Below are 228,058 nucleotides of genomic sequence, written 5' to 3' on the forward strand. Positions count from 1 at the left end.
CGACGGCTTCCCCTTGGACCGGGTGGTCGTCCTCCGGCCGGTCGACGAGTTCCGCAGGCATCCCGCCCTCAACGCGATCACCACCCTGGCCGCCCCCGCACATCGCAGCGAAGTCCGCCCCGGCGAGTCCCGAGAGACGTTCGAACAGGTCACCGGCGGTGTATTATGCCTGCCGCTCGGCGAGTGGTCCCGCCCGGCGCAGCCCCGCGCCGACACCCGCCTGCTGGACGAATGGCCCGGCGGCCAGATGTACCCCACCGAGGCGACCCTTCCGTGGCCCGCCGCGACCCAACTGACCCGAGTGGCCAACGACCTTCCGCCCGGCGTACGCCTGGAACTCACCGACGTCCGAGGCCACCGCCTGGTGATCACCCGATCCTGGGACCGCCTGACCGGAACCCTGTTCCCCCCGTCTTCTCCTGATTCCCCGGCTTTCCCGGTCCCCTCGGCTTCCCCGGCTCCCCCGTTCTCACCGGAATCCCTTCCCTCGCCGGGCGCCGATGACTCCCTGCCCGTCGACGTTCCCCGCTTGGCGGCCTGGGCTGCACTGGCCCCGATCTTCTCCGGAGACCCGATCCCGTCGGCATCGGAGTTGATCGTCCCGGGCAGTCCCGAGGAGGACGTCCTGGAGATGACCTACGAGACCACCGACCGCGGCCACGCGGAACGCCCGTTCCTGACAACCTTGGAAAGCTGCACAAAACGCATTCAAAACCACATCTTGCGTACGCCCGGCAATTGGGCAGTCTTCACTTCCCGCTCCGGCGCCATCGTCCAGGTCCGCAACGAGGATCACGACCCACCGCTCTGGCTGGAGACCCCCTACCCCGACGAGCACCTCTCCCGAGGCCACCACGTGACAATCCCCGAGGCCACCCGAATCCTCACCACCCTGGCCCGCGAAGACCGAACCCCAGTCCCCGACCTAACCAACCTGCAAACGATCCCCTGGAACTCTCCCTGACCCGACCCCACGCCCACCTCCCCTGTCGCACCCCAGACTCCCCGGCACACCCCGCACCCCTGACCAACCGTCGCGACGATGCTCCGACCAGGAGAAACGCCATGACCTTCCGAACCCATCGCCATCAACCGGCCTGAATCAATGCGATAACCGCCAATTTGCCTGAGGCATCGCCAGGACCATCGGCCGGGTTGAAGGAACACCGCAGCCATCGACTGCCTTAAAGGCACACCGTGGCCATCGGCTGGCTTGGAGAAGCACCGTGACTCACCGAATTACCGTCCTGAGCTACGGCTCGCCGAGATTCACCGAAACCGCAGCGCTTTTCGACGAATATCGGGTCCACTACGGTCAGCCCTCGAACCAGGAGGCAACCGCCCGCTGGCTGTCCGCCCGACTCGGCGAAGGCACGCTGAACCTGATCGCAGCACTCCACGACGATCACCCAGTTGGCCTGGTCACCACTGTGCGGCTACCCGCCTCGCTGCGGCTGGGCACGATCTGCTCGATCCGCGACCTCTACGTCGCACCGTCCCACCGCCGCAACGGAACCGCCCGCGCCCTGCTGGACCATGTGATCACCAAAGCCCGCTCATCAGGTGACCTCCGAGTGTCCCTGCAGACCGAGCCGGACAACACCTCAGCCCAGGCTCTCTACGCCGCGCTGGGCTTCCACCAGGTCCACGGCTTGGACCTGCTGAACCTCACCCTTGTTCCCTGATCGCCAGGTTCTCGGTCGGCCCGCCCGAGTCGTCGCCGTCGCGGGCGGCGCACCCGATCCCAAGCAGCGCCCAAAGTCGGGCTGGCGGTAGTGGCCCAGCCAGCCGCCGGGTCTGTCGGACGCCCTGACCCACTAGACGCCCGGGAAACCCCTCTGGCTTGGCATCTGCGATACAGCCTGGACCAGACGGCACGAGCGCGGAGCAACGGGCCTTCGATCAGAGGGTTGCGCGGACCTCGTCGGTCACCGCGGTCGCGCGGTCCAGCAGTTCGGCGGAGGGACCGGCCGCAAGGATGTCGTCGGCAAGAACCCGGATCTGGTCGCGCAGCACCAGGTCATGCAGGTGCGGAACCGGGCGCGCGGGCGAATTCTCAGCCTCGGCACCCAGATCGGCTAGGTGCTGCACCAGCCGTTGGACGGACTCGGAACGAGTACCGGCCCCGCCGCCGGCCGGGGCCGTCCGCCAGCGCCGCTCGTCCCAATGGTGGATCTGAGTGAGCAGGCGTTCGATGGCGGTGGCGAAGTCAGACACCCGGCGACGATACCCGGCACCGCAACGGGAACGGGAAAGCCCGCCCGGGGCCAAGGCACGGGGCGGGCTTTCTCGTAAGTCGGGGGCAACGCCCGGTCCGCGGGGAGGCGGGCCGGGCGTTGCCTGGTGACGACGGACGAACCGTCAGTCGTCGCCGCCTTGGAAGAAGCTCAGCAGGCGAAGGATCTCGATGTAGAGCCAGACGAGGCCGACCAGGATGCCGAACGCCGCGGTCCAGGAGTAACGCTGCGGCAGACCCATCCGCACGCCCTCCTCGATCTCGTTGAAGTTCAGGATGAAGCTCAGCGAGGCGACCACGATGCAGATCAGGCTGAAGCCGATGCCCAGGGCGCCGTTGTCACGCAGGCCGGTGTTGAAACCGAACAGCGACAGCACCAGGTTGATCAGCATGACGCCGAAGAGACCCGCCATGATCGCGATCATGGCGCGGGCGAACTTCGGGGTGGCCCGGATGATCCGGGCCTTGTAGAGCCCGGCCATGATGAAGAAGACACCGAACGTGGCGACCACGGCCTGCAGGACGATGCCGTCGTAACCCATGATGCTCTGGAAGAACTTGGACACCATGCCGACGAAGACGCCTTCGATGACCGCGTACGTGATCACGAGCGCCGGGTTGGCCATCCGCGAGAACGAGATGACCATGCCGAGGACGAGGCCGATCAGCGCGGCACCGATCCAGGCGGGGCCGATCAGCGTGTTCGGGATAAGGTTCCACGCGGCGACGGCGGAGATGCCGGTGATGCCGAGCAGCGTGACCGTCTTGACGACAACGTCGTCGATGGTCATCGGCTGGACGGCCGGAGGAGCGGACGGGTAACCCGCTGCCGTGGGGTAGGGATCGCCGTAACCCGGCTGACCGTAACCCGGCTGCGAGGCCGGCCCAGATGGCCCGTACCCGGCCGCTCGCTCCCGCTCGGCCGCCTGGCCGAGTCGCGAGAGCACCGGGTTTGAAGTCTTCACTGTTTCCAGCCTCCCTTGAGGGTCAGGCACGATGCCTGTCACTCAAGGGTAAGCGGTTCTCGCGATAAGCGCCGCACCGTGTAGCTGTGAGCCGCCTGAGAGTGAGACTTATTCCTGCAGGTCACCGCATGTGAGGAACAGCGCAAAGCGCGGTCGCGGCGCATCGCCGCGACCGCGGAACTCGGTGCCCGGGGCGGGTCTCGAACCCGCACGCCTTTTGGGGCAGCCGCTTTTAAGGCGGCCGTGTCTGCCATTCCACCACCCGGGCGGCCTGCGAACACCGTAGCTGGTGCCGCCCGGGCAGTGGAAACGGCCATGGCCGCAAATCAGCGGGTTCCGGCGGTGACCTTCTTCTCCGGCGCCTTCTCGGCGGGCAGCGCCACCGGCGGGGTCACCTCGATGAAGTCCTCACGCGGGCGGTGCAGCTGGCCGAGCGCCACGGTCTCCCGCTTGAACAGGAACGCCAGCACCCAGTCGGCGAGCACTCGGATCTTGCGGTTGGTCGACGGGATCCGGCTCACGTGGTAGAAGCGGTGCATCAGCCACGCGGGGTAGCCCTTGACCTTGATGCCGTAGACGTGCGCGACACCCTTGTTGATGCCGAGGCCGGCAACACCACCGACGTGCTTGTGCCGGTACTCCTTCGGGGCACCGCCGCGCACCACCTGGGCGATGTTGTCGGCGAGCACCTTGGCCTGACGGACCGCGTGCTGGGCGCTCGGCGAGCACCAGCCACCCGGGTTGGTCAGGTCGGGGACCTGCGCGCAGTCACCGGCGGACCAGGCGCCATCGAGCGGCTCGCTGGTCTCGTTGTCGGCGACCTGCAAGGTGGGCAGGCAGTTGACGTGCCCGCGCGGGCCGAGCGGCAGGTCGGTGTTGGCCAGCATCGGCGACGGCTTCACACCCGCCGTCCAGACCAGGGTCTCGGCGCGGAACGAGTCTCCGTCGGAGAGCACGATCCTGCCGTCGACGCAGGACTGCAGGAAGGTGCCCAGCCGCAGGTCGATGCCGCGGGAGGCGAGCTGACGGGCCGCGTACGCACCCATCTCCGGGCCCACCTCGGGCAGGATCCGGTTGGTCGCCTCGACCAGGATGAAGTGGACCTCCTTCGGGTCCAGCTCCGGGTAGTACTTCAGCGCGTCGGAGACCACGTCCTGCATCTCGGCGAGCGCTTCGATGCCGGCGAACCCGCCACCGACGAAGACGAAGTTCAGCGAGGCCTTGCGCACGCCCTCGTCCGGCGTCACCGCGGCGACGTCGAGCCGGTCGAGGATGTGGTTGCGCAGGTAGATGGCCTCACCGATGGTCTTCAGACCGATACCGATGTCGCTGAGGCCGGGAATCGGCAGGGTCCGCGAGACCGAGCCGGGCGCCACGATGATGTGGTCGTACTCCATCTCGTAAGCGGGGCCGTCGATCGGCTGGATCGTGACGGTCTTACGAGCGTGTTCGAGCTTGGTTACCTCACCGGAGACGATGCGGCACTTCTTCAGCTCCCGGCGCAGCGGCACCACGGCGTGTCGCGGCGAAATGTTACCGGCCGCTGCCTCAGGCAGGAACGGCTGGTAAGTCATGTGTGGAACAGGATCGATGACGACGATCTCGGCCTGGTTCCGGTTCAGCTTCTTGGACAGGCGGAGGGCGGCGTAAAGCCCGACGTGACCTGCTCCAACGACGACTATGCGCGGCGGATTCACCGCTCTATTGTCGCGCGCGGATGGGGTCTGATGCGTCGTTCTGTGACGATCACAACGGCTGAAGTCAAGTGACGAAATACTCAGATTTCACTCACGACGGGTCAGACGTGATAGGACCATCGTCACAGCGGCTGCCGCGGCCAGGCCGACCACCGTCGCCAGCTCAAAGGGGTCCCCGCCCAGGTCAGCAGTCAATCCCAGAGCCAAGATGATCACCACTGCGGAGATCACCACGACGGCCAGGGAACGCACCAGCCACAGACCCGGCACGTCGAAGTTGACTATCGCATCGTAGGGCAGCACCGCGGCGAGCGCCGTCAGGGTGTGCGCCAGGTAGAGCAGCGTGGACAGGGCCAGCACTCGCCAGAGCGTGACCGGCGAGCCGAACGCCGAGGTGTCGACCAACCAGCCGGCGATCACCACGAGCGCGGCAACCGTACCCCCGCGGCCCCGGGGTGCCACCACCGGCCAGAAGGCGACGCAGGCGACGGTGAGAAAGAATCGCGGGCTGCTCAGCAGCTCGATCGGCCAGGCGACGCCGAAGGCGAGCAGGCCGGTGACCAGGATGCCGCATCGGACGATGAACGGTACGGCCGTAGCCCGCCTCACCGCGGTCTTCCACCGGCCCATCCGTCCGGACAACGCGCTCAGCATTTGATCAGTGCCCCCTCGGGACCGAGGCCAGCCGGGACACGTCCCGCAGCACCAGGTCGAGGCTGCCGGCTCCGGCCCACGCCACCACCGGTACACCGTGCTCCCGAAGACGTCCCAGCACGTTCTCCCGTTCGATGCGCCACAGCCGGGTGGCCGCGGGGGTCCACTGGTTCTTCACCGGCGGGGCGGTCTCCGGCGGCAGGGTGTCGACCGCCACCACGTAACGGCCGGACTGGGTGAGCTGGGCGAGCATGTCGGCGGCCCGCGGGTCGACCAGCGGGGTGAGCACCACGACCAGCGCGGACGACGAGACGTGGTGCGCGCCGAAGACGTTCTCGTACTGCTCGGTCTCGGTCGGCTGGGGCCGGACGTCGAGCAGCCACTCCAGCGCGGTCAGGTACTGCCGGCGGCCGGAGGCGGGACGCAGCCGGCGGGAGTCGGCACCGTACTCCAGCAGCGAGACCCGGTCGCCCCGGTGCAGGTAGTGCTCGGCGATCGCGGCGGTGGCCCGGACCGTGGTGTCCAGCACCGACGAGCCGCCCCGCACCCCGCCGGAGATCCCGATCTCACCGAGCACGTCGAGCAGCAGCAGCACCTCGGCGTCCCGGTCCGACAGGGTCGAGGCCACATGCAGATCCCGGGTACGCAGGGAGACACGCCAGTCGATGCGGCGCAGACGATCTCCAGGAGCGAACTGGCGTACGCCGGCAAGCTCTCCGCCCTCGCCCGGACGCCGTGAGCGATGCGCCCCGACCAGCCCCGCAGCCGCCGGCATCGCTTCGACGGCCTTGAACGGTTCGGTGACCGGGTAGACCCGCACGCCCCGCGCCGGCGTGACCACCGGGCGGCAGGCCAGCAGCCCACCGCAGGCAGCGGCCCGCGCGGCGGCCGGTCCGACGTCCTGCCGGCCCCAGCGCAGAGCCTCGCCGGGCAGGTCGATCGCGGCCCAGCCGTCGGCACCCACGGTGATCGCGAACGGCCGGTCCGAATGCTCCAGGCGCAGCCAGGGCGAGGTCCGGGTCCGGACGACGACCAGGTCGTAACCGATCGCGTCCGGGTTGGCGACGACCAGCCCGGCGTCCACCTCGCCACCCTCGACGAGGTGGGTCTCGTCGGCCCGGATGGTGATCTCCGGGGCCGACGTGGGGATCCGGCGCAGGTGGAGCGCGGCGCCGATCGCGAACGGTGCCGCGAGCAGCGCCAGGTCGACCCGGCCCAGAGCCACCCCGAGCAGCAGGAGTACGCCGGTGAGCAGCACCGAGCGCCCGAGGGCCCGGGTCGGTGCCCAGATCGGGCCGAACGGCTGATCGGCCGTGTCCTCGGCGGGCACGGCCGGCCTCAGGCGCATCCGGTCAGTCATGCCGGGCGTACGTCGGAAGCGCCCCGCTGGCCGGGGCCGGCACCGCGGTCAGCACCTCCTGGACCACGAACGACGGGTTCACCTGCCGCAGCCACATCTCCGGGCGCAGCGTGATCCGGTGCGCGAGCGCCGGGATCGCGACGTCCTTCACGTCCTCCGGCACCACGTAGTCGCGGCCGGCCATCACGGCCCGGGCCCGGGCCAGCAGGAGCAGGGCGAGTGAGCCACGCGGGGAGGATCCGACGAGAACCGCGCTGTGTTCCCGGGTCGCCGAGGCGAGCGCCACGATGTACCGGCCGATCGAGTCCTCGACCGCCACCGACTCCAGGGCGGTCTGCATCTGCTGGAGGGTCCGGGCGTCCACCACCGGGGAGAGGGTCGCCTCCTCCTGGCGCCGCGACATCCGGCGCTGGAGGACCGTCCACTCCTCCTCGGCCGTCGGGTAACCGAACGACACCCGCAGCAGGAACCGGTCGAGCTGGGCCTCGGGCAGCGGGTACGTGCCCTCGTACTCGATCGGGTTGGCGGTCGCGATCACGTGGAACGGCGGGTCCAGCCGGTAGGTGACACCCTCGACCGACACCTGCTTCTCCTGCATCGCCTCGAGCAGGGCGGACTGGGTCTTCGGCGGCGTCCGGTTGATCTCGTCGGCCAGCAGCATGTTGGTGAAGACCGGGCCGGCCCGGAAGGCGAAGTCACCTTTGCGCTGGTCGTAGAGGAACGAGCCGGTGACGTCGGCGGGCAGCAGGTCCGGGGTGAACTGCAACCGGCGGAAGTCGAGCCCGAGCGCCTGCGCGAACGAGCGGGCGGTCAGGGTCTTGCCGAGACCGGGCATGTCCTCCAGCAGCACGTGACCGCCGGCCAGAATCCCGGCCAGCACCAGCTCCAGCGAGTCCCGTTTGCCCACCAGGACCGAGCCGACCGAGTCGAGGACCGCCCCGGCCAGCCGCCCGACCTCGTACGGGGGAAGAGCCTGCGTCACCGGCGCACCTTTCTCACAGTCGTTCCATGGCGTCTAGGTAAGTCTCGACATCGCGTGCCTTCAAACCGCGGCGGCCCGGCTCGGCCAGCGCCGACCAGAGCTCGTCGCCGAGAAGTTCCCGGGCTCGGCGGGGGTCACTGGCCCGGGTGATGCCGTGCCGCAGCCGCAGCCGTTCATCGGTCAGCTCGGCGAGCACCGGCAGAACGTTACGCGCATACAGTTCCGGGTCAGAGTTTGCCCGGTCCAGGTTTCGTTCCCATCTCCGGACCGCGGACCGGAGCGCGTCGGCGGCCGGACCGGAGTCGGTGCCGATCTTCGAGCGCAGCCGGGGTGCGGGCGGCGGGGCGACCACGCGGACCGCGCGGATCACCAGGCGCAGGCCCAGCAGCAGCGAAACCAGCAGCAGCGGCGAGATGCTCAGGCCGCCCGCCCGCAGCGCGGCGGTGATCACCACCGCGGCCAGGCCGATGACCACCGCGTTGCCGATCAGGGTGACGGCGATCGAGCGTCGTTTGACGACGCCCTCGGGCTCTTCGGGGCGGCGACGGTTGCCGCCTGGGCCGGAGCCGAAGAGATCGTCCAGTCCTCCGTCGCTCATACCTGCACCCCACCGAGATCGGCGCGCAGTCGTTCCAGGGCGGACCGGGCCTGCTGACGCATCTGGTCGTCGACGGTGTGTGTCGCGTACCGCGCTTCCCGGTAGACCGCCAGCAGCGCCGCCAGCACTCCGGCGTCGACCAGTTGCTCGGCCAGCAGCCGCCCGACGTAGTCGGTGGGGCTGTCGCCGGGATGCCGTGGGGTGCCCGCCGCGGCGGCGGCGTCCTCCAGCCGCACCCAGCAGGCGATCACCGCCCGGCGCGGGTCACGGTCGGTGTCGGACAGCTCCTCCAGGCCCGCGTCGAGCGCGGCGACCAGGTCGTCGGCGGTCCGCTGTGGGCGGCGCGGCGCGTGTTTACCGGCCCGCGCCGGGCGGCGGCGCAGGTAGTCGCGGATCAGGGCCCAGCTCAGGCCGACGACCAGCAGCAGGGCGCCGGCACCGAGCACGATCAGGGTGGCGGTGCCGACCCAGCCGGGCAGCCCCTGGGCCGGTTCGGGAATGGATTCCTCGAAGCTGGGCCTGACCGACGGTTGCGGCGGCAGCAGCGGCGGACGGGTGGTCGTGGTGGCCTGTGGCTGGATCTGGTCGAGCTGCGGCGCGGACCGGGTGGCGGCCAGCGCGATGACGAAGAGCAGCCCGAGGACGGCGGCGAAGGGCCACCAGCGGCGCAGTGCGGCGAAATCCATGCGGGCTCAGATCCGTGACTCGAAGATTGTCGGCGCTCGCATCATGCCAAACCCGCCAGAACCTTCGCACGGCCGAACACCTCGTCAAGCATCAAGGGGGTCAGCCGGCCGGTGAAGGTGTTCTGCTGGCTGACGTGGAAACTGCCCAGCAGAACCGGGGCGCCAGGCACCTCCACCAGGGCACCGTGTCCGAATTTCGGCCGCGGGACCGGTGGCCGCGCACCGTAGGCGGCGGTCATCGCCGGCCACCAGGCCGCCCACGCGAACGCGCCGAGCGCCACCACGACCTTCAGCGTCGGCCGGATCAGTTGCAGTTCGCGCCGGAACCACGGGGCACAGGTGTCACGTTCGGCCGGCAGCGGCTTGTTGTCCGGTGGAGCGCAACGGACCGCCGCGAAGATCCGGGTGTGCCGCAGTTCCAGGCCGTCGTCGGCGGCCACACTCGTCGGCTGGTTGGCCAGTCCGGCCCGGTGCAGAGCGGCGAAGAGGACGTCACCGGAACGGTCGCCGGTGAAGAGCCGCCCGGTGCGGTTGCCACCGTGCGCGGCCGGGGCCAGCCCGAGGATCGCGATCTCGGCGCCGCCCGGCCCGAACCCCGGGACCGGGCGGCCCCAATACTCCTGATCACGGAAGGCGGCCCGCTTGGTGACGGCGATGTCGTTACGCCAGGTGACCAGGCGTGGGCAGGCGAAACAATCCGCGATGCGGGCGTCGAGCAGGCTCAGCGAGGCGGTCGCGGCCGCCTGCTCCTCAACTGCCGGTGGGGTACGCGCGGACGAGAGCACCCGCCCAGCACAGCATCCCGGTGTTACCCGCCCACACCCGGGGCCGACGGAGCAGCGGACGGCTCCGGGGTCATCGAGACGAACGGGGCGTCGTCCGGACAGGTCGGGTAGCCCACCGCCCGGCTGGGCTCGTCCGAGCCGGTGGCGGCGATCCAGCAGAACCCGTCGCCGAAGTGGACCGGCCGGCCCTCCTGGTCGTAGAGCTGCACCCCGGTGAGGAGTTGTCCCTTGTCGTCGTAGACGAAGACGTCCTCGATCCCGGCGTACTTCACATCGGTGTAACCGACCTGCTCGTAGAAGTCGCGCCGGGCCGCCTCGTCGGCCTCGAAGAAGCCGATCACCGCGAAGAACACCAGCCCCGCGCTGGCGAACCGCAGCGCACGCCGTTTCCCGCGCCCGGCCGGACCGCCCCGGCCGCCCAGCCAGACCGAACCGATGACGGCCACCGCGAGCAGCAGGAGCCCCAGTGGAAGCTCGCCGTTGATCCGGGGCAGCAGGCCCACCGGGCTCTGGCTCTCCTCCACGAAGAAGGACACCGCCATGGCCGCCAGATAGCCCCGGAGCACCCACCACGCGGGCCGCAGGAGCACCAGGAAGTCGCGGGCCCGCGGATAGCCCAGGAGCCGGCCGGCGAACACGTCGGCCCGGCGCACCCGGCCGGCGAAGCGGGCCCGGTGTTCGGCGGCCTTGGCGGCGGCACGCGACCGGGCGTCGGCCTTCGGCGGGGCGTCGGCCGGTGGGGCCCAGGTGGCGCCCAGGCCCGCACTGGCGCTGAGCTCGGCGGCGTACACATCGGGCGGCCCGAGCCGGTCCTCCAGGGAACCGCCGCCCTCGGCCAGCACCTCGGCCAGATGTTCGGGCAGGTCTTCGAGAAGCTCGTCCCTGGTCCCGGCCGGCAGACCGGCCAAGGCCAGCCGGACGCCCTCCACGTAGACGGCGATCTCGTCCTGTGCCGTTAGGTTCACGCCTTCCCCCGCTCCTGAAGCAGATCTTCCATGATCGACGCGAAGCCGGCCCAGACCTTGGTGGAGCGTTGCAGCTCCGCCCGGCCGGCCTCGTTGAGTGCGTAGTACTTCCGGTGCGGGCCCTCGTCGCTGGGCACCACATAGCTGTTCAGCAGTCCGTTGTTGAATAGCCGTCGCAAGGTGCCGTAGACCGAGGCGTCACCGACGTCCTCCAGCCCGGCCGTCCGCAGCCGGCGCAGGATGTCGTAGCCGTAACCGTCCTCCTCGCGAAGCACCGCGAGGACGGCCAAGTCGAGCACACCCTTGAGCAGCTGGGTCGCATCCACGCTGTGGACAGTACTGCGCAATGCGAAGTACCGTCAACAGCGCACTACCCCGGCGGGCAATGCGGTGTTCCCTAGATCGCTAGCCCGAAGGCAATGCCGTCGAGGATGTCGTGTTCGGAGGCGATCACGAAGTCGTGCCCGGAACGCTCGCTGATCAGCTTCATGATCAGGGCACCGGCGCCGATCACATCGGCCCGGCCGGGGTGCATGACCGGCAGGGCCAGCCGCTCGGCGACCGTCATCGCCAGCAGCTCGTCGGTCACCCGGGCGACCACCGGCGTGTCGACCCGGCTGTGGTGGATGCGGTCCGAGTCGTACTCGTCGAGGTCGTGTGCCAGCGCGGCCACCGTGGTCACCGTCCCGGCCAGCCCGACCAGGGTCTTCGCTGAACGCCCGTCGACCGCCGCCAGCGCGGTGTCGATCGCGTCGACGATGTCGGCCCGCGCCAGAGCCAGCTCGGCCGCGGTCGGCGGGTCGCTGTGCAGGTGACGTTCAGTCATCCGGACACAGCCGATGTCCATCGAGATCGCCCGCTCGACACTCTTCGTGCCGGTGACGAACTCGGTGGAGCCACCACCCAGGTCGTAGACCAGATAGGGCCCCTCGGCGTCCAGCCCGCGAACCGCCCCGTCGAAGGAGAGCTGAGCCTCCTGCGCGCCGGTGATCACTTCCGGGTCGATCCCCAGCACACCGCGGACCATGTCCCGGAAGTCCTGCGCGTTGGAGGCGTCCCGGCTGGCCGAGGTCGCGCACATCCGCACCCGGGTGACACCCAGCTCGGCGATCTCGGCGGCATAACCGAGCAGGGCCGTGCGGGTGCGCTCGATCGCCGCCGGCGCGAGCATCCCGGTCCGGTCCACCCCCTCACCGAGCCGGACGATCTCCATCCGGCGGGCGACGTCGACGAGTTCGTCCCCGCTGACATCGGCGATCAGCAGCCGGATCGCGTTGGTGCCACAGTCGATGGCGGCGACGCGCGTGCTCATAGGTGGAGCAACATTCTCGTGTTCCCCAGAGTGTTCGGTTTGACCCGCTCAAGGTCCAGAAATTCCGCGACACCTTCGTCGTACGATCGGAGCAGCTGCTCGAAGATCTTGTGCGGCACCGGCGCGCCGTCGATCTCGGTGAACCCGAACGACCCGAAGAAGCGGGTCTCGAAGGTGAGACAGAAGACACGGCGCACGCCGACCTCGCGCGCCTGGTCCAGCAGCGCCGCGACGATCCGGTGGCCGATCCGCTGACCGCGCCGGCCGGGGTCGACCGCGACCGTCCGGATCTCCGCCAGGTCCTCCCACATCACGTGCAGGGCCCCGCAGCCGGTCACTGTGCCGTCTTCGGCCTCCGCCACCCAGAACTCCTGCACCTGCTCGTACAGGGTCACGGTGGCCTTGCTGAGCAGCCGGCGATCGGTCGTGTAGGTGTCCACCAGCGACCGGATCGACCGGATGTCCCCGGTCCTCGCCCGACGGATGATCACTCGTCGGTCGCTATCCGGACACAGGGGCCACCGGCCCAGTACGGCTCGACCGCGTCCCGCACCTCGTCACCGAACGGGTTGACACCCCGCCCGGCGGCCAGCGCGTGCCCGAGGTGGACGTGCAGGCACTTCACCCGGTCCGGCATGCCACCGGCCGAGACGTGACTGATCTCCGGGACGTCGTCGATCGACGTACGCCGGTCCAGGTAGTCCTGGTGGGCTTCGGCGTACTTCTTGGCCAGTTCGGGATCGGTGCTGAGACGCTCCTGCATGTCCCGCATCACCCCGGCCGACTCCAGGCGGCTGCAAGCGGCCGTGGCGTGCGGGCAGGTCAGGTAGTAGAGCGTCGGGAAGGGCGTGCCGTCGTCCAGGCGTGGCGAGGTCTCCACCACGTCGGGGTTTCCGCACGGGCAGCGGTGCGCGACCGCACGGGTGCCACGGGGGCGGCGGCCGAGCTGGGCCGCCACGATGTCCAAGTCGGCGGGTGTGGGTTGTTCCATCGGTCCGGATTCAGTCCTGAGGCTCTGCGTTGGCGGCTTCGACACTGCTCCACAGCGTGTCGTACCAGCGGTCCGGGGCGGCCGCCGGGGCTTGCTCCGCGGCCTGGCGAGCAGCACCCTCCTTGTCGTCCACGACAAGCAGGGGCGTCTCAGCCGGGCGCACGTAGAAGTATCGCTCGCGGGCCTGGATGCGCAGGTAATCGTCGTCGCGCCACTTGGCCAGCTGTTTCGCCGTCTCGTCGATCGCGGCGCGCTGCGCGGCCGTCGCACTCTCCATCTCGGCGATCTGGGACTCCTGCTCCAGATACACCCGGAGGGGGTACGTATAGGCCAGTGCCAAGGCGACGACCAGCGCGATCAGGACGGTGGCGCGGCTGGTCAGCGCACGGGGGCGGGGCGCGTCGGTGCGCTCGGCGGCCGCGCTGCCCTTGGCTCCGCCCTTCGCCGAACCGGCGGCGCGCCGGGCGGTCGGCACCCGGACCGGACCGGTGTTGCGGGTCGCGGTCCCGGTGGCAGTCCTCGTCCGGGACGTGGTCGGGCGGCCTCCGGCGGCGACACGGCGCCGGGTCGGGCCCTGGCCACTCGGTGTACGGCGCTCCGTCATCTCCGACCTCCCCGCCGATGTCTCGCGTTCGCGGCACCCGCCAGAGAACCTATTCCTCACTGGGCGGGTGCCACAAACTCGATGATCCGCGCTGAAGCGTCAGCTGACGCGGTAACGCGGGAACGCGCCCGCACCGGCGTACCGGGCGGCGCTCTCCAGCTGCTCCTCGATGCGCAGGAGCTGGTTGTACTTCGCGACCCGGTCGGACCGCGCCGGGGCACCGGTCTTGATCTGGCCGGAACCGACCGCGACGGCCAGGTCGGCGATGGTGACGTCCTCGGTCTCACCGGACCGGTGGCTCATCATCGTCTTGAAACCGGCCCGGTGAGCCAGGTCCACGGCGTCCAGCGTCTCGGTGAGCGAGCCGATCTGGTTCACCTTGACCAGCAGGGCGTTGGCGGCCTGCTCAGCGATACCGCGGGCCAGGCGCAGCGGGTTGGTGACGAACAGGTCGTCGCCGACGATCTGCACCTTGTCGCCGATCTGCGCGGTCAGCGCGGTCCAGCCGGCCCAGTCCTCCTCGTCCAGCGGGTCCTCGATGGAGACGATCGGGAAGTCGGCGGCGAGCTTCGCGTAGTACGCGATCATCTCGTCGGTGGACTTCGGGGCGCCCTCGAAGACGTACGCGCCGTCCTTGTAGAACTCGGTGGCGGCGACGTCCATGGCCAGCACGATGTCGCTGCCCAGGGTGTAACCGGCGGCCTGCACGGCCTCCGCGATCAGCTCCAGGGCCGCGACGTTCGCCGACAGGTTCGGCGCGAAGCCGCCCTCGTCGCCGAGGCCGGTGGAGAGGCCCTTCTTCTTCAGCACCGACTTGAGCGCGTGGTAGACCTCGGCGCCGCTGCGGACGGCCTCGCGGAAGGTCGGGGCGCCGATCGGCGCGATCATGAACTCCTGCACGTCGACGTTGGAGTCGGCGTGCGACCCACCGTTGAGGATGTTCATCATCGGCACCGGCAGCAGCGACGCGTTCGGGCCGCCCAGGTAGCGGAACAGCGGCAGCTCGGCGGAGGCCGCGGCGGCCTTGGCGACGGCGAGCGACACGCCGAGGATGGCGTTGGCGCCGAGCTCCGACTTGTCGGCGGTGCCGTCCAGGTCGAGCATCTTCTGGTCGATCAGGCGCTGGTCCGAGGCCTCGTAACCGACCAGCTCGTCGATCAGCTTCTCCTCGATGTTCTCGACCGCTTTGAGAACACCCTTGCCGAGGTAACGGTCCTTGTCACCGTCGCGGAGCTCGAGCGCCTCGAAGGCGCCGGTGGAGGCACCCGAGGGCACCGCCGCACGGCCGACCGAGCCGTCGTCCAGACCGACCTCGACCTCAACGGTCGGGTTGCCCCGGGAATCGAGAATCTCGCGCGCGACGATCGCTTCAATGGTGGCCATTAGTGTGTCGCTCCCTAACAGTTGTACGAATACAGTTTCGGTCCGCGACCCTGCGGGCCGACCACACCGCCAGAGCGTATCGAGTCCGGCAATGACGTGTTCGAGGGGCTGGTCAACTCCTCCGCCGGTTCGCCTCAAACCCGGCACACACCTGCCGAACGTCAGGGCACTATGACCAGTAGCCTGTTTCCCTCCGACGGGTCGCGTGTCGAGATGGTGCACGGAGCCCTGACCGTCCCGGATGTCCGGGTGGTCCGGGTCACCGACACCGCCGTGACCCTGTCCCTCGCCCTGGACGACGTCGACCTGAGCACCGGTGACGGTGTGCATCTGCGCTGGCCGGCCGGCCTCCGCGGCCGTTACGCGCTGCACGGGACCGTCGCCGGGGTCGACGAGAACCGGATCGATGTCCGGGTCGCCGGGCAGCCCGAGATCGAGCAACTGCGCGACTACGTGCGCGGCGGCGGAGGCGAGAGCGTCCTGCTGGTACTACCGGGCGAAACGGAACGATACGGGCGCGTCCACGACATCAGTGAGCGCTCGGTGCGTGCCCTCTTCCACGGCATCGGCTTCGAACCCGGCCAGGAGACCCGGCTGCGGGTGCAACTCGCCGGCGACGTGGTCGTCGAGTTCCCGGCCACGGTGCTGCGGGCCGCCACGATCCGTCAGCAGGTGCCGGTCCGCGGGCCGCTGCTGACCGAGATCGTGGCGATCTTCGAGCAGGACGAGCGCCAAGCCAAGATCATTCGCCGGTACGTGATGCGCCTCCAGCTCGAGGCCCGCCGCCAGTCCCGGGCCGTCGAGTCCCCGGACCCGGAGCCGATGGCCGAGATCATCGCCCTGCGGTGAGTGCGGCACGGTGGGGCCGTCGCACCCGTCACCGGCCGGATCGCCGGCTTCACCCCGGAGACGGGTCGCCGAATTCCACCGCGGATTCGAATTCTAATTCCGCACGGCGGGTAGCATGAATTGAGGACTTCCGGCCCGTTAATTGTCGGTCCATTGGCCCTCGAATCATCGACGCACGCCGACGGATACTCGTTTACGTGGGGCTGGCGGGCACGCCCGGGTGGTCACGTGCCCGCCACCTCGCGCCACCGCCGTCCGCTGGGCCGGTGGCCGGGCGGACGGCGGTCAGACGCCCAGCAGGGTTCGCAAGTGGCGGGGCGGCGGGGAACCGTGGGCCAGCATCGCGTCGTGCCAGGCTTTCGGGGTGGCGCCGAACGGCCGGGCCGCTGCGATGGCCGCGACCTCGGAGTAACCGACGAAGTAGGTGGAAAGCTGGGTCGACGTGAGCAGGGCCCGGCGCCACTTGCCGGCCGCCTCGCCCTCCTCCTGGAAACCGGGGCCGGTCATCAGGGCCATCGCCTCGGCCTCGGGCATCGCGTCACAGTGCACCTGCTGGTCGAGGATCGCGTTGAGGCTCATCCGCAGCTGCAACTTGAGCTGCTGCAACCGCACCGGCAGCCCGCCGAAGCCGAGCCCGGCCATCAGCTCCTCGGCATAGACCGCCCAGCCCTCGACGAACGGGTCGGACCAGCCGAGCGCCCGCACCCGGGTCGCGGACCGGAACCGGCGCGCGTGCGCGAGCTGCAGGAAGTGCCCGGGCATCGCCTCGTGGACGGTGAGGTTGCGGAGCATCTCGTTGTTGTACTCGCGGTAGAGACTCTCGGTCCGGGCTTGCGTCCAGTCGGCCGGGGCGGGGGCGATACAGTAGAAGGTGGGCACGTCGGCGGTCTCCAGCGGACCGGGCGGATCGCAGTAGGCCACCGCCACGCCCCGGGCGAACTCCGGCATCTCCTCGATCAGGCACGGGTCGTCCACCAGGGACAGGACGTCGCTCCGCCGGACGAAATCGGTCGCCTCGTCCATCGTCAGCTTGACCAGACCGACGATCGTGCTGCCGTCCGGATGGTTCTCGGCCAGAGAGTCCAGAGCCCGGCGCACGGTCTCGTCGGTGGCCGGGCCACCGATCAGCTCGGCGGCCGCCGCCCGCAGCTCCTCGCCGACCCGGACGACGTTCTCCCGAGCCCGGGAGAGGACCTCGGCGGCGGACAGCTCGGTGTCGAGGGTGTGCCAGAGCCGGGCCTCCCAGAGCGGCCGGCCGAGCCGTGGATCACGACCGGGCTCGCCGCTCTCCAGCCGGGCCCGCAGCCAGCCGTCGAACTCGCCGAACGCGGCCACCGCGGCGGACGCCACCGGCTCGACCGCGGCCCGCATGCCGGGCTCCCCGGCGAGCAGGGCGGGCAACTCGTCCCGGATCAGCTGGGCGCTCCCGGCGAACTGCCCGATCGCCGTCTCGGTGTGGACGCGGGGCACGTCACGCAGCACCGCACGAGCGGTGGCGAGCGCGTCGGGCACGGCCGCGAGCCGGCCGGCCAGGCTGGTCAGGCGCTCGTCCAACGGCGCGAACGGCCGGGCGATCAGGCCGTGCAGCAGCGGGCCCGGGTTGTGCAGCAGGGGGTTCCACTCGTGCTCGCGGACCTCGGTCGCCTCGAAGAGGTCCCGCTCGACCCGAGCCGACAGGATGGCGTGATCGACCTGGTCCTCGGCCTCGAGGCTGTCCGGGTCGACACCGCTGAGCGCGTCGCCGGCGTCGCGCAGCATGGCGATCCGGGCGGACACGGCGGCTGCGGAGTGGTCGGGCAGGCGGCTGTCGAAACGGTGGTCGCCCGCGTAGGAGGCGGTCACGGGATCGCTCTCCAGCAAGGCGTCGACGATGCGCTCAGCGAGCGGTACGAACTCCGGCATGCTGTGAAAACTACTCGGGCGCTCCGACATTTTCCGCCGCACGCACCGCGTCGGCGAAACTCAGAGCGGCCACCCGCAGCTCGGCCTCCGCGTCCAGACCGGCGGCGCGCGCCTCGGCCACCGCAGTGAGCAGCAGGCTTCCGAGCCCGTCACCGGCCGGCAGCGGCACGTCGACGGCGCCCCGCTCGGCCCGGTGCAGGATCTTGGCGGCCAGGGCGAGAGCGGGCTGGCTGAGTGCGATCCCGTCCAGCACCGAGTCCCGGGCCTTCTCCTCGCGCTTGATCCGCTCCCAGTTGGCGGTGATCTCCTCGATGTCCGCGACCTGTGCACCGGCGAAGACGTGCGGGTTGCGGCGGATCATCTTGTCGACGAGACCACCGGCCACGTCGTCGATGGACCACCTGTCGCTCTCGTCGCGTTCCTCAGCGAGCCGGGCGTGCAGCAGCACCTGGAGCAGCACGTCGCCCAGTTCCTCGCGCAGCGCCTCGTGGTCCTCGCCGACGATCGCGTCGTACGCCTCGTAGCTCTCCTCCAGCAGGTAGGGAGCCAGCGTCCGGTGGGTCTGCATCCGCTTCCACGGGTCGCCGCCGGGCGACGCCAACAGGTCCATCACGGCCACCGCGTCCAGGAGCCGGGCGCCGGGCGGGTCCCAGGAGCCGTACATCAGTTCCAGTTCGGCCAGTCCGGGTTCGCGGGCCAGCCGCAGCCCGAGTTGACGGGCGAACGGCTGGTCACCGGTCGCCCCGGCGAGCCACACCGCGGCGGGCTGGCCGGCGATCGCGTCGAGCAGGCCCTGCGCGTCGGTCTCCAGGACCGTCACCGTCACCCCGTTGGCTCGCAGCGCACCCGCTTGCGGGCTCTCCGCCGCGGCGTAGACCGGGTAGGCCCGGACGGCGTCCCAGGCTTCGGCGGTGAGCAGCCCGGCCGGCAACCGGGGCGACGTGACCAGCAGGATGATCCGGGTGGTGACCGTGCTCAAGAGACGTCCGCCACCGGAACCCGCAGATCCTCGCCGAGAGTCGCCGCCACCACCGAGTACGACTGGCCGGTGCTCTGGTTGGAGACACCGAGCAGGCCCAGTTCCAGCGGCTGGTAACGCGGGCTGACCTCGACGTCGAGCTTGTCGGCGAGCGCCAGCACGTCCCGGCGTACCGACAGGGCGGCGCTGAGCGCGGTCTTGTCCTCCGGGCTGAGCGCGGAACTGAACGCGGCGAAGTCGGTGCCCGGCTGGATCCCGCCGTGGGCGCCGATCCGGTCGAAGACGTCCCGGATCTCGTCATCGGTCGGCTGAGCGGGGCTGGTGACCGCCTTGGTGAGCGCGTTCTGCAGGACCGCGTTCTCGGTGTAGAGCCGGACGAACTCGTCGGTGCCCGGCAGGCCGAACTGCGCACCGGCCTCGTCGTACGGCACTCCGGCCGGCAGGGTCACGCCCTTCTCGGCGGCCAGCCGTCCGTAGAGCTCCCGGCTGACGATCGCCCGGACCAGATCGCCACGCGTGTACGGCACCCGGACCGGCTCGGCCGCGGATGACGCCGAGGACGAAGCCGAAGCCGCGGGTGCCTTGTCGACGATCGTCGCGTGGCTGACGTCCCAGATCTCCTGGACCCGGTCCTCACCGACCGTCTCGCCGCCACCGACCCGAGCGGCGACCTCGGGCTGGAACCCACAGGCCCCGAGCCCGCCGACGGCGAACGTGGCAACGACGACGATGGATGCGAGTCTCCGGGCACGCTGCATGGTCAACACTCTCTCACGTCCGATGTGATCTACGTCGCCCCACCCTCAGCGTGCCGCGCCGACCGGCGCGGGCACGTCACCGAGGACGTCTTTCAGGAGCTGGGCGCACCACTGCAGGAGGGCCTGGTCGCGGATCAGCTCGCCACCGATCCGGCGGGTGCTGGGCCGGGGGACGCTGACCTGGTCGGCGCCGGGCTTGTAGACGGAGTCGGGGTGGTAGCGCTTCAGCCGCATCTGCTTGGAGTCGAGCAGCGACAGCGGCGAGAAGCGGATGTATTTGCCCTGCAGGGTGACGTCGGTCAGGCCGTAGGCGCGGGCCAGCAGACGGAACCGGGCCACCGCGATCAGGTTCACCACCGGCGCGGGCGGCTTGCCGTACCGGTCGGTCATCTCGGCCACCACCTCGTCCAGGCGTGCCTCGTCGCGGGACTCGGCCAGTTTGCGGTAGACCTCCAGGCGCAGCCGCTCGACGGCGATGTAGTCGGTCGGCAGGTGCGCGTCGATCGGCAGGTCGATCTTGACCTCCGGCTCCTCCTCCTGGCGCTCGCCCTTGAACTGGGCGACCGCCTCGCCGACCATCCGCACGTAGAGGTCGAAGCCGACACCCTCGATGTGACCGGACTGTTCGCCGCCGAGCAGGTTACCGGCGCCGCGGATCTCCAGGTCCTTCATCGCCACGTACATACCGGCGCCGAGTTCGGTGTGCTGGGCGATGGTGGCGAGCCGCTCGTGGGCGTGTTCGGTCAGCGGCTTCTCGCGGGGGTAGAGGAAGTAGGCGTACGCCCGCTCCCGTCCTCGTCCCACCCGGCCGCGGATCTGGTGCAGCTGGGCCAGGCCGAGCAGGTCGGCGCGGTCCAGGATCAGGGTGTTGGCGTTCGGGATGTCGATGCCGGACTCGACGATCGTGGTGCAGACCAGGACGTCGAACTCCTTCTCCCAGAAGCCGACCATCACCTTCTCCAGCTGCTCCTCGCTCATCTGGCCGTGCGCGATCGCGACCCGGGCCTCCGGGACCAGCTCACGGATCCGGCGGGCCGTCTTGTCGATCGACTCGACCCGGTTGTGCAGGAAGAAGACCTGGCCGTCGCGGAGCAGTTCGCGGTGGATGGCGGCGGAGACCTGCTTCTCGTCGTACCCGCCGACGTAGGTCAGGACCGGGTGCCGCTCCTCCGGCGGGGTGGCGATCGTCGACATCTCGCGGATGCCGGTGATCGCCATCTCCAGGGTGCGCGGGATCGGGGTGGCCGACATGGTCAGCACGTCGACCGAGGCGCGCAGGGCTTTGAGCTGCTCCTTGTGCTCGACGCCGAAACGCTGCTCCTCGTCCACGATGATCAGGCCGAGGTTCTTGAAACGGGTGGACTTGGCGAGCAGCCGGTGCGTGCCGATGATGATGTCGACAGTGCCGTTGCCGGCGGCCTCCAGGGTGAGGGTGGTCTCCTTCGGCGTCTGGAACCGGGACAACTGCCTGATCTGGACCGGGAACTGGCCCATCCGCTCGGTGAACGTGTTGAAGTGCTGCTGGGCGAGCAGTGTGGTGGGCACCAGCACGGCCACCTGTTTGCCGTCCTGCACGGCTTTGAACGCCGCTCGTACCGCGATCTCGGTCTTGCCGTAACCGACGTCGCCACAGATCAGCCGGTCCATCGGGACCTGCAACTCCATGTCGTGCTTGACCTCGATGATCGCGGCCATCTGGTCGGGTGTCTCGGTGTAGGGGAACGCGTCCTCCAGCTCCCGCTGCCACGGGGTGTCCGGGCCGAACGCGTGCCCGGAGGAGGCCTGCCGGGCGGCGTACAGCTGGATCAGCTGGGCGGCGATCTCCTTGACCGCCTTCTTCGCGCGGGCCTTGCTCTTCTGCCAGTCGGCGCCGCCCATCTTGTGCAGGGTGGGCGCCTCCCCGCCGACGTAACGCGACAGCTGGTCGAGCTGGTCGGTGGGGACGAAGAGCCGGTCGCCGGGCTGGCCGCGTTTGGACGCCGCGTACTCGATGACCAGGTACTCCCGGTCGGCGCCGTTGACCTTGCGCTGCACCAGTTCGATGTAGCGCCCGATGCCGTGCTGTTCGTGCACGACGAAGTCGCCGGTCTTCAACTCGAGCGGGTCGATGGTGTTGCGCCGCCGGGCCGGCAGCTTGCGCATGTCCTTCGTGGACGCGCCCCGGCCGCCGGAGATGTCGTTGCCGGTGATCACCGCGAGCCGGGAGGCCTCGTCGACGAAACCGTGGTTGAGCCCGCCGCAGGTGATCAGCACCTGACCGTCCCCGATCGGTTTCTCGATCGTGTCGACGGTGGTGACACCCAGACCGGCGTCACGCAGCAGCTCGGCGGCCCGCTGGGCGGTGCCCTTGCCCTCGAAGACCAGCGCGACGGCCCAGCCCTGACCGGCCCAGCCGGCCAGATCGGCGGCGAGCCGCGCGGTCTCACCGTGATAGAGCGGGACCGGCTGCGCGGCGAGCGCGATGGCGTCCCCGAGGTCCGGCGCGACATCCACCGAGGCGCCGTCCTCCCACGGCAGCGCCTCCGGCGACGACGCGTCGGCGGTGGCCAGGCCGAAGGGCGAGACGGTCCACCAGGGTTGCTTGAGGACAGCCGCATGGGCCCGTACGTCAGCAAGGGTTTTGAAAGCGACCGCGCCCACGTCGATCGGCGCCTGGCCGCCGACCGCGGCCGCCGCCCAGGAAGCCTCCAGGAACTCGTCCGAGGTCCGGGTGAGGTCGTGCGCCCGGGTCCGGATCCGCTCGGGATCGCAGAGCAGCACATGGGTGCCCGCGGGCATGCAGTCGATCAGCAACTCCATGCTGCCGGTGCCGCTGAGCAGCGCCGGGGCCAGTGACTCCATGCCCTCGACCGGGATGCCCTCGGCGAGTTTGTCGAGGATCTCGGCCAGCTCGGGGTGTTCTTCGGCCAGCGAAGCGGCCTTGGCCCGGACCGAGGGGGTGAGCAGCAGCTCCCGGCAGGGCGGCGCCCACAGGCGCTCGACCTTGTCGATGGTCCGCTGGTCGGCGACGGCGAAGGTGCGGATCTCCTCCACCTCGTCGCCCCAGAACTCGACCCGGGACGGGTGCTCGTCGGTGGGCGGGAAGACGTCGAGGATGCCGCCGCGGACCGCGAACTCGCCGCGTTTGGTGACCAGGTCGACCCGCGCGTACGCCATGTCGGAGAGCCGCCTCGCGACCTCCTCCAGCTCCGCCTCACGACCGGTGACCAGCTCGACGGGATCCAGGTCGCCGAGGCCCCTGAGCTGCGGCTGGAGCAGCGAACGGACCGGCGCGACGATGACCCGCAGCGGGTGCTCGGCGGGGTGGGCGAGGCGGCGGAGCACGGCCAGCCGGCGGCCGACCGTATCGGAGCGGGGTGACAGGCGCTCGTGCGGCAGCGTCTCCCAGGACGGGTAGACGGCGACCAGATCGGGGTCGATCAGGCAGCCGAGCGCGGCAGCCAGGTCATCGGCCTCGCGGGAGGTGGCGGTCACCGCGAGGACCGGCCGTGCGGCGCCGCCGAGGTCGGTGCCGCCCGCGACGGTGGCCACCACGAACGGGCGCAGCGAGACCGGTGCGGTCAGGTCGAGCGCGTCGGAGTCGACGAAGCCCTTGGCGGCGAGGTCGCGCGCGCGAGCCAGGCCACGGTCGCGCAGGGCGGCGGGAATCAGACCGGACAGCTGCATGACGAGCGACCCCCCGAGGGCACGACGAACGACCCCGGACCGGGAAGGGGCGGGGGTTGTGTCCTCAGCTTAGTCCGACCCACCGACAGAACCGGTATCGCACAGCATGTCCGACATCTTGTCGTGTCGCTCATGGAAAAGTGCCCGGACGTTGCACAAATTTGGGGAGGCGACGTGCGAAAAATCCGGTATCAGGTGAACGCCTGATTCATGACTATTCTCCACCCCCCGGATCCCGGGGCCACTCAACCTGTTCCGATCACGTCCCTGATCCCGCCACAGCGGCCACCGACTGGACGTACCCCGATGCCGAGCGACGAGATGGGCAGTACCCATCTGTTGCCACGGCAGTCCGCCTACAGCGCGTACAGCGTGCTGGCCGGCCCCGCCGAGGAGGCGCCACCGGACGGCCTGCCGTACCGGGTCCGGATGCGACGGATGGCCCGCCGGCGTCCGATCCGGACGATCCTGATCACCCTGTTCGCCTTCGCTTTCGAGAGCACCTTCTTCGGGTGGCTGGTCACCTCGATCGAGATGCCGGACCACGAACTGCACACCACCCTGTACCTGGCCACCGGTTTCATGATCGGGGCGACCGCGGCGATCGAACTGTTCCGTCTGGTAAACGTCGTGACCCTCTGTCTGGCAACGCTCTGGGCGAGGGACCCTCAACCGGTGGTCCCGGACACCGGGACACGAGTCGCGTTCCTGACCACCATCGTGCCCGGCAAGGAGCCGGTCGAGATGGTGGAACGGACCCTGCGGGCCGCTCTCGAGGTCCGCTACGACGGCCACTACGACGTGTGGCTGCTCGACGAGGGCGACGACCCGGTGGTGAAGCTGATGTGCCGGCGCCTCGGGGTCCGGCACTTCACCCGCAACGGCCGGCCGGAGTTCAACACCCCGGCGGGCCGGTACCGGGCCCGGACCAAACACGGCAACTACAACTCGTGGCTGACCGCGCACGGCGGCGAGTACGACGTGTTCGTCTCGGTCGACCCGGACCACGTCCCGGGGCCGAACCTGTGTGAACGGCTGCTCGGCTACTTCCGGGACCCGGACGTCGCGTTCGTGGTCGGCCCGCAGATCTACGGCAACTACGACAACCGGATCACCCGCTGGGCCGAGTCGCAGCAGTACCTGTTCCACTCGCTGCTGCAGCGGGCCGGCAACCGGCGCGGCATCGCGATGCTGGTCGGCACCAACAACGCGGTACGCATCGCGGCGCTGAACCAGATCGGCGGCCTGCAGGACTCGATCACCGAGGACATGGCCACCAGCCTGCGGATCCACGCCACCGCCAACCCGGCCACCGGCCGGCGCTGGACCTCGGTCTACACACCGGACTTACTGGCCGTCGGTGAGGGCCCGTCGTCCTGGACCGACTACTTCACCCAGCAGCACCGGTGGGCCCGGGGCACCGACGAGGTGGTGGTCCGGCGGTTCGCGGCGATGCTGTGGCGGCTCGGCCCGGCCCGGTCGCTGCACTACGGGCTGCTCATGTCGTACTACCCGCTGACCGCGGCGGCCTGGCTGCTCGGCGCGGTGAACGCGGCCTGCTTCCTGCTGCTCGGCGCCAAGGGCGTGCAGGTACCGGGCGAGGTGTGGCTGATGCTCTACGTAGACGCCGCGCTGTTCCAGGTCGGGCTCTACCTGTTCAACCGGCGGCACAACGTCAGCCCGCACGAGAAGTCCGGGTCGTCGGGGCTGGCCGGGATGCTCGCCTCCACCCTCTGCACCCCGGTCTACGTGTCGTCGTTCGTCTCCGCGGTGCTGGGCCGCCGGTCCGGTTTCGTGGTGACCCCGAAGGGCGACTCGGCCAGCCCGGACCGGCTCGCCACGTTCGCACCGGGCCTGCGCTGGGCCGCCCTCTACACCGTGCTGCTGGCCGTCTCCCCGTTCGTCGACCACGTCGACCCGGCGATGTACGCCTGGCCCGCCCTCAACCTGGCCATCTGCCTCGCCCCGGTGACGCTGTGGCTGATCAGCAAACGCAAGGAGCCGTCGGCATGAAACCCCACACCCGCCCCTCCGCCGCCCGCCGGCTCACCAGCGGCCTGGCCGCACTGGTGGTACTGGGCGGCGCGGCGGTCGCGAACCGGCCGGTGATCGCGGTCGCCGGTGAGGCCGTGCACACGTTCCGGGTCAACCTGCAGGAATACAAACAAACCCACGGGCTCTGGTCGCGCCTGTCGGTCCCCCGCGATTTCAAGGTCAACGCGATCCACGCGGCGCTGCTGCACACCGGCAAGGTCCTGATCATCGCGGGCAGCGGGAACAACCGGGACGCGTTCGAGGCGGAGTCGTTCCGGACCGTGCTCTACGACCCGCGCGACGACGAGTTCACCGAGGTGGAGACACCCACCGACATGTTCTGCGCCGGGCACACCTTCCTGCCGGACGGCAAGCTGCTGGTGGCCGGCGGGACCGAGTCGTACGAGGTGCTCGAAGCAGACGTGGAGCACGCGGCCGGCGTCATGAAGATCAAGAACGAGTCGCCGGACGGCGGGCCACGGGTCTTCCCGAAGGGCACCACGCTGCGATCGGCGAGCGGTCAGGCGTACCGGATCAGGTCGGAGGTGACCGTGCCGGCCGCGCGCAAGATGTTCCACGGCGGCAAGATCATGGTGCACGCCGGTGAGGCCGAGGTCTGGGCCGACGCGGTGGCGAAGGGCGACCAGCCGGTGGTGCCGTCTCCGGCGCAGTACGCGATCGACGGGCTGACCGGTCTCGACGCCCGCAACCTCTACGGCATCGCCGAGAAGATCACCCGGGAGAAGCAGGAGTACGGCGGGGACAAGACGTCGTACGAGTTCGACCCGGTGACCGAGCGTTACGTGCGGACCGGTGACCTGACCGATCACCGCTGGTACCCGACCCTGATCGGCACGACCGGTGGAGACGTACTAGCGGTGTCCGGTCTTGATCAGTTCGGCCGGATCCTGCCCGGGCGCAACGAGCGGTACCTGACGGCCGAGCGCCGCTGGGTGGCCGCGCCCGACCTGAAGCGCTACTTCCCCACCTATCCGGGACTGCACCTGATGGCCGACGGGCGGATCTTCTACTCGGGCTCCAACTCCGGGTACGGGTCGGACACCGAGGGGCGTACCCCCGGGCTGTGGAACGTCGAGCGCAACACCTTCAAACCGGTGCCCGGTCTGCGGGACGCCCCGATGAACGAGACCAGCTCGTCGGTGCTGCTGCCCCCGGCCCAGGACCAGAAGGTGATGATCCTCGGCGGCGGCGGGGTGGGCGAGTCGGAACAGTCGACGGCCCGCACCGACATCGCCGACCTGGACGAGAAGAGCCCGCGTTACCGGCCCGGACCGGACCTGCCGAAACCCGCCCGCTACCTGTCCGCGGTGGTGCTGCCGGACGACACGGTCCTCACCACCGGCGGCTCCTCCGGCTATCGGGGCGGCGTCTACCAGGGCAGACCGCGCAGCGATCTGTTCAACGCGCAGATCTACCACCCGAAGCGCGAGGTCTTCGAGGCGGTGGCCGACTCCACGATCGGCCGCAACTATCACTCCGAGGCCATTCTGCTGCCCGACGGCCGGGTGATCACGCTCGGTGGCGATCCGCTCTACGACAAGACCGGGGAGAACGCCGGTACGTTCGAGCAGCGCGTCGAGATCTTCAGCCCGCCCTACCTCTTCCGCGGCGAGCGCCCGGAGATCGTCAGCGGCCCGGCTGCCGTGGACCGGGGACAAGAAGCCTATTTCGGTACGCCGGACGCGGACCGGATCGCCTCGGCTCGGTTGGTGCGGCCTAGCGCCGTCACGCACGTGACCGATGTCGATCAGCGCTCAGTGGCGTTGAGCCTGATCCGCACCCCCTACGGCGCGCGAGTGACCGTGCCGGAAAAGGCAGGTCTCGTCCCCTCGGGCTGGTACATGCTGTTCCTTGTGGATGACAAGGGCGTCCCGTCGGTGGCTCGATGGGTACAGGTGCGCTGACCGAATGTGGCCTCTGCTGCTCGCCGCCGTCCTGGGGCTTTCACCCGTCCCGGCTCTCGCCCGGATGCCGGCCGTCGACAGCGTCGTGGCCGACGGTCTCTACGTCGACCCGGACGGGCAGGCCGCCCGGTACGTTCGCAACCTGGAACGTTCCGGGCGGGACGACGAGGCCGCGATCATGCGGAAGATCGCCGATCAGCCGGCCGCGATCTGGTTCACCGACGCGCGGGCCGGGTTCGCCGACCGCGCCCGCACCGTCGTGGCCAGGGCGAACAAGGCCGGGAAACTGCCGGTGCTGGCGCTCTACTTCATCCCCGGACGGGACTGCCGGGGTTATTCCGCCGGTGGCGCGCGCACCGCCCGGGCGTACCGGAACTGGGTCTCCTCGATCGCCGGAGCCCTGCGCGGCCGGCGCGCCCTGGTGATCCTCGAACCGGACGCGGCCGCCGACTCGGTCGGCGGCTGCCTGAACGAGAAGGACACCGCGACCCGGCTCGCCCTGCTGGCGTACGCGGTCGACACGCTGCGGGCGCATCCGGGCGTCGCGGTCTACCTCGACGCTGGGCACCCCGGGTGGCACTCGGCCGCCCGGATCGCGCCGGCACTACGTAGAGCCGGAGCCACTCGCGCCCGCGGATTCTCACTCAACGTCGCCAACTTTCAGACCACCGACGCCAATCTGCGGTACGGGGTGGAATTGTCACGCCTACTCGCCGGAAAACATTTCGTCGTCGACACCAGTCGCAACGGCAACGGGCCCGCACCCGGACAGTCCTGGTGCAATCCGCCCGGCCGACTGCTCGGTCAGGCACCCACGCTGCGCACCGGACAGGCGCTCACTGACGGTTACCTATGGATAAAGCGTCCCGGTGAGTCCGACGGCGCTTGCGGCAAAGGCGCCCCCGTAGCAGGTCAGTGGTACCCGGCCTATGCACGTTCGCTTACCGGGTCGTGAGACTCTTGACTCAATTCACCCCCTGAACGGGGTACGCCGATAACATCGGCGAAGTCGGGACAGCGCCGTCCTGGAGCCATCCGAGCGAAGGAGCGCCCCGATGACAGACCAGCCTGCCCAAGTCGACGAACTCGACGGTCCCGACGCCGCGCTCCGTGCTGACATCCGCCGGATCAGCACGCTCCTGGGGCAGACCCTGGCCCGTCAGGAGGGCCGGCCACTGCTCGACCTGGTCGAGGAGATCCGTGCCCTGGTTCGGCAGGACGCGCCGGGTGCCGCCGAGCGCCTGGGCGCCATGGACATCGCCACCGGCACCAAGCTGGCGCGGGCCTTCTCCACCTACTTCCACCTGGCCAACATCACCGAGCAGGTGCACCGGTCCCGTGAGCTGCGGCGCCGCCGCGCCCGCGACGGTGGCTGGCTGGACCAGGCGGCCAAGCGGATCGCCGAGAAGGGTGTCCCGGCCGACGAGATCGCCGCCGCCGCCCGCCGCCTCTCGGTCCGCCCGGTCTTCACCGCGCACCCCACCGAGGCGTCCCGGCGTTCGATCCTGTCGAAACTGCGCCAGGTCGCCGACTCGCTGGACGCCGAGTCGGCCGCCGCCGCCCTGTTCGGCGACACCGACACCACCATCTCCACCAAGCGTTTCGCCGAGCTGATCGACCTGCTCTGGCAGACCGACGAGCTGCGCCTGGACCGGCCGGACCCGACCGACGAGGCCCGCAACGCCGTCTACTACCTCAAGGACCTGTACGCCGAGGCCGCCCCGCAGGTGCTCGACGACCTGGCCGAGACGCTGCGCCGCCTCGGTGTGGAGACCGCACCCACCTCCCGGCCACTGATCTTCGGCTCCTGGATCGGCGGCGACCGCGACGGCAACCCGTTCGTCACCCCGGCCGTCACCCGCGAAGTGCTGCTCATCCAGCATGAGCACGGCATCCAGGCCACCGAACTGGCGATGGACAAGCTGATCGACGAGCTGTCCGTCTCCCGGCGGCTGCGCGGTGTCTCCCTCGACCTGTCCGCCAGCCTCGCCCAGGATCTGGACAACCTGCCCGAGGTCCAGCAGCGGTTCCGCCGGGTCAACGCCGAGGAGCCGTACCGGCTGAAGGTCCGCGCGATCAAGGCCAAGTTGGCCAACACCCGGGGCCGGCTGGTCAACGGCACCCCGCACGTGCCCGGCCGGGACTATCTCGGTTCCGACGAGCTGATCTCCGACCTGGAGCTGATGCGCGCGTCACTGGCCCGCAACTCCGGTCAGCTGCCCGCCGTCGGTGTGGTCGCCACCGCGATCCGGACCGCGTCGGCGTTCGGTCTCCAGTTGGCCACCCTCGACGTGCGCGAGCACGCCGAGAAGCACCACGAGGTGCTCCAGCAGATGTACGCGCAGGTCGGCGAGGTCGGCGACTACGCCGCCCTGGACCGGGCCGAGCGCACCAAACTGCTCGCCACCGAACTGGGCGGGCGGCGGCCGCTGTCCAACAAGGACACCCCGCTGACCGACTCGGCCCGCAAGACGTTCGACGTATTCCACACGATCCGGGAATCGCACGCCCGGTTCGGTGCCGACGTCATCGAGGCGTACATCATCTCGATGACCCTCGGCGTCGACGACGTGCTCGCGGCCGCCGTGCTGGCCCGCGAGGCCGGTCTTGTCGACGTCCACACCGGCCGCGCCCAGATCAACATCGTGCCGCTGCTGGAGACCCCCGCCGAACTCGACGCCGGTGGTGACCTGCTCGACGAGATGCTCTCCCTGCCCGCCTACCGGGAGATCGTCCGCGCCCGCGGGGACATCCAGGAGGTCATGCTCGGCTACTCGGACTCCAACAAGGAAGCCGGCATCACCACCAGCCAGTGGCGCATCCACAAGGCGCAGCGCTCGCTGCGTGACGTGGCCGCCCGGCACGGGGTGCGGCTCCAACTGTTCCACGGTCGCGGTGGCACCGTCGGCCGTGGTGGCGGCCCCACCCACGAGGCGATCCTGGCGCAGCCGTACGGCACCCTCGACGGCGCGATCAAGGTGACCGAACAGGGCGAGGTCATCTCCGACAAGTACACGGTGCCCGCCCTGGCCCGGGAGAACCTGGAACTCACCGTCGCCGCCGTGCTGTCGGCCACCCTGCTGCACACCAGCATCTCGGTCGACCCGGTGCGCCTCAAAGTGTGGGACTCGGTCATGGACACCGCCTCGGACGCGGCGTTCACCCAGTACCGGACGCTCGTCGAGAACCCGGACCTGGCCGCCTACTTCTGGGCCGCCACCCCCACCGAGCTGCTCGGCGCCCTCAACATCGGCTCGCGCCCCGCGAAACGCCCGAACGCCGACGCCGGGCTCGGCGGCCTACGTGCCATCCCGTGGGTGTTCGGCTGGACCCAGACCCGACAGATCGTGCCCGGCTGGTTCGGAGTCGGCACCGGCCTCGCCGCCGTCCGCGCCGCCGGCCTCGGCAACGAACTCGACGCGATGCACGAGAACTGGCAGTTCTTCCGCACATTCCTGTCGAACGTCGAGATGATGCTCGCCAAGACGGATTTGTCGATCGCCCGCCGCTACGTGGAGACCCTGGTCCCCGAAGAGCTGCACCCCATCTTCACCAAGATCGAGCAGGAGTACGAGCTGACGGTCCAGGAGGTCCTGGCCATCACCGGCGGCACCGAGTTGCTCTCCTCACAGCCGGAACTCTCCCGCACCTTGAACGTCCGCGACACCTACCTGGAGCCGCTGCACCACCTCCAGGTGGCCCTGCTCCGCCAGTACCGCGACCTGGGCGAAGCCGGCCACCAGATGCCGACGGCCCCCGGTGCCCGCCGAGGCCCGTCCGACTCGACGGCCTTGGAGCGAGCCCTCCTGACCACGGTCAACGGCATCGCCGCCGGCATGCGCAACACCGGCTGACGGTCGCCACACCAGCTAACCGCAGAAGGCCTTCCGGGCAACCCCCGGAAGGCCTTCTCACTTGGCCCATCGGGCGTCACGCGAACGCTGCTGTCCGATCAGCGTGACAAAGCCTTTCCGGCGGAGACTCTGCAGTCCTCGCTTGACGATGTCCACGCTCAATCCGGTTGCGACCTCGATGTCGGCTCGTGGAAGCGGCCCATCGTCGAGGGCTCTCCAGATCCGGCGCTCGTTGGAAGTCAATCTGCCTGTCGTGCCGGGCTGGCCTTCCTCCAAGGTCGGTGTTCCGGGGGCGATGCGATAGGTGGTCGAACCGCGGCTCCCGGCCTGTTCGACGACACCGGAATCGACGAGTTCCCGGAGTTCCCGTGTCGCGACACGGCTGTCCTGAACCCCGGTCGACGTCCGATAGCTCTTGTTCGTCAGTACTGCGCCCGTACGCATGAGCGCAAGCGCGGTCATCTGTGACCTGACGAGTGGCGGCAGGCCCAGCGAAGTCATCCAGTGCAGTGTCTTCTCGTCCAGCAGCGCATGGTTCGGGAACTCGACGGTGAACGTCGAGACGTCGTCCGTGAACCGCGGCGGCTCCATTCCGGCTGAACCCAGCGCCATCAACATCTGCGCGATACCGGTGCCCCGATTTTCACAGACCATGTGCCCGTCGCTGAACGGAGTGTCCTCAAGGATCTTCAACAGGGTCCGATTGCGTGACGACGTCACCGACCGGGTTCCCAGCGAGCCGACCTCGACCGGTCCGAACAACCCGCCGGCATTCCGGATCGACAGCCGATCCGGATACATCTCCACCTGTACCTGCATGCCTCGTGCGAAGCTGGAGTGGTCACGGTGCACCAGAGCGTTGACGAGGGCTTCCCGAATCACTTCCTCCGGGTACTCCCACTCGTCCACGCGATAGATGCCGGAGACGATGCTGCGCCGTCTCATGTTCCGTTTGAGGATGTCGATGCATTCCGCGATCATCGCGGGGATGGATCCGTCAACCGACCGGTTGTCCAGGAACCGTTCACCGAATTTTCCTGAAGTACCCGGCTCACCCGTCGGATAGACGACGACGGTGACATTCAACTGCGGTTCGAAGGACTGTGGATATATTCCGAAAACCAGTAAACCCGCCAGCGTCGGTACCACCCGATCACCGTCCCTTGTCAGGACGTTGAGCATGAGCAGCGCCTGCTGATCGTCCACTCTGCCGAAGACCGGGCCCTTGGTCGCCCGGATGCGCCGGAGGAAGCCGGCGACGACCTCCGGGTCGAGGTCGTCGACGGTGGCAGCCGAAACCGGTTTCACGTCGTGGTGCTGAACTGTTCGGTTGGCCAGCAGTATCGAGACCTCGTAGTCGGTCAGTCTGCGGTCGCCGTCCGCGACTCTGATACGTGAACCCGCCCAGGGCCCCAGCACCCGCTTGTGACAAGGACGCTGATCACGGGGCAGAGGCGGAACGAACCCGACGACGACGTTCTTGTCGGCGAAACGCACCGTTCGGATATCCGCCCGGACCGGCGGCTCCATATCGGCACAGACCGCACCGACCTGCGCCTCCATCGCCGCCGCATCGTCGACTCCGACAACGGTGAATCCGCTTTTCTCGTCGACGCCCAGGATCAGATGACCTCCCGCGCTGTTGGCGAATGCACTGATCGATTCCCACAGGCTGACAGGCATCCCGCCCTTAGCCCGTTTGACCTCACAGGTGAAGTGATCAGCACCTTGCAAGCGCAAGGATGCGAGAAGGTCGGCAAATTCCTGGTTCTCCAACGCGTCCACCCACTCGATTGCACCACAGATCGCACCACAGAAGCACCAGACTGCACCACAGATTGCGACATACGCACCACAGAATGCACCCTCAGTGTCCGCATGAGACTAGTTGTCCCATGTCGCATCACTTCGGACTGCTGGTGCGACATGCCTCGTCGAGGGTGCGCTCCGCGGCGGTCAGCCAGGTGCGGTACCAGTCGGTGAAGGTCATGCGGGTGCCATCGGGATTCTGCAACGGGTGGAAGCCGTCGCCCTCCGCCATGTAGTCGGCCCACATCTGGCCCCGCGAAGGGCCCGTCGTCACCAAGGCCTCCCGCAGCGCGCAACCCAGGTGGGAGAGGTAGAGCAGGCCGTGCGAGTGTGCCGGATCGTAGACGGCGTCCTCGTATCGCTCCCACCACTCGTCGTCGGCGGCGCCGCCCTCCGGCCGGGCGGGCAGTTCGTCAAAGGGGTTGAAAGCCCGGATGTGCGCGAACGGTCTGGTCAGAGGCCCGGAGTCACCGTCGGAGGCGCCACCGCCCGTCCAGTGCCAGCGGCCGGACTCACGACCAAGCGGGAACAGGCCGTACGCGGGGCCGGCTCCGCCACGTCCGGCCTGGAGCAGGAAAGCGCGGTAGTCGGCGGGGAGAGACAGGCCCAACTGTGTTTCCACCTCGGCCAGCTCGAAGATGGCCAGAGGCGGTTCCAATTTCCACCGATGCCCGGTCGCGCCAAAAATGGCGGCCGCGCCGGGACGGGCGGCCAGGGCGGCGAGTCGGGGCCGGACATCCGGCCAGAGCAGCGGGGGTAGCGAGTCGCCAGGCGGCGCGGGTGCCGGAATCGTCACTTCGAAGAGCGCGTCACTCACGGCCGGCACATTAGCAACGACCTCCGCCGCCATCGCTTGATCGCCGTTGGCCTTTCACCTTCGCTCGGATGTGGCCTGCCAAGGTGCGGCACCAGCGGTGAACGTCAATGGTGACAGTTCCGGATGCCCCGAGGCCCGCCTTCCCGGGAGAGCAGGATGGCGGGCCGGGAACGGGTTGGTCAGCTGGTTTCGCCGGCCAGGCTGAAGGAGCCGAGGCGGTTGATGGCCACGATCGTGCCGACGATGACGAAGACGGCGGACATCACCAGGGCCGTGGTCAGGCCTACCGAGGACTCGATGATCGCGGTGGGGGACAGTTTGTCGGCGATGGTTGCGACGTACTGGCCTACCGACAGGATCTTGGTGCCGCTGACGAAGTTTCCGAGCAGGCCCTCCCAGACCAGGATGTAGACCAGGCCGAGCAGGACCGGGCGGCGGCTGAGCAGGCTGAACAGCAGGAACAAGGCGGAGTACGCCAGGGCGCCGACCACCGCGGCGACGGCCAGAGCGCCGCCCAGTTTCGCCGAGCCGGCCATGAGGCCGGTGAGGAACAGCGGGACGGCCGAGACGACCGCGGTCACCGTGGCGGCCACCGCGTACTTCGCCAGGATGATGTCGCGGCGGGGCAGCGGCTTGGTGAGGATGTGGACGATCGTGCCGTCGTCGATCTCGGAACCGAGGACGCCGGTGCCGACGATGAGGGCGACGACCGGCAGGACCACGGCCAGGCCGAGGCCGACGATCACGGCGCGGCCCCACATGTCGGGTGACACGCCGTACGCCCGGCAGATGGCCGCCAGGCCGACCAGCAGCAGTGGCAGGGGCAGGAGCAGCAGGGCCCGGCGGCGGCCGAAGAGTCCGCGCGCGGTGATGAAAGCGACGGTGGACATCAGCCCTCCAGCAGGTAGGAGAAGACGCTCTCCAGGGACTCGTCGGACGGCACCACCTGGCGCAGCCGGATGCCCTGGTCGAGCGCGATGCGGGGCAGCACGCGGGTGAAGCTGCCGTAGTCGGAGGCCCGCACGGCCAGCCCGCCGTCCTCGATCTCGATGCCGGCGACCGATTTCTCGGCGATCAGCGAGACGGCCAGCCGGCGGTCGTCGGAGCTGCGCACGGCGAAGACGTGCGGCCGGGTGGTCATCAGGCGGCGGATCTTGCGGTAATCGCCGGAGGCGGCGAGGCGGCCCGCCACGATCACCTGGACCAGGCCGGCGACCTGCTCGACCTCTTCCAGGATGTGCGAGCTGAACAGGATGGTGTGCCCGTTGTCGCCGAGGCCGTGCAGCAGTTCCATCATGTGCATGCGCTGGCGCGGGTCCATGCCGTTGAACGGCTCGTCGAGCAGCAGCACCCGCGGCTCGTGGACTAGGGCGGCGGCGACCCGGGTGCGCTGGCGCATGCCCTTGGAGAAGGTCTCGATCCGGCGGTCGGCGGCGCCGGTCATCTCGACCAGTTCGAGAGCGCGGCGGGCGGCGGCGGCCGGGTCGGGCAGTTTCTGCATCTTGGCGCAGGCGGTGACGAACTGGCCGGCGGTCAGGTAGCCGTGCACCGACTCCCGCTCGGTGACCAGCCCGAGGTCGCGGTAGACGGCCGGGTTGCGCCAGGTGGGTTTGCCGTCGATGGTGACGGTGCCCTTGGAGGGTGCGAGGAAGCCGGCCATCATGTGCAGAACGGTGGTCTTGCCGGCGCCGTTCGGGCCGAGCAGGCCGGTCACGCCGGGGTTCAGCGACATGCTGATGTCGTTGACGGCGACCACGTTGCCGTACCACCGGGAGACGGTGGACAGCTCGACCACGCCGGTGGTGGTCGCGGTCTCGGCCGGGAGGGTCTGGGTGGTCACAGCGAGGCCACCTTCCGGTAGCGGGCCAGCAGGAGCAGGAGGCTTACCGCGATCAGGCAGACCGCCTCGATGCCGTAGATCGGGCCGAACCGGCCCTGGTCGAGGTCGAATCCGCTGGTGCCGCCGCTGAGCCAGAACCCGACCCCACCGATCAGGGTCATCGGGCTGGCCAGGCCGGCCAGGCTGTTCACGGTGGTCGACGGCAGCGTGGAGAGCACGGCGACGATCGGGGCGGACATCAGGAAGATCGCGACGATGCCGCCGGCCGCGAACGCCTGCTTGCCGGTGAAGGAGGCGACGAGCAGGCCGATCCCGGCGAACATGACCGCCCAGAGCAGGCTGTAGCCCCAGCCGGGGATCAGGTCGCCGAGCTCGGAGAACACGCCCTTGGCACCGTCCTTGGTGGTGAACGCGGCGCCGAGGAACATGATGAACTGCGGGACGCCGAGCAGCAGCCAGATCGCGGTGGCCATGGCGGCGAACTTGGCGATCACGTAGTCGGCGGCGCGCAGCGGCCGGCTGAAGTACAGCGGCAGGGTCCCGGCCCGCAGGTCACGGGAGACCAGCTGGGGCGCGACGATCGCCACGAAGAAGATGATCAGGAAGCTCATCTGGTCGGCGAACCCGGCGTAGGTGAAGATCGCCTGGCCGATCTGCGACCGGACGGCGGCCGCGATCACCGCGGTCAGCAGCATGATGCCGAAGACCAGCCACGGGAAGATCTTGGCCTTGGCGGAGCGGCCCAGCCCGAACGCCGAACGCAGGCCGTGCACATAGAGCGAGAACTGGAGGGCGAAGCGGCCCAGGCGAGGCCCGGAGTACCGCTGGTACCCGATGTCATGAATGACGCCGGCCTCAGACATCGGCCGTCTCCTTCGCGGTGAAGAGCTCGGCGACGCGGTGCCGACGCTGGTCCAGGCGGTGCAGGTTGAGGTCGAGGTCGGTGACGGCGGTGAGGATCCGGTCGTACGCCGTCTCGGACTCCATGGCGACGAGCAGCAACCGGCCGTCCCGGGTGACCGGCAGGCCCATGGCGGTGAGGGCGGTGAACAGCTCGTCGGTGCCTTCGGCGACCTCGACCGCGAGCACGTCGGACGCCTCTGTCATCGAGGAGATCCGGTCGGCGCGCAGCAGACGGCCACCCTCGATGGCGATCAGCGAGTCACAGATCCGCTCGACCTCGCCGAGCAGGTGCGAACAGACCACCACGGAGATGCCGAACTCGGTGCCGATCCGCTGGATCAGGGCGAGCATGGCGTCGCGGCCAGCCGGGTCGAGGCCGTTGGTGGGTTCGTCGAGCAGCAGCAAGTCGGGGTCGTGCACCAGCGCCTGGGCCAGTTTGACCCGCTGTTTCATGCCGGTGGAGTAGCCGCCGATCTGCCGGTAACGCTCCTCGTAGAGGCCGACGTGCCGCAGCGCCTCGGAGGCGCGCTCGCGGGCCGCGGTCTTCGGCAGGCCGCTCATCCGGCCCAGGTGGGTGACGAACTCGGCAGCCGAGACGTCGGGCGGGAGGCAGTCGTTCTCCGGCATGTAGCCGACCCGGGCCCGCACTTTGTCCGTGTCGACCACCGGGTCGAGGTCGAAGACCCGGACGGTGCCGCCGCTGGGCGGCACCAGCCCGAGCATGATTTTGATGAAGGTGCTCTTACCTGCGCCGTTGGCACCGACGAGGCCGATGACACCGGCGTCGACGGCGACGGTCAGGTCCGCGAGGGCGGTCACCCCGCCGCCATACGTCTTGGTCAACCCGTCCGTAGCGATGATGGTCACGGGCACAGCCTATGGAGGCGATGCGACTCGATGGATCCGGAAATCCCCTGAGGTGTCCTCAGGGTCTCTCAGCAGCCTCTCAGGAAAGCGAGAGGCCGCGACGGAAGGAACAAGATCAGCCGAGCGAGACCTGGAAGACCGGCAGCCGTCCCAGCCGGCGGTACTCGCGCAGGGCGTCCGGCGTGCTGTCCACCCGGGAGTCCTGCCGCTTGTGATTGGCCGGCGTCTCGAAGTGCACCATCGCCTTGATCCCCGGGTAGTCGGCGATCTGCTCACCCACCTCACGATAGAACTCGGCCATGTGATCGGGGTTGCGCTTGGAGAACCAGACTCCCCATTCCGCGATCATCAGCGGTTTGGACGGATGCCGCCGGCTCACCCAGTTGTAGAACCCGGGCCAGCCGGGCTTGCTCGCCGACCGCCGGTTGAGCAGCTCGGCGAAGTCGCCGTGGCCGTACCCGGGGTCGCTGTACGAGTAGGTGTCGAATCCGATCCAGTCGACCACGTCGTCACCGGGGTACATGTGCTGGAACCAGCTCCGGGTGGTGTGCGGCACGTAAGCCATGTGAACCAGAACGGTCACCACGTTCGTCGCGCCCTTGGCCCGCAGCCGTTTCACCACGTGCCGGAACATGGCCGCGTAGTCGCGCGCCGTGTAACCGGAGCCGGGCCGCTCACGGACCTGGTCCTCGGCCTCGTGGTGCACGGCGAAGAAGAACCGTTCCCGGAAGTTCTCCTTCAGGTGTACGGCGAGCCGGTCCAGGAATTCGTCGGTACGCCGGTCGCCGCGCGCGATCTTCGCCCAGGTGGCGGTCTCGGGTTTCCAGTTGAGCAGCAGGATGCGTTTGCGGCCGGGTTCCCGCGCGATGGCGATCTCCTGCTCGGTGGGGAACATCTGCCGGATGCCACGGTGGTAGCCGTGGAAGATCGCCTGGGGCCGGCCGGTCTTACGCTCGAACTCGGCGAGCGCGCGCTGGCCGCGCCGTTCGGTGCGCGCGCCGGGTGCGACGCCCCACAGGATGCCGCAGGTCGGCACGAGTCTCGAACCGACCTGGCAGTCGTCCGGATCACGGGTGGCGGACTCCGTGGGCCCGCGCAGCAGCCGGTCGGTGCCCTCGCCGGTCGCCGCGGGCAGCGGCCGGTAGGTGGCCCGGGAGCGGGTGACCGTGGTGGTGGGCAGCACGAACGGGCTGGGCGAGACGGCGGAGGCGGTGGGCGACGGGGTGGGGACGGGTGTGGGCGAGAGGGAGACGGTCGGTGAAGCGACGACGGGGACGGGCGACTCGACCGGGATGTCGAGGACGTCCGCGCTTTCGGTCCGCGCCCAGGCCAGCGTGGCGGTGACGGACATGGCGAACGCCGTGGTCAGTGCAGCGACGTGCAGTAGTCGGGAACGGGTCTGATTCACAAAGGCCGAGTATCAAAGGATCATATCGACTTGTCCAGTATCCGGCTATTTTCTACCAGAATTGACGGTATGCAAGTTTCATCCTGAACGGGGAAAGATCGGAAATGGACCGTGAGCCCGACTCGACCGCCTCGATCCGGCCTGGGAAACTGTCCCCCAAATACGTGCAGGGGGATTCGAAGTGAATGGTTCGGTACTGCCCGAGGACGTGCTCCGGGACGCTCCCTCCTTCACCCCGCGTCCCTACGAGCTGGCAGACCTAGAGCTGCTGCTCTCCGGCGCCTACGCTCCGCTGACCGGATTCGTCGGTCGCGCCGACCTGGTCGCGCTCACCCGGACCGGCCGGCTCGCCGACGGCACACCCTGGCCGGTGCCGGTGACCTGCGAGGTTCCGGGGGAGATCGCGTCCGCACTGGACCCGGCTGACTCGGCGCGTCGCACCCTGGTGCTGACCGATCCGGAGGGCGCGCCGGTCGCCGCGGTCGAGGCCACCGACGTGTGGCAGACCGGGGAGAACCGGTTCGCCATCGGCGGCCCGGTGCGCCCGATGGGCGACGGCGGGCACGGCCCGTTCCAGCGCCTGCGCCGGACTCCGGAGGAGGTCAGGGCCCTGCTCCCACCGGGCCGGGTGCTCGGGGTGATCGCCGATCGGCCTCTGCACCGGCCACAGTTGGCGCAGATCGCCGGCGCCGCCCGTACCCTCGCGGCTCATCTCTTGATCTTGATCCCGGTCAGCGGACCGGGACCGGACGGGCTGCCTCCGGAGGCGCTGGTCCGGTCGATCTTCGCGGCCCGGGACCGGATGCCCCCGGCGACGGTGGTCGCGGTGCCGGTGCTCAACCGCGGTGACGAGATGCGGGACGCACTGCTGCGCGCGCGGGTGGCCCAGGCGTACGGGGTGACCCACGTGCTGTCCACCGGGGACTCGCTCTCCGGGGCCGGCCTGCGGGTGCTGCTGCCCCGCGAGCTGGCCTACGACAACCGGGACGGCCAGTGGCGCTGGCGCGACGACATCCCGCCGCGCAACCGCCGCCTGGCGATGACCCCGGGTGAGATCGACGACCTGCTGGACCGGGGTTTCCCGCTGCCCGAGTGGCACACCCCACCGGCGGTGGCCAAGGAGCTGTCCCGGGTCCGGCCGCCACGCCGGCACCGCGGGCTGGTGGTCTTCTTCACCGGCCTGTCCGGGTCCGGCAAGTCGACGATCGCCCGGAACCTGGCCGACGCGCTGCGGGAGAACGGCGACCGCACGGTCACCCTGCTCGACGGGGACGTGGTGCGCCGGGAGCTGACCGCGGGACTCGGCTTCAGCAAGGCCGACCGGGACCGCAACGTGCGCCGGATCGGCTGGGTGGCGGCCGAGGTGGCCCGGCACCGGGGGATGGCGGTGGCCTGCCCGATCGCGCCGTACGAGGCGGCCCGTGCGGCGGCCCGGCGGATGTCGGTGGAGGCCGGCGGCGGGTTCATCCTGGTGCACGTCGCCACGCCGCTGGAGGTGTGCGAGAGCCGGGACCGCAAGGGGCTGTACGCCCGGGCACGAGCCGGCCAGTTGCGCGGCATGACCGGCATCGACGACCCGTACGAGGTTCCGGCGAACCCGGAATTGACCATCGACACCACCACGATGACCGTTCCGGAGGCGGTCGACGTGGTCCTCAACTACCTGATGGAAAGCGGCTGGGTGGAGCCCAAGCTGACGTAGACCATCACTACGGCGGGAGTGGGGCGTTGGACCCTCTGGGGCGAAACGCCCATACCCTCACTCCATTCCCGGAAGGGTCGCCGAAGACTGATGGAATCGTCCCGCCCCTCGTCCGATCTCTCGCACTACCTCGGTGCGTTCCGCCGCCACTGGTGGATCGCCCTGGTGGCCACGGGTGCCGGCCTGGGCGGCGGCGTGGTCCTGACGCAGACCATGCCGAAGGTCTACGAATCGTCGGCCTCGGTGCTGGTGCAGCCGATGGACCAGGACTCCAACGCCGAGGGCGGCCGGACCAAGAGCGCGGTGAACCTGGACACCGAGGCTCAGCTGGTCGCCTCCGGCGCGGTCCTGGTGAAGGCCACCACCCTGCTGCGCAGCGATCTGTCGCCGATCGAGCTGGCCAAGTCGGTGTCGGTGCAGGTGCCGGCGAACACCACGGTTCTGGTGATCACCTTCAAGGCGGAGACGCCGGCGAAGGCGCAGGCCGGGTCGCACGCGTTCGCCGAGGCGTACCTGCGCAACCGGGAGGACACCGCGCGAGCGGTGCTGGACAAGCGGATCCGTTCGCTGAACCTCAAGGTCAAGCAGCTGACCACGGCGCTCACCGGGTTCAACGCGAAACTGGCCGGCGCGAAGAAGGGCAGTTCCACCGAGAGCAACCTGCAGAGCCTGCGCAACAACTCGCAGAACCAGCTCAACTCGTGGACCGGCAAACTCAACGAGCTGACCACCACCATGATCGGCGGCGGCAGCATCATCAGCGACTCCCGCCTGCCGGAGGAGCCGACCAGCCCGAACCCGTGGCTGAACATCGGCACCGGCGGCATGCTGGGGCTGCTGCTCGGTCTCGGGCTGGCGTACCTGCGGGAGCGTTTCGACCGGCGCCTGATCTCGGTCGGTGACGTCCGGGACCGGGGCCGGGTGCCGGTGCTGGCGGCTCTCGACGAGCGCAGCACCCCGCACTACGACGACGTTCTCCAGCCCTACGGGCCGGGCGGGCGCATCTTCAACCGGCTGCGCAACGAGGTGCTGGCCAGTCTGCAGGAGGACGACCGGATCATCGTGGTGACCGGCACCAGCCGCGGCTCGGCCAGCACGCTGGTGGCGGCGAACCTGGCGGCGGCTCTGGCCCGGACCGGCAGTGACGTGATCCTGATCGGGGCGCACCTGCCGGACAGTGTGGTGGACGCCGCGCCGCTGGCCCGGATGTTCGGGGTCGCCCCCACGCCGGGGCTCTCCGACCTGCTGGCCGGCCGGGTCAGCCTGGGCCGCACCCTGCAGCGCGCGCCGCGCATCCCGTCGCTGCGGGTGATCACCACCGGTGGGGCGGCCACCGCGGCCGGCCTGATGCAGTCGCAGCGTCTCAAGGACACCCTGCAACATCTGCACCGGCAGGGCGGCTACGTGATCATCGAGGCGCCGTCGACCACCTCCAGCGCGGACGCGCAGAGCCTGGCCAGCCTCGCCGACGCGGCCATCCTCGCGGTCGAACTGCGTCGCTCGCTGCGCCCGGCCCTGGTCGACGCCGCCGAACAGTTGCAGCGGGTCGGTACCCCGCTGCTCGGCGCGGTCGTGCTGCCCCGGCTGCCCACCCCGCAGCCGGGTGACATGACGACGACCCCGGCGGTGACCCTGCCGGCGGACTCCGATTCACCGACCCAGCAGCTCTCGTTCGCCGGGCGGCAGCGGGAACGGGACGACGAGGCCGCCGACCGGTCCGTCGCCGGTGCGGACGGCGACGAACAGTGACCCCGGTCGCGGCGCGACCGCTCGCCGGGACCACACCCCGTACCACCCGGAACCGCTCGTTGCCGGCTTGGCCGGTGGCCGGGATCCTGCTGCTCTATCCGCTGTGGTGGGCCGCCGGCCTGGGCGTGCTGATCTTCCCGCTGATGGCCGTGCCGATGCTGTTCCTGCTGGTCCGGCGACGGTCAGCGGGCCGGCAAATACTGCTGCCGCCGGGCTTCATCTGGTGGGTGATCTTCCTGGCCGCGGTGGTGCTGAGTATCGCCGCGCTGGGCACGGACCCGCCGGGGACGGTCGCCGAACGCGCCAGTGAGCGCCTGCTCGCGGTCGGTTACAAGCTGGCGATGTACGCCGCGCTGACCGTGCTGCTGATCTACGCGGGCAACCTGACCGAGGCGGAACTGTCCCGCCGTCGGCTGGTCCGCCTGCTGGCCGGCATGTTCGTGCTGACAGTGCTGGGCGGCCTGCTCGGCATGGTGGCCGGGAACTTCGAGTTCACCTCGCCGGTCGAATGGCTGCTGCCGGGACAGATCCGGAACAAGGGATTCGTCCGGTCGCTGGTTCACCCGTACGCCGCTCAGATCATGGACATCGTCGGCGGGGAGAAACCGCGACCGGCCGCGCCCTGGGGCTACACCAACACCTGGGGCAACAACTTCGGCCTGCTGCTGCCGTGGCTGATCGTGGCCGCCTGGTGGAGCCGCGGCGCCGGCCGGAAACTGCTGGCGATCGGATGCCTGGCGGTCTCGGTGGTGCCCGCGGTCGCGTCCCTGAACCGGGGCCTGTGGATCGGGGTCGGCCTGCTGCTGGGTTACGTGGCGATCCGTTACGTACTGGCCGGCCGGGTCTGGATCCTGATCCTGCTGCCGCTGCTCGGCGGCGCGCTGACGGTGGCGCTCACGCTCACCCCGCTCGGTACCACGGTGTCGGCCCGGATGGACAACGGCAAGTCCAACGGGGTCCGGTCGTTCCTGATCGAGAAGGCGCTGGACGGGTTCGCCGGGTCACCGGTGATCGGCTACGGCGGCACCCGCAACACCCTCGGCGGACGCAACTCGATCACCGTCGGGGAGAGTGCCGGCTGCGAGCGCTGCGGCAACTTCACCGTCGGCGGCAACGGCCAGCTCTGGCAGCTGCTCTACGCGCACGGCGCGGCCGGCACCGCGGGCTATCTCGGATTCTTCGCCTACGGGCTGTGGCGGTTCCGCCGCGACCGCAGCCCGATCGGGATCGCCGGCAGCGCCGCGCTCGTCTCGTCGTTCTCCGCGATGCTCTGGTACAACGCGCTGGTCACCCCCTTGGCCTTCATGGTTCTGGCATATGCGCTGCTCTGGCGCAATCAGATCGAGGGGGAACTCAAAACATGAGCCCGGTACGGACGGCACCCGCGGAACTGACCGCAGGGGACGCCGCGTTACGGACCCAGTACCTGACCGAGGTTCTCGGGCTCCTCTACCCCGAGCCGTGCCACACCGACGGCACCGACGGCCCGCTGCTCGCGGAGTACCTGGTCGTCCCGAACGCCCGCCGGCCCCGCCTGCTGGTCCCGTCGGTCTCCCCCGCGGTCGCCGCGGCCGCGGTCCGCCGGTACGCCGAACCGCAGGGCCGGATGGCGCGCCTCAAACGGGACGCCGTGGTGGCGGCGGTGCACACCCGGACCGCCGGTCTGCTCTTCCGGGACCGGATCCGGGTGACCGGGCCGGCCTCCGCGGGCATCGACGGCTACCTGAGCGACGCGCTGCGCCGTGACCTGGCGGTGAGCATCCACATCGGCCCGGCCCGCGCCAACCGCAAACCGGTGCTGCAGCTGCTCACGCCGGGTGGTGACACGTTCGCCTTCGGCAAGCTGGGCACCGGTCCGCTGACCCGGTGGCTGGTCAAGGCGGAGACGGCGGCGCTCACCGCGCTGGCCGCCAGTCAGCTCACCAAACTGACCGTGCCGCGGGTGCTGCACGCCGGAGAGTGGCGCGGCATGCGGGTGCTGGTCCAGTCGGCGCTGCCGGTCTGGCTGCCGCGGGCCACCCTCACCCCACGGCGGCTCACCGCGGCGATGCTCGACGTGGCCGGCTGCTGCGGTTACACCGTCGGGCCGCTGACCGGCAGCGGGTACTGGCAGGAACTCCGGTCCCGGCTGGCGGCGGTCGCCGACCGGCCAGAGGGTTCCGGGCTGGCCGCCGCGGTCGACGTGCTGGGCGCGCACAGCGGCGGGACGGCCCTGCGGTACGGGGCGTGGCACGGCGACTGGGCCCCGTGGAACATGGCGAACCTGAACGACGCGCTACTCGTCTGGGATTGGGAACGGTTCGCCACCGGAGTGCCGCTCGGTTTCGACGCCATCCACCACGAGCTGCAGAAACGTATCCAGTCCACCGGCGACGCCCGGGCCGCGGTCGAGGCGACCGTGCAGCGGGCCGACGAGTTGCTGGCCCCGTTCGGGGTGGCGCCGGTGGCCCGCGAGATCACCGCCCTGCTCTACCTGGTCGACCTCGCCGTCCGTTACCTGACCGACCGCCAGGCCGAGGCCGGAGCCCGTCTCGGTGTCCTCGGGACCTGGCTGCTGCCGGTGCTGATCCGGCGCGTGGAGGAGCTCTGATGGGCCTACGAGTACGCGATCTGCCGGCCCCGGTGAAACGGGTCGTGCACATGGGCTCCCGTGGTTACGGGCGGCTCACGTCGGAGAGCCGGATGCTGCCGTCCTTCCTGATCTGCGGTGGGCAGCGGTGCGGCACCACGTCGCTGTACCGTGCGCTGGCCGCGCATCCGGTGGTGCTCAAGGCGGTGCTGCACAAAGGTGTGCACTATTTCGACACGTCGTATCAGCGGGGGCCCGAGTGGTATCGCGGGCACTTCCCGAGGGTCCGTAGCGCGGAGCGGATCGCCGACAAGTACGGGATGCTGGCGCAGACCTTCGAGTCCAGCCCCTACTACATGTATCACCCGCAGGCGGCGGCCCGGATCGCCCAGGATCTGCCGTCCGCCAAGATCGTGGTCCTGGTTCGTGACCCGGTGGAACGCGCCTACTCGCAGCATCATCACGAGGTGGCCCGCGCCTACGAGCCGGAACGTGACTTCGGGGCCGCGCTCGCCCTGGAACCGGCTCGGGTGCACCGGCAGGAGGTCCGGCTCGCCCTGGACCCCCGGCACTACAGCTTCGCCCACCAGCATCACGCCTACCGGGCCCGCGGCGAGTACGCCCGCTACCTGAGCGTGATGGCCCAGCACGTCGGCCGGGAACGCATCCACGTGGTGGAGAGTGAGCGGTTCTTCAGCGATCCGGAGCCGGTGTACGACGAGGTCTGCGCGTTCCTCGGGCTGCCGGCCGGGCTGGACCGGCCGGTGTTCGAGAAGCACAACGCCCGCCCCCGGGAGTCCGACATGGATCCGGGGCTGCGGCGCGACCTGAGCGAGTACTACCGGTCGCACGACGAGGCCCTCGGCACCTGGCTGGGACACACCCCCGTGTGGCGCCGCGGGTGACGGCCGCCACCACGGTCGAGGCGACCACCGGGGTGGCCCGGGGCGGATTGGCGAACATGGCCGGTTCGGCGCTGGCCGGCGGCACCGGGGTCGTCGTCACCTGGATCGTGGCGCGGGTCCTCGGACCGCAGGAGGCGGGTGCCTTCTTCGCCGCGACGGCCGCGTTCGTGCTGGCCGGGGGCCTGGCCAAACTCGGCACCAACACCGGTCTGGTCTACTGGCCGGCCCGGCTGCGGGCCACCGGACAGGACCGGCTGCTGGGCGCCTGCCTGCGGGCCGGCATCCCACCGGTGGCCGTCTGCTCGCTGGCGCTGGCCGCGGTGATGTGGCTGGCCGCGCCCTGGCTGGCCCGGCTGACCGCGGGCGAGGCCCCGCACGTGGTGGCGCAGCACACCGCCGGGCTGCGGGTGCTCGCCGTGTTCGTCCCGTTGCAGGCGCTCACCGACGTGCTGCTCACGGTGACCCGCGGGTACCGGAGCATGCGCCCGACCGTGCTCCTGGACCGGGTGCTGCGCAGCGGGCTGCAACTGCTCGCGGTCAGCGCGGCCGGGGTGTCAGCACTGTGGGCGGCCACCTCGCTGCCGGTGTTCGCGCTGGCGTGGGCCGCGCCCTACCTGCCGGTGGCGATCCTGGCCGGATTCGCGGCTCGACGTGCGTACGCCGCCGGGTCTGCTCGTGGCGAACGGACCACCCGGGCCGAACGACGCCGCCTGCGCCGGGATTTCTGGGTCTTCACCGCCCCGCGGGCCGTCGCGGCGGTCGCCCAGCTCGCCCTGCAACGGGTGGACGTGCTGCTGGTGGCGGCACTCGGCGGGCTGATCCCGGCCGCCGTCTACGCGGTGGCCGGGCGGTTCGTGGTGCTGATCCAGTTCGCCAACCAGGGACTGTCCCAGTCGGTGCAGCCGCGACTCGCCGAGGCGCTGAGCACCGGCGACCACGACGCGGCCCGCCGGCTCTACCAGGTCGCGACCGGCTGGCTGGTACTCGTCACCTGGCCGATCTGTCTGCTGGTGATCGCGTTCGCGCCGTGGTACCTGCGGCTGTTCGGCGCCGAGTACGCGGCCGGGGTTCCGGTGGTGCTGGTGCTGGCCGGCGCGATGCTGGTGGCGACCGGCTGCGGCATGGTCGACATGGTGCTCGCGATGGCCGGGCGCACCTCGGCGAACCTCGGCAACGTGCTGATCGCGCTCGCCGTCACGGTCGGGCTGGACGTGCTGCTGATCCCCCGGTGGGGGGCGCTCGGCGCGGCGATCGGCCTGGCCGGGGCGATGGTGGTGAACAACCTGCTGCCGCTGGCCCAGGTCCACCACGGCACCGGCCTGCACCCGTTCGGGCCGGGCACCCTCTGCGCGGCTCTGCTGGCGGCCGGCTGTTTCGGAACCGTCGTCGTTTTCCCGGCGGCCCTGGTGGTCGCCGTCCCGGCCTACGCCACGGGGGCGTGGCTGTTACGTGGCCGGTTGATGCTCGGCGCTTTTAGGAGGAAGAGTTGACCAGCGATTACACCGAGGTGTTCCGTGACACCGAGGCGGTCGAGAAATACGAGACCGTGACGTACGCCCCGGACAGCTACGCGTCGCGGATCAACGACCGGCAACGGGACTATCTGCGGGCCCTGGTGCGCCGCGAATACACCGCGAACCCGCCGGTGCACCACGACTTCGCCTGCGGCACCGGCCGGGCGGTCCGGGCGCTGCACGGCCTGGTCCGGGAGGCACACGGGTACGACACGTCGGCCGAGATGATGGCGAAGGCCGCCGCCGTGGGGTCCCGGGCGTACTGGCACACCGTCGCCGGGAACGGTCCGGTGCCGCAACCGGTGGCGGCCGGGTTCCCGGCGATCGTCACCATCTTCCGGCTGCTGCTCAACGTCGACGAGAGCATCCGTGACCGGGCCATGGCGTTCGCCGCCAAAGTGCTTCCGCACCGCGGATCCGGGCTGCTCGTCGTCGAGAACCACGGCAACGCCGGATCGGTACGCCACCTGCGGGCCCGCCGGCACGACGGGGAACGCTGGTTCGCCGAACTCGCCCACGCCGACGTCGAGGAACTGATGGACCGGCACGGCTTCGAGATCGTCGAGCGGCGCGGGTTCTCCATGCTCACCCCGTCGATGCACGGCAACCGGGTGGCCCGGCTCGCCGACGCGGCCACCCGGCGGCTGCCCGGCAGTGACGCGTACGCGGTGAACGTCCTCTACACGGCTCGGCGGGTCCATGCGTAAGGGACTACTCGCCTCGGTACTCGTACTGCTGCTGCTCGGAGGTTGTTTCTCGGACCCGCCGGACCAGCCCGCGCCGCAACCCTCACCGGACCTGACCGCGCCGCCGCGGGCCGTCGCGATCAACCCCGGGCCGTTCCAGGCCGGGCCGTTCGCCCCGCCGAAACGCGGCGCCTACTTCGGGGCCTGGATCAAACCCGACCAGCTCACCCACGTCGGGCGGGTGGCTGCGGTCGGCACTCTGGAACAGCAGATGGGGCGGCGGCTCGACTTCATCAACACCTACCGGCGCTTCGAGCAGATGATGGGTACATCGTCCGACCAGGCGTTCCTCGACGACGACTCGTCGCTGATGATCAGTTGGGCGACCGGCGACAACCGGTCCATCCTGGCCGGTGAGCACGACGAACTGATCCGCAAGCAGGCCGTCGCGATCCGGGAGATCAAGAAGCCGGTGATGCTGCGGATGCGCTGGGAGATGGACCGGCCCAATCTGCGGGCCACGATGTGGTCCGGGGAGGACTACATCGCCGCGTGGCGGTACGTCCGCAAGATCTTCCGCGACGAGGGGACCACGAACGTCTCCTGGGTGTGGTGCCCCACCGCGGAGGGCTTCATCCGGGGCGACGCACCCGCCTTCTACCCCGGGGACGACCAGGTCGACTGGACCTGTGTGGACGTGTACGCCGGGTTCGAGTTCCAGCCGATCGGGCAGCTGATGGGGCCGTTCCTCCAGTGGGCCGCCCAACGTCCGAAACCGATCGTGATCGGCGAGTTCGGGGTGGCCAAGGCATGGGGGTCGGACGCGCGGGCCGACTGGATGAAGGACGCGATCCGCACCTTCAAGGCCAACAAGCAGATCAAGGCGGTGGCCTACTTCGAGTCCGATCCGGAGGGGAACGGGCCCAATCAGCAGTTCCAGCTCACCGGGGACAAACGGGCGTTCCGGGCGCTGTTACGGCTGGCCAAGGACCCGTACTTCAATCCCTGACGACTTCCAGGAATTCCAGGCGGTTGCCGTGGGCGTCCGCTGAGTAGAGCCGCCGGTGGCCCGGGAAGTGGGGATCCCACTCGGCCGGGTGGCCGGCGGCTTCCAGCGTCGCCGCGAGCGCGTCGAGGTCGCTGACCAGCACACCGGGATGCGACTTGCGGGCCGGAGTGAAGTCGGGCACCGGCGACAGGTGCACCTCCCAGCCGCCGGCCCGGAACCAGCAGCCACCCCGCGCGGCCAGCACCGGCGGCTTGATCACTTCGGTCATGCCGAGCACGCCACTGTAGAAGTCGCGGGCCGCGCGCTCACCGCCCGGCGGGATCAGTAGCTGGACGTGGTGCAGGTCTTCAATGCGAAATGACATGACTTCTTTTTACAGTACGTACGTACGGTTTTCTAGGCCGCCTGCCGAGCCCGCAAAAATGTCGTACGCCTGTTCCATAGTGATGGCTCGACCAGAGAGGCCCGACCAACCGGGGGTGCCACCGATGTCCCACCTCGACGACTTCTTCGACGAACAGAGCGAGATCATCGGCAAGTTCGGCTGGGCCGTGGTCCACGTGCTGCCGACCGACGACGACCCGGCCGACACTGTGCCGTTCGCCTACACCGTCGGCCTCACCGGCTACGGCTTTCCCGAGCTGACCATCGCCGGCCTGCCACCGGAGACCGGGCACGTGCTGCTCAACGAGGTTGCCGCCCGAGTCCGCGACGAGGGCCTGCTACTCGGCCACGGACAGCGGATCCGCGGCCTGATCGACGGGCGGGAGGTGCGGATCGTGGCCGGGGCGGCCGGCGAGACACTGTTCCCCGGCGCGGCCCTGATGCGGTACGGCGACGATCGCGTCAGCCTCCTGCAGATCGCCTGGCCCGACCCCGCCGACCGGTTCCCGTGGCAGTCCGGTTACGACACGACCGGCTATCCACAGCCCACGATCGGCTCGATCCAGCCCCGCGCGGGGCTGCGATGCACGGCGTTCCGCGGCATTCCGGGCGGCCCGGTCCGGCGCTCACAGCGCCACCGCTCGGCCCGCACCGGCCAGCCCGGCACTCGCCCTGCCTCTCCCCCGGGCGGCGATTGACCTCTTTTCCGGCACTCCCCCGTCCAGGGTTCGACCTCGTTCCAGCACTCCCTTGCCCGGGGTTCGACCTCGTTCCAGCACTCCCTGGGCGGCGAATGACATCGTGCCGGGTCGAGACCGAGAGTCCTCGCTCAGGAGCGGCTGCGTGGGGCCGAGACCAGGAGGCGGAGGGCGTATGGGGCGTCGTGTCGCAGGTAGCGGCCGGCCAGACGGCGGGGCTCGGCGCCGAGCCGGTGGGCCCATTCCAGGCCGGTGCGCTGCATCCAACGTGGCGCCCTCGCCACGTCGCCGGCGACGAAGTTGACCGCGGCGCCGCAGCCGACGAACCAGGTGTTCGGGAGTTCCGGGCGCAGGCGTTCGATCACGACTTCCTGTTTGGGGAAACCCAGGCCGACGAAGACCAGGTCCGGGCGGGCGGCGATGACCCGGTCACAGACCTCGGCGTAACCGGCTTCGTCCTCCTCGAAACCATAGGCGGGGCTCAGAGCTCCGGCGATGCGCAGCCCCGGGCTAGCCCGGGCGAGCCGGGCCGCCGCACGCGCCGCGCCGTCGTCCGGCACCCGAATGGCTCCGCCCTCCACCGCCGGGGCCGCCCTGCCATCCGCTGCCGGGGCCGCCTTGCCCTCCGCCGCCGGGGTGCCGCAGACGACACGGTGCTTATCGGCGACCGGGGATGTCTGGAGATCCTCCGGCATGGAGTCGTTCTTCGCGGCTGCGGCACGGGCCTTGGCGATCGTGGCATGGGCGCGGGCGGTGGCGGCGCGGCTTCTCACCGCCGTGGTGCGAATCCTGGCTGCCGGGTTGGCGGCGGCTTCCCGGGTTGTCCGGGTTGCTGAGGCCTCCCGGGTTGTCCGGGCGGCCGGGGATGAGACGGCGGCGGGAGCCGGGGTGGGGCACGGGGTGCCGCCGATGACGAAGATGCTTCGGGTGTCTCGGCCCAAGCCCGCGGCCAGGGACCAGATGAGGCTGCTTCCGGCTACGCGTTCCGGGAGGGGGGAACCGCCTAGGCGGCTGGCCCAGACCAGTGGCATGCCGTCGGCGACGATCAGGTCGGCGTCGTCGAGGTGACGGCGGACGTCCGGGTCGACCGAGACTCGGCGCAGGATGTCGACGTTGGGGGTGATGATCCGGCCGCCTCGGCCGCGGGCCAGCGACTCCCGGACGACGGCCACGACCTCGTCCTCGGTGATGCGGTCGATGCCCGTACCGTCGAGGTGCACACGGTCGAAAGCCTCGATAGCCACCTAGCGCCTCCTTTAGCCTGATTCACTCGTTACCTGAGCGAAACGAGTGAAGGCGGGCCAAAGTGGCAAAAGTGCTTTTTCTAGGTGGATTCGGACGAAGCGGAACCACTCTGGTCGAGCGCCTGCTCGGTGAACTGCCCGGGGTGTGCGCCCTCGGCGAGGTCGTCCACCTGTGGCAGCGCGACATCCGTGACGACGAGCGGTGTGGTTGCGGCGAGCGGTTCTCCGGCTGCGTGTTCTGGCAGCGCGTCGGTGACCTGGCCTTCAACGGCTGGGCGAACGTCGACGTGAACCGGGTGCACCAGCTGCGGGACGCGGTCGAACGGACCCGGCACATCCCGCGCCTGGCCTCGGCCGGTACCGCCCCGGACGAGGTGCGCGAATACGCCTCCTACTACTCCCGGGTCTACGCCGCGGCCGCCGAGGTGGCCGGCGCCCGGGTGGTGATCGACTCGTCGAAGCATTCGGCGCTGGCCCACGTACTCCGCTGGTCCGAAGATGTTGATCTTCGGGTGGTGCACGTGGTCCGGGACGCGCGCGGGGTGGCGTACTCCTGGACCAAGACCGTCTCCCGTCCGGAGACCGACGGCACGGACGAGATGACCCGGTACTCCCCGGGCCGCTCAGCACTGCTCTGGAACGCGCACAACGCCGCGTTCAGCCTGCTCGCTCGCCGGGGCGTGCCGGTGCAGCGGATCCGGTACGAGGAGTTCCTCGCCGATCCGCGGGCCGGGCTGCTGCGGCTGGCCGAGTTCGCCGGGCTTCCGCTGACCGATCCTGATCTGGACTTCCTACGGGCCGGGCACGCCGATCTGCGAGTGGGGCACAGCGCGGCCGGCAACCCGATGCGGTTCACCGTCGGGCGGCTGACGCTGCGGCACGACGACGCCTGGGTGCGAGCCTTCCCTCGGTCGCAGCGGCGGCTGGTCGGTGCGGTCTGCGGGCCACTGCTGCGGGCGTACGGCTATCCGATGTCCGTCGTCCCGAAAGCCTGAGGTGGCGTGATGAACTGGCCCTCCGTCGGCGTGGTGATCCCCACCCGGAACCGTCCCGAGCTGGTGCGCCGGGCGATCGACGCGGTCCGCGCGCAGCGCTATCCAGGCGAGTTGCGGGTGGTCGTGGTCTACGACCAGACCGAGCCGGACTATCTGCTGGCGTCGACCGAGGACGTGCCGGTGCTGGTGCTGACGAACTGGCGGGCCACCGGCCTGGCCGGCGCCCGGAACACCGGGCTGCTGACGCTGGACACCGAACTGGTGGCGTTCTGCGACGACGACGACCAGTGGCTGCCGGACAAGTTGCGCCGTCAGGTGGCGGCGCTGCTGGCCGAGCCGGAGGCCGAGTTCGCGACGTGTGCGATCGAGGTGGAGTACGAGGGCCGGACCACGGCCCGGCTGGCCGGCCGCAGCCGGGTGACGGTCGGCGATCTGGCCCGGTCCCGGATGTCGATGCTGCATTCGTCGTCGTTCCTGATCCGCCGGGAGGCTCTCGGCGCGGACGCGATCGGCCTGGTCGCCGAGGACGCGCCGGGCAGCCAGAACGAGGACTGGGATCTTCTCCTCAGGGCGGCCCGCCGCGCGCCGATCGTGCATGTGGACGAGCCACTGGTCCGGGTCTTGTGGGGGCGGACCTCCCATTACGCGTACGAGTACACCACCAAGATCCAGTCGCTGCGCTGGATGATGCGCCGGCACCCGGAGATCAGCGGCTGCCGGCCGGGTGCGGCCCGGGTCTACGGTCAGCTCGCGTGCTGGTCGGTGGCGTCCGGCAACCGAGGAGCGGCGTGGCACTACACCCGGCAGGCGGTTCGGGCGAACTGGCGGGAGCCGAGAGCCGCCATCGCCCTGGCCGCGATGTCCGGTGCGGTGAAGGTGGAGAACGTGCTGTCTGCCCTGCACAAGCGGGGCCGCGGTATCTGAACTCACCCTTTCGAACTCAGCCGATCAAGAGGTACTGTTCGAGTGTGTTCGAAATAGTTCGGGTCACCTGATGCTGGCGCAACAGCGGCAGACCGCCATTCTGGACCGGGTCCGCGCCACCGGTGGCGTCCGGGTCACCGAGCTGGCCTCCGAGTTCAGCGTCTCCGACATGACGATCCGCCGTGACCTGGAGGCCTTGGCCGAGCGCGGGCTGCTCGCGAAAGTACACGGCGGGGCGACCACCGTCAGTCCCGGTTCGGCACACGAGCCCGGTTTCACCGCCAAGTCGGTGCGCGAGCGCGGCGAGAAGACCGCGATCGCGATGCGTGCGGCGGCCCTGGTCTCCCCCGGTGACGCGATCGCGCTGTCGGCCGGCACCACCACCGCCGAGCTGGCCCAGCGCCTGGTGGACGTGCCCGCGCTGACCGTGGTGACCAACTCGATCCCGGTCGCCGATGTGTTCTACCGAGCCGGGCGGGCCGACCAGACCGTGGTCCTGACCGGCGGTACCCGTACGCCCTCTGATGCCCTTGTCGGTCCGGTCGCCGTCGCGGCGATCGGCGCTCTCCATCTGGACGTGCTCTTCCTCGGTGTGCACGGCATGAGTGAGCGCGCCGGTTACACCACGCCCAACCTGATGGAAGCCGACGTCAACCGGGCCCTGGTGGAGGCGGCCGAACGCCTGGTGGTGCTCGCCGACCACACCAAATGGGGCACCGTCGGCATCTCCTCGATCGTCCCGCTGTCCCGCGCCCATGTGCTGATCACCGATGACGGCCTGGACCCGGGCGCGCGCGAACTTCTGTCAGAAACCGTTCCTGAACTCGTGGTGGTGAACCCGCAGTGAGCCCGACCCGGTCGACCGTCCGCCTCTCCGACGGCCGTGAGCTGATCTATTTCGACGAGACCCCCGGCAGCGGCCGGTCCGAGTTCCCGGACACCCGGCAGCTCCCGACCCCGCCGCCGGCTTCCCAGTTGCGCTACGACCCGCTGACCGACGAGTGGATCGCGGTCGCGGCGCACCGCAACACCCGCACGTTCCTGCCGCCGTCGGACGCCTGCCCGCTGTGCCCGACGTCCGAGCGGTTCGCCAGCGAGATCCCGGCGCCCAGTTACGACGTGGTGGTATTCGAAAACCAGTTCCCGTCGTTCTCCGACCGGATCGTTGCGGACGAGATCTCCCAGGTCACCGACATGGTCCCGGTGCGCCCGGGGCACGGCCGGTGCGAGGTGGTCTGCTTCACCAGCAATCACGACAGCGCCTTCGGCTCGCTCCCGCCCTCCCGGGTGCGGACCGTGATCGACGCGCTCGCCGACCGCACCGCCGAACTCTCCCAGCACCCGGAGATCGCACAGGTCTTCCCGTTCGAGAACCGTGGCGTCGAGATCGGCGTGACGCTGCACCACCCGCACGGCCAGATCTACGCCTACCCGACGGTCACCCCGAAAACGGCGGCCTACCTGCGGGCCGCGGCGAAACACCAGGACAAGACCGGGCGCAATCTGTACGCCGACGTCCTCGCCGCCGAGCAGGAGGCCAAAGTCCGGGTGGTCGCGTCCAACGAGCACTGGACGGCGTACGTGCCGGCCGCCGCCCGCTGGCCGTTCGAGGTGCACCTGGCCCCGCACCGGCAGGTTCCCGACCTGCCCGCTCTCACCGACGCCGAACGGGACGCGTTCGGCCCGCTCTACCTCGACGTGCTGCGCCGCTTCGACGGCCTGTTCGGCAAGCCGATGCCGTACATCTCGGCCTGGCACCAGGCGGTCACCGGTGAGGGCCGCGACCTGGGCTACCTGCACATGCAGCTGTTCAGCATCCGGCGCGCCGCCGACAAGCTGAAGTTCCTGGCCGGTTCGGAGTCGGCGATGGGTTCGTTCGTCAACGACATCGTCCCGGAGGCCGCGGCCCAGCGCCTGCGCGACATCTGAGCGGAAACGAGCCGGGCCGGCGGGTACGAACCCCGCCGGCCCGGCTCGTCATCCGCTACAGCTGGATCTCGTTAACGGTGATCGTCTCGCCCTCGACCACCGTGTAGAGCTCGGCGTTATCCTTGTCCACCTGACCAGGCGACCATTGGCTCACGTCGTCGGACCAGAAGCCGAGGAGGTAGCCGCCGGCCGGCAGATCGGTCTCGAAGTGGCCGGTGGAGTCGGTCCAGAGGTGGGTCCAGACGTCGGTGCCGTCGCCGAGCCAGACACTGACGCCCACGTTCTCGACGGGCAGTCCGGCGGCGGTGGTGAACACGCCCTCCAGGACGCCGGTGCCGGTGGCCGCGGCGGCCGGGGTGACCAGCGATGAGGCGGCCAGCAGGCCGGTGGCGGCGGCCAGGCTGATCCGGGTGAGCAAGGATACGGTCATGATTTCCCCCGTGGAAATAGATTGATCACCTGCAGGGGATCATAACCTTCGATCGATGCAGAAGGGGAGCCCGGGACAAAGCTCCCCTTCGCCTGTCGAACGATCCGCGCCGACCCGGGGTCACGACCCGTAATAGGCGTTCTTCATGATCCGTTCCATGTCGGCCAGCATCGGCATCCGCGGGTTGGCCGGCGCGCACTGGTCCAGGTAGGCGTTCATCGCCTGCTGCGGCAGCGCGTCCAGGAACTCCTGCTCGCCGACGCCGGCGCCCTGGAACGACGGCGGGATCCCGACCGCGTCCCGAAGCCTCTCGACGGCCACCGCGTACGACTCGACGCCCTGCTCGGGGGTGTCCGCCGGGAGTCCGAGGTGCCGGGCGATGTCCTGGAAGCGTTCCGGGGCGATGTACCGCTCGTACTTCGGCCAGCTGTTCAGCTTCGCCGGGACGGTGCCGTTGTGCCGGATCACGTGCGGCAGCAGGATCGCGTTGGTCCGGCCGTGCGCCACGTGGAAACTCGCGCCCAGCGTGTGCGCCATCGCGTGCACGATGCCGAGGAACGCGTTGCCGAACGACATGCCCGCGATGGTCCCGGCGTTGTGCATCTTCTCCCGGGCCGACGGGTCGTCCGAACCCCGCGTGACCGCCCGCTCCAGATTCTGGAAGATCAGCTTGATCGCGTGCAGGGCCAGACCGTCGGTGAAGTCACTGGCGTAGACCGACACGTACGCCTCGGTGGCGTGGGTCAGCGCGTCAAAACCGCTGTCCGCGGTCACCACGGGCGGCAGGTCGGCGGTCAGGTGCGGGTCGATGATCGCCACGCTCGGGGTGAGGGCGTAGTCGGCGAGCGGGTACTTCTGGCCGGTCGCCGTGTCGGTGATGACCGCGAACGGCGTGACCTCGGCACCCGTACCGGATGTGGTCGGCACGCAGACCAGCTTGGCGATCTTGCCCAGAGTCGGGAACTTGAAGGCCCGTTTCCGGACGTCGAAGAACTTCTCCTTCATGTCCGCGAAGTCGACGTCCGGGTGTTCGTAGAGCAGCCACATGACCTTCGCCGCGTCCATCGGCGAGCCACCGCCGAGAGCGATGATCGTGTCCGGGCGGAAAGAGCGCATCAGAGCGGCGCCGGTACGAACGGTGTCGATGCTCGGCTCCGGCTCCACCCCGTCGATCACCTGGATCGTCACCGGCTCGGGACGTTCACGCAGCACATTGCTGATCCGGTCGACGTACCCCAGCTTGGTCATGGTGTGGTCGGTGACGACGGTGACCCGGCTGACCTCCGGCATGTCCCGGAGATAGCGGATGGCGTGCGGCTCGAAGTACATCTTCGCGGGCACCTTGAACCACTGCATGTTGTTCGTCCTACGGCCGATCCGTTTGATGTTGAGCAGGTTGAGGGCGGACACGTTGTCGGAGACCGAGGTGTGCCCGTAACTACCGCAACCGAGGGTCAGCGACGGGCGGAAACCGTTGTAGATGTCGCCGATGCCGCCCTGGGAGGCGGGCGCGTTCCAGATGATCCGGACCGCCTTCATCCGCTTGCCGAACCGCTCCGACAAGGCGGCGTCCTTGGCGTGCACGACCGCGCTGTGCCCGAGCCCGTGGAACTCGACCATCTGTTCGGCGTACGAAATCCCCTGCTCCTCGTCCTGTGCTTTGAGCACCGCCAGCACGGGGCAAAGCTTCTCCCGGCTCAGTGGCTCGGCCGGGCCGACCTCGCTGATCTCGGCGAGCAGGATCGAAGTGTCGTCGGGGACGCTGAATCCGGCCCGCTCGGCGATCCAGGCCGCGGACTGCCCGACCACCGCCGCGTTGAGCTTTCGGCCGTCCGGGAAGACGAAGTCGCGCAGCAGCTTGGTCTCGTCCGCGGTCGCCAGGTGGGCGTGCAGTCGGCGGAACTCTGCCAGCGCCTGCTCCGCGATCGAGACGTCCAGGATCACGGCCTGCTCGGAGGCGCAGATCATGCCGTTGTCGAAGGTCTTCGACACCACGATGTCATGGGCGGCCCGGACCACGTCGGCGGTCGGGTGCACATAGGCCGGCACGTTGCCGGCACCGACACCGAGAGCCGGCTTGCCGGTCGAATAGGCGGCCCGGACCATCGCGTTGCCACCGGTCGCCAGGATCGTCGCCACCCCGGGATGGTTCATCAGAGCGGACGTGGCCTCGATCGACGGCTGCACGACCCACTGGACGCAGTGCTCGGGAGCACCCGCCGCGATCGCCGCGTCCCGGACCACCAGAGCCGCCGCCGCACTGCACGACTGGGCGTTCGGGTGGAAGGCGAAGATGATCGGATTGCGGGTCTTCAGCGCGAGCAGCGCCTTGAAGATGGTGGTCGAGGTCGGGTTGGTGACCGGGGTGACCGCGGCGACCACACCGACCGGGTCGGCGATCTCGGTGATGCCGTCGACGTCGTCCCGGTTGATGATGCCGACCGTACGCATCCCGGCCATGCTGTTGGTGACGTGCTCACACGCGAAGATGTTCTTCACGGCCTTGTCCTCGAACACGCCGCGGCCGGTCTCGTCCACCGCCAACCGGGCGAGGTCACCGTGCCTGTCCAGCGCCGCCACCGAAGCCTTGCCGACGATGTGGTCGACCTGCTCCTGAGTGAAGTCGGCGTAGCTGGTCAACGCCTTCTCCGCATTACCGACCAGACCGTCGATCTCGTTCATCTCACGCTCCTTCGTCGACTCCCATCGTCGTCGTGAAGGTGCGTGACGCAGAACAGCAGAAGGTCCCGCCGATGGCGGGACCTTCTGCTGTTCTTGGAGAAATCAGGCGCCGAGCTTGCGGGCCAAGTTCTCGTCGAGCGCGTTCATGAACTCGTCGGTCGACAGCCACGGGGCGTCCCGGCCGATGAGCGCGGCGAGGTCCTTGGTCATCTGACCACCCTCAACGGTCTCGATGCAGACCCGCTCCAGCGTCTCGGCGAACTCGGTCACCGCGGGGGTGCCGTCCAGCTTGCCGCGGTGCTTGAGGCCACCGGTCCAGGCGAAGATCGAGGCGATCGGGTTGGTGCTGGTCTTCTCGCCCTTCTGCCACTGCCGGTAGTGCCGGGTGACCGTGCCGTGCGCGGCCTCGGCCTCGACGGTGTCGCCGTCCGGGGTCATCAGCACCGAAGTCATCAGGCCGAGCGAACCGAAGCCCTGGGCCACCGTGTCGGACTGCACGTCACCGTCGTAGTTCTTGCAGGCCCAGACGTAGCCGCCCTCCCACTTGAGCGCGGCGGCGACCATGTCGTCGATCAGCCGGTGCTCGTAGGTGATGCCGGCTTCGGAGAACTTCTCCGCGAACTCGGTCTCGAAGATCTCCGCGAACAGGTCCTTGAAACGCCCGTCGTAGGCCTTCAGGATCGTGTTCTTGGTGGAGAGGTAGACCGGGTAGTTGCGGGCCAGGCCGTACCGGAACGAGGCGCGCGCGAAGTCGCGGATCGACTCGTCGTAGTTGTACATCGCCATGCCGACACCGCCACCAGCCGGGAAGTCCGTGACGTGGAACTCCATCGGCTCGGAGCCGTCGTCCGGCGTGAAGGTGACGGTGAACTTGCCGGCCTTCGGCGCGACGAAGTCGGTCGCCTTGTACTGGTCGCCGTGGGCGTGCCGGCCGATGATGATCGGCTTCGTCCAGGTCGGCACCAGACGCGGCACGTTGCTCATGATGATCGGCTCACGGAACACGACACCGCCGAGAATGTTGCGGATCGTGCCGTTCGGCGACCGCCACATCTTCTTCAGGCCGAACTCCTCGACGCGCGCCTCGTCCGGCGTGATCGTCGCGCACTTGACGCCGACGCCGTGCCGCTTGATGGCGTTGGCCGCATCGATCGTGACCTGGTCGTCGGTCTCGTCCCGGTACTGGATCGACAGGTCGTAGTACTCCAACTCGACATCCAGGTACGGCAGGATCAGCTGCTCACGGATCTGCTTCCAGATGATCCGGGTCATCTCGTCGCCGTCGATCTCGACGACCGGGTTCTTGACCTTGATTTTCGCCATCGGCCAGCGCTCCTCTCCCGAAACACATGCTTAGCAGTACGAGCGTACTGCCCGGCCACCGAAGATCGCCGGGCGGCCCCGTTCACCATCCCAGGCTCAGGCGAATCGGAACGGCGAATTAGCATCTAGCGGTGATCTCCGATGCCTGGTGGGACCGGCACCGCTGGTGGGCCCTGACCTTGATCGTCGTGCTGCTGATCGGGCTGTTCCTGACCGGCGGATACACCGTGCAAGCCCTGGTCAGCATGTCCCGCTGGGCCACCGGCGGACACCTCGGGGCCATGGCCGTCATCGGCTGGGTGTTCTACTTCGCCCCGTTCGGTCTGCTCTGGGCGGTCCTGCTGTTGATGGGCCGGTCCACCGCGCCCGCACTCTGCCTGGGCCTGCTGCTCCTGCTGGCGCCGATCACGCTCGCCTGTTTCCCAGGCGGCTACAACGACACACTCGCCGCAGCGGTCACCGGGCCCGGCGGAGCCGCGTTCGTGGCCGGAGCACGCAACGGCGGGCTGGGCGGGCTGCTCCCGTCGGTGGTGGTGCCGTTCGTGGTCTTCAACGAAGGGCTCCGTGACCGGTTCGGCGACCGGACCCTGCGCCTCATGATGATCGTGCCGGTGGTGGCCGTCCTGATCGCGACGATGATCGCCGCGGTGATCCTGGCCCCCTAGTCACAGCCTCACGAGAAGAGGCCGGGGCGAAAGCCCCGGCCTCTTCTCGGAAAACGGATCAGAGTTTCGCGACGTCCGCCTGCTTGGCCCGGACCGCCTCGGCGGCCTCCTTCAGGCCCGCGATCTCCGCGTCGGTCAGCTTGTCCTCGACGACCTTCTTGATGCCCTGGGCACCCAGCTCAGCCTCGACACCCAGGTAGACGCCGGAGATGCCGTACTCCCCGTCGACCCAGGCACACACCGGCAGCACCACGCCGGAGTCCTCGGCGACGGCCTTCGCCATCCGGGCCGCGGCGGCCGACGGGGCGTAGTAAGCCGAACCGGTCTTCAGCAGCGCCACGACCTCGGCGCCGCCGTTCCGGGTCCGGACCACCAGCTCCTCGATCTTCTCCGCCGACAGCAGCTCGGAGAGCGGCTTGCCGTCGACCGTGCAGCGCGACGGGACCGGCACCATGGTGTCGCCGTGCGAACCCAGCGTCAGCGCCTTCACGCTGGCCACCGGAACGTTCAGCTCCTCGGCGATGAAGTTGGTGAACCGGGCCGTGTCGAGCACACCGGCCTGGCCGAAGACCTGGTTCTTCGGGAACTGGGTCGCGAGCTGGGCCAGCGCGGTCATCTCGTCGACCGGGTTCGAGACCACGATGACGACGGCGTTCGGCGCGTACTTCTTGATGTTCTCCGCGACCTGGCGAACGATCTTGGCGTTGACCTCGAGCAGGTCCATCCGGCTCATACCCGGCTTACGCGGCAGACCAGCGGTCACCACGACCACGTCGGAACCCTCGATGGCCTCGTAACCCGCACCGGTCACCGGGTCAGTCGAAGCGCCGACGACCTTGCTCTCGAAGCCCTCGATCGCACGGGACTGGTTGAGGTCGAGCGCGATGCCCGCAGGCTTGCCCTCGAGAATGTCGGTGAGGACCACTGTCTCGAAGATGTCGTACTCGGCGAGACGCTGCGCGGTCGTGGACCCGTAGAAACCGGCGCCTACGACGGTTACCTTCTTGCCCATAGCTCTGCTCTCCCAGTGTCCTGGCGATTTTTCGCGACCGTATCAGCCGGTTAACGGCCCGTTACGAGCCGGTCCACTGAACGGGACCTAAGCCACTATCCACCACCGGCTGTCCACAACGCCGGTTCATCCACAGGCACAACCCCCGCCGACGCCAGGCCGCAGCATCCTTGGCCGGTGTCCCGTCCGCCCCGAACACCACCACAACTCCGCGGCCGGCCCTTCCGTGGATCCCAAGCCATCGCCGCCGGACTGATCACCAAGGCGATGCTGAGCGGACCCAACTGGCGCCGGATCCTCCCCGACGTCTACACACACCAGCACACCGAACTCGACCATCCGGCCTGGTGCGCAGCCGCCATGCTGGCCCTGCCCGACGACACCGCGATCGGTGGCCCCAGCGCCGCCGTCCTGTGGGGGGTCACCACACTGCCACCCCGCACACCGGTCACAGTGGTCTCGCCCCGCACCTCACGGTTACGCCCCGAACCACTCCTCCTCACCCACTACACCACCCTCGCCGCGACGGACGTGACAGTCCGTGACGGGTTGCGCGTCACCACACCGGAACGAACCGTGTTCGACCTCGGGCGCCGCCACAGCCACGACGAGACACTCGCCGCCCTCGACGCGATGCTCCACCACGGCCTGCTTCAGGAGCCGGCACTTCAGCGCATGCTCGCCGACCGGCGAAAATGGCCGGGCGCGGCGCGACTCGCGGAACTCGTGAAAATCGCCGACCCACTCGCCGAATCACCGATGGAAAGCCGCCTGCGACTGGTGATCATCGACTCGGGCCTGCCACCTGCCGTCAGCCAACATCCGGTTCGTGACGTGGCCGGGCGCTTCATCGGGCGGGTCGACTTCGCATGGCCCGAGATCCGGCTCGCCGTCGAATACGAAGGCGACCACCATCGGGACCGCGAACAGTTCCGTAGCGACGTCGGGCGCTTCAACGCGCTCCGGATGGCGGGATGGACCGTGCTGCGATTCACTGCGGACGACGTCATCCGCCGGCCCGACGAGACCGCACGGACCATCGGTGCGGCACTCGCCGAAACGTCACACAGCGTCAGATTGCCCCGTCACCGATAGTGGCCGCCGCTTACCCTGGGTAGGCGGCGGCCAGACCATCCAACCGGCCCAGGCACCCAGTCACCTCACCACCCCCCGACCCCACACCCAGCCCCTTTTTTCGGCTAGCCGTAGCTCAGATCTGTTCTGGCGTATCCATAAGGTGCCTGAGCTACGGCTCGACTTTCCCGGCCGTACTTCAGACCGGTTATCGGCCCGTATAAGCCGTCTGAGCTACGGCTAGCCGGATTACCTGCCTGAGCTACGGCTAGCCGCAGTTCAGGCAGGTGATGACGGTGGGGTGTGAGCGGGGCTCGGGCTGGGGCAGGGCGGGTGTCGGCAGCGCTGGTGCGGCAGCCGTCAGTGGTAGAAGTGCCTGGTGCCGGTCAAGTAGACAGTCAAGCCCGCCTTCGCCGCCGCCTCGATCACCTGCTCGTCCCGGATCGAACCGCCCGGCTGGACGACCGCTTTCACACCCGCGTCGATCAACACTTGCAGCCCGTCCGGGAACGGGAAGAACGCGTCGGACGCCGCCACGCTGCCCGCGGCCCGTTCCGTTCCGGCCCGGTTGACCGCGAGGTGCGCCGAGTCGACCCGGTTGACCTGCCCCATCCCGACCCCGACGGTGGCACCGTCTTTGGCCAGCAGAATCGCGTTGCTCTTGACCCCACGAACGGCCCGCCAGGCGAAGACCAGATCAGCGAGGTCAGTACCGGTCAGAGCAGTACCGGCGGCCAGGGTCCAGTTCGCCGGGTCGTCGCCAGTCGCGTCGACACGGTCCGCGGACTGCACCAGCACACCACCGCTGACCTGCTTGATCTCGGTCGGCGGCGGGTTCCAGGCGGGCGCCGCGAGCACGCGCAGCTTCTTCTTCGCACGGAACACTTCAAGAGCTTCCGGCTGGTACGAGGGAGCCACGATCGCCTCGGTGAGGATGCCGTCGAGCTGTTTGGCCAGTTCGACGGTCACCTCCTGGTTGACCGCGATCACGCCGCCGTAGGCGGACAGCGGGTCACAGGCGTGCGCTTTGCGATGTGCGTCGGCCACGTCGGCCCCGACCGCGATGCCGCACGGGTTGGCGTGCTTGATGATCGCCACGCACGGTTCGGTGAAGTCGTTGGCGCTGCGCCAGGCGGCGTCCGCGTCGACGTAGTTGTTGAACGACATCTCGATGCCGTGCAGCAGTTCGGCCTGGGCCAGGCCCGCGGACGCGGCTGCGTCGATGTACAGCGCGGCCTGCTGGTGCGGGTTCTCGCCGTACCGCAGGGTGTTCTCGAGTTTGAGCGCGAGCCCTTCGAACGCCGGCCATTCCACCGAGTCGGTCAGCGCGGCGGCGGTCCAACGGGCGACGGCCACGTCGTACTCGGCGATGTCCGCGAAGGCGCGGGCGGCGAGCACCTTGCGCTCGGCCAGGGTGAACCCGCCTCCGTCAAGAGAAGCGATCACTAGCGGGTACGCGTCGACCGAGGTCACCACCGTGACCGAAGCGTGGTTCTTGGCCGCAGACCGGACCATCGCCGGGCCGCCGATGTCGATCTTCGCGATGCACTCTTCGACGTCCGCGCCGGAGGCGACCGTTTCGGTGAACGGGTAGAGGTTGCTGACCAGCAGGTCGAACGGCTCGATGCCCAGTTCGGCCAGTTCTTGGACGTGGCCGTCCAGGCGCAGGTCGGCGAGCAGCCCGGCGTGCACTTTCGGGTGCAGTGTCTTGACCCGGTCGCTGAGGATCTCGGGGAAGCCGGTCAGCTCTTCGACGCGGGTGACCGGTACGCCGGCTTTCTCGACGGTCGACGCGGTCGAGCCGGTGGAGACGATCTGTACCCCGGCGGCGTGCAGTGCCTGGGCCAGTTCGACGATGCCGTCCTTGTACCAGACGCTCAGCAGCGCCCGCTTGATCGGACGACGCCCCTCTGCGGAGGTGGTCACGGGATCCGTACCTTCCTGTCCTTGATGGTCCAGCCGTCGCGGACCAGTCGGCCGACGTGGTCGACCAGTTGGGCGCGTTCGGCCACCTTGATGCGCTCGGTGAGGGTCTCTTCCGTGTCGTCGTCGAGCACGGGGACCACGGTCTGGGCGATGATCGGCCCGGTGTCGACGCCGGCGTCGACGAAGAAGAGTGTCGCTCCGGCGACCTTCACACCGTAAGCGAGTGCGTCCCGCGGCCCGTGGATGCCGGGGAAGGCGGGTAGCAGCGCGTTGTGGGTGTTGATGTACCGGTCGCCGAACGAGTCCAGGAACTGTTTGCCGACGAGTTTCAGGAAGCCGGCCGAGATCACCAGATCGGGGCGGTGTTCGGCGACGTGGCCGGTGAGGGCGGTGTCCCAGTCGTCGCGGGTCGGGTAGGTCTTCACCGAGTCGACGAAGGTCGGGACACCGGCGGCACTGGCGATCTCCAGGCCGGCGATTCCGTCCCGATCGGCGCCGACGGCGACCACGGTGGCCCCGTACGCCGGATCGGCTGTCGCTTCGAGAAGAGCTTTGAGGTTGCTGCCCGATCCGGAGATGAGGACGACCAGGCGGGCGGGCGCGGGGTCAGTCACGTTTGCACACCCTATCGCCTGGTGATGTGCTCAGGATCGGCGGGAGAAGGCCCGGGTGGCGGCCGCGCCGACGCTGACCGACACGGCCACGACTATCGCGGCGACCACGCCGACCTGTATCGGGTCGGGGCCGATGTGGGAGAGCCGGCCGGAGCCGAGTGCTCCGCCGGAGGTCCAGGCGAGTAGTGCGAGGGTGGTTCCGGCGACGGGGCCGGACAGCAGGCCGGACAGGATGACGAGGGTCCAGGCGGGTTCGGTGGCGGCTGTTTTCCGGGTGGCACGCCAGGCACTGTCGCGACCGTAGCGGAGTCGTTGGGTGAGGGTCCAGCCTGCGACGGCGCCGGCGATCACCGGGAGGGCGAGCAGCAGTGCCCCGGTGGCGCCCATCGGGCCTTCGGGTAGTCCGGCGATGAGCGGGATCATGGGTGGTGGCCCGTAGGTGACGTCGGTGAGGCCGATCGCGGTGTCGATGCCGAGTGCGAATCCGGGGCCGAGGAGGTAGGCGGTGACCCAGATGGCGGCGTTGACCGCGTAGCCGATGCTGACCAGGGTGATGCCGGCTTGCCCGGCGACGCCGGTCTGGTAGCCGGAGATGATTTTGGCGGCTTGGGCGCCGCCGAGGGCGACGGCGAGGCCGCCGATGACCGCGCCGGTGCCGAGGATCAGGAAGGCCGCGATCAGGCCGGTTCGGATGCCGTGTCGTAGGGCGGGCGGGATCCGGCGGGCCAGTGCGGTGACGGCTCCGGTGCCGCGTAGTGCCCCGAGCATCGTGCCGAGGAGGCCGAGGATCAAAAAGTGCACCGCGGCGCGGCCGGTGGAGACGTCGGTGCCGCGGCCGTCGACGAGGTGGGCGGTGAGGGCGCCGATCATGGCGTACGCCGTACCGACCACGACGGTGACCAGCAGTGCCCGGCCGATGGAGCCGCTGTGCCGTGCTCCTATCGCCCTGGTGACGTGTAGTCCGGCCCGGTTGAGCCGCCAGATCATCAGCATGGTGAGCAGTAGTGGGGCGAGGGCGAGTGGCCCGATCGAGGTGCCGATCGGGACGCCGTGGCCGAGTAGCCAGCCGGCGGCTCCGGCGTGTGCCGCTCCGGCGAGGCCTCCGGAGCCTTCCAGGGTGCGGGCCAATCCGATGACCGCGGCGACCGGCAGGTAGCTGAGCAGGGCGGCCCAGAGGGTCGCGAAGAGTGCCGCGACGACAAGTGGTGCCCGGCGTCCGGCTGGTGGGCGGCGCTGGGTGGGTACGCGGACGGTGTCGTGGCGGCCGAGCATCGTCTCGTCGACGATCACGGTGTCGCGGGTGCCGACGTCGACGGCTTCGGTGGGCCGGCCTGTCTCGATCGCTGCGGTGTCGCGCACGACGGACTGGAGCGCCTCGGCGACCGCGAACGGGTCCTCCGAGCCGCTGGGCCGGTCGGTTGTGCTGGGCATCGGGCCTACTTTTCCATGCCGTGGCCACTACGGCGATGCAGAAAGCACGGCGCGCCGCCGATCGGGCCGTTCCCCGGTCGGCGGCGCGCTGTTCCGATGGTGGTGCTCAGCTCAAGATGTCCCGCATGAGCTGGGCGGTTTCGGACGGCGTCTTGCCGACTTTGACGCCGGCCGCTTCGAGGGCGACCTTCTTGGCGTCGGCGGTGCCGGCCGAGCCGGAGATGATGGCGCCGGCGTGGCCCATCGTCTTTCCGGGCGGGGCGGTGAAGCCGGCGATGTAGCCGACGACCGGCTTGGTGACGTTGTCCTTGATGAATTCGGCGGCACGTTCTTCGGCGTCGCCGCCGATTTCGCCGATCATCACGATCGCGTCGGTGTCCGGGTCGGCTTGGAAGGCCCGGAGCGCGTCGATGTGGGTGGTGCCGATGATCGGGTCGCCGCCGATGCCGACTGCGGTGGAGAACCCGAATTCGCGCAGTTCGTACATGAGCTGGTAGGTCAGCGTGCCACTCTTGCTGACCAGGCCGATCCGCCCTTGCGGGGTGATGTCGGCCGGGATGATGCCGGCGTTGGAGGCGCCGGGCGACGCGATGCCGGGGCAGTTCGGCCCGATGATCCGGGTCTTCTCGCCCTTGGCCACGTTGTACGACCAGAACGCCGCCGAGTCCTGCACCGGCACGCCTTCGGTGATCACGATGGCGAGCGGGATCTCGGCGTCGATGGCTTCGAGCACGGCGGCCTTGGTGAAGGCCGGCGGGACGAAGATGACCGACACGTCGGCGCCGGTCTCCTTGATCGCCTCGGCGACGGTGGCGAACACCGGGAGTTCGGTGCCGTCGAAGTCCACCTTGGTGCCGGCTTTGCGCGGGTTCACGCCGCCTACTACCTGGGTACCCGCGGCGAGCATCCGCTTGGTGTGCTTGGAGCCCTCACCACCGGTGATGCCCTGGACGATGACCTTGGAGTCCTTGGTGAGCCAGATAGCCATTAGTTCACTTCCCCGCAGCCGCGAGCTCGGCGGCCTTCTCTGCCGCTCCGTCCATCGTGTCGACCCGCGTGACGAGCGGGTTGTTGGCGCCGTCGAGGATGGCGCGGCCGGCCTCGGCGTTGTTGCCGTCGAGGCGGACCACGAGCGGCTTGGTGACGCTCTCGCCGCGCTCGGCGAGCAGGGCGAGGGCCTGGATGATGCCGTTGGCGACGGCGTCGCAGGCGGTGATGCCGCCGAAGACGTTCACGAAGACCGACTTGACGGCCGGGTCGCCGAGGACGATCTCCAGGCCGTTCGCCATCACCTGGGCGCTGGCGCCGCCGCCGATGTCGAGGAAGTTGGCCGGCTTGACGCCGCCGTGCTTCTCGCCGGCGTACGCCACCACGTCCAGGGTCGACATGACCAGGCCGGCGCCGTTGCCGATGATGCCGACCTCGCCGTCGAGTTTGACGTAGTTGAGGTTCTTGGCTTTGGCCGCCTGCTCGATCGGGTCGACCGCGGACTTGTCCTCGAGGGCCTCGTGGTCGGGGTGCCGGAAGCCGGCGTTCTCGTCCAGCGTGACCTTGGCGTCCAGGGCCAGCACCCGGCCGTCGCCGACCTTGGCGAGCGGGTTGACCTCGACCAGGGTGGCGTCTTCGGCGACGAACGCCTGCCACAGTTTCACCGCGATGTCGACGACGTGCTCGGCGACGTCGGCCGGGAACTTGGCGAGGGCGACGATCTCCCGTGCCTTGGCCTCGTCCACGCCTTTGCTGGCGTCGATGGCGACCTTGGCGACCCGGTCCGGGTCGGTCTCGGCGACCGTCTCGATCTCCATGCCGCCGGCGACGCTGGCGATGCAGAGGAACGTGCGGTTGGCCCGGTCCAGCAGGTAGGAGAAGTAGTACTCCTCCACGATGTCGGCCGTCTCGGCCAGCATCACCTTGTGGACCGTGTGGCCCTTGATGTCCATGCCCAGGATGTCGGCCGCGCGGGCCTCGGCCTCGTCGGCGCCGTCGGCGAGTTTGACGCCGCCGGCTTTACCGCGGCCGCCGACCTTCACCTGTGCCTTGACGACGACCTTGCCGCCGAGGCGCTCGGCGATGGCCCGGGCTTCCTGCGGGGTCTCGGCGACGCCGCCGCCCAGCACGGGCAGCCCGTGCCGTTCGAACAGGTCGCGCCCCTGATACTCGAACAGGTCCACGTGTCTCCTTTCGCTCGCGACGCCAGCGCCGGCAAGCCGCACCATTGCGTCCCGACCTGTTGTGTGCGCGGCGCGTCGCTCGTGCGCCGCCAGCGTGAGGATCGTCCGGCCACTCATGAGATGCCGAATGGCCTTCATCCGCAGACTAACGGCCTAATCGGGCTTCGTGCCCGCGCGGGTACACGGTGTGCAAGACCGCACACCGGAGGGACGAAATCGCTGCTCCGGGGCGGTTGGTGCGGCCGGGGCCGGAGTGTCTGCCGGGAGTTGCGCCCGGATCGGCGAAAAAGTCATGAGGACGCGCCGTAACCCGCCCGGTAGGGGGTCGTTGAGTGTGATGTCGGAGCGCTCAGGCGCCCCGCAAGGAAGCGGCCGATGCCCTGTCGGTCGAGGGGTGGCGGCGGGGCATCGCGCATAGAGAGGCCGGACGTGTGAGGGGTGCGTCCGGCCTCTCCCCTTGCGCTTGACCAGTTAATTCATCCGATCGGGACCGCTGATGTCGGCGCCGGCCCATTCGGCGATGAATTCCAGCGAAGCACCCGGTGTGAATAGTGCGGCTACGCCGAGTGATTGCAATTCGGTGATGTCATCCTCCGGAATGAGGCCGTCGCCGAATATCGCCGTGACGGCGGTGTCACGCTCCGCCGACAGTTCCGGCAACCTGCGAAAGCGGGCCCCGCAGCAGCCACCCGGGCGAACGGCGCCTGCGGGCCTCGAAGCGGAATAGTTGCCTGGGTCACATTACTTTCCGTTTCTTAAACCCCTACAGAGCGTTGAATCGACAGGGTTTGGAAAACGTAACCAATTCGGACAATAGCTGATCAATGTAGACCAGGAACTGTCACGAAATTGGCGCTGCGACTTGTGACGGGGCTGCCGTTTCGTTACCGTGGCCACGGCTGTCACACAGGTTCCCCCACAGCGACAGCCCGGCCGGTCACTTGTTCAACCCAATTCTCGGGGTCCGAACTTGTTCCGCGTCGCCGTAATGCCACTGACGGAGGATCCTTCGTGCGCCAGCGCTTGTCGTCTGAGCCCGATCGCTATCGCGGTCGGCGTCGCGTACCCACCCCTCCGCGCAGCCGCTACGCGGTCGTCGTCACTTCGGCATTCGTCGGCGCCGGTATCGTCGCTCTCGGAGCCTCCGCGAACCTTCAGGACAACAAGGCACTCGACCCGGAAGTCCTGCAGAGCCTGTCCCGTGGTTCCTCGGTCGCGACCGAGGCCCTGGAGAACCGCGCCGACGAAAGCGCTGCCTCCCGCGGTGAGGACCGTGGCGCCAACACCGAACTCAGCGCCGAAGAGGCCGCACAGGACGTCTACCTGCTGCCCCTCGACGAGTACGAGTTCACCTCCGGCTACGGGGTCCGGTTCGGCCAGTTGCACGCCGGGATCGACCTCGCGGCCTCGGACGGCACCCCCTACAAGGCGGTGCACGCCGGCACGGTGGTCCAGGCGAAGTACAGCGGCGGTTACGGCAACTCCATCACCATCCGGCAGGACGACGGCACCGAGATCGTGTACGCCCACTCCCGGCGGGTGCTGGTGAAGCAGGGCGACGTCGTCAAGGCCGGTCAGGTGATCGGCGAGGTCGGTAACACCGGTTACTCGTACGGCTACCACCTGCACCTCGAAGTGCACGCGAACGGCAATCCGGTCGACCCGATCACCTTCCTGCGCGACCGGGGTGTCGACATCAAGCTTCAGATGGAATCCGTCTACGCCGGGATCGCCGCGGCAGAGGCTTCCTGACCTCTCCCGTTACCCGCAAGGCTCGTCCGAAACCCGGAAACGCTCATCGGTTCCGCCCCGCCCGCCGACAGGTTAGGTGACAGCACCAGTCGCCCCCGGCCGGGAGGGAGCAGTCAGCGTGCGGCAGCAGTCCTCTTCCCGCCGCGTAGGCAGACACCGGCGCACGAACCCGCCGCTCCCGAGCAGTTCCCTGATCTCGCTGACCGTCCTGTGCGCGGCTATGGCCGCCGGTATCGGCAGTGTCGCCGCGTCGGCCTCCCCGATCGGCAGCGCCCGCGACAGCAGACCCAACCTGCCGACGGCCGCCCACGCACCCGCGACCCTGCCGATCGTCCCGCCAGCCGGCGACGAGGCACCCGGCAAGTGGTACCCCCGGCTCGACCCGATCCCCGAAAACGCGGGAGCGAACCGTCCGGTCGCCGCCCGGGTCCGGCTCAGGGCCCGGCCGCTACCGGCAGCACCCCGGTCTCGAGCGGCCCGGTCACCCGCAGCCCAGTGGGTGCATCCGAACCCCACCGCACAGATGACGTCCTGCTTCGGTCAGCGCTGGGGACGCTTGCACGCCGGTATCGACCTGGCCGCCCCGCCCGGCACCCCGATCCGGGCCGCCGGTGCCGGGGTGGTGGTCTCCGCCGGGCCGAACGGCGGTTACGGCAACGCGATCCTGATCGACCACCGCGACGGCTGGCTGACCCATTACGGTCACCTGGCGGTGATCACGGTCCAGATCGGACAGCGGGTGTCAGCCGGCCAGGTGATCGGTGCGGAAGGGTCGACCGGGCACTCGACCGGACCCCATCTGCACTTCGAGGTGCATCAGGGCCACTTCCAGAACCCGGTCGAGCCGACCGCGTGGATGCGCGCGCACGGAGTACCGATCCCCGGCTGCGCGATCGCTGCTCCTACAGCTTCTCGATCGGGGCATGACGGAGGATCAACCACATCGTCTGATCGCCGAAGTCGATCTGGACCCGCGTCCCCGGCCCCTGCCCCTCCACCGCCAGCACCCGGCCCAGACCGTAGCGCTGATGGTTCACCCGATCACCGGGATCCACCTTCGGCGCCTGTTTCATCTCGCTCGCGGTCGTGAGCTTGCTGGCGTCGATGCCGAGGCGATCGGCGATGCGCTGAGCCTTGGGTGTACCCCCGGCGAAGCCTCCGCCGCGTTGCCGGTCACCGCCACCGCCGCCGTGACCACCGCGGCCACCGACTCCGCCGCCGGTGCCGGACCAGGAGGTGTACGACCCGCCGGTGCGTTCCCACCGGACCAGTTCGGGCGGCAGTTCGTCGGTGAACCGGGAGGGCGGGTTGTACTGCGGCTGGCCCCACGCCGACCGGGTCACCGCCCGGGACAGGTAGAGCCGCTGCCGGGCCCGGGTGATCCCCACGTACGCCAGCCGCCGTTCCTCCTCCAGCTCGGAGTTGTCGCCGAGTGCCCGCATGTGCGGGAAGACGCCGTCCTCCAGGCCGCTCAGGAACACCACCGGGAACTCCAGGCCCTTGGCGGTGTGCAGGGTCATCAACGTGACCACACCCTGATTGTCCGGATCGTCGTCGGGAAGCTGATCGGCGTCGGCGACCAGCGCCACCTGCTCGAGGAACCCGGCCAGCGTGGCGACCTGCTCCTCCCCTTCCTCAGCCAATGACTCGACCCGCTCGGTGTACTCCCGGGCGACGCTGACCAGCTCCTGCAGGTTCTCCACCCGGCCCTGGTCCTGCGGGTCCAGGCTCTCCTCCAGCTCGCCGAGCAGACCGGACCGCTGCAGCACCGCCTCGAGGACCTCTTCCGGTGGGGCGGTCAGGGCCAGCACCCGCAGGTCGTCGAGAAGCTGTACGAAGTCGGTGATGCTGTTGACCGCCCGGGTGGAGATGCCCGGCGCGTCCTTGGCCCGGCGCAGCGCCTGCCCGAACGAGACCCGGTCCCGGTTGGACAGTGCCTCGACACACGCCTCGGCCCGGTCGCCGATGCCCCGTTTCGGGGTGTTCAGCACCCGGCGGATGCTGACGGTGTCGTCGTCGTTCACGATGGCACGCAGGTAGCCCAGCGCGTCGCGGACCTCCTTGCGCTCGTAGAAGCGCACCCCACCGACCACCTTGTACGGCAGGCCGACGCGGATGAACACCTCCTCGAACACTCGGGACTGCGCGTTCGTCCGGTAGAAGACGGCCACGTCGCCGGGCCGCACGTCGTGGTTGTCGGTGAGCCGGTCGATCTCGCGGGCCACCCAGTCGGCCTCGGCGTGCTCGGTGTCGGCCACGTAGCCGACGATCTGCTCGCCCGGCCCCTGATCGCTCCAGAGCCGCTTGGGTTTGCGGGAGGTGTTGCGGTCGATGACCGCGTTGGCGGCGCTGAGGATGGTCTGGGTGGAGCGGTAGTTCTGCTCCAGCAGGATGGTCCGGGCCTGCGGGTAGTCCCGCTCGAACTCCAGGATGTTGCGGATGGTGGCGCCGCGGAACGCGTAGATCGACTGGTCGGCGTCACCGACCACGCACAGTTCGCTCGGCTCGACCTCGCCGCCGGGCACCCCGACCAGCTCGCGGATCAGCGTGTACTGCGCGTGGTTGGTGTCCTGGTACTCGTCGACCATGACGTGCCGGAACCGGCGGCGGTACGTCTCGGCGATCAGCGGATTCGCCTGGAACAGGTGCACCACGGTCATGATGATGTCGTCGAAGTCCAGGGCGTGAGCCTCGCGGAGCCGGCGCTGGTACAGCTCGTACGCCTCGGCGACGGCCCGCTCGTTGGGACCCTTCGCATTGGCTTTGAACTCCTCCGGCTCGACCAGCTCGTTCTTCAGGTTCGACACCTGGGCGGCGAGGCTGCGAGCGGTGTACCGCTTCGGGTCCAGGTCCAGCTCGCGGGCCACCAGCGTCATCAGGCGACGCGAGTCGTCGGCGTCGTAGATGGAGAAGGTGCTCTTCAACCCGGTGTGCTCGTGCTCGGCGCGCAGGATGCGAACGCATGCCGAGTGGAACGTCGACACCCACATCAGCCGGGCGCGCGGCCCGACCAGCTGGGAGACCCGCTCCTTCATCTCACCGGCGGCCTTGTTGGTGAACGTGATGGCGATGATCTCGCCGGGATGCACGTCCCGCTCGGCCAGCAGGTAGGCGATCCGGTGGGTCAGCACCCGGGTCTTGCCCGAACCGGCGCCGGCCACGATCAGCAGCGGCCCCCCGGAGTGCGTGACCGCGTCTCGCTGCGGGCCGTTCAGGCCGGTCAGCAGCGACTCCGGGTCGAGCCGGCGGGGCGCCGGCCGTGGTGTCTCCGGCACCCGCACCGGCGGGAGGGAGAACAGGGCGTCGGAAGGTTCTGAGGTAGGTCGCATCGCCGAGCCAGTGTATGCCGACCCCCCGACAGCTTTATTCCGCCGACCAGCACCTTCATCCACGCCCGACGATTAATGTGTGGGCCATGCCTCTTTCCCAGCGAAAGCGCATCGTCATGTCGGTGGCCGTACTGGCCACGGTCGCCTTCATACCCTCGGCACCGGGTGCGGCGGCCGCGCCGCCGGCCGAGTTCGCCCCGGTAACCGCGTCAGTCGGCACCTTCGGGGGCGCCACGGTCCAGGGCCAGATCCTCAGTTACAACGACTTCCACGGCGCGATCGACCCACCGACCGGCAGCGGCGCGGTGGTCAACGCCGGCGGCACCAGCACGCCGGCCGGTGGGGTGGAGTACCTGGCCACCGCCTTGACGAAGCTGCGGGCCGGGAGCCCGCACACGATCACCGCCGGGGCCGGTGACCTGATCGGGGCGACGCCGCTGGTCAGCGCGGCCTTCCACGACGAGCCGACGATCGAGTTGATGAACCAGATCGGGCTTCAGGTCAGTGCGGTCGGCAACCACGAGTTCGACGAGGGGGTGGCCGAGCTGATCCGGATTCAGCGGGGCGGCTGCCACCCGGCCGACGGATGCCAGGACGGCGATCCGTACCGGGGTGCGAAGTTCACCTATCTGGCGGCGAACACCATCGACAAGAGGACGAAGCTGCCGATTCTGCCGCCGATCGACATCCGGTGGGTGAACGGCGTACCGGTCGGGTTCATCGGTATGACGCTCGAAGGCACGCCCGGCATCGTCAACCCGGCCGGGATCACGAACGTCACCTTCACCGACGAGGTGGTGACCGCCAACAAGTGGAGCAACCTGCTGCGGGCCTTCGGGGTGAAAGCGCAGGTGCTGCTACTGCACGAGGGTGGTTCGCAGGCCTCGGTCACCCCGACGCCGGGGGTCTCCGACTGCACCGGCTTCACCGGCCCGCTGGTGCCGATCGTCGCCGGTCTCGACCCGGCGATCGGTGTGGTGATCTCCGGGCACACGCACCGCTTCTACTCGTGCAAGCTGCCGAACAGCGCCGGGGCGGACACCGTCGTCACCAGTGCCGGCAGCAACGGCCAGCTGGTCACCGACATCGACTACACGCTGGACAAGCGGACCGGGAAGTTCGCCGCGATCACCGCGAAGAACGTGATCGTGGAGAACGGCGTCCCGGACGGCAACGGTGGCTGGCAGCGCGACGCGGCCGGCACCTACCTGAAGAACCCGGCCACTGTGGACGCCGCCGCCAAGAAGGTGGCCGACAAATACCGTACGGCGGTCGCGCCGATCGCGAACCGGCTGGTCGGCAGCATCAGCGCGGACATCAGCCGGACCACCACCGCGGCGGGTGAGAGCCCGCTCGGTGACGTGATCGCCGACGCGCAACTCGCCTACACCGGCGCGCAGATCGCCCTGATGAACCCCGGTGGCATCCGCGCCGACCTGGACGCCGACCAGTCCTCCGGCGGTGAGGCCTACGGGCAGGTCACCTACGGCGAGGCGTTCACCGTGCAGCCGTTCAACAACCTGCTCGCCACCCAGACCTTCACCGGTGCCCAGCTCAAGAACGTGCTGGAGCAGCAGTTCGCCGGTTTCGGTGGGCAGACCACGCAGCGGATCCTGCAGGTGTCGGCGGGTCTGACGTACAGCTGGAGTGCCTCGGCCCCGGCCGGGTCGAAGGTCAGCGCCCTGGCCCTGAACGGGACACCTGTCGACCCGGCGGCGAACTATCTGGTCACCACGAACGACTTCCTGGCCAACGGTGGTGACGGGTTCAGCAACCTGACGCTGGGCACCGGCCGGGTGACCGCGCCGGGCTTCGACGTGGACGCGCTCGTGGCGCACCTCGCCACCGGCCCGATCGCGCCCGGACCGGCGAACCGCATCTCCACCACGGCCTGATCAGGCCGGACTTTCGTCCCAACACTCGGGCGGTTTCCTTGCGGGACCGTCCGAGGCGGGGGCATACTCGGCTCGTGATCCAGCAGGCGCGATTTTTTACCTATGGCACCGGAGCCCCGGCAGCCGTAGGTCGCGCCTGAACCCCAGACCTACACCAAGCCCCGGGCTCTCCAGCTCGGGGCTTGATGCTGTCCGGGCCGGGGTGGCCGGGACGTCAGCACCTGAGGAGCACGACATGACCGCAGACGTGATGGACCAGACCACCGGCGCCGGTGAGGACGCGGCCGCGGCAAAGATCCGCGGCATCCGCGAGCGCATCAACGAGATCGACAAGACTCTGATCGATCTCTGGCTGGAGCGGTCAGCGCTCTCCCAGGAGGTCGGCAAGACCCGGATGGCCAGCGGTGGTACGCGTCTGGTGCTGGCCCGGGAGCGGGAGATCATCGAACATTTCCGGGAGGCGCTCGGCCCGGACGGCACCCAGGTCGCGTTGCTGCTGCTGCGTTCCGGCCGGGGCCCACTCTGAGCTCCCGGGGGGCTTTCCAACGCTGGAAGGCCCCTCGGGAGACCTCAGCGGATGCGGCGGATCTCCGCGAAGTGGCAGGCGCTCGGATGCGGTGACCGTTCCCGGATCTGCAGGATCGGCTCCTGTTCGCCGCAGACGTGCTGTGCCTTCCAGCAGCGGGTGCGGAACCGGCAACCGGACGGCGGGTCGGCCGGCGACGGGACGTCGCCCTCCAGGACGATCTGGTCGCGGTGGCCCCGCAGGCGCGGGTCCGGCACGGGCACGGCGGAGAGCAGGGCCTGGGTGTACGGGTGGGTCGGCTGGTCGTAGATCGCCACGTCATGGCCCTGTTCGACGATCTTGCCGAGGTACATGACGGCCACCCGGTCGGAGATGTGCCGGACCACCGACAGGTCGTGCGCGATGAAGATGTAGGACAGCCCGAAGTCGTCCTGCAGCCGTTCCAGCAGGTTGATCACCTGGGCCTGGATCGACACGTCGAGCGCCGACACCGGCTCGTCACAAACGATGATCTCCGGTTTGAGGGCCAGGGCCCGGGCGATGCCGATGCGCTGGCGTTGCCCGCCGGAGAACTGGTGCGGGTACCGGTTGGCGTGGTCCGGGTTCAGGCCGACGGTGTCGATCAGGTCCTGCACGGCGTGCCGCCGTTTGCCTTTCGGCACCGCTTCGGGGTGGATCTCGAACGGTTCCCCGATGATGTCACCGACGGTCATCCGCGGGTTGAGTGACGTGTACGGGTCCTGCATCACCATCTGGATGTTGCGGCGGGCCCGGCGCAGTTCGCCGCCTTTGAGCCGGAGCATGTCCTGGCCCCGTACCTCGATCGACCCGGCTGTCGGCTTCTCCAGCCCGACTAGCAGTTTGGCCAGGGTCGACTTGCCGCAGCCGGATTCGCCGACCACGCCGAGGGTCTCGCCGCGCCGTAATTGCAGGTCCACGCCGTCGACCGCCCGGACCGCGCCGTCCTTGCTCCGGCCCTTGGCCGCGAAGTGTTTGACCAGACCTCTGGTCTCGAGGACGACGTCACTCACCGAGGACCTCCCGGGAGAAGTGGCAGCGGGCGGTGCGGTGCGGTGCGATCGAGTACGCCGGGGGTGCCGGGTCCTGACGGCACGGGTCCTTGGCGTACCGGCACCGGGGGTGGAAGGCGCAGCCGGCCGGGATGTCGGTCAGTGTCGGCGGCAGGCCGTGGATCACGCTGAGCTGCTGGCCTTTGAGGTCGAGGCGCGGGATGGATTCGAGGAGCGCCCGGGTGTACGGGTGACCGGGTCGGGCGTAGATGTCGTACACCGGCGCCTCCTCGACGACCCGGCCGGCGTACATGACCGAGATCCGGTCGGCGACGTCGGCGACCACACCCATGTCGTGGGTGATCAGGATGAGGCCCATGTTGCGTTCGCGCTGGAGTTCGGCGAGCAGGCCCATGATCTGTGCCTGGACGGTGACGTCGAGCGCGGTGGTGGGCTCGTCGGCGATCAGTACCTCGGGGTCGAGGGCCAGCGCCATCGCGATCATGACGCGCTGCCGCATGCCGCCGGAGAACTGGTGCGGGTAGTCGCCGACCCGGCTCCGTGCTCCCGGGATCCGGACCTGGTCGAGGAGTTCGATCGCCCGGTTCTTGGCATCGCCGCGGGACATCCCCCGGTGCACCCGGAACAGTTCGGCGAGCTGGAAACCGACGGAGTAGACCGGATTCAATGCGGAGAGGGCGTCCTGGAAGATCATCGCGATCTTGTTGGCACGTACCTTCCGGCGTTGTCTCTCCGGCAGCTTCAGCAGGTCGACGCCGCGGTACCGGACCTCGCCCCGGGTGATGTAACCGGGTGGGCTCTCCAGAATGCCCATGACCGCCTGAGCGGTCACCGACTTGCCGCAGCCCGACTCGCCCAGGATCGCCAGGGTCTCGCCGGGGTTCAGCACGAAACTCGCCCCGTTGACGGCCTTCGCGACGCCGTCACGGGTGCGGAACTCGACGTGCAGGTCGTTGATCTGCAGCAGGGGCGCCCGCGGGTCGAGTCCCGGCAGAACGTCCACCTGCGCTGTGATGTCAGTCATCGGTCGGGTCACCGCAACTTCGGGTCGAAGGCGTCGCGGATGGCGTCGCCCAGCATGATGAAGGCCAGCACGGTGGCCGCGAGGAAGACGGACGGCCAGACCAGCGGGTGCGCCGCGATCCGGGCGTAGTCCTGGGCCTCGGCGATCTGCAGGCCCCAGCTGACGGCATCGCCCCTGAGCCCGACTCCGAGGTAGGAGAGGGTCGCCTCAGCGGCGATGTTGGTGCCCAGCAGGATGGTGAGGACCACGATGAACGAGGCGATCGAGTTCGGCAGGATGTGCCGGAACATCAGCCGGAGCGGGCCGGCGCCCAGCATCCGGGCCGCCGCCACGTAGTCCTGGCTCTTCGACGTGATCACCGCGGACCGCATCACCCGGGCCGCCGCGGTCCAGGTCAGCACACCCAGGGTGATGGTCACCGCGGTCACGCCGTTGTCGCCGGCTCCGGAGAGGCGGCCGGAGAAGACCACCGCGCCGAGCAGGAACGGAACGCCGAGCATGATGTCGGTCAGCCGGGACAGCACCGCGTCGACGATGCCGCCGTAGTAGCCGGCGGACAGGCCGAAGAGCAGGCCGAGCACCCCGGCGAGCAGCGTGGAGAGGATCCCCACCTCGATCGAGTTGCGGGTGCCGTACACGGTTCGGGCGAAGACGTCGCAACCCTGGAAGTCGTATCCGAACCAGGCGCCACCGCTGGGGGCCTTGTGCTGGTTGGACAGCGCGCACGAGGCGGGGTCGGCCGACGTGAACAGCGACGGGACGGCCGCCATCAGCAGGATCAGGACGACCAGCACGCCGGACACCCAGAAGATCTTGTTGCGGCGCAGGTCGGCCCAGGCGTCACCGGCCAGGCTGCGGGTCTTCACGGGGGCCTCGGCCGCGACGATCAGGGCGGGGTCACTCATAGCGGATCCTGGGGTCGAGGGCGGCGTAGAGCAGGTCGACGACGAGGTTCACGACCAGGAAGACGATGACGAGGACGCTGACGAATCCGACCACCAGCGGCCCGTCCTCGGTGCGGATGCCACGGGCCAGGTTGAAACCGACGCCGGGGATGTTGAAGACCTCCTCGGTGACGATCGCGCCGGACATCAGGCTGCCCAGGTCGACACCGATCAGGGTGATCACCGGGATCAGCGAGTTGCGCAGCACGTGCACCCAGGTGACCCGGCGTGCGGACAGGCCCTTGGCGCGGGCGGTCCGCACGTAGTCGGCCCGGAGGTTCTCCACCACGGACGTACGGGTCACCCGCAGCTGGGTGGCGACCACCGTGGTGGCGAGCACGATGGCCGGCAGCAGCAGCGCGTAGAGGGTGGCGTCCTTCGTCGTGGTCGCCGGGAACCAGCGCAGTTCCATGGCGAAGACCAGCTGGGCCACCGGGGCGAGCACCACGATCGGCATGGCCAGCAGCAGCAGGGTCATCAGCAGGGTGCCGTTGTCGAAGAGTCCGCCGCGCCGGATCGCCGACCAGACGCCGGCGGTGACGGCGATCAGGGCCGCGATCACGATGGCCAGCAGTGCCAGCCGCAGGGTCACCGGCCACGCCCCGACGAGCATGTCGGAGATCTCCCGGCCGGTCATCGACCGGCCCAGGTCACCGGTGAGCAGGCCTTTCATGTAGTACCCGTACTGGACCAGGAAGCTGTCGTCCAGGTGGTAGCGCTCGGTCAGCACGGCACGCACGCTGTCGGTGACCGGTTTCTCGCCCGCCAGCGCCTGGATGGGGTCGTTCTGATTGGCGAACATCAGCGCGAAGACTACGAAGGTGGCCCCGAAGAAGGTCAGGATCATCTGTAGTAAGCGCCGCACGATGTAGCGGAACATTCGGCTTCAGCCTCTTCGGCGACGGAGATCAGTGGAACGACAACACAGTAGTGGCGCCACGGTTGTCTGCTCCCGTGACGCCACCACTGTTCGAGCGATCAGATCAGGCGATCGTTTCGATCTCGTACAGGTTCACCTTCATGAACAGGTCGATCTCGACGTTCTGGACCCTCTCCGAGTATCCGTAGACGTTGTTCGAGAAGCGCAGCGGGATGAACGGCATCTCGTCGACCAGGATGTCCTCGGCCTGCTGCCACTTCTTGATCGCGGCCGCCGGCGTGGACGCCGCCGAACCCTGCTTCACCAGGGCGTCGAACCTGGCGTCGGAGAAACCGGAGAAGTTCGACGAGCCGTTGGAGCTGTACAGCGGGCCGAGGTAGTTCTCCATCAGCGGGTAGTCCATCGACCAGCTCAGCCGGAACATGCCGATCGGTTCCTTGGCCCGAGCCATCGCCTGGAGGTCGGCGAACTTCGCCACCGGGTTACCGACGCAGGTGACACCCAGCGCGGCGGTGATCTGGTTGCACGTGGCGTCGACCCAGGCCTTGTGGCCACCGTCGACGTTGTAGGTGATCTTGATCTCGGACGGGCCCCTGCCCTGCTTGTACAGCGTCTTGGCCTTGGCCGGGCTGTACTGGCAGGCCTCACCGCAGCTGTCCTCGCGGAAACCGGCGACCACCGGGGAGACGAAGGAGTGCGCCGGCGACCGGGAACCCAGGAAGATCTGGTTCGCGATCTCGTCCCGGTTGATCGCCATCGAGATCGCCTTGCGGACGTCCTTGTTGCTCCACGTGGAGTCGTAGACCGGGAAACCGAGCACGTCGAAGCCGGAGTTCTCACTCCGCTGGAACCGCTCACCGAGGTCGGCGGGAGCGCTGGACAGCGCCTCGATCGGGATGCTGGTCTGCACATCCAGGCTGCCGGTGACCAGGTCCGCGTACTCGGTCTGCTCGTCCTGGTAGATCTTCCAGGTGACGCCGTCGATCTTCGGGACCTTGCCCTTGAAGTCAGCGACCTTCTCCACGACGATCTGGTTGTCGTGCTCCCACTTGCCCTTCATCTTGAAGGGCCCGTTACCGATGACCTGCTCCGAGAAGCCTTCGACGATCACTCCGTCGGAGGCGAACGCGGCCTTCGGCAGCGGGTAGAAGACCGAGTAGGCGAGCACCGTCTTGAAGCTGGAGAACGGCGCCGAGAGGGTGACCTGGAACGTCAGGTCGTCCTTCTTCACCAGACCGGTGAGCTTGTTCGTCTTCGGGATCTCGGCCTTCAGCGGGCCGTCCTTGTCCGGGTCCTCCGGGTTCAGGGCCGCGTAGCCGGCGATGCGCTCGAAGAAGAAGCTGCCGGTCTGGGCGTTGGGCCCGTACGCGCCGTAGTTCCACGAGTCGATGTAGTTCTGCGCGGTGACCGGCTCGCCGTTGTGGAAGGTGAAGCCCGGCTTCAGCTTGATCGTCCAGACCCGGTTGTTCACGCTCGGTTTGATCGACTCGGCGGCGACCTCGACCGGCTCCTTGCGGGAGTTGAACTCGACGAGCGGGTAGAACAGCGAACTCAGCACCGTCGTGCCGTTGACGTCCGTGACATTCGTGGGCAGGAGGTCCGACGGCTCGGATAGACCGATCACGACCGTGTTGGAGTTGGCGGCCTCGTCGTCCGAGTCACCGCCGCCACAACCGGCGATCAACAGGGAGAAGGCGGCCAGTCCGGCCGCCAACTTCCACGGGCGTTTCCCGAGCATCGGGGGTGCCTCCTTCAGGGGCGCTCACGAGGGGGTGTGTGAGTAGCTGCCACTGTGACACAGAGACACGAAAACCCGGAGCCCCGTTATCAAGCCGATATTAGCCGCTTAAGCCGGAACAAGTCGTTTTCGTCGCTTCTGAGCTGGGAAAACTCCAAGGGGCTCTGATAACAGTACGGAGCGCAGCCTAGCCGAATGGCTTTGCCGGATCGAGACTGAGGGGTCAGACAAGACGCCGATCGGCGGCCCATCGTGACAGTTCGTAACGGTTACTCATCTGCAATTTGCGCAACACATTTGAGACGTGCGTCTCCACGGTTTTGATGGAGATGTACAGCTCTTTAGCGATCTCCTTGTATGCGTAACCCCGCGCCAGCAGCCGTAGCACCTCCCGCTCGCGGTTGGTGAGCTGATCCAGCTCCGGGTCGGCCACCGGCACATCGGGCCGCGAGGCGAACGCGTCGAGCACAAAACCGGCCAGCCGCGGGCTGAAGACCGCGTCGCCGTCGGCCACCCGGCGCACCGCGTCGGCCAGCTCGTCCGGCGAGATCGTCTTCGTCACATAACCGCGGGCGCCGGCCCGGATCAGACCGATCACGTCCTCTGCGGCGTCCGACACCGACAGCGCCAGGAACTTGACCTGTGGATGACTGCGGCGCACCGATTCCAGCACGGCACGGCCACCGCCGTCCGGCATGTGCACGTCGAGCAGGACCACGTCGGGCTGCACCGCGGCGATCCGGCTGATCGCCTCGCTCACGCTGCTCGCCTCCCCCACCACGTCGACGTGGGCGCCCAGCTCGGCACGCACCCCGGCGCGGAACATCGCGTGGTCGTCGACCAGGAAGACGTTCAGTCGCCGGGCCTCCGGCTCGATAACGGGCTCGGTCATCGCACAGACTCCTTACCGGCGGTCACGCTCTCCCGCGCCACGGGAAGCATGAGCCGCACCTCCGTACCGTCACCGGGGGCACTCCGGATCTCGGCGCGCCCACCATGGCGCTGCATCCGCCCGATGATCGACCCCCGGACCCCGTGCCGGCTCTCCGCCACGCCGCTGATCTCGAAGCCCGCGCCGCGGTCCCGGACGAAGACGCTCAACTCATCCTCCTCCACCTCGGCATAGAGCGAAACCGTCTGCACCCCGGCATGCCGGGCCGCGTTGACCAAGGCCTCCCGGGCCGCCGCGACGAGTGCCGCCACCTTCTCGTCGCATCGGGTGTCGCCCACCACGACGGTCTCCACGGTGATCGCGTAGGTGTCCTCCACCTCGGCCGCGGCCTGCTCCAGCGCGGCGGCGAACCGCTCGGTCGGGGAGCCGGTCGGCCGGTAGAGCCAGTTGCGGAGGCTGCGCTCCTGCCCGCGGGCCAGGCGCTGCACCTCCTTGATGTCGGTGGAGTTGCGCTGGATCAGAGCCAGGGTGTGCAGCACCTGGTCGTGGATCATCGCGGCCAGCTCGGCCCGCTCCTGCTCGCGGATGCGGCCCTCCCGCTCGGCCCGCAACTGCCCGAAGGTGCGCCAGACCAGCGGGGCGACCACCACACCGACACCGAGCAGGCCGACGAACGCGAAGATCACCCCGTTGAACACCGCACCGATCGACTCCGACGGCGAATAGACCGCGACCACGCCGATGATGCCGACCGCGACCAGGATGCCGCCGCCGATGAACCGGAACAGGAAGGATCGCCGGTCGTTCTCCGACACCATCGCGGTGAACCACGGGGTGGCCGCGAGGTTCTCCGAGCGCAGGTCACGGCGGGTCGGGTCGGACTGGTGCCAGATCACCCCGGCGCCGACCGCGATCACCGCGATCATCCAGCCGGCCGTGGTGGCCACCTGATCCTCGAAGACCAGGGCCTGCAGCAGGATCACGCCCATGCCGATGGCCGCGAACGGCATCAGGGCACCCAGGTCGCGGCTGGCCGGCTCCTGTTCGTCGGCCCGTGTCTCCTGGGGCAGCACCGCCCAGTAGGCCGCATAGAGCAACAGGCCCAGGGCGTTGAAACCGAGCAGGACGACGAGCGTGATGCGGACGGCCAGCACCGGGATGCCGAGGTGACGCGCCAGACCGGTCGCGACGCCGGCGACGATGCGCTGGTCGCGGGGCCGGTACAGGCGGCGCGCTTGTGGTACGGCAGCGGTGGTCACCCTTCGATCGTCACACGTGCGGCGGTCCCCGGCCACGGGGAAAGCCCCCCGGTCTCGGGGGCCGGATATCTCAGGGTGGCCTCAGGGTCGGTTCCGGAAGCGGCTCGGGTCCGGGCGCGAGCAGGATCGAAGGCATGAACGACCAAGCGCCCGGTGCCGGTCCCGTGAAGGGCGACCAGGCACCTTCCGACCAGCAGCCCGGCGGCTTCCCGCCCGGCTCCAACGTGCCGCCCTGGGTCTCGGCGGCCTCCGCGGCCTGGGACCGTCAGCAACTGGTCCGCCCCCAGCGGGGGCGCTATGTGGCAGGTGTCTGCGGCGCCATCGCCCGGGCGACCAACACCGACCCGGTGCTGTGGCGAGTGCTGCTCGCCGTGCTCGGTGTCCTCGGTGGCACCGGTGTCCTGCTCTATCTCATCGGCTGGCTGATCATCCCGTCCGAGGGCGACAGCGCCTCACCGGTCGAGTCCCTGCTCGGCAAGGGCCAGTCCGGCATGGCGCCGCTCTCGGTGGTGCTGCTCGGCAGCGGCGCCCTGCTGACGTTCGCCTTCATCGTCAACTCCGGCGCCCGGGCCAGCATGCTCGCCGCAGCCGTGGTCCTGGGCGCGTTCCTGCTGATCAAACGGGGCGGGACACCGTCGTTTCCGGCACCCCCGGCACCGCCCCCGCCGCCCGGTGCCACGCCGCCGGCCGAGGAACCGCCGGTGGCGTTCGTGGCGCCGCCCACGACCGCACCGGCCGGCGAACCGATGAACCCGCCTCCGGCGTACACCCCGCCGTTCGCCCCGCACGGCCCGTTCGCCGGGCCGACCCCGCCGCCCCCACCGCCGTTCGCGCCGAAACCGCCGAGGCCCCCGAAACCGCCGAAGGAACGCTCGATCCTCGGCCGGCTGACGTTCTTCGCGGTCGTGATGGTGACCGGCCTGGTCGGGGCGATCGACATGGGCGGCGCCGACGTCGGCATCTCGGTCTACTTCGCGGCGGCACTGGTGACCACCGCGCTCGGCCTGCTCGTCGGCGCCTGGTTCGGCCGGGCCCGGGGCCTGATCGCGCTCGCCCTGATCCTCAGCTTCGCCCTGGGCGTCTCGTCCGGCCTGGAACGCTTCGGCCAGGACTGGACCCCGAGCGTCTACCGCCCGGCCACCCTCACCGCCGTCGCCGATCAGTACGACTTCAACGCCGGCAACGTCACCCTCGACCTGCGGGCCGTCGACTTCGACGGTCAGACCCAGGACATCGCGGTCACCATGAAACTGGGCCAGCTCAAGGTGCTGCTACCGGACTCGGTGGACGCCACCGTCGACGCCGGTGTCGACGGCGGCCGGATGGTGCTCTTCGGTGACGAGTTCAACGACGGCTCGCACCACGAACTGACCGACGCCGGTGCCACCGGTACGAAGGACGGCAAACTCCTGATCAACATCCGGATGGAAGCCGGGAACCTGGAGGTGATCCGATGAAACCGCATCGCATGGACGGTGTCTCCCTCAGCTTCGGCCTGCTGTTCCTGCTGGTCGCTCTCTGGTGGGCCCTCTCCCAGGTGTTCACCCTGCAGCTCCCGGCGGTGGGCTGGATCGTGGCCGGCGGACTGATCTTCTTCGGCGTGGCCGGCCTGCTCGGGGCGATCCGTTCGGGCCGCCGCGAGGTGCCCGCCCCGATTCCGGCCGCCGCCACCGTCGAACCGCCGCCCGGCGACCTGCCGCCGGAGGTGCACGCCTCGATCGTCCGTGAACTGCTGGACGACCCGTCCGAGAAGTTCACCCGGGAGCACCCCGGCGAACACTGAGCACTCCGATTGCCCCGCCCGCGGGACGGACTCCGGCGGGCGGGGCAATATGCTCGACAGATGACCGCGTTTCCGAGTGTTTCCGTCGCGCCCGTCCCCGGCGTGGGTGCCCGGGCCGCCCGCGCCCTGACCGCCGAGTTCGCCCGGCAGAACGCGGCGACGTCCGCTCTGCTGGTCGGCGCCGACCACGCCTCGGCTGTGGTGGCCGCCGCCGTCGAGGCCCTGTTGCCCGGCGACACCCTCACCCTCGTGCCCGGTGCCGACAGCAGCACCGACCTGCTCCGGGGCCACATCACCGGCCTGGGCAGCTGGGTCGCCGACCGGGTGAAGGTCGTCGCGTCCCTCGACGAGGCCCAGCCCGCCGACGTGCTGATCGTCGGTGAGCCGCTGACCGGCACCGCCGAAGAGGCCCGCACCCGGATCGAGCAGCTCACCAAGTACCTCGCCGACGGCGCCGTGCTCTCCGTCGCCGTTCCGGCCGGCCCCGGCCGCACCCAGGGCGCCGCCGCCGAGCTGTTCCGTCAGGGCGCGCTCTTCGGTGTCGGCTCCGACCTGGTGGTCCGCAACCAGCCGCCGCTGCGGGTGCACAAGCTGCGGTTCAGCCCCGCCGAGGTGTCGGCCGCCACCACGCTGGCCCCCGCCTACCGGACGTCGAGCGTGCCGGTGACCCGCGCCATGCACATCGACTCCAACGGTGTCGCCGCCGCCGGGATCGCGCTCGGCCTCGCCGTCCTGGCCCGCCGGGCCCGGCCGAAGTCGAAACTGTGGCTGCTGCCGGCCCTCGCCGCCGCCCCCGTCGCCGCGTTCTTCCGCGACCCGGAACGCGACGTCCCCGGCGACCCGTCGGCAGTCATCGCCGCCGCGGACGGCAAGGTCCTGTCGGTCGAGCGGCTGCGCGACGAGCGGTTCGGCGAAGGCGAGTTCCTGCGCATCGCGGTCTTCCTGTCCGTCTTCGACGTGCACGTCAACCGCGCCCCGGTGGCCGGCCGGGTGGCCGACTACTTCGTCGAGGAAGGCGGCTACGCCAACGCCGCGACCGCCGCCGCCGAACACAACGTGGCCGCCTACACGGTCCTCGACACCGAACACGGCACGGTCGTCGTCGCCCAGCGCACCGGCCTGATCGCCCGCCGCATCGTCCAGCGGGCCCCCGTCGGCACCCTGCTGGCCAAGGGCGAGCGTTACGGCCTGATCCGCTTCGGCTCCCGCACCGACGTCTACCTCCCCGCCGACAAGGCCGAAGCCCTGGTCAGCGTCGACGAACGAGTAGTCGGCGGCGCCACGGTGATCGCCCGCTGGAAAAACTGACCCACCCGAAGAACCCCTTTTCCGGTACGCCACACCACAGCCCCGCACCCACCACGCGAGGTAGTCCCCACCCCGGACCGCCCCGCGACCGCCGGGCCGAATGCGGTGCTCAAGGTAGAGATGTGGTGGGGCTCAGCTCCGCTGAGCCCCACCACACACCAGCCCCAAAGCCCCCCACCACTCACCATCAACCGCCGCACGCCAGGCAGCCCCAGCCTTCATGCGTGGCAGGTTGCGGTTCATCTCGCACCCCAACACACCACACAGCAACGGCACCGCCTATGCGTGCCGCGTTGCGGCTCGCATCGCACCCCAACACACCACACAGCACGGCACCGCCTATGCGTGCCGCGTTGCGGCTCGCATCGCACCTGGAGTCACCGTGCGGCCGGCGCGCTGCAGGGGTGTGGTGAGGGACGCATTCGGCCCGGCGGTCGCGGGGCGGCCTGGACGGCGGGAACGCCTCGCGGGGTCGGGGCGGGGCTGTGGGCGGGCGTACCAGAAAAAGAAAGCCGCCTCTCCGGAGAGAAGCGGCTTTCCTGTGTCGGGCGGGGTCAGGCTCGTTTGGCTCGCATCCACAGGACGGGGCCGCTGACCAGGTACGTCGCGACGATCAGGACGAACGTCATGCGCGGGTCGATCAGGGCGCCGACGATCGGGAGCAGCCACAGCCACGGCGGCAGCTTCATCAGGCGGGCCAGCTTGGCGTAGGGGAAGCTGGACACCATCGCGAAAGCGAGCAGCGTCACACCGGCCAGCTGCACCATGCCGGGCAGCGGAAGGCCGATCAGCACCATCAGCGCCAGGACCGCGGCGGTCATCGTGGTGGGGACGCCGCAGAAGAAACGGCCGTCCTTCGGGGAGACGTTGAAGCGGGCCAGGCGGATGGCGGCGCAACCGGCGACCAGGGCGGTCGCGATCGCGGCGGCGGCCGGTGGGACATCCCCGGCGAGAGACGCGTAGACGACGACCGGTGTGGCCAGGCCGAAGGAGCACATGTCGGCCAGCGAGTCCATCTGCGCGCCGAACGGGCTGGCGACCCCGAGCTTGCGGGCCAGGGCACCGTCGAGGCCGTCGAAGACGACGCAGGCGACCAGGCAGGCGGCGGCGAGCTGCACCTGACCGTCCATCGCCAGGAAGATCGCCAGCAGGCCCAGGGCCAGGCTGGACAGGGTGCAGGCGTTGACGAGAGCGAAGCTCGCACGGCGGGACATGGTGCGCTCACCGGGCAGCAGGGGAATGGAAGCCGACGCCGGGTCGATCTCGGCGACAGTCGCGTCCATCGGAACGCCGGGGGCGGGGATCGTGATGGCCCGCACCGGGTCGGCGCCGACGTGCAGCACCTCGGCCCGGGTCGCGGTGGCGGCCCGGCCGGTCTCGGCGGAGCGGCGGCCCACCCGAACCATCAGGGCTTGCCGCGCGAGGGACCCGCCGCGGCGCAGCCGGCCTGCCCAACGACGCCCGGCAGGACGAGGACTATCCGTCGTTCGACGCCGGCGCCAAGGGGAACTCGGCACGTGCTTCCTCCATGGAGCTAGGTGTTCCGCCGGAGTCTGACGAGCCCAGCGAAATTGCGGGTTACACCATCGCACAGCCGGACGGCCTTGGCGAGAGGCGAACCGAACGCCGGTATCGTTCCCGGCGCCGCTCGTCGGATGTCTCCTCGGCCTTCCGTACGACGATTTTAGCCCGCCTGGGCCAGTGCATCCCGCGCCACTTCAGTGAGACGCAGGTTGCGTGCCTCGTCGGCGGTGAACCAGGCGGCTCGTGCGGTGGACCCACCAGCCGCCTCTGTGACCGCCGCGGCAACCGGTTCCTCCACACTTACCCGATACACGACCCGAATCACATGCCAGTCGAGTGGTATGCCTTCGGGCCCGACGGCGGACGGGTTGTAACTGTGCGAGATCCCGGCCAGTCCGGTGATCCGGCCGAGCTGGGACGTCTCCTCGTACAGTTCCCGGGCCAGGCCCTGCTCCGGTGTCTCGCCGAAGTCGGTGCCGCCACCGGCCAGGTGCCACTGTCCGGCGCCGGGGAAGCCGTCAGCGATCAGGGTCAGCATGACGCGGCCGGCCGGGTCGGTGGCCAGCGCGTACGCGCCGAACCGCTGTACCTGCGCGGGCCGCTCGGGTTCCCCGAAGGGCCCCTCGATGACGGCGGCCTCGAACGGGACGCCGAGCACACCGGCCGCGAACGGCAGCAGCGGGTGTGCGGCCGGGTCGGCCCATGCGGCGAGGTCGCTGGTGCCCGCGGTCTCCGGGCGGAGGGTGCCGCCGGTGACCTCGACGTCGTAGACGATCCTGTCGGTGTGCTCGATCGAGTCGTCGGGGAGCCGGGCCAGGTCGGCGAGGACGGCTCGGACGCCGGTGATCCGCACGTCGAGGCCGGTCTCCTCGGCGAACTCCCGGACGACGGTGTCAGCCGGGTGCTCGCCCTGGTCGATGCCGCCGCCGGGCAGCGACCACACTCCGGGGAAGGCGCAGTCCGCCGAACCGCGGGTGAGCAGCACCTGACCGCCGGTGGAGCGGCAGACGCCGTACGCCGCCGCTCGTCTCCTGATCTTCACCGGCACTAGATTAGCTTCGCCGCCCGCAACGCATCGGCGGTCACCTCGGTGAGCTGCTCGCCGGAGAGTTCGGCGACCTCCTTGAGCGGCATCCATCGCGCCTCGCAGGTGGAGCCGCCGACATCGTGGATGATCACCTCGGTCGGCTGGTCCACCACGACCCGGTAGAACGCCCGGACGCCGTGCCAGTCGATCGGGTAGCCCTCCGGTCCGAGGGAGGCGGCGTCGCGGTGGCTGGCCACGCCGAGCAGTTCGAGGAGGCGGCCGGCCTGCCCGGTCTCCTCGACGAGTTCGCGGATCAGCGCGGTGCCGGGCTGCTCGCCGTAGTCGGTGCCGCCACCGGGCAGGTGCCAGCAGCCGGCTCCGGGGTAGCCGTCGGAGATCCGGGTGAGCAGCAGGTTGTCGTACGGGTCGGTGGCGATCGCGTAGGCCGCGAACCGCTGGGCCCGGTGCAGTCCGTCGGGACCTTCGTAGGCGTAGAACGACGGGAAGACCGGGGCCTCTTCGGGTCGCAGGTCGCCGGCGTTGCGGGAGAGCCCGAGCGCGGCCGCGGTGAACGGCCGCAGTTTCAGCTTCTCGGCCTCTTCCAGGGTGTGCCATCGGGCCAGGTCGGTGGGGCGGCCGACCCGGTCGACCAGGTTGCCACCGCGCACCGAGACCTCGTAGACGAGCCGGTCGGTGTGGATGGTGACACCTCGGTGCGGCATGGAGCGCATGTCGGCCAGGACGTCATGCAGTCCGGTGACTGCGACGGAGAGCCCGGTCTCCGCCGCGGTCTCGCGGACGACGGTGTGGTTGGGATCTTCGCCGTGATCGACGGCGCCGCCGGGCAGCGACCAGACTCCGGGAGTACCGGATTTGGACGATGCCCGGACCAGGAGGACGCGGCCTTCGTCGTCACGAGCGACGGCGTAGGCGGCGATCCTGCGGAGCGGTTCCAGTGCGGGGGTCACGGGACGGCATTCTGCCCGGAATATGTTACCTCTCAAGAACTTCTGTCAAGTTCCTGACAGTAGGATAACGGCCTGTAACTGCAGCTCAGGGCGGGTTGCGCCGCCCTGGGCGATTGATCCACTACTGACCGTCACTCCCACTCGATGGTGCCCGGCGGCTTGCTCGTCACGTCCAGAACCACTCGGTTGATCTCGCGGACCTCGTTGGTGATCCGATTCGAGATCTTGGCGATCAGGTCGTACGGCAGCCGGGACCAGTCGGCGGTCATGGCGTCCTCGGAAGAGACCGGCCGCAGCACGATCGGATGCCCGTAGGTCCGCCCGTCGCCCTGCACACCCACACTGCGCACGTCGGCGAGCAGCACCACCGGGAACTGCCAGACCTCCCGGTCCAACCCGGAGGCGGCCAGTTCCTCGCGGGCGATCAGGTCGGCGGCGCGCAGGATGTCGAGCCGCTCCCGGTCGATCGCGCCGATGATCCGGATCGCCAGGCCCGGCCCCGGGAACGGGTGCCGCTGCACGATCTCGTCAGGCAGGCCCAGCTCCTTGCCGATCGCGCGGACCTCGTCCTTGAACAGGGTGCGCAGCGGCTCGATGAGCGAGAACTGGAGGTCGTCGGGGAGACCGCCGACGTTGTGGTGCGACTTGATGTTGGCGGTGCCGGTGCCGCCGCCGGACTCGACCACGTCGGGGTAGAGAGTGCCCTGCACCAGGAACTCGATGTGCCGCTCAGCATCCAGTTTGCGAGCTTCTGACTCGAATGTCCGGATGAACTCCCGGCCAATGATCTTGCGCTTCTGCTCCGGGTCGGTGACGTCCTTCAGGAAGCCGAGGAACTGCTCCTCCGCGTCGACGACGATCAGCCGGACTCCGGTGGACGCGACATAGTCCTTCTCCACCTGCTCGGCCTCGCCCGCGCGCAGCAGACCGTGATCGACGAAGACACAGGTGAGTTGATCACCGATCGCCTTGTGGACCAGGGCCGCCGCCACGGCGGAGTCGACGCCGCCGGAGAGCGCGCAGAGGACCTGCTTGTCGCCGACCTGCTCACGGATCAGGGCGACCTGGTCGTCGATGATGTTACTGGGAGTCCAGGTGGGCTCGAGACCGGCGATGTCGTACAGGAACCGCTTCAGCATCTCCTGGCCCTGCTCGGTGTGCGCCACCTCGGGGTGGAACTGCACACCGGCCCGCTTCGAGGTCAGGTCCTCGAAGGCGGCGACGGGAGCGCCGGGGGTCGAGGCGGTGACGGCGAAACCGGCCGGGGCGACCGAGACGCTGTCGCCGTGGCTCATCCACACCGGGAGATCGGCGGGCAGCTCACGGAGCAGGGTGCCGCCGCGGGTTTCCAGAAGGGTCCGGCCGTACTCCCGGGAGCCGGTGTGGGCCACCGTGCCACCGAGGGCCTGGGCCATCGCCTGGAAGCCGTAACAGATGCCGAAGACCGGGACATCGCTGTCGAACAGGCCGGCATCGAGCGTCGGAGCACCGGGCTCGTAGACGCTGGACGGGCCGCCGGAGAGGATGATCGCGGCGGGATTCTTCGCCAGCATCTCGGCCACCGGCATCGAGTGCGGAACGATCTCCGAGTAGACACGGGCCTCGCGGACCCGGCGGGCGATCAACTGAGCGTACTGGGCGCCGAAGTCGACGACGAGAACGGGACGCGGGGTACTCACCCGGCGAGTTTACTCACCGGGCGAGCACCCCGTAGTGGTCAGGCTCGGTAGTACGTGCGGATCGTCGTGTACTTCACGTTGCCCGCCTTGTCGTACGCCCGGACCCGGACCTTCATCGTCTTCTTCTGGCTGGCCACCTTGAAGCTGAGCAGGTACCCGGCCGTGGTGTCGGTCGCGACCACCTTGCCGTTCACCAGCAGCTGGACCTTGCTGATGCCGGACTTGTCGGAGGCCTTGACGTAGACCTTGACCGTGCCCTTGACCTTCTTCTTGGTCGCCGGGGCCTTGGTGATCGAGACAGCCGGAACGATGTTGTCGGCGATCACCGTGCGGATCGGCAGCCACTTCGTGTTGCCGGCCTTGTCCGTCAGCCGCAGCTCGACCGTGATCGGGCCGTTGCGGCCGGCCGTCTTCAGCACCGGCGCGAACGGGGCGGTGTAGTCCCAGCTGTGCCACTTGCCGTTCACGTACAGGTCGGCCTTGCGGACGCCGGACCAGTCGTCGGCCGCCCCGGTCAGCGTGATCGGGGCGTTGGCGCGCACCTTCGCGTTGGCCGCCGGGGTGAAGCCGGTGGCGGTCGGCGGGACGACGTCAGCACCCTTGGTCAGCGCGGCGGCCGCGTTGACCCGGCCGAACTTGGTCCAGCTGTTCTTCGTGGCCGAGCTGGTGATCGCCCGCTGGAGGCTCCAGTTGGTGTAGGCCGGCCGGTGGGACGCGACGAGCGCGGCCACTCCGGCGACCAGCGGCGAGGAGAACGACGTGCCCTGCACCGGGTAAAGATCGGTCCAGTTGTCCTGGTAGTAGCGGCCTTTCAGGGTCATGCCCGCGGTGATACCGGGTGCGGCCACGTCGACCCAGCTGCCGTAGGTGGAGAACGACGCTTTGGCGATGCCGCCGGTGCGGGTGTCGGTCGCACCGACCGACAGCACCTCGGCGTACGCCGCCGGGTAGGTGTAAGTGGTCTTGCCGTCGTTGCCGGCCGCCGCGACGACCAGGGCACCCTTGGCGTTCGCGTAGGCCACCGCATCCCGCAGGACCGCTGCGGACGACTTGCCGCCGAGCGACAGGTTGATCACCTTCGCGCCCTGCTTGGCCGCGTAGATGACCCCGTTCGCGATGGCGGAGTAGTAGCCCTCACCGTTCTTGTCGAGCACCTTGACCGGGAGAATCTGGCACTGCTCACAGACGCCGGCCATGCCCGCGCCGTTGTTCGTCTTCGCGGCGATCAGCGAGGCCACGATCGTGCCGTGTCCCTCGTCGTCGGTGGGGTTCTTGTCCCTGTTGACGAAGTCGTAGCCGGGCAGGACCTTGCCCACCAGGTCCCCGACCACCTTCACGCCGGTGTCGACGACGGCGACCTTGATCGCTTTGCCCTTCGTGGTGTCCCACGCGGTGGGCACCTTGATCTGGGGCAGTTCGGGCTGGTACGCGAAGTACGGATCGTTCGGCGTCACATCGAGCTTCGTGGCGACGTGGTCGACCTCGACATAGGAGACGTTCGGGTCGAGCTTCAGGGCCGCGGTGACGGCCGAGGCCCGGCCACTGGGAACGCTGATCGACTTCACGCGCACTTCACTGAGCAGGCTCTTCGACAGCGAACCGGCCTCGGCCAGCCCGAATCGGCCCAGTGTGGCCAGTTCGACTTCCGGCGCCACTCCGGCCCGCAGGCCGACCAGCAGGCGGACCGGCAGTTCCGGGGTCGCGGCGCTCGTCACCGAGGCGTTCGCGGAAATCGCCGCGATACCGGCCCCGGCGAGCAGCGCGGTGGCGGACAGACCGACGACGATCCGCCGATGGAGGGATTTCATTCGGTGAGTGCCTCCCCGTGGAGCGACGCATCGCGGACCGATGAATCGCCGGGACAGAGTACCGGCGATCTTAAATTAAGCAATACCCCGCTTCATTGACCGAGACCTGCCTGAGCCATTGAGCGGCACCACGATCTCATTTACTGTTCCGCTATGCGGAACAGCAAGATCACTTGGTCGATCATCGGCGGTACCGCCCTGGCCCTGGTCGCCGGAGTGGGCGTGGCCGTGGCGATCAACCGGGGTCAGGGCGAGCCCGCCTCGGCACCGGCCGGCGCCGCACCCACGATCAGCGTCACACCGAGCGCGGCCCCGGCACCATCGCCCGGTGCCGACATCAAAGGGCCACTCGACCTGGTGTTGATCGGTGTGGACACTCGGGTCAGCATCCCGGGCTACCCACCGCACGCCGACACGATCATGCTGATGCACGTGGAGGCCGACCTGAAGTCGGCGTACCTCTACTCACTGCCCCGCGACCTCCGGGTCGAGATCCCGGCCTACCAGAAGTCCGGCTTCCCGGGTGGGCGCCACAAGATCACCGAAGCGATGAGCCGGGGCGCGGCGATTCCCGGTTCGGAGAAGAAGAACGTCGAGCAGGGTTACGAACTGCTCACGAAAACTCTCAGTGCGTATACCGGGATCAAAACCTTCCACGGCGGCGCCATTCTCAATTTCGGCGGTCTGGACAAATTGGTCGATGAGCTCGGCGGCATCGACATCGTCGTCGACCAGAAGGTCAAGTCCCGGCACCGCAAGCCGGACGGTTCGATGCGGCCGGAGTCCGGCGGCGACTACACCGGACCGCAGGCCACCTACCAGCCCGGCAACCAGCACCTGGTCGGCTGGCAGGCACTCGACTACGCCCGGCAGCGCTACGGCCTGCCCAACGGCGACTACGACCGGCAGCGACACCACCGCCAGCTGGTCGAGGCGATCTTCGGCAAGTCACTGTCGCAGGGTTTGTCCGATCCGGCGAAACTCGGCGGAGTGATCAGCGCGCTCGGTGACGCGCTCGTCTATGTCGGCGGGCGTACGCCGTTCGAGTACGCCTACGCCCTTCGGGACCTCACGACCGAGAACATCACCACCGTCTCGCTACCCGGTGAGGGAGTCGGCAGCGGCGGCAACTACCTGGGTGAACAGCTCGAGCCGGAGGGCAGGGCATTCGTCAAGGCGGTAGCCAAGGGCACGCACGTCGCATATCTCGCCGCACATCCCAAACTGGTCGACAAGTAGCCTCGGGGGCATGAGACGACGGGGCGGCGCACTGGTTCTCCTGCTGGTGCTCTCCGGCTGTTCGACGCCGCCCCCGGCAAAGCAGCCGGCCTTCGCTCCCGGTGCGGACGGGGCCGGTGATCCGTACTTCCCGAAGTACGGCAACGGCGGCTACGACGTCGCCGGTTATGACCTGAACCTGACGTACGAGCCCACCACCAACCGGCTGGCCGGCACCGCGACGATCACCGCGACCGCCGTCCAGGACCTGTCCCGGTTCAATCTGGACCTGTCCGGGCTGACCGCGTCCGAGGTGACCGTCGACGGCACCGAGGCGACCGCGACCGCCGAGGGCGCCGAGTTGGTGGTCACCCCGGCCGCCGGCCTGATCCGCGGCCGGCCGTTCACCGCTGTGGTCACCTACAGCGGCACTCCCGGCCCGATCGAGAACGACACCCTCGGCACCTCCGGCTGGCTCCGCTCCGGCAAGACCGGCGCGATCGCTCTCGGTCAGCCGGAGTCGGCGAGCACCTGGTTCCCGGTCAACGACCACCCCACCGACAAAGCCACCTTCAAGCTGGCGATGAGCGTGCCCGAGGGTGTCGAAGTGCTCAGCAACGGCGTGCCCGGCGAGCATCGGACCAGCGGCGGCCGGACGATCTGGCACTGGTCCGAGGACTCGCCGATGGCCAGTTACCTCTCCACCGTCGTGATCGGTCAGTACCGGATCACCTCCGGCGCCCATCAGGGCCGCCCGATGGTCACCGCGATCCCCGAATCACTGCCCGCCGACGGCGACGCGGCCCGGTCCCTGGCCCGCACCGGCGAGGTCACCGACTTCCTGGAGACCCAGTTCGGGCCGTACCCGTTCAGCGCCAACGGCGGCGTGGTCGTCGACGACGATCAGATCCGCTACGCGCTGGAGACCCAGTCCCGCCCGGTCTACGGCAACACGTTCTTCGTCGGCGGCGAGAACACCCAGGTGGTCGCCCACGAGCTGGCCCACCAGTGGTTCGGCGACAGCGTGGCCCTGACCCGCTGGCAGGACATCTGGCTCAACGAGGGCTTCGCCACCTACGCCGAGTGGCTCTGGTCCGAACACTCCGGTGACGAGACCGCCCAGGAACTCTTCGACGAGCAGTACCGCGCCTTCAACTGGTCCGAGACCCCCGGCGACCCCACCCCGCAACGCCTCTTCGGCAACGCCGTCTACCAGCGCGGCGGCATGACCGTCCACGCGCTGCGCAAAACGATTGGCGACAAGGCCTTCTTCACGCTGGTCAAGGACTGGACCGCCCAACACCGCAACGGCAACGTCACCACCGCCCAGTTCATCACCGCCGCGTCCGCCGCCGCCGGAAAGCCGTTGGACAGCTTCTTCGAAGCCTGGCTGAACGGCACCACAAAACCAACCATTTAGTACGGTCGTCAAAGGTCCCGCCCCACCCCGCGAGGCGGTCCCATCCCCAGACCGCCCAGCGGCCGCCGGGCCGAATGCGGTGGAGACGAAACCCGCCTGCCCAGCGTGGCAGCTTGAGGTGCGAACCGCACCCCACCTCAGCACACAATCGAGATCTCGGGGTTGTGTGGTGACTTGAGGTGCGAATCGCACCCGGACTCACCACACAACCGGGGTCCCGGCTTTGCGTGGTGAGTTGGGGTGCGAAACCGCGCAGACGGCGGGCCGGACGTGGGGGCGGTCAGCGGTCGAGGACCAGGGAGACCTTCTGGAACTCCTTGACATCGCGGTAACCGCACTTGGCCATCGCGCGCTTCAGGCCACCGAACAGGTTCAGCTGGCCGTCGGCGCTGTTCGCCGGGCCGTAGAGGACCTCTTCGAGGGTGCCGTCGGGCTCGCCGGCGATGCAGAAACCACCGCGCGGCAGGGACGGGTGCGACGCCGACGAGTGCCACCAGGCACCGCCCGCGGGAGCGCCCGCGGCCAGCGACAGCGGCTCGCCGAGCATCACCGCGTCGGCGCCGCAGGCGATGGTCTTGGCGATGTCACCGGAGGTGGCCACACCACCGTCGGCGATCAGGTGCACGTACCGGCCGCCGGTCTCGTCCAGGTAGTCGCGGCGGGCGGCCGCGGCGTCGGCGATCGCGGTGGCCATCGGCACCCGGATGCCGAGCACGGTGTCCGTGGTGGACCACTCGTCGGCGCCGACACCGACGATCACACCGGCCGCGCCGGTGCGCATCAGGTGCAGGGCCGTCTTGTAGTCGGTGCAGCCGCCGACGATGACCGGCAGGTCGAGGTCAGCGATGAACTCCTTCAGGTTCAGCGGCTCGTCCGTCGTGGACACGTGCTCCGCCGAGACCAGGGTGCCCTGGATGACCAGGATGTCGACACCGGCGTCCAGCACCACCGGCGCCAGCGCCAGGGTGTGCTGCGGCGACACCCGGACGGCGGTGGTGACGCCGGACGCGCGGATCTGCTTGACCCGCTCGGCGATCAGCTCCGGCTTGATCGGCTCGGCGTAGACCTCCTGCAGACGCTTGGTGGCGTCGGCGTCCTCATCGAGCGAGGCCAGCTCTTCGAGGATCTTGGTGGGGTTCTCGTACCGGGTCCAGAGGCCTTCCGCGTTCAGTATCCCCAGGCCACCGAGACGGCCCAGGGCGATCACCGACTCGGGACTCTGGGTGGCGTCCGACGGGTGCGCGACACAGGGGATCTTGAAGGGGTACGCATCGAGTTTCCACTCGGTCGACACGTCGTCCACGTCACGGGTGCGACGGCTCGGAACAATGGCGATGTCGTCCAAGTGGTAGCCGCGCTGCGCGGTCTTGCCTAGGCCGATCTCCACTACGTCACGCATTCTGGGGCGCCCTCAAGTCTTAGCGGGAGTGGTAATTCGGAGCCTCGACGGTCATCTGGATGTCGTGCGGGTGGCTCTCCTTGAGGCCCGCCGCGGTGATCCGGATGAGCTGTCCACGCTCCTGCAGGTCGGGGATGGTCTCCGCGCCCACGTAGCCCATGGCCGCGCGCAGCCCGCCGATGAGCTGGTGCGCCACCCTGGACAGAGGACCACGATAGGGCACCTGACCCTCGACGCCCTCCGGGACCAGCTTGTCCTCGTTCACATCCTGCTGGAAATACCGGTCCTTGGAGTACGACTTCGCCTGACCGCGCGACTGCATGGCCCCGAGCGAACCCATCCCGCGGTAGGACTTGAACTGCTTGCCGTTCATGAAGATCAGCTCGCCGGGGCTCTCCTCGGAGCCGGCCAGCAGACTGCCGAGCATCACGGTGCTGGCGCCGGCCACGATGGCCTTGGCGATGTCGCCGCTGTACTGGATCCCGCCGTCACCGATCACCGGGACACCGGCCGGGATGCAGGCCCGGGACGCCTCCATGATCGCCGTGATCTGCGGCACGCCGACGCCCGCCACGATCCGGGTGGTGCAGATCGCGCCCGGCCCGACACCGACCTTGACCGCGTCGGCACCGGCCTCGACCAGCGCCTTGGCACCCGCGTAAGTGGCGATGTTGCCACCGACGATGTCGATGCTGACGTCCTTCTTCAGGCGGGCGACCATCTCCAGCACGGCCCGCTGGTGCCCGTGCGCGGTGTCGACGATGACCACGTCCACACCCGCGTCGACCAGAGCACGGGCCCGCTTGTAGGAGTCGTCGCCGACACCGACCGCGGCCGCGACGCGGAGCCGGCCCTGCGGGTCCTTGGCGGCGTTCGGGTACTGCTCGGACTTGGTGAAGTCCTTCACGGTGATCAGCCCGCGCAGGTGACCGGCCTCGTCGACCAGCGGCAGCTTCTCCACCTTGTGCTTGCTGAGCAGGGCGAGCGCCTGGTCCTTGGTGGCACCGACCGGAGCGGTGATCAGCGGCGTCCGCGTCATGACGTCGCGCACCTTCGCGTTGAAGTCGCTGACGAACCGCATGTCACGGTTGGTGACGATGCCGACCAGCACGCCCTCGGCGTCCACCACCGGGGCGCCGGAGATGCGGTACCGGGCGCAGAGCGCGTCGACCTGGTGCAGGGTGTCGTCCGGCCCGCAGGTGATCGGGTTGGTGATCATCCCGGACTCGGAGCGCTTCACCAGGTCGACCTGGGCCGCCTGGTCCTCCACCGAGAGATTGCGGTGGAGCACGCCGATACCGCCCTGACGCGCCATGGCGATCGCCATCCGCGCCTCGGTGACCGTGTCCATGCCCGCGGAGAGCAACGGGATGGAGAGTTCGACGTTGCGGGTCAGTCGCGTGACGGTGTTGACCCGGCTGGGCACCACGTCCGACTCACCTGGCTGCAGCAGCACGTCGTCGAAGGTCAGGCCGAGAGGAACGGTACGAGCGCTGTCAGTTTCCACAAATCATCCCTAGAGAAGAGGCGGAGTTCATCATCCTACCCATCCCGGAGCGGCCACTCAGGCGGCGGACAGAACGTGCGGGCCAGCACACATGCGGGAGAGGTGAGTACGGTATGGGGGTGCAAGATGAGCCGATCGACCCGTTCAACGGCGACCCGACCGACCCGGCCGCTGGTCTCGACGACCTCAACGAGGACGCCGAGTCCGAACCGCTGACCGAGGACGAGCGGCAGGATGTCCTGGAAGACCTCTCCGATCTGGAGATCTATCAGGCGCTGCTGAGTCCGACGGGCATCCGCGGTCTGGTGATCGAGTGTGAGGACTGCCACGAGCCGCACTATTTCGACTGGGATCTGCTCCGCGGCAACCTGCGTCATCTGCTGAGCAGTGGGCGCCCACGGGTGCACGAGCCGGCGTATGACCCGGACCCGGACCACTACGTCACGTGGGAATATGCGCGTGGCTACGCCGATGGCGTCCACGACACCCTGACCGAGGGCAGCGACGACGAGGCGCAGTGACCGCCACCACCGCATTCGGCCCGGCGGCCGCGCGTCGGCCGCGGCCCGCGCGGACCTCGCGGGGTAGGCACAGCGGCTGTGGTGGCACGTACAAAAAATCGGGGTGGATGGTTTTCACCACCCACCCCGCCGCACGTTAAGCGACAAGCCCCGCTCTGAAGCCCGCCGCCACCGCGTGTGCCCGGTCGCGGGCGCCGAGTTTGCGGAAGAGCCGTCTCGCGTGGGTTTTGACGGTGTCCTCGGAGACGAAGAGTTCCCGGCCGATCTCGGCGTTGCTCTTGCCGTCGGCCATCCCCCGCAGGACCTGAAGCTCACGCTCCGTAAGGGTGAGCCGCCGTCCGGTGGGTGCCGCCTCCCCCATGCCGACGCCTGCCTCGTTGCCCGGCCAGGCCACCATCGGCCGGCCGGTCGCCGGGTCGATCGGGGCGTCGCCGCGCTGTGCGGGGACCATCGGCGCGTTGGGCCCGAGCATCGCCGGAACCGCCGCCGCGTTGTGGACGCCGATGCCGCCGGGTCCCTGTTGGTACTGCCCCCGGGCGGCCGGGGAGTTGTTGTTCCGGATGCCACCGGCCACGGTGGCCGGCTGCGCGTTGGCGCCGTTCATCGGCATGCCCTGCGGGCGTACCGGCAACAGCAGCAGGAGCAGCGCCTTCGCCACGACGCTGACCAGGTCGTGCTCGACGCCACGAATCACGCCCCGGGCACCGGCGGCGACGGCCGCCGCCGCCACCCGTGGATCTTCCGCACCGAAGAGCACCAACTGTGCCTGCGGGGCTCGTGCTAGTACGCGCCGGGTGAACCCGACGCTGTCAGGCCGGGTCACGGCGGTGTCGGCCAGGACCACTTCGGCGGGCCGTTCCGCCAGTCGGATCATGGCCTCGGTCTCGCTGACCGCGGTCCGGACGACACCGGTCATGCCGAGCCGGGCCGCGGTGGACGCGACGGTCTGGGCCGCCAGCGGGGTTCGGACGCACACGAGGACGGTACGCACAGTGATCCTCCTTCTCTCTCAGAGGAGATCACGCGAGGGCCGCAGCATTACGCGCTTTAGATGGAAAAAACGGGAAAGAAAGGTATGACTCGCCACCCCTTTGCCATGCCGCTCACGAAGACATCGACGTGTTGCGTGTGAGCCGGGCGATGCCGGGGTACACCCGCAAAAGGCCGGTTCCTGGCCCCTCACGACGAACGCTCCGCGGTGCCGCGCGGGAGGAGGGTGTAGATGTCGAACGTTCGCAGGCTGCCCGGTCCCATCGCCGATATCTGGGACTGGCAGCGACTGGGTCTCTGCCGGGGCCGGGACAGTGCGCAGTTCTTCCACCCCGACGGCGAGCGCGGGTCGTCCCGCAATCGCCGCGAGGCCAAAGCCAAGAACCTGTGCGGCGCCTGCCCGGTTCGGGCGGAGTGTGCCGCACACGCTCTCGCGGTTCGCGAGCCGTACGGAGTCTGGGGAGGTTTCAGCGAATCGGAGCGGCTGCGGCTGCTCGCGGTCGGCTGGGAAGACCTCGCCGATCGTCACGGACGGGTCGACCTGCTCCGGCTCGAGGCACGCCTCGGCCGGCCCCACAAATCGGCGGTTCCCGCGCAGCGACAGGCACCGGCTGCCTGACGCCGCCCGGCGTGCAACACCACACGGCTTCCGACACGGTCCTCCCCGGAGGGCCGTGTCGAGTGGTTCAGCGGTTCTTCAACCGCATTGGTGGACATGCAAGCCACCGTATGAGCGACTTGCTTTCCCGAGTCGGACCGAAAGTGCGGCTTTCCCCTACTCGACGACGACCTCGACCTGATGCCATCCGGTCGCCCCGTCCGGGGCCGGCGGGGCCAGAGCCGGGGTCTGGGTCACCCCGTCGAGATCGGTCGCACGGACCCGCAGAGTGTGCCGACCAGCCGAGGCGGGCCAGGTCAGGCTCCACTGGCGCCAGGTGTCCGCGGAGACCGCCTCAGCAAGCGCGGCGGTCTGCCACGGACCCTCGTCGACCTGCACTTCGACCTTGGCGACCCCGCGATGTGTCGCCCATGCGACTCCGGCCACCGTTACCGTCCCGGCGGGCTTGACCGCACCGTCACGCGGGGTGTCGATTCGGGACTGCGTCTTCACCGGCGCCTGGGCCGACCAGCCTCTCGGCACCCAATAGGCGTCGAAGTCGGTGAACCGGGTCAGCTCGATCTCGGTGATCCACTTGCACGCGGAGACGTACCCGTACAGTCCGGGAACGATCATCCGCACCGGGAAACCGTGCTCGATCGGCAGCGGCACCCCGTTCATCCCGACCGCCAGCAGAGCGTCCCGGCCGTCGCGCAGCACCGCCGTCGGCGTGCCACAGGTCCAGCCGTCCACCGACCGCTGCACGGCCTGATCCGCTTCAGGCAACGGGTCGGCCAGGTCCAGCAGCGCCTTGATCGGAGTGCCGAGCCAGAGCGCGTTGCCGATCAGATCACTGCCGACTTCGTTGGAGACACAGGCGATCGTCACGTACCTCTCGACCATCGGCAGCCGCAGCAGATCCGCCCACGTGATCGTGACCGGATTGCGCACCATTCCGTGGATGCGAAGTTCCCAGGAGGCGGGGTCCACCTGTGGAGTGACGATGGCGGTATCGATCCGGTAGAACTCCCGGTTCGGCGTCACGTAGGACACCGCGCCGTCCACCTGGACACCGGCCGGCAGAACCGGGGCACTCCCGGACGGCGACGGCAGCGCGATGTCGGCCCGGGCGGCGGTCACCGCGCGGCGCGACGTCAGCAACCGTCCGCCGAACCCCGAGGCCGCCGACACCGCCGCGACGATGCCCAGGTCCCGGAGGAAGCGACGACGGTCTCTTTCGATCTGGTACGGGGTTCGCATGTCGACAACCGCAACGGCCCGTCCCGTTTCGGGAGCACCGGGCCCGTCGTGGTCCGGAACGTCGGCCGCCGCCGGGCCGAATGCGGTGGTCCCCGCCTCGGGTCCCGCCGTCTCCGGTCCCGCTTTACCGGCTGCCGTCTCCGGTCCCGCCTTCTCGGCCGCCGAAGTCAGGTGCCGCAGCACCAGGACGGCCAGTGCCGCACCCAGCAGTGACGGAATCGCAGCCGACGCCCCCGCTCCCGGCCGGGTCACCGCGGCGACCGCCCCCACCAGCCCGAACAGGGCGACCCCACCGACCGCGAGCAACCAGCGCCGCCGGGCGAGCACCCCCAGCCCGAACGCGTAGGCGGCGAGCAGCACTCCGGTCCCGACCAGCAGCGCGGTCTTGTCGTGCACCCCGAAGACGGCGATCCCGAAGTCCTTGACCGCGGCCGGCACGTGATCCACCACCACGCCACCGACCGCCACCAGCGGCGACGACCGATTCCCGGTCAACGCGGCGACCACTTCAGCGACCCCGAGCGCCGCTCCGGCCGCCACCACTCCGGCCAGCCCGGCCCGTACAGAAGGCTTCACGACACCATCCTCCCTCGCCGGTCAGTCCTTCATCAGGTCGCCGAACCTGTGGACGACGGAACCCATGTACACCGCGCTGATCAGAAGCATGAAGAAGCCACCGCCCAGCACGTTCAGTCCCTGGTCTCCGAAGACCACGCTCCCGACCGCGTAGACACCCACGACGCCGATGGCCAGGGCCGCCAGCGCACTGAGGGAGATCAGGATGAGCCGCCGGTTCCGGATGTAGCCCCAGCGCACCCGCGCGGCCAGACTCGGCGTCCGCTGCGGGACCGGAATCGAGTCCGGATCGCGGGCCGGCATCGTGACCCGCGACTCCGGATCCACCGCGGCGTCGATCGCCGCTGTGACGGCCGGCCCGCCGTCGAAGAGGGTGGGTTCGACCTGCACCTGGATGCCGTCGTGACCGATCAGCCGCCGGGCGCCGTCCGGCCAGGCCAACAACACCGCGCAGCGGTCGAATCGGACGGTGGCCGGCTCGTCGCCACGGATCAGGCTCACCCCGTCCGTACCGATGATCAGGGTGGTCTCCGGTTCGTCCGACGATCGGTGGCCGAGCTGTGGGTGGGCCTGCCCGTCGACGACGAAGTCCGAACGGCTCGGTGCCTCGGCGTACCCGGCCCAGTCGGCACGGGTGCGCCCCGGGGCCATCAGCAGCCCGTCCGCGACGGCGACGGCGGCGAGCGCGGCGATGTCCGCCCGGCTGACCGCCCGCAGTTCGGCCAGGAACTCCTCGTCACTCGTCAGCACCGGCTGCCCGGCGAGCAGGTTGAACACCTGTCCGGGAAGACGGCCGCCGGTGTCCGCGGCCCGGGTCACCTCGTCGGCCCGCCGGTTGACGACGGCGGTGATGTCGGCCTCGTCGATCAGGCCGAGTCGCATGGCGGCCAGCACGTCGACGAAGGCGCCGAGGACCGCGCCCTGTTTCTCCGGCAGCGCGTCGGCCAGCGCGGTGATCAGGGCGGTGCCGTCGGCGCGGGAGGTGTAGTCGGTCTGGACCGTGTAGGAGAGGCCGCTCTCCTGGCGCAGCGATCGGAACAGCACTCGTTCCAGGACCCCGGAGAAGACCGTGGCTGCGACACCGCGGGGCACCACCGTGTCCCAGGCGACGACGTTGGACGGTCCGGGGAACCAGGCGGGACGCACCGGAAGTGCCGACGACGCGGCCGGGGCCGGCTGCCGGTCGCCGTCCGGGAGGCCGAGGTCGAGACCGGCGGGCACCGCGGGCCCGGCGATCCACAGGGCGGCGTTGTGCCGGTTGAAGAACCGTGCCGTCCAGGCGCTCAGGTCGTCGGCGCTGATCCCGGACAGTCCCCACTCCGGATAGGCGCTGACCCCGTAGTCACTGGCACCGTGCCGCCAGAGGGCCAGCGCCTCACCCGCGCCGCCGCTACGGCTGTTCTCCTCGGTCCGCAGGATCTCCTTCTCCACCGGGAGACGCTCCATCGGCAGGTCCCGCAGAGCCGCGCAGACACCGTTGAGGAAGGTGACGACGTCGGTCTCGGCACCCCGCGTGTGGAAGTAAGTGAACTCCGCACCGGTGGCACCGTTGTAGTGGTGGTCGGCCACTCCGATCGAGTGCAGGGCCAGGTGTTCGATCAGGTGGGTGATGCCGCGCCGGGCCAGCGGTTCGTCCACCACGCCGACCCGGAAGACCAGCCCGGCGTGCATCGGCCCGGTGGCGGGCGCGTGCAGCACCGGGATGCCGCCGATCTCGAGTTCGGTGATCACCGGTCTCCTCCCAGCGCCCGGTCCCGGGCCTTACCGAACTCGGTGGCGGCGTCACCCAGGTGGGACCAGGGTTCCTCGACGGCGAGGCCGTCCATCCGCTCGAACGCGGCCGCGGCGGCCTGCTGGTCGCCGAGCAGCGTGAAGCACAGGGCGAACGTGTTCAGGGCTTCGAGCCAGCCGTGACCACGGGTGAAACCGGGATGGCCGACGGACCGTTCGGCGGCTTGGTGAATCTCGGCCCGTACCTGCTCCTTGGAGAGGTAGCCGGTCAGGGTCTCCGCGGTGCTCTGCCCGTAGACCGACTTGTCGAGGCCGTGGTCGAGGTGAGCCGCCGCGACCAGGGCGCCGTGCGCTCCGCCCGAGGGTGCCGCCGCCACCGCCTCCCGCGCGAACTCGTGCATCAGCTCCCAGGTCCCGCCCCATTCCGGGGACAGGCTCCGCGCCATGTCGAACTGGCCGGGCAGGTGATCGGGATCGGCGACGGTCAGCCGGTCGTAGCGCCGGCGGGTCTCCGCCGGTCCGAGGCCCAGCCCGCGGGCGGAGACCAGGCGGGCGCTCCAGATCGCCGGGTCCACCGGGTTGAACACCGCGCCGTCGATCAGCACCCGCTCCGCCCGGCACATCTGGTCCCGGAAGCGGGTGGGCCGGTCGTCGTCCTCGTACCAGGCCCGGGTCTCGGCGCGGATCGTCCAGCCGATGTGGAGAAGGTGCTGGCCGAGCAGTGCCGACGCGGTGCCGTCGGACGGATCCGCGCGCAGCACCTCGCGCAGGAAGTCCTCGATGTCCGGCGCGCCGCCGACGAGACGGATCAGCCCGGTCCGCGCCATCGGGGCGACGGAGTCGAGCACGGCACGGCAGCCGGGCCAGTCACCGGCGGTGACGGCCGCGCGCAGCACGACCGTTTCCGGATGAGCGGCCGCCGGGTCGAAGACCACGTCGATGGGGTGTGACATGGCGGGCAGCATAAGGGCTGGATCTCGGCGGAGGTATCGGAGAGATCACCTGACGGCGCGGGTCAGTCGGGGCGGGCCGGGTTCCGGGAGGCCTGCTGCCGGCGCAGCTCGACGGCGGCGTCGACGGCGATCCGGCCGGCGAACGTTCCGAAGAGGATGCTCGCTGAGGCGACCAGGCCGTACTCACCGAGGTCGGCGAGCACTCCGGAGTCGTCGGCGGGTCCCTGGGTGAGCATCATGGTGAGCACCCCGAGCCCGCCGGCCACCACGAAGAGGGTGGCCATCCCGGCAAGGAGCAGAGTGACCAGCGGCCGGCCGCCCTCCACCGGTTCCTCCTCGCGGGCCGCGGCCGGGCGGGGCTGCGGGATCCGGTCGCGGTCACGGGGCGGCATGTCGATCCGCAGCCGGGCCGGGATCCACTGGTCGACGTCGTGGACCACCTGTTCGGCGTCCCGGTAGAGGGTGGGTTCGACCCGGGCCATCACGGCGTCCTCACCGATCAGTTGCCGGGCGCCGTCCGGCCAGGCCAGCACGGCCGCGCACGCGTCGTACCGGACGGTGCCGACCACGTCGCCCTCGACCACACTGATGCCCTGGGCGCCGCTGATCAGGCGCAGGTTGCGATCACCGCGACCCCGGTGGGTACGCCCGTCGAGCACCGTCTCCGACATGGTCGGCGCGGGTGCGTAGCCGGCCCAGTCGGCGCCGCCGGTGCCGGGTGTCATCAGCAGCCCGGCGTCGTAGGCGGCCGACGCGACTCCGGCCACATCCTCGGCGGTGACCGCCCGTACTTCGGCGAGCGCTTCGTCGAGGGTCTGCACAGCCCGGCCGGCGAGCAGGTTGAACGCCTGTCCGGGTAGGCGGGCGCCGCGGCATTCGGCGTCGCGCAGTCCCTCGCTGGTGTGTTTGACGACGGTGCCGACCTCGTCGGAGTCGATCCGGCCGGCCCGCAGGGCGGCGAGCACGTCGACCAGCCCGCCGAGGGCGGCGTCCTGCCGTCCGGTGACCGCGTCGGCGAGGGCGAGGATACGGGCGGTGCCGTCGGCGCGGGGCTCGTATTCGGTGCGGGTCTTCTCGGCGGCGCCGGCCCGGTCGCACAGTTCGTGCTGCAGGCGGCGTTCCAGGACGGTGGCGAAGACGGCGGCTCCGGCGTCGCGGCGGACCACGGTGTCCCAGCCGGCGGTGCCGTCCGGGCCGGTGAACCAGGCGGGGGTGGCCGGCAGGACGGTGACCGCGGTGGGCACGGGTTGCCGGGTGCCGTCCGGAAGGTCGAGGCGCAGTTCGCCGGGCATCTCGTCACCGGCTACCCAGAGCGCGGCGTTGGCCCTGGTGAACCAGCGGGTGATCCAGTCCTGGATCTGGTCGGTGGTGAGTCCGGGCAGGGCCCATTCGGGGTAGCTGGCGACGCCGTGGGAACGGGCGCCGTACCGCCACATCGGCATCGGATCACGGTCCCGGACGGTGCTCATCCGCTCGCGGACGGCGGCGATCCGGTCGGCCGGCGGGTTCCGCAGGGCCGCGCACACTCCACTGAGGAAATCGGCGATCTCGGTGGGCGTACCGCGGGTGTGGAAGTAGGTGTGCTCCGGTCCGGTACTGCCGGGACCGTCGGTGACCAGGTGCTCGATCAGCCGGGTGATGCCGCGCACCGGCAGGGTCTCGTCGGCGGTCCCGACCCGGAAGACCAGGCCGGCGTGCATCGGGCCGTCCGCGGGTGCGAGCAGGGCCGGCACCCCGTCGACCTCGAGTCGCGTGATCACTGCTCGCCTCCCGTCGCCCGCTTGCGGTACCTGCTGATCACCGTGGCCGGGTCACCCAGGAGATCCCACGGCTGTGCCGAGTCCAACTCGCCGAGTGCCCCGAACAGTTCGGCCGCGGCCTGCTGGTCACCGATCAGGGCGTACGCCATGGCGAAGGTACTGGTCACGCGCACCCATCCGTGCGTGTGCCGGAAGTCCGGGTGGGTGACCGACCGGTCGGCGGCCTCGGCCAGTTCGGCGCGGACGGTCTCGTCGCCGAAGTGGCCGCGGTCGGCGGCGACATACCGGTCGAGGTGGTACTCGGCGAGCAGCACCGGGCTCAGTGAGCCGGGCGGGGCTTCGGCGGAGGCGGTCCGGGCGAACTCGTACGCGGCGGCGGGGTCCTGCCCGCACAGGTATCGCAGGTACTGGGACTGGCCGGGCACGTGCTGCGGGTCGATCTCGGCGAGCCGGTCGTAGCGGCGGCGCGCTTCGGAGGGGCCGAGTCGCAGGCCACGGGCGGTGCGCAGGCGGACGGTCCAGATCGCCGGGTCGAGCGGGCTGCGGGCGGCGGCGTCGACGAGCAGCCGCTCGGCGTCCACGAATCGGGCGTCGCCGGCCAGGTGCCGGCCCAGCAGCGCGCCGGCGGCCCCGTCCGACGGGTCGCCGGTCAGCACGCCGCGGAGGAAGTCGGCGATGCCCTCGGTGTCCGCGGCGACGGCGGTGAGGCAGGTACGTTCCACCGGTTCGGCGGTGTCCAGGGTCTCCCGGCAGGCCGGCCAGTCACCCGAGTCCAGGGCGGTGCGCAGAACGGCGACTTTCGGGTACGCCGCGGCCGGGTCCAGGAGCATGGCGGGCAGCATAGATCTTCCACAATCGGCCGGGTTTTCCGGGTGATCGTGTAATTAGGACACCAGGGGATCGTCGAGCAGGTGGTCGAAGGCCAGTTCGGCCGCTCCGATCAGGGCCGCGTCGGTGCCGAGTTCCGGAGTGCGCAGCCGCACCTGCTCGCGGCAGGCCGGCAGGCCGATGGCGTTGAGGCGGCTGCGGATCTGCGCGGCGGCCCCCAGGTAGACGTCGCGCAGTGTCCCGCCGAAGATCACCACCTCCGGGTTGAAGATGTTGATCAGGTTGCCGACCCCGAAGCCGATCCAGTCGCCGACCTGCCGTAACGCGTGCTGGGCCTGGCTGTCCCCCCGCATCGCGGCGTCCACCACGGCCAGCACCTCGTCCCGGCCGCTGCGGTCGGCGCGCCCGGCCAGGCGCAGCAGTGCGTGCTCGCCGATCTCGGTCTCCCAGCAGCCTCGCGAGCCGCAGCTGCACGGACGGCCGTACGGGTTGACGACCATGTGGCCGACTTCGCCGCCGTACCCGCCGTGCCCGGTGATCCGGCGGCCACCGGCGACGATCCCGGCGCCGACACCGACGTCGCCGTACAGGTAGATGACGTTGTCGGAACCGACCGCCGCGCCCCGGGCGTGTTCGGCCAGCGCGCAGACGTCGGAGTGGTTGCCGACGCTGAGCCGCCCGTACTGCCCGAGTTCGGAGGTCAGGTCCGCACCGACCGGCTCCTCGACCCAGCCGATGGTCGGGGCCAAGCGGACCATCCCGTCGGCACGGCGCACCATGCCGGCCACCGCGACTCCGCTGCCGACGCAGCGGGCGCCGTCCGGCACCCCGGACCGCATGGTCGCGACGAACCGGGCCAGCGGCCGGATCGCCTCCCCGGCGCTCATGCCGGGTGGGCGCTCGGCCTCGTACTGCTCCAGGATGCGGCCGCCGAGCCCGACCCGGGCCGCGCGCAGCCGGTCGACCTCGATGCTGAGCGCGTAGGCGTACACCCGTCCCGATTCGGGCCGGACGACGAGTGAGGGGCGCCCGGCCCGGCCGGTCTCGCGGGGTGCCGCCTCACTGACCAGCCCCGCCCCGATCAGGTCGGCGGTCAGTGCCCCGATGGTGCTCCGGTTGAGTCCGAGGCGGGTGGTGAGTTCGGCCCGGGAGGTAGCGCCGTGCACATGCACGTACCGCAGGAGGCTTCCGAGGTTGTGCCGTCGGACGTCGTCCTGGTTCGGTCCGGTCCTCATCAGCGTCCCGGCCCCCGCCCGGGAGTGCGCATCGTCAGCCGCCCGATGCCGCGGCTCTGCGCCGGGCCAGCGCGTCGACGCTCGCGGCCGCCAGCAGAACGAGGCCGGTGAAGATGAATTTGACGCCGGAGTTGAGGGCCAACAGGGTCATCCCGTTCTCGATGACGATGATCACCGCACCCCCGATGACCGCGTAGATGATCTTTCCCTGGCCGCCGAACAGGCTGGTGCCGCCGATGACCGCGGCACCGACCGAATAGAGAAGAATGTTACTGCCGCCGGTGTTCGGATCGACAGAGCTCTGTCGGCTGACGATCAGGATTCCGCCGATCGAGGCCATGAACGAGGCGATGGCGAAGACCGAGACCCGGATCCGGTCGACCGGGATGCCGGCCCGGCGGGCCGCCTCGGCGTTGCCACCGACAGCGTAGACGTGCCGGCCGTAGGTGGTGCGGCCCAGCACGAAGGTCCACAGGACCAGGAAGAACAGGATGATCGGTACGACGATCGGGATGCCCTTCAGCGACGTGATCGACACGTTGACGGCCCGCTCCAGGGTCAGCACGTAGGTGGCCGACAGCGCCAGGGCCGCCACCCCGGCGATCCGGGCCAGCACGATGCCGGCCGGTTCCGCGATCAGGCCCCGGATCACCCGCGCCCGCCAGCGCAGGAACTGGGCCAGGCCGAACCCGGCCACACCGGCCACCGCGAGGATCCAGCTGGCGCGCACCGACAGGGTGCCGTTGTTGAGCGACGTCACGAACTCGTCGTCGATCGCGATGTTCTTGCCACCCTCGAGCAGGGTCAGCAGCACACCCTGGAAACCGAGGAACGCGGCGAGGGTCACCACGAACGACGGGATGCCGAGCTTCGCCACCAGCAGGCCGAGCACGATGCCGATCAGGACGCCGGTCGCCATCGCCGCCGGGATCGCCACCACCCAGGGCAGGCCGTGCGTGGTCAGCAGGATCGCCATGACCGCGCCGCAGACACCGCTGCCGAACCCGGCGGACAGATCGATCTCGCCGAGCAGCAGCACGAAGACCAGGCCCATCGCGATGAAGACGATCTGGGCGCTCTGGTTGAACAGGTTCGCGAAGTTGAGCGCGCTGAGGAACGTCTCACTGCGGGCCGAACCGAAGATCAATATCAAGATCAGCAGGCCGAGTACGGCCGGAAGGGTCCCGAGGTCGCCGCCGCGGATCCGGGCCCAGTAGTCCCGCAGGTGGCCGCCGACCGTGGGCCTGTCCCGGCTCACGACGGGGTGCCGAGATGCCCGCTACGGCCGCCGGTGATCAGCTCGACGACCTGCGAATGCGTCACGTCGGTGGCCTTCACCTGCGCGGCCGTCCGGCCCAGGTAGAGCGCGGCGATCCGGTCCGAGACCGCGAAGACGTCGTTCATGTTGTGCGAGATCAGCACCACGCCGAGACCGTTGTCGGCGAGGCGGCGGACCAGTTCGAGCACCTGGGCGGTCTGCGCGACACCGAGCGCGGCGGTCGGCTCGTCCAGGACCAGGACCCGGCTGTTCCAGAGGACCGCCTTGGCGATGGCCACGGTCTGCCGCTGACCGCCGGACAGGCTGGAGACCCGCTGACGGAGCGAGGTGACGGTACGCACGGAGAGGCTCCGCAACGTCTCCTCGGCCATCTCCTCCATGGTGGCCTCGTCCAGGACGACACCCCATTTCCGCTCCCGGCCGAGAAACATGTTCTGGACGACGTCCAGATTTCCACAGAGAGCCAGGTCCTGGTAGAGGACCTCGATGCCCAGTCCGGCGGCGTCCCGTGGCGAGCTGATCGCCACCTCCCGGCCGTCGAAGGTGATCGTGCCGGCGTCGATGGCGTGGATACCGCTGATGCACTTGACCAGTGTGGACTTGCCCGCGCCGTTGTCGCCGACGAGAGCGGTCACCTCACCCGGGTAGACGCTCAGGCCGACGTCGTGGAGAACCTGGACAGGACCGAAACTCTTGTCGATCCCGCGCAGTTCCAGAAGGGGTGTCGCGGCCACGGCTGGTCCTCCTTCACCTGATGCCGACTTTGGCGCAGGCCTCAGCGAAGTCGGCGCTGCAGAGTTCTTCCCGGGTGACGTAACCGTCGGCGACGACGTCCTTCACGGTGGCCGCGGTGATCGCCTGCGGGGCCAGCAGGACAGCCTTGGTCCCGGTGCCCTCGATCGTCTCGGTCGTGCTGACCTGCTCCTGCTTGACCAGCGCGATCGCCAGCTCGGCGGCCGCGTCGGCCTCCTTCTTGATGGCCTTGTAGACCGTCATGCACTGGTCGCCGATGAGAATGTTCTGCAGCCCCAGAACGGTGGCGTCCTGACCGGTGACCGGGACCTTGCCGTTCAGCTTGTTCTTCTTCAGCACCTGGATCGCCGCGTTGCCCAGGCCGTCGTTGGCGGCCAGCACACCCGTGATGCTCTTGTCCTGGGTCAGCTGCTGCTCGAAGATGGTGCCGCCCTGGGCGCTGTCCCATTCCGGGACGTCCTGGTCCGGGCCCTTGAGGTATTCGCCGGAGTCGAACTTCGGCTGGAGGACCGAGTCGTACCCCTTTTTGAGCAGGGTGCTGTTGTTGTCGGTGGCCGAGCCGTTGAGGTAGGAGACCACCGGCCGGACCACCCGCTTCTCGGTCAGGCAGTCGACCAGGCCCTGCCCCTGGAGTTTGCCGACCTCGGTGTTGTCGAAGGACACGTAGTAGTCGGCGCCGCCGCCCAGGGTGAGCCGGTCGTAGTCGATGGTCGCGATGCCCGCGGTCCGCGCCTTCGCCAGGACGGCCTGACCCGTGCCGGAGTCGAGGTTGGCGATGATCAGGACCTTCACGCCGCTCGCGATCATGCCGTCGGCGATGGTGGTGAAACGGGTCTTGTCCCCCTCGGCGTTCTGGATCACGGCCTCGACGCCGGCCGCCTCGAACGCCTCGGTCAGATACTTGAAGTCGGCGGTCGCCCAGCGGGCCGAGCTCCTGGTGTCCGGCAGGATGACACCGACCTGGACGGCCGGCCCCGTCTCGGCACCCGAGCCGGAGTCCTCCTCGCCGGTGCAGGCGGACAGGCCTCCCGCCGTCAGGAGACCGACCACGGCAAGGACGGAGAATCCGTTACGCATCCCTGTGTCCTTTCGAGGGGAGAGTTGCGCCCGGCAACGTATTTCTCCAGTGGCCGAGAACACAAGGCACCATGACGATCTATCTCGAAACAAGGGATAACAATCCAGCGGCGTCAGGACCGGATCGGCGCGACTGTCGCTCCGGTGAGCCGGATCAGGTCGGCCGGCGCGAGGGCCACCTGGAGGCCACGGCGGCCCGCTGACACGTACATCAGGTCGAGCCCGGAAGCCGTGTCATCGATCACCGTCGGCAGCCGTTTACGCTGCCCGAGCGGGCTGATCCCGCCCCGGACGTAACCGCTGCTGCGCTCGGCGGCGGCCCGGTCGGCCAGGGCCGCCCGCTTCCCACCGGCCGCGGCGGCCAGCGCCTTCAGATCGAGGTCACCGGTCACCGGCACCACCCCGACCACCAGACGGCCGTCGACCTCGGCCACGAGTGTCTTGAACATCATCTCCGGGGCGACACCCAGCGCCTCGGCGACCAGGGCGCCGTAGTTGGACGCGTCCGGCGACACCTCGTACGGATGCAGCGTGTGGGTCACCCGCTCGGCGGTCAGCAGGACGGTGGCCGGCGTACCCGCGGCTCTCTTGGCCATGCGGGAACGCTACTACCCGTCAGGCGACCGACGTGAGAAGGGCGAGCGGTGCGCCACCCACCCGGGTCAGCACCAGTCCGGCGGTGTTCGGCCCGGACAGCCGGAGGTCCTTGCGCAGCTGCTCGGGGACCAGCGCCGAGCCCCGTTTACGGATCTCCAACACCCCGATCCCCCGTTCCCGCAGCAGTGTCCGCAGCCGTTTCAGCGAGAACGGCAGCACGTCGGTCACCGCGAGACGCCGGGCGAACGGGGTGTCCACCGGCTCGTCGGTGTAGACGTAGGCGATGTCCGGATCGGCCAGCCGGCCACTGACCGTCGCGGCGAACTCGGCCACCAGGTGCGAGCGGATCACCGCCGGATCCGGGTCGTAGATCCACGAACCGATCTCGCCGACCGGGGCGCGTTCGGTGCCGGAGCCGGTCAGCACGACGTCCGGGCCGATCAGCGAGGCCCGGCGCGGGACCCGGGCCAGCGGACCGCACCAGAAGGCCGCCTCGACCAGGTCGCCGCCGACACTCACCCACTCCCCCTCGGCGCCCGGGGGCAGCAGGTCGTGGTCGATGCCGGGCGCCAGCTTCAGCACCGTGTGCGGCACCCGGCCGGCCAGCCCGGCGACGAAGTCCCAGGGCGGTGAGTACGACTTCGGGTCGAACACCCGGCCCCGGCCGGCCTGGCGGCGCGCCGGATCGGCGAAGACCGCGTCGTACCGCTCCACCGGCACCGTGGTCGCGTCGGCGCACGCCACGGTGATCCGGTCGGCCAGCCCCGCGGCCGCGGCGTTCGCGGCGGCGAGTGCCGCGGTGCCGGGATCGGCATCCACGGCGTGCACGGTGATGCCGTGCCGGGCCGCGGCCAGCGCGTCCGACCCCAGCCCGCACCCCAGGTCGGCGAGGCTCCGGACACCGGCGGCGGCGAGCCGGGCGGCGCGCCGGTCCGCGACCACCGCGCGGGTCGCCTGCTCCAGACCGGCCCTGGTGAAGAACATCCGGGCGGCGTCCGAGCCGAACTTCATCGCGGCGCGTTCTCGCAAACTAGCCTGGGTCAAGGCGGCCGCGGCGAGTTCCGCGCCGAAGCCCCGGGCCCGCATGGCCGAGGCCGCGGCGAGCGGCTCACCGCCGGCCACCTCGGCCGCCACGGCCAGGGCTTCCACCCCGTTCGGGGTCTGCAACAAATGCAACAACTCAGGGGTCACGACAGGCATTCTCCCTGGCGTGACAGGTTGGCACTCTGGTTGACGGAGTGCTAGTTCCGGCATAGTCTCCGATTAGCACTCTCACCATGAGGGTGCCAACCGCCCGGGTCCTCCGTGGCGGTTAGGCACCAGGCGGACCGGCACCCGCGACGACGGCCCCGCCCGGTGGCATGAGGCATTGACCGGCCTGATCCAAGGTCGGCGAAACCTGATACCCAGGAGGGTATGCCCGTGACTACCGCGACAAAGGTTGCGATCAAGCCGCTCGAGGACCGCATCGTGGTCCAGGCGAACGAGGCTGAGACCACGACCGCTTCCGGCATCGTGATCCCCGACACCGCCAAGGAGAAGCCCCAGGAGGGCACCGTCCTCGCCGTCGGCCCCGGCCGGATCGACGACAAGGGCAACCGCGTCCCGCTCGACGTCAATGTCGGCGACGTGGTCCTGTACTCGAAGTACGGCGGCACCGAGGTCAAGTACGCCGGCGAGGAGTACCTGGTGCTCTCCGCCCGCGACGTCCTCGCGGTCATCGAGAAGTAAGACCTAACTGATTGCGCTTGCGCCCTGTTCCGATCGCTCGGGGCAGGGCGCTGGTGCGTGAAGGGACCATAAATGGCGAAGATTCTCAGCTTCTCTGACGACGCCCGGCACCTGCTGGAGCACGGCGTCAACACGCTCGCCGACACGGTCAAGGTCACCCTCGGACCGCGCGGTCGTAACGTCGTCCTGGACAAGAAGTTCGGCGCGCCCACGATCACCAACGATGGCGTCACCATCGCCAAGGAGATCGAGCTCACCGACCCGTACGAGAACCTCGGCGCGCAGCTCGTCAAAGAGGTGGCGACCAAGACCAACGACGTCGCCGGTGACGGGACCACGACGGCGACCGTGCTCGCGCAGGCGCTGGTCCGCGAGGGCCTGCGCAACGTGACCGCGGGTGCCAACCCGATCGGCCTCAAGCGGGGCATGGACCAGGCCGCCGAGCACGTCTCCAAGGCGCTGCTGGCCAAGGCCGTCGAGGTCGACGACCACCAGGCGATCGCCAACGTGGCCACCATCTCGGCTCAGGACGCCGCCATCGGCGAGCTGATCGCCGAGGCGATGGACCGGGTCGGCCGCGATGGTGTCATCACCATCGAGGAGGGCTCGGCACTGCACACCGAGCTCGAGGTGACCGAGGGTCTGCAGTTCGACAAGGGTTTCATCTCGCCGAACTTCGTGACCGACGCCGAGTCGCAGGAGGCGGTGCTGGAGGACGCTCACATCCTCCTCACCACCCAGAAGATCTCCAGCATCGAAGAACTGCTTCCGCTGCTGGAGAAGGTGCTGCAGACCGGCAAGCCGCTGCTGATCGTCGCGGAGGACGTCGAGGGCCAGGCCCTGTCCACCCTGGTGGTCAACTCGCTGCGCAAGACCGTCAAGGTCGCCGCGGTGAAGGCGCCCGGTTTCGGGGACCGCCGCAAGGCGATCCTGCAGGACCTGGCGATCGCCACCGGCGGTGAGCTGATCGCGCCCGAGCTCGGTTACAAGCTCGACCAGGTCGGCCTGGAGTCGCTGGGCAGCGCCCGGCGCATCGTGGTCGACAAGGAGAACACCACCATCGTCGATGGTGGCGGCAACTCCTCCGACGTCGCCGACCGGGTCTCGCAGATCCGCAAGGAGATCGAGGCGTCCGACTCCGACTGGGACCGCGAGAAGCTTCAGGAGCGGCTGGCGAAGCTCTCCGGCGGCATCGCGGTGATCAAGGTCGGCGCGGCCACCGAGGTCGAGATGAAGGAGCGCAAGCACCGCATCGAGGACGCCATCGCGGCGACCAAGGCTGCGGTCCAGGAGGGCACCGTCCCCGGCGGCGGCGCTGCTCTGGCCCAGGTCGCCAAGGAGCTCGAGGGCAACCTCGGTCTCACCGGCGAGGAGGCGCTCGGCGTCGGCATCGTCCGCAAGGCGCTCGTCGAGCCGCTGCGCTGGATCGCGCAGAACGCCGGCCACGACGGTTACGTCGTGGTGGGCAGGGTCAACGAGTTGGGCTGGGGCCACGGCCTCAACGCCGCCACCGACGAGTACGTCGACCTGGCCGCGGCCGGCATCATCGACCCGGTGAAGGTGACCCGCAACGCGGTCTCCAACGCCGTCTCGATCGCCGGGCTCCTGCTGACCACCGAGAGCCTCGTGGTGGAGAAGCCGGCCGAGGCGGCTCCGGCCGCCGCCGGTGGCCACAGCCACGGCGGTCACGGGCACGGACACCAGCACGGTCCGGGCTTCTGACCGATCGGTTTCAGGAGAGGGCGCGCCCACCGGGCGCGCCCTCTCTGGTCTCTCCCTGCCAGGACCGCCACAGCGTCGCGTAGACCCCACCGGCCGCCACCAGGTCGTCGTGCGCTCCGAGTTCGACGATCCGGCCGTTCTCCACCACCGCCACCCGGTCCGCGTCGTGCGCCGAGAAGAGCCGGTGCGCGATCGCCACCACGGTCCGGCCGCTCACCACCGCCGCCAGTGACCGTTCCAGATCACGGGCGGCTCGCGGGTCGAGCATCGCGGTCGCCTCGTCGAGCACCAGTGTGTGCGGGTCGGCGATCACCAGCCGGGCCAGCGCCACCTGCTGCGCCTGCTCCGGTGAGAGCGGGCGCCCACCGGCGCCGACCACCGTGTCCAGCCCGTCCGGCAGCTCGTCCACCCAGTTCAGGGCCTGGACCGCGGTGAGCGCGGCCCGGATCTCCCCCTCCGGCGCGGCCGGCCGGACGAGGGCCACGTTGTCGCGCAGCGTGCCGATGAAGACGTGGTGTTCCTGGGTGACCAGGGCGACCTCGGCACGCAGCCGTTCGGGCGACAGTTCGGTCAGCGGCACCCCGCCCACCGTGACGCTGCCCTCGCTGGGCCGGTGGACTCCGGCGAGCAGCCGGCCGAGGGTGGACTTGCCGGCCCCGGAGACCCCGACGACGGCCAGCCGTTCGCCCGGTTCGAGGACCAGGTCGACGCCGTGCAGCACCTCCCGGCCCGGTTCGTAGCCGAAGCGAACCCCGCGCACCTCGATCCGGTTGCTCCCGGTTTCCGGTGTCCCGGCCGGTACCGGGGACGGGCCCGCGGCGACGCCGAGCAGCCGGGCCAGGGCCGCCGCGCCGATCTCCAGCTCGTCGAGCCAGCCGACCAGCCGGTCCAGCGGGTCGACCAGCTGCTGCACGTAGATCACCGCCGCGGTCAGGGCGCCGAGGGTGATCCGGCCGTGCAGATACAGCCAGCCGCCGGCGAGCAGGGTGAGCACCATCGGCAGCACGTAACCGGTCTCGATCAGCGGCCACCAGACGGTCCGTAGCCGCAGCGTGTACCGCTCGGCCCGCCAAGAGTGCCGCAGGGCGATGTCGGTGCGCCGGATCCGCTGGTGACCACGGCCGAGGGCCTCGACGGTCCGGGCGCTCTGCACCGTCTCGGCCAGCCCCTCGGTGACCTCCGCCCAGGCCGCGTTCTGTCGCAGGTAACCACCCGGCGCCCGCCGCAGATACCACCGGGTGCCCGCCACCATGAACGGCACCCCGACCAGCAACGGCACCGCGAACAACGGGCTGACCAGAACCAGAGCCCCGACCACCAGACCGAGAGTGATCAGGGCGATGAGTGTCTCCGGCACCGCGAACCGGACACACTGCGCCAGCGCGTCGACGTCCCGGGTGGCCCGGGTCAGCAGGTCACCCGGACCGGCTGATTCCACCCTGGACAGCGGCAGGGCCAGCACCCGGCTGACGAACTCGGTCCGCAGCCGGTGCAGCACCCGCTCACCCAGCCGGGCCGACGCCAGGTGCGCGCTCCGGATCAGCAGCGCCTGAGCCACCACGAACGCCGCGATGGCCACTGCGGTCTGATCCAGTTCGGACATCGGGGCGTGGTCGTGGACACCCTGCACCAGGTCGCCGAGCAACCGGGGACCGGCCAGCCCGGCCAGGGCGGCGGCCACGTGCAGACCGATCACGGCGCGGAACATCCCCGGGTGCAGGCGGATCAGGTCCCGGGCGTACCGACGGGCCTGCGCCGTGGTCGCCACCGGGAGCGGACGGTTCACGCCTTCTCCTCACGGCCCACCAGACGGGCATAACCGGGCACCGTCTCCAGCAGTTCGGTGTGCTGCCCGGTCGCCACCACCCGGCCGTGCTCCACGTACCAGACCTGATCGGCATGGGACAGCAGCAGTGGACTGGAGGTGCAGATCACCGTGGTCCGGCCGAGCCGGGCCACCCGCAGCCGGTCGGCGATCCGGGCCTCGGTCCACGCGTCCACCGCGTTCGTCGGCTCCACCAGGATCAGCGTGTCCGGGTCGGCGATCAGGGCCCGGGCCAGGCGCAGCCGCTGCTGCTGGCCGCCGGAGAAGGACCGGCCGGCGCCGGTGACCACGGTGTCCACGCCCTCCGGCAGAGCGGCGACGATGTCAGTGGCGTCGGCCGTGGTCAGGGCTTCGAGCAGGACATCGCGGCGGTACGGGTCCAGATCCGACCGTAGCCGCCCGGAGAACAGACGCGACTCGTTGTCCGACACCAGGATCCGCTGCCGCACCTCGGACAGGGCGGCCGCCGCCAGCGGGACCCCGCCGAGAGTGGCACCGTCGGCGTACCGGCCGAGACGGTCGGCGATCCGGGCCGCGTCGGCGGGGGCGCTGGCGGCTATCGCGGTGAGACGGCCGGGCGTCACCCGTACCCCCGACCCGGGGTCCTCCAGATCGCCCACCGGGAGCGGAACCGGGACCTCGGCCACCGGCAGATCGGTGCGCTCGCCCAGCATCGCCACCACCCGGCGGCCGGAGACGTGACCGCGGGTGATCTTGTCGATCGCCTCGGTCAACTGGCGCAACGGCGCGACCAGAAAGGCGGCGTACGCGTAGAAGGCCACCAACTGGCCCACCGTGATCCGGCCGGTGACCGCGAACCGGGCACCCATCCAGGTCACCAGCACCAGGAACACCCCCGGCAGCAGTGCCTGCGCCGACTCCAGCAGCGACTCCACCCGCGCGGTGCGCACCCCCGCCTCACCGAGCGCCCGCGACTCCGCCCGGTAGTGGGCCGCCACGGTCGCCTCGCCGCCCACCCCACGCAGCACCCGCAGCCCGCTGACCAGATCCGCGGCCCGGCCGGTCAACCGCCCCTGCCGCTCCCGGTAGTCCCGCTGCCGGTGATGCAACGGCGGGATCAGCACCCCCACCACCAGCATCATCACCGGCACCCCGAGAAGCACCACCAGACCCAGCGACACCGACGTGTACAGCAGCAGGCCGGTGACCGTGATCACCGCCAGCAGGGCGCCGATCCCCCGCGCGGTGATCTCGACGGCCCCGCCGATGTGGGTGATGTCCGAGGTGCCGATCGCGACCACCTCGCCCGCGTCCATCCGGCGGGGCAGGGCCGAACCCAGAACGTTCGCCTGCCGGAGCACCACCTGCACGGTCCGGAACGCGGCACCGAGCCAGTTGGTCACCGCGAACCGGTGCCGGGAGATACCGGTCAGCGCCTGCACCATGCCGAATCCGAACAGCAGCAGACCCCAGCCGAGCAACCCGCGGCCGCTTCCCGCGACGGCGGCGTCCACCGCCCGGCCGACGATCGCCGGCACCAGCGCCTGACACCACATCCAGACGATCGCCAGGAGCACCGCGACGACGACCGTCCGGCGGGCCCGCCGGCCCAGCCAGAGCAGGAAACGCGTCGCGGAACGGGACTCGGGCACGCCGGGATCGGCCACTGGCAATCTTCGCATCAGGCCCCGACGGTAAGGCCCGGATGCGCAGACTGCGACTACTCAGCGATCGACGGGATTGAAATCCCAGACGTGCGGAGCACGTGCCACCAGGTTCTCCGGCGGGGTACGCGGGTTCTCCGGGGAGTTGCGCCATTTGGTGATGACGACGATGCGATGATCGGTGGACGAATAGACGTCACTCGACACATGTTGTGGCAGTACCTCCAAGGCAGGCACCGCCGTGTCGCAGACCCAGGCCAGCAGCTCGTCGAAGCCACTGCGCGAGGCCCGCACCTCCCACATCCGCGCGATCATGAACGTTTCCTACCCCGGCACACTCACCGCGGTCAAACCCATGGCGGAATCCGCCGGCAGATCGAGACGGCTCGGTGCCACTCCGGCCGCCACCAGATGCGAGCCGAGCGCGGCCACCATCGCGCCGTTGTCGGTGCAGAGAGCCGGGCGCGGTACGCGTACCAGGATCCCGTGTTTCGCCGCCCGCTGTTCGGCCAGCACCCGCAGCCGCGAGTTCGCCGCCACCCCGCCGCCGATCACCAGCGTCTTCACTCCGGTGGACCGGCAGGCGTCGATCGCCTTCGCGGTCAGCACGTCACAGACCGCCTCCTGGAAACTCGCCGACACGTCCGCCACCGGCACCGGCTCGCCGGCCCGCTCCCGGGCCTCCACCCAGCGCGCCACCGCCGTCTTCAGCCCCGAGAACGAAAAGTCGAAACGGTGCGCGGCCTGATCCTTCGCCGCCGTCAGGCCCCGCGGGAACACGATCGACGCCGGATCGCCCTCGCGCGCCGACCGGTCGATGATCGGGCCGCCCGGGAACCCCAGCCCCAACAGCCGAGCCACCTTGTCGAACGCCTCACCGGCCGCGTCGTCGATGGTCGCGCCCAACGGGGTCACCCCCGCCGTCAGATCGTCGACCAGCAGCAGCGACGAATGCCCGCCGGAAACCAGCATCGCGATCGCCGGCTCCGGCAGCGGGCCGTGCTCCAGCGTGTCCACCGCCACATGTGCGGCCAGGTGGTTCACGCCGTAGATCGGCTTCTCCGCGGCCAGCGCGTAACCCTTCGCCGCCGCCACCCCGACCAGCAGCGCACCGGCCAGACCAGGGCCGCTCGTCACCGCGATCGCGTCCACGTCGGCGAGCGTCACACCGGCCTCGTCCAAGGCCCGCTGCATCGTCGGGACCAGCGCCTCCAGATGGGCACGGCTGGCCACCTCCGGCACCACCCCACCGAACCGGGCATGCTGCTCCACACTGGACGCCAGCGCGTCCGCGAGCAGGGTGTGGCCGCGCACGATGCCGACACCGGTCTCGTCGCAGGAGGTCTCGATCCCGAGGACCAGGGGCTCGTCACGCATCACGCATCATCACCAGGGCGTCGGTGTTACTGGGTTGGTAGTAGCCGCGCCGAATGCCGACCGGCTCGAATCCGTACGTCGCGTAGAGCTTCTGCGCCGGAGCGTTGTCCACCGCCACCTCCAGCAGCGTTTTCCGGGTCCCCTGCCGGGCCGCCTCGGCGAGCAGCGCCTCCAGCAGCCCCCGGCCGATCCCGAGCCGCTGCGCGTCCCGCCGGACCGCGATGTTCTGCACCCACGACTCGTCCTCGTCCACAACGGACAAACCGGCGTAGCCGACCACGCCGTCATGAGTGCGGGTGTAGGCCACCAGATAGAACTGCCGGGTCGCGAGTTCGTTCCAGAACATCGCGGGGGACCACTTCTCCGGGCCGAAGAGGTCCTCTTCGATCGGCAGCACCTCGTCGATGTGCCACCAGCGGAAACGCTCGATGGCGTAACCGCCGGAGTCGCGGGCGGGCGCGAGGGGGTTCTGGTTGTGACTGGATTCTTCGACGGCTTCGGGCAGCTCGCTCATCAGGTCAGCACCGACTTCCGGGCGGCCGGCTCGACCGCGTCCGGGCGCCGCAGATAGAGCGGCGTGAGGATCTCACTCGGCGCGCCCTCGCGGATCCGCTCGACGGCGATCGCGACCAGCGCGGCGCCCGGCGGATAGAGCAGGTGCTCCTCCACCGGAACGCCGAACACATCGCCGTATTTCAAAGCCCCTTCACCGGCGGCCCGGTCCGCAGCCCCGGCCAGCGAGGTCGCCACCGCGCCCGCGAGGAGCACCGCCACGTCGGCTGGTTTGGCCACCTCGGGGCCGGTCACCCGGACACCGTCGGCGTAGGTCGCGAAGTAGACCTCGCGCCGCCGCGCGTCGGTCGCGATCAGCACCCGCCCCGGACCCGCGGCCCGCCCCAGAGCGTCCAGCGAGCACACCCCGTAGGTCGGGATGCCCAGCGCCTGCCCCATGCTCGCCGCAGTGGCCAGCCCGACCCGCAGGCCGGTGTACGGCCCCGGGCCGACCCCGGCCACGATCGCGGTGAGGTCGCGGGGCCGGAATCCGGCTTTGGCGAGGGCGGCGGCGATCTCGGGAGCGAGTTTCTCCCCGTGGGCGCGCGGGTCGACGGTCCGCCGTTCCACCACGCCCACCAGACCGTCCGCGGTCACCTCGACGAGAGCCGCGGTCGACGCGGGAGTTGCGGTGTCCAGAGCGAGTACCAGCACAGCGAAACCCTAGACCGTGGCCGCCGGGTCCCAGTCGATGACCGGCCGTCCGCCGTCGGCGAGCGCCTTGTTGGCGGCGCTGAACGGGCGGCTGCCGAGGAAACCGACCCGGTTCAGCGGGCTCGGGTGGCCGGCTTCCAGGACGACGTGCGCCGGGTTGGTGACCAGCACCGCCTTCTTCTTCGCATAACTGCCCCAGAGCAGGAAGACGATCCGCTCGTCACGCTCGTTGAGGGCTTTGATGGTGGCGTCGGTGAACGCCTCCCAGCCCTTGTTGCCGTGCGAGCCGGCCTTGGCCGCCCGGACCGTCAGAACCGCGTTGAGCAGCAGCACACCCTGTTTCGCCCACCCGGTCAGGTCGCTGCTGGCCGGCTTGGGGACACCGAGGTCCTCGGTGAGCTCCTTGAAGATGTTGCTCAGGGACGGCGGACGGCGCACCCCCTCGCGGGCGCTGAAGCTGAGGCCGTGCGCCTGGCCGGGACCGTGGTAGGGGTCCTGACCGAGAATGAGCACCCGGGTCTGCGCCGGGGAACACAGCCGGTACGCCGCGAACAGGTCCTCCACCGGGGGGTAGACGGTCTGTGTCGCGTACTCCTCGGCCACCCACGTGCCCAGCGCGGCGGTCGCGGCCGTGTCGAGGTGGGGAGTCAGCTCGTCTCGCCACTCGGCGGGGAGAAGCTCGGTCAGGTTCACATGGTCTCCAGTCGGTGTGCCCAGTCGCCGCCGTGCGGCCGGAGGTCGACGACCCGGGTGTCGTCGTCCAGCCGGTCGATGCGGATCTGCAGATATTCGTCGTTCAGTTGCTCGACCATCCCGGCGCCCCACTCGATCACGGTGACCGCGTCGTCGGCGGAGGCGTCCAGGTCCAGGTCGTCGATCTCGGCCCGCGGGTCGGGCCGCTCGCCCAGCCGGTAGGCGTCGGCGTGCACCAGCGGCAGCGGCCCCCGGTGCACCCGGGCGATCACGAACGTCGGCGAGGTGATCGGCCCCTGCACACCCAGGCCGGCGCCGATGCCCTGGACCATCGCGGTCTTGCCGGCGCCGAGCGGCCCGGTGAGCAGGACCAGGTCACCGGCGCGCAGCACACCGGCGAGCCGTCGCCCGAACTCGCGGGTGTCCTCGACCGTCTCCAGTTTCACGTCAATTTCTCCAGGAAGGGGATCAGTGCGGCGTTGACCTGGTCGGCTTTCTCCAGCATCACCACGTGGCCGCTGTTCTCGATGGTGAGCAGCTCGGCCTCGGGCAGGTTCGCGATGATCTGCTCGGAGTGGGTCAGCGGGGTCAGATAGTCCCGGTCACCGACGACGACCAGCACCGGGACGCCGCGCAGCACGGACAGTGCCGGGACCCGGTTGTGGGTGTAGAGGGTCTGCAGATACTTCGTGAGGGTCTCGGCCGACGTCTTCGAGTTCATGCTCTCGACGAAGGTCACCAGGGTCGGGCTGGGCTTCGGCTCGCCGAACCCGTACCGCCGGGTCAGCAGCCAGGCCAGGTCGGTGGAGACGACCCGGGCCCGGTCGATGGTGCCGCCGCCGAGCTGGGCCGCCTTGTCCCACAGCGGGAAGAACGGGGAGCTGAACCGGGCCACCAGGTTGGTGATGCCGAGTTTGGCCTTGTCGAACAGACCGGCCGAGGTGGAGATCAGCACCACGCCGGTGACCCGGTTACCGAACCAGGCCGGGAACTGCTCGGCGAACGCCATGATCGTCATGCCGCCCATCGAATGGCCGACAAGGATTATCCGGCCGTGCGGCACCGTCTCCTCCAGCACGGCGGCCAACGAACGGCCCAGAGCGGCCAGATCGTACGTCCCCGATTTCAGGTGGCTCGACTTCCCGTGACCGGGCTGGTCGTAGAAGACCATCCGATGTGTCCCGCGCTCGGCCAGCTCCTTGCGCTGGAAGTAGAAGGTGCCCATGTCGAGGGCGAACCCGTGCACGAAGACGATGGTCGGCTCGTCGGTCGCCCCGGCCGGCTCGATGATCTCCACGTGCAGGTCGGTGCCGTCGGCCGCGGTCACCGTCCGCTCATGATCGAAGGGCTGGTCGCCGAAGGGCTCCTCGACGTAGGGATCACCGGGCTCGTTGACCGAACGGCGCACCAGCGCCCGCTCGACGGCGAACGCGGTGGCCAGACCGGCCGCGGCCACACCGACCGCGGCCCCGAATATGCCAGCGCCCTTGACGACTCTCGACCGGTTCACCGGGCGACCTCACCGTCGTAGTGACGCGGCACCCGGCTGCTGCCGAACCGGGTGACGATCTCGTAGTTGATCGTGCCGGTGGCGGCCGCCCAGTCGTCGGCGGTCGGCTCCCCGGACGTCCCCGGACCGAAGAGGACCGCGACGTCACCGGCGGAGACCGGCTCGTTGCCCACGTCGATGACCACCTGATCCATGCAGACCCGGCCGGCGATCCGCGCGGTCGTGCCGCCGACCCGGATCGGGCCGGTGCTCGACGCGTGCCGGGGCACCCCGTCGCCGTAACCCAGCGGCACCACCGCGAGGGTGGTCTCCCGCGGCGTCACATAGGTCAGCCCGTAGGAGACGCCCTGACCAGCCGGAACCCGCTTGGTCATCATGATCCGGGCGCGGGCCGTCATGGCCGGGCGCAGCCCGTGGGACTCCCCCGCGATCGGCGACAGACCATAGGCCGCGATGCCGACCCGGACCAGGTCGAAGTGGGCGTCCGGCCGGGTCAGGGTGGCCGCCGAGTTGGCGATGTGCCGATAACGCGGGGTGATGCCGAACCCGGCGGCGACGGCGAGCCCCGCGTGGAACGCGGCGAGCTGCCGGTCCACCGACTCGTGACCGGGCTCGTCGGCGCAGGCGAAATGGCTCCACACCCCGACGACCTCGATGTCACCGCCGGCCTGCGCCTTGGCCGCCGTCTCCAGCAGGATCGGCCAGTCGTCGGCGACCGCGCCGCCCCGGGCCAGGCCGGTGTCGAGTTTCAGGTGCACCCGGGCCGGACGGCCGGCCTGCCGGGCCGCGGCGGCCAGCTCGTCGATCAGCTCCGGAGTCGCGGCGCTCAGGTCGATCCCGGCCGTGACACCCTCGTGCAACGGCAGCCCCGGAGCGAGCAGCCAGGCCAGCACCGGCGCCTCGACCCCGGCCCGGCGCAGCGCGAGCGCCTCGTCGAGAGCGGCGACACCGAGCCAGGTCGCCCCACCGGCCAGCGCGGCCCGGGCGGCCGGCACCAGGCCGTGCCCGTAACCGTCGGCTTTGACCGCGACCAGCATCTCGGCGGAGGTGCGGGCACGCAGCACCGCGACGTTGTCCCTGATCGCGTCCAGATCGACGCGGACTTCGGCCTGCCACATGCCTCCACCCTACTGAGGCGTATGACAATTTCTGACGGTCAGCCCAGGAGATCGGCGACGACCGGGCGCAGTGCGGACGCCACGTCCGGCGCGGTGACCGGACCGTCCTGGGCGGCCCGCCGCCCGGCGAGACCGTGCACGTAAGCGGCCGTCACCGCGGCCCGCACCGCGGGCATCCCGGCGGCGAGCAGCGACCCGAGCAGACCGGCCAGCACGTCCCCGCTGCCCGCGGTGGCCAGCACCGGGCTCCCGGTCGGGTTCGCCCAGATCTCCCCCGACGGAGTGGCCACGATGGTCCGGTCGCCCTTGAGCAGCACCACCGCGTTCGTCCAGGCGGCCAGCCGAGCCGCCGCACCGGCCCGGTCGGCACCCGGCGCCTCCCCGGCAAGCCGCTTGAACTCACCGTCGTGCGGCGTCAGCACCAGCGGGGCGTCCCGGCGCAGATGCGTGGCGTGCTCCCCGCCGACCAGCAGGTTGATCGCGTCCGCGTCCAGCAGTACCGGCAGCGCGGTGGCCAGCACGCTGCGCAGTTCGGTGCGTGCCTGGTCACCGGTACCCAGTCCCGAGCCGCACACCCATGCCTGCACCCGGCCGGCGTCCGCGACCCGGTCGGCCACCACCACCGACGGATGTGCCCGGACCACCTCACGGTGGGCGCTACCGGCATAACGCACCATGCCCGACGGACCGGCCAGCGCGCCCGCGGTGGAGAGCAGCGCGGCACCCGGATAGAACGCCGAACCGGTGGCCAGGCCGACCACGCCGCGGGTGTACTTGTCCGAGGTCGCGCCCGGCCGCGGCCACCACCCGGCGATGTCGGCGGCCTCCGCCACCCGGACCGCCGGATCGGTCACCAGAGCCGGGCCGAGACCGATGTCGATCAGATCCACCAGGCCACAGCGGGTCGCGGCCGGGCCGATCAGATGAGCCGGTTTGAGACAGCCGAACGTGACCGTCACATCAGCGGTCACCGCCTCACCCGGCACGTCGCCGGTGTCCACGGTCACTCCGCTCGGGACGTCGACGGCGACGATCGGCGGACGGTTCCCCGTACGATCGCGAAGATCTTCGAGACGGCGCACGATGGACGCCGCCGCCGGCCGCAACCCGCCGCTCGCCCCGATCCCCACGATGCCGTCGAGCACCAGGTCGGAACGGCCCGGCAGGTCACTGACGGTGAACCCACCGGCCTGGCGCAACGCCGTCAGACCGGCCAGATGCACCCGCTCCGGAGTCAGCAGCAGAGCCCGGACCTGAGCGCCCCGCCGGGCCAGCGCGGCACCGGCGAGCAGCGTGTCACCGCCGTTGTCGCCACTGCCGACCAGCAGCAGCACCCGGGCGCCGTAAACCCCGCCGGCCTCCTGCAGCAGCAGGGCACAACGCCGGGCCAGACCGGCCGCCGCCCGCTGCATCAAGGTGCCATCGGGAAGCGTCGCCATCAGGCTCTTCTCCGCCGACCGTACGTCGCTGACCCGCCAAGCCCGCCGCATAGTCTCTCCGTCCGTCAACTGCCCGCCCCGCGTCCTACCTGGCCACGAACCCACGTCTCGCCTGGTCACGGGCTCGCGTCCCGGCTCGTCAGGGGCCCGCTTCGGCGACGACCATCGCGGAGGCGATGCCGCCGTCGTGGGACAGCGACAGATGCCATCGGGCGATGCCGCGCGCGTTCGCCGCGGCGGCGACCGTACCGGAAACCGTCAACCACGGCCGCCCGTCCGGATCGGAGACGACCTCACAATCGTGCCAGCGCAGACCGGCAGGCGCCCCGAGCGCCTTCGCGACGGCCTCCTTGGCCGCGAACCGGGCCGCCAGCGACTCGGGTGATCGCGGATTCCCGGAGCCGGTCAGCCGCTCCTCCTCGGTGAAGAGCCGGTTCGCGAGCAGCGGTGTCCGCTCCAGCGCCCGGCCGAAGCGCTCCACCAGGACGACGTCGATGCCGACAGACACGATCACAACAGTCACCCTATCGGTGCGCCAGGTCACCACCCCAGATCAAGGTCAACCCCCTCCGCCGGTACGTCCACCGCTCCAGCCTCCCCGTCAAGCCCTCCTCCGGCCCTGTGGACAGGCCGTCCACAGGGCCGCCCACGGCCCTTCCCAGCCCTCTAACGTCGGCGCAATCCCCGTCGTACCGCTTGGAGGTCGCTCAATGAATCCCTCTCCCCAGACCAGCGTCCCCAGCCCCCGAACCACCTCCCCCACTGCCCTCACACCCCAGTCCACTTCCGGCCCGCAGGTCACCTCCAGCCGATCTCCAGCAACCGTCTCCACCGGATCTCCGGGCGGCTCCACCGGATCCTCGGCAAGCGGCTCCGCCGGATCTCCGGCAGGTGGCGGCTCCGGCTTTCGGGTCGACGCTGAGGCTCTGCGTGGTGACGCGGCTGCCGTGACGGACTTCGCGGGCCGGGTCTCCGCCGGGGCAGCCCCTGCGCCGCGGGCCGCACCGGCACCACGCTGGGCGACCACCAGCACGAACACCCTGGCCACCGACACCGCACGACGGCTGCTCAGCGTGCTGGCCCACGACATCACCGAGACCGCCGACCGGATCCGGGCCGTCGCCGCCGACTACGAGGAGGCCGACGTCCGTGCGGCAGGCCGAATCCGGGCCACTCGATGAACACGACCGCGATCACCTACTCCCGGCTGCGTGTCACCGACCCGGCAGCTTGGCGGTCCACCGCGCTCGCCTGGCGCCGATGGGCGGCGCTGGCCGGTGCGCTCTGCGGCGAGTTCGGCCCGCTCCTGACCCGCTTGCGAGATTCGTGGACCGGTTCCGCCGCGGAGGCGGCGGCGGCCCGGCTGGCTGCGCTCTGCCGCCGGATGACATGTCTGCGGGTCTTCTGCTGGCGGGCCGACCAGGCGCTGAGCGAGTTCGCAGCGGGCATCACCCGGGCCCGCGCACTACTCGACCAGGCCCGGACCGCGGCCCGGAACGCCGGCCTGGTCATCGACGACTCCGGCATGGTGCGTCCTGCCGCGCTCGGGTCGGCCGCCCCCGGTTCACCCTCTACCCAGGCCGGTGCAGGCGGTTCGGCGTCCGCCGGGCCAGGCGGACGCGGCGCAGACTCTGCCGGGAACGGGACCGGGAACGGGACCGGCGGCTCGGCCTCTACCCGGACCGGGGTGGGCGGCTCGGCTTCCGCTGGGACCGGGGTGGGCGGTTCGGCTTCGGCCACCGCCGATCCTGCGGCGGTTCAGGCGGTCGCCGCGGTGCTGGCTTCGGCCTTGGAGGTCGCCGCTGACGCCGACGCGACCGCGGCGGCACGGCTCGCCGCGCTCGCTGACGTTTCCGATGTTCCGGCGGTCTCGTCCTTTCCGGCGTGCGACGCCGATCCGGCCGAGGTTCGGCGCTGGTGGTCCGGGTTCACTCCGGCGCAGCGGGACTGGCTCCTGGTCACCGACGCGGTGTCGCTGGCCGGCGCCGAGGGGATTCCGGTCGCTGATCGCGACATCGCCAACCGGCTGCTGCTCGGCGACCAGCGCCGGGACCTGGAGTCGATGGCGAAACGCGGCACCGACCCGGACCGGATCCGGGACCTGCGCGAAGGCCTCGACCGGTTGAACGCCCGGCTGGAGGACGACACCGGACCCCGGGCCTACCTGGTCGGGCTTAGTCTCGCCGACGAGGGCCGGGCCGTGGTCGCGCTCGGTGACCCCGACCGGGCCACCAATGTCCTCACCCACGTCCCCGGCATGACCTCTGACCTACGGTCGCTGAGTGGCGAGCTGACCCGGGCCGAGCGGGTGGCCGTCCGCTCCGGCGAGCTGGGACCGGGTGGGTCGACCAGTGCGGTGATGTGGCTCGACTACGACGCACCTGATTTCCTGCACGAGGCGGCTTCACCGAGGCAGGCCAGGGAGGGTGCGGTCGAGTTGCGCCGGTTCCAGGAAGGGCTGCGGGCCACGCACGAGGGCGAGCCGGCCCGTCAGACGGTGCTCGGGCACAGTTACGGCTCGCTGCTGGTCGGTTCGGCCGCGGCCGGTGGCCGATTGGAGGCCGACAGCGTGGTCTTCGTCGGTTCGCCAGGTGTCGGGGTCGACTCGGCCACCCTGCTGGGTGTGCCGGCCGATCACGTCTGGTCCACCACGTCCCGGACCGACGTGATCCAGCTGGCGAAGGAACCGAGGGATCTCCTGCCGGGCGCGCGTCTCCCGGACCTGTCGCCCGGTCCCGAGCGTGACCTCTGGTTCGGCCGCAACCCGAGCCACCCGAGTTTCGGTGGCCGGGTGTTCGCCAGCCAGGCCGACGCCGGCCACCTGGGCTACTGGGACGAGGACCGTCCCGCTCTCGACGCCATGGCCCGGATAACCCTGGGCGGAAAGCCTTGACCCCACCCCGGCACCCGGAAGGCAGCGACCCGCGAGGCCCCACCCCCGGAAAGCAGTGAGCCACCGCACCGGGAAGCCGATGAGCCGCCGGGCCTTGAGGTCCGGCGGCTCAGCGGGGGCGATTACTCGACGGTGACCGACTTGGCCAGGTTGCGGGGCTGGTCGACGTCGTTTCCGCGGGCCGCGGCGATCTCGCAGGCGAGGATCTGCAGCGGCACGGTGGTCATCAGCGGGGCGAGCAGGGTGGGCGTGTGCGGCACCGTGATGAGGTGATCGGCGAACTGCCGGACGTCCTCGTCGCCCTCCTCGGCGATCACGATGGTGCGGGCGCCACGGGCCCGGACCTCCTGGATGTTGGAGACGACCTTGTCGCGCATGACACCCCGGCCGGTCGGCGAGGGCACCACGCACACCACCGGGGTGCCGTCCTCGACCAGCGAGATCGAGCCGTGCTTGAGCTCACCGGCGGCGAAACCCTCGGCGTGCATGTAGGCGAGTTCCTTGAGCTTCAGCGCGCCCTCCAGGGCCACCGGGAACCCGACGTGCCGGCCGATGAACAGGACCGTGGAGGCGGTCCGCAGGTCACGGCCCAGTTCCCGGACCTGGTCCATCCGGCTGAGCAACGTACGCAAGCTGTCCGGGGTGGCCTGAAGCTTCTCGACGACGGCGGCGACCTCGTCGGAGTACATCACCCCGCGGACCTGGGCCAGGTGCAGGCCGATCAGGTAGCAGGCCACCAGCTGGGTGAGGAACGCCTTGGTGGAGGCGACCGCGATCTCCGGACCACCGTGGGTGTAGAGGACGGCGTCCGACTCGCGCGGGATGGTGGACCCGTTGGTGTTGCAGATGGCGAGGACCCGGGCCTTCTGCTCCTTGGCGTGCCGCAGCGCCATCAGGGTGTCCATCGTCTCGCCGGACTGGCTGATCGCGATCACCAGGGTCGAGCGGTCCAGGATCGGGTCGCGGTACCGGAACTCACTGGCCAGCTCCACCTCGCAGGGGATCCGCACCCAGTGCTCGATGGCGTACTTGGCGACCATGCCGGCGTGGTACGCCGTACCACAGGCCACGATGAACACCTTGTCCACGTCCCGCAGGTCCTGGTCGGTGAGGCGGACCTCGTCCAGGATGATCTCGCCACGGTCGGAGAGCCGGCCCAGCAGGGTGTCGGCGATCGCCTGGGGCTGCTCGGCGATCTCCTTCAACATGAAGTACTCGTAACCGCCCTTCTCGGCGGCCGACATGTCCCAGTCGACGTGGTACTCCTTGCCGACTGCGGGGGTGCCGTCGAAGCCGGAGATCTCGATGCCCTCCGGGGTGATCAGGACGATCTGGTCCTGGCCCAGCTCGATGGCTTCCCGGGTGTGCTCGATGAAGGCGGAGACGTCACTGGCGAGGAAGTTCTCCCCGGCGCCACGGCCGACCACGAGCGGCGAGTTGCGCCGGGCGGCGACCACCGCGCCGGGCACGCTCACGTCGGTGGCGAGCAGGGTGAAGGCGCCTTCGAGGCGGTTGGCCACCCGGCGCATGCCTTCGGCGAGCAGGGCCGGGCCGTCCGCGGCGCCGGACTCGCGCAGCGTGCGCATCTCGGCGGCGAGCAGGTGGGCGGCGCATTCGGTGTCGGTGTCGCTGCGGAACTCGACGCCGGTCGCCTCCAGCTCGACGCGGAGGCGGGCGAAGTTCTCGATGATGCCGTTGTGGATGACGGCGACCCGGCCGTCGGCGGAGAGGTGCGGGTGGGCGTTGCGGTCGGTGGGTCCGCCGTGGGTGGCCCAGCGGGTGTGACCGATGCCGGTGGTGCCGGTTCCGATGCCGTCAGCGGCTCGTTCGGCGAGCGCCTTCTCCAGGTTGGCGAGTTTGCCCGCTTTCTTCTCAGTCTGGATCAGTCCGCTGTCGATGATGGCGACACCTGCGGAGTCATACCCGCGGTACTCCAGGCGGCGCAGCCCGTCGATGACGATGCTGAGCGCCGGTCGGTTTCCTACGTATCCCACGATCCCACACATGAGGGCCAGACTAACCGACTTTCGCTCAATCGTCATGCTCGGGAAGCGCACTTTTGAGCATCCTATGTGATCGGAACGATACTCCGGCCACCCCGCCAGGGCACCAGCGGCCGACCGGTCAAGTGCACTGACCCGTACGGCTGAGTGATCCTTCACGTGCGTCCCGGGCGTACCGTGTAGTAATCGTCGGGAGGAAGACATGAGCGATCCGAACGAGCCCCGGCAGCCGCCCAAGCCGCCGACGTTCACGCCACCGGGCCACCACTCGGAGTACCCGCCAACGTCCCAGTTCCCGCCGGTGAGCCCCGGCCCGTACCCCCCGCAGCCTCCGGGCTATCCGCAACAGCCCCCGGCCTACCCACCGGAGCCCTCGGCTTACCCGCCGGGCGTGGCCCAGCCGCCGGCTTACGCCCAGGGTGTGGCACAGCCACCGCCGCCGTACCAGCCGCCCCCGGAGTACGACCAGACCGCCGGCTGGGCTCAGCCGCCGCCGTACGACTCCGGCACCGGCTACCAGCAGCCCGGCTACGGCCCCGCGCAGGGCACGCCCGGTTACGGCCCACCACCGGGACCTCCCGGTTACGGCCCGCCGCAGGGACCTCCTGGCTACGGCCCGCCGCAGCGGCCCAAGCGGAGCGCCGTCCCGTTCATCGCCCTGGTCCTGGCCATCGCGCTGTTGCTGTGCGGCGGCGTGGTGGCCGTCGGCAAGATCCTGGTGGACCGCACGACCGAGAAGGCACAGGAGATCGCCGGGCCGATCCTGGACCCGACGTTGCCGGCGCTGCCCACCGACGGTCCCGAGCTACCCGGGCTGCCCACCGATTTCCCGGACTTCCCCGGCCTGCCCACTGATCTACCGACCGGGATCCCCGGCCTCGGCACCGAGATCAGCGTGACCTACGAGGTGACCGGCGACGGCCCGGCCGAGATCGTCTACATCGAGTCCGGGAACTCCCCGAAGCGGGTCGGCAGCGCGAAACTGCCGTGGAAGATCACCACGAAGCTGACCAGCCCGGCCGCGGTGTACGTGGTGGCCATCCGGTCCGGTCTCGGCGACGGCGGCATCAAGTGCCGGACGACCGTCGACGGCGAGCAGGTGGCCGAGCACAGTGCCGAGGGCACTCTGGCCACGGCCAACTGCTACAAGCTGGTCGTGGAGTAAAGAGACGAGTAAACGAAACCGGGCCGGTTCCTGACAAGCAACAAGGAACCGGCCCGTTAAGTACAAGACGTCAGGCGGGACTGGCTGACCGCACGTCCTCGGCGATCCGCTCGGCGACGGCCCGCGCCTGCTCCTCGGTGGCGGCCTCGACCATCACCCGGACCAGCGGCTCGGTGCCGGACGGCCGGAGCAGCACCCGGCCGGTCTCGCCCAGCTCGTTCTCGGCGAGCGCGACGGCGGCCTGCACGGTCGGCGCGGCGGCACCCGCGTCGCGGTCACCCACCCGCACGTTGATCAGCACCTGGGGCAGCTTGTGCACGACAGCGGCCAGGTCGGCGAGGGACTTGCCGGTCGCCGCGAGCTGAGCCATCAGGTGCAGGCCGGTGAGTACGCCGTCGCCGGTGGTGGCGAAGGCCGGCATCACGATGTGCCCGCTCTGCTCACCGCCGAGGGCGAGGCCGCCGCTGGACAGTTCCTCCAGGACGTACCGGTCGCCGACCTTGGTCTCCAGGAGCCGGATGCCGGACTGCTTCATGGCGATCCGCAGCCCGAGGTTGCTCATCACGGTGGCGACGAGGGTGTCGTCGGTGAGGGAACCGGCGTCCCGCATGGCCAGGGCCAGGATCGCCATCATCTGGTCGCCGTCGACGACGTCACCGGCGGCGGTGACGGCCAGGCAGCGGTCGGCGTCACCGTCGTGGGCCAGGCCCAGGTCGGCACCCTCGCGGAGAACGACCTCACGGACCGCCTCCAGGTGGGTGGAGCCGCAGTCCTTGTTGATGTTCAGGCCGTCCGGGTCCGCGTGAATGGCGATCACCTCGGCGCCGGCTTCCCGGTATGCCACCGGCCCGACCTCGCTGGCCGCGCCGTTGGCGCAGTCGACGACGACCTTGAGACCTTCGAGCCGGTTCGGGATCGAGTTCACCAGGTGCTTGATGTAGTGCTCGGCACCGTCGAGCAGGTCGTTGACCCGGCCGATGGCGGCGCCGGTGGGCCGGCCGATCAGCCCGTGCCCGTCCTCGATCGCCTTCTCGATGCGCTCTTCCAGCTCGTCCGGCAGCTTGGCGCCACCGGCGGCGAAGAGCTTGATGCCGTTGTCGGCCATGGGGTTGTGCGACGCGGAGATCATCACTCCGAGATCGGCATTGGTCTGCCCGACGAGGTACGCGACAGCCGGCGTGGGAAGCACCCCGACCCGCACCACGTTGGCCCCCGCGCTGGTCAGGCCCGCGACGACCGCGGCCTCCAGCATCTCGCCGCTGGCCCGCGGATCGCGGCCCACGATAGCGAGCGGCGTGTGGCTGCCGTCACTCTCGACGAGAACCCGAGCGGCCGCGACAGCGACCGACAGGGCGAGTTCAGGGGTGAGCAGATCGCCGTTCGCGAGGCCGCGAACGCCGTCTGTGCCGAAGAGTCGCCCCATGGTGGCTTCCTTTCGCCGGTAAATGCGACCTCAAGCCTGCATCAGCGTTCGGCTGGCCACGAGTACCGGAACGGCTAGTTGGGGAGGGAGGGATGGCAAACATCGACGGCCGAGCACGTCCCCCGAACCGGGGACACACTCGGCCGTCGACTTCAGACGTAGCGCAAAAATTAGCGCTTCGAGTACTGCGGGGCCTTACGGGCCTTCTTCAGACCGTACTTCTTGCTCTCCTTGACGCGAGCGTCACGGGTCAGGAAGCCGGCCTTCTTCAGCGCGGGGCGGTCATCCGGCTCGACCGAGATGAGGGCGCGAGCGATGGCGAGACGGAGTGCACCGGCCTGGCCGGTGATGCCGCCGCCACGCAGGTTCGCGTAGACGTCGAACTGGTCGGCGCGCTCGGTGGTCACGAACGGCTCACGGATGAGCTGCTGGTTGACCTTGCTGGGGAAGTAGTTCTCCAGGTCGCGGCCGTTACAGGTGATCTTGCCGGTGCCGGGAACGAGGCGCACCCGGACGATGGCCTCCTTGCGGCGGCCGACGGTCTGGACGGGACGGTCACCGGGACGCGGTGCGCGGACCGGGGCCGGCGCGGCCGTCTCGACGACAACAACCGTCTCAGCGGGCTCCTCGACGGTCTCGACGGTCTCGACGACCTCGGGCTCGATGATGTCCGTCATGCTGCTGCCTTCTCCCGCGCTCACTGCGCGACCTGGGTGATTTCGAACGGCTTCGGCTGCTGGGCGGCGTGCGGGTGCTCAGCTCCCGGGTAGACCTTCAGCTTCTTGATGATCTGCCGCGCGAGCTTGTTGTGCGGGAGCATGCCCTTGACGGCGAGCTCGATCGCCTTCTCGGGACGCTTGCTCAGCAGCTCCTCGTAGCCGACCTGCTTCAGACCACCCGGGTAACCGGAGTGCCGGTAGGCAACCTTGGTCTGACGCTTGTTGCCGGTCAGGGCGACCTTGCCGGCGTTGATGATCACCACGAAGTCGCCAGTGTCCATATGCGGGGCGAACGTCGGCTTGTGCTTGCCGCGCAGAAGAGTCGCGGTGTGGGTAGCCAGGCGGCCCAGAACGACGTCAGAAGCGTCGATAATGTGCCACTGACGCTCGATCTCACCCGGCTTCGGGCTGTACGTACGCACAGAATTACCTTGTCTCGTCGTCGGTCTGGAGGCGCGCGCTGGCCGCATCGAGCAGATGCGTCAAGCAACCCCGCAGAGGGACCACTCGCAACAGTCGCACAACAGCAGGCAACGATACCCGGCTGAGCGGCGCGTGGTCAAAACAGGCAGTGTTTCTGGCACCGAGCATCCGGCGAGTGTTCTGGTTGCAAACACTCAGCCCTGGTGGTACCAAACGAATCCGAGCATACCCCGTCCGGCAGACCCGCCCACAGCGGGTCGCACCACTCGCCCCGCTCGACTTAGCAGGCTCGAAACAAATGGGACGCTCGTAGGAAATTCCACCCCGGCAGGCTTCCGGTCATGGCCAACGGTGCGCACCTCCGGACGACGCGGCCCGGCATCAGCCGAAGCCGCGCCCTCGGGCGCACCCTGGAGAGACAACCGTCAGGGTTGAGGACGGACCTGACGGTGTTCACCGAGCCGGCTCGCCGGTTCGGTGAGGAGGAGTCGCGGCGTGCCCCGGACGGAGGCATGGCGAAGAACGCAGGCGTGACATGGGAGCGGGTCGACGCTGAGGACGGCGGGCTTCGAGCGTGCCCTTCGGTGGACCGTTCGGCCACGCCGCGACTTCTCGGCCCGGGAATCGGATGACAGACCGGGCCCCGGGCGCTCGCCGGGCGGTGCTGACCGCGGCCGCTCTGGCGGAGCCGGCAGCAGCGCTGTCCGGCTACACCATCGGCGTGACCTCCGACCGCCGTAAGGACGAACTGGCCACCCTGCTGGAGGCGCGCGGCGCCCGCGTGGTGATCGCCCCGGCACTGCGGATCGTCCCGATCTCCGACGACGCCGAACTGCGTGCGGCCACCCGCGCCTGCCTCGACAGTCCGCCGGACATCGTGCTGGTCAACACCGGCATCGGGATGCGCGGCTGGCTGGAGGCGGCGGACGGCTGGGGCCTGGCCGATCCGCTGCGGTCCGTGCTCTCCCGCGCCTACCTGGTCGCCCGCGGCCCGAAGGCGCGAGCCGCGGTCCGGGCCGCCGGGCTGCACGACCAGTGGTCCCCGGAGGGCGAGGGCTACGAGGAGGTCGTCGAGCACCTGACCGCCCGAGGGCTCCGCGGCCTGACCGTCGCGATGCAGTTGCACGGCGAGAGCCAGCCGGAATACTCCGAGGCTCTGGAGTCGGCCGGCGCCCGGGTCATCGAGCTGCCGGTCTACCGCTGGGCGCCGCCCACCGATCCGGCTCCGCTGCACCGCCTGGTCGACCTGGTCATCGGCCGGCTGGTGGACGCGGTGACGTTCACCTCGGCCGCCGCCGTGCAGGCGGTGCTCCGCGCTTCCGGGACGGGTGCCGACGCCCTGGTCGACGCGTTGCGCGACGACGTGATGGCCGCCTGTGTGGGCCCGGTCACCTCGGCGCCGCTGCGCGGGCAGGGCATCCCGGTCGTGACTCCGGGACGGGCCCGGCTGAGCGCTCTGGTCCGTACCATCGTCGATGAACTTCCGAAACGGGCCGTGTCCCTCCAGGTCTCCGGTCACTCGCTGGTCCTTCGCGGCCATGCCGCGGTGGTCGACGGCGAGTTGCGCCCGCTGGCCCCGGCCCCGATGGCGGTCCTGCGGGCGCTGGCCACCTCACCCGGCCGGGTCCTCTCCCGCGCCGCCCTGCTGCAGACTCTCCCGCGGGGCGCCGACGAGCACGCCGTCGAGATGGCGGTGGCCCGCCTGCGCGCCGGCCTGGCCGTGCCCGGAGTGATCCAGACCGTGGTGAAACGCGGTTACCGCATACCGCTCTGACCAGGGTCGGAGCGGATCCGGGAGTAGATCGCCAGGTCCACCCGCCCGGTCCGGACCTGCCCGGCGTTGCGAGCGACCCCTTCCAGCACGAAGCCGGACTTGACCGCGACCCGGTTGGAAGCGAGATTCCCCGGCGGTACGCGTAACTCGACCCGTTCGAACCCGAGGTCCTCCAGCGCCCACCGGGTGAGCGCGGACGCCGCTTCGGTGGCCAGACCGAGACCCCGGAACCCGGGCATCGACCAGTACCCGATCTCGGTCACCCGGGCCGTCCAGTCGGTGCGTTTGAGGTCGATCACACCGGCGAAGTAGCCGTCGTACTCGAGCACCCGGACCACCCCGTGCCCGCTGACCCGCAGAGCCGGGGCCAGCCGGGTGACGAAGAGCGTCGCGTGCTGCTCGGTGTACGGCCACGGCAACGGCAGCCACCGCTGGGTGACCTCGTCGGAGGCTCCGGCGACGACTTCGGGTACGTCCGTCTCCCGCAGCTCGCGCAGCAGGAGACGGTCGGTCCGGATGTCCAGGTCCGGGAACGTACGCCCTCGCCGATGGGGCACCCGCCGGACGGCACTAGCCGACCGGCGTGGCCTGCCCTTGTTCAGCAACCAGGGTCGCCATCGCATGCTCGACCACCCTGATGAGTACGGCCTTGACCGAATCGCGATGCCGGGCGTCACACATCACCAGCGGAACCCGGGCCGGGATGGCGAGTGCCTCCCGGACCTCCTCCAGCTCGTATCGTGGCGCGCCTTCAAAGCAGTTGACCGCGACAAGATACGGCAGATGCCGGTTCTCGAAGTAGTCCAGTGGTGCGAACGCGTCCGGGAGACGCCGGGTGTCGACGAGCACCGCGGCACCGACGGCACCCCGGATCAGCTCGTCCCACATGAACCAGAACCGGGTCTGCCCGGGAGTACCGAACAGATAGAGGATCAGGTCGTCGGCCATGGTGATCCGGCCGAAGTCCATCGCCACCGTGGTGCTGCCCTTGCCCGGCACTTTGGAGGCGTCGTCGATCCCGGCGCCGGCCACGGTCATCACCGCCTCGGTGGTGAGCGGCTCGATCTCGGAGACCGCCCCGACCAGAGTCGTCTTACCCACACCGAAACCACCCGCGACGACGATCTTCGCGGAGGTGATCTCGGCGGGGTGCGGTCGCGCCCGCTCAGAGGTTGCGAAGTCCACCCAACACCCTTCCCAGCATGTCCATCCGCTCCGTGAAACCGGTCTTGGGAGCGGCACTGTGCAACTCGAGCAGTCCGTCAGCGACCATGTCGGCGACGAGCACCCGGGCCACCCCTAGCGGCAACCGGGTGAACGCCGCGAGTTCGGCGAGCGATAGTGCTTTGGGCTCGCACAACACGGCGATGCGGTACTTGTCGTGCCCGGCGAACCGTGACTCCTGCACGGCTTCCGGTCCCGCGATCAGGACCGCCTCGATCGGGATGTCCCGGATCGGTTCGGTCCGGCCGCGGGTGACCGCGTACGGCCGCACCAGGTTGCCCCGTGGATCGTGCGGCTCTGTCATGCGCGGTCACCTCGTCTCCGCCGGGCGCAAACGCCCCGGCGCCTAATGGCTGCTGACGGCCTCGCGCACGGCCGGCGACAAAGCCGCCCCGACGCGCTCCACCAGCAGGGCCATCTCATAGCCGACCTGACCGACGTCGCAACTGCGCGCCGCCAGGACCGCCATCGACGAACCGTCGCTGATGGACATCAGGAAAAGATAGCCGCTGTCCATTTCGATGATGGTCTGCTGCACGGTTCCGGCGTTGAACATCCGGGACGCACCGTCCGTGAGACTGACCACGCCGCAGGTTATGGCGGCGAGCTGGTCGGCACGGTCGCCCGGCAGATCCCGGGACGAGGCCAGCAGCAGGCCGTCGGCCGAGACCGCGACCACGTGGGCGATGCCGGCGACGCTGTCCGCGAAATTGCTGAGCAGCCAGCCCATGTCGTGCATGGTGGGGGGCCTGGTCACTGATCGTTCTCCTTGGGAGGCTGTGTTGCCGTGGCGGCGGTTTCGGCAACGCCGTCCGTCCGCCCTCGTTGCACTCCCCGGTGATACGCGGAAAGTAGCCCGCGAACCTCATCCGGATTGCGACGGTGTTGCGCCCGCGGGGTGGTTTCCACTCCACCGGGTACGAGCTGGGCCTGGGGAATCCGCACCGGCAGCCCGGATCGGGTGGTGCCGGCGTCCTTCGGATCGGAGGCCGCCCGAGCGAGATGCCAGCCGTCGTCCGCGGCGGTCCGCCAGCGTTCCTCACCAGCCCGGCGAGGCTTCGGCACGGTGCGGGTGGGCGGTCCGGAGACGGGCCGGGTGGGGGCCGGCGGTGCGGCGACAGGCGGTGCGGCGGGTGTCTCGGCGCGGGTCGTCGTGCCGGGCGGCGCGTACCCCGCGGTCGGCATGCCGTTCCATCCCTCGGCCTCCGCCTCGCCGGCGAACCAGGTCTGCTGCATCTCGATCTGGATCGGCGCAGCCGGTGCGGGATCCCCCGCGGGGTCCCCGGTGGGCACGGCCGGTGCCGCGACCGGCACGGGAGCCAGGGGGTCGGTGTCCACCGGCTTGGGTACGCGGGTCGGAAGCTTCGGCCGGTCCGGGGTCGGCACGAGGTCCAGTTCGGACATCGGCACGCCGACCTGGGGCGGCGGCTGGTACGTCGCTCGCATCGGTGGCGGAGCGGTCCGGACCGGTGGCCGTACCTCCAGGTTCCGGGGTGTCCCGAGGGGCGGCTGCGGCGGCGGGCCGGGCCGGGTCCAGCTGGCCGCCCGTCCCGCTGGCGGCCCGTCCTGCTCGGTGCCGGGCACGACCACGATGTCGGGGTGCAGGGTGACCTCAGCGGTCGTGCCACCGTCGGGACCGGGGTGCAACTCGACGTGGATGCCGTGCCGGGATGCCAGCCGGGCGATCACCGCGAAGCCCATCAGGCGGAAGGCGGAGGCGTCCACTTCGCTGGGTTCGTACAACCGGCGGTTGAGGTGTTCCATCTGTTCCGGGGTGATGCCCAGCCCACGGTCCTCGACCCGGATCACGGCATGCCCACCGGCCCGGGAGCCGTGCGCCATCACCACGGTCTCCGGCGCGGAGAAGCGGGTCGAGTTGTCGAGCAGTTCGGCGATCAGGCGCACCACGTCGTTGACGGCGGCCGCGGCGACCAGCGCGTCGGTGTCGACGGTGCCGAACTCGATCCGGTGGTAGAGCTCGACCTCGGACTGGGCGGCCCGCAGCACGTCGATCAGCAGGGCGTCCTCACGCCGCGGTGTGCCCACTTCGGCACCGGACAGGACCAGCAGGTTCTCGTCGTTGCGGCGCATCCGGGTGGCGAGGTGGTCGAGTTCGAAGAGGCGGGCCAGCCGCTTCGGGTCCTCCTCCAGTCGCTCGATCTGGTCCAGTTCGCCGATCATCCGGTCGACCAGGGTCTGGCTGCGCCGGGCCAGACTGAGGAACATGGTGGACATGCTGGTCCGCATGGCGGCCTGTTCGGCAGCGATCCGGATGGCCTCCCGGTGGACCATGTTGAAGGCTTCGGCCACCTCGCCGAACTCGTCCTGTTCGAGGATCTGGATCGGGTCCCGCGTCTGCGCGACGATCCGTTCCACACCGCCCTCGTTGAGGCCTTCCACGTCGTGCAACAGGCTGACCGCGACCGGCAGGTCCCGGTTGGCCACGCCGAGCGCGCCCTCCCGCAGGCGGCGGACCGCGAGCAGCAGCGACCGGCCCAGGTAGAAGCCGAGAGCGACGGCAGCGATCACGATGAGCGAGACAGCGATGAACTCGATCGTGGCCAGCCGGGCGGTCGCCGTCTTCTCCTCGGCGGCGACCTCGACGACCTGTTCCTCGAGTTGCCGTTCGGTGCCGCGGAGCAGCGCGAGCACCTCGCCGAACGCGTCGCTGACCTCGGCCAGGCTGACCGCCTGCGCGCCCCGGAGCCGGGCCGACACCTGGTCGGCGCGGCTCACCGCGGGGTCGCCGAGGACCGCGTCGACGAGATCGCTCTGTGCCTCGGTGGCGACCGCGCGGAAGTCGGTGAGCGCGCCGGCCCGGGTCACCTGCGCGGCGATCAGCTGTCGCTGCCGGTCGGCGCCGAAGTCACCGGTGGCCCGGATCAGGTAGGCGAGTGCGGCCTGGTCGGCGGCCGCGGTCTCCAGCACGGTGAAGGAGCCGAGAGCGCTCAGGCCGTCGGCGACCGGGCCGCGGGCGGCTTCCAGGCTGAGCAGCGATTCGTAGTCGGTCAGGCTGCCGAGGATCCCGCCGTACGAGCCGGTCGCCTCGGCGAGGTTGGTGCCGTTACGTTTGTTGACCCCGGTGCGCAGCGCGGTCAGGGTGGCGAGCTGCCGTTCGATGATGACCAGCCGGGTCTCGACCCGGTCGGGCACTCCGGTGATCTCGGCGCGGTCGTCCCGGACCGTCTGGATCTGGGCGTCCACCGCCTTGATCGCTTCCTGGTACCCGGTGTCCGGCCGTTTCGGCCCGGACAGGAACTCGGCGGCGGCCATCCGCTCGTCGTGCAGCAGCCGGCCGAGGTCGGACAGTTCGGTGCCGAGTTCGGCGAGCCGGACGACCCGGGCGGCGTCGGTCGACTGCCGGGTCACCTCGATCATCCGCATCGAGGCCAGGACGAACACCGCGGTCAGCGGCAGGAGCAGCAGGCCAGCGATCTTCCCGCGCAGCCGCAGGTTCCGCAAACCCCGAAAGCCGCCGCGTCGCGCGGGTCGCGCAGCCAGGGCCGAGGATCCCGTGCTCACGACTTCTCCTTCGCGGTCATCCCGCTCCGCACCATTGGCGGGAGCAGGCCCATCGGCGGCCACGGTCCGACCACCTCCGGAATCCGCGGCAAGGCCCGCGCCGTTTCCGGCACGGCGGCGATTTCATCAGAACGCCAGGCCTTTTGGGAAGTCTCGATCCTCCCGGAAAATAGCCGGCTGTCCGAATGATAAGCGCGCGCGTGACCGTTCCGTGGACGCGCTCCCAACGTTGACGTGCGCGAATGAGTCACGCGCGACGGTCTGTGAGGTCACGATCACCGGACAACATCACGATTCCAACCACTATGTGAGAGTCCTGCCTCGCGACCTCGAACAACACGGTGGCAAGGTTTGGCGCGACACGACGGACCCGTTGTCCGTGCGCGACAGTGTCCACTCCGGACAGTCGATCTGGCAAGTAGCTCGTACGACCTGCGCGAGTCACCGTCAGTGACCGAAGTTCGATTGACGCAAGTCGATTGTCGCAGTTGTCGACTTTAGGCTGCCTTAAGAAGGGCACCCCGGACTGGCGCATCATGCGGAACATTCCGTAACGTGCCCGGCATGGCATTTCGGAGCTGGCTGAAGCTACTGGCCGCCACCGTCACGGCCGCCGCGGTGATCGGGGCGGGTCAGCTGGGCATCGCATACGGGCTCGGCATGGTGCGGCTCGACCAGACTTTGGAAATCACTCAGCGTGATCAGTGGACAGCGCAACTCGCCTGGATCGCCTGGATCACGATGACGGCGGCGGCCCTCGGAGCCGTGGTCGCCACCGCGCTCCGGCCGCGGTGGTCACCCCGGCCGGTCTCCTCCGGCGGCGCGCTCGCGATGGGCCTGGCCGCCGGGATCGGCGCCCTCGCCGTCCTGCCGCTGACCATGCAGCCGGCCCGGGACGCCCACGTCACCGGCGTGCACCCGGTCCTGATCATCGGCATCTGCGCCGGCCTCGGCGCCGCGATCGGCATCTTCGCCGGGTACGCCGCCGCCGCTCGGGCGGTGGCCCGCTGGAGCCTCGCCACCCTGAGCGTCATCGTCTGGGCCGTCGCGCTGGTCTCCATCGCCCCGTCACTGAAGCCCGGCGGCACCCCCGCCGACGTGCGACTCGGCGTCCTGTCGGGGAACCTCATCCCGGCCGCCGTCGCCGAGCACACCCCGTTCGCGACCATGCCGGCGATCGCCCTGCTCACCGGGCTGATCATCGGCTGGATCGCCCGCAGCCGGCGGATGTCGACGCTGACGGTCGCCCTCAGCGGACTGGCCGGCCCGGCCATGCTGACCCTGTCCTACCTGATCGCCGGCCCCGGCTCGGCATCCGGTTTCGCACTGAACCCGTACTGGGCGGCGATGACCGCGAGCGGCGCCGGCGTCCTCGGCTCGGTCCTGGCCGCGATCGTCCGCAGCGCCCCCAAGACCGCGGCCGACACCCCTGGAACCGGGACCGGGACCGACGCTCCCGGAACAGCATCCGGCACCCCTGGGGCAGCATCCGGCACCCTTGAGACCGGCAACCAGCCGGACACCCGGCCGGACACCCCTTCGGGCGCGAGCCCCGAGCCCGAGCCGCCCGCCGGCCCGAAGCCCGAATCGGTCTCCGGCCGCGCCAGCCTCCCCCGCCGCGACGTGCCGAACGAGTCCGCGATCGCCCAGGCCGCAGCCGCCGCGGCACTGCGCCCCGAGGACCAGTTGCGCCCCTCGGACACCGGCATCTTCACCATGGGCGACCGCCCGCATCCGCTGCAGGACCTGGCCGCCACCCCGCCGGCCGCCCCGGTACCGTTCCCCACCGGCAACCCGTTCCACCAGGGCACGCCCGCCCCACAGAACGCACCCGGTCACCAGAACACCCCCGGCCCGCAGGCCACCGCAGCCCCGCACCGGACCCCGACCGGCGCCCACGCCCGAGTCCAGCCCTCGGCCAACGCCCACCCCCACTCCCCCACCGGCGCCCACGCTCAGGCCCATGCCGGCGGCCACGCCCAAGTCCCGACCGGTGCTCACGCCCAAGTCCCGGCGCCAGGGCACGGTTCGGCCCAGTTCGCCGCCCCGGCCTCGATCCCGGCCCAGGTCGCCGGCCTGGCCCCGGCTCAGGTCTCGGGCCCGGACGCCGAGCCCCGCTTCTCCGGGCAGCAGCCGGCGCAGAGTTCCGGTGGCGGCCAGCGGCGCGGCTGGCGCACCCGCCGCAACGCTCCCGAGCCGGAAGCGCAACCCGGCTCGTTCAACGGTTTCGCGTCCGGCCCCGAGGCCGCCCCGCAGCAGACCGGCCCACAAGCGACGGCTCCGCAGTCCGCCCAGCGCGGCCGCCCGGGTGGCCGCGAGGACGACTACGTCGGCTGGGTCAACGACCTAGGCCGCTAGAGACGTTTCACGGTCCGGGTCTGCGTGGTGACTTAGGGCGCGATTCGAACCCCAAGTAACCACGCAGAAAGGCACTCGCGCTCCGTCGCACAACCAAGGCCCGGCGTGGTGACTTGAGTACCAGGTAGATGCGGCAGCCGTGTCCGAATCCTCACGGTCGGCGAACCGGCCGGGTAACGCATCGGCTAACACCGATGGAATGATGCGATCGGGAGGTACCGCCGACCGCGTCAAGCAATGACGATTGTCGATGTAAGGGTTTCTGCCCCCTAGACATCGGGAGTCCGATCATGATCAGCCGCATCGGCCGGTTCCTCGCTGGCCTGGCCCTGGTAGTGGGCCTCTCCGGAACAGCCCTCGTCGCCCCCGCGATCGTCGCACCCACCACGACCGACGCGGCTCAGGCGGCGGTCTACTCCACCTGCACGATCAGTCGATGTTCGGCGGCCAGAACCGCCTTCACCGGCTGGCAGTCCCTCGGCTGGCCCACGTCAGCCGGCTGGTACTCGTGGCCGTACGGCAACTACAACTACACCGGCGGCACCTTCTACAACCGTGAGGGCCAGCTCCCGTCGGCCACCTACTCCGAGTACGACGTGTACTCCCGCGCCCGCGGTGCCGCCCGGGACGCCTACCGCATCGTGGTCAACCGCAGCACCCGGGTCGCCTACTTCACCCCGGACCACTACGTGACGTTCTACCGGCTCTGAAACCGCGTGCTCTGAAACCGATGTGGCGACCGCCCCCGGACGGTCGCCACACCGAATCAGTTCGGCGTCACCGGCAGATAGACCCGCCCACCGGCGTCGACGAACTCGCTGGACTTGGCCTTCATCCCGGCCGCCCGAAGCTCATGACTGATCTTCATCGAGCAGAACTTCGGCCCGCACATCGAACAGAAATGCGCGGTCTTGGCGGCGTCGGCCGGCAGCGTCTGGTCGTGATAGGACCGAGCGGTCTCCGGGTCGAGGGCCAGTTCGAACTGGTCCTCCCACCGGAAGTCGAACCGGGCACGGGACAGCGCGTCGTCCCAGTCCTGCGCCCCGGGATGCCCTTTGGCCAGGTCAGCCGCGTGCGCCGCGATCTTGTAGGCGATCATGCCCGCTTTGACGTCATCCTTGTCCGGCAGGCCGAGGTGCTCTTTGGGGGTGACGTAGCAGAGCATCGCCGTCCCGAACCAGCCGATCATCGCCGCGCCGATCGCCGAGGTGATGTGGTCGTAGGCGGGCGCGATGTCGGTGGTGAGCGGCCCGAGCGTGTAGAAGGGTGCCCCACCGCACAGTTCGACCTGCAGGTCCACGTTCTCCTTGATCTTGTGCATGGGGACATGACCAGGACCTTCGACCATTACTTGTACGTCGTACTCCCACGCGATGTGGGTCAGCTCGCCGAGGGTGCGCAGCTCCGCGAACTGCGCCTCGTCATTGGCGTCGGCGATCGAACCCGGCCGGAGCCCGTCACCGAGCGAGAAGGTGATGTCGTACTCCCGGAAGATCTCGCACAGTTCCCGGAAATGCGTGTACAGGAAGTTCTGGCGGTGCTCGGCCAGACACCACGCGGCCATGATCGAGCCGCCCCGGGAAACGATTCCGGTGACCCGCTCAGCGGCCAGTGGCACGTATTCCAACAGCACTCCAGCATGGATCGTCATGTAGTCGACCCCCTGCTCGGCCTGCTCGATCACGGTCTGACGGAACAGTTCCCAGGTGAGTTTCAGCGGGTCGCCCTTTACCTTCTCCAGGGCTTGATAGATCGGCACGGTACCGATCGGGACCGGAGAATTCCGTACGATCGCCTCCCGGGTCTCATGAATTCTCGGCCCGGTCGACAGATCCATCACCGTGTCGGCACCCCAGCGGGTCGCCCAGGTGAGTTTCTCGACCTCCTCGGCCACCGACGAGGTGACCGCCGACGTACCGATGTTGGCGTTCACCTTCACCAGGAACCGCGACCCGATGATCATCGGCTCGGATTCGGGGTGGTTGACGTTGACGGGCAGCACCGCCCGTCCGGCGGCGATCTCGGCCCGCACCAGCTCGGTGTCCACACCTTCCCGCAGCGCCACGAACTCCATCTCCGGCGTGACGATCCCGGCCCGCGCCGAAGCCAGTTGAGTCCGCCCGGTCCGCCACGGTTTCCGCAGCTCAGGCAGCCCTCTCTCGGGTTCGCTGCCCGGCCCGGACGTGTCGTAGAGCCGCACCGGCGCATGGTCACCGGTGAGCACCACCTCGGTGAACGGCACCCGAATCCCCGGACCCTCGACATAGACCTTACGACGCATGATCAAAACCTCCCAAAATCTGATAAACCCGGCGGCGTACGGCCGAAAAGGGTCCCGCAAAGTGCCGCACACCGCCGGAGCTAATTCATGGGCTGACGTGGCCCGCGGATTGAAGACGGCCCAGGGGTCAGGCGGACCAGCCGAAGTGGTCCAGCGGTCCGGGCCCCGCACCCAGCCGCCACGAGGCGCCGCCACGCAGGCCCCGGTTCACGTAGTCCTTGGCCGCCGCCACCGCCGACGGCACCGCGTCACCAGCGGCCAGCCGCACCGCGATCGCCGACGAGAACGTGCACCCCGACCCGTGGTTGTTACCGGTCGCCACCGGCTCACCCCGCAGCAGCGTGCTCCCCCCGTCGACGTGCAGGACGTCGAGCGCCAGTTCACTACCGGTCACCACGACCGCCCGCGGCCCGAGCGCCGCCAGCTCGGCCGCCGCCGAGACCATCTCGTCGACGGTCTCCACCCGGCGTCCCAGCAGGGCGCCGGCTTCATGCCGGTTCGGCGTCACCACCCGGGCGTACGGCAAGAGCAACCCCACCACGCCCGCCTCCCCCAGCCGGCTCCCCGCGGTGGCCACCAATACCGGATCCACCACGAGATTCGGCAGGTCCCCCGCACGTTCCGCGATCACTTTCGCCACTGCCGGATCCGAGATCATGCCGACCTTGACCGCGACAACCGGCAGATCCCCCAGAACCGCATCCAACTGAGCCGCTACGACATCAGCGGGCACCGGGTGGACAGCCGTAACACCGAGGGTGTTCTGCGCGGTGATCGCCGTGATCACCGAAGTCCCGAAAACCCCCAACGCCGCAAACGTCTTCAGGTCGGCCTGAATCCCCGCACCCCCACCGGAGTCCGACCCGGCAATGGTCAACACCACCGGCGGAGTCACCATCGCCCGGCCCCAACCCCCGCGAAGGCCGCGGTGAGTTCCCCGGCCAGCGACGGCGTCCGCATCACCGCACCCATCACGGCGATGCCCACCGCCCCAGCCGCGGCGCATTCCCGCGCGCGCTCCGCCGAGTCGATCCCGCCGAGCGCCAGCCAGGGCACCGGCGCGCGCATCCCGGCGGCCCCGGCCGCACCGAGTGCCGGCCCGTAGCCCGGCTTGGACACTGTCGGATAGACCGGCGAAACGGTCACGTAGTCCACACCCGACAGATCCTCGAACCCGTGCCAGGAGCGCCCGATCAGGGAGATCCCCGACGACCCGGCACCGAGTCGCCGACCATCCGCCGACGCGACGCCCGACGGCAGCGGATCGGCGCCGGCCAGGTGGACGGCGCTCCCGCCGAGCGGGTCGGGACCGGAAACGATCAATCGACCGGACGGGACGATCGCACGGAGTTCAACTGCCAGAGCCATTCGCCGGGCGTACGGCAGATCCCGCTCGCGAAGAACGACCCACGCCGCGCCGCAGCGAATCGCCTCCCGGACCGCCTCCACCAGCGACCCGGAAGCGGACCGCCGATCCGTGAGCACAACGAGCCCGCCCGGCGTCACCACCGCGCTCCCACCAGGCCCGACACTGCCGCCCGGCGTCACCACCGCGCAATCCCGTCGTCCGGAGTGGACGCCAGTGCGTGGAATCGGCGGGGGATGCGGCCTGCGGACCGGGCCAACCGTCCGGCGGTGACCGCGTGCCGCATCGCCGCCGCCATCGCCGCCGGGTCGTCGGCTCGGGTGATCGCGCTGGCGATCAGTACCGCGTCGCAGCCCAGTTCCATGGCACGGGCCGCGTCCGAGGCCGTTCCGATGCCCGCGTCGAGGACCACCGGCACGTCGACGCTCTGCACGATCAGCTCGATGTGATGCGGGTTGGAGATGCCCAGCCCGGATCCGATCGGCGAACCGGCGGGCATCACCGCGGCGCATCCGGCGTCGGCCAGCCGGCGGGCCAGAATCGGGTCGTCGCTGGTGTACGGCAGTACCGTGAACCCGTCCGCGACGAGTGTCTCCGCAGCTCGCAGCAATTCGACACCATCCGGCAGCAGGGTCCGCTCGTCCCCGATCACCTCCAGTTTGATCAGGTCGGTCTCGAACGCTTCCCGCGCCATCTGCGCCGTCTTCACCGCGTCTCCGGCGGTGTAACACCCGGCCGTGTTCGGCAGCACCCGCACCCCGAGCCGGTCCAGCATCGGCAGAAGCCCGGGCCCGGCGGCGTCCACCCGGCGCAACGCCACCGTGACCAGCGTCGTCTCCGAGGCCGTGATCGCCTCTTCGAGGGCGGCGAGGCTGTTCGCCCCGCCGGTGCCGAGGATCAGCCCGTTGTCCGGCAGGAACCCGTTGTCCATCGTCAGCCTCCCTGCGCGGCGGTGAGGACCTCGACCCGGTCCCCGTCGGCGAGGTCCACCTTCGCCCACGTGGACCTGGGCACCACCGTGCCGTTGACGGCGACCGCCACTCCACGCTGTGCCGCGATGATCTCGGCGACCAGGGTGGCGACGGAGCAGGTGCTCGGCCGGTTCTGCGCCTGGCCGTTGATCGTCAGTCTCATCGGAACCTCCCGGGGGCGAACCCGTCGATGATCGGATCCGCTGACCCGGTCAGCACCAGGTCAGCGATGAGTCGTGCGGTGATCGGGGCCAGCAGGATCCCGTTACGGAAGTGCCCGGCCGCCACCACGATCCGGCGGCCGGGGCTGTCGTCGAGGGCTCCCAGGACCGGACCGTTGTCCGGCGTGCCCGGCCGGTGGCCCACGGTCACCTCGGTCAGTTCGTGTTCGGCGAGACCCGGCACCAGATCGAGGGCGGCGCGCAGCAGGTCGTGCACCCCTGATGCGGTGGTGTGCAGGTCGGCGCGTTCCTCCTGGGTGGCTCCGACCACGACTTCACCGTCGGCGCGGGGCACCAGGTAGACGTGCCGCCCGTCGGCCGCCCCGTCGATCACGTGCCGGAGCAGACCCGGCTCCCCGCGCAGGCGCAGCACCTGGCCTTTGACCGGCCGGATCGGCAACCCGGTGAGGGCGGCCGTCCCCACACCGGCGGCGACCACGATCACGTCCGCGTCCACGTCGGACAGATCGGTGACCCGGTGGGCGACGATCCGGCCTTTCAGCCGTTCCCGCAGCACCGCGACCACTTTGCGCGGGTCGGCCTGATGTTCGTGGGCCGCGAACGCTCCGGCCCGCACTCGCGGCGAGATCGCCGGTTCGCGATCACGCACCTGAGATCCGCTCAACCGGGCGAGCTTCTGGTGTCTCCACTCGCGCGCCGACTCGGCCACGTCATCGGCGGTGAGGGCGACGGACAGCGTCCCGGCCGTGTCGTAGCCGACGTCACCGAGCGAGGCCGCGAACTCCGGCCACATCGCGTGGGACGCCTCCAGCAGCCGGGTGAGGTGCGGATATTCGAAGGCCGACTCGCCACCCGGCGCGAGCATCCCGGCCGCGACGTGCCAGGCCCCGTCCCTGCCGTCCGGCGCCGGATCATGAACGGTGACGTCGGCCCCACGAGCGAGCAACTCGGCGGCGATGGCGAGCCCGATGATCCCGCCCCCAGCAACCGCCACCCGGATCCCGAAGAAACCGGACGACGCGGGGAGAACGGAACCGGGCGACGCCGAGAAGGCCGAACCGGGTGCCGCCGGGAGAGAAGCAGGCCGCGCGGAGTGACCCCTGCTCATCGCAGGGCCGCCAGGAAGTCTGCGACTGCTCCCTTCGGGTCCGCCACGAAGGCGGAGACCGCCGCGATGCCGTGCACCGCGAGCTGCGGCACCCGTTCCGCGGTGATGCCGCCGATGGCGAGGACCGGAGTGCCCGGCACCGCCTCGGCGACGGCCGCGATCGCGGCCGCTCCGAGTGGTGGTGGCAGTCCGTCCTTGGTGGACGTGGGGAACGCCGGCCCGACGCCGAGATAGGTGGCCCCGGCCGCCACCGCCGCCCGCGCCGACGAGGCGGACCGGCAGGTGGCACCGATGATCGCGGACCGCCTGAGGACCCGCCGGACGGCGTCGACCGGCAGGTCGTCCGCACCGACGTGCACCCCGTCCGCACCGGCGGCCAGTGCCACTCCGACCCGGTCGTTGACCAGCACCGTGGTACCGGCCGAACGGCAGATCGCGACCGCTTCGACGGCCACCGCGTAGGCGGCGGCGTCGCTGGTCTTGACCCGGATCTGAACGGCCACTTCATCGAGCCCGGCCACACCACGGACGACGTCGATCGAGTCCGTTATGACATGGATACGGGGAAACGATGTGCCCATGAAGCACTCCTCCCTGCGCCGGCATTACCCGGATCAGGTTCGACGGTCGGGGGCCGCGTCAGCCCCCCTCTCAGCCCGGTGCCCGGACTCCCGTGGGGTAGTAAGTAACCGGACCATAACCGGTCCGTGACGAAAAAAGCTAGCGCACGTCCCAGACCGGCTCGGGCACCTCGACGACCTCGCCATCGCTCCTGAACAGCACGAAACGATCGAAGGACCGGGTGAACCAGCGGTCGTGCGTGACCGCGATCACCGTGCCTTCGAAGGCTTTCAGCCCCTCTTCCAGCGCTTCCGCCGAAGCCAGGTCCAGGTTGTCCGTCGGCTCGTCGAGCAGCAGAACGGTCGCACCGGACAACTCCAGCAGCAGCACCAGGAACCGGGCCTGCTGTCCACCCGAGAGGGTGCCGAACCGCTGGTCACCCTGGGCCGCCAGTTCGTACCGGTTGAGGGACTTCATCGCCCCGGCCCGGTCCTGTCCGGACCGATGGTCGTCACCGCGCCAGAGGATCTCGACGAGGGTCTTCTCCATCAACTCCGGCCGGTCGTGTGTCTGCGAGAAGTGCCCGGGCCGCACCCGGGCGCCGAGCCGGGCCCGGCCGCCGTGGGCGACGCGCGCGAGCGGTGCCCCGTCGACCGGTTTGTGTTCCAGGTCGGGGTCGGTACCACCGGCCGCGAGCAGCCGCAGGAAGTGGGATTTGCCGGTGCCGTTGGCGCCGAGAACGGCCACCCGGTCCCCGTACCAGATCTCCAGGTCGAACGGGAACGTCAGGTTCTCGATCTCGACCTGTTCGCAGATGACGGCACGTTTGGCGGTGCGGCCACCGCGCAGGTTCATCCGGACCGACTGGTCTTTCGGCGGCAGCGGCGGCGGGCCGGCCTCCTCGAACTTGCGGAGCCGGGTCTGCGCGGCCTGATAGCGGGAGGCGAGACCGTCGTTGTAGGCGGCCTTGTTCTTCAGGGTGAAGACGAGTTCCTTCAGCTTCTCGTGCTCCTCGTCCCAGCGGCGGCGCAGTTCCTCCATCCGCTCGTGCCGGTTGACCCGGGCCTCGTGCCAGGAGATGAAACCGCCGGGGTGGGTCCAGGCGCCGCCACCTTCGACGGTCACCACCCGGTCGGCGGTCTCGGCCAGCAGCTCCCGGTCGTGGGAGACGTAGAGCACCGATTTGCTCGACTCGCGCAGGCGCTGTTCGAGCCAGCGTTTGGCGGGGACGTCGAGGAAGTTGTCCGGCTCGTCGAGCAGCAGCACCTCGTCGGAGCCACGGAACAGCAGGTCGAGGGCGAACCGTTTCTGTTCACCGCCGGAGAGGGTGCGCACCACCCGGTGCCGGGCCTGCTCCCACGGCTTGCCGAGGATGCCGACGGTCACGGTGTCGAAGAGGACCTCGGCGTCGTAGCCGCCGGCCTCACCCCAGTTCGCGAGCGCGTTGGCGTACGCCAATTGGGTCTTCTCGGTCTCGTCGAGTGCCGCGGTGGCTGTGGCCAATCTCTCGCCGGCCGCTCGCAGCGGTGGCGCGACCAGCGACAACGCGAGGTCCTCCAGGGTCCGGTCGTCGCCGATCATGCCGATGAACTGGCGCATCACCCCGAGTCCACCGGCTCTGGCGATCGTCCCGCTCTGGGTGGGTATATCACCCGCCACCATCCGCATGAGCGTGGTTTTGCCCGCTCCGTTGGGACCGACGAGCGCGACCTTGGCACCCTCGCCGACCCGGAACGACACGTCGGAGAACAGCTCCCGGCCGTCCGGGAGCACGAATCCGGCGCTGGCGACATCCACATAACCCATGGCGGCATCCTCCCTGTAAGGAACTGCTCAGTCAGCCGATTTTCCGGTGACCCGGAGCACCCGGTAGCCCTTCTGGCTGGCCATCCGCTCGACCGTCCATCCCAGCCCGACGAGCCAGGTGTGCAGCGAGTCACCGCCGAGGTGCCGGTTGATCACCAGCCAGGCCACGCCGCCGGGGGCGAGGCGGGGCAGCCAGCGTTCCAGCAGCACGTGCAGTTCGGCTTTGCCGACGTGGGTGGGCGGGTTGCTCCAGATCTCGGTGAAGGTCACCTCGTCCGGGACGTCGTCGGGTGCCGTGACCAGCAGCCGGCCGGCCAGTTCGAGTCGTTCGGCGTTCTCGGCGGCCAGCTCCCGGGCACGCGAGTTGACGTCGATCGCGTAGACGGTCGCCCGGGGCGCCTCAGTGGCCAGCACACAGGCGATCGGACCGTACCCACATCCGAGGTCCAGCAGGATGCCCTCGGTGTTCTGGTCGGGCAGTGCGCCCTTGCGCAGCAGCACAGCGGTGCCGGGGTCGAGGCGCCCGGCGGAGAAGACGCCGGAGGCGACGGCGAGCCGGTAATCCCGGCCGGCGGCATTGAACTCGATCTCGCCCTTGTGGAACGGCGCGTCGGGTTCGGCGGTGAAGTAGTGGTCGGCGCTCACCCGTTGAGTTTCCCGCCGCCGGGTCACGGCCTGCGCGCCGGGGTGGCGGACAGGCTGTGCGTTCATAGATCAGCGTGCACGCCTAGCTTGAGCGGATGCGGCACGCCACCCCGACGCGCTCCGCAGGCCGGCACCGCCGAACGACCCGGCGGCACCTCCGGAGCGAACCCCATCCGACCGCTCATCTGCTCGCCCGCGGCCTCGCCGCCCTGATCGTGCTCGGCATCTTCGTGATGGTGGGCATCCTCGTCGTCGCCGACGAACAGCGGCCGTCCCCCGGCCGTACCCTCGCCTCCGCGGAGATCGACGCCCGTATCGCGTCCCGGACGGTCGATCCCGCAGCGCTCAGCACCGCGGAGGTCTTCCCGGCCGGCTCCGCCGATTTCGCGACGACGGCGCGGGAGGTCACGGCCGACTGCGCGGTCGCGGCCACCGGCGCCTTGCGGACGACCCTGGCCCGGTACGGGTGTACGCAAGCCGTCCGGGCCGCCCTGACCGTCGGATACGCCGACTACCGGATCACCGCCGGCATGCTGAACCTGCCCGACACAGCGAGTGCCACCGCGGTCAACGATCAGGTCCGCGCCCTGGTGGAGACCGGTGACGGCGGGTTCGCCGACATGTCCGGCGCCGCCACCGCCGCGGGCACTCCGGTGCTGTGGCGCACCCGCGGCCACTACGTCATGTACTGCGTGATCACCGGGCCGGCCGGCGCTCTGGTGCCGGCCGGCGACCCACGGGTCCAGCGGGTCACCACCGAACTGCTGGACACCCACCTGCACGATCGGGTGCTGGTCCGCCGGGCCGGGGCCGCGTCCCGTGGATCACGCGACCGGGCTTGACCGCAACCGGCGGGTGGCGACGGCTTGGGTCCGGTACTCGGCCACGTCCGGGTACCCGACCTCGACCAGGGTCAGTCCACGGGCCGGGGCCACCACCACGACGTTGGAGCGCTCGCGCTGGGTGAGCAGCTTGGCCGGCCACTCCGGGCCCCGCCGGCCGTCCCCGACCGCCAGCATCGCCCCGACCAGGCTGCGAACCATGGCCTGACAGAACGCGTCGGCCCGCACGGTCGCCACGCAGATCCCGTCCGGGTCCCGTCGCCAGTCCAGCCGGTTGATCGCCCGGATCGTGGTGGCGTGCTCCTTGCGCTTGCAGAACGCGGCGAAGTCGTGCTCGCCGACCAGCCCGGCCGCGGCCGCGTTGAGCCGGTCCAGATCGAGCGGCCGTGGCCAGCCGAGGGTGTCGTGCCGGCGCAGCGGCTCCGGTCCCCACTGGGTGTCCGAGACCCGGTACTCGTACCGCCGGAAGGTCGCCGAGAACCGCGCGTCGAAAGTATCCGGAACCGGGGTGATCGCCCGGACCCGGGCGTCCGGCGGGACCAGGGCGGCGAGCCGCCGCAGCAACGTCGGGGACAGTTCGGTCCAGTGTTCGACCGGCAGGTCGACGTGACAGACCTGCCCGGTCGCGTGCACACCGGCATCGGTGCGGCCGGCCACCGTCATCCCGAGTCGCGTCTCCGCACCGACGAGCCGGGCAAAGGCTTCGAGCAAGACCCCGGCGACGGTACGTCTACCGGGCTGGATCGCCCAGCCGTAGAAATCAGCGCCGTCGTACGACAGGTCCAGCCGCAGCCGGATCGTTTCGGTCATCACTCCTCGTTCACGGAAAAGACTGAGGCCCAGCACCCCCGAAAGGATGCCGGGCCTCAGCCGATGAAACTACGGCCGTGAGGATCAGGCCTTGGCGGTGTCGTCGCCCTCGGCCTTGTCAGCCTCGGTCTCGGCACCCTTGTCGCCGGAAGCGCTCACCGGAGCCTCAGCGTCCTGGTCGTCACTCTTGCTCGAGGGGGTCTCGTCCTCCTCGGGCGCGAGCGCCTCGACCTTGGCCTGCTGCGCGGCGGCCTTGCGGGCCTCCTTCGACGGGCCGGTGGTCACGGCGACCTCGAGCTCCTCGACCAGCTCGATGACGGCCATCGGAGCGTTGTCGCCCTTGCGGGGACCGGTCTTGGTGATCCGGGTGTAACCACCGGGGCGGTTGGTGTACCGCGGCGCGATCTGCTCGAACAGGGCGTACACGACGTCCTTGTCCTTCACAGTGCCCAGAACCCGGCGACGGGCGTGCAGGTCGCCACGCTTCGCCTTGGTGATGAGCTGCTCGGCCAGCGGGCGGAGCCGCTTGGCCTTGGTCTCGGTGGTCTTGATCTTCCCGTGCCGGAAGAGCTCGGTGGCCAGGTTGGCCAGGATGAGCTTCTCGTGTGCCGGGCTGCCGCCGAGGCGGGCACCCTTGGTGGGCGTGGGCATTTCAGATGCTCCTTGAAATGTGGCGCAGCCGAGCTCTTAGAGCTGCTCGGTCTCGCGGTAGTCGTCGGTGTCGTAGTCCACGTCGCCGAACGAGTCGACCACGTGCGCGGGGTCGAAGGACGGCGCGCTGTCCTTCAGGCCCAGGCCCATACCGGCGAGCTTCATCTTGACCTCGTCGATCGACTTCTGGCCGAAGTTCCGGATGTCCAGAAGGTCAGCCTCCGTACGCCCTATCAATTCGCCCACCGAGTTGATGCCTTCACGCTTGAGGCAGTTGTACGACCGGACGGTGAGGTCCAGCTCCTCAATCGGAAGGGCAAGGTCGGCAGCGAGCTGCGCGTCCTGCGGCGACGGGCCGATGTCGATGCCCTCGGCGGTCTCGTCCAGCTCACGGCAGAGGCCGAAGAGCTCGACCAGGGTCGAGCCGGCCGAGGCCAGCGCTGTCCGGGGGGAGATCGACGCCTTCGACTCGACGTCGATGATCAGGCGGTCGAAGTCGGTGCGCTGCTCGACACGGGTGGCCTCGACGCGGTACGTGACCTTGAGAACCGGCGAGTAGATCGAGTCGACCGGGATCCGGCCGATCTCGGCGCCGGCGCTCTTGTTCTGCGCCGCGGTGACGTAGCCACGACCGCGCTCGACGGTCAGCTCCATGTCCAGCCGACCCTTGCTGTTCAGGGTCGCCAGCTTCAGATCGGGGTTGTGCACGGAGACACCGGCCGGAGGCTGGATGTCACCGGCGGTCACGTCGCCCGGTCCCTGCTTGCGCAGGTACATGCTGACCGGCTCGTCGTGCTCGGAGCTGACGGTGAGCTCCTTGACGTTCATGACCAGCTCGACCACATCCTCCTTGACACCGGGGATGGTGGTGAACTCGTGCAGAACGCCGTCGATCTTGATGCTGGTGACCGCCGCGCCCGGGATGGACGACAGCAGGGTACGCCGCAGAGAGTTACCGAGGGTGTAGCCGAAGCCCGGCTCCAGCGGTTCGATGGTGAACCGGGAGCGGGTCTCGCTGAGCGACTCCTCCGAGAGGGTCGGCCGCTGGCTGATGAGCACGCTGTTCTTCTTTCTGTCCGGTCACCCGCTATTTGATGACCATCGGATTTGCCCGGCGTCCGTGAAGACGCCGGGCAACCTGTACTACTTGACGCTGCTTAGACCCGACGACGCTTCGGCGGACGGCAGCCGTTGTGCGGCTGGGGCGTCACGTCGGAGATCTGTCCGACCTCGAGGCCGGCGGCCTGAAGCGAACGGATCGCGGTCTCCCGGCCGGAGCCCGGGCCCTTGACGAACACGTCGACCTTGCGCATGCCGTGCTCCATGGCACGACGGGCGGCCGCCTCGGCAGCGAGCTGCGCGGCGAACGGGGTCGACTTGCGGGAGCCCTTGAAGCCCACCTGGCCGGACGAGGCCCAGGAGATGACAGCACCGGTCGGGTCGGTGATCGACACGATGGTGTTGTTGAAGGTGCTCTTGATGTGCGCCTGCCCGTGGGCGACGTTCTTGCGTTCTTTGCGCCGGACCTTCTTTACAGCGGCCCCTGCGCGTGCCTTCGGTGGCATAAGTCAGTGCGCTCCTATTACTTCCGGCCGGGCTTCTTCTTACCGGCGACCGTACGCTTCGGGCCCTTACGGGTACGAGCGTTGGTACGGGTCCGCTGGCCCCGGACGGGCAGACCCTTGCGGTGACGGATACCGGCGTAGCAGCCGATCTCGACCTTGCGGCGGATATCCGCAGCGACCTCGCGGCGCAGGTCGCCTTCAACCTTGAAGTTGGACTCAATGTATTCCCGGAGCTGAACCAGCTCCTCGTCTGTGAGGTCCTTGGCGCGCTTGTTCAGGTCAATAGCGGTAGCGGTCAGTGCCTCAACGGCACGGGTACGGCCAATGCCGTAAACGTAAGTGAGCGCGATCTCCATCCGCTTTTCGCGGGGAAGATCGACGCCGACGAGACGAGCCATTTCTGGGCGTACTCCTCGTTGTTCTCGCGGAGGTCTGCGCCCGTCCCATCCCACCTGCCCCGGTGGGCCCCGGCCTCCGACCGGGGGTACAGCCATGTTCGACCACGACTGGGACGAGCTATTTCATTGGTGCGGATCTTGCCGGGGTTATCAGCCCTGGCGCTGCTTGTGACGCGGGTCGGTGGAGCAGATGATCATGACCCGGCCGTGCCGCCGGATGACCCGGCAGTTGTTGCAGATCCGCTTGACGCTCGGCTTGACCTTCACGGGTTTGCCTTAACTCTCAGTCAGACGGGATTGGAAACTCCCCGCGACCCGAATGAACTCGCTTCGAGTTGGACTCGGGCCAGCGGGCCCTCCCCCATCCGGAAGAAAGTTCACTTGTAGCGGTAGACGATTCGCCCACGGGTCAGGTCGTACGGCGAAAGCTCGACGACGACCCTGTCCTCGGGAAGGATGCGGATGTAGTGCTGGCGCATCTTCCCGGAGATGTGTGCCAGGACCTTGTGACCATTAGCAAGCTCAACGCGGAACATTGCGTTCGGCAGTGGCTCGATCACTCGGCCTTCGATCTCGATGGCTCCGTCTTTTTTGGGCATGTCCTCCGCTACCTGACATCGGGTTCTGGGGCAGGCTGACGCAACGTCGATTCCGGGTCGGAAGACCCGAAAACAGCCGCGCCTCCCTCGGTCCTCGAAGCGCTTGAGGACACGAAAGAAGGGACGCTACGCGCCAGCGAGCCAGTCTACGCGCCCGTAACAGTGACGCCAAACCGAGGGTTCCGTAACCCGCTGTCGGGCGTGTTCACTGATGGACATCTCGACCATATCGGTCCTAGTGGCCGCGATTACCCCGGTCTCGGAAGTGCGCCAGCAGAGCCCAGACCAGGGGGATCGCCACCCAGCCCGGCCAGAAGTAACCCATCCCACTCATCGCCCAGATGAGGACGCAGACCACGAAGACCGCTGCCATGCCCTGGAAGCCGGATCGCCCCGATTTGTGCTTCTGCCCCGGAACCGGCGTCAACTGATCCACCGGCTCGGCCGAGACCACCTGAGACTTCGCCACCGGCACGGTCCCGGGCAGATCGTCGAGCAGACCGTCCAGATCGCCGTAGGTCTTCGCCGCGTAGGCCCGCTGCACCCGCTCGTCATACTCGCTCAGGTCCAGCCGGCCCTCGTCCAGCGCGGCCTTCAACTGATCGGCGACCTTCTGGCGATCGCCGTCGGCGGCCCGCATCCCCTCATGCCCCATGCGTCCCAGCATGCCAGGAGGCCGCCAGCGCCATCTATGGCTGCCGGGCGGTCACCAGATCGCCCAGCCGGGCCCGTCCGCCGTCCGGAGCGGTGGTGACCCACACTCCGTCGGCCATCAGAGCCATGGTGTGCTCCACGTGGGCGGCCCGGGAGCCGTCCCGGGTCACCACGGTCCACCCGTCGCTGAGTTCAGCCGTCCGTGGCGATCCCAGCGTGATCATCGGCTCGATCGCCAGCGCCAGACCCGGCTCCAGCCGGATACCACGCCCCGGCTTGCCGTGGTTGAGCACGTGCGGGTCCTGGTGCATCTCGGTGCCGATGCCGTGGCCGCCGTAACCGTCGACGATGCCGTACCGGCCCGCCTTGCGAATGGTCTTCTCGATGTTGAACGAGATGTCGGTCAGCCGGCCGCGCCCGTTGGCCACCCCGCGCGCCGCGGCGGCGATCCCGGCCCACATCGCGTCCTCGGCCACCTCGGCCATCTTCAGCAGGGCCGGCGCGGTCTCGCCGACGCCGACCGTGATCGCCGAGTCGCCGTGCCAGCCCTCCAGAACGGCGCCACAGTCCAGCGAGACCAGATCACCCTCCCGCAGCACCTGATCCGTGCTGGGGATGCCGTGCACCACCTGCTCGTTGACCGAGGCGCAGATCGAGGCGGGGAAGCCGTGGTAGCCCTTGAACGACGGAACGGCGCCCGCGTCGCGGATCACCTTCTCGGCGACGGCGTCCAGGTCCCCGGTGGAGACACCGGGCGCGACCGCCGCCCGCATCGCTTCCAGAGCCGCGAAGACGACCAGGCCGGCGGCCCGCATCAGCTCGATCTGCTCGGGGGTCTTCAGCTGAATGTCCAGCTCTTGGCGGCGCATGGCGGTGAGCCTAACTCTCTCGATCTCAACATGCTTTGTTCTGTACATGACACCGCCCCGGGGTTGGCCCGGGGCGGTGCAGTGCTTCTGACCGGTACTTCTGACCGGCGCCGACCTCAGTCGGCTCTGACTCTGGCGCCGACTCTCGCCTTCGCCTTCGCCGGTGTCAGCCGCCGAACGACTGCAGAGCGTCTATCGCGCGCATCGTCACGTCCTCGACCGGGCCGGTCGCGTCGATGCCCACCAGCTTGCCCTGAGCGCCGTAGAAGTCGACAAGCGGAGCGGTCTTGTCGGCGTACTCGACGAGCCGGTTACCGATCGTCTCGGCCTTGTCGTCGTCGCGCTGGAACAGCTCGCTGCCGCACCTGTCGCAGATGTCGTCCTTGCTCGTCGGGTCGAACTCGACGTGCCAGATCTTTCCGCAACCACGGCAGGTACGGCGGCCGGAGAGCCGGCGGATTACCTCGTCGTCGTCGACCACGAGTTCCATCACCAGGTCCAGCGCCGTGCCCAGGTCGGCCAAGAGCTTGTCCAGGGCCGAGGCCTGCGGCACGGTCCGCGGGAAGCCGTCCAGCAGGAAACCGTCACCGGCGTCCGGCTCGGCGAGCCGGTCGCGGACCATGTTGATGGTCACCTCGTCGGGGACGAGCTGCCCGGCGTCCATGTAGCGCTTGGCTTCGACGCCCAGCGGCGTCCCCTGCGACACGTTCGCCCGGAAGATGTCCCCGGTCGAGATCTTCGGTACTGCGAGATGGGCGGCGATGAACTCAGCCTGGGTCCCCTTGCCGGCCCCCGGAGGGCCCACCAGTACCAGCCGCACCTACATCGCCTCGCTTCGGTCCTGAGAAACCACGCACACCGACGCCAGAGCCCCCCGGCCCCGCGTACCCACTACCGGAGGAACCCTTCGTAGTTCCGCTGCATGAGCTGGCTCTCGATCTGCTTCACCGTCTCCAGGCCCACACCCACCATGATCAGCACCGCGGTACCACCGAACGGGAAGTTCTGGTACTGCTGCTGATTCAGCCAGATGAAGAAGAAGTTCGGCAGGACCGAGATCAGGCCAAGGTACAACGCCCCCGGCAGGGTGATCCGGCTGAGGATGAAGTCCAGGTAGTCGGCGGTGGGCTTGCCCGGACGGATGCCCGGCACGAAACCACCGTACTTCTTCATGTTCTCCGCGACCTCGGTCGGGTTGAACGTGATCGAGACGTAGAAGTACGTGAAGAAGATGATCAGTAGGAAGTAGACGCCGATGTAGAACGGGCTGGTCGCGTCCGCCAGGTACCGCTGGATCCAGACCTGGTAGTCCGCCAGGTTGTTCTGGTCGAAGAACTGCAGGTACAGCTGCGGCAGGTAGAGCAGCGACGAGGCGAAGATGACCGGGACGACACCCGCCTGGTTGACCTTCAGCGGGATGTAAGTCGAGGTTCCGCCGTACATCCGCCGGCCGATCATGCGCTTGGCGTACTGGACCGGGATCCGTCGCTGCGCCTGCTCGATGAAGACCACCAGCGCGATGATGACCAGGACCAGGCCGATCACCAGGAAGAACTTGCCGGTGCCGCTGGACTCCTTGATGCTCCAGCCCTCACCGGGAAGGCGGGCCGCGATCGAGGTGAAGATCAGGACGGACATGCCGTTGCCGACGCCACGGTCGGTGATCAGCTCGCCCAGCCACATGACCACACCGGTGCCGGCGGTCATCGTCATGACCAGGATGGTCAGCGTGAGCCACATCGGGATGCCGGTGTTCTCAGGGATGATCTGGTAAGCCGGGTCGTCCTGGTCGCACATGTTGTTGAACAGCTGACCGGTACGAGCCAGCGCCACGAACGCCGAGGCCTGCAGGACTGCGAGGCCGAGCGTCAGATAGCGGGTGTACTGCGTGATCTTCGCCTGACCGGACTGACCCTCCTTGCGGAGCTGCTCCAATCGTGGGATCACCACGGTGAGCAGCTGGAGGATGATCGACGCCGTGATGTACGGCATGATGCCCAGCGCGAAGATGGAGAGCTGCAGAAGAGCGCCGCCGGAGAAGAGATTCAGCAGGTTGAGAACGCCGTTGGTGTCCGACTCGGTGAGTTTCAGACATGCCTGGACGTTGGCGTAGGACACGCCAGGACTGGGCAAGGTGGCACCGAGACGATAAATGGCGACGATCGCTACCGTGAATAGTAGCTTCTTCCGCAGGTCAGGCGTCCGAAGCGCGCTCGAGAAGGCGGACAACAACTGATCCTCCTGCGTGGTCGCCACACTTTGGGTTGCGTTATCCCGGAACTTCGGGCACACATCATTGGACAGCCATACAGGCCGCCAGCGGAGCACTGTATCAGCAAGGCCGAGAGCGCAACCACCGGCATGGCACGGGCTGATGTCCCAGTACAACACAACTGTCCGGCTTCATGGCTGAAGCGGTTGCTTGCGCGCCGGTCCGGCATGCCTGTCTCACCCTACGGCACGCGCGGGAACACTCCCAGTTTCCATCGAAGACAACCACTGCCTTCGCTATCGGCGTACACGCGGGCCGCCCTGAGACGGCCCCCACGGGACCATTCGCCCGATCCGCACTCCTGTAGCCCTCGGTGCGCAATCAGCGCCTCACGCGGCGCACAGGGCCGTTTACGCCACGTTCGGCAACGGAAAGAGGCCGTGGCCCCGGGAGTCCCCGGTGCCACGGCCTCCAGCCGCGCTAATTACTACAGCTCGGTGGTGGAACCACCGGCAGCAGCGATCTTCTCCTTGGCCGAGTCGCTGAACGCGTGGGCGGAGATGGTCAGCGACACGCCGCCCAGCTCACCCGAGCCCAGCACCTTGACCGACTGGCCCTTACGGACCGCGCCAGCCTTGACCAGCTCGGCCGGGCCGATCTCGCCACCGTTCGGGAACAGCTCGGCGAGCCGGTCCAGGTTCACGACCTGGAAGACGACCTTGTTACGGGGCCGGTTGCCCAGACCCTTCACCTTGGGAAGGCGCATGTGGATGGGCATCTGCCCACCCTCGAACGACGCCGGGGTGTTCTTCCGAGCACCCGTGCCCTTGGTACCGCGACCAGCGGTCTTGCCCTTGGAACCCTCACCGCGACCCACACGGGTCTTCGCGGTCTTGGCTCCAGCGGCGGGACGAAGGTGGTGGACCTTGATCGCCATTTACTCGACCTCCTCGACAGTGACGAGGTGGTTCACGGCGAAGATCATGCCCCGAATCTCGGGACGGTCCTCCTTGACCACCACATCGTTGATCCGCTTCAGGCCGAGCGACCGCAGGGAGTCCCGCTGGTTCTGCTTACGGCCGATCCGGGACCGGATCTGGGTGACCTTCAAGCGTGCCATCAACGCACCGCCGCTTCCGCGCGCGATGCCAGCATCGCCGCCGGCGCCACGTCTTCGACCGGCAGACCGCGACGCTTGGCGACGGCCTCCGGCGACTCGAGACCCTTCAGAGCGGCCACGGTCGCGTGCACGATGTTGATCGGGTTCGAAGAGCCGAGGCTCTTCGAGAGGATGTCGTGGATACCGGCGCACTCGAGCACGGCACGCACCGGGCCACCGGCGATAACGCCGGTACCAGCGGAAGCCGGCTTGAGCAGGACGACACCCGCGGCAGCCTCGCCCGTGATCGGGTGCGGAATGGTCGCACCGATACGCGGAACCTTGAAGAAGTGCTTCTTGGCCTCTTCGACACCCTTGGCGATCGCCGCGGGCACCTCCTTGGCCTTTCCGTAACCGATGCCGACGGTGCCGTCACCGTCACCGACGATCACCAGGGCGGTGAAGCTGAAGCGACGACCACCCTTCACGACCTTCGCGACACGGTTGATCGCGACGACACGCTCCAGGTGCGGAGTCTTCTCGACGGGCGCGTTACCGCGACCGCCCTCACGACGGTTGTCGCGGCGGCCGCCACCATCGGTGCTACCGCCGGACCCGCCGCCACGGCGCTGCTGACCAGGCATTGGTCAATCCCTCCTAGAACTCGAGTCCGGCTTCGCGAGCGGCACCGGCAAGCGCGGCGATTCGCCCCGCGTACTTGTTGCCACCGCGGTCGAAGACGACCTTGGAAATACCCGCGGCCTTGGCCCGCTCGCCGAGCAGGGCACCGACCTTGCCGGCCTGAGCGCTCTTGTCGCCCTCGGTTCCCCGGATCGAGGAGTCGAGAGTCGAGGCCGAGGCGAGCGTGTGTCCCTTGAGGTCGTCGATGATCTGCGCGGTGATGTGCCGTGCGGACCGGGTGACGACCAGGCGGGGACGCTCGGCCGTACCACTGACGTTCTTGCGGACCCGGAAGTGCCGACGCGCTTTGCCGACGGCACGCTTCGCGGCGACACCTGCGCCGTTGCGGCGCTTGTTCAGCGTGGCGGTCACTTCTTGCCTGCCTTTCCAGCCTTGCGGCGGATGACCTCGCCCTGGTACTTGACACCCTTGCCCTTGTAGGGCTCCGGCGGGCGGATCTTGCGAATGTTCGCGGAGATCTCACCGACCAGCTGCTTGTCGATACCGGCGACCGAGAAAACGGTCGGCTTCTCGACGGAGAAGGTGATGCCCGCGGGGGCCGGAACCAGGACCGGGTGCGAGAAGCCCAGAGCGAACTCCAGGTCCTTGCCCTTAGCGGTCACGCGGTAACCGGTGCCGTTGATCTCGAGCGTCTTCTTGTAGCCCTCGGTGACGCCGGTGATCATGTTGGCGACCAGGGTACGAGAGAGGCCGTGGAGTTCCTTGGCCTTGCGCTCGTCGTTGGGTCGGTTGACGACCAGTTCGCCACCGTCTTGCGAGACCGTGATCGGCTCGGCAACGGTGTGCGACAGTTCGCCCTTGGGGCCCTTGACCTTGACGGTCTGCCCCGTGATGGTGACGTCGACGCCGGCCGGGACCGGGATCGACTTACGTCCGATTCGCGACATGTCTAAGTCTCCAGTTACCAGACGAAGGCGAGGACTTCCCCGCCAACGCTCCGCTTGCGGGCCTGCTTGTCGGTCAGCAGTCCCTGGGACGTCGAAATGATCGCGACACCGAGACCACCGAGCACGCGGGGCAGCTCGTCGGACTTGGCGTACACCCGCAGGCCGGGCTTCGAGACGCGCTTGATGCCGGCGAGGCTGCGCTCGCGACTCTGGCCGTACTTGAGCTCAACGACCAGACGCTTGCCGACCGCGCCCTCCTCGGGCTCCTCAGACGTCCACGACGCGATGTAACCCTCGGCCTTGAGGACCTCGGCGATGTTCGCCTTGATCTTCGAGTACGGCATGGTCACCTTGTCGTGGTACGCCTGGTTGGCGTTGCGCAGACGCGTCAGCATGTCTGCGATCGGGTCCGTCATCGTCATGGGTATTCGTCAACCTTTCTCGCCGGGGTTCCCGAGTGACTCAGGCCTACGGCGAAGCGGCATTACATTGGGTCCGCCTGGTGGCCCGCCGGAATCGGCGGGCCGGGGCGGAAAGTTACCAGGAGGCCTTGGACACGCCGGGAAGCTCACCACGGTGGGCCATGTCCCGCACGCAAACACGGCAGAGGCCGAACTTGCGGTACACCGAGTGCGGGCGACCGCACTTCTGGCAGCGGGTGTAGGCACGCACGGCGAACTTGGGCTTCGCGGCCGCCTTGATGATCAGCGCCTTCTTCGCCATGCTCAGTTCTCCTTGAACGGGAAGCCCAGGAGCTTCAGCAGCGCCCGGCCCTCGTCGTCAGTCGTGGCGGTGGTGACCACGGTGATGTCCATGCCCCGCGGGCGATCGATCCGGTCCTGGTCGATCTCGTGGAACACCGACTGCTCGGTCAGACCGAACGTGTAGTTACCGTGGCCGTCGAGCTTCCGACCGTCCAGACCGCGGAAGTCGCGGATACGGGGCAGCGAGATCGACAGCAGCCGGTCCAGGAACTCCCACATCCGGTCGCCACGAAGGGTGACCTTCGCGCCGATCGGCATGCCCTCACGCAGCTTGAACTGCGCGATGGACTTGGTAGCCCGGCGAACCAGCGGCTTCTGACCGGTGATGGTGGTCAGGTCGCGGACCGCGCCGTCGATCAGCTTGGCGTCCCGGGCAGCCTCGCCGACACCCATGTTGACGACGACCTTGACCAGGCCGGGCGTCTCCATCGGGTTGCCGTACTTGAACTGCTCCTGGATGGCCGGCTTGACCTCAGAGCGGTACTTCTGCTTGAGACGCGGCAGCGTCTTCGGCTCGGTAGCGGCAGTCATCACAGTTCCTTACCGGTCGTACGCGCGAACCGGACCTTGGTGCCGTTTTCGTCGATCCGGTAACCGATGCGAGTCGGCTTGCCCTCGCTGTCCACCACCTGCACGTTCGAGATGTGGATCGCGGCTTCCTGGGTGACGATGCCACCGGTCTTCGATCCGCGCTGGTTCGTGCGGATGCGCTCGTGCTTCTTGATCCGGTTGACGCCCTCTACCAGGACCTTGTCGCGCGTCGGGTAGGCCGCGATGACCTTACCCTTGGCGCCTTTGTCCTTACCGGCGATGACGACGACCGTGTCGCCCTTCTTGATCTTCACGGTCAGAGCACCTCCGGCGCCAGGCTGATGATCTTCATGAACCGCTTGTCGCGCAGCTCGCGCCCGACCGGGCCGAAGATGCGGGTGCCGCGGGGGTCCCCGCCGTCCTTGATGATGACGGCGGCGTTCTCGTCGAAGCGGATGTACGAGCCGTCGGGACGGCGCCGCTCCTTGGCGGTGCGGACGATGACAGCCTTGACGACGTCACCCTTCTTCACACCGGCGCCGGGAATGGCGTCCTTGACCGTGGCCACGATGACGTCGCCGATGCTCGCGTAACGGCGACCGGAGCCACCTAGTACGCGGATGCACAGGATCTCCCGTGCGCCCGTGTTGTCGGCGACGCGCAGTCGCGACTCCTGCTGGATCACGTCTGTCTCCTATGTCTGCCAGTTCTCCGGGTCAATGATCCGAAGCTTGGCGGAACGATGGTCCGCTGGGCCGGCCGAAACCGGCCCAGCGCACTCACTTGGCCTTTTCGAGGATCTCCACGATGCGCCACCGCTTGGTGGCGGAGAGCGGACGGGTCTCCATGATCGAGACCCGGTCGCCGACTCCAGCAGCGTTCTGCTCGTCGTGAACCTTCAGCTTCCGCGTACGACGGATGACCTTGCCGTACAGGGCGTGCTTGACCCGGTCCTCGACCTCGACAACGACGGTCTTGTCCATCTTGTCGCTGACCACGAGACCGTCACGCACCTTGCGCTGAGCGCGCGGAGCAGTGGTGTTCTCACTCATGCCGTCACCTCATCCGGCGCGACCGAGAGCCCAAGCTCACGTTCACGCATGATCGTGTAGATCTTCGCGATGTCCTTGCGAACAACCTGGAGTCGACGGTGATTGTCGAGCTGCCCGGTCGCACGCTGCACGCGAAGGTTGAACAGCTCCGCCTTGGCCTCCCGGAGCTTCGCGACCAGTTCCTCTTCAGGAAGCTCGCGGAGCTCACCGGCTTTAACGCCCGTGGCCATCAGCTTTCACCCACTTCGCGCGTCACGATGCGGCACTTCATCGGGAGCTTGTGGATCGCGCGGCGCATCGCCTCACGCGCGACCGTCTCGTTCGGGAAGGACATCTCGAAGAGAATCCGTCCCGGCTTGACGTTCGCCACCCACCACTCAGGAGAACCCTTACCGGAACCCATACGGGTCTCGGCAGGCTTCTTGGTCAGCGCCTGGTCCGGGAAGATCGAGATCCAGACCTTGCCGCCACGCTTGATGTGACGGGTCATGGCGATACGAGCCGACTCGATCTGACGGTTGGTCACGTACGCCGGCTCGAGAGCCTGAATACCGAACTCACCGAAGACGACCCGGTTGCCACCCTTGGACGCGCCACTGCGGTCCGGGTGGTGTGGCTTACGGAAGCCCTTCGGGGGCTTACGGGGCATCAGCACAGGTCAGCCCTCCTGCTGCTTTTCAGCCGCGGCCGGAGCAGCGGCGGTGTCATCTGCGGTCGCCGCGGCCTGAGCGGCCCGGCCGGCCTCGGTGCCGCCCGCAGTCGTGCCGGACGAACCGGAACGGCCACGACGCGGACGCTCGGGGCGGTCGGCACGGTCCCGGCGCGGACGCGCGGGCGCCTCGGGGGCGACCTCGCGACCAGGGACAGCGTCGCCCTTGTAGATCCAGACCTTCACGCCGATCCGGCCGAACGTGGTACGGGCCTCGAAGAAGCCGTACTCGATGTTCGCGCGGAGCGTGTGCAGCGGAACGCGACCCTCACGGTAGAACTCCGTGCGGCTCATCTCCGCGCCGCCGAGGCGACCGGAGACCTGCACACGGATGCCCTTGCAGATCGGGTTCTTCATGGCCGACTGCATGGCCTTACGCATCGCGCGGCGGAAGCTGACCCGGGAGGACAGCTGCTCGGCGACACCCTGGGCCACCAGCTGAGCATCCGACTCGGGGCTCTTGACCTCGAGGATGTTCAGCTGGACCTGCTTGCCGGTGAGCTTCTCGAGCTCGCCGCGGATCCGGTCGGCCTCCGCACCCTTACGGCCGATGACGATGCCCGGCCGGGCGGTGTGGATGTCGACCCGAACCCGGTCGCGGGTCCGCTCGATGTCGACCTTGGAGATGCCGGCACGCTCGAGGCCCTTGGACATCATGCGGCGGATTTTGACATCCTCGCCGATGTAGTCCTTGTAGAGCTTGTCGGCGAACCAACGGCTCCGCCAGTCGGTGGAGATGCCGAGACGGAACCCGGTGGGGTGAACCTTCTGACCCATTACTCGGCACCCTCCGTGCTCTGGGACTCGGCCTTCGGCGCGGCCGGCTTGGCCGCTGCCTTCTTCGCCGGGCGGACCGTCTGGACCGCCTCGACCGCGATAGTGATGTGGCTCGTGCGCTTGCGGATCCGGTACGCCCGGCCCTGCGCCCGCGGACGGAACCGCTTGAGCGTCGGACCCTCGTCGACGAACGCCTCACGAATGAGGAGCGCGTCGGGGTCGAGCCGCTCGTTGTTCTCCGCGTTCGCAATAGCGCTGGCAAGCACCTTGTAGACCTGCTCGCTGGCTGCCTGCGGCGCGAACTGCAGAACGACCAGCGCCTCCTTCGCGGGTAGACCACGAACGAGGTTGATCACCCGGCGCGCCTTGTTCGGCGAGATGCGCACGTGCCGCGCAACCGCCCGCGCGCCCGGAAGCACCGGAGCGTCGCCCTTAACTGGCATCGCTGTAGCTCCTAATTCCTCTGATCCGTGTATCTACTTAGCGACGACGGCTCTTGCGGTCGTCCTTCTCGTGACCCTTGAACGTACGGGTCAGAGCGAACTCGCCGAGCTTGTGCCCGACCATCGCCTCACTGATGAACACCGGGACGTGCTTGCGCCCGTCGTGCACGGCGATCGTGTGCCCCAGCATGTCGGGGATGATGGTCGAACGCCGCGACCAGGTCTTGATGACGTTCTTCGAGTTCTTCTCGTTCTGGACTTCCACCTTTTTGAGCAGGTGGTCGTCGATGAACGGGCCCTTCTTCAGGCTGCGAGGCATCTTTTAACTCCCGTTACCCGCGCTTGCGGGTGGCGTAGCGGCGGCGAACAATCAGCTTGTCGCTCTCCTGGCCCTTGCGGCGGGTACGGCCCTCCGGCTTACCAGCCGGGTTGACCGGGTGACGACCACCTGAGGTCTTACCCTCACCACCACCGTGCGGGTGGTCGACAGGGTTCATGGCCACACCGCGAACGGTCGGGCGCTTGCCCTTCCAGCGCATACGGCCGGCTTTACCCCAGTTGATGTTCGACTGCTCGGCGTTACCGACCTCGCCGACCGTCGCGCGGCAGCGGATGTCGACACGACGGATCTCACCGGAAGGCATACGCAGCGTGGCGTAGGCGCCTTCACGGCCGAGCAGCTGGATGCCAACACCGGCCGAGCGGCCCATCTTGGCTCCACCGCCGGGACGAAGCTCCACACCGTGGACCGTCGTACCGACCGGGATGTTACGCAGGGGAAGGTTGTTCCCCGGCTTGATGTCGGAGCCCACGCCAGACTCGACGCGGTCGCCCTGCTTCAGGTCCTTCGGCGCGAGGATGTAGCGCTTCTCACCGTCGGCGTAGTGCAGCAGAGCAATGCGGGAGGTGCGGTTGGGGTCGTACTCGATGTGAGCGACCTTGGCCGGCACGCCGTCCTTGTCGTTCCGCTTGAAGTCGATCAACCGGTACTGCCGCTTGTGGCCACCGCCCTGGTGCCGGGTGGTGATCCGGCCGTGGACGTTGCGGCCACCCTTCTTGGGCAGCGGGACCAGAAGAGACTTCTCCGGAGTCGACCGGGTGATCTCAGCGAAGTCGGCGACGCTCGAGCCGCGACGGCCCGGCGTGGTCGGCTTGTACTTACGGATTGCCATGATTCACAAACCCCTTAGCTGACCGGGCCGCCGAAGGCCTCGATACGGTCACCGTCAGCCAGCTTCACCATGGCGCGCTTGGTCGCCTTGCGCTGACCCCAACCGGTCTTGGTGCGCTTGCGCTTGCCCTCGCGGTTCGCCGTGTTAACGGTCAGCACGCGGACGTTGAAGATCTGCTGGATAGCGATCTTGATCTGGGTCTTGTTCGCGTCCGGACGGACCTCGAACGTGTACCAGTTCTGGTCAAGAACGCTGTAGCTCTTCTCGGAGACCACCGGGGCGACGATGATGTCGCGCGGGTCGGCGATCGTGCTCACTTGTCGCCCTCCTCGGACTTCTCGGTCCCGCCGAGGAACTCGTCGAGCGCGACCTTCGTGAAGACCACCTCGTCGGCGACCAGCACGTCATAGGTGTTGAGCTGGCCGGCCTCGATGAGGTGGACGGACGGCTCATTGCGCAGCGACACCCAGTTCAGTTCGTCCTGGCTGTCCAGAACGACCAGGACCTTGGTGGTCTGGGCGACCTTACGCAGGGTCGCGATCGCGGCCTTGGTCGACGGCTTCTCGCCGGTGACGAAGGACTCGACCACGATCACGCGGCCATCACGGGCCCGGTCGGAGAGGGCGCCCCGCAGAGCGGCGACCTTCATCTTCTTGGGGGTCCGCTGGCTGTAGTCACGCGGCACGGGACCGTGCACGACGCCACCACCGGTGAACTGAGGCGCGCGGATCGAGCCCTGACGGGCGCGACCGGTGCCCTTCTGCTTGTACGGCTTCTTGCCGCCGCCGGCGACCTCGCCGCGCGTCTTGACCTTGTGCGTGCCCTGACGGGCCGCGGCCAGCTGCGCCACGACGACCTGGTGCATCAGCGGGATGTTCGCCTCGACGCCGAAGACCTTGGCGGGCAGGTCGACAGAGCCGGCCTTGGCGCCCTCAGCGTTGATCACGTCAACCGAGCTCACTTGGCACCACCCTTCGCGGTCTTCTTCGACGCGGAACGGACCAGGATCAGCGCGCCCTTGGGACCGGGCACCGCGCCGCGGACCAGGATCAGGTTGCGCTCGATGTCAACGGCCTGGATGACCAGGTTCTGCACGGTGAAGCGCTTGCCACCCATGCGACCGGCCATCTTCATGCCCTTGAACACGCGACCGGGGGTCGCGCAAGCGCCGATCGAACCGGGCGAGCGGTGCTTGCGCTCGACACCGTGGCTCGCACGGAGACCGTGGAAGCCGTGCCGCTTCATGACGCCGGCGTAGCCCTTGCCCTTGGTCTTACCGGTCACGTCGATCGGCTGGCCGACCGCGAACGTGTCGACGGTGACTTCCTGGCCGAGCTCGTACTCGCTGGCGTCGGCGGTGCGCAGCTCCACGATGTGGCGGCGCGGCGAAACGCCGGCCTTGGCGAACTGGCCGCTTTCCGGCTTGTTCACCTTGCGCGGGTCGATGGCGCCGTAAGCCAGCTGGACAGCCGCGTAGCCGTCCTTCTCATCGGTGCGGACCTGGGTCACGACGCACGGGCCGGCCTGCACCACGGTTACCGGGACGACCTTGTTGTTGTCCCAGACCTGGGTCATGCCGAGCTTGGCGCCCAGGATCCCCTTCACTTGCCTGTCCATTGTCCGGTCCCTACAGCTTGATCTCGATGTCGACGCCAGCCGGCAGGTCGAGGCGCATAAGCGAGTCGACCGTCTTCGGAGTCGGGTCGATGATGTCGATCAGACGCTTGTGCGTGCGCATCTCGAAGTGCTCGCGCGAGTCCTTGTACTTGTGCGGCGAACGGATCACGCAGAAACGGTTGATCTCCGTGGGCAGCGGCACCGGGCCTGCGACCTGTGCCCCGGTACGCGTGACTGTCTCGACGATCTTCCGTGCCGAGGAGTCGACGACCTCGTGGTCATAGGCCTTGAGCCGGATGCGGATCTTCTGTCCCGCCATGGTGGCTTCTGTTTCCTTCTCTCGATGCCGCTACGTGCGGAAGCGGTGCCCCCGCATGCCCGCAGGACCATTGATCCTGCGTTGTCCGACCCCCGCGGTCGGGCGTGTCGCGCCCCTTCACAGAATGCTGGGCATTCTGCTTCAGCCCCTATCCCCTAACTGCTGGGACAGACGCCGATCGCGGGAATCTAGGGGCCGGGCGGCAAACAAAACACACCCGGACACCCGGCGAGGGTGGGTAGCTATACGAGACAGCCACCCACCCCGCGCGGACGCAACCTGACTAGTATGCAGGATTCAATCCCGCATTGCTAATCGGGGTCACCTCTGAGAGTTGTTCACGACACTCCGTGAGCCGAAGCTCACGGAGAGCGTCGCCAACAGTTCTCAGATCAGACGTTGATCTTCGTGACCGTTCCGGCGCCGACGGTGCGGCCACCCTCACGGATCGCGAACTTCAGGCCCTGCTCCATGGCGATCGGCTGGATCAGCTTCACGGACATGGAGGTGGAGTCGCCGGGCATGACCATCTCGGTGCCCTCGGGCAGCGTGACGACGCCGGTGACGTCCGTGGTGCGGAAGTAGAACTGCGGGCGGTAGTTCTGGAAGAACGGGGTGTGCCGGCCGCCCTCTTCCTTCGAGAGGATGTAGACCTGACCCTCGAACTCCGTGTGCGGGGTGCTGCTGCCGGGCTTGACGACAACCATGCCGCGCTCGACGTCTTCGCGCTTGATGCCACGAAGCAGCAGACCCACGTTCTCACCCGCGCGCGCCTCGTCGAGGAGCTTGCGGAACATCTCGATGCCGGTGCAAACGGTCTTGGTCGACTTCTCGCGGATGCCCACGATCTCGACCTCCTCGTTCGGCTTGAGGATGCCACGCTCGGCGCGACCGGTCACCACGGTGCCACGGCCGGTGATCGTGAAGACGTCCTCGATCGGCATGAGGAACGGCTTCTCGATGTCACGCTCGGGCTGCGGGATCGCGGTGTCGACCGCGGCCATCAGCTCGAGGAGCTTGGCGGTCCACTCCGGGTCGCCCTCGAGCGCCTTGAGCGCCGACACGCGAACGACCGGCAGGTCGTCGCCCGGGAACTCGTAGGTGCTGAGCAGCTCGCGGACCTCGAGCTCGACGAGCTCCAGGAGCTCCTCGTCCTCGACCATGTCGCTCTTGTTCAGGGCGACGACGATGTAAGGAACGCCGACCTGGCGGGCCAGGAGGACGTGCTCCTTGGTCTGCGGCATCGGGCCGTCAGTGGCGGCCACGACCAGGATCGCACCGTCCATCTGGGCGGCACCGGTGATCATGTTCTTGATGTAGTCAGCGTGGCCGGGGCAGTCCACGTGCGCGTAGTGACGCGACGCGGTCTGGTACTCGACGTGCGCGATCGAGATCGTGATGCCACGGGCCTTCTCTTCAGGCGCCTTGTCGATCTCGTCGAACGGGGTGTACGGGTTCAGGTCGGGGAACTCGTCGTGCAGGACCTTCGTGATGGCCGCAGTCAGCGTCGTCTTACCGTGGTCGATGTGACCAATGGTGCCGATGTTGACGTGCGGCTTAGTCCGCTCGAACTTCGCCTTCGCCACTGGTGTCCTCCTGTGGACTGAATCAATTCTTTTCGCCCGGCACGCCAGTAAGGCGCTCAGGACTCTGTCGACTGCTAGTGCACGTGCGGCCCTCGACGGGCCGCACGTGCCTCAACGCGTCAGGCGCCGGTGGCCTTAGCGATGATCTCCTTCGCGACGCTCGCGGGAACCTCGGCGTAGGAGTCGAACAGCATGCTGTAGCTGGCCCGGCCCGCAGTCTTCGACCGCAGGTCGCCGACGTAGCCGAACATCTCCGAGAGCGGCACCAGAGCCTTGATGACACGAGCGCCGTGACGCTCCTCCATCGACTGGATCATGCCACGGCGGGAGTTGAGGTCGCCGATGACGTCACCCATGTTGTCCTCAGGGGTGGTGACTTCAACGGCCATCATCGGCTCCAGCAGCGCGGGGTCGGCCTTGCGGGCCGCTTCCTTCATCGCGATGGAGCCGGCGATCTTGAACGCCATCTCGGACGAGTCGACCTCGTGGTACTGACCGTCGACCAGCGTGAACTTGACGCCGACCAGCGGGTAACCAGCGAGGACGCCGTACTGCAGGGAGTCCTGCGCGCCCGCGTCCACCGAAGGAATGAACTCCTTGGGGATACGGCCACCGGACACTGCGTTGACGAACTCGTACGTGGGACCGTCCGCGGTCATCTCCAGCGGGCCGACCGTGACGACGACCTTCGCGTACTGGCCGGAACCACCGGTCTGCTTCTTGTGAACGTACGTGAGCTTCTCCACGGTGCCGCGGATCGTCTCGCGGTACGCCACCTGCGGCTTACCGATGTTCGCCTCGACGCCGAACTCGCGGCGCATGCGGTCCACCAGAATGTCCAGGTGGAGCTCGCCCATGCCGGCGATGATCGTCTGACCGGTCTCCTCGTCGTTGAAGACGCGGAAGGTCGGGTCCTCCTCGGCCAGACGCTGGATCGCGGTGCCCAGCTTCTCCTGGTCCGACTTGGTCTTCGGCTCGATGGCGACCTGGATGACCGGCTCCGGGAACGACATCGATTCCAGGATTACCGGCTTGGCCGGGTCGGCAAGCGTGTCGCCCGTGGTGGTCTGCTTGAGACCCTGGACGGCGATGATGTCGCCGGCCTGCGCGGACGAACGCTCTTCACGCTTGTTCGCGTGCATCTGGTAGATCTTGCCGATGCGCTCTTTGCGGTCCTTGGTGGAGTTGGTCACCTGAGTACCGGTTTCGAGCGTCCCGGAGTAGACCCGGACGTACGTCAGCTTGCCGAGGTGCTTGTCGGTCTGGATCTTGAAGGCCAGGGCCGAGAAGGGCTCGTCGTTCGACGGCTTGCGCAGCACGACGGTCTCGCCGTCGGTCGCGGTGCCCTCGATGGCCGGAACGTCCAGCGGCGACGGCAGGAACTCGACAACGGCGTCCAGCATCGGCTGCACACCCTTGTTCTTGAACGCCGAGCCGCAGAGCACCGGGTTGGCCTTGCTGGCGATCGTGGAACGCCGGATGGCGGCCCGGATCTCCGGAATCGAGACCTCTTCGCCGTCGAGGTACTTGACCATCACTTCGTCGTCGACGTCAGCGAGAGTCTCGATCAGCTTCTCGCGCCACTCGTTCGCGGAGTCGACCAGGTCGGCCGGGATCTCCTCGACCGCGTAGTCGTCACCCTTCTGGGTCTCCCCACGCCAGGTGAGCGCGCGCATCTCGATCAGGTCGACGACACCGATGTGGTCACCCTCGAGCCCGATCGGGATCTGGAGCACCAGCGGCGTCGCGTTGAGCCGGTCGATCATCATCTGCACGCAGCGGAAGAAGTCGGCACCGGTCCGGTCGAGCTTGTTGACGAAGCACATCCGGGGAACGTTGTACTTGTCCGCCTGGCGCCAGACGTTCTCGGTCTGCGGCTCCACGCCGGCCACACCGTCGTACACCGCGACCGCACCATCGAGCACACGCAGCGACCGCTCGACCTCGACCGTGAAGTCGACGTGGCCGGGCGTGTCGATGATCTGGATCGTGTGACCCTTCCACTCGCACTTGGTGGCGGCGGAAGTGATGGTGATACCGCGCTCCTGCTCCTGTTCCATCCAGTCCATGACGGCAGCGCCCTCGTGGACCTCACCGATCTTGTACGTGATGCCGGTGTAGAACAGGATTCGCTCGGTCGTCGTGGTCTTACCAGCATCGATGTGCGCCATGATGCCGATGTTGCGAACCTTGGCGAGCGCGTCTGCGGCGGCCACTTCCATCCCTACTTTTCTTCGTCGTCGTCTCGTGGACCGGTACGACTGCCATGGCCCGGCGGTGTGCCGGGCCTCAGCAGGTGTCTTACCAGCGGTAGTGCGCGAAGGCCTTGTTGGACTCCGCCATCTTGTGAGTGTCCTCGCGACGCTTGACAGCGGCACCCAGGCCGTTGCTGGCGTCGAGCAGCTCGTTCTGGAGACGCTCGATCATGGTCTTCTCGCGGCGGGCCTTGGAGTACTGGACCAACCAGCGCAGACCCAGGGTGGTCTGGCGCGGGGTGCGCACCTCGACCGGGACCTGGTAGGTCGCGCCACCGACGCGGCGGCTGCGGACCTCGAGGGTCGGCTTGACGTTGTCCATGGCGCGCTTGAGGATGACCACCGGGTCGGTGCCGCTCTTCTCGCGGGCACCTTCCAGGGCTCCGTACACGATCCGCTCGGCGAGCTGACGCTTGCCGGCGACCAGGATCTTGTTGACCAGCTGAGTTACCAGCGGGGAGTTGTACACCGGGTCAGCGACCACCGGGTGGCGCGGAGCGGGTCCCTTACGCGGCATATCAGCTCTTCTCCTTCTTCGCGCCGTAACGGCTGCGGGCCTGCTTGCGGTTGCGGACGCCCTGCGTGTCCAGCGAACCACGAACGATCTTGTAGCGAACGCCCGGAAGGTCCTTAACACGACCGCCACGCACGAGCACGATCGAGTGCTCCTGCAGGTTGTGGCCGACGCCCGGGATGTACGCCGTCACCTCGATCTGGCTGCTGAGCTTCACACGAGCGACCTTGCGCAGCGCGGAGTTCGGCTTCTTGGGAGTAGTGGTGTACACGCGCGTGCACACGCCGCGCCGCTGAGGACTCCCCTTCAGCGCCGGCGTCTTGGTCTTGCTCGTCTTCGCCTGGCGGCCCTTTCGGACCAGCTGCTGGATCGTGGGCACCGGGTTTCTCCGCTCCCTTCGGCCGCTCCTGTTTGGCGGCCGCACCGTGTATGTCTGCATCTGTGTGCGGGCTGCTCCCCGAGGGGGGGCCTCCCACACCCGCGGTCGGGCGTGTCGTCCGGCTCACGGTCCCATCACACGCGAAGGTTCGCGCGCTCCGGCTTTGTCTTTGTCAGGGACTCGATTCCAGGCCTGTTCTCACCGGTCTGGGACCTAGCACCCGTCGTGGTGCTTGATACCCGTCGCACATTCCGATTCGGGCGCACGCACGAGTTGCCCGGGCGAGCCCGGGCACGAGGGGAAAGACTACCCACCCTGCGCAGCCAGGTCAAAATGAACCCAGAATCGCACGATGGACATCTCCGTATACCAGTGTACCGGGTGCTCTGGCGAGCCATCGTGGCGGTGCCGGATCCCGGCTGTGAACGGCCCCCTCAGTCGCCCCTGACCTCAGGACAACTGCACCACCAGGCCCAGTGACAGCCCCACCAAGGACAGTGCCGCACCGGCGATTCCGCACACCATCCCACCGATCGTGAGACCCCGCCCGGTGAACCGTACTCTCCCGGGCTGAGCTGAGCGCGTGATCTGCCGCCGGGCGATCAGGGCTGCTGTCACCGCTCCCGCGCACGCGAGCACGCTGAGCAGGGTGAAAGCCCCGGCAACCCAGCCGCCCCAGCCCTCCTGAGCGCCGGCCAGCCCGAAGCAGAAGACCGCTAAGGCGACGAGGATCGCGGCGATGCCGGCGACCAGCGAACCGATGGCCGGTCCCGACGTGATCGGCGCCACCTGGAAGTGGACGAGACCGAACCCGGTCCCGGTCACCTGATCCACCCGCTCCGGTTGCCAGCCGGCGACCACCGGAGGCGGAGGCGGGGCGGGGGCGAACGGCGGGGGTGCCCCGTACGGAGGCGGCTGGCCGTACGGCGAGTAGTACGGCGGGCCCGGCTGCGGCGGTGGATAGGCGGCGCCCGGGGGTTGCGTCATATCCGAAGCATGTCACTCGTACGAGCTGGGGCGCAGCCCACCCGGTGCGGGTGGCCGCGCACTCAGTCGGTGCCCGGCGCGAAGTCCTGCGCCCCGGGAGTGGCGGCCAGATGCAGCAGCCCGGCGATCAGCAGCACCACCAGCGCGGCGATCGTCAGCACGATGCCCACCCAGGCCAGCTGAGTGCCCCGCCTGATCCACACCGAGCCGGTCAGGAAGCCGCCGGCCGCATAGACCTGACGGCTCGTCTGACGAGCCAGCAGAAGGGCCAGAGTGGCGGGGATCACCCCACCGACCAGCGGGCCGGTGAGCAACCCCACCAGGCCGAGCGCGAAGACCGCCCGTGCCTTGGTGGACGGCACCGGCTCCGGGTCCAGCGGGTGGCGGGCGGGCACAGCGGGATACGTCACCCGGCCATTCTAGAAAGCAGTGCGGGGCGGCCGCGCATCGCGCGACCGCCCCGTGCTGTGGATGGTGCGAAAACCCTTAGCGGTACGACCCGAAGTCGAAGTCGTCCAGCGGCACAGCCTGCCCACTGGCCGGCCCGAAGCCGTAGTCGGTCTCCGGGTACCCGGTCATCGAGTACACCTTCGCCTTGGCCTCCTCGGTCGGCTCGACCCGGATGTTGCGGTACTTGGAGATACCGGTACCGGCCGGGATGAGCTTGCCGATGATGACGTTCTCCTTGAGGCCCACCAGCGAGTCGCTGCGCGAGTTGATCGCAGCGTCGGTGAGCACCCGGGTGGTCTCCTGGAAGGAGGCCGCCGAGAGCCAGGAGTCGGTCGCCAGCGAGGCCTTGGTGATACCCATCAGCACCGGGCGACCGGCGGCGGGCTCACCACCCTCGCCGACGATCCGGCGATTCTCGGACTCGAAGAGCGCCCGGTCGACCAGGATGCCCGGCAGGAACTCCGCGGCACCCGAGTCGATGACCGTCACCCGCTTGAGCATCTGGCGGATGATGATCTCGATGTGCTTGTCGTGGATCAGCACACCCTGCGAGCGGTAGACCTCCTGGACCTCACTGGTCAGGTGGACCTGGACCGCGCGCGGGCCCATGATGCGCAGCAGCTCGTGCGGGTCGATGGTGCCCTCGGTGAGCTTCTCGCCGACGCCGACGTGGCCGCCGTCCGGGATGCGCAGCTTGACGCGCTTGGAGATCTTGTCGTAGACGATCTCCTCGCTGCCGTCGTCCGGCACCACGATGATCTTGCGCGAGCGCTCGCCGTCCTCGATCCGCACACGTCCCGGGGTGTCGGCGATGGGCGCCTTGCCCTTGGGAACGCGGGCCTCGAAGATCTCCTGGACACGCGGCAGACCCTGGGTGATGTCCTCACCCGCGACACCACCGGTGTGGAAGGTACGCATCGTCAGCTGCGTGCCGGGCTCACCGATCGACTGGGCCGCGATGATGCCGACCGCCTCGCCGATGTCGACCGCCTTGCCGGTCGGCAGTGAACGGCCGTAGCAGGCCGCACACACACCGAGCTTCGACTCACAGGTCAGGACGCTGCGCACCCGGACCGTCTCGACGCCGGCTGCGACAAGCGCTTCCACCATGATCGAGTTGAGGTCGTCACCACGCGACACCACACGGTTGCCGTTGGCGTCGTCGATGTTGTCAGCCAGCGTCCGGGCGTGCACGCCGGTCTCAGCGTGCACGTGCACGACCAGCTTGCCGTCGACCTTCTCGGCGTCGGTGACCGCCATCGGGATCGCGCGCTCGGTGCCGCAGTCCTCCTCGCGGATGATGACGTCCTGCGAGACGTCCACCAGACGACGGGTCAGGTAGCCCGAGTCGGCGGTACGCAGCGCGGTGTCGGCAAGACCCTTACGGGCACCGTGCGTGGAGATGAAGTACTCCAGAACGGTCAGACCCTCGCGGTACGAGGAGGTGATCGGCCGCGGGATGATCTCACCCTTGGGGTTGGCCACCAGACCACGGATCGCGGCGATCTGCCGGAGCTGGAGGAGGTTACCGCGAGCGCCGGAGTTGATCATGACCCAGAGCGGGTTCTCCTGCGGCAGCGCGGACTCCATCTCCTTGGAGATCTCGTTCGTCGCCTTGGTCCAGATCTCGATGAGCTCGCCGCGGCGCTCTTCACCGGTCATCAGACCACGCTGGTACTGCTTGTCGATCCGGTCGGCCTCGGCCTGGTACTTGGCGAGGATCTCCGGCTTACGCGGCGGCGCGATGACGTCGCCCATACCGATCGTCACACCGGACCAGGTGGCCCAGTGGAAACCGGCCTCCTTGAGCGCGTCCAGGGTCGCGGCCAGCGCGACCTTGGGGAAGCGCTCGGCGAGGTCGTTGACGATCGCCGACAGCTGACCCTTGCGGATCTCGTAGTTCACGTACCGGTAGCCCGGGGGCAGGGTCTCGTTGAAGATGACCCGGCCCAGGGTGGTCTCGACCAGAACCTGGTCGCCCTCCACCCACTCCTCCGGAGCGACCCACTGGTCACCCTTGGCACCGTTGTCGACACCGATGATCTCGCGAAGGCGGATCTTCACCTTCGCCTGAAGGTGCAGCTCGCCGTTGTCGAACGCCATCCGCGCCTCAGCGTCGGAGCTGAACACCCGGCCTTCGCCCTTGGCACCGACAGTGAGGTGCGTCAGGTAGTACAGGCCGATGACCATGTCCTGGGTGGGCATGGTGACCGGCTTGCCGTCGGCCGGCTTGAGGATGTTGTTCGACGACAGCATCAGGATCCGGGCCTCGGCCTGAGCCTCGGCCGACAGCGGCACGTGCACCGCCATCTGGTCACCGTCGAAGTCCGCGTTGAACGCGGTACAGACGAGCGGGTGGATCTGGATGGCCTTGCCCTCGACCAGCTGGGGCTCGAAGGCCTGGATGCCGAGACGGTGCAGGGTCGGTGCGCGGTTCAGCAGAACCGGGTGCTCGGAGATGACCTCTTCGAGGACGTCCCACACGACCGGGCGCTGACGCTCGACCATCCGCTTGGCGGACTTGATGTTCTGCGCGTGGTTCAGGTCGACCAGGCGCTTCATCACGAACGGCTTGAACAGCTCCAGCGCCATCTGCTTCGGCAGGCCGCACTGGTGCAGCTTGAGCCGGGGGCCGACGACGATGACGGAACGACCGGAGTAGTCCACGCGCTTGCCGAGCAGGTTCTGACGGAACCGGCCCTGCTTGCCCTTGAGCATGTCGGACAGCGACTTCAGCGGCCGGTTACCCGGACCGGTGACCGGACGGCCACGACGGCCGTTGTCGAACAGCGCGTCGACGGCCTCCTGAAGCATCCGCTTCTCGTTGTTCACGATGATCTCGGGGGCACCGAGGTCGATCAGACGCTTGAGGCGGTTGTTCCGGTTGATGACCCGGCGGTACAGGTCGTTCAGGTCGGAGGTCGCGAAACGGCCACCGTCGAGCTGCACCATCGGGCGCAGGTCCGGCGGGATGACCGGGACGCAGTCCAGGACCATGCCGAGCGGCGAGTTACGGGTGTTCAGGAACGCCGCGACGACCTTGAGCCGCTTGAGCGCCCGGATCTTCCGCTGCCCCTTACCGCTGCGGATGATCTCCCGAAGGTTCTCCGCCTCAGCGTCCAGGTCCATGTTCTGCAGCAGGGCCTTGATGGCCTCGGCGCCCATGCCACCGGTGAAGTACTCACCGAAGCGGTCGCGCAGCTCGCGGTAGAGCAGCTCGTCGGTGACCAGCTGCTTCGAGTCGAGCTTGCGGAAGGTGTCGAGCACCTCGTCGAGACGGTCGATCTCGCGCTGCGCCTTGTCCCGGATCTGGCGCATCTCGCGCTCGCCGGCTTCCTTGACCTTGCGGCGCACGTCGGCCTTGGCACCCTCGGCCTCAAGCTCGGCGAGGTCCTGCTCCAGCTTGGCGGCCCGCTTCTCGATCTCGGAGTCGCGGCTGTTCTCGGACTGGCGCTTCTCGGCGAAGATCTCGTTCTCGATCGTGGACATGTCACGGTGACGCGACTCGGCGTCAACGCTCGTGATCACGTACGAGGCGAAGTAGATGATCTTCTCAAGGTCCTTGGGAGCCAGGTCGAGCAGATAGCCCAGACGGCTCGGGACACCCTTGAAGTACCAGATGTGGGTCACCGACGCGGCCAGCTCGATGTGACCCATGCGCTCACGGCGGACCTTGGACCGGGTCACCTCGACGCCGCAGCGCTCACAGATGATGCCCTTGAACCGGACCCGCTTGTATTTGCCGCAATAGCACTCCCAGTCCCGTTGAGGACCGAAGATCTTCTCGCAGAAGAGTCCGTCCTTCTCGGGCTTGAGGGTGCGGTAGTTGATCGTCTCGGGCTTCTTGACCTCGCCGTGCGACCACTGCCGGATGTCGTCAGCGGTAGCAAGGCCGATGCGCAACTCGTCGAAGAAGTTGACGTCGAGCACTTGGACTATCCCTCGTGTTTCGTTGCTCGGGTGAATTCAAGGCCGGCGGGAGCGGCTCCGGCTTCTGTTACAAAGCCGGAGCCGCTTTCCGTCAGATCTCTTCGACGCTGCTGACGCCCTCGTTCGGGCGACGGGACAGGTCGATGCCGAGTTCCTCCGCGGCCCGGAAGACCTCGTCGTCGGTCTCGCGCATCTCCAGGGCAACGCCGTCGCTGGAAAGCACCTCAACGTTCAGGCACAGCGACTGGAGCTCCTTGAGAAGCACCTTGAACGACTCCGGGATTCCCGGCTCGGGGATGTTCTCGCCCTTGACGATGGCCTCGTAGACCTTCACTCGGCCGAGGACGTCGTCGGACTTGATGGTGAGCAGTTCCTGCAGCGCGTAAGCGGCGCCGTAGGCCTGCATGGCCCAGCACTCCATCTCACCGAAACGCTGACCACCGAACTGCGCTTTACCACCCAGCGGCTGCTGCGTGATCATCGAGTACGGACCGGTCGAACGAGCGTGGATCTTGTCGTCGACCAGGTGGTTCAGCTTCAGGATGTAGACGTAGCCGACCGAGATCGGGTCCGGCAGCGGCTCACCCGAGCGGCCGTCGAACAGGTGCGCCTTACCGTCGCCGTTGACCAGCCGCTTACCGTCGCGGTTGACCAGCGTCGACTCGAGCAGACCCTTGATCTCTTCTTCCTGCGCGCCGTCGAAGACCGGGGTCGCGACATTGCTGTCGGCCTCGGACTCGTGGGCTTCGATCGAGCGGAGCTGACGCTTCCACTCCTCGTCGTCACCCTCGACCGACCAGCCGGTCTTGGCGATCCACCCGAGGTGGGTCTCCAGAACCTGGCCGATGTTCATCCGCGAGGGCACACCGAGCGGGTTGAGCACGATGTCGACAGGCGTACCGTCCTCGAGGAACGGCATGTCCTCGACCGGCAGGATCTTGGAGATGACGCCCTTGTTGCCGTGACGACCGGCGAGCTTGTCACCGTCCTGGATCTTGCGCTTCTGGGCGACGTAGACCCGGACCAGCTCGTTCACACCGGGGGGCAGCTCGTCGCCGTCCTCGCGGGAGAACGTCCGGACACCGATGACGGTGCCGGTCTCGCCGTGCGGAACCTTCAGCGAGGTGTCCCGGACTTCCCGGGCCTTCTCACCGAAGATCGCGCGGAGCAGACGCTCCTCCGGGGTCAGCTCGGTCTCACCCTTGGGCGTGACCTTGCCGACCAGGATGTCGCCGGGAACGACCTCGGCGCCGATCCGGATGATGCCGCGCTCGTCCAGGTCAGCGAGCATTTCCTCGCTGACGTTGGGGATGTCGCGGGTGATCTCTTCCGGGCCGAGCTTGGTGTCGCGGGCGTCGACCTCGTGCTCCTCGATGTGAATCGAGGTGAGGACGTCCTGCTGCACGAGGCGCTGCGACAGGATGATCGCGTCCTCGTAGTTGTGGCCTTCCCAGCACATGAACGCGACGAGGAGGTTGCGGCCCAGGGCCATCTCGCCCTCGTCGGTGCAGGGACCGTCGGCGATGACCTGGCCGGCCTCGACCCGGTCACCCTCGAAGACGACCGGCTTCTGGTTGACGCAGGAGCCGGCGTTCGAGCGACGGAACTTGTGCAGCAGGTAGGTCCGGCGGTGGCCGTCGTCCTGGTGCACCGTCACGTAGTCGGCACACAGGTCCTCGACCACACCGGCGACCTCGGCGACGACAACGTCACCGGCGTCGACCGCGGCGCGGAACTCCATACCCGTACCGACCAGCGGCGCCTCGGCCTTGACCAGCGGCACCGCCTGGCGCTGCATGTTCGCGCCCATCAGTGCGCGGTTGGCGTCGTCGTGCTCGAGGAAGGGGATCATCGCGGTCGCGACGGACGTCATCTGCCGCGGCGACACGTCCATGTAGTCGACCTCGGTGCCGGGCACGTAGTCGACTTCACCGCCCTTACGGCGGACCAGGACGCGGTCCTGGGCGAAGGTGTTGTCGCTGGCCAGCACGGCGTTCGCCTGGGCCTTGATGTACCGGTCTTCCTCGTCGGCCGTGAGGTAGTGCACCTCGTCGGTGACGACACCGGCCTGGACCTTGCGGTACGGCGTCTCGATGAAGCCGAACGGGTTGACCCGCGCGAACGTCGAGAGAGCACCGATCAGGCCGATGTTCGGGCCTTCCGGGGTCTCGATCGGGCACATCCGGCCGTAGTGGGACGGGTGCACGTCACGGACCTCGAAGCCGGCCCGCTCACGGGACAGACCACCCGGGCCGAGCGCCGACAGACGGCGACGGTGGGTCAGACCCGCGAGCGGGTTGGTCTGGTCCATGAACTGCGACAGCTGCGACGTACCGAAGAACTCCTTGATCGCAGCCACCACGGGGCGGATGTTGATCAGGGTCTGCGGCGTGATCGCCTCGACGTCCTGGGTCGTCATCCGCTCACGGACGACGCGCTCCATCCGGGACAGGCCGACGCGCACCTGGTTCTGGATGAGCTCGCCGACGGTGCGGAGGCGACGGTTACCGAAGTGGTCGATGTCGTCGGCCTCGTAGCCATCCTCACCGGCGTGCAGCCGGCAGAGGTAGTCCACGGTCTTGACGATGTCTTCCTCGGTCAGCGTGCCCCGGACGATCGGGACGTCGATCTCGAGCTTCTTGTTGAACTTGTAACGGCCGACCTTGGCGACGTCATACCGCTTCGGGTTGAAGAAGAGGTTGTCGAGCAGGGTCTGGGCGTTCTCGCGCGTCGGCGGCTCGCCAGGGCGCAGTTTGCGGTAGATGTCTAGCAGGGCCTCGTCCTGGCCCGCGATGTGGTCCTTCTCCAGAGTCGTCATGAGCAGCTCGGACCAGCCGAAACGCTCACGGATCTGGTCAGCGGACCAGCCGATCGCCTTGAGCAGGACGGTGACGGCCTGCCGGCGCTTGCGGTCGATACGCACACCGACGGTGTCACGCTTGTCGATGTCGAACTCGAGCCAGGCACCCCGGCTCGGGATGACCTTGACGCTGGTGAGGTCGCGGTCGGAGGTCTTGTCCGGCTCCTTGGTGAAATACACGCCCGGCGAACGGACGAGCTGGCTCACCACGACCCGCTCGGTGCCGTTGATGACGAACGTCCCCTTGGGGGTCATCATCGGGAAGTCACCCATGAACACGGTCTGGCTCTTGATCTCGCCAGTGGTGTTGTTGGTGAACTCCGCGGTCACGAACAGCGGGGCACAGTAAGTCAGGTCCTTCTCCTTGCACTCCTCAATCGAGGCCTTGACCTCGTCGAAGCGCGGAGCTGAGAAGGACAGCGACATGGTGCCGGAGAAGTCCTCAATGGGACTGATCTCTTCGAGGATCTCTGCGAGGCCCGAGTGGGCGTGCGGGTCGTCCGTCGTCCGGGTCTGCCAAGTCTCGTTGCCTACCAGCCAGTCGAAGGAGTCCGTCTGGAGGGCGAGGAGGTTGGGGACCTCTAGCTGCTCGGTGATCCGGCCGAAAGAGACCCGGCGGGGTGCGTAAGCGCTCGACGTACGGCTGGTCTTCGCAGGGCGGGAAGCTGCCAAGATGCGTCCTTCCGAGGACCGGTGCTGCGGTGCGGCTAAGTTGCTGGTGCAACTGGTCTGCGTGCACTCCAATGAGCCCCCAAGAGAGTTATCCACACGGATATCTCAGTCGAAGGCAAGGCAGAAGGCAGCGCAAACTAGCAGTGTAGCCGCTCGGCTAACCGCTGTCCAGCCCCACACCAGAGGTGTTCTGCGGAACGTGTCCCCATCCTTCCTGACCTGCGCAATGGCGGTCAGTGCGGTGAGGGGGCCGCTCAGAAACGCGGAAGCTGTCCTCTGGTGCCGGTCCGTTGAGCATCGGGCATGCACCCGTTACCCATAGGGCGGCTGTCGCAAGCGCGGAAACTTGCTGCTGTCAGCGTGCCTGGCGGGCGACACACAGTCAAGGGCTCTGGCGCGGGTCGGACATCCGCAGTCATCCACCTGGCGCACCGAACAGGCTTTAAGGCATGAAACGCGAGCTTTGTAAGTCTTTGCCGCCTACGTCGCCGAGCCATCCATGACCTGCGCGGACAGCGGCAAAAAAGTCGATGACGGAGAACCGCGAACGGATCTCCGCCATCGACGGATAACACTGTGGAGCGTTAGGTCACTTGAGGGTGACCTTGGCACCCTCACCCTCGAGCTTGGCCTTGGCGGCCTCGGCCTTCTCCTTGTTGACACCCTCGAGGATCGCCTTGGGGGCGGACTCGACGGCGTCCTTGGCCTCCTTGAGGCCCAGGCCGGTCAGCTCACGCACGACCTTGATGACCTGGATCTTCTTGCCACCGTCGCCCTCGAGGACAACGTCGAAGGAGTCCTTCTCGGCCTCGGGCTCGGCAGTGGTGGCGGCCGGGCCGGCAACCGCGACGGGGGCGGCAGCCTTGACGTCGAAGACGTCCTCGAACTGCTTCACGAACTCGGAGAGCTCGATGAGGGTCATTTCCTTGAACGCGTCGAGCAGGTCTTCGGTGCTGATCTTCGCCATGTTAGGCAACCTTTCCTAAGTACTTTTGACGTTTAAACGGTTCACGCGAGGGCTCAGGCCTCCGCGGAACCGGCCGTTTCGCGCTCAGCCCGCAGAGCGTCAACCGTGCGCACCGTCTTGGTGAGGGGCGCCTGGAAGGTCGCGGCAGCCTTGCTGAGGTTCGCCTTCATGGCACCGGCCAGCTTGGCCAGCAGCACCTCACGGGACTCGAGGTCAGCGAGCTTGTTGACCTCGTCCGCCGTGATGGCCTTGCCCTCGAAGACACCGCCCTTGATGACGAGAACGGGGTGGGCCTTGGCGAAGGCACGAATGCCCTTGGCCGCCTCGACCACGTCACCGTTCACGAAGGCGAGCGCGGTAGGACCGGTGAACAGCGCGTCGAGACCCTCGATACCCGCGTCGTTCGCCGCACGCTTCGCGAGCGTGTTCTTAGCGACGGTGTACTTGTTCTCGCCGCCCAGCGACCGCCGGAGCTCGGTGAGCTCCTTAACGGTGAGGCCGCGGTATTCGGTCAACACGGTGGCCGCCGAAGCACGGAAGTGGTCCGTCAGTTCGGCAACAGCCGAAGCCTTGTCGGCCCGGACCGGCTTGTCCGCCATGTCCCTCCTCTCTCAGTGCTGTGTCCACTGGTCGAGAGGGTCCGCACAAAACAAAACGCCCCGGGCACGGGGCACGGGGCGAACTCGAACTCGCGCTGAGCGCGGTCGGCGATCACGAACCGTTCTCCCCTGCACGGGTCGCCCGCATGTGGCGGGACCTTCGGCCGCGACATCCGTCTTGAGAACGGTTGTTGCGGCGACCAGCGGTCTATGGGTGGAACTTCAAGGGAAACAGTACGCGGGACCGGTACCGAACTCCAAATCGGCCCCGACCCGATCAGGCGCGGGATCGCCGCAGGCGGGCGTAGATGCCGACCATTGCGGTGCACCAGAGCACCGTCCAGAGGGTGATCAGAGTCATAGTGCCCACTGCGGGAGCCGGGCCGGCGCCCAGTTCCCGGGCGGTCGCCATCACCGGCGGCACCAGCCACGGGGCGATCGAGCCGCGCAGGCCCAGCACGATCGCCAGGATCGAGCCGGTGACCAGCACCGCGACACCGGGCAGTACCCGGCGGGTCACGGCCCGGCCGGCCAGCGCGCCCAGGGCCACCGCGGCCAGCACCGACAGCAGGTGGGCGAGCAGGCCGAGAAGCACACCGGTCACGATCGTGGGCTCACCCGAAACCGGGTTCGGCATGCTGATCGCCCGGAACGGCCACGGGGCCAGCATCGCGAGCAGACACGCCACCGCGGCCAGCACCAAGGCCGCCAGCAGGCCCGCGGTCGCTTCCCGGACCGGGCCGACGGCGAGGCGGGCCAGACGGCGCTGAGTGTCCGGTTCGGTGTCCAGCAGCAGTTTGGTGAGCCAGGCCAGGATCGGGAAGAGGCAGACGGCCGAGTACCCGTATGCGGAGGCGGCCGGGGCTGCTCCACCGCCGTACAGGACGGACAGGATCGCCAGCAGGGTGATCAGCGGGGCGAGGGCCCGGCCGCCCCGCAGAAAGCCGGTCAGGCGCATCCGTGCGAGCGCGATCATCGCTGGTCCTCCTCGACGAGCGGATTCGCCGGTACGAGGGACGAACGGTCCCCCGGATCCGCGGCGCCCGGTGCTCGTTCGCCCGCGGCTCGCTCGCCCGTGTGGTGAGCGTCCGGGACTGTGCCGCTTGTCACTCGTACCGCCGCCGGGGTCTTCTCCCGGACGCCCAGGACACGGTGACCGGCCGCGCTCAGCCGGTCCACCGCAGCGGCCGCATCGTCCCGCCGAACCACCACCTCGACGACCACCTCGTCCGACTCCGGCGCCGTATCCGAGGGCACCACCGGAGTGAGGGTCTGGGCGGTGATCGTCCAGCGCACGGCGTTCGGGAGTGTGGCAATCTCGCCTCGGTGGTCGCTGACCAGGACCGCTCCCCCGCCCGTGGTCACCTCGGCCACCAGTTGGGGGATCAGTTCGCGGGACTGGGCGTCAAGGCCCTCCCACGGTTCGTCGAGGATCAGCAGGCCGGGCGGGGTCAGCAGGGCCTGGGCGAGGCCGACCTTCTGGGCGGTGCCCTTGGAGAGGTCGGGCAGCGCAGTGCCGACGTGGGCGGTCAGGTTCAGCCGGTCGATCCACGGGTCGACCGCACTCGCCGGCAGGCCGCGGACCTCGGCCATCGCTCGCAGGTAGCCGAGCGTGGTGAACGGCTGCGCCGCCGGGAACCGCTCGGGAACCCAGCCGACGGTCCGCGGGCGGTCCCGGATCACGCCACGGGACGGGCGCAGCACGCCGGCCGCCAACTGGAGCAGGGTGGACTTGCCGGCGCCGTTGTGGCCGAGGACCACCGTCACCCGGCCGGGCTGCACCGTCGCGTCGACGTCGTGCAGTGTCCACGGGGCGCGGCGGGCGTACCGGAACCAGACCTTGTCGAAACGCACGGCCGGAAGCCTTCCACAGACTCCCCGACGCGAAAACCCCCGGGCGGAGGGCCCGGGGGTTTTCGTCAAGCGGTGGATCAGGCGTTGGCTTCGCCGCGCACGTTCTTCACGACGTTCGGGTCGATCTGGACGCCGGGGCCCATCGTGGTGGCGACCGTGACCTTCTTCAGGTACTTGCCCTTGGCGGCGGACGGCTTGGCCCGGAGGACCTCCTCGAGCACCGACGCGTAGTTGTCGAGCAGCTGCTCCGCCGAGAACGACGCCTTGCCGATGATCAGGTGCAGGTTCGAGTGCTTGTCCACCCGGAAGGTGATCTTGCCGCCCTTGATCTCGTTGACGGCCTTGGTCACGTCGACGGTGACGGTGCCGGTCTTCGGGTTCGGCATGAGGCCACGCGGGCCGAGGATCCGGGCGATCCGGCCGATCTTGGCCATCTGGTCCGGCGTCGCGATCGCGGCGTCGAAGTCCAGCCAGCCACCCTGGATCCGGGCGACGAGCTCGTCGGTGCCGACCTCGTCAGCGCCGGCCGCGACGGCCTCTTCGGCCTTCGCGCCCTGGGCGAACACGATGACGCGGGCGGTCTTACCGGTGCCGTGCGGCAGGTTGACGACGCCGCGGACCATCTGGTCGGCCTTACGCGGGTCGACACCGAGGCGCATCGCGACCTCGACGGTGGCGTCGAACTTGACCGGGTTGGTCTCCTTGGCGAGAACGACCGCGTCCTTGGGCTCGTAGAGCTTGTTGGCGTCGATCTTCTCAGCCGCGGCGCGGTAGGCCTTGCTGCGCTGTGCCATTTCTTTACTCCTGTGGTAGATGGCGGGGCCGCTCACGCATCGTCGATGCGCACGGCCCCTCCCACTGATACCGCCGGGATTCCGGCGATCAGATCTTGGTGACCTGGTTGAAGTTCAGCTCGACCGGAGTCTCGCGGCCGAAGATCGAAACCAGGACCTTGAGCTTCTGCTGGTCGGCGTTGATCTCGCTGATCGAGGCCGGCAGCGAAGCGAACGCGCCGTCGGTGACGGTGACCGAGTCACCCACCTCGAAGTCGAGCACCCTGATCTCGGGCTTCGACTTCTTCTCCTCGGCCTGAACCGCCGGGGCCAGCCACTTCAGCACCTCGTCGAGCGAGAGCGGAGCCGGGCGGTCGACCCGGTCGGTGGCACCCACGAAGCCGGTCACACCGGGGGTGTTGCGCACACAGGAGTAGGACTCCGGCGTCAGGTCCATCCGGACCAGGATGTAGCCCGGGAAGACCTTGGCCTGCACCTGGTTGCGCTTGCCGTTCTTGACCTCGACCTCTTCGCGGGTCGGAACCTCGACCTGGAAGATGAACTCCTCCATGTCGAGGCTCGTGATCCGGGTCTCGAGGTTGGTCTTGACCTTGTTCTCGTAACCGGCGTAGGAGTGCACCACGTACCAGTCACCGGGCGCGTACCGCAGCTTCTGCCGCAGCTCCTTGACGGGGTCGTAGTCCTCGTCAGCCTCGGGCGCCTGGGCCACGGCCGACTCGTCGTCGGCCGCCTCTACCGACTCGTCGATCGCCAGCGACGACTGCTCGTCAACTGTCTCGTCGTCGTACTCAGGCACGCTCGCTCACTTCCAGAAATGTAACGTCGGTCGGACTCGCGGGGGTCTAACCCAGCGCCGCGAGGATCGCCTTACCGAAGCCGTAGTCCAGGCCGGCGACCAGAGTCGTCATGATTACCACGAAGACGATGACCACACCGGTGTAGGTAAGAAGTTCCTTGCGGGTCGGCCAGATGACCTTACGAAGTTCGCTGGTGACCTCGCGGAAGAAACCGCCCACACGACCGATCGGACCCTTGCCCCGGGACTTCTTGGTCCTCGGGGTCTCGTCCTGCGAACGCTCGGCGAGTGCGGTTCCACCGTCCCGGTTCAGCGCCTCATCGGCGTCATCGTCCGGAGCACCACCGCCGGCGGTGGCGTCGGCGAGAACCTCGTCGTCACCCGGGACGTCGTCACCGGGCCGGTCCTTCTCGGCCACTTCGTCCTACTTCCGTCGTCGGTGGTCTTGAGTTCCTGTCAGAGCTAGACCGGACGCGGAATTTGTGCGAACCGCGCACCGGGCGGGCACGTCGAGGAGAAATGCGCAGGGGTGACAGGACTTGAACCTGCAGCCTGCGGTTTTGGAGACCGCTGCTCTGCCAATTGAGCTACACCCCTATGTGGGATCTGTCGTCTCTCGACTTCAGAGGCCCACGGCGCACCAGTGTACGGGTCCGCCCGGTCTTATCCCAACCGGGGTTACCGCTTCCTGATGAGCGCCTGCGCTAAGGACAGTACCTTGTCGCCGTTGCATGTGGCAGTCAGGCTCAGCCGAGTGTGTCCCTCGCTGGTGACCTCCTTGATCGTGGCGGACACCACGACTTCGGTCCCCTCGTCGGTGTCGGGCACCGGAACGGGCTTGCTGAACCGCACACCGAACTCGACGACCGCGTCCCCGGCACCGGCCCACGTGGTGACCGCGCGGCCCACCAGAGCCATCGTGAACATGCCGTGCGCGATGACGCCGGGAAGGCCCACCCCGGTGGCGACGCGGTCACTCCAGTGAATCGGGTTGAAATCGCCGGAGGCGCCCGCATAGCGCACCAGATCGGCCCGGGTCACCCGGAAGGTCTGCGGTTCCAGTGTCTCGCTCATCAGTGCTCTCCCCGCTGCACGAGTTTCGACCAGACGGTCACGACCGGCTCGCCGGCCTCGGTGGTCACCTCGGTCCGGGTGGTGATGAACTCGTGGCCGCCCCGGCTGAGGATCTCGTCGACCGAGTTCACACAGACGAGGGCGTCACCGGCGACCACTGGACGGGTGTAGACGAACTTCTGGTCGCCGTGCACGACCCGGCTGTAGTCCAGACCCAGCTCCGGGTCGCTGACGATCTGCCGGCTGGCCGACATCGTGATCGCGACCGGGAAGGTCGGCGGCGCCACCACGTCGGGGTAGCCGAGAGCACGGGCCGCCTCAGGGTCGTAATACTCCGCTTCGGTGGCGCCGATCGCCCGGGCGAACTCCCGGATCTTCTCGCGGCCGACCAGGTAGGGCTCGATGGGCGGCCAGGTGCGGCCCACGAAGGATTGGTCCAGAGGCATGCCGACAAACTACCCGCCGGGGCCACCCAAGAAGTAGCACCCTCAGTGCAGAAATATCTTTCCAGGTGCGGAAACAGCACTACGCCGCCCGGACCGAAGTCCGGACGGCGTAGGGAAAAGCTGTTGGCTGCGAGCGCTCAGCGCGTCTCGCGGTGCAGGGTGTGCTTCCCGTCGCGGGGGCAGAACTTCTTCAGCTCCACCCGGTCGGGGTCGTTACGCCGGTTCTTCTTGGTGATGTAGTTCCGGTCCTTGCACTCCGTGCACGCCAAGGTGATCTTCGGACGGACGTCGGTCGACTTGGCCACGGCGGGGTGCCTTCCTGCAACGAGTTCAAACTGACAGCGAACCAGCGTATATGCTCGGTCCGCCGCTGCGCAAAGCGCACCCCCGGATGGGGAAGCACTGAGGAGAAAGTAGCGGTGGCCGGACTTGAACCGGCGACACAGCGATTATGAGCCGCTTGCTCTGCCATCTGAGCTACACCGCCGAAACAGGCTCACATGTCCAGCGCCAGGCAAGGCGGAACGAACCCGGTAGAGCCCCCTTACGGAATCGAACCGTAGACCTTCTCCTTACCATGGAGACGCTCTGCCGACTGAGCTAAGGGGGCTTGCCGCTTGCGATCACTCGCTTGCTGCAGAAGTAAGACTACACGGCCCCGGGGGCGGGGTGAAATCAGTACCCCCCTTCCCGCTGAATCGCTGGTCAGATCACCGCGCGAAGCCTGCGGACCTCACCGGTCGGAGTGGACTCGGGCTCCGTCTGCGCGCTCAGCCAAGCCTCCAGCCGCTCGAACGGCAACGGCCGGCTGAACAGGTAGCCCTGGCCCAGCTCGCAGCCCATCTCCTCGAGCAGTTCCAGAGTGAGCTCGCTCTCCACACCCTCGGCCACCACCTTCAGGCCGAACTCGCGGGAGAGCCCGATCACCGCCCGGACGATCGCCAGATCACCCGAGTCGGTCGCCATGCCCTGCACGAAACTGTCGTCGATCTTCACCTCGTGCACCGGCCACTGCCGCAGGTACGCCAGCGACGAGGCACCCGTCCCGAAGTCGTCGACGCTGAGCCGCACACCCAGGTCGCGCAACCGGTACAGCGACGGCAGGACACGCTCTATGTCGTTGAGCATGCCCGGCTCGGAGATCTCGAAAGTCACCTGACCGGGGTCGACGGCGTGCTCCACCAGCATCTCCCGGACCAGCTCCGGGAAACGGGAGTCCAGCAGCGTCCGCGCGGAGAGATTGACCGCGATGTCCAGCGGCCGCTCGGCCGCCGCCCAGGCCCGGCACCGGCGCAGACCGGCACCCAGCACCACCTCGGTCAGGCGGGCCAGCTGCCCGGTGTGCTCGGCGACCGCCACGAAGTCCTCCGCGGCCACCTCGCCGTGTGCCGGATGCACCCAGCGGGCCAGGCACTCCACCCCCACCACGTGCCGGTCGGCGAGCGTCACCTTGGGCTGGAAGTAGACCTCCAGCTGATCGCTGTCCAGAGCGCGGCGCAGGTCGGCGGCGATGCCCAGCCGGCGGACCGCCCGGGACTCCAGCGCCGGATGGAAGGGCTGCACCCCGTACGGCAGGACCTTCGCGGCGTTCGCAGCCAGCTCGGCCCGCTGGAGCAGGGACTCCGGGTCGCTGCCGTGATCGGGGTAGACCGAGACGCCGACGGCGGTGTTCACGTCCAGGGTGAGCGAGCCGACCGCCATCGGGCCGCGCAGCCGCTCCCGCATCCGGGTGGCGATCTCGATCGTGGCGTCGATGCTCGGGGCCCGGAGCGTGACCACGAACTCGTCGCCGCCGATCCGGCCGACCAGAGCACCCGGGTCGGCGATGTCGCGGATCCGGTCGGCGGTCTCGACCAGCAGCTTGTCGCCGGCGGCATGACCCATCGACTCGTTGACGTTCCGCTGGCCGTCGACGTCGAAGAGCATGATCGCGACGACCTCGTCCTCGGCGCGCACCTTCACCGACTCGGCCAGGGCGTCGATCACCCGGCGGCGGTTCGGCAGGCCGGTCAGACGGTCGTGGTACGCGTCGTAGCGCAGGCGGTCGACCAGGCGGGAGTTCTCCACCGCCACCGCGGCGTGCGCGGCGACGGTCTCCAGCACCTGCACGTCGGTGTCGCGGAAACTGCGGCTCTGCCCGAGACGGTTGACCACTTCGAGCGTGCCGATGGTGGCCTGGCCGGAACGGAGCGGGATCGCGATGACGTCTTTGATCTTCGCGGCCCGCAGGCTGGCACGGAGGTCCTCGGTCTGCGGGAACTGTGGTCCGACACCGATCGGGGTCTGCGACGTGATCGCACGCTCGCGGATGTCCTCGGGTGTGGGCCCGATGTCGAGCAGGCCCTTGTGCTCCACCCGGGAGGTCAGCATCACTTCCGGGTGACGGCCCTGCGAGGGGAGCCACAACGTCGCGTACTCCGACTGCATGAGCGACCGGACCCGGCCGAGCAGGACGTCCGGCAGGCCGCTGCGGCCGCCTTCGTCACGCATCGCCTGGGTCAGCTCGTAGACGTCGGCAAGCGTCTTGTGCCGGCGGAAGAACTCCGAGTAGGACCGCAGCAGCGACACCAGCGTCGCGATCATGATCGCGAGCAGCACCGCGGACCACGGAGTGGCGTTCAGAGCCACCAGGAAGAGCAGGCCGATCAGGATGTTGATGCCGGTGACCGTGATCGAGGAGAACCCGGCGCGCAGCACGTCCCGGCCCATGCTGAGCCCCTGCACCAGGCTGAACACACCGGCCAGGCTGAGCAGTTCGACGAAGAAAGTCAGAAGGAGAGCGGCCGCGAGAATGCCCCACGTCCGGGGACCGGCGTCGTGGGCGATGGGCGGGAACGCGACGATCAGCAGAACCGCCGCGCAGTTTCCGGCCGCCGACTTCGCGACATTGAACGACAGTTTCGTCGCTGGAGTCCCGGACCACAGGTGGTGCGCCAGACTGGCACCACTGGCTACCAGGATCACCATCATCGGCGGCAGGTAGAAGAGCGCCAGCAGGATGGGGATCTCGGTCAGTCCGACATAAAAACTACTGCGCCAGATGACAATGCTCTGGCCTGTTCGATGGGCTAACAGAAGGGCCCCGAAGAAACCCAGTCCGTAAGGCCAGTAACTGTACCAATGCGGTTCTGCCAGCCAGAAGCCAAAAGAACAAAGCATGACGAACAGAGCCAGCGGGTACGTGATGAGCCACGCTCGCTGGGCCCCTCCTCGCCTGGTCCTGGGCCGCTCGACCATCGAGATCCTCTCTTAGTCGACCGGCCGCTTCAGGCCGTCAGGTTGGGAGACTCACTCCCAGTCAAGAACGACGGTGGTCGTGACCACCGACGCGGCGTCACTGCTCTCGGCTGCCCCTGCCTCAACGGCTGCGCCTCCGAAGGCCACCGTAAGTGCGAGAACCAAGCCCGCTAGACGGCTCAGCTTCCTTGAAGACATCGCTCGCTCCTCAGTTGGGGATTCGCATCTGATGGGGGTCACATGATGGTGCCACACCAGTTGTGCGGCAGGGAGCGTTCATCGGCGGGTCGTGTCGACGCTCCGGTAAAACCTGGCCGAACGGCTGATCAGGCGGCTCTTCTGGCCGCTGAACAATAGACGGCTTTATGACCGATTTAAGGTGAGAAGTAAGAGCAATTCGCATCCGGCCGTCAGGACCGCTTGACGTCAAGACCACCTGACGAAACACTGCTCGCCGTGACCACACCGGACGAGTTGGAGCGTCGGCACACGCTCACCACGGCGACCCAGCGATACGACGCCCTGCGGATGCGGGACGCCCTCGCCGCGATGGACCCCGACAACGAGCCGACTCTCTCCCCCACCGAGACGTTGGAGATGCTTGCGCTCAGCGAAGTGATCATTCGCAAGGCGGGGTACGGGCGGCAGGCCATGATCCGGTCGGCGCGTGGGGCGGGCGCTTCGTGGTCGCAGATCGGCAACGCCCTCGGCACCACCAAACAGGCTGCCTGGGAGTCCCATCAGCGGTGGGCAGAGGACCAGGTGTAGCTGTCGTGCCGCGTCGGGGTGCGATCGCACCCCGACTGCCCCCGGCGCTACTCAGTCGCCGGTTGCGGCGGGGCGGCTCGTGTGGCTGTACTGCGACCAGGAACCCGGGTAGAGACGGCCGGCGCCGAGGCCGGCGTGTTCCTGCGCGATCAGGTTGTGGCAGGCGGTTACACCCGAGCCGCAGTACGAGATGACATCCGCCGAACCGTCGACACCCACCGCGGCGAAACGCTCCCGGAGTTCGGCCACCGGCAGGAATCGGCCCGACGCGTCGACGTTGCCCCGGCAGGGCAGGTTGCGGGCGCCCGGGATGTGGCCGGGACGGGGGTCGACCGGTTCGGTGTCGCCGCGGAACCTCGGGCTGTCCCGGGCGTCCAGCACCACCGCGTGTTCCGGGGCCGCCGCCTCCTCAAGCGTGGCCAGCCGGTCCGCGGGCCACGGGCGCGGGGTGAACGACGATCGAGGGCGGTCCGGAACCTCGGTGGTGAGCAGGTTCTCGCCCTGCTCGGCGTTCGGCTCCTCCACGTAGGCGGTCAGGCCGCCGTCGAGCAGTGCCGCGTCGTGGCCGGTGGCCCGGAGCAGCCAGACCAGGCGGGCCGCTACGACACCGCCCGCGTCGTCGTACGCGATCACCTGATCTTGATCTTGAATGCCGGCCGCTGACATCGCCGCCGCGAACACCTCCGGGTCCGGCAGCGGATGCCGGCCGTCGGGCGGTGCGGCCGGGCCGGCCAGCGCCGCGTCCAGGTCGATGAAGACCGCGCCGGGCAGGTGACCCCGCTCGTAGGCCTCCCGGCCGGAACGCCCGTCCAGGTACCACCGGACGTCGGCGAGAACCACCGGACGGCCCTTGATCCAGGACGCGTCGACCACCGGATCGATCACCACAGCTCCTTCAGTTGCTCGAGAGGCCCAGGCGGACGCCGAAACCGAGGAGGACGGCGCCGGTGCCGGCGTCGACGGTACGCCGGACCGCGCGGCGCGCCAGGAAACCACGCGCGGCCTGCGCACCCAGGATGATCAGCGTGAACCAGAGCAGGCCCTCGACGTCGTGCACCAGAGCCAGCAGCAGGCCGGTGGCGAGCGGATCGGCGCCCGGCGGGACGAACTGCGGAAGCACCGCCAGGTAGAAGGCGCCCACTTTCGGGTTGAGCAGGTTCGTCAGCAGGCCCCGGCCGAACGTGCTCCAGAACGTCGCGCTGACCGGAGCCGGCACGGACTCGGCGCCGGCATCGTCACGCCGCAGCGCGTCACGGATCATCCGAAAACCCAGGAAGATCATGTACGCGGCACCGGCCACCCGCAGGATCGTGTACCCGACCGTGGACGCCGCCAACAGAGCCGACGCACCGACCGCGGCCGCCGCGCCCCACGCCAGAGCACCCACGTTGATGCCCAGCGCCGTCGCGAACGCCGGACCCCGGCCCATGGTGATCGCGGCTCGCAGAACCAGCGCGGTGTCCAAACCCGGAGTGATCGTCAGCAACGCGCCGAGCAGAGCGAACGAAAGGACGGCGCCGGTCAGGTCCATGCCTTAAGTGGTACCCGACGCTCAAGCCCGGCGGCCGCGCCGGCGGCCTCGGGTGGCAGCCGTCTCGCGGCGTAGGGAACAGGGCTGTTCGTAGGCGTACAAAATGATGGCCGGTCCTTTGCCCGAACCGGCCGTCGAATCGTCAGCGGTAGTTGGTGAACTGCAGGGCGACGCCGAAGTCCTCCGTCTTCAGCAGCGTGATGACCGCTTGCAGGTCGTCGCGCTTCTTGCCGGTCACCCGGAGCTGGTCGCCCTGGATCTGGGCCTGCAGACCCTTCGGGCCCTCGTCCCGGATCTTCTTGCTGATCGCCTTCGCCTTGTCGGTCTCGATGCCCTCGACCACCTTGAGGTCGATCTTCCAGGTCTTGCCGGACTGGCGAGGCTCGCCCGCGTCCAGCGACTTCAGCGAGATGTTGCGCTTCACCAGTTTCTCCTTGAAGACGTCGAGCGCGGCGATCGCCCGCTCCTCCGTCTCCGAGGTGATCGTGAATGCCTCACCCGATTTGGCGAGACTCGTCCCGGTCCCCCGGAAGTCGAACCGGGACCCGAGCTCCTTCTCCGCCTGGTTGAACGCGTTGTCGACCTCCTGCCGGTCGACCTTGCTCACGATGTCGAACGACGGGTTGGCTGCCATGATCAAACTCCTGCGGCTGGATGCGTGTCGATGCTTACAGCGGGCGTTGACCGGCCCGCGACATGCCGACCGTACCCGGTTGTTGATGCGGTCGACGCTACGGCTATTCTTATGTCCGCTGCCGCGGGCAACTGCGGCAGATGCCAAGGCGGGTTGCCCGAGCGGCCAATGGGAGCGGACTGTAAATCCGTCGGGAAACCTTCAGAGGTTCGAATCCTCTACCCGCCACAGGCACATAGAACGGCCCCGGTACCAGCGGAAACGTTGGCCGGGGCCGTTCTCGTTGTGATCTAGCGAGTCCGGCAGGATCCGGCCGTCTATGGGAACCCTTTCCTCTCCCCGTCGGCATCTCGGGTACCCCCTCGCTGGCCGTACTGGGGACGGTTCGTCTGGGGGTCACCCAGTAGAGATCTCACGGCTGTCGACTGCGTCCGGCTCTCCGCCCTCTGCATCACGCAAAGTTCCACGATGCAGCGCAGCTTGCCCAGGCCCTTGATGCCGGCAGGTCATCCCGGAACCGAAGCCGAGCTCCTGGGGCGGATCCTCCCAGCCGATCCCGGTGTGCAGCACGAACAGGATCCCCTGGCACCTGGATGCGTTGTTGCACATGCCGTAGCGGCATGTGGTGGGGTCGGGGCACCACAGCACGAAAGGCTCGGTCTGCGATGTACCCCTCTATCACGCATCCCCGGCAGGTCAAGATCGGTGATACCGCTGCGTTCGCCGGGACCACCCCACGCGCCATCCGCCACTACCACGAGATCGGTCTGCTGCCGGAGCCCGAGCGCGGCGGGGACGGCCGCCGCCGCTACGGCTATGACGACATGATCCGCCTGCTGTGGATCCGCAAGATGGCTGATGCCGGTATCAGCCTGGACGACATGCGGGCTGCCTTCGGTGCAGCCCGGGACGAAGCTGGAGATGTAGCCCTGGACCAAGCCCCGGATATCGAGTCGGTCCTGAGCAGGCTGGAGGAAACCTTGGCGGCGCAGGAGGCCGCCATCAAACGTCGGCGCGCGGCTGTCCAGCGTCTGCAGGCGGTGGGCAGCCCGCTGGGGCTGCTCTCCGAACTGGTCACGGGCCGGCTCAGCCACCTGCCCCCGGGCGCGTTGCGCCCCTCGGATCTGGACGCCCTGCTGGTCACCGAACGGATCTTCGGGCCGCTGGGCGCCGCCATCCTGGCCGGCACGTTCATCGTGCTGGCCACCCACCCCGATCTGCGGGCCGAGGAGGACCGTCTTGAGACGGCCGAGGCGGCCCTCGACGACGGCGTGGAACCCGACGACCCGCGCGTCGAAGAGCTCGCCGTACAGCGATGCGCTCACCTGATGGCCCTGAATCAGGCCATCGAGGCAGCTGGTCTCGACGCGGACGAGGAGAAGATCTTCGAGAGCTACGACGCCGGCCTGAAAGGGGAGGAGGGCAGAGTGATGAGTGCCGCCACGGCGATCACCAAGATGCCTTACGACTTCTCTCCTGCCCGGATGCGCTGCGTGGAACTCGCCGGACGGCTCTTCGGCGAGGCCCTTGCCGACGCCGACTCCGCGGACAACTGATCGCCTGTGTCTGGCACTGACGTGGTCCGACAACCGGTCGCGTTCATCCGAATGTGACCGATCGGGTCAGACGTCGAGCCCTGGCCGATTTACCAGATCGTGAGAGTGCCCTCTACCCGCCACAGGCAAGTAGAACGGCCCCGGACACTGCGGAAACGCGGTCCGGGGCTGTGCTCGTTGGTGACCTCGGCCGGTCGGCTGGTCGGCGGTGTGCGGATGGCAGTTCCGAGAAGTAGTCGCGGAGCAGGGCAATCTTTCCCCGGCGGAGGCGGAAGATCTGTACGAGTGACATCGTCGTTCGTCGGCCACTGGGTTCGTCGAAGGCGACGTCGATCTCGGCGATGAAGACGTCCGGGTCAGCGGTGTCGTGCAGGGTGAAGGCGGACCGTTCCAGGTTCACCGTGGCCTGGTAGGTCGGCTGCTGGTGGTACACGCTGATTCCGGCACGGATCGCATCGCGGCCCACCAGGCTCCGATGCAGCGGGTGGCCGTCGGGAGCCAGTGGCGCGTCGTACACGCCGTCGTCGGTGAACATGGCGGCGATGGCGTCCGGGTTCCGGGTGACCGCACCGGCGTACAGATACCGCTCGAAGACTTCCTCATGTGTCAGGTCCACTCTCCAGCCTAGCGCCGAACACGAACCAGCAGCCCTGCCCGACCCTCACGGTCAGAAGACCTGCGACGTCGGCGATCGGGGACAAGTCGGTGAGCAGATGGTGCGGGAGCTGGCGGTCTCGGAACCGTGAGTTCCAGGCGGATTCGTCCGGTGCCGCCCTGACCGGCGATCCGCTGGCGCTCGCCAGCGCCTTGGAGAAGATCCAACGCACCCTCCGATGCGGGAGCGGGTGCGCCGCTTACGGGAGCAGGCCGCGCTGACTCGGAGCTGGTGACCCCGCCCATATTTCAGGTGTGTTAATCGACCTCCGGGATTAGCCTCGACCCGTTACATCTGAGGCAGCCGGAGGTCAGCCCGTGACCGCATTACGTCAGTACCTAGGCGTGTGGCAGATCCCCGGAGCCAAAGTCCTCTTCCCGGTCGGGATCATCGCCCGGCTCGGCATCGGCATGACCCCGTTGTCTCTGCTCCTGCTGGTCGAGCAGACCACCGGACGGTACGCGGCGGCCGGCCTCGCGGGCGGTGTCTACGCCCTGGCCGGTGCCGCTGTCAGCCCGTTCGCCGGGCGGCTCGCCGACCGGATCGGGGCCGCGCCGATCCTGCTTGCCACTGCTGTCCTGCATCCGCTGGCGCTGGCGGCTCTGCTGCTGGCGAGCCGGGGCGGGACGGCGGCTCTGGAGTGGATCTTCGTGGCCTCGGCGGCTGCCGGTGCGACGTACCCGCCATTGACCGCGGCGATCCGCCGCGCCTGGAACGACATCACCGCGCCCGGCACCGGCCGGCATCATCTGCGGTCCGCCGCGATCGCCGCCGAGACGTCGCTGTTCGAGCTGGTGTTCGTGCTCGGCCCGATGCTGGTGGCGGCGTTCATGCTGGTCACCGGCAATCCGGCGTCCGCCCTGATCAGTGCGGCGGTGGCGACCCTGGTCGGTACGGCGTGGGTCGCCCGCCTTCCGATGATGCGCCACCGTGGCACCCTGGACGCGGGTGCCGCCGCGAAGGGGCTCGGCCCGCTGCGAGCCAGCGGTTTCCCGGCGCTGCTGGGGTGTGCCGGCGCGCTCGGCATCGGGTTCGGGTCGGCCGGCGTGATCGTCCCGGCGTACGCCGCCCAGCATGGTGGTGGTGAGTCGCTCGGCGGTGTGCTGCTCGGGCTCTGGGGTGTCGGCAGCGCCGTCGGCGGCATCTGGTTCGGCACCCGCCGCCCGGTGATGCACCAGTCCCGGCAGTTCGCCTGGCTGCTGGGTGCGGTGTCGGTGAGTTTCCTGGTGCTGGCGCTGATGCCGAGCCCGCTCTGGCTCGGTGTCGCCCTGGTGTTCGGTGGTGCCGCCATCGCGCCCGCGCTGACGCTGGAGACCAGTCTGGTCGGCCGGTTCTCGCCGGCCGGCATGATGAACGAGGCGTTCACCTGGATGATCACCGTCTCGGTGGCCGGCAGTGCGGCCGGTGGCGCGATCGCCGGTGTGATCGTCGACCAGCCGGGTGGCCTGCCGTGGTCGTTCGTCTTCGCGTCCGTGGTGCTGATGCTGGCGGCCGCGGTCGCCGCCGTACCGGAGGGTTCGATGGCCCGGGCCGACCGGCACGCCGCCGAGCGGTTGTCCACAGCCCTGGCGGCCGACCCGGCGTGATCGCGCGGTTGTCCACAGCCCCGAAAAGGGGACGCCGCTTGATCCTCCGCATTCGATAGCCTGCGAGGGAGGCTTTCGGTGACGGGGCGGTGACGCCCACAAGGGGGCGGCGATGTCCAAAGAGGTCGACACCATGCGCGCGGCGGACGGCGACCGTCAGCAGATCGCCGACCAGTTGAAGTCGGCACTCGACGAGGGCCGGCTGACACTGCATGAGTACGACGAGCGTGTCGGTCTCGCCTACGCCGCTCGTACTTATGCGGAGCTTCTTGTCCTGGTCCAGGATCTGCCCCGTTCGGGCATGACCAACGCCGAGGTGAAAGCCCAGGCCAGGAAGCTGGCCCGTCGCCTCCCGACCGCTTTGCTCGTTCTCTGGACAATCTGGGGCGCTCTGGCCGCGGTGAACGTCGTCGTCTACGCGCTGGTCGCGGTCTCGGTCACCGATTTCGTGTACCCGTGGCCGATCTGGCTGCTGGTGCCGGCTGTCGCGCTCGGCGCGGTGACCGTGGGAGTGCAAGTGATCCGTGATCAGAACGGGAAGCAATGACCGCATCGACCCGTGTTCCGTTGTCCGTGCTCGACCTGGCCACGGTTCGGGAGGGCCATGGCAGCGCCGACGCGCTGCGCGGCACGATCGAGATCGCCCGTGCCGCCGACGAGCTGGGGTTCGCCCGGTTCTGGGTGGCCGAGCACCACAACATGCCGGCTGTCGCGTCGACGTCGCCGCCGGTGCTGATCAGCGCGGTCGCCGCGCACACCCGGGACATCCGGGTCGGTTCCGGCGGGGTGATGCTGCCCAATCACATGCCGTTCGTGGTGGCCGAGCAGTTCGCGCTGCTGGAGGCGCTCTATCCGGGCCGGGTCGACCTGGGCATCGGCCGTGCGCCCGGCACCGATCAGGCGACCGCGGCGGCGTTGCGCGGGGTGTCGCCTCGGCTGGCGGTGGAGCGGTTCCCGGAGCATCTGCGATCGCTGCTGGGGCTGCTCGGTGACGCGCGGGTGCCGGCGGGCAAGCTCAGTGCCACTCCGGCGCCGGAGACGTTTCCGGAGGTGTGGATGCTGGGCTCGTCCACCTACGGTGCTCAGATCGCGGCGGCGCTCGGCCTGCCGTTCTGTTATGCGTATCACTTCGCCATGGGCTCCGATGTGGACGGCGCTCTACGTCTCTACCGGGACGGTTTCCAGCCGTCGCCACGCCGCCCCGAGCCGTGGGTCATGGTCAGCGCTTCGGTGCTGGCCGCGGAGACCACCGAGGAGGCGCAGTTTCTGGCCGGCCCGAGCCGGATGATGGCACTCAGCCTGCGGACCGGCCGGCTCGGCCCGATGGTGTCGCCGCAGACGGCGGCGCAGCGCGAGCTGTCCGACATGGACCGTGCGGTGCTGGAGGCACTGCCCGGCACCCAGTTCGCGGGCACCGCCGCCGAGGTCGTCGCCGGCCTGGAGGCGCTGGCCGATCGCACCGGTGCCGACGAGTTGATGCTGGCCGGGTCGGTCTACGATCCGGCGACCCGCGTCGACAGCCTCACTCGCATCGCCAAGGAGTGGACCCGATGACCTGGCGGTTGACCTCTGACGTCGAGCTGTTCGAGAAGCAGGCCGGGCAGTTCCTGAGGTCCGAGCCGGTCCGGCACACCGTTCTTCTCACGGTGGTCGCCGCCTTGCGATCCAGAGGCCCCCATGTGTACGGCACCGATGACCCGATTCTGGGCTGGTGGACGTCCCCGGCGGGTAGCGTCGAAGGGGCGATGCTGCAGACACCGCCCTACCCGCTCACACTGACCGAGGTCCCGCCCGAGGCAGTGCCTGAGGCGGCGTACGCCATCGCTGATCGTGGCCTTTTGAACGCCGCGAACCTGCTCGTCAAGGACATCCCGGCCTTCACCGACGCGTGGTTGTCCCGTGCCGGAGGCACGTGCGAGGCCGGCATGCGGAGCCGACTCTTCCGGCTGACGGAACTGACCCCGCCCGACCCGATGCCGATCGGTGCCGCCCGCCAGGCCGCCCCGTCGGACCGTGCGCTGCTGGTGGACTGGTTCAGTGATTTCTATGACTACATCGGCGAGCGTCCGTCCGATGTGGGCCCGGTTCTCGACGACCGTCTGAGCGGCGACGGCATCACGATCTGGGAGGCGGCCGGCGAACCTGTCGCGATGGCCGCCCGCTCCCGCATCGAGGCCGCCATGGCCCGGATCCAGTACGTGTACACCCCGCCCGTACACCGCAGGCAGGGTTTCGGCGGTGCGGCCACCACTGCGGCCACCCGAAAAGCGCTTGATGCCGGCGCCACTGAGGTGGTGCTGTTCACGGACCTGTCGAACCCGACGAGTAACGCCCTTTATCCACGGCTGGGTTACCGGCCGATCGAAGACCGAGCGGTGGTGGAGTTCTCCAGTTGACCTCTCCCCGCCCTAAAGGACCCCGTTGGGGAACGGCCAAAACGGTATGTAACGACCTTCAGCCAGCGAGGTCGAGGTCGAGTTGGGTGAGGTGGCTGGTTCTGGTTCGGCCGAGTGGTGTTCCGGTGAGCCAGGCGTCGATGCGGACGATGTTGGCTGCGGTAGCGGCGAGGAGGTGACCGAGGTGGGTCTTGTCCGCACCGGTGTATCGGGTGCTCCGGATTCCGGTGTGCCGGACGACCTGGGAGATCGTGGCCTCGACTCCGGCGCGGATGTGGTAGCGCTGCTGCCACGCCTCGGTGACCTGTTCACCACGTCTGGCCTCCAAGACTTCCTGCTGAGCTGCGGGAAGCAGGGTGAGGCTGCGACCCCATTTACTGTTGACGCTGGCAGTGGTGCACTCGGCCCGGACCGGGCAACCCGTGCAGTCACCGGCGGCGAAGTGCACTCGTGCCAGTTCGGTGCCGCTGCTCTTGCGCTGGGCCGACCAGCTGATACTGGTCTTGCCCTGCGGGCAGGTCACGGCCTTGGACTGCCAGTCGATGCGGAAGGCGCTCTGCGGGAAACGTTCGCCCTGGTGGGTATCCAGTCCTACCGGACCGAGCAGATCGATACCGTGTTCGTCGCGAGCGGTCACGATGTGCGCGGCGGTGACGTAACCGGCGTCGACCACATGTTCGCCCGGCACTCGTTGCCGGCAGGCCATGTTCTGATGGATGGTCCCGGTTGTCTCGGTGTCGGTGACTGTGGCATCGGTGGTCAGCACACCAGTGATGATCCGCGGCAGGTCCGCCTCGCAGGTCTCGCTGAAATGCACCTTGTAACCGGACCAGCCCAGACCCCGTTTGAGGCCGTAGCGGGCGTCGATGTCGTACGGCGAGGCCAGCCGGTTTCTACTGGGCGGGAGGTCTTTGCCCTCCCGCCAGTGCACCTCCTCACCAGCACGCTGGTACTGCTGCTCCCACACCTGGCCGAGGACCTGGACCGCCGGGATCTCCCGCAACCATGCCGGCGCACCGGGTGCAGCGACCGCGTCCAGGATCAGATAGCCGTCCCGCCCTACCTGCTCAGCCCACCGCATGCGCACGTCGTCGCCCTTGGGGAAGCGGTACGAGTCGATCCGGGCACCGTATCGCCCGGCCCAGTCGGCATCGATGCGTGGGGCGAGCCACTGTGGAGCGGTCTTGGCCAGGACTTCGAGGGCCGCCCGCAGGGTTTCCCCGACGAACTCCATCCGGTTCAACGTGCGCACCGCTGCCAGCACATGGGTGGAGTCGGTGCGTTGCCGGCCACCGGCGCGCAGCAGTCCCAGCCGCGAGCAGTGGTCCAGGATCACCTCCAGGACCTTCTCCTCCAGCCCATGTTTGATCAGCCGGGCCCGGAAATCGCCAAGGATCGTGTAGTCGAAACCGGGATCATCGAGTTCCAGACCGAGCAGGTACTTCCAGTCCATCCTGGCCCGGACCTGGTCAGCGGCCTGCCTGTCGCTGAGCCCTTCCGCGTACTGCAGCACCGACACCAGCGCCAACACCCCCGGCGAGGCCGCCGGACGGCCCACCGCCGGGAACGCCAGTGCGAACGCCGAATCGCCAAAGACCGGCCCGAGCGCGTCTCGGATCCGCACCGCGAGAGTGCCCTTCGGGAACGACGCCCGCACCACCCGCGCGGTCAACTCCGGCACCCCACGGTCATCCCACGCTTCCAGCGACACCCTGAACCCTTTCCACCCGGCAAACCCGACAATCATGCCAACAAGCGGATTCAGATGGTTTGGCCGTTCCCCAACGGGGTCCTAAAGGACGGGGATTCCGGCGGTCGCCCGCCGGGTTCCTGCTTCACAGCCTGCCGCCCCGAACGGAGATTCCCCCGTTGAGGTCTTACGCCGGCTCCACAGGCAGACACCGCCAGCCCGGCGGCCAAAATGTTGCGTGCCGCGTTCACGTCACGGTCGTGGGTCGTGCCGCACCGGCACGTCCATTCCCGTACGTTCAGCGGCATCTTGTCAGCGATGGCTCCGCACGCCGAGCAGACCTTGGACGACGGGTACCAGCGGTCGATCACGACCAGGTCCCGGCCGTACCACTCGGCCTTGTAGGTCAGCAGGGAGCGGAAGTCATGCCAGGCCGCGTCGCTGATGGCGCGGGCCAGGCTGTGGTTCTTGACCATGTTGCGTACGGCCAGGTCCTCGATCACGATCGTTTGGTTCTCACGAACGAGCCGAGTAGTCAGTTTGTGCAGGATGTCGCGTCGCCGGTCGGTGATGCGGGCGTGGACGCGGGCAACCTTGAGCCGGGCCTCGGCCCGGTTCTTGGAGCCCTTGTCCTTGCGGGCCAGTTCTCGCTGCGCGCGGGCCAGCCGCTTGCGGTCGGTGCGTTCGTGGCGGGGGTTGGCGACCTTCTCCCCGGTGGACAGGGTGACCAGATGGGTCAACCCGGCGTCGATCCCGACCGCTGCCGTGGTGGCAGGCATCGGGGCCGGGATGTCCTCGCAGAGCAGGGACACGAACCAGCGGCCCGCCGAGTCCCGCGACACCGTCACCGTGGACGGTGTCTGCCCCTCGGGCAGCGGCCTGGACCAGACGATGTCCAGCGGAGCGGACATCTTCGCCAGGGTCAGCTTGCCGTCCTTGAAGCGGAACGCGGACGGGGTGAACTCGGCCGACGCCCGCGACTTGCGCTTGGACTTGAAGCGCGGGTAGCGGGTCCGTTTCTCCCAGAACGCGGAGAACGCGCCTTGCAGGTGCCGCAGGCACTGCTGCAAGGGCACGGAGGAGACCTCGTTGAGGAAGGCCAGTTCCTCGGACTTCTTCCACGCGGTCAGCATGGCGCTGGTGGCGTTGTAGTTGACTCGCTCCTGGCGCTGGTACCAGCCCTCGGTGCGGGCCTGCAACGCCAGGTTGTAGACCTTGCGCACGCACCCGAACGTCCGGTTCAGCAGGTCGGCCTGCTCCGGGTCCGGGTAGAAGCGGAACTTGAACGCCCGCTTCACGCTTGAGGTCACGCTCACAAGTTAGCACAATAGTTTGGAAACGATCGTGCGGGCTTGTCGCGGGTGGTAGACGCCTATCCGCCTTGACGGCGGATCGGCTATCCCCGACCTGCTCCGCAGGGGTTCCGTTTCCTCTCCGGCCTGAAGGCCGGAGTATCCACGGAAGGAAATCTGATGACCAGCGGCATAGTGCTCTCCCTCAACGTCGGCGGCTCCGCGGCTACGCCCGTTCGTGGCCCCGGCGTCACCGGTATCGGTAAGCGCCCCGTCGACCATCCGGTGACGGTGCGCCGCCCCGGCCCGAAGACGACCGGCCTGCACAGCGGCATCGTCGGCGACTTCATCGGCGACACCAAACATCACGGCGGCGACGACCAGGCGGTGTACGCGTACGCCATCGAGGACTACGCCTGGTGGTCCGCCGAGCTGGGCCGTGAGCTGAAGCCCGCCCTTTTCGGTGAGAACCTGACGACGCAAGGCCTGAACCTCTACGACGCCGTTCTCGGTGAACGATGGCGAGTCGGCGACGAGGTGGTGCTGGAGACGACGTTCGGCCGGGTCCCGTGCGCCACGTTCCAGCACCGGATGGGCGAGCCCGGTTGGATCAAACGGTTCGCCGCGGCCAACCGCACCGGCGCCTACCTGCGCATCGTGCGGGAGGGTTCGGTCGCCACCGGCGATCGCATCGAGGTGATCGACCGGCCCGCACATGGGTTGACGCTGTCCGAGGCGTTCAACATCTACATGCACGCCCCGGAGAACCTGGCCCGCCTGCTGATCGCCGACGCCCTCCCCTTGTCGACCCGCACCAAGATCGAGCAGCGCTTGTCCACCGCTCCGCGGTGAGTTTCAAATCCTCCGAGCGGCGGTACGCGATCCGGAGGCTACGCGGGAACTTCGCCGGGTGAAGATGGGCACCGGCCCGGAGCTCAGCCAGCCCTTGAAGAAGAAGCTGGCCACGCAACTGCTACCACCCACGCATATGGAAGATCTAATCATCGCTGAGGAAAGCTTCCAGGAGCTTCGCCGCAACGGCATGCGGTAGGACCGTCGACCAGATCACTTCTCCCGGACCGGGCTCCAAGCCTGCCACACCGTCTGGTTCGGGAAGCCAGCTTGCATGGTCGATTCCGGGAACTGAATTGATGATGACGGAGAATATCCTGGAATCGGCGATGTTCTCCGTGCCGATGATCAGATAGGTTTCCTCGCCGTGAGCCCTGGCCAGAGCCGTCACTTTGTAGTGGTTGAACTCAACTTGATAGGGATTACCATCCCTGAGAGAACGGGCGATGATCTCGCGGACCGTCGTTCGGATTTGATCTTCCAAGGCGAATGCCTGCTCTACTTCTAGACGCTTCCAATCCCAATCGGTCGGCATCCAGATGTCGGAGCTTCCGCCTTCACGAGTCCACACCGCGGCAAGGGCGGCGTAGAAGTCACTCGGGTCACCGTCGCGGCGATACCCGGCCGCGCCCATCCACCAGGGGGCTCGACGGAGCAGGGGACTCACATCCGGCTGGTCGGCTTCAGGCAGGCGGGTCACCACCCCACGCCATCGGCCCGTCTTTACCTTGAACCATATGCGGTCCTTGAGCGCAAGAGTCCTTTCGACGCCGCCAGCCTCATACGATTCCGGTAGCCGTTGCGCTTGACGGATCAATGGATGATCAATATTGCATAGCGATTCATCGATTGACGGGATAGGCAGATCGACATCGGCCATACAGGCTCGCGTGGGTCGGACAGGTTTGGAATCGCCGTTCATTATGTGAGCTTAGTTCTAAACCGCCCGGCCCCGGAGACCGCACCTAGCCGGCCTTGGGCATGCCGCCGTATTCATCAAGCTGATCAACCGGCACGTCGGTGAGAAGCGAGACGGCGGAGGCAGAGGAGCCATCAAGGCGACTCAGAGCTGCCTTGATGCCGTCATTGATCTCGGCGCGATGCGCCTCGATGTATTCACGAACGGCAGCATCAACAAGATCCTTCTTGGCTTTACCAAGAAAATGAGCCGCATGAGAAATCAGCTGATCGGTACCAACATCGACCTTGATGGGAGAAGACGTAGCGGCCATGACGGACCCCTTCCAACAACTCGCGGTACCCAGGTACCGCAGTACCCTACGACACCATCCCTGTTGGGCCACGATACCGACCTCAGATAAATGTGGCGAGTGGGATGCGGATCTCCTCATGCCCGAGGGTTGGTAGTGCTGGCCCTACCTGGGTTGGGGTGGCTGCTGCAATGACTCGGGGGTGGGGGATCGGCAGGATTTGATGCATGACGACGGATATCAAGAGGACTCGGGTTCTGCAGGGTGCGGCGCTGATGGTCAGTGCGGCTGTTGCGCTTGTCGGGTCGGGGGCGGCTGTTGCTGCGGCTCCGGGGCATGTGGACGGCGGGCGCGACCCGGTCATGCGGGACGTTGCCCGGCAGGTGCTCTCCGTGGGGGTTCCCGGGTATGTGGCTCGGATCGACTACGGGCGCAAGGTCGGCGTCACCCTGGCCGGCGTTGCGGATCGGCGGGACGGGCGGAAGTTGACCGTTCGGGATCAGTTCGAGGTTGGCAGTAACACCAAGACGTTCACCGCGGTTCTTGCCCTTCAGCTTGTTGACCAGGGAAAGTTGCGGCTTGACTCGCCGGTGGAGAAGTACCTGCCGGGGGTGGTGCCGAACGGGCGGAACATCACGGTTCGGATGCTGCTTCAGCACACCAGTGGGCTGTTCAACTACACCGCCGATCCGGACTTCTTCGTCGACATCGACAAGCGGCCGCAGCATGTTCACACCGAGAACGAGTTGCTTGCGGTGGCTTTCAAACACGCGCCGAACTTCGCTCCGGGTACCGACTGGGCGTACTCCAACACGAACTACATCCTGATCGGGATGGTTCTTCAGAAGCTGACCGGCAGGAGTCTGCCGGCGCTGGTCGAGCAGCGGATCGCCGCGCCGCTCGGGCTGGTGAACACCTACTTCGCCGATCCTCGCGCCATCAACACGGGACCGGGCTACGCCCGCGGCTACAGCGTCTCGTTCGCCGGGACGTCGCCCGTCTACACCGATGTGTCTGCGCGGCCGCTCGGCGGATGGGCGGGGGCCGCCGGTGCGGTCATCTCCACGCCGGCGGAACTGTCCCGGTTCTTCGAGGCGCTGCTGGGTGGGGACTTGATCTCGGCTGAGCAGCTCAAGCAGATGAAGACCACCGTTGAGCTGGGTGAAGGGTTCGGGGAGGGTGGTTACGGGCTGGGGCTCATGCGGATCGACTCGCCGTGCGGGACCGTCTGGGGCCACGGCGGCGACACCCTGGGACACCACAGCGCGGCCGTGACCACGGAGAACGGGCGCCGGTCGGCCGTCACCGACGCCACCGCCGAGCCGAGTGACACCAGCCCGAACGAGGGCGTGCTCCGCTTCGTCAAGGTCGTCCAGGCCGCCGACACCGTCACCATCTGCCGGATGCTCGACAAGCCCGCCCCTCAGGCCGTGATGGACGCGCTGCGCAGCTAGAAGCTAGAAGGCGTTGAACAGCAACTGCGGTGCGAAGCCCAGGACGACCGCCACGGCCGACGTGGCCAGCAACGTCGCGGTCACCGAGCGGGACACCGGGAAGTACGGGTGGGTGACGTTGTAGAGCAGCGCGGGGTCGGCCACCAGCAGGCCGGGCTGGGTGGGGTACGTGTAGAGCAGGGCCGCCACCCGGACGTAGTAGGCCAGGGCCACCACCGCGTTGATCACCACGACTGCGGCCAGCCACGTCCAGCCCTCGGCGATCAGGGCTCCCACCACCGTCACCTTGGCGAACAGACCGGCCAGTCCGGGCGGCAGGCCGGCCAGCCCGGACAGGGCCAGGATCATCGCGGCACCCAGCCAACGGTGCTGGTGGGCCAGACCCCGGTAGTCGTTCAAAGTGCCGCCGTCGGTGTCCGCGGGGGTCCGGGAGGCCAGGGCCACCGCGGAGTGGGCCACCACCTTCGCCGGACGCAGAGCCGTCACCACGCTGAAGGCGATCAGTTCCAGGACCACGAAGAAGACCGCGTACGACAGGGCGGCAGGCACTCCGGGGGCGCCCATCGCCAACGCGGCCAGGATGTAGCCGGCCTGGGCTATCGAGGACCACGCCAGCAATCGGACCATCCTGGTCTGACTCAGGGCCACCAGGTTGCCGACCGTCATCGTCAGCACGGCCAGCGCGGATAGGACCGCCCCGGTGTCCAGGTGGGCCACCACCGCGGCCAGGGCCAGGATTCCACCGAGTTTGGACGCGGTCGACAGGTAGGCGGCTACCGGGATGGGTGCGCCGTCGTAGGTGGTGGGGGCCCAGGCGTGCAACGGGACCGCGGCCACCTTGAAGGCCAGGCCGATCACCAGCAGGGCCGATCCCACGCTGCCCAGAGCAGCGAACGGTGCGGCGGCGGGGACCAGGAGGTTCAGGTGCACGGCACCGGTCGCGACGTAGATCAGGGCCAGGCCCAGCAGGGCTATCGCCGTTGAGATCACGCTGACCAGGAAGAACGTCAGGGAGGCTTCGGCGGGGCGGACGCTGGGGCGAGCGAACGGGGCGTACCGGCGCAAGCCGACCAGGATGTAGAGCGGAAGGGTCAACGTCTCCAAGCCGACGATCAAGGTCAGGAGATCGCCCGCGTACGCCACGGTCACGCCGCCGGTCATCGAGCAGGCCAGCAGGAAGCAGAACTCGCCGGCGGGAGCCGCGCCCAGCCGTAGTGCCGGGATCGACAGGCCCAGGACTCCGGCGGTCAGGGCGGCGAACAGCGCCGCTGCCACTGCGGCCGGCCAGGTCGGGACCCAGGAGCAGCCGCCGGTGGTGCAGAACGTCGAGTCCCACGGGCCGACGGCCAGGGCGCTGACCGCTACGGCAAGAGTGCCGAGCAGGGTCGCGGCCACGGTGGCTGTTCGCCGGGCGAGGAGCAGGTCGGCCAGCAGGGCCAGGATCGCGGTTCCGGCTGCGGCGTAGAGCGGCAGCAGGGCGAGGTGATCGACGGCCTGACTTCTCACCGGTGGACTCCCAGCAGGGTGGTCAGTGGCGCAAGGGTGTCAGTGATGATCAGGGCCGGTAGCACGCCGACGGCCAGGGTGAGCAGGACCAGCGGGGCCCAGGCCAGCCACTCGGCCCAGGAGAGTTCGGGGGCGGCATCGGCGACAACCGGGCGGGCCGGAGCAGTGGGAACCTCGGCGGGTGCGACTTTCGTGAACAGAAGAGGCGCGCTGTAGTCGAAGATCGCGGGCCGGGGAACCACCGGGGCAGTGGGAGCCACCGACGGGAGCAGGACGTGGGCCTCGTACGACGTGGGGTCGAGGGCCCGAACCTCGGGAGTCGGCAGACCGTGTGTCAACCGCCGCAGCAGGCGCAGGAAATAGGCCGCGGTCAAGGCCCCGCCGACGGCGGCGATCGTGGCCAGGGTCGACCACAGCGGGCCGCCGCGCTGGACGGCCGCGACCACCGCGAACGCCTCGCCCCAGAAGCCGGCCAGGCCGGGTAGCCCGAGTGAGGCGATGGCGGCGAAGCCGAACAGCCCGGCCAGACGTGGCGAGGTCTCGCGCAGGCCGCTGAGCTGGTTGAGGGAGCCGGTGCCGGTGCGGTCCTTGATCGTTCCGGCGAGGAAGAACAGCAGGCCGGTGATCAGGCCGTGGGCGATGTTGCCGATCAGGGCGGCCTGGATTCCGGTGACCGACAGGGTGGCGATGCCGAGCAGGACGAAGCCCATGTGGCCGACGCTGGAGTAGGCGATCAGGCGTTTCAGTTCGGTCTGGCGCAGGCAGATCAGGGCACCGGCGATGATCGCGATCACGGCCAGGATGCCCAGGACGGGGGCGGCCCACGCGGCGCCGAGAGGGGCCACGCCGACGCCGACGCGGATCAGGCCGTAGGTGCCCATCTTGAGCAACACCCCGGCCAGGATCACCGAGCCGACGGTGGGTGCTTCGGTGTGCGCGTCGGGCAGCCAGGTGTGCAGTGGCCAGAGCGGGGCTTTGATCGCGAACGCGACGGCCAGCAGGGCGAAGACCGCGTACTGGGTGTTGCGGTTCAGGTCGATCGCACCGGTCAGCACAACCAGGTCACCGGTGCCGGACTGGGTGACGACGATCAGGACGCCGAGCAGCAGCAGGACCGAGCCGACCAGGGTGTAGAGGACGAATTTGCGGGCGGCGGCCCGGCGGCGTGGGCCGCCCCAGCCGGCGATCACCGCGTACATCGGCAGCAGGACGACCTCGAAGAACAGGAAGAACAGGATCAGGTCGAAAGCCAGGAAAGTGCCGAGGACCCCGACTTCCAGGACCAGCAGGAGGGCGGCCAGGCTGCGGCCGGCGCCGCCGACCGGGACCTTCTTGATGGTGTACGCGCAACAGAGCGCCGTGAGCAGCCCGGTCAGAACGATCAGCGGGTACGAGATCCCGTCCACACCGAGGTGGAAGTCGAGTCCGAGCGCGGGCACCCAGTCCAGGTCTACCTGCGCCCACGGCAGGAGCCCGGGTGGGTAGAACCAGCCGACGTCCCACGGCCGGAAGGACACCAGCGCGAGCGCTATCAGGAAGGTGACCGTGGCGAAGCCGGTGGCGACGATCCGGGCCTGCCGGTCGCGGGCCGCCGGGTACAGCGCGACCACACCCGCCCCCAGCAACGGCACCACGAGCAGGGCGATCAGCAGCACCTGCGGCAGGCCCCAGGCGGGTTCGAGGTAATCGCGGTACATCAGGCGGCTCCCCACCAGGCGATGGCACCGAGCAGCAGGGCGGCGGCACAGACGGCGACCGCGGCGGCGGGCAGCGGCAGCCGGTGGACTTCTTTCAGAACGGCACCGACCTGGGCGGTTCCGGCGCCGGTCCCGGTGACGGTGGCGTCGACGATGCGGATGTCGCCGGTGGTGGCCCACTTGGCGAGCGTCTTCGCCGGTCGTACCAGCAATCGGTCTTGGAGGTCGTCGAGCCGGAAACCGGCGGCCAGCAACGGACGGGCCCGGCCCAGCGCCTCGGCCGGGTCGACGCCGGGCACCGCCCACCACAGCCACCACGCGGTGCCGGCGCCGGTGGCGAGCAGCAGCATCGGCAGGGCGACGGCGACGCCGAGGTGTGGGTCGTCGAGTTCCAGGGCGGTGCGGAAGCCGGGGGCGAAGGCGGCCAGGCCGAGCAGCGAGGCCGGGATCGCGAGCAGGATCAGCGGCCAGCGCATCGGGCCCGGCGGATCGTGCGGGCTGTCGGGAGCCTGGTAGCGGGCGTCATCGAAGCCGACTTCCCAAGTGTGGCCGGGGGCACGGGCGACTCCGAAGAAAGCCCGGAGCAACAGGCGCGTGGCGTACCAGGCGGTGAGACCGACGGAGAACAGCGCGGTGATCCAGACCAGCCACGCGGACCAGATCGGCGCGGTCTCGCCGCCTTCGGTGGCGTGCGCGGCGGCGGTGAGCACGTTCTCCTTGGACCAGAATCCGGCGAGCGGTGGCAGGCCGGCGAGCGCGCCGAGGCCGATCACGAACGACCAGAAGGTGACCGGCATGTGCTCGCGCAGGCCGCCCATCCGGGACAGCAGGTTGGTGCCGACGGCATGGATGACCGCACCCGCGGCGAGGAACAGCAGCGCCTTGAACGCGGCGTGGGTGAGCAGGTGGAACAGGGCGGCGGCGGGTGATCCGACGGCCAGGGCGCCGGTCATGTAGCCGATCTGCGAGACGGTCGACCAGGCCAGGACGCGTTTCAGGTCGTCCTGGGCCATCGCGGACAGCGCCCCGAGCGCGATGGTGATCGAGGCCATCACCGCGAGCACGGCCAGTGCCGTCGACGACTGGGTGTAGAGCGGGTAGAGCCGGAAGACCACCCAGACGCCGGCTGCGACCATGGTGGCGGCGTGGATAAGCGCGGAGATCGGGGTCGGTCCGGCCATCGCGTCCGGCAGCCAGGTGTGCAGCGGGAACTGGGCGCTCTTACCGGCCACTCCGGCCAGGATCAGCAGCAGCGCGGCGGTCAGCGTGCCGGTGGAGTAGCCGGTGGCGAGCACCTCGCTCAGCCGTGGGGTGCCGGCCTCGGTGATCAGGACGGCGATGCCGAGCAGGAACCCGATGTCACCGACCCGGGTGACCAGGAACGCTTTCACCGCGGCGGCCGGGGCCTCGGGCAGTCGCCGGTCGTGGCCGATCAGCAGGTAGGAGCAGGCGCCCATCACCTCCCAGCCGACCAGCATGACGATCAGATCGTTCGCTGTCACGACCAGGAGCATCGCGCCGGTGAAGAGGCTGATCTGGGCGGCGTAGGGGGCGTAACGGTCGTCATCGTGCAGGTAGGTGATCGAGTAGACCTGTACGCACAGGGCCACGATCGTGACGGCTAGCGCGACGTAGACGACGGCCGGGTTGATCGCGACGCCGAAACTCACCGTGAGGTCGCCGAATTCGACCAGGTCCACGCCGGTCTCGAACGGTCCGGAGGCGGTCAGCAGCACCAGCGTGAGCAGCAGTGCAACCACCGCGCCGGTCACTGAGAGAACGATCGCGAGACGACGGCTCTGCAGAAGAAGACCGATCAGGCCCACGATCAGCGGTACGACCGGAAGAAGCGGTCCGGCCACGTCGACGCTCACCCGGCCACCCGTTCCTCGTCGTCGTCCAGGCGCACGTCGTCGACGACGACCGCCTGACGCATCCGGTAGTACTGCAACACGATCGCCAGGCCGACCCCCACCTCGGCGGCGGCCAGCACGATCACGAAGAGGGTGAGGACTCCGCCGGTGCCGGGCTGGGCAGCGCTCGGGCGGGCCCACGACTCGACGGCGACGCCGGTCAGCGCGGACCGCAGCGACACGTCGGCGGTGACCAGGATCAGGTTGACCGCGTTCAGCATCAGCTCGACGGCCATCAGGACCAGGATCGCGTTGCGCCGCCGCAGGACGCCATAGACGCCCAGGCCGAAGAGCAGAGCGGCGATGACGTACGGGATGGTGACGTGCATCAGGCTTCCTCGCGGTGCGCGCCGATGTCCGGGCGGGACAGCACGATCGCGCCGATCAGGGCGGACAGCAGCAGGATCGACAGGACCTCGAACGGCAGCACCCAGGTACCGAAGATCTGCTCACCGACCCGTTCGGCGGTGCCGGGCTGCGGCTGCGGAAACTCGATCCAGTGGAACGCGTCGATGAACAGGGCGGCCAGGCCGACACCCACACCACCGCCGATCAGGACAGCCGGCAGGCCGGGCCGGTCCAGGTCCGGTGACGGTCCGATCGGGGCGCGGGTCAGCATCACCGCGAACAGCAGCAGCACGACGACCGCGCCGACGTAGACCAGGATCTGCACCCAGGCCACCAGCTCAGCGCCGAGAACCAGGTAGAGACCGGCGATCGCGCCCAGGCTGACGACCAGGTAGAAGCCGGAACGGACCAGGTGGGAGCTGGTGACGACCAGGGCTCCGGACCCGACCGCGACGGCGCCCAGTGCCAGCAGGAGCACGTCGGCGACGGTCACGTGGCGGCTCCCGGCTTCGGGCGTACCGCCGCTGGTCTTGCGGTTTTCGCCGCGGTGGCCGCGCCCGGACCGGCTGCCTTGCGAGCCGCCGTCGCCTCCTCCTTCGAGGGCTCGCCGAGCACGTCGTGCGCGGGCGGCGGCGGGACGGTCCGCATCCACTCGCCCAGCCGGTTCTTGTCGTGCAGCAGGTCGAGGACGTCGGTCTCGGCGTACTCGAACTCGGGTGTCCAGTGCAGCGCGTCGAACGGGCAGACCTCGATGCAGATGCCGCAGTACATGCAGAGGGAGAAGTCGATGTCGAACTTGTCCAGCACGTTGCGCTGGCGAGCGCGCGCGGCGCCGGGAACGACGACCTCCTCCTTGTGCGAGTCGATGTAGATGCACCAGTCGGGGCACTCGCGGGCGCAGAGCATGCAGACCGTGCAGTTCTCCTCGGACAGCGCGATCACGCCACGGGAACGCGGTGGCAGGTCGGGTTGCACGTCCGGGTACTGCTGGGTGGTGGTCCGCTTGGTCAACGTCTTCAAGGTCACGGCGAGGCCGTCGAGCAGGCCTTTACCGGGAGTCTCACTCACAAGGGACCATCCTGCCCCGTCACCGGACTCGGCGCGACCTTGCCCCGCTGTCAGGTCAGGGATTTGACGGCCACGGTCAGAACCAGCTGGGCCAGCGACACCGGGACCAGGATCAGCCAGCACAGACGTTGAAGCTGATCCTCACGCAGGCGTGGATAGGTGACCCGCAACCAGATGATCACGAAGGCCACGGCAAAGATCTTCAAAAACGTCCAGAGCCAACCCAATTGCTCCTCGTACGGGCCGTGCCAGCCGCCCAGGAACAGCACCGTGGTCAACCCGGCGATCACCACGATGCCCACGTATTCGGCGAGCAGGAAGAACGCGAAGCGCAGGCCGGTGTACTCGGTCATGTAGCCGAAGACCAGCTCGGAGTCGGCGATCGGCATGTCGAACGGGGGCCGGCGGATCTCGGCCAGCCCGGCGATGAAGAAGACCAGCGCGGCCGGGGCCTGCCAGATCAGCCACCACGGCTGCCACGCCTGCACGATGCCGGGCAGGCTCAGGGTGCCGGCCGCCATCGCGACGCTGGCCGCCGACAGGACCAGCGGCAGTTCGTAACCGAGCATCTGGGCGGCGCCGCGGACCCCGCCGAGCAGGCTGTACTTGTTCGCCGACGACCAGGCCGACATCAGCACCGCGACCACACCGATGCCCAGGACCGCGAGCACCAGGAACAGGCCGATGTCCAGGCTCTGCCCGACCAGCCCGGGGCCGAGCGGGATGGTCATGATGACGAGCAGGTACGGGAACAGCGCGACGATCGGGGCGAGCTGGAAGACCGTACGATCGGCGTCCTTCGGGGTGATGTCCTCCTTCTGGACGAACTTCACCCCGTCCGCGATCAGCTGCGCCCAGCCGTGGAAGGCGCCCGCGTACATCGGCCCGAGCCGGCCCTGCATGTGCGCCATCACCTTGTGCTCCACCTGGCCGACGACCAGCGGCAACACCAGGAAGGCAGCCATCACGGCGAGCACCCGGATCAGCAGGTCCATCAGGATCTCGTCCCCTTGAGCGGGCCCCACTCGTTCGGGTCCGGGACACCCGGCGGGCGCATCGGGGCGCGTTTGCTCGTGCCGCCCTCCGACTCCCCGGGTTCCTTCGCGCCCGGCCACGGTTTCGCCACCCGGGCGGCCAGCACGAACTCTTTCCGCAGCGGATGCCCCTCGAACTCCGGTGGCAGCAGCAGCGGGCGCAGGCCGGGATGACGAGAGAAACCGATCCCGAACATCTCGTACGTCTCCCGCTCGTGCCAGTCCGCGCCCGGATACAGGTCCACCAGCGACTCCACCAGCGGATCCACCCGTGGCACCCGGGTCCGCAGCAGCAACCCGTGCCGGCGGCGGGTCGACCAGAGGTGGGCGATCACCGAGAATCCGCCGTCCAACTCGTCCACCGCCGACAGCCAGTCGAAGAAGTCACAGCCCAGCGCACCGGCGTCCCGGGCCGCCTCGGCCGCGAACCACCATCGGGCCACCGGCACATCCAGCACCGCCCGGGCGTGGCCCGGCCCGCCGCCGGAAACCCCGGCAGTCACCGTGCCCTTCTCCGGGTCGTCGGTGGCCAGCAGATTGACCAGGCGTTCACCGACCTCTTCGGGCGTCATGCCGGTCATCCTATGGTCCGGGACCGTGCTGCAACCCGTCACCGGGCCCAGGCGTGTAGTCACCGTGACAGCCATCGCCGCATCCCGATCGGAGACGCCGGCCGCCGTGCATCATGATCCGCCGACCTTCGACGAGGTCTACGCCGCGCACTACACCGGGCTCACCGTGCAGTTGTACGCCTACTTCGGGGACCGGCAGGAAGCCCAGGATGTGGCACAGGAGGCGTTCTGCCGGGCGCTGGCCCGCTGGTCCACGGTCGCCGGTTACGACGATCCGGCCGGCTGGATCCGCCGGATCGCCTGGAACCTGGCGGTCAGCCGGTGGCGGCGGGCCCGGACCGCCCTCAACTTCCTGCGCCGGGAACGTCCCGAGGAGGCCCTGGCCGATGGGCCCTCCGGTGTGTGGGTGGCCCTGGTCGCCGCACTCGGCCAGCTTCCGGCCACCCAGCGCCGGGCGATGGTCCTGCATTACCTGGGTGACCAGCCGATCGCCGAGATCGCCGCACGTGAAGGGGTAGCCGTGGGAACCGTGAAGTCCTGGCTGCACCGGGCCCGGACAACCCTCGCCGGGCAACTCGGCGCCGACGTCGAAGGGGTGCCTCATGCCTGATCATTTTGAGGAACTGTTCGCACGGGCCCGTCCGGTCGCGGTGCAGACGATCCGGCCGCCCGGCACCGACGCGGCCCGGCAGACAGTCCGGCGGCGCCGTCGTCGGCGGGCCGTGGCGATCGGTGTCGCGGCGGTGCTCGTCGTGCTCGGTGGCGTGCTGGTCCGGCCGGGTTCGGCGCCGCCGGTGGTGGCGCCGGTCTCGCCGGAGCGACTCGGTCAGGTCGCCCGGAACGCGCTCGGCCCGGCCACCGGCCCGGTGGCCGTGGAGAAACAGGGCGAGGTGCGGAACGGCTGGTCCGCGCCGGGATACGTCTACTTCGGGGAACAGCAGCTGATCGCGGCGTGCGCCGGGACCGGCTCGATGACCCTGGTCGTCACCGGCGTGTCGGGCCTCTCGGCCGGTCCGTCCCTCGTCAGGGAACTGACGGTGCCCTGCTCGGATGTTCCGGAACCGGTCAGCACCCGGTACTTCCCCGACAACCGTCACACGGCCGGCGTCGAGTTCTCGATCGTGAACGCGGTGGGCACTGCCGGTTTCGCCTTCCGGGTGCTCACCCCCGACACCGGCGAGCCGCTGCGGCTCGACGTCGACGCGGCCAGCCCGAACACCGCGCTCCAGCTCACCGAGAAGGAGAGCCGCTCCGGATTCGGGATGAGCGGCGACCTGGAGGGCGAGGCGGTGTCCGTGTTGCCGGAGACAGTCGGCGGGCGGTTCACGGTGGCGGTGGCCTGCGCCGGTGTGGGCCGGCTCGAGGTCACGATCAGGCGGGTGTCCGGAGGGACCGTCGACACGTGGGAGATGCCCTGCCGGTGGCCGCCGGAACGGCACAACTGGAAACCGGCCCAGGCCAGCGGCGACCTCGAACTCCAGCTGCTCTTCGTGCCCGGATCGGATTCGACGGCCGGCGCCCATTTCGCGGTCCAGGTGATCCCGAAGTAGCCTGCAACGTTTCGTGGGAGTCCGGCGTGTAGTCGCCATGACAGCCCTCGTCGAACCCCGATCGGAGACGCCGGACGCCGTGCACCATGATCCGCCGTCGTTCGACGAGGTCTACGCCGCGCACTTCGCCGACCTGACCGTGCAGCTCTACGCCTACTTCGGGGACCGGCAGGAAGCACAGGATGTGGTCCAGGAGGCGTTCTGCCGGGCGTACGCCCGATGGAAGACCATTTCCGGGTACGAGGATCCGGTCGCGTGGGTGCGCCGGGTCGCCTGGAATCTGGCCGTCAGCCGGTGGCGGCGGGCTCGGACCGCACTGGGCTTCCTGCGCCGGCAGCGGGTCGTCGAACCGGCCGCTGACGGGCCCAGCCCGGAACGGGTCGCCCTGGTCGCCGCGCTCGGCACTCTGCCAACGGCCCAGCGCCGGGCGGTCGTCCTGCACTACCTGGCCGACCTGCCGACCGCCGAGATCGCGGTGCGGGAGCAGGTCACCGAAGCAGCGGTCCGTTCCAACCTGCACCGTGGCCGGGCTGCACTGGCCGCCCAGCTCAAGACTTCGGATTCGCATGGGGTGTGTCGTGACCACTGATCACCTGGAGGTGCTCTTCGCGGATCTGCGGGCGGACACGCTGCCGACCGTCCAGCCACCCGGAACGGTGGCGGTGCGGCAGACCGTGCGACGCCGCCGGACCGGGCGCGCGGTGCTCTCGGCGGCCGCGGCGGTCCTGGTGATCGCCGGTGGGATCGCCGTGTCGACCGGTCACCGGTCCGCCGCTCCACCCGCCGACGCGACGCCGTCCGTGACACCCTCCGCGATACCGTCCGTCGCGGAGGATCCCCTGTTGAAGCAGGCGAACGTCGCCAGGCAGGCCCTGCTCGCCGGGCAGAACGGAACCCCGGCGATCGACGCCGCCGAACCGGTCGTCGGCGGATACCGGGTCGAGCACGGCAAATACCCGGGCAAGCTGCTGCTCCGGGTCGCCTGTGCCGGGAGCGGGCACTTCACGCTGACCGTCGACGCCCACGACCCGAAGGTGGAGTGGAAGAAGATCGCCCAGGTGCCGGTGGAATGCTCCGACCAGCCCGTTCCGGCGAGCACCACCTTCACCATGGTCGCGTCGTCGACCATCCACCGGATGCGGCTCGCCGACGCCATGGACTCCAGCGGCAACGGCGGCTTCGCCTACCAGGTGACCAGCGCGACCGGTGCGCCGCTCAGCGGCGAACCGGAACCCACCGACAGTTATAACCCGGATCGCAGACTCAAGCTGGACGGACGCGAGCCCGAGACCGAGGGGACCGCACGGCTCGGACGAGGTAGGCCGCAGGCCGGTATGGCGCCCTCCCGGGAGGAGGGCCGCTACCTGCTCCTGACCAAATGCACCGGGACCGGCATCGCCACCCTGGCGGTGAGAAGCGGCGGGAAAGACATCGTCACGGTCGACACGGTCTGCGCCTCGCCGGCTGGACCTCAGACCGAGACTCCGGGGATCCCGGTCGACATGATGACGAGTGTCAGCATCCGGGCCGACGGCGCGGACGGCCTGCTCAGCTGGGCCCTCATCCCTTCATGAGGCCGTCACAGGCCGGGGAGGCGGCCGTTGCGGAAGACGTCGACGAAGTCCTGGTGGTCCTCGCGGGCCTGGTCACCGTACTTGTGTGCGAACTCGACCAGGTGCCGTACGAAACCCGCCTCGTCCTTGTCGACGACCGCGACGATCGCCTCCTCGGTGGAGAAGTCGACCAGGTCGTGGCTCGACTCGTCGTCGGCGACCGAGTGCATGCGGGCCACCGCCCGGCCCAGGTCGGCGATCACTCCAGCCAGTTCCTCCGGCTCGTTCACGTCGGACCAGTCGAGATCGGCGGCGTACGGCGACACCTCCGCCACCAGCTGGCCCACCCCGTCCAGCTCGGTGAAACCCAGCCACGGGTCGGCGTGCGCCTGCAGGGCACGCTGCGACTCCGCCGTACGGTGGCCCTGGTGTTGGAAGTAGCCCTTGACCCGGTCGTCGTCGATCCATCGGGCCACGGCCGGCACCTGGGCCTGCTTCATGTAGATGATCACGTCGTTCTCCAGGGCCTCGGTGTGGCCTTCGAGAAGCAGGTTGTACGACGGCAGCCCGGCTGAACCGATGCCCACGCCCTTGCGCAGCTTGATGTCCTTGATGTGCGTCGACACCGGCCGCGTCGATTCGGGCAGCGTGCCCAGGTAGCGGGTGAACGCCTGCTTCACCGTCTCGGCCGTCGGCTCGTCGACGTCGTAGACGCCGTCACCGAGGGAGAAGCGGCGTTCGAAGTCGTCGATCGTGGTCTGGCTGTCGAGCAGGTCGACCCGGGTGTTGAGGCGGGCCTCCTGGAGCACCCGGCGCAGCACACCGGCGGCGTTCGCCAGGGTGATCGAGCCGATCGCGTCGTCGCCGCCGTGCGCGATGGCCCGCAGCTCGGTCAGGTACGACTTGGCGAACTCGCTGACCAGCGCGGTGATGTGGTCATCCGAGAGCGCCTTCGAGTAACCGATCAGAGCGACGCTCGCCGCGAACCGCTTCAGGTCCCAGCTGAACGGGCCCACGTACGCCTCGTCGAAGTCGTTGACGTTGAAGACGAGGTGCCCGGACGAGTTCATGTAGGTGCCGAAATTCTCGGCGTGCAGGTCACCGTGAATCCAGACGCGGCTGGTCCGCTCGTCGAGAAAACTGTCATCTCGGAAATCGCCTCTCAAATCGGCGTAGAAAAGCGAGGCGCTGCCCCGGTAGAACGCGAACGGCGACGCCGCCATCTTCCGGAACTTGCGACGGAACGCGGCCGGGTCCAACGCCATGAGCTGGCCGAACTCGCGCGTCAGAACCTCGGTGATGAACTCAGCCCTCATGTCGGCCACGCTACTCAGCCTCGTCGACCCTCCGGCTACGCTTTCCGCTATGTCCGCTTCCCGTCTGGTGCGCATCGGCACCCGGTCCTCCCCCATGGCACTCGCCCAGGTCGAGAGGGTCCGCCGGATGCTCGCCACGCTGCGGCCCGAGCTCACCGTCGAAGTCGTGCCGCTCTCCACCAGCGGCGACCGATGGCAGGGGGCGCTGTCCGAGCTCGGCGGGAAGGGCGCGTTCACCAAAGAGGTCGACCAGGCGATCCTCGACGGGCGCGCCGACCTGGCCGTGCACTGCGTCAAAGACGTGCCCGGTGACCGGCCCGCACCCGCCGGCACCGTGTTCGCCGGCTACCTGACCCGCGACGACGTGCGCGACTGCCTCGTCGACCCGTCCGGGCGCCTGATCTCTCAGCTTCCGCCCGGGACCCGGGTCGGCACCTCCGCCGTCCGGCGCATCGCCCAGCTCAACCTGCACTGGCCGCACCTCGTCCCGGTGCCGATCCGTGGCAACGCCAACTCCCGGCTGGCCAAACTCGACGCCGGAGAGTACGACGTGCTCCTGCTCGCCGTCGCCGGCCTGCACCGCATCGACCTGCCCGCCCGGATCACCCATCCGATCGACGTCGACACGTTCGTGCCCGCCGTCGGTTCCGGGACGCTGGTCCTGCAATGCCGCAAAGACGACACGGCCGCGCTCGAACTCGCGGACGTCCTCAACGACCGGCGCACCGCTCAGGAGACCGAAGCCGAACGCACCATGCTGCACATCCTGCAAGGCAGCTGCTCGTCACCCATCGGTGGTTACGCGCGCACCGAACCGGACGGTCGGATCAGCCTGCGCGCCCGGGTGATCAGCCTGGACGGCAAGACGGTGCTGGACGCGCACGAGTGGGCCGCCGACCCGGTCGTGCTCGGCACCTCGGTCGCCGCCTCGCTACTGCGGCAAGGCGCTCGGGAAATCCTCGCTCAGGCCGCTTGATCGGCGGTTCATGGCTCTTCTACCAGCGGTCTATGGCTCTTCGACCAGGGGCTTATGGCTTTTTGACCAGCGGCGCGGCCAGGGCCAGCGGGTCCGGCCGGTGCACTCCGCCCAGCCCGGACTGCTCGGCGGCGATCTTCTCCTGAAGCTTCAGGATGCCGTGCAGCAGCGCCTCCGGGCGGGGCGGGCAACCCGGCACGTAGACGTCCACCGGAATGATCTGGTCGACGCCCTTGGTGACCGAATAGGAATCCCAGTACGGCCCGCCGCAGTTCGAGCAGGAGCCGAAGGAGATCACATACTTCGGCTCCGGCATCTGGTCGTACAGCCGCTTGATCGCCGGAGCCATCTTGTCGGTGACCGTGCCCGAGACGACCATCAGGTCCGCCTGGCGCGGCCCGTGCGCGAACGGGATCACCCCGAGGCGCATGAAGTCGTGGCGCGCCATGCTCGACGCGATGAATTCGATGGCGCAACACGCCAGACCGAAATTGAACACCCAGAGCGAATAGCGCCGCCCCCAGTTCAACACGAACCGGATGGGTTCCCCGAGTACTCCTGGCAGACCGGCCATCCGGTCAACCTAACGCATCCGGGTACGGCTGACTCAGCGTCATCGGCGTCCGAGCCACGATGCCGACCAGGAGGTCCCGGTCGGCATCGGTCACCAGATGGCTGCCGTAGCCATTACGTCATTGCGTCGAGTGATGCGGCTCGGCGGCTCGGTCTGCGGACGGACGTGGACAAGGCTGCGAGCAGTGGTGGGGTGGCGGCTATCGCGAAGCACACCGGCAGCGACAGGCCGGCCAACAGCAGGCCGATCAGGGCGGTGCCCGCCGAGTTGGCCAGGTTGAAAGCGGTGTTCACCCAGGCGCCGGCCTGGGTGCGGGTCTCGGGTGTGGCGGTCTCGTCGGCCAGCAGGTAGGCCGTCGTCAACGACGGGGAGACGAACAAACCGATCACGCCGACCAGCGCGGCCAGCACGTAGAGGTTCGCCGACAGGCCGGCGACCGCGAACGACGTCCCGAGCCCGGCGGCGAGCAGCGGCAACCGGCGGCTGCCGGGCATCCGCCACGTGACGGCGCCGTAGGCCAGGCCACCGGCGACACTGCCGACCGCGAGGGCCGCCTCGATCCACGCGACGGCGGCCAGATGGTTCGCATTCCGAGCGGCGGCGACCACGAGCAGGCTGAGCGCACCGAGACACATGCCAGCCGACGCGGAGATCAGAATCGGCCGATACAGATGCGCGACGACCCGAAAGCCACTCGTCCGGGCGGACGCCCCGGTGCTCACCGCCGGGGCCGGGGCGCGGGCCGGGATGTCAGCGGCTGGTCGGGGGCGTGCAGGTGGTGACATGGCGAGCAGCAGGCTTCCGGTCAGGATGAGGATGGCGCTGAGCACCACGCCCAGTGCCGGGTTCGTGAGGGCGGCCACCGCGCCCGCTAGCAGCGGGCCGACGATGTACAACACCTCCTCGGCGACCGTGTCCAGGGAGAAGGCCCGTTGTCGCAGGGCCGGCTCGGGAAGCAGATCGCTCCAGAGTGAACGCATGATCGGGCCGAGCGGTGGGGTCGACGAACCCGCGACGGCCGACAACCCGTACAGCAGAAGGTCCGGGGTGGTGCCGGGGTGCCAGGTCGCGACGGCAAGGGCGGTCAGTGCTGAGGCGTAGACGGCGGCCATCGGTGGCAGCGCCCGGCTCGGGCCGTGCCGGTCGATGATCCGGGCCCGCACGGGCGACAGAACCCCGCTGGTCAAGCCGAAAAGGGCGACGAAGACACCGGCCACGCTGTACGAGCCGGTGGCCCGGATCACGGCGAGCATCAGAGCCAGATAGACGATGCCGTAGGAGAGCCGCCCGAGCAGGGCGGATCCGAACGTGCGGACAGCATGAGGGGTACGCAGCACAGCGGCGTATGAGGGCATGACTTTTCCTCGAAAGACACAGCGCTGAGATGTAGCGCCGTGGAGCGACAGGGAGGCGGGCGTGGTGCCGCGCTCCTACGCACAGAGGAAATGCATGACCATCACATTACCGGCGGTCGGCCGTACCCCTCGTCATGGGGCGCTGGAGCAAGCTCAGGAAGACGGTCAGATAAGGCAGAAGAAGCAAACCGGGCACCGTACCGAAAGCTCCGGTGACCAACGAGCCGAGGGCATATCCAGCCAAAACACTGCGGGGAAGAACACCCGACGGAGGGACCACGGGAGAGGGACCGGAGGTCGTCATCGAAGCGCATCGTAACCAAGATCGGCCTGCGCCGCCTACGCTCGCCGCTATGAAAAGCGTTGCTGCCGGCGTCGCCGCCAGTCACCCGGCGACCGCCCGGACCGGGATGCGCGTTCTGCAGGCCGGAGGTACCGCAGCCGACGCCGCGGTGGCCGCCGTGCTGGCCAGTTGCGTCGCCGAGACCGTCTACACCGGACTAGGCGGGGGCGGATTCGCCACCTACTTCGAGGCGAGCACCGGCGAGGTCACCTGTCTCGACTTCTTCGTGTCGGTGCCGGGGCTCGACGGCGATCGCAGCGCGGCGGACATGATGTCAGTGGACGTGTTCTTCGGCGGGCTGCCACAGATCTACTCGATCGGCGGAGCCAGTGTGGCCGTGCCGGGAGTGCCG

General features: G+C 68.9%; 220 protein-coding genes, 5 tRNA genes, 5 pseudogenes and 1 riboswitch (2 of these 231 running past the window's edge). Of the genes and pseudogenes, 58 read left to right on the plus strand and 172 right to left on the minus strand.

Annotated elements, in window-relative coordinates; all coding sequences use genetic code 11:
- Both BLU81_RS29405 and BLU81_RS29410 read left to right on the plus strand, forming a co-directional pair.
- A protein-coding gene (locus BLU81_RS29405; protein ID WP_092548392.1) for a hypothetical protein crosses the window boundary here: on the plus strand, nt 1-964 show its 3' portion. Its footprint begins 269 nt before the window's first position; only the last 964 of its 1,233 coding nucleotides appear in the window; its start codon lies beyond the left edge, outside the window; it ends in the stop codon at nt 962-964.
- A gap of 262 nt (nt 965-1,226) precedes the next feature.
- Nucleotides 1,227-1,685 carry a GNAT family N-acetyltransferase gene (locus BLU81_RS29410; protein ID WP_157751841.1) on the plus strand — a complete coding sequence of 153 codons (459 nt, stop codon included), beginning with the start codon at nt 1,227-1,229 and terminating at the stop codon, nt 1,683-1,685.
- Between the two features lie 217 nt (nt 1,686-1,902).
- On the opposite strand, the gene BLU81_RS29415 is transcribed toward BLU81_RS29410, so the two are convergent.
- The 17 genes from BLU81_RS29415 to eno all read right to left on the minus strand — a co-directional run bounded on the left by BLU81_RS29415 (nt 1,903) and on the right by eno (nt 15,218).
- Nucleotides 1,903-2,217, minus strand: coding sequence for a hypothetical protein (locus BLU81_RS29415; RefSeq protein WP_092548398.1), 315 nt, complete (start codon nt 2,215-2,217; stop codon nt 1,903-1,905).
- 144 nt (nt 2,218-2,361) lie between these two features.
- A complete protein-coding gene (locus BLU81_RS29420) occupies nt 2,362-3,201 on the minus strand; it encodes a Bax inhibitor-1/YccA family protein (protein WP_092548401.1) in 840 nt (279 codons plus the stop codon).
- A 185-nt stretch (nt 3,202-3,386) separates the two neighbouring features.
- A tRNA-Leu gene (locus BLU81_RS29425) sits at nt 3,387-3,469 on the minus strand.
- Nucleotides 3,470-3,527: 58 nt separating this feature from the next.
- A complete protein-coding gene (locus tag BLU81_RS29430; protein WP_092548404.1) occupies nt 3,528-4,898 on the minus strand; it encodes an NAD(P)/FAD-dependent oxidoreductase in 1,371 nt (456 codons plus the stop codon).
- A gap of 87 nt (nt 4,899-4,985) precedes the next feature.
- Nucleotides 4,986-5,552, minus strand: a complete 567-nt coding sequence (locus tag BLU81_RS29435) for a hypothetical protein (RefSeq protein ID WP_092548407.1) — start codon at nt 5,550-5,552, stop codon at nt 4,986-4,988.
- Nucleotides 5,553-5,556: 4 nt separating this feature from the next.
- A complete protein-coding gene (locus BLU81_RS29440; RefSeq protein WP_373873265.1) occupies nt 5,557-6,894 on the minus strand; it encodes a DUF58 domain-containing protein in 1,338 nt (445 codons plus the stop codon).
- Between the two features lie 10 nt (nt 6,895-6,904).
- On the minus strand, nt 6,905-7,894 hold the full coding sequence (locus BLU81_RS29445) for an AAA family ATPase (RefSeq protein ID WP_092548413.1): 990 nt from the start codon (nt 7,892-7,894) through the stop codon (nt 6,905-6,907).
- 13 nt (nt 7,895-7,907) lie between these two features.
- Nucleotides 7,908-8,492 (minus strand): hypothetical protein, encoded by a 585-nt coding sequence (locus tag BLU81_RS29450; RefSeq protein ID WP_092548416.1) that lies wholly within the window; start codon nt 8,490-8,492, stop codon nt 7,908-7,910.
- Nucleotides 8,489-9,178 (minus strand): DUF4129 domain-containing protein, encoded by a 690-nt coding sequence (locus BLU81_RS29455; RefSeq protein WP_092548419.1) that lies wholly within the window; start codon nt 9,176-9,178, stop codon nt 8,489-8,491. The genes BLU81_RS29450 and BLU81_RS29455 overlap by 4 nt, the downstream gene beginning before the upstream one ends.
- A gap of 41 nt (nt 9,179-9,219) precedes the next feature.
- Nucleotides 9,220-9,963, minus strand: coding sequence for a uracil-DNA glycosylase (locus tag BLU81_RS29460; RefSeq protein ID WP_092548422.1), 744 nt, complete (start codon nt 9,961-9,963; stop codon nt 9,220-9,222).
- Nucleotides 9,964-9,986: 23 nt separating this feature from the next.
- On the minus strand, nt 9,987-10,928 hold the full coding sequence (locus tag BLU81_RS29465) for an HAAS signaling domain-containing protein (RefSeq protein ID WP_092548425.1): 942 nt from the start codon (nt 10,926-10,928) through the stop codon (nt 9,987-9,989).
- Nucleotides 10,925-11,254, minus strand: a complete 330-nt coding sequence (locus BLU81_RS29470) for a PadR family transcriptional regulator (protein WP_092548428.1) — start codon at nt 11,252-11,254, stop codon at nt 10,925-10,927. The genes BLU81_RS29465 and BLU81_RS29470 overlap by 4 nt, the downstream gene beginning before the upstream one ends.
- A gap of 71 nt (nt 11,255-11,325) precedes the next feature.
- Nucleotides 11,326-12,240 carry a Ppx/GppA phosphatase family protein gene (locus BLU81_RS29475; protein WP_092548430.1) on the minus strand — a complete coding sequence of 305 codons (915 nt, stop codon included), beginning with the start codon at nt 12,238-12,240 and terminating at the stop codon, nt 11,326-11,328.
- Nucleotides 12,237-12,731, minus strand: a complete 495-nt coding sequence (locus tag BLU81_RS29480) for an amino-acid N-acetyltransferase (protein WP_092548433.1) — start codon at nt 12,729-12,731, stop codon at nt 12,237-12,239. Before BLU81_RS29480 ends, BLU81_RS29475 begins: the two co-directional genes overlap by 4 nt.
- Nucleotides 12,728-13,231, minus strand: coding sequence for a DUF501 domain-containing protein (locus BLU81_RS29485; RefSeq protein WP_092548436.1), 504 nt, complete (start codon nt 13,229-13,231; stop codon nt 12,728-12,730). The genes BLU81_RS29480 and BLU81_RS29485 overlap by 4 nt, the downstream gene beginning before the upstream one ends.
- A gap of 10 nt (nt 13,232-13,241) precedes the next feature.
- Nucleotides 13,242-13,835, minus strand: coding sequence for an FtsB family cell division protein (locus tag BLU81_RS29490; RefSeq protein WP_092548439.1), 594 nt, complete (start codon nt 13,833-13,835; stop codon nt 13,242-13,244).
- A gap of 99 nt (nt 13,836-13,934) precedes the next feature.
- Nucleotides 13,935-15,218: a phosphopyruvate hydratase gene (eno, locus tag BLU81_RS29495; protein WP_092548441.1), complete on the minus strand. Its 1,284-nt coding sequence runs from the start codon at nt 15,216-15,218 to the stop codon at nt 13,935-13,937.
- Between the two features lie 171 nt (nt 15,219-15,389).
- Between eno and BLU81_RS29500 the strand changes: the two genes are divergently transcribed.
- On the plus strand, nt 15,390-16,067 hold the full coding sequence (locus BLU81_RS29500) for a PilZ domain-containing protein (protein ID WP_231953572.1): 678 nt from the start codon (nt 15,390-15,392) through the stop codon (nt 16,065-16,067).
- Nucleotides 16,068-16,352: 285 nt separating this feature from the next.
- Here the strand turns inward: BLU81_RS29500 and BLU81_RS29505 are convergent, their stop codons facing one another.
- The 4 genes from BLU81_RS29505 to mfd are packed head-to-tail and all read right to left on the minus strand — an operon-like array spanning nt 16,353 to nt 23,372.
- Nucleotides 16,353-17,969, minus strand: a complete 1,617-nt coding sequence (locus BLU81_RS29505) for a DUF885 domain-containing protein (RefSeq protein WP_092548444.1) — start codon at nt 17,967-17,969, stop codon at nt 16,353-16,355.
- A 10-nt stretch (nt 17,970-17,979) separates the two neighbouring features.
- Nucleotides 17,980-18,948, minus strand: coding sequence for a MazG family protein (locus BLU81_RS29510; protein WP_092548447.1), 969 nt, complete (start codon nt 18,946-18,948; stop codon nt 17,980-17,982).
- Nucleotides 18,945-19,706 carry a hypothetical protein gene (locus BLU81_RS29515; RefSeq protein WP_092548450.1) on the minus strand — a complete coding sequence of 254 codons (762 nt, stop codon included), beginning with the start codon at nt 19,704-19,706 and terminating at the stop codon, nt 18,945-18,947. Before BLU81_RS29515 ends, BLU81_RS29510 begins: the two co-directional genes overlap by 4 nt.
- A gap of 45 nt (nt 19,707-19,751) precedes the next feature.
- Nucleotides 19,752-23,372, minus strand: a complete 3,621-nt coding sequence (gene mfd, locus BLU81_RS29520) for a transcription-repair coupling factor (protein ID WP_092548453.1) — start codon at nt 23,370-23,372, stop codon at nt 19,752-19,754.
- Between the two features lie 306 nt (nt 23,373-23,678).
- Between mfd and BLU81_RS29525 the strand changes: the two genes are divergently transcribed.
- From BLU81_RS29525 to ppc, 4 genes are all read left to right on the plus strand, one after another.
- On the plus strand, nt 23,679-25,385 hold the full coding sequence (locus BLU81_RS29525) for a glycosyltransferase family 2 protein (RefSeq protein ID WP_092548456.1): 1,707 nt from the start codon (nt 23,679-23,681) through the stop codon (nt 25,383-25,385).
- Nucleotides 25,382-27,331, plus strand: coding sequence for a radical copper oxidase GlxA (glxA, locus tag BLU81_RS29530; protein WP_092548458.1), 1,950 nt, complete (start codon nt 25,382-25,384; stop codon nt 27,329-27,331). The genes BLU81_RS29525 and glxA overlap by 4 nt, the downstream gene beginning before the upstream one ends.
- Before the next feature lie 4 nt (nt 27,332-27,335).
- Nucleotides 27,336-28,286 carry a glycoside hydrolase family 6 protein gene (locus BLU81_RS29535; protein ID WP_231953573.1) on the plus strand — a complete coding sequence of 317 codons (951 nt, stop codon included), beginning with the start codon at nt 27,336-27,338 and terminating at the stop codon, nt 28,284-28,286.
- A 100-nt stretch (nt 28,287-28,386) separates the two neighbouring features.
- Nucleotides 28,387-31,185, plus strand: coding sequence for a phosphoenolpyruvate carboxylase (gene ppc, locus BLU81_RS29540; protein ID WP_092548464.1), 2,799 nt, complete (start codon nt 28,387-28,389; stop codon nt 31,183-31,185).
- A gap of 57 nt (nt 31,186-31,242) precedes the next feature.
- On the opposite strand, the gene BLU81_RS29545 is transcribed toward ppc, so the two are convergent.
- From BLU81_RS29545 to BLU81_RS29575, 7 genes are all read right to left on the minus strand, one after another.
- On the minus strand, nt 31,243-32,970 hold the full coding sequence (locus tag BLU81_RS29545) for an ATP-binding protein (RefSeq protein ID WP_157751842.1): 1,728 nt from the start codon (nt 32,968-32,970) through the stop codon (nt 31,243-31,245).
- Between the two features lie 118 nt (nt 32,971-33,088).
- Nucleotides 33,089-33,811, minus strand: a complete 723-nt coding sequence (locus BLU81_RS29550; RefSeq protein WP_231953574.1) for an SMI1/KNR4 family protein — start codon at nt 33,809-33,811, stop codon at nt 33,089-33,091.
- Between the two features lie 179 nt (nt 33,812-33,990).
- Entirely contained in the window at nt 33,991-34,701 is a 711-nt protein-coding gene (locus BLU81_RS29555; protein ID WP_092548470.1) for an ABC transporter permease, read from the minus strand.
- Nucleotides 34,701-35,651, minus strand: coding sequence for an ABC transporter ATP-binding protein (locus BLU81_RS29560; protein ID WP_231953575.1), 951 nt, complete (start codon nt 35,649-35,651; stop codon nt 34,701-34,703). The genes BLU81_RS29555 and BLU81_RS29560 overlap by 1 nt, the downstream gene beginning before the upstream one ends.
- Nucleotides 35,648-36,514, minus strand: a complete 867-nt coding sequence (locus BLU81_RS29565; protein ID WP_092548474.1) for an ABC transporter permease — start codon at nt 36,512-36,514, stop codon at nt 35,648-35,650. Before BLU81_RS29565 ends, BLU81_RS29560 begins: the two co-directional genes overlap by 4 nt.
- On the minus strand, nt 36,507-37,421 hold the full coding sequence (locus BLU81_RS29570; protein WP_092548477.1) for an ABC transporter ATP-binding protein: 915 nt from the start codon (nt 37,419-37,421) through the stop codon (nt 36,507-36,509). The genes BLU81_RS29565 and BLU81_RS29570 overlap by 8 nt, the downstream gene beginning before the upstream one ends.
- Nucleotides 37,422-37,536: 115 nt before the next feature.
- Nucleotides 37,537-38,829 carry a glycoside hydrolase family 26 protein gene (locus BLU81_RS29575; RefSeq protein WP_231953576.1) on the minus strand — a complete coding sequence of 431 codons (1,293 nt, stop codon included), beginning with the start codon at nt 38,827-38,829 and terminating at the stop codon, nt 37,537-37,539.
- 181 nt (nt 38,830-39,010) lie between these two features.
- Here BLU81_RS29575 and cysC point away from each other — a divergent pair, with 181 nt between their 5' ends.
- The 8 genes from cysC to BLU81_RS29615 all read left to right on the plus strand — a co-directional run bounded on the left by cysC (nt 39,011) and on the right by BLU81_RS29615 (nt 48,963).
- Nucleotides 39,011-40,531, plus strand: coding sequence for an adenylyl-sulfate kinase (cysC, locus tag BLU81_RS29580; protein ID WP_092548479.1), 1,521 nt, complete (start codon nt 39,011-39,013; stop codon nt 40,529-40,531).
- A gap of 90 nt (nt 40,532-40,621) precedes the next feature.
- Entirely contained in the window at nt 40,622-42,280 is a 1,659-nt protein-coding gene (locus tag BLU81_RS29585; RefSeq protein ID WP_092548482.1) for a Wzz/FepE/Etk N-terminal domain-containing protein, read from the plus strand.
- Nucleotides 42,277-43,644: a hypothetical protein gene (locus BLU81_RS29590; RefSeq protein WP_092548484.1), complete on the plus strand. Its 1,368-nt coding sequence runs from the start codon at nt 42,277-42,279 to the stop codon at nt 43,642-43,644. The genes BLU81_RS29585 and BLU81_RS29590 overlap by 4 nt, the downstream gene beginning before the upstream one ends.
- Nucleotides 43,641-44,870 (plus strand): hypothetical protein, encoded by a 1,230-nt coding sequence (locus BLU81_RS29595; protein ID WP_092548487.1) that lies wholly within the window; start codon nt 43,641-43,643, stop codon nt 44,868-44,870. Before BLU81_RS29590 ends, BLU81_RS29595 begins: the two co-directional genes overlap by 4 nt.
- Nucleotides 44,870-45,754 (plus strand): sulfotransferase family protein, encoded by an 885-nt coding sequence (locus BLU81_RS29600; protein WP_092548490.1) that lies wholly within the window; start codon nt 44,870-44,872, stop codon nt 45,752-45,754. Before BLU81_RS29595 ends, BLU81_RS29600 begins: the two co-directional genes overlap by 1 nt.
- On the plus strand, nt 45,751-47,244 hold the full coding sequence (locus BLU81_RS29605) for a lipopolysaccharide biosynthesis protein (RefSeq protein ID WP_231953577.1): 1,494 nt from the start codon (nt 45,751-45,753) through the stop codon (nt 47,242-47,244). Before BLU81_RS29600 ends, BLU81_RS29605 begins: the two co-directional genes overlap by 4 nt.
- Nucleotides 47,241-47,975, plus strand: a complete 735-nt coding sequence (locus tag BLU81_RS29610) for a class I SAM-dependent methyltransferase (RefSeq protein WP_092548493.1) — start codon at nt 47,241-47,243, stop codon at nt 47,973-47,975. The genes BLU81_RS29605 and BLU81_RS29610 overlap by 4 nt, the downstream gene beginning before the upstream one ends.
- Nucleotides 47,968-48,963 carry a glycosyl hydrolase gene (locus tag BLU81_RS29615; protein WP_092548496.1) on the plus strand — a complete coding sequence of 332 codons (996 nt, stop codon included), beginning with the start codon at nt 47,968-47,970 and terminating at the stop codon, nt 48,961-48,963. The genes BLU81_RS29610 and BLU81_RS29615 overlap by 8 nt, the downstream gene beginning before the upstream one ends.
- Here BLU81_RS29615 and BLU81_RS29620 read toward each other — a convergent pair.
- On the minus strand, nt 48,953-49,327 hold the full coding sequence (locus BLU81_RS29620; protein ID WP_092548499.1) for a VOC family protein: 375 nt from the start codon (nt 49,325-49,327) through the stop codon (nt 48,953-48,955). The two genes, BLU81_RS29615 and BLU81_RS29620, sit on opposite strands and share 11 nt — an antisense overlap.
- A 124-nt stretch (nt 49,328-49,451) precedes the next feature.
- Between BLU81_RS29620 and BLU81_RS29625 the strand changes: the two genes are divergently transcribed.
- Nucleotides 49,452-50,045 carry a DUF4262 domain-containing protein gene (locus BLU81_RS29625; RefSeq protein WP_092548502.1) on the plus strand — a complete coding sequence of 198 codons (594 nt, stop codon included), beginning with the start codon at nt 49,452-49,454 and terminating at the stop codon, nt 50,043-50,045.
- A 131-nt stretch (nt 50,046-50,176) separates the two neighbouring features.
- On the opposite strand, the gene BLU81_RS51645 is transcribed toward BLU81_RS29625, so the two are convergent.
- Nucleotides 50,177-51,289, minus strand: coding sequence for a WecB/TagA/CpsF family glycosyltransferase (locus BLU81_RS51645; RefSeq protein ID WP_269460922.1), 1,113 nt, complete (start codon nt 51,287-51,289; stop codon nt 50,177-50,179).
- Between the two features lie 62 nt (nt 51,290-51,351).
- Here BLU81_RS51645 and BLU81_RS29640 point away from each other — a divergent pair, with 62 nt between their 5' ends.
- The 4 genes from BLU81_RS29640 to galT all read left to right on the plus strand — a co-directional run bounded on the left by BLU81_RS29640 (nt 51,352) and on the right by galT (nt 55,137).
- Nucleotides 51,352-52,284: a sulfotransferase gene (locus BLU81_RS29640; RefSeq protein ID WP_092548505.1), complete on the plus strand. Its 933-nt coding sequence runs from the start codon at nt 51,352-51,354 to the stop codon at nt 52,282-52,284.
- 9 nt (nt 52,285-52,293) lie between these two features.
- Nucleotides 52,294-53,208 (plus strand): glycosyltransferase family 2 protein, encoded by a 915-nt coding sequence (locus BLU81_RS29645; RefSeq protein WP_092548508.1) that lies wholly within the window; start codon nt 52,294-52,296, stop codon nt 53,206-53,208.
- A gap of 70 nt (nt 53,209-53,278) precedes the next feature.
- Nucleotides 53,279-54,055 carry a DeoR/GlpR family DNA-binding transcription regulator gene (locus BLU81_RS29650; protein ID WP_092548511.1) on the plus strand — a complete coding sequence of 259 codons (777 nt, stop codon included), beginning with the start codon at nt 53,279-53,281 and terminating at the stop codon, nt 54,053-54,055.
- Nucleotides 54,052-55,137 carry a galactose-1-phosphate uridylyltransferase gene (galT, locus tag BLU81_RS29655; RefSeq protein ID WP_092548514.1) on the plus strand — a complete coding sequence of 362 codons (1,086 nt, stop codon included), beginning with the start codon at nt 54,052-54,054 and terminating at the stop codon, nt 55,135-55,137. Before BLU81_RS29650 ends, galT begins: the two co-directional genes overlap by 4 nt.
- Nucleotides 55,138-55,192: 55 nt before the next feature.
- On the opposite strand, the gene BLU81_RS29660 is transcribed toward galT, so the two are convergent.
- The 3 genes from BLU81_RS29660 to BLU81_RS29670 form a co-directional block, all read right to left on the minus strand.
- Complete coding sequence (locus BLU81_RS29660) at nt 55,193-55,567, minus strand: hypothetical protein (protein WP_157751843.1); 375 nt, start codon at nt 55,565-55,567, stop codon at nt 55,193-55,195.
- Nucleotides 55,568-55,687: 120 nt separating this feature from the next.
- Nucleotides 55,688-58,300 carry a bifunctional acetaldehyde-CoA/alcohol dehydrogenase gene (gene adhE / locus BLU81_RS29665; protein WP_269461113.1) on the minus strand — a complete coding sequence of 871 codons (2,613 nt, stop codon included), beginning with the start codon at nt 58,298-58,300 and terminating at the stop codon, nt 55,688-55,690.
- Between the two features lie 51 nt (nt 58,301-58,351).
- Nucleotides 58,352-59,572: an NADP-dependent isocitrate dehydrogenase gene (locus BLU81_RS29670; RefSeq protein WP_092548523.1), complete on the minus strand. Its 1,221-nt coding sequence runs from the start codon at nt 59,570-59,572 to the stop codon at nt 58,352-58,354.
- 131 nt (nt 59,573-59,703) lie between these two features.
- Here BLU81_RS29670 and BLU81_RS29675 point away from each other — a divergent pair, with 131 nt between their 5' ends.
- Nucleotides 59,704-60,237: a hypothetical protein gene (locus BLU81_RS29675; protein WP_092548526.1), complete on the plus strand. Its 534-nt coding sequence runs from the start codon at nt 59,704-59,706 to the stop codon at nt 60,235-60,237.
- A gap of 58 nt (nt 60,238-60,295) precedes the next feature.
- On the opposite strand, the gene mdh is transcribed toward BLU81_RS29675, so the two are convergent.
- Nucleotides 60,296-61,249, minus strand: a complete 954-nt coding sequence (mdh, locus tag BLU81_RS29680) for a malate dehydrogenase (protein WP_092548529.1) — start codon at nt 61,247-61,249, stop codon at nt 60,296-60,298.
- Nucleotides 61,250-61,426: 177 nt separating this feature from the next.
- On the opposite strand from mdh, the gene BLU81_RS29685 reads away from it, so the two are divergent.
- Nucleotides 61,427-62,344 carry a DUF559 domain-containing protein gene (locus BLU81_RS29685; RefSeq protein WP_092548532.1) on the plus strand — a complete coding sequence of 306 codons (918 nt, stop codon included), beginning with the start codon at nt 61,427-61,429 and terminating at the stop codon, nt 62,342-62,344.
- A gap of 339 nt (nt 62,345-62,683) precedes the next feature.
- Here the strand turns inward: BLU81_RS29685 and purH are convergent, their stop codons facing one another.
- From purH to BLU81_RS29715, 6 genes are all read right to left on the minus strand, one after another.
- A complete protein-coding gene (gene purH / locus BLU81_RS29690; protein WP_092548535.1) occupies nt 62,684-64,249 on the minus strand; it encodes a bifunctional phosphoribosylaminoimidazolecarboxamide formyltransferase/IMP cyclohydrolase in 1,566 nt (521 codons plus the stop codon).
- The gene (gene purN / locus BLU81_RS29695; protein ID WP_092548537.1) at nt 64,246-64,863 is read right to left on the minus strand and encodes a phosphoribosylglycinamide formyltransferase; all 618 of its coding nucleotides are present in this window, start codon (nt 64,861-64,863) and stop codon (nt 64,246-64,248) included. The genes purH and purN overlap by 4 nt, the downstream gene beginning before the upstream one ends.
- A gap of 30 nt (nt 64,864-64,893) precedes the next feature.
- On the minus strand, nt 64,894-66,294 hold the full coding sequence (locus BLU81_RS29700; RefSeq protein WP_092548540.1) for a cell division protein PerM: 1,401 nt from the start codon (nt 66,292-66,294) through the stop codon (nt 64,894-64,896).
- A 106-nt stretch (nt 66,295-66,400) separates the two neighbouring features.
- Nucleotides 66,401-67,282, minus strand: a complete 882-nt coding sequence (sucD, locus tag BLU81_RS29705; RefSeq protein ID WP_092548543.1) for a succinate--CoA ligase subunit alpha — start codon at nt 67,280-67,282, stop codon at nt 66,401-66,403.
- Between the two features lie 4 nt (nt 67,283-67,286).
- A complete protein-coding gene (sucC, locus tag BLU81_RS29710) occupies nt 67,287-68,465 on the minus strand; it encodes an ADP-forming succinate--CoA ligase subunit beta (RefSeq protein ID WP_092548546.1) in 1,179 nt (392 codons plus the stop codon).
- Nucleotides 68,466-68,936: 471 nt separating this feature from the next.
- Nucleotides 68,937-69,125: a hypothetical protein gene (locus BLU81_RS29715; protein ID WP_092548549.1), complete on the minus strand. Its 189-nt coding sequence runs from the start codon at nt 69,123-69,125 to the stop codon at nt 68,937-68,939.
- Between the two features lie 351 nt (nt 69,126-69,476).
- On the opposite strand from BLU81_RS29715, the gene BLU81_RS29720 reads away from it, so the two are divergent.
- Both BLU81_RS29720 and BLU81_RS50940 read left to right on the plus strand, forming a co-directional pair.
- Nucleotides 69,477-70,217 carry a M23 family metallopeptidase gene (locus tag BLU81_RS29720; protein WP_092548552.1) on the plus strand — a complete coding sequence of 247 codons (741 nt, stop codon included), beginning with the start codon at nt 69,477-69,479 and terminating at the stop codon, nt 70,215-70,217.
- A 523-nt stretch (nt 70,218-70,740) separates the two neighbouring features.
- Nucleotides 70,741-71,031 (plus strand): annotated as a pseudogene (locus tag BLU81_RS50940) (M23 family metallopeptidase); the annotation flags it as partial.
- Between the two features lie 88 nt (nt 71,032-71,119).
- Here BLU81_RS50940 and pcrA read toward each other — a convergent pair.
- Nucleotides 71,120-73,546, minus strand: coding sequence for a DNA helicase PcrA (pcrA, locus tag BLU81_RS29730; protein ID WP_231953579.1), 2,427 nt, complete (start codon nt 73,544-73,546; stop codon nt 71,120-71,122).
- A gap of 86 nt (nt 73,547-73,632) precedes the next feature.
- Here pcrA and BLU81_RS29735 point away from each other — a divergent pair, with 86 nt between their 5' ends.
- Together BLU81_RS29735 and BLU81_RS29740 are read left to right on the plus strand one after the other, a co-directional pair.
- Nucleotides 73,633-75,441, plus strand: a complete 1,809-nt coding sequence (locus BLU81_RS29735) for a bifunctional metallophosphatase/5'-nucleotidase (RefSeq protein ID WP_092548555.1) — start codon at nt 73,633-73,635, stop codon at nt 75,439-75,441.
- Nucleotides 75,442-75,676: 235 nt separating this feature from the next.
- Nucleotides 75,677-75,967: a chorismate mutase gene (locus tag BLU81_RS29740; RefSeq protein WP_092548557.1), complete on the plus strand. Its 291-nt coding sequence runs from the start codon at nt 75,677-75,679 to the stop codon at nt 75,965-75,967.
- A gap of 44 nt (nt 75,968-76,011) precedes the next feature.
- Here the strand turns inward: BLU81_RS29740 and BLU81_RS29745 are convergent, their stop codons facing one another.
- From BLU81_RS29745 to BLU81_RS29775, 7 genes are all read right to left on the minus strand, one after another.
- Complete coding sequence (locus tag BLU81_RS29745; protein ID WP_092548560.1) at nt 76,012-76,998, minus strand: ABC transporter ATP-binding protein; 987 nt, start codon at nt 76,996-76,998, stop codon at nt 76,012-76,014.
- A complete protein-coding gene (locus tag BLU81_RS29750; protein ID WP_092548563.1) occupies nt 76,991-78,022 on the minus strand; it encodes an ABC transporter ATP-binding protein in 1,032 nt (343 codons plus the stop codon). The genes BLU81_RS29745 and BLU81_RS29750 overlap by 8 nt, the downstream gene beginning before the upstream one ends.
- A gap of 8 nt (nt 78,023-78,030) precedes the next feature.
- Entirely contained in the window at nt 78,031-78,927 is an 897-nt protein-coding gene (locus BLU81_RS29755) for an ABC transporter permease (protein WP_092548566.1), read from the minus strand.
- Entirely contained in the window at nt 78,920-79,846 is a 927-nt protein-coding gene (locus tag BLU81_RS29760) for an ABC transporter permease (protein WP_092548569.1), read from the minus strand. The genes BLU81_RS29755 and BLU81_RS29760 overlap by 8 nt, the downstream gene beginning before the upstream one ends.
- 103 nt (nt 79,847-79,949) lie before the next feature.
- Nucleotides 79,950-81,584 carry a peptide ABC transporter substrate-binding protein gene (locus BLU81_RS29765; RefSeq protein WP_092548572.1) on the minus strand — a complete coding sequence of 545 codons (1,635 nt, stop codon included), beginning with the start codon at nt 81,582-81,584 and terminating at the stop codon, nt 79,950-79,952.
- 223 nt (nt 81,585-81,807) lie between these two features.
- On the minus strand, nt 81,808-82,476 hold the full coding sequence (locus BLU81_RS29770) for a response regulator (protein WP_092548575.1): 669 nt from the start codon (nt 82,474-82,476) through the stop codon (nt 81,808-81,810).
- Nucleotides 82,473-83,735: an ATP-binding protein gene (locus BLU81_RS29775; protein ID WP_092548578.1), complete on the minus strand. Its 1,263-nt coding sequence runs from the start codon at nt 83,733-83,735 to the stop codon at nt 82,473-82,475. The genes BLU81_RS29770 and BLU81_RS29775 overlap by 4 nt, the downstream gene beginning before the upstream one ends.
- A gap of 134 nt (nt 83,736-83,869) precedes the next feature.
- Here BLU81_RS29775 and BLU81_RS29780 point away from each other — a divergent pair, with 134 nt between their 5' ends.
- Genes BLU81_RS29780 through BLU81_RS29790 form a run of 3 tightly spaced genes read left to right on the plus strand, consistent with a single transcriptional unit; the run spans nt 83,870 to nt 86,826 of the window.
- A complete protein-coding gene (locus tag BLU81_RS29780; protein WP_092548580.1) occupies nt 83,870-85,192 on the plus strand; it encodes a PspC domain-containing protein in 1,323 nt (440 codons plus the stop codon).
- Nucleotides 85,189-85,518 (plus strand): hypothetical protein, encoded by a 330-nt coding sequence (locus tag BLU81_RS29785; RefSeq protein ID WP_092548583.1) that lies wholly within the window; start codon nt 85,189-85,191, stop codon nt 85,516-85,518. Before BLU81_RS29780 ends, BLU81_RS29785 begins: the two co-directional genes overlap by 4 nt.
- 60 nt (nt 85,519-85,578) lie before the next feature.
- The gene (locus BLU81_RS29790) at nt 85,579-86,826 is read left to right on the plus strand and encodes a phosphatidylserine decarboxylase (protein WP_092548586.1); all 1,248 of its coding nucleotides are present in this window, start codon (nt 85,579-85,581) and stop codon (nt 86,824-86,826) included.
- Nucleotides 86,827-87,380: 554 nt separating this feature from the next.
- Here the strand turns inward: BLU81_RS29790 and BLU81_RS29795 are convergent.
- The 5 genes from BLU81_RS29795 to BLU81_RS29815 form a co-directional block, all read right to left on the minus strand.
- The gene (locus tag BLU81_RS29795; protein ID WP_373873263.1) at nt 87,381-88,343 is read right to left on the minus strand and encodes a CDP-alcohol phosphatidyltransferase family protein; all 963 of its coding nucleotides are present in this window, start codon (nt 88,341-88,343) and stop codon (nt 87,381-87,383) included.
- Between the two features lie 167 nt (nt 88,344-88,510).
- Complete coding sequence (locus tag BLU81_RS29800) at nt 88,511-89,392, minus strand: NUDIX domain-containing protein (RefSeq protein ID WP_092557837.1); 882 nt, start codon at nt 89,390-89,392, stop codon at nt 88,511-88,513.
- A 5-nt stretch (nt 89,393-89,397) separates the two neighbouring features.
- On the minus strand, nt 89,398-90,345 hold the full coding sequence (locus BLU81_RS29805) for an NUDIX hydrolase (RefSeq protein WP_092548589.1): 948 nt from the start codon (nt 90,343-90,345) through the stop codon (nt 89,398-89,400).
- 131 nt (nt 90,346-90,476) lie between these two features.
- The gene (gene guaA, locus BLU81_RS29810) at nt 90,477-92,024 is read right to left on the minus strand and encodes a glutamine-hydrolyzing GMP synthase (RefSeq protein ID WP_092548592.1); all 1,548 of its coding nucleotides are present in this window, start codon (nt 92,022-92,024) and stop codon (nt 90,477-90,479) included.
- Between the two features lie 38 nt (nt 92,025-92,062).
- On the minus strand, nt 92,063-93,832 hold the full coding sequence (locus tag BLU81_RS29815) for a S8 family serine peptidase (protein WP_092548595.1): 1,770 nt from the start codon (nt 93,830-93,832) through the stop codon (nt 92,063-92,065).
- Nucleotides 93,833-93,985: 153 nt separating this feature from the next.
- Between BLU81_RS29815 and BLU81_RS29820 the strand changes: the two genes are divergently transcribed.
- The gene (locus BLU81_RS29820; RefSeq protein ID WP_092548598.1) at nt 93,986-95,071 is read left to right on the plus strand and encodes an LCP family protein; all 1,086 of its coding nucleotides are present in this window, start codon (nt 93,986-93,988) and stop codon (nt 95,069-95,071) included.
- A 10-nt stretch (nt 95,072-95,081) separates the two neighbouring features.
- Nucleotides 95,082-96,470, plus strand: coding sequence for a M1 family metallopeptidase (locus tag BLU81_RS29825; protein WP_092548602.1), 1,389 nt, complete (start codon nt 95,082-95,084; stop codon nt 96,468-96,470).
- Between the two features lie 280 nt (nt 96,471-96,750).
- Here the strand turns inward: BLU81_RS29825 and BLU81_RS29830 are convergent, their stop codons facing one another.
- Both BLU81_RS29830 and guaB read right to left on the minus strand, forming a co-directional pair.
- A complete protein-coding gene (locus BLU81_RS29830) occupies nt 96,751-97,869 on the minus strand; it encodes a GuaB3 family IMP dehydrogenase-related protein (RefSeq protein WP_092548605.1) in 1,119 nt (372 codons plus the stop codon).
- Nucleotides 97,870-97,888: 19 nt separating this feature from the next.
- Entirely contained in the window at nt 97,889-99,376 is a 1,488-nt protein-coding gene (gene guaB / locus BLU81_RS29835) for an IMP dehydrogenase (protein WP_092548608.1), read from the minus strand.
- 119 nt (nt 99,377-99,495) lie between these two features.
- Here guaB and BLU81_RS29840 point away from each other — a divergent pair, with 119 nt between their 5' ends.
- Nucleotides 99,496-99,897, plus strand: coding sequence for a DUF5319 domain-containing protein (locus BLU81_RS29840; protein ID WP_092557839.1), 402 nt, complete (start codon nt 99,496-99,498; stop codon nt 99,895-99,897).
- 136 nt (nt 99,898-100,033) lie between these two features.
- Here BLU81_RS29840 and BLU81_RS29845 read toward each other — a convergent pair whose 3' ends face one another.
- Nucleotides 100,034-100,888 carry a helix-turn-helix transcriptional regulator gene (locus BLU81_RS29845; protein WP_092548611.1) on the minus strand — a complete coding sequence of 285 codons (855 nt, stop codon included), beginning with the start codon at nt 100,886-100,888 and terminating at the stop codon, nt 100,034-100,036.
- Between the two features lie 231 nt (nt 100,889-101,119).
- Between BLU81_RS29845 and BLU81_RS29850 the strand changes: the two genes are divergently transcribed.
- Nucleotides 101,120-101,506, plus strand: a complete 387-nt coding sequence (locus BLU81_RS29850; protein WP_092548614.1) for a WhiB family transcriptional regulator — start codon at nt 101,120-101,122, stop codon at nt 101,504-101,506.
- Between the two features lie 156 nt (nt 101,507-101,662).
- Here BLU81_RS29850 and BLU81_RS29855 read toward each other — a convergent pair whose 3' ends face one another.
- The 11 genes and pseudogenes from BLU81_RS29855 to BLU81_RS29905 all read right to left on the minus strand — a co-directional run bounded on the left by BLU81_RS29855 (nt 101,663) and on the right by BLU81_RS29905 (nt 114,734).
- The gene (locus BLU81_RS29855; protein ID WP_373873266.1) at nt 101,663-103,252 is read right to left on the minus strand and encodes a molybdopterin-dependent oxidoreductase; all 1,590 of its coding nucleotides are present in this window, start codon (nt 103,250-103,252) and stop codon (nt 101,663-101,665) included.
- A 90-nt stretch (nt 103,253-103,342) separates the two neighbouring features.
- Nucleotides 103,343-105,052: a peptidase M16 family protein gene (locus tag BLU81_RS29860; protein ID WP_092548620.1), complete on the minus strand. Its 1,710-nt coding sequence runs from the start codon at nt 105,050-105,052 to the stop codon at nt 103,343-103,345.
- On the minus strand, nt 105,049-106,005 hold the full coding sequence (locus tag BLU81_RS29865; RefSeq protein WP_231953581.1) for a hypothetical protein: 957 nt from the start codon (nt 106,003-106,005) through the stop codon (nt 105,049-105,051). The genes BLU81_RS29860 and BLU81_RS29865 overlap by 4 nt, the downstream gene beginning before the upstream one ends.
- 62 nt (nt 106,006-106,067) lie before the next feature.
- On the minus strand, nt 106,068-107,765 hold the full coding sequence (locus BLU81_RS29870) for a peptidase M16 family protein (protein WP_197686000.1): 1,698 nt from the start codon (nt 107,763-107,765) through the stop codon (nt 106,068-106,070).
- A complete protein-coding gene (locus BLU81_RS29875) occupies nt 107,762-108,595 on the minus strand; it encodes a tetratricopeptide repeat protein (protein WP_231953582.1) in 834 nt (277 codons plus the stop codon). Before BLU81_RS29875 ends, BLU81_RS29870 begins: the two co-directional genes overlap by 4 nt.
- A gap of 54 nt (nt 108,596-108,649) precedes the next feature.
- Nucleotides 108,650-109,828, minus strand: coding sequence for an ROK family transcriptional regulator (locus tag BLU81_RS29880; protein WP_092548628.1), 1,179 nt, complete (start codon nt 109,826-109,828; stop codon nt 108,650-108,652).
- Between the two features lie 34 nt (nt 109,829-109,862).
- The gene (locus BLU81_RS29885; protein ID WP_373873267.1) at nt 109,863-111,053 is read right to left on the minus strand and encodes a sugar ABC transporter permease; all 1,191 of its coding nucleotides are present in this window, start codon (nt 111,051-111,053) and stop codon (nt 109,863-109,865) included.
- A pseudogene (locus BLU81_RS29890) lies at nt 110,984-111,841 on the minus strand (ATP-binding cassette domain-containing protein). The gene BLU81_RS29885 and the pseudogene BLU81_RS29890 overlap by 70 nt, the downstream one beginning before the upstream one ends.
- A 13-nt stretch (nt 111,842-111,854) precedes the next feature.
- The gene (locus BLU81_RS29895; protein ID WP_092548637.1) at nt 111,855-112,937 is read right to left on the minus strand and encodes a sugar ABC transporter substrate-binding protein; all 1,083 of its coding nucleotides are present in this window, start codon (nt 112,935-112,937) and stop codon (nt 111,855-111,857) included.
- A gap of 113 nt (nt 112,938-113,050) precedes the next feature.
- Entirely contained in the window at nt 113,051-113,533 is a 483-nt protein-coding gene (gene ybaK, locus BLU81_RS29900) for a Cys-tRNA(Pro) deacylase (protein WP_092548640.1), read from the minus strand.
- Nucleotides 113,534-113,552: 19 nt separating this feature from the next.
- The gene (locus BLU81_RS29905) at nt 113,553-114,734 is read right to left on the minus strand and encodes a class I SAM-dependent methyltransferase (RefSeq protein WP_092548644.1); all 1,182 of its coding nucleotides are present in this window, start codon (nt 114,732-114,734) and stop codon (nt 113,553-113,555) included.
- 216 nt (nt 114,735-114,950) lie between these two features.
- Between BLU81_RS29905 and groES the strand changes: the two genes are divergently transcribed.
- Together groES and groL are read left to right on the plus strand one after the other, a co-directional pair.
- Entirely contained in the window at nt 114,951-115,265 is a 315-nt protein-coding gene (gene groES, locus BLU81_RS29910) for a co-chaperone GroES (RefSeq protein ID WP_092548647.1), read from the plus strand.
- A 72-nt stretch (nt 115,266-115,337) separates the two neighbouring features.
- The gene (gene groL, locus BLU81_RS29915) at nt 115,338-116,987 is read left to right on the plus strand and encodes a chaperonin GroEL (RefSeq protein ID WP_092548650.1); all 1,650 of its coding nucleotides are present in this window, start codon (nt 115,338-115,340) and stop codon (nt 116,985-116,987) included.
- 10 nt (nt 116,988-116,997) lie between these two features.
- Here the strand turns inward: groL and BLU81_RS29920 are convergent, their stop codons facing one another.
- The 12 genes from BLU81_RS29920 to BLU81_RS29975 form a co-directional block, all read right to left on the minus strand.
- On the minus strand, nt 116,998-118,773 hold the full coding sequence (locus BLU81_RS29920; protein WP_092548653.1) for an ABC transporter ATP-binding protein: 1,776 nt from the start codon (nt 118,771-118,773) through the stop codon (nt 116,998-117,000).
- Nucleotides 118,770-120,455, minus strand: coding sequence for an ABC transporter transmembrane domain-containing protein (locus BLU81_RS29925; protein WP_092548655.1), 1,686 nt, complete (start codon nt 120,453-120,455; stop codon nt 118,770-118,772). Before BLU81_RS29925 ends, BLU81_RS29920 begins: the two co-directional genes overlap by 4 nt.
- 42 nt (nt 120,456-120,497) lie before the next feature.
- Nucleotides 120,498-120,752 carry a hypothetical protein gene (locus BLU81_RS29930; protein WP_092548658.1) on the minus strand — a complete coding sequence of 85 codons (255 nt, stop codon included), beginning with the start codon at nt 120,750-120,752 and terminating at the stop codon, nt 120,498-120,500.
- A 9-nt stretch (nt 120,753-120,761) separates the two neighbouring features.
- Nucleotides 120,762-121,814, minus strand: coding sequence for a tRNA (adenosine(37)-N6)-threonylcarbamoyltransferase complex transferase subunit TsaD (gene tsaD / locus BLU81_RS29935; protein ID WP_092548661.1), 1,053 nt, complete (start codon nt 121,812-121,814; stop codon nt 120,762-120,764).
- A complete protein-coding gene (rimI, locus tag BLU81_RS29940) occupies nt 121,807-122,328 on the minus strand; it encodes a ribosomal protein S18-alanine N-acetyltransferase (protein WP_092548664.1) in 522 nt (173 codons plus the stop codon). Before rimI ends, tsaD begins: the two co-directional genes overlap by 8 nt.
- On the minus strand, nt 122,328-123,020 hold the full coding sequence (gene tsaB, locus BLU81_RS29945; RefSeq protein ID WP_092548667.1) for a tRNA (adenosine(37)-N6)-threonylcarbamoyltransferase complex dimerization subunit type 1 TsaB: 693 nt from the start codon (nt 123,018-123,020) through the stop codon (nt 122,328-122,330). The genes rimI and tsaB overlap by 1 nt, the downstream gene beginning before the upstream one ends.
- 9 nt (nt 123,021-123,029) lie before the next feature.
- Nucleotides 123,030-123,713, minus strand: coding sequence for a uracil-DNA glycosylase (locus BLU81_RS29950; RefSeq protein ID WP_092548669.1), 684 nt, complete (start codon nt 123,711-123,713; stop codon nt 123,030-123,032).
- Complete coding sequence (tsaE, locus tag BLU81_RS29955; RefSeq protein WP_092548672.1) at nt 123,710-124,159, minus strand: tRNA (adenosine(37)-N6)-threonylcarbamoyltransferase complex ATPase subunit type 1 TsaE; 450 nt, start codon at nt 124,157-124,159, stop codon at nt 123,710-123,712. The genes BLU81_RS29950 and tsaE overlap by 4 nt, the downstream gene beginning before the upstream one ends.
- Nucleotides 124,156-125,223, minus strand: a complete 1,068-nt coding sequence (locus BLU81_RS29960; protein ID WP_092548675.1) for an alpha/beta fold hydrolase — start codon at nt 125,221-125,223, stop codon at nt 124,156-124,158. Before BLU81_RS29960 ends, tsaE begins: the two co-directional genes overlap by 4 nt.
- Nucleotides 125,220-126,341: an alanine racemase gene (gene alr, locus BLU81_RS29965; RefSeq protein ID WP_092548678.1), complete on the minus strand. Its 1,122-nt coding sequence runs from the start codon at nt 126,339-126,341 to the stop codon at nt 125,220-125,222. Before alr ends, BLU81_RS29960 begins: the two co-directional genes overlap by 4 nt.
- A gap of 38 nt (nt 126,342-126,379) precedes the next feature.
- Complete coding sequence (locus BLU81_RS29970) at nt 126,380-127,831, minus strand: NAD(P)H-hydrate dehydratase (protein WP_092548681.1); 1,452 nt, start codon at nt 127,829-127,831, stop codon at nt 126,380-126,382.
- 88 nt (nt 127,832-127,919) lie between these two features.
- A complete protein-coding gene (locus BLU81_RS29975; protein ID WP_092548684.1) occupies nt 127,920-128,294 on the minus strand; it encodes a holo-ACP synthase in 375 nt (124 codons plus the stop codon).
- Between the two features lie 433 nt (nt 128,295-128,727).
- Here BLU81_RS29975 and BLU81_RS29980 point away from each other — a divergent pair, with 433 nt between their 5' ends.
- The gene (locus BLU81_RS29980; RefSeq protein ID WP_092548687.1) at nt 128,728-128,961 is read left to right on the plus strand and encodes a hypothetical protein; all 234 of its coding nucleotides are present in this window, start codon (nt 128,728-128,730) and stop codon (nt 128,959-128,961) included.
- Entirely contained in the window at nt 128,958-130,673 is a 1,716-nt protein-coding gene (locus tag BLU81_RS29985) for an alpha/beta hydrolase (RefSeq protein WP_231953583.1), read from the plus strand. The genes BLU81_RS29980 and BLU81_RS29985 overlap by 4 nt, the downstream gene beginning before the upstream one ends.
- Before the next feature lie 122 nt (nt 130,674-130,795).
- On the opposite strand, the gene glmS is transcribed toward BLU81_RS29985, so the two are convergent.
- Entirely contained in the window at nt 130,796-132,667 is a 1,872-nt protein-coding gene (gene glmS / locus BLU81_RS29990) for a glutamine--fructose-6-phosphate transaminase (isomerizing) (protein WP_231953584.1), read from the minus strand.
- Nucleotides 132,668-132,878: 211 nt separating this feature from the next.
- Here glmS and BLU81_RS29995 point away from each other — a divergent pair, with 211 nt between their 5' ends.
- Nucleotides 132,879-133,841 carry an MmpS family transport accessory protein gene (locus tag BLU81_RS29995; protein ID WP_157751844.1) on the plus strand — a complete coding sequence of 321 codons (963 nt, stop codon included), beginning with the start codon at nt 132,879-132,881 and terminating at the stop codon, nt 133,839-133,841.
- A gap of 70 nt (nt 133,842-133,911) precedes the next feature.
- Here the strand turns inward: BLU81_RS29995 and glmM are convergent, their stop codons facing one another.
- The 3 genes from glmM to rplM form a co-directional block, all read right to left on the minus strand.
- Nucleotides 133,912-135,264, minus strand: a complete 1,353-nt coding sequence (glmM, locus tag BLU81_RS30000; RefSeq protein ID WP_092548695.1) for a phosphoglucosamine mutase — start codon at nt 135,262-135,264, stop codon at nt 133,912-133,914.
- A gap of 170 nt (nt 135,265-135,434) precedes the next feature.
- Nucleotides 135,435-135,941, minus strand: a complete 507-nt coding sequence (gene rpsI / locus BLU81_RS30005) for a 30S ribosomal protein S9 (protein WP_092557843.1) — start codon at nt 135,939-135,941, stop codon at nt 135,435-135,437.
- A 20-nt stretch (nt 135,942-135,961) separates the two neighbouring features.
- Nucleotides 135,962-136,405, minus strand: coding sequence for a 50S ribosomal protein L13 (gene rplM / locus BLU81_RS30010; protein ID WP_092548698.1), 444 nt, complete (start codon nt 136,403-136,405; stop codon nt 135,962-135,964).
- A gap of 629 nt (nt 136,406-137,034) precedes the next feature.
- On the opposite strand from rplM, the gene BLU81_RS30015 reads away from it, so the two are divergent.
- Nucleotides 137,035-138,180, plus strand: coding sequence for a uroporphyrinogen-III synthase (locus BLU81_RS30015; protein WP_092548701.1), 1,146 nt, complete (start codon nt 137,035-137,037; stop codon nt 138,178-138,180).
- Here the strand turns inward: BLU81_RS30015 and BLU81_RS30020 are convergent.
- Genes BLU81_RS30020 through BLU81_RS30040 form a run of 5 tightly spaced genes read right to left on the minus strand, consistent with a single transcriptional unit; the run spans nt 138,162 to nt 142,926 of the window.
- Entirely contained in the window at nt 138,162-138,737 is a 576-nt protein-coding gene (locus tag BLU81_RS30020) for a GNAT family N-acetyltransferase (protein WP_197686001.1), read from the minus strand. The genes BLU81_RS30015 and BLU81_RS30020 overlap by 19 nt on opposite strands.
- A gap of 13 nt (nt 138,738-138,750) precedes the next feature.
- Complete coding sequence (locus tag BLU81_RS30025; RefSeq protein ID WP_092548707.1) at nt 138,751-139,365, minus strand: GTP-binding protein; 615 nt, start codon at nt 139,363-139,365, stop codon at nt 138,751-138,753.
- Nucleotides 139,346-139,708, minus strand: coding sequence for a DUF742 domain-containing protein (locus BLU81_RS30030; protein ID WP_092548710.1), 363 nt, complete (start codon nt 139,706-139,708; stop codon nt 139,346-139,348). Before BLU81_RS30030 ends, BLU81_RS30025 begins: the two co-directional genes overlap by 20 nt.
- A gap of 42 nt (nt 139,709-139,750) precedes the next feature.
- Nucleotides 139,751-140,161 (minus strand): roadblock/LC7 domain-containing protein, encoded by a 411-nt coding sequence (locus BLU81_RS30035; RefSeq protein ID WP_092548713.1) that lies wholly within the window; start codon nt 140,159-140,161, stop codon nt 139,751-139,753.
- Nucleotides 140,158-142,926 carry a sensor histidine kinase gene (locus BLU81_RS30040; RefSeq protein WP_092548716.1) on the minus strand — a complete coding sequence of 923 codons (2,769 nt, stop codon included), beginning with the start codon at nt 142,924-142,926 and terminating at the stop codon, nt 140,158-140,160. The genes BLU81_RS30035 and BLU81_RS30040 overlap by 4 nt, the downstream gene beginning before the upstream one ends.
- Nucleotides 142,927-143,490: 564 nt before the next feature.
- Here BLU81_RS30040 and BLU81_RS30045 point away from each other — a divergent pair.
- Both BLU81_RS30045 and BLU81_RS30050 read left to right on the plus strand, forming a co-directional pair.
- Complete coding sequence (locus tag BLU81_RS30045; protein WP_092548719.1) at nt 143,491-145,284, plus strand: MFS transporter; 1,794 nt, start codon at nt 143,491-143,493, stop codon at nt 145,282-145,284.
- A gap of 290 nt (nt 145,285-145,574) precedes the next feature.
- Complete coding sequence (locus tag BLU81_RS30050) at nt 145,575-145,994, plus strand: ribonuclease domain-containing protein (RefSeq protein ID WP_092548722.1); 420 nt, start codon at nt 145,575-145,577, stop codon at nt 145,992-145,994.
- A 56-nt stretch (nt 145,995-146,050) separates the two neighbouring features.
- On the opposite strand, the gene thiC is transcribed toward BLU81_RS30050, so the two are convergent.
- The 9 genes from thiC to BLU81_RS30095 form a co-directional block, all read right to left on the minus strand.
- Nucleotides 146,051-147,565: a phosphomethylpyrimidine synthase ThiC gene (thiC, locus tag BLU81_RS30055; RefSeq protein WP_092548726.1), complete on the minus strand. Its 1,515-nt coding sequence runs from the start codon at nt 147,563-147,565 to the stop codon at nt 146,051-146,053.
- Between the two features lie 127 nt (nt 147,566-147,692).
- A complete protein-coding gene (thiD, locus tag BLU81_RS30060; RefSeq protein ID WP_092548729.1) occupies nt 147,693-148,460 on the minus strand; it encodes a bifunctional hydroxymethylpyrimidine kinase/phosphomethylpyrimidine kinase in 768 nt (255 codons plus the stop codon).
- Nucleotides 148,457-149,074, minus strand: a complete 618-nt coding sequence (locus tag BLU81_RS30065) for a thiamine phosphate synthase (RefSeq protein ID WP_092548732.1) — start codon at nt 149,072-149,074, stop codon at nt 148,457-148,459. Before BLU81_RS30065 ends, thiD begins: the two co-directional genes overlap by 4 nt.
- Before the next feature lie 35 nt (nt 149,075-149,109).
- A complete protein-coding gene (locus BLU81_RS30070; RefSeq protein WP_092548735.1) occupies nt 149,110-149,862 on the minus strand; it encodes a thiazole synthase in 753 nt (250 codons plus the stop codon).
- A gap of 2 nt (nt 149,863-149,864) precedes the next feature.
- Nucleotides 149,865-150,065, minus strand: coding sequence for a sulfur carrier protein ThiS (gene thiS / locus BLU81_RS30075; RefSeq protein ID WP_092548738.1), 201 nt, complete (start codon nt 150,063-150,065; stop codon nt 149,865-149,867).
- Nucleotides 150,062-151,084 (minus strand): glycine oxidase ThiO, encoded by a 1,023-nt coding sequence (gene thiO / locus BLU81_RS30080; RefSeq protein WP_231954834.1) that lies wholly within the window; start codon nt 151,082-151,084, stop codon nt 150,062-150,064. The genes thiS and thiO overlap by 4 nt, the downstream gene beginning before the upstream one ends.
- Nucleotides 151,085-151,188: 104 nt before the next feature.
- Complete coding sequence (locus tag BLU81_RS30085) at nt 151,189-151,773, minus strand: thiamine phosphate synthase (protein WP_092548743.1); 585 nt, start codon at nt 151,771-151,773, stop codon at nt 151,189-151,191.
- Nucleotides 151,767-151,877: riboswitch (TPP riboswitch) on the minus strand. It overlaps the preceding gene by 7 nt.
- Nucleotides 151,878-151,912: 35 nt before the next feature.
- Nucleotides 151,913-153,559: an ABC-F family ATP-binding cassette domain-containing protein gene (locus BLU81_RS30090; RefSeq protein WP_092548746.1), complete on the minus strand. Its 1,647-nt coding sequence runs from the start codon at nt 153,557-153,559 to the stop codon at nt 151,913-151,915.
- Nucleotides 153,560-153,586: 27 nt separating this feature from the next.
- Nucleotides 153,587-154,204 carry a class I SAM-dependent methyltransferase gene (locus BLU81_RS30095; protein ID WP_092557845.1) on the minus strand — a complete coding sequence of 206 codons (618 nt, stop codon included), beginning with the start codon at nt 154,202-154,204 and terminating at the stop codon, nt 153,587-153,589.
- Between the two features lie 95 nt (nt 154,205-154,299).
- Between BLU81_RS30095 and BLU81_RS30100 the strand changes: the two genes are divergently transcribed.
- Nucleotides 154,300-155,046, plus strand: a complete 747-nt coding sequence (locus tag BLU81_RS30100; protein WP_092548748.1) for a hypothetical protein — start codon at nt 154,300-154,302, stop codon at nt 155,044-155,046.
- Here BLU81_RS30100 and truA read toward each other — a convergent pair.
- The 54 genes from truA to BLU81_RS30370 form a co-directional block, all read right to left on the minus strand.
- Entirely contained in the window at nt 155,029-155,856 is an 828-nt protein-coding gene (truA, locus tag BLU81_RS30105; RefSeq protein WP_092548751.1) for a tRNA pseudouridine(38-40) synthase TruA, read from the minus strand. The two genes, BLU81_RS30100 and truA, sit on opposite strands and share 18 nt — an antisense overlap.
- Nucleotides 155,857-155,940: 84 nt before the next feature.
- Nucleotides 155,941-156,507, minus strand: coding sequence for a 50S ribosomal protein L17 (gene rplQ / locus BLU81_RS30110; RefSeq protein WP_092548753.1), 567 nt, complete (start codon nt 156,505-156,507; stop codon nt 155,941-155,943).
- Between the two features lie 36 nt (nt 156,508-156,543).
- Entirely contained in the window at nt 156,544-157,566 is a 1,023-nt protein-coding gene (locus tag BLU81_RS30115; RefSeq protein WP_014440749.1) for a DNA-directed RNA polymerase subunit alpha, read from the minus strand.
- Between the two features lie 98 nt (nt 157,567-157,664).
- Entirely contained in the window at nt 157,665-158,072 is a 408-nt protein-coding gene (gene rpsK / locus BLU81_RS30120) for a 30S ribosomal protein S11 (RefSeq protein ID WP_014440747.1), read from the minus strand.
- A gap of 17 nt (nt 158,073-158,089) precedes the next feature.
- Complete coding sequence (gene rpsM, locus BLU81_RS30125) at nt 158,090-158,470, minus strand: 30S ribosomal protein S13 (RefSeq protein WP_092548756.1); 381 nt, start codon at nt 158,468-158,470, stop codon at nt 158,090-158,092.
- A 150-nt stretch (nt 158,471-158,620) separates the two neighbouring features.
- Nucleotides 158,621-158,737 (minus strand): 50S ribosomal protein L36, encoded by a 117-nt coding sequence (gene rpmJ / locus BLU81_RS30130; protein ID WP_091262778.1) that lies wholly within the window; start codon nt 158,735-158,737, stop codon nt 158,621-158,623.
- Nucleotides 158,738-158,847: 110 nt separating this feature from the next.
- Nucleotides 158,848-159,069: a translation initiation factor IF-1 gene (infA, locus tag BLU81_RS30135; protein ID WP_007073013.1), complete on the minus strand. Its 222-nt coding sequence runs from the start codon at nt 159,067-159,069 to the stop codon at nt 158,848-158,850.
- A gap of 235 nt (nt 159,070-159,304) precedes the next feature.
- Nucleotides 159,305-159,724 (minus strand): DUF1707 SHOCT-like domain-containing protein, encoded by a 420-nt coding sequence (locus tag BLU81_RS30140; protein WP_231953586.1) that lies wholly within the window; start codon nt 159,722-159,724, stop codon nt 159,305-159,307.
- Between the two features lie 34 nt (nt 159,725-159,758).
- On the minus strand, nt 159,759-160,592 hold the full coding sequence (gene map / locus BLU81_RS30145; protein WP_092548762.1) for a type I methionyl aminopeptidase: 834 nt from the start codon (nt 160,590-160,592) through the stop codon (nt 159,759-159,761).
- Nucleotides 160,593-160,758: 166 nt separating this feature from the next.
- On the minus strand, nt 160,759-161,412 hold the full coding sequence (locus tag BLU81_RS30150; protein WP_092548765.1) for an adenylate kinase: 654 nt from the start codon (nt 161,410-161,412) through the stop codon (nt 160,759-160,761).
- Nucleotides 161,413-161,483: 71 nt separating this feature from the next.
- Nucleotides 161,484-162,824, minus strand: a complete 1,341-nt coding sequence (secY, locus tag BLU81_RS30155) for a preprotein translocase subunit SecY (protein ID WP_092557847.1) — start codon at nt 162,822-162,824, stop codon at nt 161,484-161,486.
- A 467-nt stretch (nt 162,825-163,291) separates the two neighbouring features.
- On the minus strand, nt 163,292-163,741 hold the full coding sequence (rplO, locus tag BLU81_RS30160) for a 50S ribosomal protein L15 (RefSeq protein WP_092548768.1): 450 nt from the start codon (nt 163,739-163,741) through the stop codon (nt 163,292-163,294).
- Nucleotides 163,742-163,924, minus strand: a complete 183-nt coding sequence (gene rpmD / locus BLU81_RS30165) for a 50S ribosomal protein L30 (protein WP_092548771.1) — start codon at nt 163,922-163,924, stop codon at nt 163,742-163,744.
- Complete coding sequence (gene rpsE / locus BLU81_RS30170) at nt 163,924-164,547, minus strand: 30S ribosomal protein S5 (RefSeq protein WP_092548774.1); 624 nt, start codon at nt 164,545-164,547, stop codon at nt 163,924-163,926. The genes rpmD and rpsE overlap by 1 nt, the downstream gene beginning before the upstream one ends.
- A gap of 13 nt (nt 164,548-164,560) precedes the next feature.
- Nucleotides 164,561-164,956: a 50S ribosomal protein L18 gene (gene rplR / locus BLU81_RS30175; RefSeq protein WP_092548777.1), complete on the minus strand. Its 396-nt coding sequence runs from the start codon at nt 164,954-164,956 to the stop codon at nt 164,561-164,563.
- A complete protein-coding gene (gene rplF, locus BLU81_RS30180) occupies nt 164,953-165,492 on the minus strand; it encodes a 50S ribosomal protein L6 (RefSeq protein WP_092548780.1) in 540 nt (179 codons plus the stop codon). Before rplF ends, rplR begins: the two co-directional genes overlap by 4 nt.
- Before the next feature lie 14 nt (nt 165,493-165,506).
- The gene (rpsH, locus tag BLU81_RS30185) at nt 165,507-165,914 is read right to left on the minus strand and encodes a 30S ribosomal protein S8 (RefSeq protein ID WP_092548783.1); all 408 of its coding nucleotides are present in this window, start codon (nt 165,912-165,914) and stop codon (nt 165,507-165,509) included.
- Nucleotides 165,915-166,029: 115 nt separating this feature from the next.
- Nucleotides 166,030-166,215 carry a type Z 30S ribosomal protein S14 gene (locus BLU81_RS30190; protein WP_014440734.1) on the minus strand — a complete coding sequence of 62 codons (186 nt, stop codon included), beginning with the start codon at nt 166,213-166,215 and terminating at the stop codon, nt 166,030-166,032.
- A gap of 2 nt (nt 166,216-166,217) precedes the next feature.
- Complete coding sequence (gene rplE / locus BLU81_RS30195; protein ID WP_092548786.1) at nt 166,218-166,787, minus strand: 50S ribosomal protein L5; 570 nt, start codon at nt 166,785-166,787, stop codon at nt 166,218-166,220.
- Nucleotides 166,787-167,107, minus strand: a complete 321-nt coding sequence (gene rplX, locus BLU81_RS30200) for a 50S ribosomal protein L24 (RefSeq protein WP_092548788.1) — start codon at nt 167,105-167,107, stop codon at nt 166,787-166,789. The genes rplE and rplX overlap by 1 nt, the downstream gene beginning before the upstream one ends.
- On the minus strand, nt 167,104-167,472 hold the full coding sequence (rplN, locus tag BLU81_RS30205; protein ID WP_023358185.1) for a 50S ribosomal protein L14: 369 nt from the start codon (nt 167,470-167,472) through the stop codon (nt 167,104-167,106). The genes rplX and rplN overlap by 4 nt, the downstream gene beginning before the upstream one ends.
- 94 nt (nt 167,473-167,566) lie before the next feature.
- Nucleotides 167,567-167,839 (minus strand): 30S ribosomal protein S17, encoded by a 273-nt coding sequence (gene rpsQ, locus BLU81_RS30210; RefSeq protein WP_092548791.1) that lies wholly within the window; start codon nt 167,837-167,839, stop codon nt 167,567-167,569.
- Nucleotides 167,836-168,069 carry a 50S ribosomal protein L29 gene (rpmC, locus tag BLU81_RS30215; protein WP_092548793.1) on the minus strand — a complete coding sequence of 78 codons (234 nt, stop codon included), beginning with the start codon at nt 168,067-168,069 and terminating at the stop codon, nt 167,836-167,838. The genes rpsQ and rpmC overlap by 4 nt, the downstream gene beginning before the upstream one ends.
- Nucleotides 168,069-168,494, minus strand: coding sequence for a 50S ribosomal protein L16 (rplP, locus tag BLU81_RS30220; RefSeq protein ID WP_014440729.1), 426 nt, complete (start codon nt 168,492-168,494; stop codon nt 168,069-168,071). Before rplP ends, rpmC begins: the two co-directional genes overlap by 1 nt.
- Nucleotides 168,495-168,497: 3 nt before the next feature.
- Nucleotides 168,498-169,325, minus strand: a complete 828-nt coding sequence (gene rpsC, locus BLU81_RS30225) for a 30S ribosomal protein S3 (protein WP_092548796.1) — start codon at nt 169,323-169,325, stop codon at nt 168,498-168,500.
- Complete coding sequence (gene rplV / locus BLU81_RS30230; RefSeq protein ID WP_092548799.1) at nt 169,325-169,768, minus strand: 50S ribosomal protein L22; 444 nt, start codon at nt 169,766-169,768, stop codon at nt 169,325-169,327. The genes rpsC and rplV overlap by 1 nt, the downstream gene beginning before the upstream one ends.
- Nucleotides 169,769-169,805: 37 nt before the next feature.
- The gene (gene rpsS / locus BLU81_RS30235) at nt 169,806-170,087 is read right to left on the minus strand and encodes a 30S ribosomal protein S19 (protein ID WP_092548802.1); all 282 of its coding nucleotides are present in this window, start codon (nt 170,085-170,087) and stop codon (nt 169,806-169,808) included.
- Nucleotides 170,088-170,100: 13 nt separating this feature from the next.
- Nucleotides 170,101-170,940, minus strand: coding sequence for a 50S ribosomal protein L2 (gene rplB, locus BLU81_RS30240; RefSeq protein ID WP_092548805.1), 840 nt, complete (start codon nt 170,938-170,940; stop codon nt 170,101-170,103).
- Between the two features lie 14 nt (nt 170,941-170,954).
- A complete protein-coding gene (rplW, locus tag BLU81_RS30245) occupies nt 170,955-171,257 on the minus strand; it encodes a 50S ribosomal protein L23 (protein ID WP_092548809.1) in 303 nt (100 codons plus the stop codon).
- Nucleotides 171,254-171,901: a 50S ribosomal protein L4 gene (rplD, locus tag BLU81_RS30250; protein ID WP_092548812.1), complete on the minus strand. Its 648-nt coding sequence runs from the start codon at nt 171,899-171,901 to the stop codon at nt 171,254-171,256. Before rplD ends, rplW begins: the two co-directional genes overlap by 4 nt.
- Entirely contained in the window at nt 171,898-172,557 is a 660-nt protein-coding gene (rplC, locus tag BLU81_RS30255) for a 50S ribosomal protein L3 (protein WP_092548815.1), read from the minus strand. The genes rplD and rplC overlap by 4 nt, the downstream gene beginning before the upstream one ends.
- A 10-nt stretch (nt 172,558-172,567) precedes the next feature.
- On the minus strand, nt 172,568-172,876 hold the full coding sequence (gene rpsJ / locus BLU81_RS30260) for a 30S ribosomal protein S10 (RefSeq protein ID WP_007073037.1): 309 nt from the start codon (nt 172,874-172,876) through the stop codon (nt 172,568-172,570).
- Nucleotides 172,877-173,268: 392 nt separating this feature from the next.
- Nucleotides 173,269-174,462 carry an elongation factor Tu gene (gene tuf / locus BLU81_RS30265; RefSeq protein ID WP_092548818.1) on the minus strand — a complete coding sequence of 398 codons (1,194 nt, stop codon included), beginning with the start codon at nt 174,460-174,462 and terminating at the stop codon, nt 173,269-173,271.
- 119 nt (nt 174,463-174,581) lie between these two features.
- Entirely contained in the window at nt 174,582-176,678 is a 2,097-nt protein-coding gene (gene fusA / locus BLU81_RS30270; protein WP_092557849.1) for an elongation factor G, read from the minus strand.
- Nucleotides 176,679-176,763: 85 nt separating this feature from the next.
- Nucleotides 176,764-177,234 carry a 30S ribosomal protein S7 gene (gene rpsG, locus BLU81_RS30275; protein ID WP_045745030.1) on the minus strand — a complete coding sequence of 157 codons (471 nt, stop codon included), beginning with the start codon at nt 177,232-177,234 and terminating at the stop codon, nt 176,764-176,766.
- A 1-nt stretch (nt 177,235) separates the two neighbouring features.
- Nucleotides 177,236-177,610, minus strand: a complete 375-nt coding sequence (gene rpsL / locus BLU81_RS30280; protein WP_014440718.1) for a 30S ribosomal protein S12 — start codon at nt 177,608-177,610, stop codon at nt 177,236-177,238.
- A 450-nt stretch (nt 177,611-178,060) separates the two neighbouring features.
- On the minus strand, nt 178,061-178,597 hold the full coding sequence (locus BLU81_RS30285) for a hypothetical protein (RefSeq protein ID WP_092548821.1): 537 nt from the start codon (nt 178,595-178,597) through the stop codon (nt 178,061-178,063).
- Nucleotides 178,598-178,659: 62 nt separating this feature from the next.
- Nucleotides 178,660-179,007: a hypothetical protein gene (locus tag BLU81_RS30290; protein ID WP_092548824.1), complete on the minus strand. Its 348-nt coding sequence runs from the start codon at nt 179,005-179,007 to the stop codon at nt 178,660-178,662.
- Nucleotides 179,008-179,083: 76 nt separating this feature from the next.
- On the minus strand, nt 179,084-182,977 hold the full coding sequence (locus tag BLU81_RS30295) for a DNA-directed RNA polymerase subunit beta' (RefSeq protein ID WP_092548828.1): 3,894 nt from the start codon (nt 182,975-182,977) through the stop codon (nt 179,084-179,086).
- 91 nt (nt 182,978-183,068) lie between these two features.
- On the minus strand, nt 183,069-186,509 hold the full coding sequence (rpoB, locus tag BLU81_RS30300) for a DNA-directed RNA polymerase subunit beta (protein WP_092548831.1): 3,441 nt from the start codon (nt 186,507-186,509) through the stop codon (nt 183,069-183,071).
- A gap of 589 nt (nt 186,510-187,098) precedes the next feature.
- Complete coding sequence (gene rplL, locus BLU81_RS30305) at nt 187,099-187,476, minus strand: 50S ribosomal protein L7/L12 (protein WP_092548834.1); 378 nt, start codon at nt 187,474-187,476, stop codon at nt 187,099-187,101.
- Nucleotides 187,477-187,529: 53 nt separating this feature from the next.
- Nucleotides 187,530-188,075 (minus strand): 50S ribosomal protein L10, encoded by a 546-nt coding sequence (gene rplJ, locus BLU81_RS30310; RefSeq protein WP_092548836.1) that lies wholly within the window; start codon nt 188,073-188,075, stop codon nt 187,530-187,532.
- A 277-nt stretch (nt 188,076-188,352) separates the two neighbouring features.
- Nucleotides 188,353-189,051, minus strand: coding sequence for a hypothetical protein (locus tag BLU81_RS30315; protein WP_092548838.1), 699 nt, complete (start codon nt 189,049-189,051; stop codon nt 188,353-188,355).
- Nucleotides 189,048-189,929, minus strand: coding sequence for an ATP-binding cassette domain-containing protein (locus tag BLU81_RS30320; protein WP_092548841.1), 882 nt, complete (start codon nt 189,927-189,929; stop codon nt 189,048-189,050). The genes BLU81_RS30315 and BLU81_RS30320 overlap by 4 nt, the downstream gene beginning before the upstream one ends.
- A gap of 77 nt (nt 189,930-190,006) precedes the next feature.
- Nucleotides 190,007-190,723, minus strand: coding sequence for a 50S ribosomal protein L1 (gene rplA, locus BLU81_RS30325; RefSeq protein ID WP_092548844.1), 717 nt, complete (start codon nt 190,721-190,723; stop codon nt 190,007-190,009).
- 88 nt (nt 190,724-190,811) lie between these two features.
- Nucleotides 190,812-191,519, minus strand: coding sequence for a transcription termination/antitermination protein NusG (gene nusG / locus BLU81_RS30330; protein ID WP_092548847.1), 708 nt, complete (start codon nt 191,517-191,519; stop codon nt 190,812-190,814).
- 46 nt (nt 191,520-191,565) lie between these two features.
- Nucleotides 191,566-191,937, minus strand: coding sequence for a preprotein translocase subunit SecE (gene secE / locus BLU81_RS30335; RefSeq protein WP_092548850.1), 372 nt, complete (start codon nt 191,935-191,937; stop codon nt 191,566-191,568).
- A 106-nt stretch (nt 191,938-192,043) separates the two neighbouring features.
- Nucleotides 192,044-192,116: transfer RNA gene (locus BLU81_RS30340), tRNA-Trp, on the minus strand.
- 81 nt (nt 192,117-192,197) lie between these two features.
- Nucleotides 192,198-192,593, minus strand: coding sequence for a MaoC/PaaZ C-terminal domain-containing protein (locus tag BLU81_RS30345; protein ID WP_092548854.1), 396 nt, complete (start codon nt 192,591-192,593; stop codon nt 192,198-192,200).
- Nucleotides 192,593-193,039: a MaoC family dehydratase N-terminal domain-containing protein gene (locus BLU81_RS30350; RefSeq protein ID WP_092548858.1), complete on the minus strand. Its 447-nt coding sequence runs from the start codon at nt 193,037-193,039 to the stop codon at nt 192,593-192,595. The genes BLU81_RS30345 and BLU81_RS30350 overlap by 1 nt, the downstream gene beginning before the upstream one ends.
- Before the next feature lie 137 nt (nt 193,040-193,176).
- The gene (gene rpmG, locus BLU81_RS30355; RefSeq protein WP_092548861.1) at nt 193,177-193,344 is read right to left on the minus strand and encodes a 50S ribosomal protein L33; all 168 of its coding nucleotides are present in this window, start codon (nt 193,342-193,344) and stop codon (nt 193,177-193,179) included.
- Nucleotides 193,345-193,453: 109 nt separating this feature from the next.
- Nucleotides 193,454-193,526 (minus strand) — tRNA-Met (locus BLU81_RS30360).
- A 50-nt stretch (nt 193,527-193,576) separates the two neighbouring features.
- Nucleotides 193,577-193,649, minus strand: a tRNA-Thr gene (locus BLU81_RS30365).
- A gap of 95 nt (nt 193,650-193,744) precedes the next feature.
- Nucleotides 193,745-196,276 (minus strand): putative bifunctional diguanylate cyclase/phosphodiesterase, encoded by a 2,532-nt coding sequence (locus BLU81_RS30370; RefSeq protein ID WP_092548864.1) that lies wholly within the window; start codon nt 196,274-196,276, stop codon nt 193,745-193,747.
- 456 nt (nt 196,277-196,732) lie between these two features.
- Between BLU81_RS30370 and BLU81_RS30375 the strand changes: the two genes are divergently transcribed.
- A complete protein-coding gene (locus tag BLU81_RS30375; RefSeq protein WP_092548867.1) occupies nt 196,733-197,044 on the plus strand; it encodes a hypothetical protein in 312 nt (103 codons plus the stop codon).
- 51 nt (nt 197,045-197,095) lie between these two features.
- Here BLU81_RS30375 and BLU81_RS30380 read toward each other — a convergent pair whose 3' ends face one another.
- The 3 genes from BLU81_RS30380 to BLU81_RS30390 form a co-directional block, all read right to left on the minus strand.
- Nucleotides 197,096-197,929: a sulfurtransferase gene (locus BLU81_RS30380; RefSeq protein WP_092557851.1), complete on the minus strand. Its 834-nt coding sequence runs from the start codon at nt 197,927-197,929 to the stop codon at nt 197,096-197,098.
- Between the two features lie 10 nt (nt 197,930-197,939).
- Nucleotides 197,940-198,575 (minus strand): LysE family translocator, encoded by a 636-nt coding sequence (locus BLU81_RS30385; RefSeq protein WP_172890648.1) that lies wholly within the window; start codon nt 198,573-198,575, stop codon nt 197,940-197,942.
- Between the two features lie 142 nt (nt 198,576-198,717).
- On the minus strand, nt 198,718-199,209 hold the full coding sequence (locus BLU81_RS30390; RefSeq protein ID WP_092548870.1) for a YajQ family cyclic di-GMP-binding protein: 492 nt from the start codon (nt 199,207-199,209) through the stop codon (nt 198,718-198,720).
- Nucleotides 199,210-199,356: 147 nt separating this feature from the next.
- Here BLU81_RS30390 and BLU81_RS30395 point away from each other — a divergent pair.
- Nucleotides 199,357-199,437 (plus strand) — tRNA-Tyr (locus tag BLU81_RS30395).
- A 273-nt stretch (nt 199,438-199,710) separates the two neighbouring features.
- Here BLU81_RS30395 and BLU81_RS48685 read toward each other — a convergent pair.
- Nucleotides 199,711-199,791, minus strand: a pseudogene (locus tag BLU81_RS48685) (IS5/IS1182 family transposase); the annotation flags it as partial.
- 83 nt (nt 199,792-199,874) lie between these two features.
- On the opposite strand from BLU81_RS48685, the gene BLU81_RS30400 reads away from it, so the two are divergent.
- Nucleotides 199,875-200,765 carry a MerR family transcriptional regulator gene (locus BLU81_RS30400; RefSeq protein WP_092548872.1) on the plus strand — a complete coding sequence of 297 codons (891 nt, stop codon included), beginning with the start codon at nt 199,875-199,877 and terminating at the stop codon, nt 200,763-200,765.
- 112 nt (nt 200,766-200,877) lie between these two features.
- Here the strand turns inward: BLU81_RS30400 and BLU81_RS30405 are convergent, their stop codons facing one another.
- Nucleotides 200,878-201,381, minus strand: coding sequence for a nuclear transport factor 2 family protein (locus BLU81_RS30405; protein ID WP_092548875.1), 504 nt, complete (start codon nt 201,379-201,381; stop codon nt 200,878-200,880).
- 119 nt (nt 201,382-201,500) lie between these two features.
- Between BLU81_RS30405 and BLU81_RS51820 the strand changes: the two are divergent.
- From BLU81_RS51820 to BLU81_RS30430, 5 genes and pseudogenes are all read left to right on the plus strand, one after another.
- Nucleotides 201,501-201,590, plus strand: a pseudogene (locus BLU81_RS51820) (protease HtpX); the annotation flags it as partial.
- Between the two features lie 147 nt (nt 201,591-201,737).
- On the plus strand, nt 201,738-203,006 hold the full coding sequence (locus BLU81_RS30415) for an MFS transporter (RefSeq protein WP_092548877.1): 1,269 nt from the start codon (nt 201,738-201,740) through the stop codon (nt 203,004-203,006).
- Nucleotides 203,007-203,118: 112 nt separating this feature from the next.
- A complete protein-coding gene (locus BLU81_RS30420) occupies nt 203,119-203,553 on the plus strand; it encodes a DUF1707 SHOCT-like domain-containing protein (RefSeq protein WP_231953587.1) in 435 nt (144 codons plus the stop codon).
- Nucleotides 203,550-204,560 carry an LLM class flavin-dependent oxidoreductase gene (locus tag BLU81_RS30425; RefSeq protein ID WP_092548880.1) on the plus strand — a complete coding sequence of 337 codons (1,011 nt, stop codon included), beginning with the start codon at nt 203,550-203,552 and terminating at the stop codon, nt 204,558-204,560. The genes BLU81_RS30420 and BLU81_RS30425 overlap by 4 nt, the downstream gene beginning before the upstream one ends.
- Complete coding sequence (locus BLU81_RS30430) at nt 204,557-205,402, plus strand: GNAT family N-acetyltransferase (RefSeq protein ID WP_092557857.1); 846 nt, start codon at nt 204,557-204,559, stop codon at nt 205,400-205,402. The genes BLU81_RS30425 and BLU81_RS30430 overlap by 4 nt, the downstream gene beginning before the upstream one ends.
- Nucleotides 205,403-205,460: 58 nt before the next feature.
- On the opposite strand, the gene BLU81_RS30435 is transcribed toward BLU81_RS30430, so the two are convergent.
- Nucleotides 205,461-207,113, minus strand: a complete 1,653-nt coding sequence (locus BLU81_RS30435) for an IS1182 family transposase (protein WP_092540493.1) — start codon at nt 207,111-207,113, stop codon at nt 205,461-205,463.
- 50 nt (nt 207,114-207,163) lie between these two features.
- On the minus strand, nt 207,164-208,402 hold the full coding sequence (locus BLU81_RS30440) for an RNA-guided endonuclease InsQ/TnpB family protein (protein WP_157751363.1): 1,239 nt from the start codon (nt 208,400-208,402) through the stop codon (nt 207,164-207,166).
- Between the two features lie 162 nt (nt 208,403-208,564).
- Between BLU81_RS30440 and BLU81_RS30445 the strand changes: the two genes are divergently transcribed.
- Nucleotides 208,565-209,236 carry an MOSC domain-containing protein gene (locus BLU81_RS30445; protein WP_092548883.1) on the plus strand — a complete coding sequence of 224 codons (672 nt, stop codon included), beginning with the start codon at nt 208,565-208,567 and terminating at the stop codon, nt 209,234-209,236.
- A 145-nt stretch (nt 209,237-209,381) separates the two neighbouring features.
- Here BLU81_RS30445 and BLU81_RS30450 read toward each other — a convergent pair whose 3' ends face one another.
- Together BLU81_RS30450 and BLU81_RS30455 are read right to left on the minus strand one after the other, a co-directional pair.
- Nucleotides 209,382-210,116 (minus strand): hypothetical protein, encoded by a 735-nt coding sequence (locus BLU81_RS30450; RefSeq protein ID WP_157751845.1) that lies wholly within the window; start codon nt 210,114-210,116, stop codon nt 209,382-209,384.
- An 85-nt stretch (nt 210,117-210,201) separates the two neighbouring features.
- Entirely contained in the window at nt 210,202-210,468 is a 267-nt protein-coding gene (locus tag BLU81_RS30455) for a hypothetical protein (RefSeq protein WP_092548888.1), read from the minus strand.
- Nucleotides 210,469-210,674: 206 nt separating this feature from the next.
- Between BLU81_RS30455 and BLU81_RS30460 the strand changes: the two genes are divergently transcribed.
- On the plus strand, nt 210,675-211,901 hold the full coding sequence (locus BLU81_RS30460; protein ID WP_092548890.1) for a serine hydrolase domain-containing protein: 1,227 nt from the start codon (nt 210,675-210,677) through the stop codon (nt 211,899-211,901).
- 3 nt (nt 211,902-211,904) lie between these two features.
- Here BLU81_RS30460 and BLU81_RS30465 read toward each other — a convergent pair whose 3' ends face one another.
- From BLU81_RS30465 to BLU81_RS30500, 8 genes are read right to left on the minus strand one after another with little or no spacing between them, the layout of a single operon-like run.
- A complete protein-coding gene (locus BLU81_RS30465) occupies nt 211,905-213,407 on the minus strand; it encodes an NADH-quinone oxidoreductase subunit N (protein ID WP_092548893.1) in 1,503 nt (500 codons plus the stop codon).
- Nucleotides 213,404-215,104, minus strand: coding sequence for a complex I subunit 4 family protein (locus BLU81_RS30470; RefSeq protein ID WP_092557859.1), 1,701 nt, complete (start codon nt 215,102-215,104; stop codon nt 213,404-213,406). The genes BLU81_RS30465 and BLU81_RS30470 overlap by 4 nt, the downstream gene beginning before the upstream one ends.
- Nucleotides 215,104-216,978 carry an NADH-quinone oxidoreductase subunit 5 family protein gene (locus tag BLU81_RS30475; protein ID WP_092548895.1) on the minus strand — a complete coding sequence of 625 codons (1,875 nt, stop codon included), beginning with the start codon at nt 216,976-216,978 and terminating at the stop codon, nt 215,104-215,106. The genes BLU81_RS30470 and BLU81_RS30475 overlap by 1 nt, the downstream gene beginning before the upstream one ends.
- Nucleotides 216,975-217,346: an NADH-quinone oxidoreductase subunit NuoK gene (gene nuoK / locus BLU81_RS30480; RefSeq protein ID WP_092548898.1), complete on the minus strand. Its 372-nt coding sequence runs from the start codon at nt 217,344-217,346 to the stop codon at nt 216,975-216,977. The genes BLU81_RS30475 and nuoK overlap by 4 nt, the downstream gene beginning before the upstream one ends.
- Nucleotides 217,346-217,858, minus strand: coding sequence for an NADH-quinone oxidoreductase subunit J family protein (locus tag BLU81_RS30485; protein WP_092548901.1), 513 nt, complete (start codon nt 217,856-217,858; stop codon nt 217,346-217,348). Before BLU81_RS30485 ends, nuoK begins: the two co-directional genes overlap by 1 nt.
- Nucleotides 217,855-218,433 carry a 4Fe-4S binding protein gene (locus BLU81_RS30490; RefSeq protein ID WP_092548903.1) on the minus strand — a complete coding sequence of 193 codons (579 nt, stop codon included), beginning with the start codon at nt 218,431-218,433 and terminating at the stop codon, nt 217,855-217,857. Before BLU81_RS30490 ends, BLU81_RS30485 begins: the two co-directional genes overlap by 4 nt.
- Before the next feature lie 50 nt (nt 218,434-218,483).
- The gene (nuoH, locus tag BLU81_RS30495; protein ID WP_092548906.1) at nt 218,484-219,428 is read right to left on the minus strand and encodes an NADH-quinone oxidoreductase subunit NuoH; all 945 of its coding nucleotides are present in this window, start codon (nt 219,426-219,428) and stop codon (nt 218,484-218,486) included.
- The gene (locus BLU81_RS30500; protein ID WP_092557861.1) at nt 219,428-220,039 is read right to left on the minus strand and encodes an NADH-quinone oxidoreductase subunit C; all 612 of its coding nucleotides are present in this window, start codon (nt 220,037-220,039) and stop codon (nt 219,428-219,430) included. The genes nuoH and BLU81_RS30500 overlap by 1 nt, the downstream gene beginning before the upstream one ends.
- A gap of 73 nt (nt 220,040-220,112) precedes the next feature.
- Here BLU81_RS30500 and BLU81_RS30505 point away from each other — a divergent pair, with 73 nt between their 5' ends.
- From BLU81_RS30505 to BLU81_RS30520, 4 genes are read left to right on the plus strand one after another with little or no spacing between them, the layout of a single operon-like run.
- Nucleotides 220,113-220,649, plus strand: a complete 537-nt coding sequence (locus tag BLU81_RS30505) for an RNA polymerase sigma factor (RefSeq protein ID WP_373873325.1) — start codon at nt 220,113-220,115, stop codon at nt 220,647-220,649.
- Nucleotides 220,642-221,589: a hypothetical protein gene (locus BLU81_RS30510; RefSeq protein WP_092548912.1), complete on the plus strand. Its 948-nt coding sequence runs from the start codon at nt 220,642-220,644 to the stop codon at nt 221,587-221,589. Before BLU81_RS30505 ends, BLU81_RS30510 begins: the two co-directional genes overlap by 8 nt.
- Nucleotides 221,590-221,626: 37 nt before the next feature.
- Complete coding sequence (locus BLU81_RS30515) at nt 221,627-222,178, plus strand: RNA polymerase sigma factor (RefSeq protein ID WP_092548914.1); 552 nt, start codon at nt 221,627-221,629, stop codon at nt 222,176-222,178.
- On the plus strand, nt 222,168-223,163 hold the full coding sequence (locus BLU81_RS30520) for a hypothetical protein (protein ID WP_092548917.1): 996 nt from the start codon (nt 222,168-222,170) through the stop codon (nt 223,161-223,163). Before BLU81_RS30515 ends, BLU81_RS30520 begins: the two co-directional genes overlap by 11 nt.
- 5 nt (nt 223,164-223,168) lie before the next feature.
- On the opposite strand, the gene BLU81_RS30525 is transcribed toward BLU81_RS30520, so the two are convergent.
- Entirely contained in the window at nt 223,169-224,458 is a 1,290-nt protein-coding gene (locus BLU81_RS30525) for a DUF2252 domain-containing protein (protein WP_092557863.1), read from the minus strand.
- A 49-nt stretch (nt 224,459-224,507) separates the two neighbouring features.
- Here BLU81_RS30525 and hemC point away from each other — a divergent pair, with 49 nt between their 5' ends.
- A complete protein-coding gene (hemC, locus tag BLU81_RS30530; RefSeq protein ID WP_092548920.1) occupies nt 224,508-225,434 on the plus strand; it encodes a hydroxymethylbilane synthase in 927 nt (308 codons plus the stop codon).
- 52 nt (nt 225,435-225,486) lie between these two features.
- On the opposite strand, the gene BLU81_RS30535 is transcribed toward hemC, so the two are convergent.
- The 3 genes and pseudogenes from BLU81_RS30535 to BLU81_RS50950 all read right to left on the minus strand — a co-directional run.
- Entirely contained in the window at nt 225,487-226,008 is a 522-nt protein-coding gene (locus BLU81_RS30535) for an NADH-quinone oxidoreductase subunit B (RefSeq protein WP_092548923.1), read from the minus strand.
- 113 nt (nt 226,009-226,121) lie between these two features.
- The gene (locus tag BLU81_RS30540; protein WP_092548926.1) at nt 226,122-227,363 is read right to left on the minus strand and encodes an MFS transporter; all 1,242 of its coding nucleotides are present in this window, start codon (nt 227,361-227,363) and stop codon (nt 226,122-226,124) included.
- Between the two features lie 163 nt (nt 227,364-227,526).
- Nucleotides 227,527-227,667, minus strand: a pseudogene (locus BLU81_RS50950) (MFS transporter); the annotation flags it as partial.
- 49 nt (nt 227,668-227,716) lie between these two features.
- Between BLU81_RS50950 and BLU81_RS30550 the strand changes: the two are divergent.
- Nucleotides 227,717-228,058, plus strand: partial view of a gamma-glutamyltransferase gene (locus BLU81_RS30550; protein WP_092548932.1) — the 5' portion only. It continues 1,050 nt past the right edge of the window; only the first 342 of its 1,392 coding nucleotides appear in the window; it begins with the start codon at nt 227,717-227,719; the stop codon falls past the right edge of the window.

The sequence above is a fragment of the Actinoplanes derwentensis genome (genome assembly GCF_900104725.1).
In the GTDB taxonomy this organism is placed as follows: domain Bacteria; phylum Actinomycetota; class Actinomycetes; order Mycobacteriales; family Micromonosporaceae; genus Actinoplanes; species Actinoplanes derwentensis.

Excerpts from the sequence above, each read along its gene's own strand:
- BLU81_RS29435 (WP_092548407.1), bottom strand. The coding sequence starts at position 5,552 with ATGCTGAGCGCGTTGTCCGGACGGATGGGCCGGTGGAAGACCGCGGTG.
- BLU81_RS29450 (WP_092548416.1), bottom strand. The coding sequence starts at position 8,492 with ATGAGCGACGGAGGACTGGACGATCTCTTCGGCTCCGGCCCAGGCGGC.
- BLU81_RS29455 (WP_092548419.1), bottom strand. The coding sequence starts at position 9,178 with ATGGATTTCGCCGCACTGCGCCGCTGGTGGCCCTTCGCCGCCGTCCTC.
- BLU81_RS29475 (WP_092548430.1), bottom strand. The coding sequence starts at position 12,240 with ATGAGCACGCGCGTCGCCGCCATCGACTGTGGCACCAACGCGATCCGG.
- BLU81_RS29485 (WP_092548436.1), bottom strand. The coding sequence starts at position 13,231 with ATGGAACAACCCACACCCGCCGACTTGGACATCGTGGCGGCCCAGCTC.
- BLU81_RS29490 (WP_092548439.1), bottom strand. The coding sequence starts at position 13,835 with ATGACGGAGCGCCGTACACCGAGTGGCCAGGGCCCGACCCGGCGCCGT.
- eno (WP_092548441.1), bottom strand. The coding sequence starts at position 15,218 with ATGGCCACCATTGAAGCGATCGTCGCGCGCGAGATTCTCGATTCCCGG.
- BLU81_RS29500 (WP_231953572.1), top strand. The coding sequence starts at position 15,390 with ATGACCAGTAGCCTGTTTCCCTCCGACGGGTCGCGTGTCGAGATGGTG.
- BLU81_RS29505 (WP_092548444.1), bottom strand. The coding sequence starts at position 17,969 with ATGCCGGAGTTCGTACCGCTCGCTGAGCGCATCGTCGACGCCTTGCTG.
- BLU81_RS29515 (WP_092548450.1), bottom strand. The coding sequence starts at position 19,706 with ATGCAGCGTGCCCGGAGACTCGCATCCATCGTCGTCGTTGCCACGTTC.
- mfd (WP_092548453.1), bottom strand. The coding sequence starts at position 23,372 with ATGCAGCTGTCCGGTCTGATTCCCGCCGCCCTGCGCGACCGTGGCCTG.
- BLU81_RS29525 (WP_092548456.1), top strand. The coding sequence starts at position 23,679 with ATGCCGAGCGACGAGATGGGCAGTACCCATCTGTTGCCACGGCAGTCC.
- glxA (WP_092548458.1), top strand. The coding sequence starts at position 25,382 with ATGAAACCCCACACCCGCCCCTCCGCCGCCCGCCGGCTCACCAGCGGC.
- BLU81_RS29535 (WP_231953573.1), top strand. The coding sequence starts at position 27,336 with ATGTGGCCTCTGCTGCTCGCCGCCGTCCTGGGGCTTTCACCCGTCCCG.
- ppc (WP_092548464.1), top strand. The coding sequence starts at position 28,387 with ATGACAGACCAGCCTGCCCAAGTCGACGAACTCGACGGTCCCGACGCC.
- BLU81_RS29555 (WP_092548470.1), bottom strand. The coding sequence starts at position 34,701 with ATGTCCACCGTCGCTTTCATCACCGCGCGCGGACTCTTCGGCCGCCGC.
- BLU81_RS29565 (WP_092548474.1), bottom strand. The coding sequence starts at position 36,514 with ATGTCTGAGGCCGGCGTCATTCATGACATCGGGTACCAGCGGTACTCC.
- BLU81_RS29585 (WP_092548482.1), top strand. The coding sequence starts at position 40,622 with ATGGAATCGTCCCGCCCCTCGTCCGATCTCTCGCACTACCTCGGTGCG.
- BLU81_RS29595 (WP_092548487.1), top strand. The coding sequence starts at position 43,641 with ATGAGCCCGGTACGGACGGCACCCGCGGAACTGACCGCAGGGGACGCC.
- BLU81_RS29600 (WP_092548490.1), top strand. The coding sequence starts at position 44,870 with ATGGGCCTACGAGTACGCGATCTGCCGGCCCCGGTGAAACGGGTCGTG.
- BLU81_RS29615 (WP_092548496.1), top strand. The coding sequence starts at position 47,968 with ATGCGTAAGGGACTACTCGCCTCGGTACTCGTACTGCTGCTGCTCGGA.
- BLU81_RS29620 (WP_092548499.1), bottom strand. The coding sequence starts at position 49,327 with ATGTCATTTCGCATTGAAGACCTGCACCACGTCCAGCTACTGATCCCG.
- BLU81_RS29625 (WP_092548502.1), top strand. The coding sequence starts at position 49,452 with ATGTCCCACCTCGACGACTTCTTCGACGAACAGAGCGAGATCATCGGC.
- BLU81_RS29645 (WP_092548508.1), top strand. The coding sequence starts at position 52,294 with ATGAACTGGCCCTCCGTCGGCGTGGTGATCCCCACCCGGAACCGTCCC.
- BLU81_RS29650 (WP_092548511.1), top strand. The coding sequence starts at position 53,279 with ATGCTGGCGCAACAGCGGCAGACCGCCATTCTGGACCGGGTCCGCGCC.
- BLU81_RS29660 (WP_157751843.1), bottom strand. The coding sequence starts at position 55,567 with ATGACCGTATCCTTGCTCACCCGGATCAGCCTGGCCGCCGCCACCGGC.
- BLU81_RS29670 (WP_092548523.1), bottom strand. The coding sequence starts at position 59,572 with ATGGCGAAAATCAAGGTCAAGAACCCGGTCGTCGAGATCGACGGCGAC.
- mdh (WP_092548529.1), bottom strand. The coding sequence starts at position 61,249 with ATGGGCAAGAAGGTAACCGTCGTAGGCGCCGGTTTCTACGGGTCCACG.
- BLU81_RS29700 (WP_092548540.1), bottom strand. The coding sequence starts at position 66,294 with ATGCCCAGCACAACCGACCGGCCCAGCGGCTCGGAGGACCCGTTCGCG.
- sucD (WP_092548543.1), bottom strand. The coding sequence starts at position 67,282 with ATGGCTATCTGGCTCACCAAGGACTCCAAGGTCATCGTCCAGGGCATC.
- pcrA (WP_231953579.1), bottom strand. The coding sequence starts at position 73,546 with ATGCGACCTACCTCAGAACCTTCCGACGCCCTGTTCTCCCTCCCGCCG.
- BLU81_RS29735 (WP_092548555.1), top strand. The coding sequence starts at position 73,633 with ATGCCTCTTTCCCAGCGAAAGCGCATCGTCATGTCGGTGGCCGTACTG.
- BLU81_RS29740 (WP_092548557.1), top strand. The coding sequence starts at position 75,677 with ATGACCGCAGACGTGATGGACCAGACCACCGGCGCCGGTGAGGACGCG.
- BLU81_RS29750 (WP_092548563.1), bottom strand. The coding sequence starts at position 78,022 with ATGACTGACATCACAGCGCAGGTGGACGTTCTGCCGGGACTCGACCCG.
- BLU81_RS29755 (WP_092548566.1), bottom strand. The coding sequence starts at position 78,927 with ATGAGTGACCCCGCCCTGATCGTCGCGGCCGAGGCCCCCGTGAAGACC.
- BLU81_RS29760 (WP_092548569.1), bottom strand. The coding sequence starts at position 79,846 with ATGTTCCGCTACATCGTGCGGCGCTTACTACAGATGATCCTGACCTTC.
- BLU81_RS29765 (WP_092548572.1), bottom strand. The coding sequence starts at position 81,584 with ATGCTCGGGAAACGCCCGTGGAAGTTGGCGGCCGGACTGGCCGCCTTC.
- BLU81_RS29770 (WP_092548575.1), bottom strand. The coding sequence starts at position 82,476 with ATGACCGAGCCCGTTATCGAGCCGGAGGCCCGGCGACTGAACGTCTTC.
- BLU81_RS29780 (WP_092548580.1), top strand. The coding sequence starts at position 83,870 with ATGAACGACCAAGCGCCCGGTGCCGGTCCCGTGAAGGGCGACCAGGCA.
- BLU81_RS29785 (WP_092548583.1), top strand. The coding sequence starts at position 85,189 with ATGAAACCGCATCGCATGGACGGTGTCTCCCTCAGCTTCGGCCTGCTG.
- BLU81_RS29790 (WP_092548586.1), top strand. The coding sequence starts at position 85,579 with ATGACCGCGTTTCCGAGTGTTTCCGTCGCGCCCGTCCCCGGCGTGGGT.
- BLU81_RS29815 (WP_092548595.1), bottom strand. The coding sequence starts at position 93,832 with ATGAAATCCCTCCATCGGCGGATCGTCGTCGGTCTGTCCGCCACCGCG.
- BLU81_RS29820 (WP_092548598.1), top strand. The coding sequence starts at position 93,986 with ATGCGGAACAGCAAGATCACTTGGTCGATCATCGGCGGTACCGCCCTG.
- BLU81_RS29825 (WP_092548602.1), top strand. The coding sequence starts at position 95,082 with ATGAGACGACGGGGCGGCGCACTGGTTCTCCTGCTGGTGCTCTCCGGC.
- BLU81_RS29830 (WP_092548605.1), bottom strand. The coding sequence starts at position 97,869 with ATGCGTGACGTAGTGGAGATCGGCCTAGGCAAGACCGCGCAGCGCGGC.
- BLU81_RS29850 (WP_092548614.1), top strand. The coding sequence starts at position 101,120 with ATGTCGAACGTTCGCAGGCTGCCCGGTCCCATCGCCGATATCTGGGAC.
- BLU81_RS29865 (WP_231953581.1), bottom strand. The coding sequence starts at position 106,005 with ATGTCACACCCCATCGACGTGGTCTTCGACCCGGCGGCCGCTCATCCG.
- BLU81_RS29875 (WP_231953582.1), bottom strand. The coding sequence starts at position 108,595 with ATGCTCCTGGACCCGGCCGCGGCGTACCCGAAAGTCGCCGTTCTGCGC.
- BLU81_RS29880 (WP_092548628.1), bottom strand. The coding sequence starts at position 109,828 with ATGAGGACCGGACCGAACCAGGACGACGTCCGACGGCACAACCTCGGA.
- BLU81_RS29895 (WP_092548637.1), bottom strand. The coding sequence starts at position 112,937 with ATGCGTAACGGATTCTCCGTCCTTGCCGTGGTCGGTCTCCTGACGGCG.
- ybaK (WP_092548640.1), bottom strand. The coding sequence starts at position 113,533 with ATGGCCAAGAGAGCCGCGGGTACGCCGGCCACCGTCCTGCTGACCGCC.
- BLU81_RS29905 (WP_092548644.1), bottom strand. The coding sequence starts at position 114,734 with ATGCCTGTCGTGACCCCTGAGTTGTTGCATTTGTTGCAGACCCCGAAC.
- groES (WP_092548647.1), top strand. The coding sequence starts at position 114,951 with ATGCCCGTGACTACCGCGACAAAGGTTGCGATCAAGCCGCTCGAGGAC.
- groL (WP_092548650.1), top strand. The coding sequence starts at position 115,338 with ATGGCGAAGATTCTCAGCTTCTCTGACGACGCCCGGCACCTGCTGGAG.
- BLU81_RS29925 (WP_092548655.1), bottom strand. The coding sequence starts at position 120,455 with ATGCGAAGATTGCCAGTGGCCGATCCCGGCGTGCCCGAGTCCCGTTCC.
- BLU81_RS29930 (WP_092548658.1), bottom strand. The coding sequence starts at position 120,752 with ATGATCGCGCGGATGTGGGAGGTGCGGGCCTCGCGCAGTGGCTTCGAC.
- tsaD (WP_092548661.1), bottom strand. The coding sequence starts at position 121,814 with ATGCGTGACGAGCCCCTGGTCCTCGGGATCGAGACCTCCTGCGACGAG.
- rimI (WP_092548664.1), bottom strand. The coding sequence starts at position 122,328 with ATGAGCGAGCTGCCCGAAGCCGTCGAAGAATCCAGTCACAACCAGAAC.
- alr (WP_092548678.1), bottom strand. The coding sequence starts at position 126,341 with ATGTGGCAGGCCGAAGTCCGCGTCGATCTGGACGCGATCAGGGACAAC.
- BLU81_RS29970 (WP_092548681.1), bottom strand. The coding sequence starts at position 127,831 with ATGCGGCGGGCTTGGCGGGTCAGCGACGTACGGTCGGCGGAGAAGAGC.
- BLU81_RS29985 (WP_231953583.1), top strand. The coding sequence starts at position 128,958 with ATGAACACGACCGCGATCACCTACTCCCGGCTGCGTGTCACCGACCCG.
- BLU81_RS29995 (WP_157751844.1), top strand. The coding sequence starts at position 132,879 with ATGAGCGATCCGAACGAGCCCCGGCAGCCGCCCAAGCCGCCGACGTTC.
- glmM (WP_092548695.1), bottom strand. The coding sequence starts at position 135,264 with ATGGGGCGACTCTTCGGCACAGACGGCGTTCGCGGCCTCGCGAACGGC.
- rpsI (WP_092557843.1), bottom strand. The coding sequence starts at position 135,941 with ATGACGGACATCATCGAGCCCGAGGTCGTCGAGACCGTCGAGACCGTC.
- BLU81_RS30015 (WP_092548701.1), top strand. The coding sequence starts at position 137,035 with ATGACAGACCGGGCCCCGGGCGCTCGCCGGGCGGTGCTGACCGCGGCC.
- BLU81_RS30030 (WP_092548710.1), bottom strand. The coding sequence starts at position 139,708 with ATGACAGAGCCGCACGATCCACGGGGCAACCTGGTGCGGCCGTACGCG.
- BLU81_RS30045 (WP_092548719.1), top strand. The coding sequence starts at position 143,491 with ATGGCATTTCGGAGCTGGCTGAAGCTACTGGCCGCCACCGTCACGGCC.
- BLU81_RS30050 (WP_092548722.1), top strand. The coding sequence starts at position 145,575 with ATGATCAGCCGCATCGGCCGGTTCCTCGCTGGCCTGGCCCTGGTAGTG.
- thiC (WP_092548726.1), bottom strand. The coding sequence starts at position 147,565 with ATGCGTCGTAAGGTCTATGTCGAGGGTCCGGGGATTCGGGTGCCGTTC.
- BLU81_RS30070 (WP_092548735.1), bottom strand. The coding sequence starts at position 149,862 with ATGGACAACGGGTTCCTGCCGGACAACGGGCTGATCCTCGGCACCGGC.
- thiS (WP_092548738.1), bottom strand. The coding sequence starts at position 150,065 with ATGAGACTGACGATCAACGGCCAGGCGCAGAACCGGCCGAGCACCTGC.
- BLU81_RS30085 (WP_092548743.1), bottom strand. The coding sequence starts at position 151,773 with ATGGGCACATCGTTTCCCCGTATCCATGTCATAACGGACTCGATCGAC.
- BLU81_RS30090 (WP_092548746.1), bottom strand. The coding sequence starts at position 153,559 with ATGGGTTATGTGGATGTCGCCAGCGCCGGATTCGTGCTCCCGGACGGC.
- BLU81_RS30100 (WP_092548748.1), top strand. The coding sequence starts at position 154,300 with ATGCGGCACGCCACCCCGACGCGCTCCGCAGGCCGGCACCGCCGAACG.
- truA (WP_092548751.1), bottom strand. The coding sequence starts at position 155,856 with ATGACCGAAACGATCCGGCTGCGGCTGGACCTGTCGTACGACGGCGCT.
- rplQ (WP_092548753.1), bottom strand. The coding sequence starts at position 156,507 with ATGCCCACGCCCACCAAGGGTGCCCGCCTCGGCGGCAGCCCGGCACAC.
- rpsK (WP_014440747.1), bottom strand. The coding sequence starts at position 158,072 with ATGCCACCGAAGGCACGCGCAGGGGCCGCTGTAAAGAAGGTCCGGCGC.
- rpsM (WP_092548756.1), bottom strand. The coding sequence starts at position 158,470 with ATGGCTCGTCTCGTCGGCGTCGATCTTCCCCGCGAAAAGCGGATGGAG.
- infA (WP_007073013.1), bottom strand. The coding sequence starts at position 159,069 with ATGCCCAAAAAAGACGGAGCCATCGAGATCGAAGGCCGAGTGATCGAG.
- BLU81_RS30140 (WP_231953586.1), bottom strand. The coding sequence starts at position 159,724 with ATGGGGCATGAGGGGATGCGGGCCGCCGACGGCGATCGCCAGAAGGTC.
- map (WP_092548762.1), bottom strand. The coding sequence starts at position 160,592 with ATGCGCCGCCAAGAGCTGGACATTCAGCTGAAGACCCCCGAGCAGATC.
- rplO (WP_092548768.1), bottom strand. The coding sequence starts at position 163,741 with ATGGCGATCAAGGTCCACCACCTTCGTCCCGCCGCTGGAGCCAAGACC.
- rpmD (WP_092548771.1), bottom strand. The coding sequence starts at position 163,924 with ATGGCACGCTTGAAGGTCACCCAGATCCGGTCCCGGATCGGCCGTAAG.
- rpsE (WP_092548774.1), bottom strand. The coding sequence starts at position 164,547 with ATGCCTGGTCAGCAGCGCCGTGGCGGCGGGTCCGGCGGTAGCACCGAT.
- rplF (WP_092548780.1), bottom strand. The coding sequence starts at position 165,492 with ATGTCGCGAATCGGACGTAAGTCGATCCCGGTCCCGGCCGGCGTCGAC.
- rpsH (WP_092548783.1), bottom strand. The coding sequence starts at position 165,914 with ATGACGATGACGGACCCGATCGCAGACATGCTGACGCGTCTGCGCAAC.
- BLU81_RS30190 (WP_014440734.1), bottom strand. The coding sequence starts at position 166,215 with ATGGCGAAGAAGGCGCTGATCATCAAGGCGGCCGCGAAGCCCAAGTTC.
- rplE (WP_092548786.1), bottom strand. The coding sequence starts at position 166,787 with ATGACTGCCGCTACCGAGCCGAAGACGCTGCCGCGTCTCAAGCAGAAG.
- rpsQ (WP_092548791.1), bottom strand. The coding sequence starts at position 167,839 with ATGAGTGAGAACACCACTGCTCCGCGCGCTCAGCGCAAGGTGCGTGAC.
- rpmC (WP_092548793.1), bottom strand. The coding sequence starts at position 168,069 with ATGGCCACGGGCGTTAAAGCCGGTGAGCTCCGCGAGCTTCCTGAAGAG.
- rpsC (WP_092548796.1), bottom strand. The coding sequence starts at position 169,325 with ATGGGTCAGAAGGTTCACCCCACCGGGTTCCGTCTCGGCATCTCCACC.
- rplV (WP_092548799.1), bottom strand. The coding sequence starts at position 169,768 with ATGCCAGTTAAGGGCGACGCTCCGGTGCTTCCGGGCGCGCGGGCGGTT.
- rpsS (WP_092548802.1), bottom strand. The coding sequence starts at position 170,087 with ATGCCTCGCAGCCTGAAGAAGGGCCCGTTCATCGACGACCACCTGCTC.
- rplB (WP_092548805.1), bottom strand. The coding sequence starts at position 170,940 with ATGGCAATCCGTAAGTACAAGCCGACCACGCCGGGCCGTCGCGGCTCG.
- rplC (WP_092548815.1), bottom strand. The coding sequence starts at position 172,557 with ATGGACAGGCAAGTGAAGGGGATCCTGGGCGCCAAGCTCGGCATGACC.
- rpsJ (WP_007073037.1), bottom strand. The coding sequence starts at position 172,876 with ATGGCGGGACAGAAGATCCGCATCCGGCTCAAGGCCTATGACCACGAG.
- rpsG (WP_045745030.1), bottom strand. The coding sequence starts at position 177,234 with ATGCCGCGTAAGGGACCCGCTCCGCGCCACCCGGTGGTCGCTGACCCG.
- BLU81_RS30285 (WP_092548821.1), bottom strand. The coding sequence starts at position 178,597 with ATGACGCAACCCCCGGGCGCCGCCTATCCACCGCCGCAGCCGGGCCCG.
- rplL (WP_092548834.1), bottom strand. The coding sequence starts at position 187,476 with ATGGCGAAGATCAGCACCGAAGACCTGCTCGACGCGTTCAAGGAAATG.
- rplJ (WP_092548836.1), bottom strand. The coding sequence starts at position 188,075 with ATGGCGGACAAGCCGGTCCGGGCCGACAAGGCTTCGGCTGTTGCCGAA.
- BLU81_RS30315 (WP_092548838.1), bottom strand. The coding sequence starts at position 189,051 with ATGATCGCGCTCGCACGGATGCGCCTGACCGGCTTTCTGCGGGGCGGC.
- rplA (WP_092548844.1), bottom strand. The coding sequence starts at position 190,723 with ATGGCACAGCGCAGCAAGGCCTACCGCGCCGCGGCTGAGAAGATCGAC.
- BLU81_RS30345 (WP_092548854.1), bottom strand. The coding sequence starts at position 192,593 with ATGAGCGAGACACTGGAACCGCAGACCTTCCGGGTGACCCGGGCCGAT.
- BLU81_RS30350 (WP_092548858.1), bottom strand. The coding sequence starts at position 193,039 with ATGCCTCTGGACCAATCCTTCGTGGGCCGCACCTGGCCGCCCATCGAG.
- BLU81_RS30370 (WP_092548864.1), bottom strand. The coding sequence starts at position 196,276 with ATGGTCGAGCGGCCCAGGACCAGGCGAGGAGGGGCCCAGCGAGCGTGG.
- BLU81_RS30385 (WP_172890648.1), bottom strand. The coding sequence starts at position 198,575 with ATGGACCTGACCGGCGCCGTCCTTTCGTTCGCTCTGCTCGGCGCGTTG.
- BLU81_RS30390 (WP_092548870.1), bottom strand. The coding sequence starts at position 199,209 with ATGGCAGCCAACCCGTCGTTCGACATCGTGAGCAAGGTCGACCGGCAG.
- BLU81_RS30400 (WP_092548872.1), top strand. The coding sequence starts at position 199,875 with ATGTACCCCTCTATCACGCATCCCCGGCAGGTCAAGATCGGTGATACC.
- BLU81_RS30420 (WP_231953587.1), top strand. The coding sequence starts at position 203,119 with ATGTCCAAAGAGGTCGACACCATGCGCGCGGCGGACGGCGACCGTCAG.
- BLU81_RS30425 (WP_092548880.1), top strand. The coding sequence starts at position 203,550 with ATGACCGCATCGACCCGTGTTCCGTTGTCCGTGCTCGACCTGGCCACG.
- BLU81_RS30430 (WP_092557857.1), top strand. The coding sequence starts at position 204,557 with ATGACCTGGCGGTTGACCTCTGACGTCGAGCTGTTCGAGAAGCAGGCC.
- BLU81_RS30445 (WP_092548883.1), top strand. The coding sequence starts at position 208,565 with ATGACCAGCGGCATAGTGCTCTCCCTCAACGTCGGCGGCTCCGCGGCT.
- BLU81_RS30450 (WP_157751845.1), bottom strand. The coding sequence starts at position 210,116 with ATGGCCGATGTCGATCTGCCTATCCCGTCAATCGATGAATCGCTATGC.
- BLU81_RS30455 (WP_092548888.1), bottom strand. The coding sequence starts at position 210,468 with ATGGCCGCTACGTCTTCTCCCATCAAGGTCGATGTTGGTACCGATCAG.
- BLU81_RS30460 (WP_092548890.1), top strand. The coding sequence starts at position 210,675 with ATGACGACGGATATCAAGAGGACTCGGGTTCTGCAGGGTGCGGCGCTG.
- BLU81_RS30470 (WP_092557859.1), bottom strand. The coding sequence starts at position 215,104 with ATGTACCGCGATTACCTCGAACCCGCCTGGGGCCTGCCGCAGGTGCTG.
- nuoK (WP_092548898.1), bottom strand. The coding sequence starts at position 217,346 with ATGCACGTCACCATCCCGTACGTCATCGCCGCTCTGCTCTTCGGCCTG.
- nuoH (WP_092548906.1), bottom strand. The coding sequence starts at position 219,428 with ATGGACCTGCTGATCCGGGTGCTCGCCGTGATGGCTGCCTTCCTGGTG.
- BLU81_RS30500 (WP_092557861.1), bottom strand. The coding sequence starts at position 220,039 with ATGACGCCCGAAGAGGTCGGTGAACGCCTGGTCAATCTGCTGGCCACC.
- BLU81_RS30510 (WP_092548912.1), top strand. The coding sequence starts at position 220,642 with ATGCCTGATCATTTTGAGGAACTGTTCGCACGGGCCCGTCCGGTCGCG.
- BLU81_RS30515 (WP_092548914.1), top strand. The coding sequence starts at position 221,627 with ATGACAGCCCTCGTCGAACCCCGATCGGAGACGCCGGACGCCGTGCAC.
- BLU81_RS30525 (WP_092557863.1), bottom strand. The coding sequence starts at position 224,458 with ATGAGGGCTGAGTTCATCACCGAGGTTCTGACGCGCGAGTTCGGCCAG.
- hemC (WP_092548920.1), top strand. The coding sequence starts at position 224,508 with ATGTCCGCTTCCCGTCTGGTGCGCATCGGCACCCGGTCCTCCCCCATG.
- BLU81_RS30535 (WP_092548923.1), bottom strand. The coding sequence starts at position 226,008 with ATGGCCGGTCTGCCAGGAGTACTCGGGGAACCCATCCGGTTCGTGTTG.
- BLU81_RS30540 (WP_092548926.1), bottom strand. The coding sequence starts at position 227,363 with ATGCCCTCATACGCCGCTGTGCTGCGTACCCCTCATGCTGTCCGCACG.